The 230686-nt window shown below is 33.0% G+C and carries 221 protein-coding genes, 1 tRNA gene, 1 other RNA gene and 10 pseudogenes (1 of these 233 only partly in view); 60 read left to right on the top strand and 173 right to left on the bottom strand.

The genetic code is table 11. From position 1 onward, the window contains the following. Nucleotides 1–230, bottom strand: partial view of a DUF2975 domain-containing protein gene (locus M1D64_RS10075; RefSeq protein ID WP_100217403.1) — the start only. The gene continues 412 nt to the left of window position 1, outside the view; the window shows 230 of its 642 coding nt (coding positions 1–230); the start codon lies at nucleotides 228–230; its stop codon lies beyond the left edge, outside the window. Nucleotides 231–421: 191 nt separating this feature from the next. On the opposite strand from M1D64_RS10075, the gene M1D64_RS10080 reads away from it, so the two are divergent. Beyond that, nucleotides 422–649, top strand: a complete 228-nt coding sequence (locus M1D64_RS10080) for a CsbD family protein (protein ID WP_115340666.1) — start codon at nucleotides 422–424, stop codon at nucleotides 647–649. Nucleotides 650–880: 231 nt separating this feature from the next. After that, nucleotides 881–1051 (top strand): hypothetical protein, encoded by a 171-nt coding sequence (locus M1D64_RS10085; RefSeq protein ID WP_002483874.1) that lies wholly within the window; start codon nucleotides 881–883, stop codon nucleotides 1049–1051. 344 nt (nucleotides 1052–1395) lie between these two features. Here the strand turns inward: M1D64_RS10085 and M1D64_RS10090 are convergent, their stop codons facing one another. The 7 genes and pseudogenes from M1D64_RS10090 to M1D64_RS10120 all read right to left on the bottom strand — a co-directional run bounded on the left by M1D64_RS10090 (nucleotide 1396) and on the right by M1D64_RS10120 (nucleotide 5814). Beyond that, nucleotides 1396–1860, bottom strand: coding sequence for an alpha/beta fold hydrolase (locus M1D64_RS10090; protein ID WP_198065266.1), 465 nt, complete (start codon nucleotides 1858–1860; stop codon nucleotides 1396–1398). Between the two features lie 32 nt (nucleotides 1861–1892). Next, the gene (locus M1D64_RS10095; protein ID WP_198065267.1) at nucleotides 1893–2213 is read right to left on the bottom strand and encodes an alpha/beta fold hydrolase; all 321 of its coding nucleotides are present in this window, start codon (nucleotides 2211–2213) and stop codon (nucleotides 1893–1895) included. Nucleotides 2214–2374: 161 nt separating this feature from the next. Beyond that, the gene (locus M1D64_RS10100) at nucleotides 2375–3073 is read right to left on the bottom strand and encodes a DUF4396 domain-containing protein (protein ID WP_228481163.1); all 699 of its coding nucleotides are present in this window, start codon (nucleotides 3071–3073) and stop codon (nucleotides 2375–2377) included. A 202-nt stretch (nucleotides 3074–3275) separates the two neighbouring features. Then, on the bottom strand, nucleotides 3276–3599 hold the full coding sequence (locus M1D64_RS10105) for a DMT family transporter (RefSeq protein WP_069821837.1): 324 nt from the start codon (nucleotides 3597–3599) through the stop codon (nucleotides 3276–3278). A 290-nt stretch (nucleotides 3600–3889) separates the two neighbouring features. After that, nucleotides 3890–4285 (bottom strand): annotated as a pseudogene (locus tag M1D64_RS10110) (CHAP domain-containing protein); the annotation flags it as partial. A gap of 433 nt (nucleotides 4286–4718) precedes the next feature. Then, nucleotides 4719–5091: pseudogene (locus tag M1D64_RS10115) on the bottom strand (VOC family protein). A 255-nt stretch (nucleotides 5092–5346) separates the two neighbouring features. Further along, a pseudogene (locus M1D64_RS10120) lies at nucleotides 5347–5814 on the bottom strand (PepSY domain-containing protein). Nucleotides 5815–6212: 398 nt separating this feature from the next. On the opposite strand from M1D64_RS10120, the pseudogene M1D64_RS10125 reads away from it, so the two are divergent. Together M1D64_RS10125 and M1D64_RS10130 are read left to right on the top strand one after the other, a co-directional pair. Continuing rightward, nucleotides 6213–6533, top strand: a pseudogene (locus tag M1D64_RS10125) (hypothetical protein). Nucleotides 6534–6891: 358 nt separating this feature from the next. After that, nucleotides 6892–7246: pseudogene (locus tag M1D64_RS10130) on the top strand (DoxX family protein). 457 nt (nucleotides 7247–7703) lie between these two features. Here the strand turns inward: M1D64_RS10130 and M1D64_RS10135 are convergent. Next, a pseudogene (locus M1D64_RS10135) lies at nucleotides 7704–7940 on the bottom strand (histidine phosphatase family protein); the annotation flags it as partial. 113 nt (nucleotides 7941–8053) lie between these two features. Here M1D64_RS10135 and M1D64_RS10140 point away from each other — a divergent pair. Further along, nucleotides 8054–8797: a hypothetical protein gene (locus M1D64_RS10140; RefSeq protein WP_142758819.1), complete on the top strand. Its 744-nt coding sequence runs from the start codon at nucleotides 8054–8056 to the stop codon at nucleotides 8795–8797. Nucleotides 8798–8870: 73 nt separating this feature from the next. Here M1D64_RS10140 and hxlB read toward each other — a convergent pair. The 5 genes and pseudogenes from hxlB to M1D64_RS10165 all read right to left on the bottom strand — a co-directional run bounded on the left by hxlB (nucleotide 8871) and on the right by M1D64_RS10165 (nucleotide 10972). Next, nucleotides 8871–9415, bottom strand: a pseudogene (hxlB, locus tag M1D64_RS10145) (6-phospho-3-hexuloisomerase). Nucleotides 9416–9417: 2 nt separating this feature from the next. Continuing rightward, a pseudogene (locus tag M1D64_RS10150) lies at nucleotides 9418–9722 on the bottom strand (beta/alpha barrel domain-containing protein); the annotation flags it as partial. Nucleotides 9723–9827: 105 nt separating this feature from the next. After that, nucleotides 9828–10477, bottom strand: a pseudogene (locus M1D64_RS10155) (alcohol dehydrogenase catalytic domain-containing protein); the annotation flags it as partial. 168 nt (nucleotides 10478–10645) lie between these two features. After that, nucleotides 10646–10771, bottom strand: a pseudogene (locus tag M1D64_RS10160) (YolD-like family protein); the annotation flags it as partial. 9 nt (nucleotides 10772–10780) lie between these two features. Beyond that, nucleotides 10781–10972: a hypothetical protein gene (locus tag M1D64_RS10165; RefSeq protein WP_002455580.1), complete on the bottom strand. Its 192-nt coding sequence runs from the start codon at nucleotides 10970–10972 to the stop codon at nucleotides 10781–10783. Between the two features lie 119 nt (nucleotides 10973–11091). On the opposite strand from M1D64_RS10165, the gene M1D64_RS10170 reads away from it, so the two are divergent. Beyond that, nucleotides 11092–11271: a hypothetical protein gene (locus M1D64_RS10170; protein ID WP_041079670.1), complete on the top strand. Its 180-nt coding sequence runs from the start codon at nucleotides 11092–11094 to the stop codon at nucleotides 11269–11271. 117 nt (nucleotides 11272–11388) lie between these two features. Here M1D64_RS10170 and M1D64_RS10175 read toward each other — a convergent pair whose 3' ends face one another. Then, nucleotides 11389–11913 carry a hypothetical protein gene (locus M1D64_RS10175; RefSeq protein WP_041079671.1) on the bottom strand — a complete coding sequence of 175 codons (525 nt, stop codon included), beginning with the start codon at nucleotides 11911–11913 and terminating at the stop codon, nucleotides 11389–11391. 494 nt (nucleotides 11914–12407) lie between these two features. On the opposite strand from M1D64_RS10175, the gene M1D64_RS10180 reads away from it, so the two are divergent. Then, a complete protein-coding gene (locus tag M1D64_RS10180; RefSeq protein WP_041079672.1) occupies nucleotides 12408–12809 on the top strand; it encodes a hypothetical protein in 402 nt (133 codons plus the stop codon). Here the strand turns inward: M1D64_RS10180 and M1D64_RS10185 are convergent. From M1D64_RS10185 to M1D64_RS10245, 13 genes are all read right to left on the bottom strand, one after another. After that, the gene (locus M1D64_RS10185) at nucleotides 12785–13069 is read right to left on the bottom strand and encodes a hypothetical protein (RefSeq protein ID WP_313649114.1); all 285 of its coding nucleotides are present in this window, start codon (nucleotides 13067–13069) and stop codon (nucleotides 12785–12787) included. The genes M1D64_RS10180 and M1D64_RS10185 overlap by 25 nt on opposite strands. Nucleotides 13070–13533: 464 nt before the next feature. Further along, nucleotides 13534–13894, bottom strand: a transfer-messenger RNA (tmRNA) gene (ssrA, locus tag M1D64_RS10190). Between the two features lie 106 nt (nucleotides 13895–14000). Next, nucleotides 14001–14465, bottom strand: coding sequence for an SsrA-binding protein SmpB (gene smpB, locus M1D64_RS10195; protein ID WP_011303579.1), 465 nt, complete (start codon nucleotides 14463–14465; stop codon nucleotides 14001–14003). 22 nt (nucleotides 14466–14487) lie between these two features. After that, on the bottom strand, nucleotides 14488–16878 hold the full coding sequence (gene rnr / locus M1D64_RS10200) for a ribonuclease R (protein ID WP_069821758.1): 2391 nt from the start codon (nucleotides 16876–16878) through the stop codon (nucleotides 14488–14490). A gap of 38 nt (nucleotides 16879–16916) precedes the next feature. After that, nucleotides 16917–17657 carry an alpha/beta hydrolase gene (locus tag M1D64_RS10205; protein WP_069838236.1) on the bottom strand — a complete coding sequence of 247 codons (741 nt, stop codon included), beginning with the start codon at nucleotides 17655–17657 and terminating at the stop codon, nucleotides 16917–16919. Nucleotides 17658–17790: 133 nt separating this feature from the next. Then, on the bottom strand, nucleotides 17791–18024 hold the full coding sequence (secG, locus tag M1D64_RS10210) for a preprotein translocase subunit SecG (RefSeq protein ID WP_011303582.1): 234 nt from the start codon (nucleotides 18022–18024) through the stop codon (nucleotides 17791–17793). Between the two features lie 68 nt (nucleotides 18025–18092). Next, entirely contained in the window at nucleotides 18093–18554 is a 462-nt protein-coding gene (locus M1D64_RS10215) for a hypothetical protein (RefSeq protein WP_041079693.1), read from the bottom strand. 491 nt (nucleotides 18555–19045) lie between these two features. Beyond that, the gene (gene eno / locus M1D64_RS10220) at nucleotides 19046–20350 is read right to left on the bottom strand and encodes a surface-displayed alpha-enolase (RefSeq protein ID WP_011303585.1); all 1305 of its coding nucleotides are present in this window, start codon (nucleotides 20348–20350) and stop codon (nucleotides 19046–19048) included. A 191-nt stretch (nucleotides 20351–20541) separates the two neighbouring features. Next, on the bottom strand, nucleotides 20542–22059 hold the full coding sequence (gene gpmI, locus M1D64_RS10225; RefSeq protein WP_041079694.1) for a 2,3-bisphosphoglycerate-independent phosphoglycerate mutase: 1518 nt from the start codon (nucleotides 22057–22059) through the stop codon (nucleotides 20542–20544). 1 nt (nucleotide 22060) lies between these two features. Further along, nucleotides 22061–22822, bottom strand: coding sequence for a triose-phosphate isomerase (gene tpiA / locus M1D64_RS10230; protein WP_041079695.1), 762 nt, complete (start codon nucleotides 22820–22822; stop codon nucleotides 22061–22063). A gap of 79 nt (nucleotides 22823–22901) precedes the next feature. Beyond that, nucleotides 22902–24092: a phosphoglycerate kinase gene (locus M1D64_RS10235; RefSeq protein WP_011303588.1), complete on the bottom strand. Its 1191-nt coding sequence runs from the start codon at nucleotides 24090–24092 to the stop codon at nucleotides 22902–22904. A 131-nt stretch (nucleotides 24093–24223) separates the two neighbouring features. Next, the gene (gap, locus tag M1D64_RS10240) at nucleotides 24224–25231 is read right to left on the bottom strand and encodes a type I glyceraldehyde-3-phosphate dehydrogenase (protein ID WP_011303589.1); all 1008 of its coding nucleotides are present in this window, start codon (nucleotides 25229–25231) and stop codon (nucleotides 24224–24226) included. A gap of 40 nt (nucleotides 25232–25271) precedes the next feature. Then, on the bottom strand, nucleotides 25272–26300 hold the full coding sequence (locus tag M1D64_RS10245; RefSeq protein ID WP_041079696.1) for a sugar-binding transcriptional regulator: 1029 nt from the start codon (nucleotides 26298–26300) through the stop codon (nucleotides 25272–25274). Between the two features lie 390 nt (nucleotides 26301–26690). Between M1D64_RS10245 and M1D64_RS10250 the strand changes: the two genes are divergently transcribed. Then, the gene (locus M1D64_RS10250; RefSeq protein ID WP_041079697.1) at nucleotides 26691–26918 is read left to right on the top strand and encodes a hypothetical protein; all 228 of its coding nucleotides are present in this window, start codon (nucleotides 26691–26693) and stop codon (nucleotides 26916–26918) included. Between the two features lie 114 nt (nucleotides 26919–27032). Here M1D64_RS10250 and M1D64_RS10255 read toward each other — a convergent pair whose 3' ends face one another. Continuing rightward, a complete protein-coding gene (locus M1D64_RS10255) occupies nucleotides 27033–27680 on the bottom strand; it encodes a DUF4887 domain-containing protein (RefSeq protein ID WP_041079698.1) in 648 nt (215 codons plus the stop codon). An 853-nt stretch (nucleotides 27681–28533) separates the two neighbouring features. On the opposite strand from M1D64_RS10255, the gene M1D64_RS10260 reads away from it, so the two are divergent. Further along, nucleotides 28534–29430: a TIGR01777 family oxidoreductase gene (locus M1D64_RS10260; protein ID WP_041079700.1), complete on the top strand. Its 897-nt coding sequence runs from the start codon at nucleotides 28534–28536 to the stop codon at nucleotides 29428–29430. 23 nt (nucleotides 29431–29453) lie between these two features. Next, nucleotides 29454–29609: a hypothetical protein gene (locus tag M1D64_RS10265; RefSeq protein ID WP_244943988.1), complete on the top strand. Its 156-nt coding sequence runs from the start codon at nucleotides 29454–29456 to the stop codon at nucleotides 29607–29609. Between the two features lie 114 nt (nucleotides 29610–29723). On the opposite strand, the gene clpP is transcribed toward M1D64_RS10265, so the two are convergent. After that, entirely contained in the window at nucleotides 29724–30308 is a 585-nt protein-coding gene (gene clpP, locus M1D64_RS10270) for an ATP-dependent Clp endopeptidase proteolytic subunit ClpP (RefSeq protein ID WP_002483889.1), read from the bottom strand. A gap of 153 nt (nucleotides 30309–30461) precedes the next feature. On the opposite strand from clpP, the gene M1D64_RS10275 reads away from it, so the two are divergent. Together M1D64_RS10275 and M1D64_RS10280 are read left to right on the top strand one after the other, a co-directional pair. Beyond that, nucleotides 30462–30533, top strand: a tRNA-Arg gene (locus tag M1D64_RS10275). 480 nt (nucleotides 30534–31013) lie between these two features. Then, nucleotides 31014–31511 carry an Ltp family lipoprotein gene (locus tag M1D64_RS10280; RefSeq protein WP_480977478.1) on the top strand — a complete coding sequence of 166 codons (498 nt, stop codon included), beginning with the start codon at nucleotides 31014–31016 and terminating at the stop codon, nucleotides 31509–31511. Between the two features lie 115 nt (nucleotides 31512–31626). Here M1D64_RS10280 and M1D64_RS10285 read toward each other — a convergent pair whose 3' ends face one another. From M1D64_RS10285 to fakB1, 20 genes are all read right to left on the bottom strand, one after another. After that, the gene (locus M1D64_RS10285; RefSeq protein WP_002483891.1) at nucleotides 31627–32472 is read right to left on the bottom strand and encodes a YitT family protein; all 846 of its coding nucleotides are present in this window, start codon (nucleotides 32470–32472) and stop codon (nucleotides 31627–31629) included. Nucleotides 32473–32710: 238 nt separating this feature from the next. Then, nucleotides 32711–33655, bottom strand: a complete 945-nt coding sequence (gene whiA, locus M1D64_RS10290; protein WP_002483892.1) for a DNA-binding protein WhiA — start codon at nucleotides 33653–33655, stop codon at nucleotides 32711–32713. Between the two features lie 38 nt (nucleotides 33656–33693). Next, a complete protein-coding gene (locus M1D64_RS10295) occupies nucleotides 33694–34692 on the bottom strand; it encodes a gluconeogenesis factor YvcK family protein (protein ID WP_002483893.1) in 999 nt (332 codons plus the stop codon). Continuing rightward, the gene (rapZ, locus tag M1D64_RS10300) at nucleotides 34679–35605 is read right to left on the bottom strand and encodes an RNase adapter RapZ (protein ID WP_002483894.1); all 927 of its coding nucleotides are present in this window, start codon (nucleotides 35603–35605) and stop codon (nucleotides 34679–34681) included. The genes M1D64_RS10295 and rapZ overlap by 14 nt, the downstream gene beginning before the upstream one ends. Nucleotides 35606–35950: 345 nt before the next feature. Next, the gene (gene trxB, locus M1D64_RS10305; protein ID WP_002483895.1) at nucleotides 35951–36895 is read right to left on the bottom strand and encodes a thioredoxin-disulfide reductase; all 945 of its coding nucleotides are present in this window, start codon (nucleotides 36893–36895) and stop codon (nucleotides 35951–35953) included. Nucleotides 36896–36960: 65 nt separating this feature from the next. Further along, entirely contained in the window at nucleotides 36961–38397 is a 1437-nt protein-coding gene (locus tag M1D64_RS10310; RefSeq protein ID WP_002483896.1) for a tetratricopeptide repeat protein, read from the bottom strand. A 25-nt stretch (nucleotides 38398–38422) separates the two neighbouring features. Then, nucleotides 38423–38899: an acyltransferase gene (locus M1D64_RS10315; RefSeq protein ID WP_002483897.1), complete on the bottom strand. Its 477-nt coding sequence runs from the start codon at nucleotides 38897–38899 to the stop codon at nucleotides 38423–38425. A gap of 9 nt (nucleotides 38900–38908) precedes the next feature. Beyond that, nucleotides 38909–39745: a prolipoprotein diacylglyceryl transferase gene (lgt, locus tag M1D64_RS10320; protein ID WP_480977479.1), complete on the bottom strand. Its 837-nt coding sequence runs from the start codon at nucleotides 39743–39745 to the stop codon at nucleotides 38909–38911. Further along, nucleotides 39742–40683, bottom strand: coding sequence for an HPr(Ser) kinase/phosphatase (gene hprK, locus M1D64_RS10325; protein WP_002483899.1), 942 nt, complete (start codon nucleotides 40681–40683; stop codon nucleotides 39742–39744). The genes lgt and hprK overlap by 4 nt, the downstream gene beginning before the upstream one ends. A gap of 301 nt (nucleotides 40684–40984) precedes the next feature. After that, nucleotides 40985–43822 carry an excinuclease ABC subunit UvrA gene (uvrA, locus tag M1D64_RS10330; protein WP_069821757.1) on the bottom strand — a complete coding sequence of 946 codons (2838 nt, stop codon included), beginning with the start codon at nucleotides 43820–43822 and terminating at the stop codon, nucleotides 40985–40987. Between the two features lie 5 nt (nucleotides 43823–43827). Next, on the bottom strand, nucleotides 43828–45810 hold the full coding sequence (uvrB, locus tag M1D64_RS10335) for an excinuclease ABC subunit UvrB (protein WP_002483901.1): 1983 nt from the start codon (nucleotides 45808–45810) through the stop codon (nucleotides 43828–43830). Nucleotides 45811–46143: 333 nt separating this feature from the next. Then, a complete protein-coding gene (locus M1D64_RS10340; RefSeq protein ID WP_037538954.1) occupies nucleotides 46144–46374 on the bottom strand; it encodes a CsbA family protein in 231 nt (76 codons plus the stop codon). A 5-nt stretch (nucleotides 46375–46379) separates the two neighbouring features. Further along, nucleotides 46380–47021: a YfbR-like 5'-deoxynucleotidase gene (locus M1D64_RS10345; RefSeq protein ID WP_002483903.1), complete on the bottom strand. Its 642-nt coding sequence runs from the start codon at nucleotides 47019–47021 to the stop codon at nucleotides 46380–46382. 392 nt (nucleotides 47022–47413) lie between these two features. Continuing rightward, nucleotides 47414–48367, bottom strand: coding sequence for a COG3942 and LysM peptidoglycan-binding domain-containing protein (locus M1D64_RS10350; RefSeq protein WP_002483904.1), 954 nt, complete (start codon nucleotides 48365–48367; stop codon nucleotides 47414–47416). Nucleotides 48368–48741: 374 nt separating this feature from the next. After that, a protein-coding gene (prfB, locus tag M1D64_RS10355) for a peptide chain release factor 2 (protein ID WP_100217404.1) occupies nucleotides 48742–49864 on the bottom strand; the annotation gives its coding sequence in 2 pieces (ribosomal slippage) (nucleotides 48742–49791 and nucleotides 49793–49864; 1122 coding nt in all). 212 nt (nucleotides 49865–50076) lie between these two features. Beyond that, a complete protein-coding gene (gene secA / locus M1D64_RS10360) occupies nucleotides 50077–52608 on the bottom strand; it encodes a preprotein translocase subunit SecA (protein WP_002483906.1) in 2532 nt (843 codons plus the stop codon). A 301-nt stretch (nucleotides 52609–52909) separates the two neighbouring features. Next, nucleotides 52910–53482, bottom strand: coding sequence for a ribosome hibernation-promoting factor, HPF/YfiA family (gene hpf / locus M1D64_RS10365; RefSeq protein ID WP_037538957.1), 573 nt, complete (start codon nucleotides 53480–53482; stop codon nucleotides 52910–52912). A 66-nt stretch (nucleotides 53483–53548) separates the two neighbouring features. Then, entirely contained in the window at nucleotides 53549–54220 is a 672-nt protein-coding gene (locus tag M1D64_RS10370; protein ID WP_002483908.1) for a ComF family protein, read from the bottom strand. Continuing rightward, entirely contained in the window at nucleotides 54213–55481 is a 1269-nt protein-coding gene (locus tag M1D64_RS10375) for a DEAD/DEAH box helicase family protein (RefSeq protein WP_480977480.1), read from the bottom strand. The genes M1D64_RS10370 and M1D64_RS10375 overlap by 8 nt, the downstream gene beginning before the upstream one ends. A 90-nt stretch (nucleotides 55482–55571) precedes the next feature. Continuing rightward, the gene (fakB1, locus tag M1D64_RS10380) at nucleotides 55572–56435 is read right to left on the bottom strand and encodes a fatty acid kinase binding subunit FakB1 (RefSeq protein ID WP_002483910.1); all 864 of its coding nucleotides are present in this window, start codon (nucleotides 56433–56435) and stop codon (nucleotides 55572–55574) included. A gap of 168 nt (nucleotides 56436–56603) precedes the next feature. On the opposite strand from fakB1, the gene M1D64_RS10385 reads away from it, so the two are divergent. Next, on the top strand, nucleotides 56604–57245 hold the full coding sequence (locus tag M1D64_RS10385; RefSeq protein WP_480977481.1) for a YigZ family protein: 642 nt from the start codon (nucleotides 56604–56606) through the stop codon (nucleotides 57243–57245). A gap of 121 nt (nucleotides 57246–57366) precedes the next feature. Here M1D64_RS10385 and M1D64_RS10390 read toward each other — a convergent pair whose 3' ends face one another. Continuing rightward, complete coding sequence (locus M1D64_RS10390) at nucleotides 57367–58425, bottom strand: glycosyltransferase family 4 protein (protein WP_002483912.1); 1059 nt, start codon at nucleotides 58423–58425, stop codon at nucleotides 57367–57369. 395 nt (nucleotides 58426–58820) lie between these two features. Between M1D64_RS10390 and gdpS the strand changes: the two genes are divergently transcribed. The 4 genes from gdpS to pepT all read left to right on the top strand — a co-directional run bounded on the left by gdpS (nucleotide 58821) and on the right by pepT (nucleotide 62754). After that, nucleotides 58821–59891, top strand: coding sequence for a GGDEF domain-containing protein GdpS (gene gdpS / locus M1D64_RS10395; protein ID WP_480977482.1), 1071 nt, complete (start codon nucleotides 58821–58823; stop codon nucleotides 59889–59891). Between the two features lie 338 nt (nucleotides 59892–60229). After that, nucleotides 60230–60991, top strand: coding sequence for a threonine/serine exporter family protein (locus M1D64_RS10400; RefSeq protein WP_041079707.1), 762 nt, complete (start codon nucleotides 60230–60232; stop codon nucleotides 60989–60991). A gap of 16 nt (nucleotides 60992–61007) precedes the next feature. Continuing rightward, complete coding sequence (locus M1D64_RS10405) at nucleotides 61008–61508, top strand: threonine/serine exporter family protein (protein WP_100217405.1); 501 nt, start codon at nucleotides 61008–61010, stop codon at nucleotides 61506–61508. 13 nt (nucleotides 61509–61521) lie between these two features. Next, the gene (gene pepT / locus M1D64_RS10410; RefSeq protein ID WP_011303639.1) at nucleotides 61522–62754 is read left to right on the top strand and encodes a peptidase T; all 1233 of its coding nucleotides are present in this window, start codon (nucleotides 61522–61524) and stop codon (nucleotides 62752–62754) included. Between the two features lie 244 nt (nucleotides 62755–62998). Here pepT and M1D64_RS10415 read toward each other — a convergent pair whose 3' ends face one another. From M1D64_RS10415 to M1D64_RS10425, 3 genes are all read right to left on the bottom strand, one after another. Beyond that, complete coding sequence (locus M1D64_RS10415) at nucleotides 62999–64120, bottom strand: glycerate kinase (RefSeq protein ID WP_002483917.1); 1122 nt, start codon at nucleotides 64118–64120, stop codon at nucleotides 62999–63001. A 375-nt stretch (nucleotides 64121–64495) separates the two neighbouring features. Next, nucleotides 64496–64816 carry a bacillithiol system redox-active protein YtxJ gene (gene ytxJ, locus M1D64_RS10420; protein ID WP_011303640.1) on the bottom strand — a complete coding sequence of 107 codons (321 nt, stop codon included), beginning with the start codon at nucleotides 64814–64816 and terminating at the stop codon, nucleotides 64496–64498. Nucleotides 64817–64970: 154 nt separating this feature from the next. Further along, nucleotides 64971–65864 carry an EMYY motif lipoprotein gene (locus M1D64_RS10425; RefSeq protein WP_115338640.1) on the bottom strand — a complete coding sequence of 298 codons (894 nt, stop codon included), beginning with the start codon at nucleotides 65862–65864 and terminating at the stop codon, nucleotides 64971–64973. A gap of 127 nt (nucleotides 65865–65991) precedes the next feature. On the opposite strand from M1D64_RS10425, the gene M1D64_RS10430 reads away from it, so the two are divergent. The 3 genes from M1D64_RS10430 to M1D64_RS10440 all read left to right on the top strand — a co-directional run bounded on the left by M1D64_RS10430 (nucleotide 65992) and on the right by M1D64_RS10440 (nucleotide 67923). Next, complete coding sequence (locus M1D64_RS10430) at nucleotides 65992–66510, top strand: GrpB family protein (protein ID WP_326005463.1); 519 nt, start codon at nucleotides 65992–65994, stop codon at nucleotides 66508–66510. A 160-nt stretch (nucleotides 66511–66670) separates the two neighbouring features. After that, nucleotides 66671–67597, top strand: coding sequence for a UDP-N-acetylmuramate dehydrogenase (murB, locus tag M1D64_RS10435; protein ID WP_002483921.1), 927 nt, complete (start codon nucleotides 66671–66673; stop codon nucleotides 67595–67597). 11 nt (nucleotides 67598–67608) lie between these two features. Next, entirely contained in the window at nucleotides 67609–67923 is a 315-nt protein-coding gene (locus tag M1D64_RS10440) for a CHY zinc finger protein (RefSeq protein WP_011303643.1), read from the top strand. Nucleotides 67924–68036: 113 nt separating this feature from the next. Here M1D64_RS10440 and M1D64_RS10445 read toward each other — a convergent pair whose 3' ends face one another. From M1D64_RS10445 to nrdI, 8 genes are all read right to left on the bottom strand, one after another. Next, entirely contained in the window at nucleotides 68037–68363 is a 327-nt protein-coding gene (locus tag M1D64_RS10445) for a PH domain-containing protein (protein WP_002483922.1), read from the bottom strand. A 206-nt stretch (nucleotides 68364–68569) separates the two neighbouring features. Further along, nucleotides 68570–69616 (bottom strand): ferrated catecholamine ABC transporter substrate-binding lipoprotein SstD, encoded by a 1047-nt coding sequence (locus M1D64_RS10450; protein WP_115338641.1) that lies wholly within the window; start codon nucleotides 69614–69616, stop codon nucleotides 68570–68572. 103 nt (nucleotides 69617–69719) lie between these two features. Continuing rightward, on the bottom strand, nucleotides 69720–70520 hold the full coding sequence (locus M1D64_RS10455) for an iron ABC transporter ATP-binding protein (RefSeq protein ID WP_069821753.1): 801 nt from the start codon (nucleotides 70518–70520) through the stop codon (nucleotides 69720–69722). Further along, complete coding sequence (locus tag M1D64_RS10460; protein ID WP_002483925.1) at nucleotides 70517–71476, bottom strand: iron chelate uptake ABC transporter family permease subunit; 960 nt, start codon at nucleotides 71474–71476, stop codon at nucleotides 70517–70519. Before M1D64_RS10460 ends, M1D64_RS10455 begins: the two co-directional genes overlap by 4 nt. Beyond that, nucleotides 71466–72434: an ABC transporter permease gene (locus M1D64_RS10465; RefSeq protein WP_037538964.1), complete on the bottom strand. Its 969-nt coding sequence runs from the start codon at nucleotides 72432–72434 to the stop codon at nucleotides 71466–71468. The genes M1D64_RS10460 and M1D64_RS10465 overlap by 11 nt, the downstream gene beginning before the upstream one ends. Nucleotides 72435–72847: 413 nt before the next feature. Continuing rightward, nucleotides 72848–73816: a class 1b ribonucleoside-diphosphate reductase subunit beta gene (gene nrdF, locus M1D64_RS10470; RefSeq protein WP_002483928.1), complete on the bottom strand. Its 969-nt coding sequence runs from the start codon at nucleotides 73814–73816 to the stop codon at nucleotides 72848–72850. Between the two features lie 121 nt (nucleotides 73817–73937). Beyond that, nucleotides 73938–76043, bottom strand: a complete 2106-nt coding sequence (gene nrdE, locus M1D64_RS10475) for a class 1b ribonucleoside-diphosphate reductase subunit alpha (RefSeq protein WP_037538966.1) — start codon at nucleotides 76041–76043, stop codon at nucleotides 73938–73940. Continuing rightward, nucleotides 76006–76404 carry a class Ib ribonucleoside-diphosphate reductase assembly flavoprotein NrdI gene (nrdI, locus tag M1D64_RS10480; protein ID WP_002483930.1) on the bottom strand — a complete coding sequence of 133 codons (399 nt, stop codon included), beginning with the start codon at nucleotides 76402–76404 and terminating at the stop codon, nucleotides 76006–76008. The genes nrdE and nrdI overlap by 38 nt, the downstream gene beginning before the upstream one ends. 726 nt (nucleotides 76405–77130) lie before the next feature. On the opposite strand from nrdI, the gene M1D64_RS10485 reads away from it, so the two are divergent. From M1D64_RS10485 to M1D64_RS10505, 5 genes are all read left to right on the top strand, one after another. Beyond that, a complete protein-coding gene (locus tag M1D64_RS10485; RefSeq protein WP_011303649.1) occupies nucleotides 77131–78018 on the top strand; it encodes a DMT family transporter in 888 nt (295 codons plus the stop codon). A 13-nt stretch (nucleotides 78019–78031) separates the two neighbouring features. Continuing rightward, nucleotides 78032–78532 carry a preQ(1) synthase gene (queF, locus tag M1D64_RS10490; RefSeq protein WP_002483932.1) on the top strand — a complete coding sequence of 167 codons (501 nt, stop codon included), beginning with the start codon at nucleotides 78032–78034 and terminating at the stop codon, nucleotides 78530–78532. 182 nt (nucleotides 78533–78714) lie between these two features. Next, nucleotides 78715–80229, top strand: coding sequence for a peptide MFS transporter (locus tag M1D64_RS10495; protein ID WP_037538968.1), 1515 nt, complete (start codon nucleotides 78715–78717; stop codon nucleotides 80227–80229). A 369-nt stretch (nucleotides 80230–80598) separates the two neighbouring features. Continuing rightward, complete coding sequence (locus M1D64_RS10500) at nucleotides 80599–82104, top strand: peptide MFS transporter (protein ID WP_002483934.1); 1506 nt, start codon at nucleotides 80599–80601, stop codon at nucleotides 82102–82104. Between the two features lie 457 nt (nucleotides 82105–82561). Continuing rightward, nucleotides 82562–83521, top strand: a complete 960-nt coding sequence (locus M1D64_RS10505) for a diacylglycerol/lipid kinase family protein (protein ID WP_069821750.1) — start codon at nucleotides 82562–82564, stop codon at nucleotides 83519–83521. A 169-nt stretch (nucleotides 83522–83690) separates the two neighbouring features. On the opposite strand, the gene M1D64_RS10510 is transcribed toward M1D64_RS10505, so the two are convergent. The 6 genes from M1D64_RS10510 to M1D64_RS10535 form a co-directional block, all read right to left on the bottom strand. Next, the gene (locus M1D64_RS10510) at nucleotides 83691–84239 is read right to left on the bottom strand and encodes a 5' nucleotidase, NT5C type (RefSeq protein ID WP_002483937.1); all 549 of its coding nucleotides are present in this window, start codon (nucleotides 84237–84239) and stop codon (nucleotides 83691–83693) included. Nucleotides 84240–84416: 177 nt separating this feature from the next. After that, complete coding sequence (hisC, locus tag M1D64_RS10515) at nucleotides 84417–85472, bottom strand: histidinol-phosphate transaminase (protein ID WP_326005465.1); 1056 nt, start codon at nucleotides 85470–85472, stop codon at nucleotides 84417–84419. 158 nt (nucleotides 85473–85630) lie between these two features. Then, the gene (locus M1D64_RS10520) at nucleotides 85631–87148 is read right to left on the bottom strand and encodes an ABC transporter permease/substrate-binding protein (RefSeq protein WP_041079717.1); all 1518 of its coding nucleotides are present in this window, start codon (nucleotides 87146–87148) and stop codon (nucleotides 85631–85633) included. Then, nucleotides 87145–88107: an ABC transporter ATP-binding protein gene (locus M1D64_RS10525; protein ID WP_002483940.1), complete on the bottom strand. Its 963-nt coding sequence runs from the start codon at nucleotides 88105–88107 to the stop codon at nucleotides 87145–87147. Before M1D64_RS10525 ends, M1D64_RS10520 begins: the two co-directional genes overlap by 4 nt. Nucleotides 88108–88415: 308 nt before the next feature. Next, the gene (gene recQ, locus M1D64_RS10530) at nucleotides 88416–90194 is read right to left on the bottom strand and encodes a DNA helicase RecQ (RefSeq protein ID WP_011303656.1); all 1779 of its coding nucleotides are present in this window, start codon (nucleotides 90192–90194) and stop codon (nucleotides 88416–88418) included. 13 nt (nucleotides 90195–90207) lie between these two features. Then, nucleotides 90208–92091 (bottom strand): ABC-F family ATP-binding cassette domain-containing protein, encoded by a 1884-nt coding sequence (locus M1D64_RS10535; RefSeq protein ID WP_115338645.1) that lies wholly within the window; start codon nucleotides 92089–92091, stop codon nucleotides 90208–90210. 112 nt (nucleotides 92092–92203) lie between these two features. On the opposite strand from M1D64_RS10535, the gene M1D64_RS10540 reads away from it, so the two are divergent. After that, entirely contained in the window at nucleotides 92204–93022 is an 819-nt protein-coding gene (locus M1D64_RS10540) for a ZIP family metal transporter (RefSeq protein WP_037538970.1), read from the top strand. A 218-nt stretch (nucleotides 93023–93240) separates the two neighbouring features. Here the strand turns inward: M1D64_RS10540 and ltaS are convergent, their stop codons facing one another. From ltaS to M1D64_RS10570, 6 genes are all read right to left on the bottom strand, one after another. Then, nucleotides 93241–95181, bottom strand: a complete 1941-nt coding sequence (ltaS, locus tag M1D64_RS10545) for a polyglycerol-phosphate lipoteichoic acid synthase LtaS (RefSeq protein WP_480977483.1) — start codon at nucleotides 95179–95181, stop codon at nucleotides 93241–93243. A gap of 667 nt (nucleotides 95182–95848) precedes the next feature. Then, nucleotides 95849–96853 (bottom strand): 5-oxoprolinase subunit C family protein, encoded by a 1005-nt coding sequence (locus M1D64_RS10550; protein WP_002483945.1) that lies wholly within the window; start codon nucleotides 96851–96853, stop codon nucleotides 95849–95851. Continuing rightward, the gene (gene pxpB / locus M1D64_RS10555) at nucleotides 96841–97548 is read right to left on the bottom strand and encodes a 5-oxoprolinase subunit PxpB (RefSeq protein WP_002483946.1); all 708 of its coding nucleotides are present in this window, start codon (nucleotides 97546–97548) and stop codon (nucleotides 96841–96843) included. The genes M1D64_RS10550 and pxpB overlap by 13 nt, the downstream gene beginning before the upstream one ends. A gap of 339 nt (nucleotides 97549–97887) precedes the next feature. Then, nucleotides 97888–98496 carry an aminotransferase class IV gene (locus tag M1D64_RS10560; protein WP_041079720.1) on the bottom strand — a complete coding sequence of 203 codons (609 nt, stop codon included), beginning with the start codon at nucleotides 98494–98496 and terminating at the stop codon, nucleotides 97888–97890. Further along, complete coding sequence (gene pabB / locus M1D64_RS10565) at nucleotides 98496–99638, bottom strand: aminodeoxychorismate synthase component I (RefSeq protein WP_069825721.1); 1143 nt, start codon at nucleotides 99636–99638, stop codon at nucleotides 98496–98498. Before pabB ends, M1D64_RS10560 begins: the two co-directional genes overlap by 1 nt. Further along, nucleotides 99622–100215, bottom strand: coding sequence for an anthranilate synthase component II (locus M1D64_RS10570; RefSeq protein WP_011303664.1), 594 nt, complete (start codon nucleotides 100213–100215; stop codon nucleotides 99622–99624). Before M1D64_RS10570 ends, pabB begins: the two co-directional genes overlap by 17 nt. Before the next feature lie 255 nt (nucleotides 100216–100470). Here M1D64_RS10570 and queC point away from each other — a divergent pair, with 255 nt between their 5' ends. The 5 genes from queC to M1D64_RS10595 all read left to right on the top strand — a co-directional run bounded on the left by queC (nucleotide 100471) and on the right by M1D64_RS10595 (nucleotide 103432). Continuing rightward, on the top strand, nucleotides 100471–101142 hold the full coding sequence (gene queC, locus M1D64_RS10575) for a 7-cyano-7-deazaguanine synthase QueC (protein ID WP_069821746.1): 672 nt from the start codon (nucleotides 100471–100473) through the stop codon (nucleotides 101140–101142). Between the two features lies 1 nt (nucleotide 101143). Beyond that, on the top strand, nucleotides 101144–101569 hold the full coding sequence (queD, locus tag M1D64_RS10580) for a 6-carboxytetrahydropterin synthase QueD (RefSeq protein ID WP_069819972.1): 426 nt from the start codon (nucleotides 101144–101146) through the stop codon (nucleotides 101567–101569). Beyond that, a complete protein-coding gene (gene queE, locus M1D64_RS10585) occupies nucleotides 101562–102278 on the top strand; it encodes a 7-carboxy-7-deazaguanine synthase QueE (protein ID WP_002483952.1) in 717 nt (238 codons plus the stop codon). Before queD ends, queE begins: the two co-directional genes overlap by 8 nt. Before the next feature lie 240 nt (nucleotides 102279–102518). Then, entirely contained in the window at nucleotides 102519–103112 is a 594-nt protein-coding gene (locus M1D64_RS10590) for a hypothetical protein (RefSeq protein WP_075340016.1), read from the top strand. A 68-nt stretch (nucleotides 103113–103180) separates the two neighbouring features. Then, entirely contained in the window at nucleotides 103181–103432 is a 252-nt protein-coding gene (locus tag M1D64_RS10595) for a GlsB/YeaQ/YmgE family stress response membrane protein (RefSeq protein WP_002483954.1), read from the top strand. Nucleotides 103433–103649: 217 nt separating this feature from the next. Here the strand turns inward: M1D64_RS10595 and M1D64_RS10600 are convergent, their stop codons facing one another. The 11 genes from M1D64_RS10600 to norA form a co-directional block, all read right to left on the bottom strand. Further along, on the bottom strand, nucleotides 103650–104711 hold the full coding sequence (locus tag M1D64_RS10600) for a glycosyltransferase family 2 protein (protein ID WP_075340015.1): 1062 nt from the start codon (nucleotides 104709–104711) through the stop codon (nucleotides 103650–103652). 493 nt (nucleotides 104712–105204) lie between these two features. Next, nucleotides 105205–106044, bottom strand: a complete 840-nt coding sequence (locus tag M1D64_RS10605; RefSeq protein ID WP_002483956.1) for an aldo/keto reductase — start codon at nucleotides 106042–106044, stop codon at nucleotides 105205–105207. Nucleotides 106045–106214: 170 nt separating this feature from the next. Further along, on the bottom strand, nucleotides 106215–107564 hold the full coding sequence (locus M1D64_RS10610; RefSeq protein WP_011303668.1) for a hemolysin family protein: 1350 nt from the start codon (nucleotides 107562–107564) through the stop codon (nucleotides 106215–106217). A 292-nt stretch (nucleotides 107565–107856) separates the two neighbouring features. Then, on the bottom strand, nucleotides 107857–109023 hold the full coding sequence (gene nagA, locus M1D64_RS10615) for an N-acetylglucosamine-6-phosphate deacetylase (RefSeq protein WP_075340014.1): 1167 nt from the start codon (nucleotides 109021–109023) through the stop codon (nucleotides 107857–107859). Between the two features lie 198 nt (nucleotides 109024–109221). Further along, nucleotides 109222–111165, bottom strand: coding sequence for a PTS fructose transporter subunit IIABC (locus M1D64_RS10620; RefSeq protein WP_041079726.1), 1944 nt, complete (start codon nucleotides 111163–111165; stop codon nucleotides 109222–109224). A 1-nt stretch (nucleotide 111166) separates the two neighbouring features. Beyond that, a complete protein-coding gene (gene pfkB, locus M1D64_RS10625) occupies nucleotides 111167–112090 on the bottom strand; it encodes a 1-phosphofructokinase (protein ID WP_041079727.1) in 924 nt (307 codons plus the stop codon). Next, complete coding sequence (locus M1D64_RS10630; RefSeq protein WP_002483961.1) at nucleotides 112087–112845, bottom strand: DeoR/GlpR family DNA-binding transcription regulator; 759 nt, start codon at nucleotides 112843–112845, stop codon at nucleotides 112087–112089. Before M1D64_RS10630 ends, pfkB begins: the two co-directional genes overlap by 4 nt. 349 nt (nucleotides 112846–113194) lie before the next feature. After that, a complete protein-coding gene (gene ybaK / locus M1D64_RS10635; protein ID WP_002483962.1) occupies nucleotides 113195–113674 on the bottom strand; it encodes a Cys-tRNA(Pro) deacylase in 480 nt (159 codons plus the stop codon). 81 nt (nucleotides 113675–113755) lie between these two features. Then, the gene (galU, locus tag M1D64_RS10640; RefSeq protein ID WP_011303674.1) at nucleotides 113756–114625 is read right to left on the bottom strand and encodes a UTP--glucose-1-phosphate uridylyltransferase GalU; all 870 of its coding nucleotides are present in this window, start codon (nucleotides 114623–114625) and stop codon (nucleotides 113756–113758) included. A gap of 369 nt (nucleotides 114626–114994) precedes the next feature. Then, nucleotides 114995–115723, bottom strand: a complete 729-nt coding sequence (locus M1D64_RS10645) for a hypothetical protein (protein WP_369079901.1) — start codon at nucleotides 115721–115723, stop codon at nucleotides 114995–114997. Nucleotides 115724–116056: 333 nt separating this feature from the next. Then, entirely contained in the window at nucleotides 116057–117217 is a 1161-nt protein-coding gene (gene norA, locus M1D64_RS10650) for a multidrug efflux MFS transporter NorA (protein ID WP_011303676.1), read from the bottom strand. Between the two features lie 197 nt (nucleotides 117218–117414). Between norA and M1D64_RS10655 the strand changes: the two genes are divergently transcribed. The 3 genes from M1D64_RS10655 to M1D64_RS10665 all read left to right on the top strand — a co-directional run bounded on the left by M1D64_RS10655 (nucleotide 117415) and on the right by M1D64_RS10665 (nucleotide 119369). After that, on the top strand, nucleotides 117415–117834 hold the full coding sequence (locus tag M1D64_RS10655; protein ID WP_011303677.1) for a PPC domain-containing DNA-binding protein: 420 nt from the start codon (nucleotides 117415–117417) through the stop codon (nucleotides 117832–117834). A 645-nt stretch (nucleotides 117835–118479) separates the two neighbouring features. Then, nucleotides 118480–119097, top strand: a complete 618-nt coding sequence (locus tag M1D64_RS10660; protein ID WP_002483967.1) for a DUF1361 domain-containing protein — start codon at nucleotides 118480–118482, stop codon at nucleotides 119095–119097. Next, nucleotides 119094–119369 carry a hypothetical protein gene (locus tag M1D64_RS10665; RefSeq protein WP_011303679.1) on the top strand — a complete coding sequence of 92 codons (276 nt, stop codon included), beginning with the start codon at nucleotides 119094–119096 and terminating at the stop codon, nucleotides 119367–119369. The genes M1D64_RS10660 and M1D64_RS10665 overlap by 4 nt, the downstream gene beginning before the upstream one ends. Nucleotides 119370–119689: 320 nt before the next feature. Here the strand turns inward: M1D64_RS10665 and mdh are convergent, their stop codons facing one another. From mdh to M1D64_RS10690, 5 genes are all read right to left on the bottom strand, one after another. Next, a complete protein-coding gene (gene mdh, locus M1D64_RS10670) occupies nucleotides 119690–120628 on the bottom strand; it encodes a malate dehydrogenase (RefSeq protein ID WP_002483968.1) in 939 nt (312 codons plus the stop codon). Between the two features lie 99 nt (nucleotides 120629–120727). Beyond that, nucleotides 120728–121339 carry a DedA family protein gene (locus M1D64_RS10675; RefSeq protein ID WP_002483969.1) on the bottom strand — a complete coding sequence of 204 codons (612 nt, stop codon included), beginning with the start codon at nucleotides 121337–121339 and terminating at the stop codon, nucleotides 120728–120730. Nucleotides 121340–121391: 52 nt separating this feature from the next. Beyond that, complete coding sequence (locus M1D64_RS10680; protein WP_075340012.1) at nucleotides 121392–121694, bottom strand: hypothetical protein; 303 nt, start codon at nucleotides 121692–121694, stop codon at nucleotides 121392–121394. Nucleotides 121695–121719: 25 nt separating this feature from the next. After that, complete coding sequence (locus M1D64_RS10685; protein ID WP_037538985.1) at nucleotides 121720–122628, bottom strand: aldo/keto reductase; 909 nt, start codon at nucleotides 122626–122628, stop codon at nucleotides 121720–121722. Nucleotides 122629–122661: 33 nt separating this feature from the next. Next, the gene (locus M1D64_RS10690) at nucleotides 122662–123588 is read right to left on the bottom strand and encodes a CobW family GTP-binding protein (protein ID WP_037538987.1); all 927 of its coding nucleotides are present in this window, start codon (nucleotides 123586–123588) and stop codon (nucleotides 122662–122664) included. 187 nt (nucleotides 123589–123775) lie between these two features. Here M1D64_RS10690 and mgrA point away from each other — a divergent pair, with 187 nt between their 5' ends. After that, the gene (mgrA, locus tag M1D64_RS10695) at nucleotides 123776–124219 is read left to right on the top strand and encodes a global transcriptional regulator MgrA (RefSeq protein ID WP_011303683.1); all 444 of its coding nucleotides are present in this window, start codon (nucleotides 123776–123778) and stop codon (nucleotides 124217–124219) included. A 208-nt stretch (nucleotides 124220–124427) separates the two neighbouring features. Here the strand turns inward: mgrA and cydC are convergent, their stop codons facing one another. Both cydC and M1D64_RS10705 read right to left on the bottom strand, forming a co-directional pair. Continuing rightward, nucleotides 124428–126107 (bottom strand): thiol reductant ABC exporter subunit CydC, encoded by a 1680-nt coding sequence (gene cydC, locus M1D64_RS10700; protein WP_002483973.1) that lies wholly within the window; start codon nucleotides 126105–126107, stop codon nucleotides 124428–124430. Beyond that, the gene (locus M1D64_RS10705) at nucleotides 126104–127735 is read right to left on the bottom strand and encodes an ABC transporter ATP-binding protein/permease (RefSeq protein WP_069821742.1); all 1632 of its coding nucleotides are present in this window, start codon (nucleotides 127733–127735) and stop codon (nucleotides 126104–126106) included. The genes cydC and M1D64_RS10705 overlap by 4 nt, the downstream gene beginning before the upstream one ends. A gap of 279 nt (nucleotides 127736–128014) precedes the next feature. Here M1D64_RS10705 and M1D64_RS10710 point away from each other — a divergent pair, with 279 nt between their 5' ends. From M1D64_RS10710 to M1D64_RS10725, 4 genes are all read left to right on the top strand, one after another. Next, nucleotides 128015–128890 (top strand): undecaprenyl-diphosphate phosphatase, encoded by an 876-nt coding sequence (locus tag M1D64_RS10710; RefSeq protein ID WP_002483975.1) that lies wholly within the window; start codon nucleotides 128015–128017, stop codon nucleotides 128888–128890. 334 nt (nucleotides 128891–129224) lie between these two features. Then, the gene (locus tag M1D64_RS10715) at nucleotides 129225–129926 is read left to right on the top strand and encodes a hypothetical protein (RefSeq protein WP_037538991.1); all 702 of its coding nucleotides are present in this window, start codon (nucleotides 129225–129227) and stop codon (nucleotides 129924–129926) included. Between the two features lie 4 nt (nucleotides 129927–129930). Further along, nucleotides 129931–130395: a YaiI/YqxD family protein gene (locus M1D64_RS10720; protein ID WP_002483977.1), complete on the top strand. Its 465-nt coding sequence runs from the start codon at nucleotides 129931–129933 to the stop codon at nucleotides 130393–130395. 2 nt (nucleotides 130396–130397) lie between these two features. Continuing rightward, nucleotides 130398–130964, top strand: coding sequence for an LOG family protein (locus M1D64_RS10725; protein WP_002483978.1), 567 nt, complete (start codon nucleotides 130398–130400; stop codon nucleotides 130962–130964). Nucleotides 130965–131196: 232 nt separating this feature from the next. Here the strand turns inward: M1D64_RS10725 and M1D64_RS10730 are convergent, their stop codons facing one another. Next, the gene (locus M1D64_RS10730) at nucleotides 131197–131814 is read right to left on the bottom strand and encodes a LysE/ArgO family amino acid transporter (protein ID WP_002483979.1); all 618 of its coding nucleotides are present in this window, start codon (nucleotides 131812–131814) and stop codon (nucleotides 131197–131199) included. Between the two features lie 142 nt (nucleotides 131815–131956). Here M1D64_RS10730 and M1D64_RS10735 point away from each other — a divergent pair, with 142 nt between their 5' ends. Continuing rightward, entirely contained in the window at nucleotides 131957–133387 is a 1431-nt protein-coding gene (locus M1D64_RS10735; RefSeq protein WP_232010409.1) for an aminotransferase-like domain-containing protein, read from the top strand. Between the two features lie 160 nt (nucleotides 133388–133547). Here the strand turns inward: M1D64_RS10735 and M1D64_RS10740 are convergent, their stop codons facing one another. From M1D64_RS10740 to M1D64_RS10755, 4 genes are all read right to left on the bottom strand, one after another. Further along, nucleotides 133548–134099: a GNAT family N-acetyltransferase gene (locus tag M1D64_RS10740; RefSeq protein WP_002483981.1), complete on the bottom strand. Its 552-nt coding sequence runs from the start codon at nucleotides 134097–134099 to the stop codon at nucleotides 133548–133550. Nucleotides 134100–134198: 99 nt separating this feature from the next. After that, a complete protein-coding gene (locus M1D64_RS10745; RefSeq protein ID WP_002483982.1) occupies nucleotides 134199–134495 on the bottom strand; it encodes a hypothetical protein in 297 nt (98 codons plus the stop codon). Between the two features lie 272 nt (nucleotides 134496–134767). Beyond that, a complete protein-coding gene (locus M1D64_RS10750; RefSeq protein ID WP_002483983.1) occupies nucleotides 134768–134980 on the bottom strand; it encodes an SA0632 family lipoprotein in 213 nt (70 codons plus the stop codon). A 38-nt stretch (nucleotides 134981–135018) separates the two neighbouring features. Beyond that, a complete protein-coding gene (locus M1D64_RS10755) occupies nucleotides 135019–135486 on the bottom strand; it encodes a GNAT family N-acetyltransferase (protein WP_041079731.1) in 468 nt (155 codons plus the stop codon). Between the two features lie 98 nt (nucleotides 135487–135584). On the opposite strand from M1D64_RS10755, the gene M1D64_RS10760 reads away from it, so the two are divergent. Beyond that, nucleotides 135585–136268, top strand: coding sequence for a DUF1129 family protein (locus M1D64_RS10760; RefSeq protein WP_041079732.1), 684 nt, complete (start codon nucleotides 135585–135587; stop codon nucleotides 136266–136268). A gap of 93 nt (nucleotides 136269–136361) precedes the next feature. On the opposite strand, the gene M1D64_RS10765 is transcribed toward M1D64_RS10760, so the two are convergent. The 5 genes from M1D64_RS10765 to M1D64_RS10785 form a co-directional block, all read right to left on the bottom strand. Next, nucleotides 136362–137522 (bottom strand): MFS transporter, encoded by a 1161-nt coding sequence (locus M1D64_RS10765; RefSeq protein ID WP_011303695.1) that lies wholly within the window; start codon nucleotides 137520–137522, stop codon nucleotides 136362–136364. Nucleotides 137523–137756: 234 nt separating this feature from the next. Next, a complete protein-coding gene (locus M1D64_RS10770; RefSeq protein WP_011303696.1) occupies nucleotides 137757–138245 on the bottom strand; it encodes a DUF456 domain-containing protein in 489 nt (162 codons plus the stop codon). Between the two features lie 6 nt (nucleotides 138246–138251). Further along, complete coding sequence (locus M1D64_RS10775) at nucleotides 138252–139460, bottom strand: sugar efflux transporter (protein WP_011303697.1); 1209 nt, start codon at nucleotides 139458–139460, stop codon at nucleotides 138252–138254. Nucleotides 139461–139563: 103 nt separating this feature from the next. Next, a complete protein-coding gene (locus tag M1D64_RS10780; RefSeq protein ID WP_002483989.1) occupies nucleotides 139564–140421 on the bottom strand; it encodes a LysR family transcriptional regulator in 858 nt (285 codons plus the stop codon). Nucleotides 140422–140779: 358 nt separating this feature from the next. Further along, entirely contained in the window at nucleotides 140780–141523 is a 744-nt protein-coding gene (locus tag M1D64_RS10785; protein ID WP_037538993.1) for a ribonuclease FAU-1 family protein, read from the bottom strand. Nucleotides 141524–141736: 213 nt separating this feature from the next. Between M1D64_RS10785 and M1D64_RS10790 the strand changes: the two genes are divergently transcribed. Further along, nucleotides 141737–142849, top strand: a complete 1113-nt coding sequence (locus M1D64_RS10790) for a 5-methyltetrahydropteroyltriglutamate--homocysteine S-methyltransferase (RefSeq protein ID WP_011303699.1) — start codon at nucleotides 141737–141739, stop codon at nucleotides 142847–142849. Nucleotides 142850–143051: 202 nt separating this feature from the next. On the opposite strand, the gene M1D64_RS10795 is transcribed toward M1D64_RS10790, so the two are convergent. The 7 genes from M1D64_RS10795 to M1D64_RS10825 all read right to left on the bottom strand — a co-directional run bounded on the left by M1D64_RS10795 (nucleotide 143052) and on the right by M1D64_RS10825 (nucleotide 148337). Next, nucleotides 143052–143561 carry a cupin domain-containing protein gene (locus M1D64_RS10795; protein WP_002483992.1) on the bottom strand — a complete coding sequence of 170 codons (510 nt, stop codon included), beginning with the start codon at nucleotides 143559–143561 and terminating at the stop codon, nucleotides 143052–143054. Between the two features lies 1 nt (nucleotide 143562). Further along, nucleotides 143563–144279 carry a YebC/PmpR family DNA-binding transcriptional regulator gene (locus tag M1D64_RS10800; RefSeq protein WP_002483993.1) on the bottom strand — a complete coding sequence of 239 codons (717 nt, stop codon included), beginning with the start codon at nucleotides 144277–144279 and terminating at the stop codon, nucleotides 143563–143565. 394 nt (nucleotides 144280–144673) lie between these two features. Continuing rightward, complete coding sequence (locus M1D64_RS10805; protein ID WP_002483994.1) at nucleotides 144674–145030, bottom strand: transcriptional regulator, SarA/Rot family; 357 nt, start codon at nucleotides 145028–145030, stop codon at nucleotides 144674–144676. A gap of 171 nt (nucleotides 145031–145201) precedes the next feature. Continuing rightward, a complete protein-coding gene (locus M1D64_RS10810; RefSeq protein WP_480977484.1) occupies nucleotides 145202–146002 on the bottom strand; it encodes a hypothetical protein in 801 nt (266 codons plus the stop codon). Nucleotides 146003–146008: 6 nt separating this feature from the next. After that, a complete protein-coding gene (locus M1D64_RS10815; RefSeq protein ID WP_002483996.1) occupies nucleotides 146009–146461 on the bottom strand; it encodes a hypothetical protein in 453 nt (150 codons plus the stop codon). 142 nt (nucleotides 146462–146603) lie between these two features. Next, nucleotides 146604–147299: a helix-turn-helix transcriptional regulator gene (locus M1D64_RS10820; protein WP_232334898.1), complete on the bottom strand. Its 696-nt coding sequence runs from the start codon at nucleotides 147297–147299 to the stop codon at nucleotides 146604–146606. A 378-nt stretch (nucleotides 147300–147677) separates the two neighbouring features. Next, nucleotides 147678–148337, bottom strand: coding sequence for a Bax inhibitor-1/YccA family protein (locus M1D64_RS10825; RefSeq protein WP_011303704.1), 660 nt, complete (start codon nucleotides 148335–148337; stop codon nucleotides 147678–147680). A gap of 463 nt (nucleotides 148338–148800) precedes the next feature. Here M1D64_RS10825 and M1D64_RS10830 point away from each other — a divergent pair, with 463 nt between their 5' ends. Continuing rightward, nucleotides 148801–149607: a LysM peptidoglycan-binding domain-containing protein gene (locus M1D64_RS10830; protein ID WP_041079738.1), complete on the top strand. Its 807-nt coding sequence runs from the start codon at nucleotides 148801–148803 to the stop codon at nucleotides 149605–149607. 368 nt (nucleotides 149608–149975) lie between these two features. On the opposite strand, the gene M1D64_RS10835 is transcribed toward M1D64_RS10830, so the two are convergent. The 5 genes from M1D64_RS10835 to M1D64_RS10855 form a co-directional block, all read right to left on the bottom strand. Next, the gene (locus tag M1D64_RS10835; RefSeq protein WP_041079739.1) at nucleotides 149976–150983 is read right to left on the bottom strand and encodes an inorganic phosphate transporter; all 1008 of its coding nucleotides are present in this window, start codon (nucleotides 150981–150983) and stop codon (nucleotides 149976–149978) included. A 13-nt stretch (nucleotides 150984–150996) separates the two neighbouring features. Next, nucleotides 150997–151614: a DUF47 domain-containing protein gene (locus tag M1D64_RS10840; protein WP_037538996.1), complete on the bottom strand. Its 618-nt coding sequence runs from the start codon at nucleotides 151612–151614 to the stop codon at nucleotides 150997–150999. A gap of 645 nt (nucleotides 151615–152259) precedes the next feature. Next, entirely contained in the window at nucleotides 152260–153288 is a 1029-nt protein-coding gene (locus M1D64_RS10845; protein ID WP_037538998.1) for a sensor histidine kinase, read from the bottom strand. After that, entirely contained in the window at nucleotides 153281–153955 is a 675-nt protein-coding gene (locus M1D64_RS10850; RefSeq protein WP_002484003.1) for a response regulator transcription factor, read from the bottom strand. Before M1D64_RS10850 ends, M1D64_RS10845 begins: the two co-directional genes overlap by 8 nt. A gap of 12 nt (nucleotides 153956–153967) precedes the next feature. Then, nucleotides 153968–154885, bottom strand: coding sequence for an NAD-dependent epimerase/dehydratase family protein (locus M1D64_RS10855; RefSeq protein ID WP_041079740.1), 918 nt, complete (start codon nucleotides 154883–154885; stop codon nucleotides 153968–153970). Nucleotides 154886–155006: 121 nt separating this feature from the next. On the opposite strand from M1D64_RS10855, the gene M1D64_RS10860 reads away from it, so the two are divergent. After that, nucleotides 155007–155513: a GNAT family N-acetyltransferase gene (locus M1D64_RS10860; protein ID WP_041079741.1), complete on the top strand. Its 507-nt coding sequence runs from the start codon at nucleotides 155007–155009 to the stop codon at nucleotides 155511–155513. A gap of 476 nt (nucleotides 155514–155989) precedes the next feature. Here M1D64_RS10860 and M1D64_RS10865 read toward each other — a convergent pair whose 3' ends face one another. The 12 genes from M1D64_RS10865 to M1D64_RS10920 form a co-directional block, all read right to left on the bottom strand. Further along, nucleotides 155990–157021 (bottom strand): alpha/beta hydrolase, encoded by a 1032-nt coding sequence (locus M1D64_RS10865; protein ID WP_037539014.1) that lies wholly within the window; start codon nucleotides 157019–157021, stop codon nucleotides 155990–155992. A 182-nt stretch (nucleotides 157022–157203) separates the two neighbouring features. Next, nucleotides 157204–158271 carry a YkvI family membrane protein gene (locus M1D64_RS10870; protein ID WP_002484007.1) on the bottom strand — a complete coding sequence of 356 codons (1068 nt, stop codon included), beginning with the start codon at nucleotides 158269–158271 and terminating at the stop codon, nucleotides 157204–157206. Nucleotides 158272–158694: 423 nt separating this feature from the next. Next, nucleotides 158695–159195, bottom strand: coding sequence for a hypothetical protein (locus M1D64_RS10875; protein ID WP_002484008.1), 501 nt, complete (start codon nucleotides 159193–159195; stop codon nucleotides 158695–158697). 158 nt (nucleotides 159196–159353) lie between these two features. Next, the gene (gene dhaM, locus M1D64_RS10880; protein ID WP_011303715.1) at nucleotides 159354–159716 is read right to left on the bottom strand and encodes a dihydroxyacetone kinase phosphoryl donor subunit DhaM; all 363 of its coding nucleotides are present in this window, start codon (nucleotides 159714–159716) and stop codon (nucleotides 159354–159356) included. Continuing rightward, complete coding sequence (dhaL, locus tag M1D64_RS10885) at nucleotides 159716–160294, bottom strand: dihydroxyacetone kinase subunit DhaL (protein ID WP_002484010.1); 579 nt, start codon at nucleotides 160292–160294, stop codon at nucleotides 159716–159718. The genes dhaM and dhaL overlap by 1 nt, the downstream gene beginning before the upstream one ends. A 34-nt stretch (nucleotides 160295–160328) precedes the next feature. Next, nucleotides 160329–161294 carry a dihydroxyacetone kinase subunit DhaK gene (gene dhaK / locus M1D64_RS10890; RefSeq protein ID WP_041079743.1) on the bottom strand — a complete coding sequence of 322 codons (966 nt, stop codon included), beginning with the start codon at nucleotides 161292–161294 and terminating at the stop codon, nucleotides 160329–160331. Between the two features lie 180 nt (nucleotides 161295–161474). Further along, nucleotides 161475–162491 (bottom strand): FecCD family ABC transporter permease, encoded by a 1017-nt coding sequence (locus tag M1D64_RS10895; protein ID WP_037539032.1) that lies wholly within the window; start codon nucleotides 162489–162491, stop codon nucleotides 161475–161477. After that, nucleotides 162488–163489 (bottom strand): FecCD family ABC transporter permease, encoded by a 1002-nt coding sequence (locus M1D64_RS10900; RefSeq protein ID WP_011303718.1) that lies wholly within the window; start codon nucleotides 163487–163489, stop codon nucleotides 162488–162490. The genes M1D64_RS10895 and M1D64_RS10900 overlap by 4 nt, the downstream gene beginning before the upstream one ends. A gap of 9 nt (nucleotides 163490–163498) precedes the next feature. Further along, the gene (locus tag M1D64_RS10905; protein ID WP_069821739.1) at nucleotides 163499–164302 is read right to left on the bottom strand and encodes an ABC transporter ATP-binding protein; all 804 of its coding nucleotides are present in this window, start codon (nucleotides 164300–164302) and stop codon (nucleotides 163499–163501) included. 315 nt (nucleotides 164303–164617) lie between these two features. Then, nucleotides 164618–165454 (bottom strand): YitT family protein, encoded by an 837-nt coding sequence (locus M1D64_RS10910; RefSeq protein ID WP_002484015.1) that lies wholly within the window; start codon nucleotides 165452–165454, stop codon nucleotides 164618–164620. Nucleotides 165455–166101: 647 nt separating this feature from the next. After that, a complete protein-coding gene (locus M1D64_RS10915; RefSeq protein ID WP_011303719.1) occupies nucleotides 166102–167331 on the bottom strand; it encodes a NupC/NupG family nucleoside CNT transporter in 1230 nt (409 codons plus the stop codon). Between the two features lie 385 nt (nucleotides 167332–167716). Continuing rightward, nucleotides 167717–169435, bottom strand: coding sequence for an ABC transporter ATP-binding protein (locus M1D64_RS10920; RefSeq protein ID WP_069821738.1), 1719 nt, complete (start codon nucleotides 169433–169435; stop codon nucleotides 167717–167719). Nucleotides 169436–169659: 224 nt separating this feature from the next. On the opposite strand from M1D64_RS10920, the gene pbp4 reads away from it, so the two are divergent. Next, a complete protein-coding gene (gene pbp4 / locus M1D64_RS10925) occupies nucleotides 169660–170955 on the top strand; it encodes a penicillin-binding protein PBP4 (RefSeq protein ID WP_002484018.1) in 1296 nt (431 codons plus the stop codon). A 164-nt stretch (nucleotides 170956–171119) separates the two neighbouring features. Here the strand turns inward: pbp4 and tagD are convergent, their stop codons facing one another. The 4 genes from tagD to M1D64_RS10945 form a co-directional block, all read right to left on the bottom strand. Beyond that, entirely contained in the window at nucleotides 171120–171518 is a 399-nt protein-coding gene (tagD, locus tag M1D64_RS10930; RefSeq protein ID WP_002484019.1) for a glycerol-3-phosphate cytidylyltransferase, read from the bottom strand. Between the two features lie 90 nt (nucleotides 171519–171608). Next, nucleotides 171609–172667, bottom strand: a complete 1059-nt coding sequence (locus tag M1D64_RS10935; protein WP_041079747.1) for a glycosyltransferase family 2 protein — start codon at nucleotides 172665–172667, stop codon at nucleotides 171609–171611. Then, nucleotides 172664–173755, bottom strand: coding sequence for a teichoic acid glycerol-phosphate primase TarB (gene tarB, locus M1D64_RS10940; RefSeq protein ID WP_037539035.1), 1092 nt, complete (start codon nucleotides 173753–173755; stop codon nucleotides 172664–172666). Before tarB ends, M1D64_RS10935 begins: the two co-directional genes overlap by 4 nt. A gap of 391 nt (nucleotides 173756–174146) precedes the next feature. Beyond that, complete coding sequence (locus M1D64_RS10945) at nucleotides 174147–174947, bottom strand: ABC transporter permease (RefSeq protein WP_002484022.1); 801 nt, start codon at nucleotides 174945–174947, stop codon at nucleotides 174147–174149. Between the two features lie 400 nt (nucleotides 174948–175347). Between M1D64_RS10945 and tagH the strand changes: the two genes are divergently transcribed. Beyond that, a complete protein-coding gene (gene tagH / locus M1D64_RS10950) occupies nucleotides 175348–176142 on the top strand; it encodes a teichoic acids export ABC transporter ATP-binding subunit TagH (protein WP_011303725.1) in 795 nt (264 codons plus the stop codon). 172 nt (nucleotides 176143–176314) lie between these two features. Here the strand turns inward: tagH and tarA are convergent, their stop codons facing one another. Then, complete coding sequence (gene tarA, locus M1D64_RS10955) at nucleotides 176315–177061, bottom strand: N-acetylglucosaminyldiphosphoundecaprenol N-acetyl-beta-D-mannosaminyltransferase TarA (RefSeq protein WP_002484024.1); 747 nt, start codon at nucleotides 177059–177061, stop codon at nucleotides 176315–176317. Nucleotides 177062–177363: 302 nt separating this feature from the next. On the opposite strand from tarA, the gene M1D64_RS10960 reads away from it, so the two are divergent. Next, a complete protein-coding gene (locus M1D64_RS10960) occupies nucleotides 177364–178113 on the top strand; it encodes a M50 family metallopeptidase (protein ID WP_041079748.1) in 750 nt (249 codons plus the stop codon). A 99-nt stretch (nucleotides 178114–178212) separates the two neighbouring features. Here M1D64_RS10960 and M1D64_RS10965 read toward each other — a convergent pair whose 3' ends face one another. After that, nucleotides 178213–178857: a metal-dependent transcriptional regulator gene (locus tag M1D64_RS10965; RefSeq protein WP_041079749.1), complete on the bottom strand. Its 645-nt coding sequence runs from the start codon at nucleotides 178855–178857 to the stop codon at nucleotides 178213–178215. A 120-nt stretch (nucleotides 178858–178977) separates the two neighbouring features. On the opposite strand from M1D64_RS10965, the gene M1D64_RS10970 reads away from it, so the two are divergent. Genes M1D64_RS10970 through mntC form a run of 3 tightly spaced genes read left to right on the top strand, consistent with a single transcriptional unit; the run spans nucleotide 178978 to nucleotide 181485 of the window. Beyond that, nucleotides 178978–179700: a metal ABC transporter ATP-binding protein gene (locus M1D64_RS10970; protein WP_041079750.1), complete on the top strand. Its 723-nt coding sequence runs from the start codon at nucleotides 178978–178980 to the stop codon at nucleotides 179698–179700. Nucleotides 179701–179722: 22 nt separating this feature from the next. Then, the gene (locus tag M1D64_RS10975) at nucleotides 179723–180559 is read left to right on the top strand and encodes a metal ABC transporter permease (protein WP_100217406.1); all 837 of its coding nucleotides are present in this window, start codon (nucleotides 179723–179725) and stop codon (nucleotides 180557–180559) included. Beyond that, complete coding sequence (gene mntC / locus M1D64_RS10980; RefSeq protein WP_041079752.1) at nucleotides 180556–181485, top strand: manganese ABC transporter substrate-binding lipoprotein MntC; 930 nt, start codon at nucleotides 180556–180558, stop codon at nucleotides 181483–181485. Before M1D64_RS10975 ends, mntC begins: the two co-directional genes overlap by 4 nt. 498 nt (nucleotides 181486–181983) lie before the next feature. Here the strand turns inward: mntC and M1D64_RS10985 are convergent, their stop codons facing one another. The 9 genes from M1D64_RS10985 to M1D64_RS11025 all read right to left on the bottom strand — a co-directional run bounded on the left by M1D64_RS10985 (nucleotide 181984) and on the right by M1D64_RS11025 (nucleotide 190887). Next, a complete protein-coding gene (locus M1D64_RS10985; RefSeq protein ID WP_041079753.1) occupies nucleotides 181984–184035 on the bottom strand; it encodes a cation:proton antiporter in 2052 nt (683 codons plus the stop codon). A 423-nt stretch (nucleotides 184036–184458) separates the two neighbouring features. Further along, a complete protein-coding gene (locus M1D64_RS10990; RefSeq protein WP_011303733.1) occupies nucleotides 184459–184905 on the bottom strand; it encodes a Na+/H+ antiporter subunit G in 447 nt (148 codons plus the stop codon). Continuing rightward, on the bottom strand, nucleotides 184880–185182 hold the full coding sequence (gene mnhF2 / locus M1D64_RS10995) for a Na+/H+ antiporter Mnh2 subunit F (protein WP_002484032.1): 303 nt from the start codon (nucleotides 185180–185182) through the stop codon (nucleotides 184880–184882). The genes M1D64_RS10990 and mnhF2 overlap by 26 nt, the downstream gene beginning before the upstream one ends. Further along, nucleotides 185179–185661 (bottom strand): Na+/H+ antiporter Mnh2 subunit E, encoded by a 483-nt coding sequence (mnhE2, locus tag M1D64_RS11000; protein WP_002484033.1) that lies wholly within the window; start codon nucleotides 185659–185661, stop codon nucleotides 185179–185181. The genes mnhF2 and mnhE2 overlap by 4 nt, the downstream gene beginning before the upstream one ends. After that, complete coding sequence (gene mnhD2 / locus M1D64_RS11005) at nucleotides 185661–187163, bottom strand: Na+/H+ antiporter Mnh2 subunit D (RefSeq protein WP_081324756.1); 1503 nt, start codon at nucleotides 187161–187163, stop codon at nucleotides 185661–185663. The genes mnhE2 and mnhD2 overlap by 1 nt, the downstream gene beginning before the upstream one ends. After that, nucleotides 187156–187506: a Na+/H+ antiporter Mnh2 subunit C gene (gene mnhC2 / locus M1D64_RS11010; RefSeq protein WP_069821734.1), complete on the bottom strand. Its 351-nt coding sequence runs from the start codon at nucleotides 187504–187506 to the stop codon at nucleotides 187156–187158. Before mnhC2 ends, mnhD2 begins: the two co-directional genes overlap by 8 nt. Then, the gene (gene mnhB2, locus M1D64_RS11015) at nucleotides 187503–187928 is read right to left on the bottom strand and encodes a Na+/H+ antiporter Mnh2 subunit B (protein ID WP_011303737.1); all 426 of its coding nucleotides are present in this window, start codon (nucleotides 187926–187928) and stop codon (nucleotides 187503–187505) included. Before mnhB2 ends, mnhC2 begins: the two co-directional genes overlap by 4 nt. After that, nucleotides 187915–190311, bottom strand: a complete 2397-nt coding sequence (locus M1D64_RS11020) for a DUF4040 family protein (RefSeq protein WP_069821733.1) — start codon at nucleotides 190309–190311, stop codon at nucleotides 187915–187917. Before M1D64_RS11020 ends, mnhB2 begins: the two co-directional genes overlap by 14 nt. Nucleotides 190312–190335: 24 nt before the next feature. Beyond that, entirely contained in the window at nucleotides 190336–190887 is a 552-nt protein-coding gene (locus tag M1D64_RS11025) for a tyrosine-type recombinase/integrase (protein WP_069821732.1), read from the bottom strand. A 147-nt stretch (nucleotides 190888–191034) separates the two neighbouring features. On the opposite strand from M1D64_RS11025, the gene sroA reads away from it, so the two are divergent. Continuing rightward, nucleotides 191035–191241, top strand: a complete 207-nt coding sequence (sroA, locus tag M1D64_RS11030) for a sigS mRNA-stabilizing protein SroA (protein ID WP_002484039.1) — start codon at nucleotides 191035–191037, stop codon at nucleotides 191239–191241. Between the two features lie 18 nt (nucleotides 191242–191259). Beyond that, complete coding sequence (locus M1D64_RS11035; protein WP_011303739.1) at nucleotides 191260–191478, top strand: DUF2922 domain-containing protein; 219 nt, start codon at nucleotides 191260–191262, stop codon at nucleotides 191476–191478. A 497-nt stretch (nucleotides 191479–191975) separates the two neighbouring features. Here M1D64_RS11035 and M1D64_RS11040 read toward each other — a convergent pair whose 3' ends face one another. Then, on the bottom strand, nucleotides 191976–192209 hold the full coding sequence (locus tag M1D64_RS11040; RefSeq protein WP_011303740.1) for a hypothetical protein: 234 nt from the start codon (nucleotides 192207–192209) through the stop codon (nucleotides 191976–191978). A 225-nt stretch (nucleotides 192210–192434) separates the two neighbouring features. Here M1D64_RS11040 and M1D64_RS11045 point away from each other — a divergent pair, with 225 nt between their 5' ends. The 3 genes from M1D64_RS11045 to sarA all read left to right on the top strand — a co-directional run bounded on the left by M1D64_RS11045 (nucleotide 192435) and on the right by sarA (nucleotide 195149). Continuing rightward, a complete protein-coding gene (locus M1D64_RS11045; protein ID WP_037539040.1) occupies nucleotides 192435–193364 on the top strand; it encodes a DMT family transporter in 930 nt (309 codons plus the stop codon). Between the two features lie 222 nt (nucleotides 193365–193586). Continuing rightward, on the top strand, nucleotides 193587–194414 hold the full coding sequence (locus M1D64_RS11050) for an efflux RND transporter periplasmic adaptor subunit (RefSeq protein WP_241686101.1): 828 nt from the start codon (nucleotides 193587–193589) through the stop codon (nucleotides 194412–194414). Between the two features lie 360 nt (nucleotides 194415–194774). Next, complete coding sequence (gene sarA / locus M1D64_RS11055; protein ID WP_002484043.1) at nucleotides 194775–195149, top strand: global transcriptional regulator SarA; 375 nt, start codon at nucleotides 194775–194777, stop codon at nucleotides 195147–195149. A gap of 265 nt (nucleotides 195150–195414) precedes the next feature. Here sarA and M1D64_RS11060 read toward each other — a convergent pair whose 3' ends face one another. The 20 genes from M1D64_RS11060 to M1D64_RS11155 all read right to left on the bottom strand — a co-directional run bounded on the left by M1D64_RS11060 (nucleotide 195415) and on the right by M1D64_RS11155 (nucleotide 214495). Further along, complete coding sequence (locus M1D64_RS11060) at nucleotides 195415–196218, bottom strand: alpha/beta fold hydrolase (RefSeq protein ID WP_129303467.1); 804 nt, start codon at nucleotides 196216–196218, stop codon at nucleotides 195415–195417. A 207-nt stretch (nucleotides 196219–196425) separates the two neighbouring features. Then, nucleotides 196426–197136 (bottom strand): hypothetical protein, encoded by a 711-nt coding sequence (locus tag M1D64_RS11065; protein WP_002484045.1) that lies wholly within the window; start codon nucleotides 197134–197136, stop codon nucleotides 196426–196428. Nucleotides 197137–197580: 444 nt separating this feature from the next. After that, nucleotides 197581–198090 (bottom strand): SA0570 family protein, encoded by a 510-nt coding sequence (locus M1D64_RS11070; RefSeq protein WP_041079760.1) that lies wholly within the window; start codon nucleotides 198088–198090, stop codon nucleotides 197581–197583. Nucleotides 198091–198260: 170 nt separating this feature from the next. Continuing rightward, nucleotides 198261–199061, bottom strand: coding sequence for an alpha/beta fold hydrolase (locus tag M1D64_RS11075; protein ID WP_002484047.1), 801 nt, complete (start codon nucleotides 199059–199061; stop codon nucleotides 198261–198263). Further along, entirely contained in the window at nucleotides 199062–199763 is a 702-nt protein-coding gene (locus M1D64_RS11080) for an HAD family hydrolase (protein ID WP_002484048.1), read from the bottom strand. Between the two features lie 95 nt (nucleotides 199764–199858). Then, entirely contained in the window at nucleotides 199859–200809 is a 951-nt protein-coding gene (locus M1D64_RS11085; protein WP_069838229.1) for a FecCD family ABC transporter permease, read from the bottom strand. Nucleotides 200810–200984: 175 nt separating this feature from the next. Next, on the bottom strand, nucleotides 200985–201869 hold the full coding sequence (locus M1D64_RS11090) for an ABC transporter substrate-binding protein (RefSeq protein WP_069821730.1): 885 nt from the start codon (nucleotides 201867–201869) through the stop codon (nucleotides 200985–200987). Between the two features lie 183 nt (nucleotides 201870–202052). Then, on the bottom strand, nucleotides 202053–202697 hold the full coding sequence (locus tag M1D64_RS11095; protein ID WP_002484051.1) for an endonuclease III domain-containing protein: 645 nt from the start codon (nucleotides 202695–202697) through the stop codon (nucleotides 202053–202055). A gap of 127 nt (nucleotides 202698–202824) precedes the next feature. Then, on the bottom strand, nucleotides 202825–204492 hold the full coding sequence (gene argS / locus M1D64_RS11100; RefSeq protein WP_002484052.1) for an arginine--tRNA ligase: 1668 nt from the start codon (nucleotides 204490–204492) through the stop codon (nucleotides 202825–202827). Beyond that, entirely contained in the window at nucleotides 204493–204906 is a 414-nt protein-coding gene (locus M1D64_RS11105; protein WP_011303752.1) for a YwiB family protein, read from the bottom strand. Nucleotides 204907–205346: 440 nt separating this feature from the next. Next, on the bottom strand, nucleotides 205347–205859 hold the full coding sequence (locus M1D64_RS11110; protein ID WP_480977485.1) for a YwhD family protein: 513 nt from the start codon (nucleotides 205857–205859) through the stop codon (nucleotides 205347–205349). Nucleotides 205860–205915: 56 nt separating this feature from the next. After that, complete coding sequence (locus M1D64_RS11115; RefSeq protein ID WP_002484055.1) at nucleotides 205916–207217, bottom strand: HD domain-containing protein; 1302 nt, start codon at nucleotides 207215–207217, stop codon at nucleotides 205916–205918. Nucleotides 207218–207253: 36 nt separating this feature from the next. Next, nucleotides 207254–207733 carry a GNAT family N-acetyltransferase gene (locus tag M1D64_RS11120; RefSeq protein WP_002484056.1) on the bottom strand — a complete coding sequence of 160 codons (480 nt, stop codon included), beginning with the start codon at nucleotides 207731–207733 and terminating at the stop codon, nucleotides 207254–207256. Nucleotides 207734–207866: 133 nt separating this feature from the next. After that, entirely contained in the window at nucleotides 207867–208409 is a 543-nt protein-coding gene (locus M1D64_RS11125) for a flavodoxin family protein (protein ID WP_069821728.1), read from the bottom strand. Between the two features lie 260 nt (nucleotides 208410–208669). Beyond that, nucleotides 208670–209605: an aldo/keto reductase gene (locus M1D64_RS11130; protein ID WP_041079767.1), complete on the bottom strand. Its 936-nt coding sequence runs from the start codon at nucleotides 209603–209605 to the stop codon at nucleotides 208670–208672. A 400-nt stretch (nucleotides 209606–210005) separates the two neighbouring features. Beyond that, nucleotides 210006–210344: a YuzB family protein gene (locus tag M1D64_RS11135; protein WP_002484059.1), complete on the bottom strand. Its 339-nt coding sequence runs from the start codon at nucleotides 210342–210344 to the stop codon at nucleotides 210006–210008. A 279-nt stretch (nucleotides 210345–210623) separates the two neighbouring features. Beyond that, on the bottom strand, nucleotides 210624–211592 hold the full coding sequence (locus tag M1D64_RS11140) for a sugar phosphate isomerase/epimerase family protein (RefSeq protein WP_069838226.1): 969 nt from the start codon (nucleotides 211590–211592) through the stop codon (nucleotides 210624–210626). Between the two features lie 19 nt (nucleotides 211593–211611). Continuing rightward, nucleotides 211612–212658 (bottom strand): Gfo/Idh/MocA family protein, encoded by a 1047-nt coding sequence (locus tag M1D64_RS11145; RefSeq protein ID WP_002484061.1) that lies wholly within the window; start codon nucleotides 212656–212658, stop codon nucleotides 211612–211614. 18 nt (nucleotides 212659–212676) lie between these two features. Then, nucleotides 212677–213393, bottom strand: coding sequence for a ThuA domain-containing protein (locus M1D64_RS11150; protein WP_002484062.1), 717 nt, complete (start codon nucleotides 213391–213393; stop codon nucleotides 212677–212679). 10 nt (nucleotides 213394–213403) lie between these two features. Next, the gene (locus M1D64_RS11155) at nucleotides 213404–214495 is read right to left on the bottom strand and encodes a Gfo/Idh/MocA family protein (protein ID WP_115338661.1); all 1092 of its coding nucleotides are present in this window, start codon (nucleotides 214493–214495) and stop codon (nucleotides 213404–213406) included. 223 nt (nucleotides 214496–214718) lie between these two features. Here M1D64_RS11155 and M1D64_RS11160 point away from each other — a divergent pair, with 223 nt between their 5' ends. After that, a complete protein-coding gene (locus M1D64_RS11160; protein ID WP_115340703.1) occupies nucleotides 214719–215480 on the top strand; it encodes a MurR/RpiR family transcriptional regulator in 762 nt (253 codons plus the stop codon). A gap of 160 nt (nucleotides 215481–215640) precedes the next feature. Here the strand turns inward: M1D64_RS11160 and M1D64_RS11165 are convergent, their stop codons facing one another. The 6 genes from M1D64_RS11165 to pta all read right to left on the bottom strand — a co-directional run bounded on the left by M1D64_RS11165 (nucleotide 215641) and on the right by pta (nucleotide 222940). After that, nucleotides 215641–217257 (bottom strand): alpha-glucoside-specific PTS transporter subunit IIBC, encoded by a 1617-nt coding sequence (locus M1D64_RS11165; RefSeq protein WP_115338663.1) that lies wholly within the window; start codon nucleotides 217255–217257, stop codon nucleotides 215641–215643. A gap of 260 nt (nucleotides 217258–217517) precedes the next feature. Further along, nucleotides 217518–218594, bottom strand: coding sequence for a phosphomevalonate kinase (locus tag M1D64_RS11170; RefSeq protein WP_041079769.1), 1077 nt, complete (start codon nucleotides 218592–218594; stop codon nucleotides 217518–217520). A gap of 12 nt (nucleotides 218595–218606) precedes the next feature. Further along, nucleotides 218607–219590, bottom strand: coding sequence for a diphosphomevalonate decarboxylase (mvaD, locus tag M1D64_RS11175; RefSeq protein WP_037539081.1), 984 nt, complete (start codon nucleotides 219588–219590; stop codon nucleotides 218607–218609). Between the two features lie 5 nt (nucleotides 219591–219595). Beyond that, a complete protein-coding gene (mvk, locus tag M1D64_RS11180; RefSeq protein WP_041079770.1) occupies nucleotides 219596–220519 on the bottom strand; it encodes a mevalonate kinase in 924 nt (307 codons plus the stop codon). Nucleotides 220520–221117: 598 nt separating this feature from the next. Continuing rightward, nucleotides 221118–221954, bottom strand: coding sequence for a lipoate--protein ligase family protein (locus M1D64_RS11185; RefSeq protein WP_037539047.1), 837 nt, complete (start codon nucleotides 221952–221954; stop codon nucleotides 221118–221120). Next, nucleotides 221954–222940: a phosphate acetyltransferase gene (gene pta, locus M1D64_RS11190; RefSeq protein ID WP_011303762.1), complete on the bottom strand. Its 987-nt coding sequence runs from the start codon at nucleotides 222938–222940 to the stop codon at nucleotides 221954–221956. The genes M1D64_RS11185 and pta overlap by 1 nt, the downstream gene beginning before the upstream one ends. A gap of 175 nt (nucleotides 222941–223115) precedes the next feature. Here pta and hemQ point away from each other — a divergent pair, with 175 nt between their 5' ends. The 3 genes from hemQ to M1D64_RS11205 all read left to right on the top strand — a co-directional run bounded on the left by hemQ (nucleotide 223116) and on the right by M1D64_RS11205 (nucleotide 225633). Next, nucleotides 223116–223865, top strand: a complete 750-nt coding sequence (gene hemQ, locus M1D64_RS11195; protein WP_002484071.1) for a hydrogen peroxide-dependent heme synthase — start codon at nucleotides 223116–223118, stop codon at nucleotides 223863–223865. A gap of 533 nt (nucleotides 223866–224398) precedes the next feature. Next, the gene (locus M1D64_RS11200; RefSeq protein ID WP_374057449.1) at nucleotides 224399–225169 is read left to right on the top strand and encodes a threonine/serine exporter family protein; all 771 of its coding nucleotides are present in this window, start codon (nucleotides 224399–224401) and stop codon (nucleotides 225167–225169) included. A gap of 11 nt (nucleotides 225170–225180) precedes the next feature. Then, nucleotides 225181–225633 carry a threonine/serine exporter family protein gene (locus M1D64_RS11205; RefSeq protein WP_011303765.1) on the top strand — a complete coding sequence of 151 codons (453 nt, stop codon included), beginning with the start codon at nucleotides 225181–225183 and terminating at the stop codon, nucleotides 225631–225633. A 294-nt stretch (nucleotides 225634–225927) separates the two neighbouring features. On the opposite strand, the gene M1D64_RS11210 is transcribed toward M1D64_RS11205, so the two are convergent. The 4 genes from M1D64_RS11210 to M1D64_RS11225 all read right to left on the bottom strand — a co-directional run bounded on the left by M1D64_RS11210 (nucleotide 225928) and on the right by M1D64_RS11225 (nucleotide 228900). Next, nucleotides 225928–227415, bottom strand: a complete 1488-nt coding sequence (locus M1D64_RS11210) for an APC family permease (protein ID WP_002484074.1) — start codon at nucleotides 227413–227415, stop codon at nucleotides 225928–225930. Nucleotides 227416–227476: 61 nt separating this feature from the next. After that, nucleotides 227477–227839 (bottom strand): DUF423 domain-containing protein, encoded by a 363-nt coding sequence (locus tag M1D64_RS11215; protein ID WP_002484075.1) that lies wholly within the window; start codon nucleotides 227837–227839, stop codon nucleotides 227477–227479. Nucleotides 227840–227875: 36 nt separating this feature from the next. After that, nucleotides 227876–228241: a DUF5327 family protein gene (locus tag M1D64_RS11220; protein ID WP_002484076.1), complete on the bottom strand. Its 366-nt coding sequence runs from the start codon at nucleotides 228239–228241 to the stop codon at nucleotides 227876–227878. Between the two features lie 2 nt (nucleotides 228242–228243). Next, nucleotides 228244–228900 carry a uracil-DNA glycosylase gene (locus M1D64_RS11225; RefSeq protein WP_002484077.1) on the bottom strand — a complete coding sequence of 219 codons (657 nt, stop codon included), beginning with the start codon at nucleotides 228898–228900 and terminating at the stop codon, nucleotides 228244–228246. A 323-nt stretch (nucleotides 228901–229223) separates the two neighbouring features. Between M1D64_RS11225 and thiD the strand changes: the two genes are divergently transcribed. Next, nucleotides 229224–230054, top strand: coding sequence for a bifunctional hydroxymethylpyrimidine kinase/phosphomethylpyrimidine kinase (gene thiD, locus M1D64_RS11230; RefSeq protein WP_002484078.1), 831 nt, complete (start codon nucleotides 229224–229226; stop codon nucleotides 230052–230054). Between the two features lie 72 nt (nucleotides 230055–230126). Here the strand turns inward: thiD and isaB are convergent, their stop codons facing one another. Then, entirely contained in the window at nucleotides 230127–230636 is a 510-nt protein-coding gene (isaB, locus tag M1D64_RS11235) for an immunodominant staphylococcal antigen IsaB family protein (RefSeq protein WP_002484079.1), read from the bottom strand. Nucleotides 230637–230686: the final 50 nt, after the last annotated feature.

Consider the following 230686-nt stretch of genomic DNA (forward strand, 5'->3'; position numbering starts at 1 on the left):
TTTAAATCATGCTTAGAAACTACATTGCTTGAAACATTAAAAGCATCATATAAACTATCTTGATTTTCATTTATTATATCATTTATAAATGACGTTGGAATAATAATTATAACTATTATACTAATTAACAAAGGTAATATACTTAATGATGTTACAACTAATGCAATAGTCACAATAATTATCAAAAGCTTTAGCAACAAGTTGAAAGATTTACTATTAAACGTATTCATGCTTAAAACCCCTTTATTTAAGATTAAACTCATTATAACAACTATTTATCAATTATCAATACTTTTTTATCGAAAAGCGATAAATAAATGTACAACATGCCATCAAAATAGATTTTAATTGCGTTAAATTTTATTATTTTGTATATTATAAGTATAAGAATTTTTAAAAATATATTTTTGAGGTGAATAACTTGGCAGATGAAAGTAAATTTGAACAAGTTAAAGGTAACGTAAAAGAGACAGCAGGCAATGTTATGGATAACAAAGATTTGGAACAAGAAGGTAAAGAAGATAAAGCTTCTGGCAAAGCAAAAGAAGTAACTGAAAATACAAAAGATAAAGTTAATGATTTTATAGACAAATTAAAAAATAATATTGTGTCTACAGCTATTTGTAGCTATCCTATATCGGCAAAGTAATCATCTTTGTCGATATTTTTGAATCAATATACTACAAAGGACACGCTAAAATAGATAAAACTAAATATTGCCCACTTTTTAGTTGCAAATAAGTTTATATATAGTACAATTGAACAAATCTTATCATTTCTATATGTCATATAGTTAATGATGACTAACACAAATATTGTATCATTGTAGTTTCATAGCACTAGCTTCAATTTTACAAAATGCAATTTTAAGGGGATTTCTATGAAAATTATTAACTATGAAATTGGCGCTATCGACATAAGATATACAGTTGAAACAATTAAAGGTCATATATTTACACATTCATTTCCGAAAGACACGCCATCTAACAATGTAGAACGTTATTTAAAGCTACTATCTACCAATGTTGATGAACGAAAAGCAGAGATCTAGATAGCGGAAAGCTCTATTCGGATTAAAATATATATTTATACTAGGGATAGTTGTGTTATAAAACCATACTAATGACCATAAGCAAAAGGGACACAAAACCAAATCAAATTTCAATAAGTTCAAAATATAAAAAGAGAGTTCGTCCATTATAATTGGAGGAACTCTCTCTTTTTTAAACTGTTGTAGATTGAATATCTTTATTTATCTATTGTCGCCTTAATAATATAGTGGTTCAAAATGTTATCAATATATCCTTTTTCGCTTGTCATTCAATATTAAAGTAAATACTTAGGTGATTTTGAATAAGTATATAAACAAAATCATATTAAATGCTATTTTCAAAATTAATTAGCATTATCTAAAAAGAAGTCTGAAATTAAATTTAAAAATTGCTTTGGCGATTCTAAGTTAGCTAAATGTGCTGTATTAGGCATTGTAATCTTTTTTACATATGGTATTTCTTTAATCATTACCTCCGAAATATCATGAAAATCTTCAACATCATACTCACCATTAATAATTAATACAGGAATTCGTATATTTTTTAACTGTAAAATATGATCTTCGTTTTTTATTTCCTCACAGGAATTTTTTGCTTCAGGTTTAATTAAAAATTTCAACTGCATATCAACCACTAATTGTTTTACATCTGCGTTGATAAGTTCTGCATCCCTATTTCTTGGTATCCAAGTTTTATAGTTTAACTTTGCTGTTTCTTCAATTTTTCCTTCTTGTAATAATCGTTCTTTATCTTCCTCATATTTTTGGAGAAAAGATGAACCTTTCCATCCACCTAAAGCTGGTGACAATAATGCTAAGCTCAGACACTTTTCCGGATTTTCTAAATAAAATCAATAGCTAATTTTCCACTAAATGAAGCAGCTAAAATATGAGTTGTTTTGATGTCCAAATGTGTCAGTAGTTCATTAATAATATTACTATGAGCATAATTCCCTTCAGTAAAATCACTAAAGCCAAAGCCAGGAAGATCAAATCTAACTACTCGATATTTTTCTGATAGTAAATGGAATTCTTTATCCCACATGCGCGAATCTGCAATTCCAGCATGCAGTAATAATATATTTTCACCATGACCTTTCGATTCAAAATAAATATTAGCTCCCGCAGCTTTAAAAAACCCTTTACATTCATGTGTACTCATAGTATACGAACCCCCTGTTGATATCGATAAATAATGAGTCATACTTAAAACATGAATAAGATAAAATATTTTCTACCTTTCATATTTAACAGCTTCATTTCTTTGCGTTAACTTCTCATTTCTTTTTTGCAACTACACTTAAATTTTTAATAAGATAAAATTTACATTGCATGTTTTATACCCTTTTTAACTAAATACCAATTGATTGGATAACTTGTCATAAATCCGATTAACATCGCAATTTGCATTAAGAACCAATATTCAACATGATTAGGCTGCATGTAAGTTGGACTAACAAAGAGATGCATAATAATCATAAAACCAAACATACCGATTTCAAAAGCAATTAACGATAGCGTATCGGCTTTGATTGCGTCTACTAAATCTCTACCTGGATGGTCATGTTTAATTTCCATGTGGAAGTATTGGAACATTAAACCGAAGATATAGGCTAATATAAATTCGATAATAAACTCTGTCACCATTTGATTATTAAAAAACAATAACCCCGTAAAGAAAACAACAGGCGCACCAATTAAGTCCCCAAATGAGCAACCAGCACTACAGTGTGTTGTAGAAACAACGACACTTTTCCAAAATGGCTTATTACTATGATGTTCATGATGATGCATCGTGTCATGGTGATGATCATGCTGGTTTGACATGTGATCAACTTCTTTTTCTTTGCCTAAACGATAATAAGCGATTAATCCTAAAATCGGAAAGTACAAGCCGGTTAATGGCCACACAATATTCATAATCATCATTTGACGTTGTGGATTTTTAAATATATCTAATAGTATAATTAAAAATTGTAATATTCCTACTATAATAAATATTAAAGATATCGTCACAAACATATTAAGACCTCCTAAGATTTTATATTCAAAGGTTAAAATTTCGAACTCATATTCACGGTCAGGAATAATACTATTCATACTACCCTAAAGCTTTTATTAAATTCATTATCCTATATTTTATGTATTTCAAATAAAAAACAGCGATCCTCGTTATGATTACTGTTTTAATAAAAATTAATGTCTATGTTTTATGTAATAAAACTTACTTTGTAGTGCCAACAGTATTAAGTAGCACAATACCTAACGTAATAAAAATCATTGAAATTAAACCTATCATATTGAGTGTTTCTTTAAAAATAACTACTGATAAAATCGTACTCAATACCAAGCCTAAACCTGCCCAAGTCGCATAGCTAATACTCAAAGGCAAATACTTCATAGCTAAACTAAAGAAGTAAAAACATATAATAAAAGAAATGATTGCGGTAATACTTGGAAACAGCTTACTAAACCCAACTGATGATTTAAGTGAAACTGTACCCGTAATTTCAGTGATAATTGCGATTAATAAGTATAAGTAAGGCATAAGACTCCTTTCAAAAAGACCAATTTGTCATCATATTTTCTTTAGTCATTATTGTATTATATCGAAAATACCTTATTAATTAAAATCGCCAACTCATAAGTAAGTTATTATATCGTTAGCACATTTAAAAATAGTGAAATTTAACGACACAATGCGATCTTTATTTTAAATTTCCTTCGACCTCAATTTAAACTTATAGTTGAGATGATTATTGCCAATGCAGACGCTTTTAAATATCTTTTTTCACACAAAAAAAACACATCTATCATTAGATGTGTCATTTCAATAATTTATTGACTATATTCAGGTCTAATAAATATCATTTCTGGTTCATAATCATGAGTGACTTTATGGGCTACTTCCGTTTTATCCATGCCGCCGCCTTCCCAATTTTGATCTAAGGATTGAAATTGAGTGTAATTACCGTCGTAATTCCCATTAGTCACAATTGCAGTGTGCCCTGCACCATTACCATATGCGTCATTAAATACAACGATATCACCCGCAGTTGCTTTAAAATCTTCAGTGTTTTCATAAACTTGCGCTTCACCGATAAAATTATTTTCTTCAGGAATATCTTTAGCATAATCACCTTTTAGGCCATGACCGTATAAATAGTCCCACTGCTCATTGACTAAATCAAAACACTGCCAACCATAAGCATCATCATAATCCCAGCCTTGACCATTAAGAGATTCAACATGTTGTATTGCTTCATCCTGTGTATACTGCGTTGCTGCTGAAACACTATTGACATGACTATTAAAAATGACGCCTAACGTCATTAACAATATAAATATAAAACTTTTAACTATATAACGAAACATATAAATTCCTTTCATCAACTTTATAAGACATTCATTTTATTTTTCACTAAAATGAATATGATAAACCATCAAATTAAAACTTATCTTAAATTCAAATCACAAACAATCACTTAATATATGTAAAAGTAGTTTACCAAGCACATAAAAACAGACCGAAACGTCAATATACGTCTCAGTCTACAACATTTTATGCCCTTTAGATTATTGAAAATAACAATGGTTATTTACTAAATAACCCCTTTTTAAAAACATCTTAATTTGATACAGTTCGACTTCTACTTATTTTCCGCAATTAATCACTAACCGCAAAATAATTTCCCTGCCCATCTTGGAAGTTAAAGACACGTACGCATGACATTTCAATAATTTCATGACCAGTTAAGCCTTTTTCCTTTAATTTCTCGTACAACGCATCGAAATCTTTCTCCTTGAACATTAATGATGGTGTACCAAGGTTCACTTCTGGACTATATTGATTCATAAATTCTTTTTCAATAATTGAAAGAGACGTTTCGACAGATGTATTAGGTGCAACTTCAATAGCTTTAAATCCCCTCTGCCAACTCTTCTTCTGAAATTACTACAAATCCCATTGTATCTACCCAAAATTCTACCGCTTTTGTTTGATCATCGACATATAGCATTACTTGGGTTAATTTTTCCATTTATGTAATTCTCCTTTAATTTTCTATTAACCTTATACCCATAATGTTGTGACATAGAAACATTAGTTTTTTAGCGTAGACCCTTTCATAAAATTGAACTTATAAATATTAACATGTTTAATTTTCTATATTTTAGCAGACACATTTATGTAACCTAAACAACAAATATTCAAATCAATAAGATACAACTTAGATTAAGTACATAAAAACACCCACCTGTTTATACAGGTGGGCTTAGTAACTTATTAATCCTGCTCATTTTTTCAATACTTTTCCACTTTTAGCATCAATCGTTATTTTATGTTTAGTATTTCCTTTTTCTAAATCCATATCACAAACTAATTTACCATCATCCTCAGATAATGACCATTCTCTGATATCTCCATCAAATTCTTTTTGACCGTTTTTGATTGCCTTTTTATTCTTATCCGAAATAATAACCTCTGATTCTGTACCTGTCTTTTGTTATTCTATTTTATAAACCCATTCACCATTACTTTTTTCATATGAAATACCTTTTAAATTTTGTTCACTATATACCTCTTGTGCTTTTGTCACAACTTCTTTAGGACTCGTTTTAATTTTATCCAAAGCAATGACTTGTTTGTTATCACCTTTACCGTTTGAGCTTTCAGATTCTTTACTGTTATCAGAAGATCCATTACCACAAGCGGTTAATAAGAATGCAGATTCCGTTACATTTGCTATCGTTTTAAACTTCATAAAATATTACTTCCTTGTTTAATTAAAATTAATATTTTCCTCAAAGACTATAAACAAAACAATTTTCATTATATTTTATATGTAACTTTAGTATCCAACGTACTTATATCATTGCTATATAACTTTGCATAGTTAAAATATTAAAAATAAAAGTATATTACATGTATATGAATACAGTTTTAATTACTAGACAACTTAAACATTTACTCAATTCATTATATCTATACATAGCTTTTGTTATCAATTTTTCATTTTATGTATACTACAATTAGTTTAGGTTTTGACAAATTTGATAGATAAAGTATTGTTGTAAGTACAGATCAGAGCTAATTGATCCAAGTGTGGTGAATAAAGAAACAAGTGATGCTTCTGAATTAACAGAAAAGGAAGTGAAAATGATGTATCTAGTTTTAGCTATATTTACTTTTATTAGTGCTAGCGTGAGTTTAGGCTACGCATTGCAATCTTCAATCTCATCTAGGAATATAAATGCTTATTATGCGTTTACAAGAAGCTTTCCGATATAGTTACTGTCTATTTTGACATTAATTATCTATAACCATACATTCTTATTAACAATATCCATATTAATGATAACTATTCAATTTTTAGATAGTATCATTGGCTTGATTAATAATGATAAACTTAAATTCTATGGTCCATTGTTAACCTCAATAATAAATTTGTTATTATTAATTTTATTTATAATCATCAATTAAACTTCAAGGACATTTAACGATGTCCTTTTTATTTTTAGACATAACTTTTTGTTTCTTTTAGAACTGTAATACTTGCATTCTTTACCTACTTTTATATTTTTTATATGATCTATTTCTTGTTTATAAATAGTTTATCCACTATTTTAATATGACTGGTTGCATTAAAAATTTTATATCTTATTTGGTTCTATAAAATAAGTTATTTTCTTCTATATTGGAAACACTATCTTTTATATTTTTATCGTATTTTCACTTTAAACCAAACAAAAATGATAGCGCTAGATATTTGATACATGTTATATATAACAAACTAAAGGGAAATGAATTACCTAAATATTTATTGAAAGGTGGTGAAATAATGAAGTTTGGAATCTTACTCATAAGATTAATGTTAGGGATTGTTTTTATGGTACACGGCGGCCAAAAAGTCTTAGGTGGCTTCAGAACCTATGGCTATGATGGAAGGTCTTGGTTTCCCTGCGTTCTTTGGCATTGTCTTAGGACTGTTTGAACTTATTGGAGGTATCTTATTATTCTTTGGTATTCTAACTAATTATATTGCTAGTGGTTTTATAATTATTATGCTAGGTGCTTTATTTACCGTTCATTTAAAAGAAGGTTATATGGCATCTGAATTTGTATTAACTTTATTAGTTATGAGTATCAGTATGATAGTTTCATATAATTGGAAAAAATTCGTTCAGTTCTATTAATTATAATTAGTATATGTAACTGATTTTACTTTAAAAGCCCGCCTATTCATCTAGGTGGGCTTTTGCGTACTCGTATTTTTTCAAATGTAATGTTTATTTAAAATAAATTCACCTATTTAATTCGCAACCAAAAGTTTGGTTCAAAATGAAAAAAAAATTTATTGTTCTACAAAAAATAACCACCCATGGTTGGGTGGCTATGTCTGAGAATAGTCTGAATATACACCCTAGGGCGTATATTAGACCTACTCTATCCGACTACACCCTAGGGTGTACCAGACAATAGTACAATATAACTTAGTTGATGTAAACCTAAAAACGATTTTGTGAGATAGAGATTACATTAGCAATTAAACAAATATCAATATGTTTCCAAATTATTTATAAATGAATCGAAATTTCTAATTTTTCAACTCAAACTCAATAGCAATAAAATGCAAATGAAATTCATATCTTATTATAATTTTATCTTTTCAACTGATTTATTACTCACGTTGTAAATCAATACATCTGGCATATTAAGACTTTTAAATGCTTTATAACCAAATTGATGCTTTGTTAATTCATTAAGCAGGACCGAGATAGATGTACCATGTCCAGAAATGATAATATTTCCATTAGTTTCAACAATAATCTTATTATATGCTGCGAGAACTCTAAAACGAACATCATTTAAAGATTCTCCATCAGATAATTTAAAATCAAAGTCATTCTATTGCATCAGTAATGATTATTATTAGTTTAATTATAGCTCAAGTACTTTTACCTGTTTTTACTGCAAACATAAAAGAAAATAAAGTTATAGGATTGAATTTTATAGAAACTCGAATTCTTATATTAGAACGTACTATTGATTATCTAAGAAATCAATCGACACCAAGAACATCATATAAATATGGTAGTGTTATAAAAAGTTATCATGATCGTATAAAGTTCATGAAATATTCGAAACAAAACACAGAAAATCCAGAAGAATTAAATCGTCTTCGTCATATTGCTTTTGAAACAGAAATGGATACACTTAATCAATTGATTAAGGATAACAAATTATCACAAAATGAATTTGATGATTACTGTACTTATACAGATCATAGACAAAGGTATCATCATGCTCCATTATTTAAAAGAATGTTGATGCGGTTTAAATTAGCGACAGTGCGTAAGCAGTTTACAGACCAGTCAAAAAATAAACGAAATTTAAATAAAGGAGAAATCTCGGAAAAAACAGCAAATATAATGAGAATAATTTATTATAATATCGCTAAACGTTTGTCTAATGAGATGACAAATGATAATGAATTGGAAGTCATGCAAGTTTGTGATAGTTATTTAATGCGAAATGATAGTTTAACATTAGCAAATTCCAATTTAATTAATTATAAAGATCATAACCATGTAATTGTATATCGCATTAAATTAACTGCATTGAACGAACAAAGAAATGTTCTTAATCAACTTATTGAGTCAGGAGAAGTAAGTGAAAATATAGCTCTTCAAGTTAGTAAATCTATAAATTATGATGAAATGATGGTTTTAGATAAATTAATATAAACTTTAGAGTTACATAGCGTGTGATATACTATAACAAAAAGTTCAATATATTATTTCACTATCCAAAAAAATTTTATTCTAAGTTGGCATGATTTTGTTGTATCGTAGTTTCATCAATGTCATCTTCAGACATTAATCATAAAACCACACTATCTAAAAACATTAGAGAAGATTATTCAAACAAGCTTCCAAGTGGCTGCATTGAACCTTCTACGTCATGTTTTGTTCCTGCAGGTAGAATTACCGATAAGTCGGATAGTTGACCAATTTTTGAATCTGATTTCGTAGTAATAAGCGCTACTTGCGCGCCGATTGAATTTGCTTTTTCTGCAAGTAAACGCAGATGCTCAGTTGAACCTGATCTCGAAAGAATAATAAATCATTACTGCTAATAGATGGTGTTGTAGTTTCTCCTACAACGTAGGACAGTTTACCTAATGGGTTTAATCGCATAGCAAAACTATTAGCAATAAATCCAGAACGGCCTTTATCAGCAACAAAAACACGAGGCGCTTGTGTTACTGATTCTTCAAAAGATTGGTAATCATTGTCTTCAAGGTGTGAAAATGTGCTTTCTAACTCCTTAACAGTAAGATCAAAATTATTAAATTCTGTCATAATTATCTACCTTCAATAGCATCTCTACATTGTTTTCTGGTGCTTTTGGATCATCAGTATTAGCAATACCTCCGATCACAATAACTAAATCTGGATTTTAAGAAACTATACTTTCGATAGTATCGAGTTTGATACCACCAGCCACCGCTACCTTAGAATTTTTAATTACAGATTTAACATTGCGTAAGTTCTCTAATGGTGATTGTCCTTGTGCTTGTAAATTATAATCGGTGTGTACTGCAATATAATCAGCACCCATTTCGTCTAATTCTTTTGCACGTTTTTCTATATCTTGAACAGCAATCACAAACAAGATGTTAACCAGCAAGAAAGTTGCGAACAGTTATTACAATTACCCAAACCAAAAGTAAAAGAAATTAAGAATCTTCCTGTAGCAATGACGATTAGACAAAAGAGATTCAATGGCAATTACACGTTCAGCTCCTTGTAATTTGGCAAATTTTTGTGCCATTAGTCCGATTGGACCGCAACCAAGTACAATTACAGTATCGCCAAATTTAACATCTGCGTGTTCGACACTCCAATAAGCAGTTGGAACTACATCAGATAAAAATAATACTTGTTCGTCTTTCAAATCACTATCTGGAACCTTGAAGGATGAAAAGTCAGCAAATGGAACTCTTAAATACTTTGCTTGGCTGCCCAGTGGTTTCCATGCATAGCATTGCCAAAACCGAAGAGTCCACCATTATTCATTTTCCAACTTGCCGGTGATGGATTAGAATTATCACACTGAGACTCCATTTCATTATTACAATAGAAACAATCGCCACAACCTATGTTAAAAGGTATAACTACTCTATCTCCCTTTTTTAAGGTTTTAACCTCTTTTCCTACTTCTTCTACAATTCCCATTGGCTCATGTCCAATAACAAAATCAGGATCCATAAATAAATCACCTTGATGGTAAAGATGTAAATCAGAACCACATATACCTGAAGCTGTTATTTTTATAATTGCATCCGTTGATTCTTCTATTATTGGATCATGTACTTCACGCACTTCCATATTTTTATGACCTTGATAAGTAACTGCTTTCATTTAAATCACCTTAGTATTACAATGTAAACTCAAAAGAGTAAATTGATTTATTATTCTTTTGAGAGAAAATATAAGTTTATGTATTAAATATAAATATACATAATGTACATATAAATTATGTGAATTTATTGGATATAATAGCTTTTTTAAAAAGATAGTATATATAACAAAGGGTTGCCACTTAACAATTCCACGTCCTTTGGGTATACATGGATTAAGGTATTCTCTAGGTATTTCTCGATAGTCACTTGTGTATTTATATTCATCTGGTCCATTTGGATTTATTACTTTCATATAATCACCTCAAAAAAATGGAATCGTTTTACTAGCTTTTATAATATCTTTTGTGAAGAAAAATTGTTTACCTTCTCCTGTGTATGCAGGATTTAAAATCATATTCGCTTTGGCATTGTACAACCACTCTGGATTAATACCAGAATTTAATATTTCTTGAAATTCTTGAAAGTTTTTATTCCAATCTAAATTTGGAATCATATAATCACCTCATAAATATTTTAGAACATTTGTTCGTATAAATCAACTTAATATCTATTTTTCTTATAACCAATTATAATTAATCGTTAGATAAAATCAGACAATCTAGGAGAATACATATGGATTATAAAAAAGAAATTGAAAAAATGGGTTGGAATACAAAAGAAGTAACTAATCGAGTCGAAAGTTTAATAGAAGAAAAAGTAATAGATATAAAAGAAGAAGTAACCGAGGATCTATCAGTCGTTGTTGAAAAAGAAAATAATAATCCAATACTCAACGAGTTTTTAAATAAATAAAAAAAACAGCCTATCTAATCAGATAGGCTAATTTATTACAGTTTGTTAAGCGTTCCACGTCGCTTGATAGTTAAATACCCCAATTTTCTTATTGGAAACAAATCATAGCTATAAAAGTTATATAAATTGTAGTTCATATATCTCTTTATATTCATAAGTATTAAAACTATCAATATGACCTTTTAATAATATTTCTTGTTTCTTTCTACTCACATTGTGATAATATGTAAGCCTAATATTCATATCTGATTCGTAACCGTTATTTTGAATAGTATCATCCAATTCATCAAATACAGTTTTATTAATAGGTAACATATAGCTTTCTTTGCTAGGTAACATATTTATATATTTCTTTTGAATTACGTTATCTTTACCTAACATAACTTCAACAGTTATGTTTTTAGCAGCTCCTCCACCAAGGTTATATAACTTTAAATAATCTTCGTGTTCTTCAGAATTTGAAGTCGTATTTCTTAAATTCAAATTTTTATTTTCATCTTTTTCTAAAAGGATTTGATTAAACCCTAGAGCTGGTATAAAACTAATTTTCATTTGATAAAGTTGAACTGATACCGATACAAAATAAAATAACGCCATAATAAAAGTTCCTAGTGATCCAATTGCTGAAATAATATTTATCATATTAAATCTCCTTTTTTAATTTTTAGGAGACAGTAGTAGGGGTTTAATCATAACATTTAATTTGATATTTTTGTAGATTTTTTAACATTTCGTACTACCTACGTATAAAATCATCAAATAACCACCCAGTGACATGTGTGGGTGGTGGATATAAAAAGATATTTGAGAAAAGGCTAGCGATTCATATGTAAATACATTATACCATAAAAAAATAGGGCGAGCACATAAGTGCCTGTGCTCTAATGATTTTATATTAATTTTTACTTCCCCTCTATAATACTCCATAAAATAATAGATCTAGGAATTGCTGCAAAAATTCTTTTTTTTGATTGGATTTTAAACAAACATATATTTGTGCATTTTAATATCCCAATCGTTTTTTTAATAAATAAACATTACATTTAAGAATAAAAAATACAACATTTAGGAATTATAACATTTTATTTTTAGAGTATTATGATAAATTATTTATAAAAATATTTGGAGGGATTTACTTGGATGAAATTTTAGAAGATATTAAAAAAAGTGCTTGGAACTTTATTACACTGATTATTTCAGTCTTTTTATTTTTTACTTTGAAATCTACTGTTGATTCATTTGTTTCTCAATATGGTGCAAAAGTAAAAGTTAAAAATTTATTTGTTGACGGTTATCTTAGTGGAACTTTAAGCATCTTAGGTCTTATTTTTATTACTTTAGTATTACTATGTGCCACTATTTTTTTCTCATATTTGATATTAAAGGGCGATTTTTCACTTACGGCGATTTTTCAAATATTAATTTCTATTGGTTTTATCATTGCAACATTATCTTTAAGCTCTGTACCATTTATTGGTACTTTGATTATGCTAATAATAATCACTATATTCATTTACTTCATAATTAATGAAAGATAGTAACTTAAAAAGGGCTTTAAAATAGCCCTTTTTTCATTCCAACTTATCCAACAACACATTAAACATCTGCCTAACTCGTTGTGCCTCACATCAAATATACTTCCTATCTTTTCATAACTAACGCCTTTACAAAGTAGTAGGAACAAACAAAACTCTTTATCCGTCCCTACTCTTTCTACTATAGTTTCTAATTCATTGAAAAATATCGCATCTTCAAAATTGTTATTATCTAACACGTTATTTACTGGTTGATCACTCACATTAAAGAAGTCATCTATACCAACATCTTCATCTATCGTTATTCTCTATTGTCTTGTGGTAGTTTAATATAAACTCTTTTACAGTTGCTTTATCATACTTCATACATATTCTACTGCCTTTGCAACACGTTTTAATATAACCTCTCTAGCATGTCTTAATGTTAACTCACTCACACCTATTACATCAGCAATCACTTCATCTGTATACTTCTTATCATCCCACCACGTGAGCTTTATAATCTGTTGTATTTTAACTTCACTCTCTTTTTGACGCTGTTTAGTGCGTTCTACACACTAATGATGATGCACTTTATATAAATCTACCTGTAACTTATCAATCGTCTTAATTGCCCTCTTACGTCCAAATTATACATATATATCATAAATTTTCACTGATCTTAAAATAGTTGTTATTTGTGTACCCAAAAATAAAAAGCCCTCAACCACAAGGATTGAGAGCTATATAGTGGAGACGGCGGGATTCGAACCCGCGTCCAGAGGTTCTGATACTAGCACTTCTACGTGCGTAGTCTATCAATGAGTTTCGCATAATGGGAGGTGATAGACATCCGTCATTATGCTAGTTTGATTCATCTCTTCTAGGCAGACTTCAAACGGCAGTGCCTAGCGTATCCTACTAAAGGTTGAATCGCGTTAACAGCACATAGGAGATGCTGTTAGGCGATGCAGAGTGCTATTACGCAGCTACTGCGAAATTATTGTTTTCTTTGCCAGTTATTATAACTGTGTGTGTTAGTGACGGAGACAGCCCTCCGACACGCTTAACTAGCTCATGGAACCCCTGTCGAATCCAAAAACGCCCCCTGAATAATATTAAATGTACTTTCTGGTAGGCTGTATCTGTTACAGCGCTTTTTCAGAAAGCACATATTATATTACCAAAGATTCATATCTTTGGCAATATATCCGCTTAATAACGGGCTTTCATCTCTCTAGCTACATCACGTTGTACTGCTTTTTCTTTTAATGCTTGACGTTTATCGTATTTTTTCTTACCACGTGCAACGCCAAGTAAGACCTTACAGTGCCCATGTTTGAGATAGAGTTTCAAAGGTACGATAGAGTAGCCAACTTCACGTGTACGCTCACCTAACTTCGCTATTTCACGTTTGTGTAGTAAGAGCTTACGTGAACGTCGTGGATCATGGTTGAATCTGTTACCTTCTTCATACGGCGCAATGTGCATATTGTTTAGAAACATCTCGCCACGATTCACTTGCGCATAACTATCTTTAAGGTTTGCACTACCACGACGAATTGACTTGATTTCTGTTCCTTGTAACACAATGCCCGCTTCAATCGTATCTTCTATATTATAATCATGTCTGGCTTTACGATTTTCTGCTAGTGTTCCTGGTGATTTTTTCTTTGGCATTGAGTTTCACCTCTTCGTTGAGTTATTTTTTCTTCTTACGTGCTTTATTTTTTACATTTTTATCTTTATAAAATGGTTTATGTTTTGTGTTGCCTTTACTTTGGTCGCTTTGACGTTTGTTTTTACCTTTACGTTGTTTCTGTTTAGTACGTCCACGTCCGCCTTTACCATTTTTATCATCTTTAGATTTATCTGATGAATTGCCACGTGGTTTGGCTTGGATTGTCTTACCACGTGATGGTCTTTGACCGCGATCTCTATTTGGTATTGGCATACCGACGATTTGGAAATCAATCATACGTTCAGCAACATCTACGTTAATGACTTTAATTTGAACAGGATCACCGATGCGGAATACTTTCGCTTGGCGTTCACCTATCATTGCCATTTGACGTTCATCAAAATGGTAATAATCATCCGTCATGTTAGATACATGCACCATACCTTCAATTGTGTTTGGTAATTCAATAAACATACCGAAATTCGCAACTGAACTAATAATCCCTTCGAATTCTTCGCCAATATGTTGCACCATGTATTCTGCTTTTTTCAATTCATCTGTATCACGTTCTGCTTCGATTGCTCTACGTTCTCTTTGAGACGTATGTTCAGCAATTTCAGGTAACAATGCTTCCCATTTATTTCTTTCTTTTCTGTCCATGGATTGTTCAATAATATATTTGCGAATTAATCTATGAACAATTAAATCGGGATATCTACGTATAGGTGACGTGAAATGTGTATAGTATTCAGCTGATAAGCCAAAGTGTCCTAAGTTCACATCATCATAACGTGCTTGTTGCATTGAACGTAACATCATCGTTGAAATCACCATTTGTTCTGGTTGACCTTCAACTTCTTGTTGAATTTTTTGTAAAGTAGACGGGTGAATATCTTCACCTGTACCTTTAATCATTAATCCAAAATTAGTCACGAAATCAAAGAATTGACGTAAGCGCTCTGATTTAGGTTGTTCATGGACACGATAGATAAATGGTACTTCTAAACGATCAAAATGTTCCGCGATAGTTTCATTAGCCGCTAACATAAATGATTCAATTAAGCGTTCGCCTTCACCACGTTGTCTCATTTCTACATCCGTTGGGATACCTTCTTCATTAACAAGTACTTTAGCCTCATTAATATCAAAATCGATTTCACCACGACGTCTTCTCATATGGATTAAGCGCTGAGATAAATCTTGCGCTAAATCTAACATCGGTGTGATTTCACTATATTGATTACGTGTTTCCGTATTTTGATCAGTAATAATTTCATTTACTTCATCGTATGTCATACGATAATTAGAATGAATCACACTATCAAAGATTTCATGGCCAACAACATCGCCACGTTCATCTATTTCCATTTGGCAACTTAATGTAAGTCGGTCCACTTGCGGGTTTAATGAACATATACCATTACTTAGACGGTGTGGAATCATCGGTATCACTCGGTCTACTAAGTAGACACTTGTTGCACGACTGTATGCTTCTTTATCAAGCGCTGAATCTTCAGTTACATAGTAACTTACATCAGCTATACTGACTGTTAATTGTGTATGACCATTGCTTAACTTTTTAACACTAATCGCGTCATCTAAGTCTTTAGCATCTGCACCATCAATGGTAATCGTTAGTTCATCGCGCAAATCGCGACGACCTTCAATTTGTGATGGCTCGATATGATCTGGTACTGCTTCAGCTTCTGCGAGCACATTGTCAGGGAATTCAATTTCGATACCATGTTGATAGATGATAGATAGAATATCTACACCTGGGTCATTCTTATGGCCTAAAATTGCCGATACGATACCTTCAGGATTATCTGTACCATCTGCGTATTTCGTAATTTGTACGAGTACTTTATGTCCATCTACTGCACCTAAATTTTGACCTTTAGGAATAAAGATGTCTTGCATAATACGTTTATCATCTGGTAATACAAAGCCGAAGTGACGTGCTTCACTATAAGTACCAACGACTTGTGTGACTGAATGTGTTTCAATCGTCTTAACTTCGCCTTCTAATTTCCCTTTGTGTTCACCTTTAGATTGATGTACTTCCACAAGGACAGTATCACCATCCATGGCTCTATTGATTTTCGTTGGTGGGATGAAAATGTCATCCATATCCTCTTCTTCAGGACGTAAGAAAGCAAAACCTTTTTTATTTTGACTTAACTTACCTTTGATTAATTTGGATTGTTTGGCATTGTTAGATGCTTTACGTTGATATCTATCTGTTTTTGTACGTTGAATCAAACCTGTTTGTTCTAATTCAACAAGCACCTTGATTAAATCTCTAAATGAGTCGGCACTATTTAAACCTAATGCATCTTGAAAATCAGACACAGACATGGGTTCATAATCTGGTTGTTTAATTATTTCTTCAATGGATTGCTTTAAATTCATTATGCCCCTCCTTTCTATTTTTAAATACTTCTAAATTTTTAATTCGACCAATCTAATGATTCTAAGAAATTGTATACGTCTTCGAATACTAATTCTTTTTCTTTACCAATTGTAATGACATGTCCTGAATTCGCATACCATTTGATATCTTTTTCATCAGATTCGCTCTCATTGTATATAACATTTGCAGAATCTGTATTAATCATTTGATCTTGTTCTGCTTGGACAACTAATAATGGATCCATTACTTCATCTATGTGATCTCTGACATCCTGTATTTGTCCTTGTAACTCTTTTAAAGTGTCTGTAGGTTTAAAGTTTGTCATTTCTTTTTCAATGGTAGCTTCATCTTTACCTTCATACTTTTTAAAATTACGCGCATATTCTAGAACACCGTTAAACATAGACCCTTCCGTCTTAATGTACATAGGTGAACACATTGTTATAATACCCTTTACATCTCTGTTTAAGCTTAATTTCAACGCATAACATCCACCAAGTGACAATCCTGCAACAACGATTTCATCATAACCTTTGTCTACTAAGAAATCATAGCCATCTAGTGCATCTTTAAACCATACAAATGGACTTGAACTTAATATTTCTTCAGGTGGTGCTGCATGTCCTTCATATTGTGGTGCATACGATGTGTAGCCTTTCTTCTGCAAGTAACGCCCTAATTGTCTCACATCTGAGGAATTCCCTGTAAAGCCATGTAACAGTAACACAGCTCTATTACCTTCTTCAAAGAAGAATGGTTCTGGAAGTTTAATCTGCATTGTGTTTCAATCCTTTCGCTTATGCTTTAGTACGTGTCGTTTATTTAAATTCATCTTTTATTTATCTCAATTATTTTTAAAAGCTATATTAACTATTATAAATAAAAAAGCCCGACTTTAACATTGTCGGACCTTATAAACCAAAATAACTTATGCCTAACATTAACAAGAAGAAAATGACAGACAATACAATTGTTAATCTATGCAAGAATAAATCAATACCGCGTTGCTTTTGTTTACCAAATAACTGCTCGGCGCCACCACTAATTGCGCCTGAAAGTCCATTACTTTTACCTTCTTGGAGTAATACAACAGTTACTAATGCAATACAATCTAAAATCAAAAGTACCATTATTAATGTATGCATGAAAATTGTCCTCCATTCATTATATACGAAACGCATTATATCATACGTTTGTCGTCTTTAGCAAACTTCTATCTATTGAACGTGCTTTTACGTTTAATCGAAACAATTAACATATAAACAGCTAACACAAATGATAAAACGAGTACCAGTGTTAAAGGAATGATATTCACGCTAGATTTGATATCTAATATCGCGCCATAAACTGCACTAATGTTAATTAAATTATACAATATTTGTGATACGAATACCGCAAACATAAACCACCATAAATAGGTATGTCTGTTCCAGATTGCGAAGACACCTGCTAAATTCGCAAAAATATACATTATTCCTGTAAATTGGAAACTATTTTTAATTGTACCCACAGCATTTTCAGATGTTGTCTGTCCGCTATTTGATAATAGTTGTTTAATAACACTATCATCTAAAACTACGAATAAATGTATAACATAAAGAATCGCAATGATGACTGAACTATATGCAATCAGATGAGCCGTTTTAATTTCTTTAGACTTAGGTTTTACTTCCATAATTCGTTAAGACTCCTTCTTTATTTTACATCTTTAATTATATCAGTTTAATTGTAAAAGATGAACAATTTAAGTTAATCATCATTATAAAGTAACACGCCGAGTTCATTCGCTTCGTATGATTTATGTATTTGTCTCAATAAATTTATACTTTTTAAAATGAGCAAGTCGGACTGTGGGCAGTGGCTCTATGGATTGCCTATTAGAACAGCAATATGATACTTCAAATATAAAAGTCTAAGTACCACAGAATAAACGATAAGAACCATTACTTTTTAATTTATTTATTAACTTATTAGGCAGTAATTTGGATCGACTCGAGCATGAAAACACTAGCCGAAGACTACGGGCCGTATCTGTATCCAAGAAAAGCGAGTACAAAAAAGAGCACAAAAAAACTGCCAACAAAATCGGAGACTTTGTTGGCAGTTTAACACAGATCCTCAATAATCTGCGTTTAGCGCGTGAACTCTTAAATTTTTTATGCTGTATTATTTAGATAAGTTATAGAAAGATTTAAGTCCGTCGAACTTGCCAGTTTCGTATAATTCATCTTCAATGCGTAATAATTGGTTATATTTCGCAATACGGTCAGTTCTTGATAATGAACCTGTTTTAATTTGACCTGCATTTGTAGCAACTGCAATGTCAGAAATTGTAGTATCTTCTGTTTCACCAGAACGGTGAGATACAACTGCTGTGTAGCCAGCTTTTTGAGCCATTTCGATAGCGTCAAATGTTTCAGTTAATGTACCGATTTGGTTAACTTTGATTAAGATTGAGTTACCGATACCTTTTTCAATACCTTCAGATAATTTAACTGTGTTTGTAACGAACAAATCGTCACCAACTAATTGTACTTTATCACCGATACGATCAGTTAATACTTTCCAACCATCCCAGTCATTTTCGTCCATACCGTCTTCGATAGTGATAATTGGGTATTTGTTAACTAATTCTTCAAGGTAATCAACTTGTTCTTCAGCTGAACGTTTCGCACCATTTTCACCTTCGAATTTAGCGTAGTTGTATACACCATCTTCAAAGAATTCAGAAGAAGCACAGTCGAAGCCTAAGAATACATCTTTACCTGGCTCTAAACCAACGGCTTTAATAGCTTCTAAGATTGTTTCAACAGCATCTTCAGTACCTTCGAATTTAGGAGCGAAACCACCTTCGTCACCTACTGCTGTTTCTAAACCACGATTTTTAAGGATTGATTTTAAGTTGTGGAAGATTTCTGCTCCCCAACGTAATGATTCTTTGAATGATTCAGCGCCTACTGGCAACACCATAAATTCTTGGAATGCGATAGGAGCATCAGAGTGAGAACCGCCGTTAACGATGTTCATCATTGGTACTGGTAATTGTTTACCATTAAATCCACCTAAGTATTTGTAAAGTGGTTGTCCTAATAAATCAGCTGCTGCACGAGCTACTGCAATAGAAACACCAAGAATAGCGTTAGCACCTAATTTACCTTTGTTTTCAGTACCGTCTAATTGGATCATCATTTTATCGATTGAAACTTGTTCTAATACTGAAAATTCACCTTCAATAAGCTCTGGTGCAATAATTTCGTTAACGTTGTCAACTGCTTTCGTTACACCTTTACCTAAGTAACGTGATTTATCTCCGTCACGTAATTCTACTGCTTCATGTTCACCAGTAGAAGCACCTGATGGTACTAATGCACGTCCGAATGCACCACTTTCTGTTAATACTTCTACTTCAACTGTTGGGTTACCACGAGAGTCAAGGACTTCGCGAGCGTAAACATCTGTAATAATTGGCATGTTTATAATCTCCTTTATAAATAAGTAGTTTAGAAATATTAAATTTCATCTTCATTATAGCTTTAAATACTATAAATACAAAGTAATTTAATTCTCTTGTGTTGTTTATAAGCAACTAACCATTTTAATGAAAATATCTCAATTTCGAAATCGTTAGCTTCTCAATCTTGCTCAAAGCGATCAAACTTTGATTAGTGATTAATGAGTGATTCACCAGTCATATCTTCTGGTTGATCTACATTTAATAAATCTAATAATGTTGGTGCTAAATCACCAAGACGACCCGTTTCACGTAAAGTAACGCCATCTTTTGTCACAATGACTGGAACTGGGTTTGTCGTATGCGTAGTCATTGGTTGATCATCATCTGTAAGGACCATGTCTGAATTACCGTGATCGGCAGTAATGATTGCATGACCGCCCATTTCAGTAATTTTATCAACAACTTCGCCTAGACATTCGTCCACGGCTTCAATTGCTTTAATTGTTGGTTCTAACATACCACTGTGTCCAACCATGTCTGGGTTAGCAAAGTTTAAAAGAATTAAATCTAAGTCACCTTTATTTAATTCTTCAATTAAAGCATCTTTAACTTCATATGCGCTCATTTCAGGTTTAAGGTCATAGGTTGCGACTTTAGGTGAATCGATTAAACGACGACGTTCACCTTCAAATTCTTCATTACGACCACCACTCATGAAATAAGTCACGTGAGGGAATTTTTCTGTTTCAGCAATACGTAATTGTTTAAGTCCGTTATCTTGTGCAACTTCACCGATTGTATTCGTTAAATCAACTTTTTCAAAAACAATATCTGCATTCACGTTATCATTATATTTAGTAAACGTTGCATAAAATAAGTCGTTGATTTGTTCTACTTTAAAGCCTTCGAATGCTTTATCAGTAAATATTTCAGAAAGTTGTCCAGCTCTGTCAGGACGGAAGTTATAAAAGATGACTGCATCGCCATCATTGACACCTTCGTTTTGGTCTTGGACGATAAATGGTTCAACAAATTCATCTGTTAAATCTTTATCGTAATTCGCTTTGACACCTGCTTTAGCAGATTCGAATGTTGTTCCACCAAAATTGCGGATAGCATTGTATGCTTTTTCTTCTCTGTCCCAACGTTTGTCACGATCCATTGCGTAATAACGACCTGATACAGATGCGAATTGACCAATACCTAGTTCTTTAAACTTCGCTTCAGTTTCTTCAATATATTTTAATGCTGATTTTTGATCAACGTCACGTCCATCTAAAAAGGCATGAACATATACTTTTTCTAAACCTTGTTTTTTAGCTAAATCTAATAACGCGAAAAGGTGTTTGTAATGGCTGTGTACGCCACCATCTGATAATAAACCAAAAACATGTAGCACTGAATCATTTTTCTTAACATGATTGATTGCATTGTTTAATACATCATTTTCAAAGAAATCGCCGTCTTCAATAGATTTATTGATACGCGTTAAACTTTGATAAACGACACGTCCAGCGCCAATGTTCATATGCCCAACTTCTGAATTACCCATTTGACCTTCTGGAAGTCCAACATCTAAACCACTAGCTTCGATTTGAGTAGTTGGATACTTACTGTAATAACGATCAAAGTTAGGTTTATTAGCTAGTTTCACAGCATTACCGTGTTCGCTCTCTCTGTTTGCAAAACCATCTAAAATAATTAATGCAGTTGGTTGTTTAGCCATATTATTTTGCACCTTCTAACAATTGTACAAAATCATCCACTTTAAGTGATGCGCCGCCTACAAGTGCACCATCAATGTCTGATTCTGCCATGTATTCTTTAATGTTGTTAGGTTTCACACTACCACCATATTGAATACGTGTTGCGTCAGCTACAGTTTGACTTGATAATTCTGCAACTGTTTGTCTTACAAATGCACACATTTCATTTGCATCTTTAGCAGTTGATGATTTACCAGTACCGATTGCCCAGATTGGTTCGTAAGCAATCACAAGTTGTTGTAATTGTGCTTCAGATAAACCCTCTACAGCTTTTTTAACTTGGTTGCCAACAACTTCATTAGCTTTACCACTTTCACGCTCTTCATCTGTTTCACCTACACAAACGATTGGTGTCATACCGTGATTGAAAATAGCGTGTGCTTTTTTGTTAATTTCTTCATCTGTTTCATGGAAGATTTCACGACGTTCAGAATGTCCGATAACGACATATTTAACGCCTAGGTCTGCTAATGCAACTGGAGATGTTTCACCAGTGAATGCGCCGTTATCTTCAAAGTAAGCATTTTGAGCACCGATTTGTAAGCCTTGTGCTTTACCATCATTTACTAAAGTAACTAATGCATCTAATTGAATTGTTGGTGCACAAATTACTGATTCTACTTCTTTTGTATCAGGTAATGTTGGTAATTCATTGATAAAATCTTTTGCTTCTTTAACTGTTTTATTCATCTTCCAGTTACCTGCGATAATTGGTTTTCTCATTATATTACACTCCTATTAGTAATTTATGATTAAATGTGTTGCCACTGATAATCATGGATAGCTGTTTTTAGTCGTGCGCTTATTTGTTTGCGATTGCTACTACACCTGGTAGTTCTTTACCTTCAAGGTATTCTAATGATGCACCGCCACCAGTAGAAATGTGACTGAAGTCATCACCATAACCTAATGAAATAGCTGCAGCTGCTGAATCTCCACCACCAATAATTGTATTAGCGTCTTTTAATTCAGCGATTGCTTCACAAACGCCGATTGTACCTTTAGCAAAATTACTTAATTCAAATACGCCCATTGGTCCATTCCATACTACCGTATGCGCACCTTGTAATTGTTCTTTAAATAATTCAACTGATTTTGGTCCAATATCCATAGCTTCTTGGTCTGCTGGGATATCATCAACAGAAACCTCAGTGATTTCAGCGTCATTTGAGAATTCTTTTGCAACTTTACAATCAACTGGTAAGACGATTTGATCGCCTGCACGGTCTAATAATTCTTTTGCAAAATCAACTTTATCTTTTTCTAATAAAGATAAACCAATTTCTTTACCTTGTGCTTTAAAGAACGTATATGACATGCCGCCACCGATCAGTACTTTGTCAGCAATCTTCAATAAGTTTGTGATAACGCCAATTTTGTCAGAAACTTTGGCACCACCTAGAATTGCAACTACAGGTTTATCAGGGTTTTCAACTACGCCACCGATATATTTAATTTCTTTTTCCATTAAGAATCCTGCAACTGTTTCTAAATTAGATGCAATACCCACATTTGAAGCGTGCTCACGATGCGCAGTACCAAATGCATCATTTACAAATACATCGCCAAGTGAAGCCCAGTATTTTCCTAATTCAGGATCATTTTTAGATTCTTTTTTGCCGTCTACATCTTCAAAACGTGTATTTTCAACTAGTAAAACATCGCCTTCATTAAGATCTTTGACAGATTGTTCTAGTGTTTCTCCACGTGTTTCAGGTACAAAAGTAACTTCTTCACCTAATTTTTCTGTTAATGCATTAGCAACAGGTTTTAAAGTTAATGCTGCTTTATCACTTTCTTCTTTCACTTTACCTAGATGTGAAAATAATACAACTTTTCCACCTTGTTCAATGATGTATTTAATTGTTGGTAAAGCTTGAACGATACGGTTGTCGTCAGTGATTTCTCCATCTTTCATCGGCACGTTAAAATCTGCGCGAACAAGTACAGTTTTACCTTTTAATTCTAAGTCAGTTACAATTTTTTTAGCCATGTAAGCTTCCTCCTCTAAATGGAACAACAAATTAAAATAAGCGGAGAAGCGTTGTGCTCCCCGCTTACTCCTAAGCTTATTGTTTAAATTTAACAGCACATTAAAGTTGTTAAATTCATTTTTACATCAAATTATTTAGCTTGAGTTGCTAAGTGTTCTAATGTACGTACTAATTGTGAAGTGTAAGACATTTCGTTATCGTACCAAGCTGCTACTTTAACTAATTGACGGTCGCCAACAGTCATTACACGAGTTTGTGTTGCATCAAATAATGAACCATAAGTCATACCGATTACGTCTGAAGATACGATTTCGTCTTCTGTGTAACCGAATGATTCGTTTGAAGCATTTTTCATTGCAGCATTTACATCTTCAATGCTTACATTTTTTTCTAAAACAACTGTTAATTCAGTTAATGAACCAGTTGCAACAGGAACACGTTGCGCTCCTCCATCTAATTTACCATCAATTTCAGGAATTACTAAGCCAATTGCTTTAGCAGCACCAGTTGAGTTAGGGATGATGTTTTCAGCAGCTGCACGCGCACGACGTTTGTCGCCTTTTCTGTGTGGTGCATCTTGTGTGCTTTGGTCACCAGTGTATGCGTGTATAGTAGTCATGAAACCTTCTACTAAACCGAAGTCATCATTTAACACTTTAGCAACAGGAGCTAATGAGTTAGTAGTACATGAAGCACCTGAAACAACAGTTTCTGAACCGTCTAATTCTTGGTGGTTTGTATTATAAACGATTGTTTTTAAATCGCCTGTAGCTGGTGCAGAGATTAATACTTTTTTAGCACCTGCATTGATGTGTGCTTCTGCTTTTTCTTTATCAGCGAAGAAACCAGTACATTCTAATACAACATCGATGTCTAAGTCTTTCCAAGGTAATTTACTTGGTTCAGGCTCAGAGAATGATTTTACTTCTTGTCCGTTTACGCGGAAACCGTCTTTTTCTACTTCAACTTCTCCTGTGAAGCGTCCTTGCATAGTATCATATTTTAATAAATGAGCTAACATTTCGTCATCTGTTAAATCGTTTACTGCTACTACGTCGATTCCGTCAACGTTTTGAATTCTTCTGAATGCTAAACGACCAATTCTACCAAAACCATTAATTGCTACTTTTACTGCCATTAAAATGGCCTCCTTTAAAAATGATATTTAAAAAGTGTAATCACTTTTTATTACTGTTATTTACGATTGCACTTGCTGCACCTTCGTCTGTAATTAATACAGTGTTTTTTGGAGCAATAGAAAGGTAAGCTTTAATTGCTTCTCCTTTAGATTTACCCCCAGCTACAGCAAATATAAACTTTTTCGATTCAAGGTCTTCTAATTGTAGTCCAATTGTTTTCACTTTATGGACGATATCGCCTTGATCATCGAAATAATATCCAAATGCTTCTCCCGAGGCATTGTGATGTTGAAGTTTTTCTATAACTTCGTTTGGTGATTGACGTCTTCGCGCCATCTTCAGCGCATCACCAATGCCGTGGATTGTAATATTGGATTCTCTAATTTTTTCTAGGGTGTGAATAACTGAAGGCTCTAACATAAGTGTATTGTATGTCGTTTCACTCACATTATCTGGGACATATAATGTCGTATAATCACCATTCGTTTGTTGTGCCATACTCGCTGCAATGGTATTTGCTTGATATACAACATTTTCACCCAGTCCGCCTCTTGCTGGAACAAAGAAAACATCATGTGGCTGTTTATGCATTGCCTCACTCACGTAGGCCATCGTAGACCCACCAGTGACTGCTACAATGGCATGATCATAAAGAACATCTTCAACCAACTGTCCTGCCTGTCGTGATAGTTCGATTTTTACTGCTTTATCAGTTTCAGAATCACCTGGTATCACATAGACGTCTTTAATGTCATATTGTTCCTTAATCAACTGTGAAAGATGATGGTCATCAGAAAAAACATTAAAATAACTATTTAGCTGACGAACAGTTGCTTCACCTTCTTCAGTGATTTCCATGCCTGTTGGCTTAACCTTGATTAGTTCTTGTTGCTTCAATGTGTCTGTTTCTGTACGTAATACACGTTCAGTTAAATCCATATATTCACTTAAGCTACGTCTACCTACGGGTTGGTGCTTAGCAATAGTAGTGAGAATTGAAAAACGTCGATACATTTTTTCAACAAGTTCTGGCACAAGTTTTTGTTGAACTTTTATCAAATCATTCACTACTATCCTCCTCCGTTTCATTATAAAGGGTCAAGATAAAGGGTCAAGTTCCAACCATAGGTTGACTTTTTACGTCCCTAGCGGGACAAAAAAATATAACCTCTTATATTTGCAATAATACTACTATCGATTTGAAATTGCAAGAGAAATACACTTCTCTTAATTTTTACTTATTACCTTTATATATTCTATTCGTTCCTCTAAAATGTCTTGCATTGTTGTATTACCCGATTAATCATTTACTAATCATAAATCATTATATTTTCCGATTCTTAAAAATTAGTAACCACCCACTTATGATAGCGGCTTAAATACACTTGTAGAATCATTGCTTCTATTATCTTTAATCTATAAAATAAAAGTATAGATTATCAATTGGGAGGAAAATACATGTCACAGAACGATCATCCAGAAGTCATTGATCCAAACGATCGACGTTATAAAGATGAAGATTATTTCAAAAATCCTAAACAACCAGATCATTCGCATTCAAATCAAACATTTCACTATTCTAAAAACATAGGATGTGGCTGTGGACCTTTTGGTTGTCTTAGCGGTTGTATCACACTCATACTATTATCCTCACTCATTACTTTCTTATTAAATTTCTTATTTTAGTCTGTGTGCTTAAATACTATAAAACAAACCGTATAACACGTGTTTTTAACGCTATAAAAATAGGACCTTGAAATCATATGATTAACATCGATTTCGCAGTCCTATTAATTATATTTAGTCATCTTCTGAAGATGACTCGCTTGAGCGTTCATTGGTACTTGAACCATTATTGTTGCTTTGTGCTGATCTTTCTTGTGTATTATTTTGAGAACTTCTTTGTTGAGTTGATGGTTCTGGTTTTTTCTCTTCAGTCGATGGTTCAGATGTTTTTTCTTCCGTTGAAGGTTCAGAAGTTTTCTCCTCGGTTGTTTTTTCTTCTGTTGAAGGCTCACGTGTTTTTTCTTCAGTAGAACGTTCTTCAGTTGTTTTTTCTTCTGTGGTAGCTTCTTTCGTTTTTTCAGGTGATTTTTCTTCTGTTGTACGAGGCTCAGTCGTTGCTGGCTGTTGTGTTTGCTGCGTCTGTTGCGTTTGCTGTGTTTGTTGTTGCGTTTGAACTGTTTGCTGCGTTTGTTGTGTTTGTTGAGACTCTTGTGTAGATTTCTCTTTATCTTTTTTGTCTTTTTCTTCTTTTGTCTTCTGTTTTTCTTTCTTATCTTTTTCTTCTTGTTTCTGATCTGCTAAACGTTCATTCGCTTTGTTTGAATGATCTACAAATGCAAAAATAGCAAAAATTAATCCACCTACTAATAATAATACGATTAATCCACTTACAATTTTCGCAAAACCACTCATTTTCTTGTTGTTCGGATTATGGTTTGGCATATGCTCCCCTCACTTCAATTTATATCATAACATTTGTTTTCATTTATGCGCATGCTTTCAATAACAAATGTATATTTTACACTATTTCATTTATTAATTAAACTCATTAACTATTTTTTAACCTAGATGTTATCTTAACGACATATGTATAGTAAAATACATATATAACTTAAAATTTAATACTATAGTTTAATATTGATCTATAGTAATCTTCGTTTTCAATACTTTTGTAAATTTTTATTATTAATATGAATAAGCTATAACATTAATATAACAGGATGTGTTCTAAAATTGAAAAAGCATGATCCATTTGATGAATTAGTGGAGCAAAAATCATCTCAAAAAAGAGGTCTGCGTCAAATTATGATCGATAACGATCATTACGAATCAAAAGACCGAGATAAAAAGCGGTTCCCCTTCTTTATGATGATTATTATTTTGTTATTCATAGCCACTGGAATAATTTCTATACTTACTTTATAGGGCATAACGACCTTCATATCCTTATAAAATGTTTTGACTTAAATGTAAAAAGATAGTTACACAAAGCAAATTGCGTTAACATATAAATATAGGCCTATACGCAATGCGTACAGGCCACTACTAAAGGGAGTCAAAATTTTACCTTCGTTAGTATATTATGGGGTATACTCGAAATAATTAAGAGATGATTAATTAATATCGAAGGTATCTCAATTATAAAATGAATGCTCTTTATTTTAAATAGTTCTTAATACGAGTAAATGACATATTATTGAACAAACAATGAAAAAATTATGACCTTCAAATGTGATTCGATTGATTCTCTCTAATCATTCCAACATTAGGCATTACTAAATTATGAGGTGATAAAATGAAACATTATTTAATTACAGGTGGTACAGGTATGATAGGATCGCAATTAGTTAAAGCTATCATACAAAGTGATGCGCATATAACGATTTTAACTAGACAGGATATGACTTCATCACACCCTAAGATTTCCTACGTCAATTGGTCTCAATCAAATTGGGAAAATGAAATACCTGATATCGATATCGTCATTAACCTTGCAGGTGCTAGTTTAAATAAACGATGGACTAAATCCTATAAACAAACCATTATGCTAAGTCGTATACAAGCTACACAAGCTTTATTCGAATTATTTCAAAATCGTAAACATAAACCAGAAGTATTATTCAATGCGAGTGCTGTTGGTTACTATAAACCAGACTTATATCGTACGTATACTGAATTATATAAAACACTTCCTTTTGATTTTTTATCGGAAGTCGTATATCAATGGGAAAGAATGGCTCGCCAATTTGAAACGCTTGGTACGCGTGTCGTTATTGGTCGGTTTGGAATGGTCTTGTCTAATGATGGCGGCGCACTACCAATGATGAAATTGCCTTATGACTTTTATCTTGGTGGAAAATTAGGTTCAGGAAGACAATGGTATTCTTGGATTCATATAGATGATTTAGTGAGAGCCTTGCTCCATACTATCAATACGGAAAGTGCACGAGGTGTATTTAACTTTACTGCACCGATTGTAGAACATCAAAACATGTTTGGGTATACACTTGCACGCGTTTCTCATCGCCCTCATCATACATGGGTCCCATCGTTAGCCATTAGATTAGCTTTAGGTCAAATGTCGACTGTTGTGCTCGATACACAAAAAGTAATACCTAATAAATTACAAGCAACTCATTTCAAATTTAAATACCCTGATTTAAAAATCGCACTCGAAGATTTAGTACATTAAGTGAATAGGAAGCGAAATGAATCATGAAGACAGATCGATTAACACATGCCTTATTATTTATCGCTGGATTGTTATTATTAATTAATGGTATCTGTGCTTTTGAACAAAATTTAACTATGCTATTTATATCATCAATATTGGTAATTAAGTGGTATCTGTGTAACATTTGTAGCCATTAAATTAATTTGGCACAACTATCGTAGACTTAAAGTTAATAACAATTCATAATGTGAGATAAATAGAAAAGCCAAGCTACTAATTATGTAGCTTGGCTTTTTTAATGAAATTAAATCTTATGATTCTGGTACCATAACTTGGTCAACAAGACCATAGTCTTTAGCTTCTTCAGCTGATAAGAAATTATCACGATCTGTATCTTGCTCAATTTTTTCAATTGATTGACCAGTACGTTCAGCTAAAATTTGGTTTAATTTAGCACGTGTTTTAAGAATATGATTAGCAGCAATTTCAATTTCAGTCGCTTGTCCTTGCGCGCCACCTAATGGTTGGTGGATCATTACTTCAGCGTTTGGTAATGCAAAACGTTTACCTTTTGCACCTGCTGCAAGTAAGAATGACCCCATTGATGCAGCCATACCGATACAAATTGTTTGTACATCTGGTTTGATGTGTTGGATTGTATCGTAAATAGCGAAACCAGCAGTTACACTACCACCTGGTGAATTGATATAAAGATAGATATCTTTTTCTGCATCTTGTGCTTGTAAGAATAATAATTGAGAAACAATAGAGTTTGCTACATTATCATCGATTTGAGAACCTAACATTATAATACGGTCTTTTAATAAACGTGAGTAAATGTCATATGCACGTTCCCCACGGTTTGTTGTTTCAATTACTGTAGGTATTAAATTCATTAATATTGCCTCCTTATTTCTAACTGATAAACTTATTTTAACCTAAAAGTCAAACATGGTCAAAAAATAACGCTCAAAAATTTTATGAAAGTTGAATTATTCTTATTGACCGTTTTCGTTAAGATTTGTACACTTATATTAATGCGTCTTTACCCCCTCGTAGTGTAATGGATAACACGTAAGATTCCGGTTCTTAAGATAGGGGTTCGATTCCCTTCGAGGGGACTAATAAGTAATAAAAGTATACTTTTCAAATTAAAAAGGGAAGATAACCAATATAAAGCGCACACGAGTTCAATCTCATGTATTTTATATTCCTACTTAAGTCATCCCCTACTTGTACAATCAATCAGACCGAGACATCAAAAAATGATTCTCGATCTGATTTTTTCATTTTTTAAAATTCTATTAATAAAAAATGGATTACACTGAGAAATGTAATTTTCCACACTGATTATGATATTAAGTACCAAATTATCTTAATTATTAAAAATACATCCTTATCTAAATGAGATACTTAAAAATCAATTCTTAATATATACACAAAATTCACGCTTTTTATATTGAACAATATATAAACGTAAAGATAATTAGTAATAAAAAAATTCATTTTAAATTTACAATCATTTGATACACTTGTAAAGATTAGATTATTTTACAAAGGGGAAATGAGACATTGGCAGACAAGCAAATTAGTGATGCGCAGTGGATAGAATACCAAGCGCATCAAAATCAACAAAAATCGAAAAAATTAGTAAAGGTTGGTTTTGGGGTTGTGGATCTGGTTGCGGTTGTTTAATTTTGTTAGTAATTATCATTATAGGCATCTCAGCATGTACTGCAAACCTAGGCAACGTAGACACTAATGATAATTCATCAAACAATTCAAACAACAGTAGTGCTTCTAGAGAAGAAAAATCTGCATTAAATAAAGCGAAAACCTATTCGAACGTTATGCACATGTCAAAAGATGGCATCTATAATCAATTAACGTCTGAAGCTGATGGTTTTAAAGAATCAGATGCACAATACGCAGTAGATAATTTAAAAGCGAATTATAAAAAGAATGCTCTCGAAAAAACTAAAGATTATGCTGATACACAGGATATGTCAAACAATGCAATATACAATAAATTAACATCAGATATTGAACGATTCACGGACGAACAAGCGCAATACGCTATTGATCAATTAGATAAATAGTGAACTTCTAAAGCCCTAATTCAACTTTAATTATTGTTGATGGGACTTAATTAAACTTAACATTAAAGAAACGATATTTCGGTATTGAAACCGAAATATCGTTTTTTTTTGCCTCTTAATTCATATTTATAAAGGTACTGCCTAAAACATCACGTACATCGTGAATCACTAGGAATGCATTTTCATCCACTTCATTTACCAGTTTCTTGACTCTTGTAACTTGTGATTGCGGTACAACGACGTACAACATATGTGTTTCTGACTTTCCATAACCACCTTTACCAGTTAATATGGTTGACCCTCTACCGGTAAACGCATTGATTTTATCACTAATTAAATCACTTTTGCTAGAAATCACTGTAACTGCTTTTTTCGGATTGAAACCTTCGATAATGAAGGACGTGGCACGTTCCGTAACAAATAACATAATAATCGTAAACAGCACATTTTCTAATGGTAGTACCATTAAGAATGAAAGAACAACGAGCGCATCTAGTATAAAAATTCCTTGTGACGTTTTGATCTCGGAATATTTATTTACAATTTTCGCAATGACTGATGTACCACCCAGTGTACTACCAGTAGAAATTACTAGCCCTGCACCGATACCAATCACAGCGCCCCCAAATAAAGAATTAATAACAAAATTATCTACACCTAGATTAATATTTTCAGTTAAATGTAAAAATAGAGACAACGCAGTGTTGGAAATAACGGTGTAGACCGCTACCGTTTTACTTAAAAATTTCCACCCTACAAATACGACAACGGTATTGATAATAAATGAGGTCCACGCTGGCGATAAACCGAATGCATACATAAGAGATAATGATATCCCTACTGTGCCGCCATCACCTAGGTTTGATCCAAGTAAAAAACAGTTTACGCCAATCGCATTTATGAATGTACCAATTAAACAGAATATAATGTTTTTATAATGCTTGTTTATCAAATTTTTCATAAATACCCTCCCTTTTCACTATTTTATTATTATGGTTTATAAATAATATGTTCAATATTCATCAAGTAATGCCTAAATATTAAAAAAGACACCTCCATGAGGCGTCATTAATTGAAATTCATACTTTTCATTATATTAGCATATTTATTTTATGTGTGACTAGAAGAAATTCAATTTACACTTAATTCTTTTTCAAATTAAGAGATAACCATGCAAAACTGATGATACACCTTATGTGCTATAGTTCGATAGGCTCACCGCTTCTTAATTTATCAGCCATCTCATTTAACTTTCTTAATCTATGATTCACACCAGATTTAGATATTTTTCCCGTGGACATCATTTCACCTAATTCTTTTAATGAAACTTCTTGATGCTCAATTCTTAATTTTGCGATCTCACGCAATCTATCTGGAAGGTTGTCTAAACCAATTTCTTTATCAATTAAATGTATACTTTCTACATGTTTCATGGCTGCGCTTACAGTTTTATTTAAATTGGCTGTCTCACAATTAACCAATCGATTCACAGAATTTCTCATATCTCGAACAATACGAACATCTTCAAATTTCAAAAGTGCTTGATAACCACCTATCAAACTTAAAAAATCGGATATTTTTTCTGCTTCTTTTAAGTAAGCAATGCTGCCTTTCTTACGTTCTAGATGTTTTGCATTTAATTCATATGCATTCATTAATTGTGTGATACCTTCAGAATGGTCTTCATATAACGAAAAAACCTCTAAATGATAAGATGACGTTTCTGGATTATTGACAGAACCACCAGCTAGAAAGGCACCTCTCAAATAACTGCGACGCATTTCATCATCATGAATCATAGTTTCATCGATTTCATGGGTAAAGACACCATTTTTTAAAATACCTAAATCATCTAATATTTCTCTGGCTCTTGCCTTAATACGACAAATATAGATATTATTCTTTTTCAATTTCATTTTCTTGCGTACGAGTAGTTCCACTTCCACATTAAACACTTTTTTTATTAACGAATAAATCCGTCTTGCTGTTGTTGCATTTTCGGTTTGAACGTTAATAACAAACTGTTGATTGGATAGACTGAGTGCACCATTCATTCGAATAAGCGCACTGAGCTCTGCTTTTGCATTTTTTTCATCTACTTCAATTCTAGTAAGTTCATTTTTCATATCTGATGCAAAGCTCATGATTCAATCAGTCCCTTCTTATAAGTTTATTGTCTGGCTTATTCGTTATGATCTTTATCTCGATTAAACTCAATTGTCGCCGTTTCTCTCATAGCGATTTCATAGATCATTTTTGAAAGTACTTCAGTGTTATGGCGCACGTAATCTTCTGAAGACACTTCTACTAAATCAGGATGTGTAAAGACTTTAATATTCTGTGCTTCCATATCTGTCGTGTTGCATTTTACAGGTTCTGCATTTTCTTCTCTATAGCGTTCTAATACATTACCGTGAAAATTTTGCGTGCTACAAATAACATAGTTAATACATTTCGCACCCATGTGATCATGGATAGCATTGACATGATCGACAGCAGAATAATTATTCGTTTCACCTGGCTGTGTCATTACATTTGAAACATACAATTTAGGGGCATCTACTTTAAGTAATGCATCTGCGATACCTTTTACGCATAAATTTGAAATGACACTTGTATATAAAGAACCTGGCCCCATAACAATTAAATCTGCCTCTTCAATCGCTTCAACTGCTTCTTCCATCGGTTTTACATCTTCAGGTTCTAAAAATACACGTTCGATTTTTTTATTTTTTTTAGGAATCTTAGACTCGCCATATACGATTTCTCCGTCTTCCATGACTGCACTTAAACGCACACTTGTATTAGTGGACGGAATAACACGACCTCTAATATTTAAAATCTTACTTAATTCTTTAACTGCATGTCCAAAATCATCCGTAATATTCGTTAACGCGGCAATCAGTAAATTGCCAAGCGAATGACCTTCAACTTGGTTTTCTTTAAAACGATATTGGAAAAGTTGTTCTAAAGTTGACTCAGTTTCACTTAATGCAGAAATTACATTTCTTATATCTCCAGGTGCAGGTATATCCATTTCATTTCTTATTTTTCCTGTGCTCCCACCATCATCGGCAACTGTGACAATTGTCGTAATATCTATTGGGTAATCTTTAAGGCCTCGAGCTAAAACGGATAAGCCTGTACCGCCACCTATTAGTACAAGTTTAATTCTTCTCATCTTTATGTTTCACGCCACTTTCAACATGTGCATCCCTGTGATGCACATACACATTGTAATTAAAACTTTCGTTAAGTTCTGCTCCGATACGTTTGGCTAATGCGACTGAACGGTGTTGACCACCAGTACAACCGATTGCGATAACCAGTTGTGATTTACCTTCTTTTTTATATCCTGGTACCATAAATTTCAATAAATCTATTAATTTTTCATAAAATATATTTGTTTCTTTCCATTTCATAACATATTTATAAACCGCTTCATCTTCTCCTGTGAGTGGTCTTAACTCATCAACATAGTGTGGATTCGGTAAAAATCTCACATCGAATACTAAGTCTGCATCCATTTGAATACCATGCTTAAATCCAAAACTCGTTACATTAATGTTAAATGTTTGTACATTGCTCTTATTGAAATAGTCACCAATGCGTTTACGCAATTCTTTTGGTTTCATTTGCGTCGTATCAATCGTATAGTTCGCTAGACTTTTAATTTCTGTTAATAACTCACGTTCTTCATTTATCGATTCTATCAATGAACGTTGTCCATTTCCATTTAACGGATGCGCACGTCTTGTTTCTTTATATCTAGAAATTAAACGCTCATTAGATGCTTCCAAGAACATCATATCCACAATCACATCAGAGTTACTTTTAATTAAATCCATTTCGTGGATTAATGATTTAAACAATTCTTTCCCTCTTAAATCGATTGCAATTGCAACTTTTTGTAATGATGGATTACCTTGCCCCATCAATTCTACAAATTTAGGTAAAAGTATCGGCGGTAAGTTGTCTACACAGAAATAACCGATATCTTCTAGACTTTGAATGACTACAGATTTCCCAGCACCTGATAAACCTGTAACGACTAATAATTCACTTTTTACTATTTCTTTTTCATCCGGTTGCATCTTTTCACACCATTCGTTGATTTATTTAATCATAAAATGTTACTTCGTTGTTAACAGTTCATATTTTAAAGTGATGTGATTCATTTCACTTCAAATAAGTCTAACAATCTTATGCTATCATATTTCATTTTACATGAAAAAGGTCTTAGGTAGTAGCATTATCACTTTAATATTGAAGTTAGCTGTGGCTGCAATTTAACTCCTATAACCATAAGACTTCAATTATAAACATAGATAAATATATATCCTTATGTAAAAAGCTAGAGCACAATGCTTTCAGTTATGTCTGAGCATCATGTTCTAGCTTTAACTAAATTCTATTATACAACACAATCACACGATTGATTATGCTTCTATTGTATCTTTGATGTGTTCAATATATGCGATAGCACTTTGTGCTGCAATACTACCATCACCTGTTGCAGTAACGATTTGACGTAAACCTTTTTCACGTACATCGCCTGCTGCGTAAATACCAGGAATGCTTGTACTCATATCTTCATTCGTTAAGACATAACCGACTTCATTTGTAATACCTAAATCTTGGAAAGGTACTGTCAGTGGTTTCATACCAATATAAATAAATACACCATCCGCATCTAATGTTTGTTCAGAACCATCTTTTGTTGATTCTAATGTGACTGATCCTACTTTACCATCTTTGTCGTTAATTGTTTTTAGTGTGTGGCTCCAGATAAAATCAATTTTTTCATTTTTAAATGCGCGATCTTGTAATATTTTTTGCGCACGTAATTCATCTCTACGGTGTACAATGGTTACGCTATCCGCAAATTTTGTAAGGAATGTGCCTTCCTCAACGGCTGAATCACCTCCACCAATAACAAATAATTTTTTACCTTTAAAGAATGCACCATCACAAACTGCACAATAACTTACACCACGGCCACCAAGTTCTTGTTCACCTGGCACACCAATTTTTTTATATTCTGCACCTGTTGAGATAATAACTGCATGTGCAGTGATTACTTTATTTCCTAGGTTCACTTCTTTATATGCGCCTTTATCTTCGATTGATTTAATGTCACCATATTGATATTGTGCACCAAATTTTTTCGCATGTTCAAACATTTTTGTAGATAAGTCCGGACCTGTTACCATTTCAAATCCTGGAAAGTTTTCAACTTCTTCCGTATTTGCCATTTGTCCACCAGGCATGCCACGTTCTATCATTACAGTACTTAAGTTTGCGCGAGATGCATAAACTGCTGCAGTCATACCTGCTGGGCCTGCACCAATAATTGCAATATCAAAATCCACTTGTTCAGCCATTTTAATTGCCTCCTGTTTATTAATTCAATATGCGAAGTATATATGATTACTTGCATTTTATAAACTTATATGCTCACTAAATAATCTATCGTCTTATTTAAACGGTAAGATGAAATTTTAAACCACTCTAAAACTTGTTGCTTTGTAACTTTGATTTCAGAATGACGAAAATACATATATACAAATGCAGCAACATAATCACTAACATTTGCTAGGTCAACTTTTTCCGAAATAATCGCTTCTGCTTGATCAATCCATACTATAAATAAATCTTCATTATTTTTCAATGCCTCAATATCATAAAGCATTAACATGCCTTTGTGAATAAAATCTAATTTATTTAATTTTAAATCTTGAATTAAATAAGTCAAATAGAGTTTCTCATAATCATTCATAGATTCTAGTACACCCCAAATTTCTTGGGTTAAGAGTACTTCACGACCCTTTAATTGGTTTAATAAAAAGATGCCATATAATCTATGGTGGCTATTATCATTCAACAATAACGGCAATACTTGTTGGTCAAAATACGCTTTGCTCTCTTCAATAACCCAAGGTGCATGGCCAACATCAACTTTAGAAATTTCTTGTAATTTTGTCCAAAAGAATTTACTTTCTTCAAGATTGCCTAAATGATAATGATTATAGCTGAGTGCATTATACATTTGAATCGAAAGGAACTTTCCTCTTCTATAGAGTGGTTGTAGAATCTTTTGCGAAGCTTCATATTGTTTTAAATAACAGAGCACGATACCTAATTTAAATGACTCATCTTCATTCATCGGCATTACTTTGTTTAATATTTTTAAGTAGCGATGATATTTTTCACTATCATTCGTGTTATATAGCAACAATGTATAATGACATAAAGCATGCACATCTGTGTTGTCCTCGCTTAATAAACGTTCAAACATTTCTTTAGCAGTTTCGTATTCGTTTAAATATAAATAACACATTGCTAATAAATTACGTACGACGCGGTGTTCTTGAATGTCAGTACTTTGATTTAAAATAAAATTTCGAGCCTCTGGTAAGCGGCCTTGTGAAAATAAATATTGGAAAATAAGTTGAATCGCAAATAATTTACTTTCTGTCTCTATTTTTTCAGGTGTATGATATGAGACTTCAAACATTTCTTCAAGTTCTTCTTTATAATCCTCATCACCAGATATTGTTACATAGTTAATACCAAATAAAAATGCTTTATTGGCTTCATTCATCGTTATATTTAACTGGCTTAATTGAAAATAACTTTCTTCAACTTCTTCACCTTGTGCAATACTTTCATAAAAAAGATGTTCAGCCTTGCTACCTATACCTAAACTAACTAAACACTCCGAATATTTTACTTTTGTTTCAAAATCCTGAGGTGACATTTCAAGCACTTTAGCGAAGTAAGATGCCGCTTTTTTATATTCTTGTTGATGAAATTTTTGATCACCTAATTTTTTATAAAATTGACTATCTAATTTCATTGGTATTACATTGTCTTTATGCGCCATCCTTCGTCACCTCCTAAATGTTTCTTTATTTTATTATTAGTATGGGATTCCCATACGCTAATGCATGATCTGGAATATCTTTGGATACAATAGAACCCGCACCAATCTTAACATGATTACCAATGGTAACGCCTGGTAGGATGGTCACATTGGCACCAATCAAGGTATGATCCCCAATTTTCACAGGGCCTGTAGTAAATGCATCTACTAAAAATTCATGTGTTAAAATCGTTGAATTATAGCCAATCACACAATTTTTACCAATCGTGATGTATTCAGGATACAATAAATCAGGAACTACTTTGAAAGCGAATGCTGTATGAGCCCCGATATCCATTTTCAATAATTTACGATATGCCCAATGTTTTAATTTCACATTAGGCAAATAACGGCAAACTTCAATAATTAACGTTTGTTTAAACATTTTCATTCCTTTGACAAAACGATACATATGCCATAAAGGATTTTTACCTTGAACTTGTTGTTTCTTTAAATTACGCATAAATGACTATCACTTCACTTCTTTACTTGGCCATGATAATGGACCAACAGCTTTATAACGTGGCGCATCATATTTAACACGTCTAACAATCATTATGACGACACCTATTATGATTAAAATAATGGACATTAATTGGGCAATTCGGATATCACCTGCAAGCATTAAACTATCCGTACGAATGCCTTCTACAAAGAACCTGCCAATGGAATACCAAATTAAATAGAGACAGAAGGTATCACCAATACGTAAGTGTTTTCTTAATAGAATTAAGATAACAAATCCTAACACATCCCAAATAGACTCATAAAGGAATGTTGGTTGATAGTATTTTCCATCAATATACATATTATTAATTATAAAGTCAGGAATATGTAAGTTTTCAAGGAAAGATTTAGAAACTGTGCCCCCATGCGCTTCATGGTTCATAAAGTTTCCCCATCTTCCAATACCTTGTCCTAAAATCATACTTGGCGCAATCACATCACCAATTTGAAATGGATTAATATTTTTTTGTTTACAAATAATAATACCCGTTACGAATCCACCAATAAGACCACCATGTATGGCAATACCACCCTGCCAAATCATTGGGATTTCAATTGGATGTTGTACATAATACGGCCACTGAAAAATAACGAAATATATTCTAGCAACAATAAAACCAAATATGGCACTCCAAAATATAATATCGACGAGTGTATCTTGATGGAATCCAATACGTTTCACGCTTGCTTGTGCAATAAAGTAACCTAGCAGTATGCCCATAGCAATAATAATGCCATACCAACGTACTGAAATCGGTCCTAATTCAAACGCAATCGGATCGATATAGCTTAACGTCATCATTGATTATTCCCCTCACTATGATTACCATTACGCAAAATTTCCGCATTTAAACGGTCATTAAATTCTTCTGCTGTATTGATACCCATGATATTCAGTCTATAGTTCATCGCAGCTACTTCAATAATCACCGCCACGTTACGACCTGGTCTTACTGGAATGGTTTTTTTCGTTATTTCTGTGTCTAAAATACGTAATGTTTCTTCGTTTAGCCCTACACGGTCGTATAGTTTTTCTTTATGCCAATTTTCTAAGTGAATATTTAAACGCAGGCGCTTCTCAGTCAGAATTGAACCGGCACCAAATAAAGTCATAACATTTATAATGCCTAGTCCTCTAATTTCTAACAAATGTTCAATTAATTTAGGTGCACGACCTATTAATTCATCTTTACTAATTTCTCTGATTTCAACATTATCATCAGCTACAAGTCTGTGACCGCGTTTGATTAATTCCAGCGCTGTTTCACTTTTACCTATACCAGAATCGCCTGTGATTAACACACCAACACCGTAAACATCAACAAGCACACCATGCAATGAAGTCGTTCTAGCGAGTTCATGCTCTAAAAAGGTAGTCAAACGACTCATCAATTGAGTTGTGGCAATTGTGGACGTGATCAATGGCGTTTCGTGTTCTTTCGCAGCTTCTATAAGTTCTTCCGGAGGTTCTAAATCTCTTGTCACTATAATCGCTGGTGTTTCTGGACGACATAATTTTCTCATACGTCCTTTCCGTTCTTCATCAGGCAATAAATTATAGAAAGATAACTCAGTAGTTCCTAATAATTGAATACGGTCAGAGGCATAATGAGAGAAATAACCTGCCATTTCTAAACCCGGTCTTGATATATCAGTATTTTTAATTTGTTTATTTAAACCCGCTTCACCTGTGATTACTTCAAGCTTAAAGCGTTCTACTAAACTCTGTGTAGTTAACATGCGTTCACCTCTATCATTCTTTCTTCTGCATTTGTACTATGTTCATATCATATCAAAAAGAACTAATAATCTATATTAAAAAGTGCAGACGAAGTATATTTTAATATATGCCTTATATAAATTATATACGATATTTCTTATTAAAAGCTGATTCATTTTAAAATTAACGATAAACTTAACATTTTATGTTTGCGACATGTTATCAAAGGTTAACAATCACAAAAAAGCTCTTGCTTCACACATGTTACATGGTGTCGCAAGAGCTTTGTTATGTTGTTGGAAAATAGAGACGATATAATTGCTATTGTTTTACCGTGTCTCTTTCTAAGACTGGTTTTAAATATTTACCAGTATAACTTGCTTCTACTTCTGCAATCTTTTCAGGTGTACCCGTTGCAACAACAGTACCTCCACCGTCGCCACCTTCTGGACCTAAATCAATAATATGGTCTGCCATTTTAATGACATCTAAATTATGTTCAATAATAACCACAGTGTCACCATTCTCAACTAACTTGTTTAAAACTTTCAGTAATCTACTGATGTCATCCACATGTAAACCTGTTGTAGGTTCGTCGAGTATATAAATGGAGCGTCCTGTTGAACGTTTGTGTAATTCTGATGCAAGTTTCACACGCTGTGCTTCACCACCAGATAACGTTGTCGCAGGTTGACCTAATGTAACATAACCTAAACCAACATCTACTAACGTTTTTAACTTACGATGAATTTTCGGAACATTTTCGAAAAATGCCGTCGCTTCTTCAGCAGTCATCGCTAGGATTTCTGCAATATTTTTCCCTTTATAAGTTACTTCAAGCGTTTCACGATTATATCTCGTGCCACCACAAACTTCACACGGTACGTAGACATCTGGTAAAAAGTGCATTTCAATTTTAATGATACCATCGCCTTTACAAGCTTCACAGCGACCACCTTTAACATTAAAACTAAAACGACCTTTGGTATAACCTCTGACTTTAGATTCATTTGTTTGTGCAAATATATCTCTAATATTATCAAAAACCCCAGTATACGTAGCTGGATTTGATCTTGGCGTACGTCCAATAGGCGATTGATCAATATCTATAATTCGGTCTAATTGATCTATACCATTAATTTCATCATATTCACCTGGTTTCACTTTAGATTTATTGATTTGTTTCGCTAAAGATTTATAAAGCACTTCATTAACTAAAGTACTCTTACCAGAACCTGAAACACCCGTTACAACAGTCATCGTTGATAATGGGAAATCTACATCAATGCCTTTTAAATTATTACTACGCGCACCTTTAACAATAATTTTGCGATCAGTAATGTCTCTTCTTGCTTCTGGCACTTCAATGCGTTTTTTGCCGCTTAAATATTGTCCGGTTAAAGAGTGTTTGTTGCTCATAACTTGTTTAGGTGTACCACTTGCAACAATCTCACCACCATGCTCACCAGCGCCAGGACCAACATCCACTAAATAGTCTGCTGCACGCATGGTATCATCATCGTGTTCAACAACGATTAACGTATTACCTAAATCACGCATTTCTTTTAAAGTGCTAATTAATCTATCGTTATCTCTTTGATGTAAACCTATGGATGGTTCATCTAATACATATAAGACGCCAGAAAGTCTAGAACCAATTTGTGTTGCTAGACGGATACGTTGCGCTTCGCCACCAGATAAAGAACCAGATGCACGATTTAAAGTTAAGTATTCTAGTCCTACATTATATAAAAATTCTAATCTAGAATTAATTTCTTTCAATATTTGATTGGCAATTTTTTGGTCTTGTTCTGAAAGCGCAATATGATTATAGGCATCTAATGCGTCTTTAATTGAACGCTCAACGACGTCACCAATATTTTTCCCATCTACATAAACTGATAAAGCTTCGCGACTTAAACGTTTACCATGACACGTTTCACAAGGTAACTCAGTCATGTACTTACTCATCATTTCTCTTACTAATTCAGAAGGAGAATCATGGTATCGTCTACTGATATTATTTATAACACCTTCAAACGCCATCGTACGTTTACGAGATTGGCCGTTACGTTGCGTAAATGTGAAGTCTATTTCTTTACCTCTAGATCCGTATAAAATAATATCTTTTTGTCTGTCAGTTAATTTTTTAAATGGTTTGTCCATGTTAATTTTAAACACTTCGCACACGCGTTTTAATATCGTAGGATAAAAATCCGAACTCGATGATTCCCAAGCAACGATTGCACCTTCATTTAAGGTTTTACTCGTATCTGGTACGACTAACTCTAAATCAACCGTTAATTTCTGACCTAATCCATCACATGTAGGGCAAGCACCAAACGGACTATTAAAACTAAACATACGTGGCTCTAACTCACCAATTGAAAAACCACAAATCGGACAAGCATGATTTTCTGAGAACTTCAATTCTTCACCGTCAATGATATCGACAATGAGCGTTCCTTCTGACAATTGTAACGCCGTCTCAATGGAGTCAGCTAAACGCGTTTCGATACCCTCTTTGACAACAAGACGGTCAACTACTACCTCAATTGTATGATTTTTATTTTTATCTAAGGCTGGTACTTCATTGACATCTAATATTTCTCCATCAACACGTACACGTACATAACCTTTTTTTGTTATATCGTCTATCAGTTTTTCTTGAGCGCCCTTTCTATGAGAAACCACAGGTGCTAAGATTTGAATTTTAGAACGTGCTTCTAATTTCATCACTTGGTCAACCATTTGTTGAACTGTTTGTGATTCTATTTCAATACCATGGTTAGGGCAAAAAGGTTTACCGATACGCGCATATAGTAAACGAATATAATCATAAATTTCTGTGACTGTCGCAACAGTAGATCTTGGGTTTTTACTAGTTGTTTTTTGATCAATTGAAATCGCTGGTGATAAACCTTCAATCGTATCGACATCCGGTTTATCCATTTGACCTAAAAATTGTCGTGCATAGGCACTGAGAGATTCAACATATCTGCGTTGACCTTCTGCATATATTGTATCGAAAGCAAGTGATGACTTTCCTGAACCGGAAAGCCCTGTCATAACTATTAATTTATCTTTTGGTATTTCAATATCTACATTTTTTAAATTGTGGGCACGTGCCCCTTTAACTACAATGGATGGTTGCTTCATTTGTGTCACCCTTCTGCTTTTAATTCAAATAGCATATCTCTAAGCTCTGTGGCTTTTTCGAAATCTAAATCTTTTGCGGCTTGCTTCATTTCTTTTTCTATATTTGCAATTGTTTTTTCGCGTTCTTTCTTCGTCATTTTCTTCGGTACTTCTGTTTGTTGTTGCTCATTTGTTTCATCGTTTTCAACAGTAGCACTAATCACGTCATGTATTTTTTTATTAATTGTAGTAGGCGTAATGTTATATTTTTCATTATATGCTTCTTGTATCGTACGACGACGTTCCGTCTCATCTAACGCATAGCGCATGGAGTCAGTAATTTTATCTCCATACATGATAACTTCCCCGCGACTATTACGTGCGGCACGTCCAATTGTCTGAACAAGTGATCTTTGAGAACGTAAAAATCCTTCTTTGTCAGCATCTAAAATAACAACAAGAGACACTTCTGGTATATCAATACCCTCTCTTAACAAGTTAATTCCAACAATGACATCATACGTACCCATTCTTAAATCTCTAATGATTTCTATACGTTCGAGTGTTTTAATTTCAGAATGCAGATAATTTACTTTGATGCCTGCTTCTTTTAAATATGTCGTTAAATCTTCACTCATTTTCTTAGTCAACGTTGTAACAAGTACACGCTCATTTCGATCGATTCGATCCTGTATCTCACCAAGTAAATCATCAATTTGATTTTCTGTAGGGCGCACTTCAATCTTAGGATCTAACAGACCGGTTGGACGTATGATTTGTTGAACCATCTCATCTGTATGCTCAAGTTCAAATGGTCCTGGTGTGGCTGAAACATAAACCAACTGTTTCGTTTTTTCTTCGAATTCCTCGAATTTTAAAGGTCTATTATCTAGTGCACTCGGCAAACGGAATCCGTGGTCAACTAATACTTGTTTACGAGCACGGTCACCATTATACATACCTCTAATCTGCGGCAAAGTTACGTGCGACTCATCAATCATGACTAACCAGTCATCTCCGAAATAATCAAGTAATGTATAAGGTGTTGACCCCATAGGACGTAATGTTAAGTGAACGGAATAATTTTCTATACCCGAACAGAATCCCATTTCTCTCATCATTTCTAAATCATAATTGGTACGTTGCTCTAAACGTTGCGCTTCTAACAATTTATTTTCTGCATTTAATTCAGCTAAACGTTCTTCTAATTCGTTCTCAATTCTTTGAATTGCTGATTTCATTTTTTCTTCACGTGTTACGAAGTGAGATGCTGGGAAGATTGCAAAATGATCGCGTTCTCTTAATACTTCTCCAGTTAAGTAATTTACTTCACGAATACGATCAATCTCATCACCAAAGAATTCTACACGGATACACATTTCTTCTCTAGATGCAGGGAAAATCTCAACGACATCTCCTCTAACTCTAAACGTACCGCGTCTAAAATCTATATCATTTCTTGTATATTGGACGTCCACTAATTTTTTAAGTAATTCACTTCTATCCATCTCCATGCCAGCACGTATACTAACGACTAAATCACGGTATTCTTCTGGATTACCCAAACCGTAGATACAACTGACACTGGCAATCACAATCACGTCATCTCTCTCAAACAACGCACTGGTAGCTGAATGTCGTAACTGGTCAATCTCATCATTGATTGAAGCGTCTTTTTCTATAAAAGTGTCAGTTGAAGGCACATAGGCTTCTGGTTGATAATAGTCATAGTAACTTACAAAGTATTCCACTCTATTTTCAGGAAAAAATTCTTTGAACTCACTATATAATTGGCCTGCTAAGGTCTTATTATGTGCGATAATCAGTGTTGGTTTACCAACCTGTTTGATTACATTACTCATCGTAAATGTCTTACCAGTACCAGTTGCGCCTAATAGCGTTTGGTGTCTTTTCCCTTCATTAACACCATTTACAATTTTTTGAATTGCTTCTGGCTGATCCCCTTGAGGTTCAAATTCAGAATGCAGTTTGAACGGATAATGTTCCATGGCGACACATGCCTCCTAATTAAGTCTATATCTCTTATTTCGAACCTATTACAATTTGTTTATCTTAAAACGTTCATATATTGATTCTTTACATATCATTTATTCAGATGAATGGTTCTATACTCGTTATATATATTAACAGATTTATGAATACAAAAACAAACATTTGTTCGTAGTTTTAATACTTCTTTTTATAAAGAAAAAACAAACATAGTATGTCACCATGTTTGCATCCATTTGATTTTATATCATAAAAACTTCTTTATTTTTGAAGTTATATTATTATAAATCTCTTATTTAATTATAGCAATTAGGTTGCTCAATGCTTATTATTCAATCATCATCTTTTTTATGCAACTCTAATTGGTCGATGATAAGATACCCCGCTAATAATGAAACGACATCTATGAAAATGATCCATTCATTATGAAAGAACCCCTTTTCAACTGATGCACCTATTAAAATTAAAGTCAATATTGTACCTACCCATTTGCTTCTTGTTAGCACACTGAACAATATAACAAAAACACATGGGAAAAAGGATGCCAATATATACCAAATCATGGAGTTCACCCATTCCTATTATTTAAAATTGCCATTGTTGTTTCACGCAATTCAGATCTTGGTATGAATTTCTCTGTTAGCATCTCTGGGATGATATTCTCGATAAAATCTTGAACTGAGCTAAGATGATCAAATTGCATGATTGTCTCTAGTGACATTTCATAAATTTCAAAAAATAACTGTTCTGGATTACGTTTTTGTATTTCTCCGAAAGTTTCATATAATAAGTCAATTTTATCAGCAACCGACAACAATTGTCCTTCTAAGGAATCATCTTTACCTTCTTGTAATCGCTCACGATAAATAGCTTGATATGGCTCTGGAATTTCCTCATTTATAAAATGGTCTACCATTTCTTCTTCTACTTGAGAAAATAATTTTTTCAATTCTCCACTTGCATATTTCACCGGTGTCTTAATATCGCCAGTAAATATTTCGGCAAAATCATGATTTAATGCTTTCTCATATAAACTTTTCCAATCGACTTCATTACCATGATATTCCTCTACAGTACCTAAATATTGAGCGATTTTTGTCACTTTGAATGAATGAGCAGCGACGTTATGCTCAAAATATTTAAATTTACCCGGCAATCTAATTAATTTTTCCAAATCAGATAAACGTTTAAAATATTGATGTACACCCATGACATCGCCTCCTAGTTTATTAAAAATTGATTATTCTTGATTTTATAATATCATTCAACGCGTTAAATGTCTTATCAATATCATTGAAAAATAATAATCATTTAATTTAACTCATATAATAAAAATAGGTTATATTTCAACGGTATAGTTATCAATGATTTAGGTATAGTCTGGGTGTAGTACAAAAATATTGGATTTGTTTCTATGACGTTGGTGATTGATGACGCATCAAAAACGATGCTGATTGAAAGACTGCTACAATCGTTTATTTAAGCTACTCTGCTTGTTATCTATACATTAAAAGTTCGAGATATTGCCTCATATCCCGAACTCTTATTTAGATAGCGTCACTTCAAATCAAATCATTTTCTACATAGAAGGATAGATTTGTTTTAGTGAATATAATTATATTGGCCTGTGTTATGGATTGTTCTATATGATTTTTGACCTACACCTTGCCAATTCATTTCAGATACGACAATTGAACCATCTGCATTTTTACTTTCAACAACACCTACATGACCATAGTTACCTGCAGTACTTTGGAATATAGCACCTACTTCAGGCGTATTGTTCACTTGATAGCCACTTTGCTGTGCTGCTGAAGCCCAATTATTCGCATTTCCCCATAAGTTTCCAACTGATTTCCCTAATTGTTGTCGACGATCAAAAGCATAATATGTACATTGGCCCCAATCATAATAGTTACTTCCGTTAGATGCGTGTGACACTGGGCTATACTGATAATTTGAAGTTACCTGTTCATTTGCAGTTGTATTCGAAACTTGCTGTCTATCCGAAGCGGAATAATCATTGTTCTGCCATGTTTGCGTTGCATTTGGCGTGATATTCCCTGACGTACGCACATTACGCATAGTATTATTTTCTGCTGTATTGTGTTCGTCATGATTTATTTGTGCTGTTGGTTGAACTGCTTCATGACTATTAAATATTTGCTGTAATTGGTTATTAAGATGCGCTGAACCTTTTTCTGATACCGCAACTAATTGACCTGGATAAATGACTTCACCTAAATTTGGATTCAATTGATACAATTGACTCATTGTCATTTGATGTCTTTCAGCAATTGCTTTAATCGTATCTCCATCCTTAACTTCTACAATGTCAGAATCCGGTAATACGATGGTTTCCCCAACTTGAACATAGTCTCTATTCTGTAAGTGATTTAAATTTTGTATTTCTGTCGTAGTAGTTGCAAATGTTTGTGCTATATCTGTCAAATTAGCATCTTCTTTTACTGTGTGTATTTGGTCTGCTGATGCAACATGGTTCAAACCAAAAAACAAGGCTGCCGAGGTGATAGAAAATGTTAAACCTTTCTTCATTAAGTTTTCATCCTTTACTGTCTTAATTTTAATCAAACATACTATAGCATAATAAAAACAAAGATTTTCTATTGTTATGGTTTTGTAACATAACAGTCAACTTTATATTTCAAACACCTATATTACAAGTCGATAAAAACGCCACAAACCTTGCCATTAAAGTATTTAACATGTTTGATATGATAGATTTGAAAACTTACTCGTAATATTAAAAATTGCATTTTACATATTTAATTAAATATTTATCTGTCCTTTATCAAACAAAAAGAGCCAGATCACAATCTGAACTTTTAATAAGATTGCGCGCTGACTCTACATATTTAAATATATCTTTCTTATATTATGTTTCATTAAAATAGCTGTTTAATGGCTACTTAACCTTCATTTTCATGTTGATCCATTTGACTGCGTAAGAATGCTTCAATAAATGGACCAATGTCGCCATCCATAACAGCATCTACTTTACCCGTTTCTTCGTTTGTACGGTGATCTTTAACCATAGCATAAGGATGGAATACGTAAGATCTAATTTGACTACCCCAGCCGATTTCTTTTTGCTCACCACGAATTTCTGCCATTTCTTGTTCTTGCTCTTCAATTTTTAATTGATATAGTTTAGATTTCAATGTCTTCATTGCTGCTTCTCTGTTTTTGATTTGTGAACGTTCATTTTGGTTATTTACTACGATCCCTGTTGGGTGGTGTGTAATTCTAATCGCTGATTCAGTTTTGTTAATGTGTTGCCCACCAGCACCAGAAGCTCTAAATGTATCGACTGTGATATCATCTGGATTAATATCAATTTCAATCTCAGTATTATTGAATTGAGGTATAACATCACATGATGCAAATGATGTATGTCTTCGACCAGATGAATCGAAAGGTGAAATACGCACAAGACGATGCACGCCTTTTTCAGCTTTTAAATAACCATATGCGTTATGTCCCTTAACGATAAGCGTCACACTTTTAACACCTGCTTCATCACCAGGTAAATAGTCCGCAATTTCGACGTTGAATCCTTTCTGCTCACAATAACGTTGATACATTCTCAAGAGCATATTCGTCCAATCCTGTGACTCTGTGCCGCCTGCACCTGGATGTAATTCCATAATGGCATTATTCGCGTCATAAGGCCCATCAAGTAATAATTGTAACTCGAACTGATCTAATTCATTTTTAAAATCTTGAACGCTTTGCTCTAAATCTTGCTTCATCGTTTCATCATCTTCTTCGAGTAACAAAGCTCTCGTAGTATCCATATCTTCAAGTTCAGACTCTAATGTTCTATATGCATTCACTACTGATTTTAAAGCATTATTCTTATCAATAACGTCCTGAGCCTTTTCTTGGTTATCCCAAAATGTTGGATCGGTCATCATTTCTTCATATTCTTGTATGTTCGTCTCTTTTGCTTCTAAGTCAAAGAGACCCCCTAAGTTGTTCTAGTTTTTCATTATACGTATCTATATTACGTTTTATCTCTGACAATTCCATCATGCATCTCTCCTATGATTATTTGAATGAAATAATAAACTATAACGTATTTCATTTATTTGAAGTTAATAACTCTATTCTACAGAAGTTTGCGGTTTAATTACAACTTTATCTAATTCAAATAAATACCTAACCAAACTTAATTACAAAATAAAACCGAAAGTTAATGACTGCTCATCAAAACTTCCGGTTTTATAACCTGTCACTATGAACTATGCACCGTGACAGTTTTTATATTTTTTCCCGCTTCCACAAGGGCAAGGGTCATTTCTACCAATATGTTCATCTTTCACATAAGGTTCTGCTTTAGCTTTTTCTTTACCATCTTCGGCTGAAACGTGCTCTGCTTTACCAAAGTCTGTTGTTTTATCTCTTTCAAGATCATCTTCTACTGAAACAACCGATTTCAAGATATACTTACTAACATCTTCTTCGATATTTTGCATCATCGTATCGAAAAGTTGATGACCTTCATTTTGATAATCGCGTAAAGGATTTTGTTGACCATAAGAACGCAGATGAATACCTTGTCTTAATTGATCCATCGTATCAATATGATCTGTCCAATGCGTATCTATAGAACGAAGTAAAATCATTCGTTCAAATTCATCAAATTGTGTTCCAATTTTTTCTTTTTGGTCTTTTAATGCAATTTCAACTTTATTCCAAACGAATTCGAAGATATCCTCGTTGTCTTTACCTTTAATATCTTCAACTTTTATATCGCCTTCATTTAAGAATACATCGTCTACATAGTTAATGAATGGTTTATAATCTGGATCGTCCGCTTCTTCATTTACATAGTAGTTCACGCTTCTTTCAAGTGTTGAGCGTAGCATGTCATTAACTAAACCACCACTTTCATCACTATCGATGATACTATTACGTTCACCATAAATAATTTCACGTTGTTTACGTAAAACATCATCATATTCAAGTACACGTTTACGTGCGTCGAAGTTATTACCCTCAACACGTTTTTGCGCAGATTCAACCGCACGTGAAACCATTTTAGATTCAATTGGCGTGGAATCATCCATACCTAAACGGTTCATCATGTTTTGCAAACGTTCTGAACCAAAGCGCACCATCAGTTCATCTTGAAGTGATAAGTAGAAACGACTGTCCCCTTTATCACCTTGACGTCCTGAACGACCACGTAATTGATCATCAATACGACGTGACTCATGACGTTCTGTGCCGATAACAGCTAAACCACCAAGTTCTTGAACACCATCACCTAGTTTGATATCCGTACCACGACCAGCCATGTTGGTAGCTATAGTTACTGCGCCTCGTTGACCAGCACCTGCAACAATATCGGCTTCACGTTCATGGTTTTTAGCATTTAAAACATCATGACGCACGCCATTTTTCTTCAATAAATTTGAAATGTATTCACTGGTTTCAACTGCAACTGTACCAAGTAATACCGGTTGGCCAGCTTTATGTTTTTCAATAACGTCTTGAACAACTGCATCAAATTTACCCTTTTGACTAATATAAATTAAGTCTGGTTTATCAACACGTTGCACTGGTTTGTTTGTAGGAATTTGTGTAACCGTCATATTATAAATGTTTCTAAACTCTTCTTCTTCGGTCTTCGCTGTACCTGTCATACCAGATAACTTATTATACATTCTGAAATAGTTTTGGAATGTGATTGAGGCCATTGTTTTAGATTCATTTTGAATTTTCACACCCTCTTTAGCTTCAATCGCTTGGTGCAAGCCTTCAGAGAAACGACGTCCAGGCATTGTACGACCCGTAAATTGGTCTACAATAAGGACTTCACCGTTATTAACCATGTAGTCAACATCTCTTTGTAATGTCACGTGCGCACGTAGTGCCGTATTGATATGACTGATAACATCTACATTATTTACATCATATAAATTATCAATTTTAAACATGCGCTCTGCTTTATCGATACCTTGTTCAGTTAATTGTACCGCTTTTGTTTTTTCGTCATAATTATAATCATCTTCACTCTTAAGCATTTTTGCAAACACATTTGCTTGTGTATAAAGTGATGTCGATTTCTCTGCTTCACCAGAAATAATTAAAGGTGTACGTGCTTCATCAATTAAGATGGAGTCAACCTCATCGATAATCGCAAAGTTTAATGGTCTCATTACACGTTCTTCTGCATAATTTACCATGTTGTCACGCAAGTAATCGAAACCTAATTCATTATTTGTACAATACGTAATATCACACGCATATGCTTCACGTTTTTCAGTAGTTGTTTTACTATTTAAATTTAAACCTACAGAAAGTCCTAAAAATTCATACAGTTCAGCCATTTCTTGACTCTGAACACTTGATAAATATTCATTGACTGTTATGACATGTACACCGCGACCAGTTAACGCATTTAAATATACGGGCATTGTCGCTGTCAACGTTTTACCTTCACCTGTTCTCATTTCGGAAATATCGCCGCCATGAATCGCGATTCCACCCATAACTTGCACTTTGTAAGGAATCATATTAAACACACGTTTTGACCCTTCTCGTACTAGTGCAAATGCTTCCGGTAAAATATCATCCAATATTTTGTTTTGTTTTTTTATATCTTCTTCGCTCTGTAATTTTTCTTGGAATGCGCTTGTTTTGGCTTTAATTTCTTCATCAGTTAATATCGACATATCCTCTTCAAGTGCGAGGACCTTGTCGGCTAATTTACCAAGGCGTTTTATTTCTTTTTTATTGCCATCTGCAATTTTTGATAAAAAACCCATTCTGTTCGCTCCTTTAGCTTTTTAACTCTTCGCTTACAACAACTTATGATATCATTTATAAGCTTAAATTTACACTTATTGACTTGTCTAAAGTGTCTTACATTGAAATTATATTTCTTGTCCACTTACATTTCTATTTATTTTAAAATAATTGATTATAATCTTGTTCAATAAAAATATACACAAATAGCTATATCACTTTCAAATTATTACATAGTAACATAGCAAAAATTAAGCGTCCACGATTTAACATCATCGTGAACGCTATAGTATAAATGCTACTTAACTTACATCAAACGTCTTATTCAGTTGTTTCAATCAAACCATATTTTCCATCTTTTCTTTTATATACAATACTAGTACCGTCTGTTTCACGATCCGTAAAGATGAAGAAATCATGTCCTAATAAATCCATTTGAAGCACTGCTTCTTCAGAATCCATTGGTTTCAAACTGAAATTTTTTGCACGAATAATTTCGATTTCATTATCCGCTTCATTTTCATCATTTTGAATTTCAACTGCTTCTTTTTCTTCTGGTAGTGAAGCAAACGCTTCTTGCTCACCACGATTTCTATTTCTACGATTTACACGTGTTTTGTATTTTCTAACTTGTCTTTCAAGTTTGTTATTAATTAAATCAATACCTGCATACAAATCATCGTTACGTTCTTCAGCTCTTAATGTAACATTTTTCAATGGAATTGTTACTTCGATCTTAGTAGCTGAGTTTTGATACGTTTTCACTTTAACGTGTGCTGTTGCATTTGGCACATCATTAAAATAACGCTCTAATTTACCAATTTTCTCCTCAATATAGTTGCGAATCGCATCAGTAATAGTGAGGTTCTCTCCGTGAATTTCAAATCTGATCATAATCATCGACTCCTTTAAAACCTCTATATTGGTAATATTGCTTACTAATATAATACCACGTTTAGTCTACCGTGCAAACGTAAACACATCGAATTTTCTGATTTTTCTAACATATACTTTTTCAATCGCATGATGAACCGTTAAGCCAGTAGTATAAATGTCATCCACAAGTAAAATACTTTTATCTTCTAAATTGATATCTTTTGATACTTCAAATGGATTATCAAGTCGCGCTCTATGTAGCTTGCCTAATAATGATTGTTTAGGCCTCACCTTAGTTTGAAGTATAGATTCATATGGTACTTGCTGTTTATCTAACACACAAGTAACTGGATTAAAGGTGCGATTGATATCTCTTTCTACAGGAGATGGAATTGGAATAATTAAATCGTAAGACTGTTTCGGTAGTGTGAGTTGTTCTGCCAAAATTTCACAAATTGCTACATCTTTTAACAATTTGTATTGATGTATCAGTTGTTTCACTACGCCTTTATATTGATAATTACAATATAATTGATTCATTAACGGAAATTTAACTGCTAAGAACGCACAATCTAGACATTTATGCTCCCCTTGATCAAGTTTTTTTAGACATTTTGTACAACGCCCTTCCAATACGATTTTGTTTTCTTCCCATAGTTCTATACAATTTACACACATCTTTACAGGCTTTTTATAAAAATTAAGCGCATCGAACATTTCTGTTAACTTGGCATCACATTGTATACATCTAGCCATCAATCCACTTCTTTTTTAGTGCTAACTGATTCATATCTATAATTGCTTTTCGAGCTTTTAACATAGGCAAAGTAATACCTTCATGTAAAAATAATACGAGCCCTGTTGGTTCCTCTATCTTTCTTCCAACTCTACCAGCGATTTGTATTAACGCACTCTTATTAAAAATTTGGCTATTACAGACGATGACATCTAATTTGGCCATTGTAAATCCTCTTTCTAATATTGTTGTAGTAAAAATGACTTGGTAATCCCCATTTCTTAAAGCTTTGACTTTTTCAAATCTTAAGGCATCTTCGCTATATACATAAGTTAATGACGTTATTTCCTTTTTATAGCGATGATATGCTGTTTTCATTAAATTGATATTATCGAAAAACACGAGTGTATAACGCTCTGTTAAGATTTGTTTTTTTAGTATCTTCAGCAATGCATATTGTATTTTATGTTGCTTTAATTTGAAATATTTAAAACGCGGTACAGGTAATGGCTGTCTATGATATCTCGCAGGTAGTGTGATGACATCAGATGGATTCATCTTCTTTAATAAATGTCTAGGCGGTGTAGCCGTCATAAATATATGACAGTGTGTCGCTTTTGATGCATGAGTAATCGCTTCTTGTAATGAATGATCCATTACTAAAGGAAATGCATCTACTTCGTCAACAATAATTAAATCAAAATGATGCTTGAATCGATATAATTGATGTACGGTTGAAATGATAAAGTGCCCATCAAAGCGCTGTGTTTGACCTTGGTAAAGTACATCAATCTGATCTGAAGAAAATGCCTTTTTAATCCTCATACTAATTTCTATCACAACATCTACCCTAGGGGATACAATCGCGACATTATCCCCTCTACTACGCGCATAATGAATACCTTCAAATATCATTTCTGTTTTTCCAGCACCAGTGACTGCATATAAAATTTTAGTTTCATAATCTTTAATTGCCTTTAGAATTGCTATCGATGCAAAAGTTTGTTGTTCAGACAGTTTGAAATCTAACTGATATATGCCCTGAGACGCAACATTTTTAGATTTTGTCATAAAGATTGGCTTTATATTATCCATTCTTCCTAAATTGATACAATTTCTACAATAAATTATTTCTTTTTTTAATATAGTTGAATAATAATTATAAAAATGACGCGGTTCTTTCGTATGACATTGCATACACTGCCATTGATTATGTTTTTTTATAATGCCAGTTGAAGTCTTATCAATGATTTCATCGGTCAGTAACGTTTTATCTAACATAAGTCGACCATAATATTTTATTTGCCTTACCTCCAAAAAAAGACATGTAACACCCAATAGGCGTGACATGTCTCTAATTTATTCATTAATTTAATCTGTGCGAATGGTACTTCCAATATACCCTAAACCAATACCACCAGATCCTAAATGTGCAGCAATGACTGGTCCAAAGCTAGAACGATAAATATTGTACTGAGGATAGTTAGTTTCTAATTCTTGTTGAATCCAATCTGAATCTTCAGGAATATCACCCTCAATTACAAATAACGTAACTTCATCTAGATTTTTGACTTCATTTATCACTTTTTCAACCATTTTACGCAAAGCACGTTTTTTAGTTCTTACTTTTTCATCTGGAACAATTTTGCCATCTTCGAACTTTAACACTGGCTTCATCTTCAACATCGTTCCAATCCAAGCTTGCGCACCTGTAATTCGACCACTTTTTTGTAAATTTTTCAAATCATCTACCATGAGTACTGCACCTGTTACTTCACGGATTGCATGTAATGCTTCAATGATAGCTTTAGGTTCATAGCCTTGTTCAATCATTTCTATCGCTTTAAGGACATATCCACCTTCAACCATCGCAGCTAATTTAGAATCAAACGTATGGACATTAATGTCTGAGACCATTTCACCTGCTTGTGTCGCAGTTTGATAGCACCCACTGATTCCAGAAGAAAGAAATACACAAATGACATCTGTATAGCCTTCTTCGCGAAGTTGCTCGAAATTCTCCAGAAAATCTCCGATTGCAGGTTGGCTCGTTGTTGGAATTGTAGCTGAGGTCTTCATACGTTCATAAAATTCGTCTGTTGAAATGGATGCATTCTCAACGTAATTCTCACCACTATCAAATGTGACACTAAGTGGTGCAACTTTGATATTATATTTGTCTATTAATGTTTGAGATAGATAACTCGTTGAATCTGTCAAGACAGCAATCTTCATCCTAATCCTCCTCAATTATACTCACAACTATGATACCTTATTTTCAACCAAAAGAAAATTTATTTTTACATTTATGCTTGTATTCAATACAGTGTATAATACAAAGGTAGCGATGATGATAAACATTATTACAATGGATAAAATCTATAGACATTTGGAGGGTTACACATGGAAGACACAATTATAACGATAAAAGCAGAACATATAATTGAAAATGTAATCAATAAATCTCGTTTTATTGCACATATTAAACCAGTAGAATCAGAAGAAGATGCGAAAGCCTTTATTAATCAAGTGTCTACAAAACACCGTGAAGCAACACATAATTGTTTTGCATATACAATTGGCGATCAAATGAATATACAAAAAGCCAATGACAATGGTGAACCAAGCGGTACTGCTGGCGTACCAATGTTAGGTATTTTAAAAAAATTAGAAATACATAATGCTTGCGTGGTTGTTACACGTTATTTTGGTGGCATTAAACTAGGTGGCGGCGGCCTTATTCGCGCTTATAGTGGTGCCGTTAGAGACGTTATTTACGATATTGGTCGTGTAGAACTTAAACCCGCTATACCTACAACTGTAACCATTAATTATGATTTAACAGGGAAATTCGAATATGAACTTGAAAGCACGTCCTATTTATTACGTGATCAAAGTTATACAGACAAAGTAAGTTATCAAATAGATGTTGTCGCGTCTGACTATGATGAATTTATTGCATTTTTAAATAGAACAACGTCTGGTAATTATGATTTAGAAGAAGGCGAAGTCATAAGGTTACCGTTTGATATACCAACAGATTAAATATAAATGATAGATATATGTCTTATTTTACAAGTACTTAAACAAACCGAATCGTACAAAAAAACCGACAAGTCAGTAACCTCTGACTTGTCGGTTTTATAGTTTCACAATTTCATTGCTATCACTGTTCATCTTTATTATGCTCTTTATTTTCTATTAATTTCAATAGAGGTCTGTAATCATCATCAATTAATCCTGTAAATTCTACAATCAATTCAATTGTAATGAATATGAGTATGAGCATCATGAATACACCCCAAGGTTGGGATAAGTATAATATAATACTAGAGAGACTAAACAGTATCGCAATTGAATATATCAATAACACGGTTTGTCGATGCGAATAGCCTAATTCTAAAAATTTATGATGCAAATGAGATTTATCGGCCTGCATAATATGTTGACCTTTCTTCACTCGACGTATCATAGCGAATAGTGTATCGATGAATGGTACTGCTAAAATAACGATTGGGAAGAATAAGGATACAAATGTAATGTTTTTAAACCCGAGTAATGATAGAAAGCCTACAATAAATCCAACTAATAGTGCGCCACTGTCACCTAAAAAGATTTTTGCTGGATGGAAATTGAAGAATAAAAATCCTAAAAGTGCACCTATCAATACACTACATATCATTATAATAAATATATTGGCTTGTAATATTGCTATAAAGCCAATTGTCATCAGTGCAATCATTGAAACGCCTGACGCTAGACCATCTAATCCATCGATTAAATTTATCGCATTCGTAATGGCAACAATCCAAATGACCGTTATTGGAATACCAAATATACCAAAATGTATCGTTGGACCAATAGGTAATGAAATAAAGTCAATTGTAACACCATAGTAAACAACGACTAACGCCGCAATTACTTGGCCAAGTAATTTCATAATTGGTTTTAAGTCATAGATATCATCTATCAAACCAACCAAATAGATTAATACAGATCCAATAACAAGCGGTTTGACCTCAGTTTCTATAGGATGTCCAAGCCAAATTCCAACTAAAAACGATAAGAGTATCACAGTTCCACCAAGTACTGAAATAGGTTTAGTATGTACCTTTCTAAAATTCGGTTGATCTACAATCCCTAATTTATGAGATACTTTTATGACTATTGGTGTAAGTATTAAACTGACTATCATTGAAAAAATGATTAGTAATAATGTATACATCAGTTCACCTTCATTAATATGGTTCTTAATTATTTTAAATTTCAAAGTCTATGTTGAAAATATTTGTTTCATTAAATTGTGAATTCACTTCAAAAATGACTATTTTAATACTTCCTAATAAAAATATAGTCTCATTACACAATTGATATTTTTACATAACTTTATAATACCTTATACGCTTTTACTTATACAACTAGAAGTGCGATAATAAATGCGTTATATTTAGGGATATTATTTATTAAATCAATTTTAGTGAATTTTTAATTTTTCACTAAAAAATAATTTTAACATGAATATTAAGTGAATGTTAGAATTTTCTATTCACCCCATGATGACAAATTGTAAGTTTTCACTTACAATAACTAAGTGTTTATTTAAAGGAGTGTAAAGTAAAAATGTTTGAAGCTATTATCTATAATATTTCTGTTACCGTAGCTGGAATTTATTTATTCCATCGTCTACAATACTCAGAAAATAGAATTATGGTATTTTCAAAAGAATATGTCACTGTTTTAATGACGATAGTAGCGCTTTTACTATCTGCGTACCCTGTCCCAATATTCAATGAGTATACACTCTATTTATCCTTTGTACCTATCCTATTTTTAGGTAGATATACGAATATGTTTTACACTGTTCTATCCGCCTTTATTGTCGGCTTAGTCAATGTTCTGATTGGGGATTATACAATAATTACTGCTATGATATTTATCGTAATAGCAGGCATCATTGGTGCGATAGGTCCATTCTTAAAACAAAGTGATATCATTTCATTGCAAATACTAAATGTCATTGCATTAGTTATTTTTGCAATTTTATCATTAATCAGCCCATATTACGAGATTACAGAAGTCTTATTTTTAATTCCAATTTCATTTGTCTTAACAATAACTTCGTCTATTACCTTTGTTGATATTTGGTATTTCTTCTCATTAGTCAATCGATATGAGAACGAAGATAAAGTAGATTACTTAACTGGATTAGGTAATGTTAAAGAATTCGATAGACATTTAAATGAAACAGCTCGTTTATCTGAAGAAAATAACCAAAGTTTAGGTTTATTACTGATTGATATCGACGGTTTCAAAGATGTGAACGATATGTATTCACATAAATCGGGCGACGCTGTACTCAGACAAGTGGCTCAATTACTTAAAAACTATGTGCCACAACAGTTTAGTATTTATCGTAATGGCGGTGAAGAATTTTCTATTGTTTTGTATGATTATACTTTAGACCAATGTGTCAAATTAAGTGAGAGTATTCGTGGCGGTGTAGAACAATCTACATTCCATTTACCAAACAAAGAAGTCATTAAATTATCCGTATCTATTGGCGTTGGATACTTGACAACAGATGATTACAAATCACAACGAAAAGTGTTTAAAATTGCTGACGATATGTTGCATATGGCTAAAAACGAAGGCCGTAACCAAGTCATGTTTAACCCAATTGTTAAATTATAGGGAGTGGGACTTTACATTTTCAATGCAGCCACCTACTACCTAAATGAAAAAGAGTTTGAGACATCTATTTTTGTCCCAAACTCTTTTTTTCGTAAAAATAAATGTAACGTTTCTTTCACCTACCATGCCCTTCACACAGCGCGATTCATCCATATGTTTTACTTTTTCTAAATAAAGTTTCAATTAAAGCATTGAATAATTATAGTAATTAAAATGAGTTTGTTACAATATATAATGTTATATAAAACATTAATTACCGTAAGATACGCTATTGAAAGTTTTTATTCGACAATGTAAACTTTCAATTGTTCTATTAACAATTCAGGAGGTGCGAAGCTATGTCAGATTCAATTACCATCATTGATGAAGATAAAGTCATTGATGTCGTATTAATCGCAGGCAGAATTTTACTAGAAAGCGGTGCTGAAACGTATCGTGTTGAAGATACAATGACAAGAATCGCTGCAAGTTATGGTTTAGATGATACATATAGCTTTGTAACATCAACTGCAATCATTTTTTCGTTAAATAATCGTACAAATACACGACTCATTAGAATTCGTGAACGTACTACAGATTTAGAAAAAATTGCATTAACAAATAGTTTGTCTCGTAAAATATCTAGTAACAAGCTTGATATTGATCAAGCAAAATCTGAACTTATCCATTTACACCATGCTTCCTTGCAGTATTCATCAATTACCAATTTTGTTGCAGCAGCAATTGCCTGTGGCTTTTTCCTATTTATGTTTGGTGGCGTCATTAATGATTTTATATTTGCAATCATCACTGGTGCTGGTGCCTTTTTAACTTTCAGCTATGTACAACGCTATATTCAAATTAAATTCTTTTCTGAATTTATCAGTGCAGCTGTTGTTATAGCTATCGCTGCTTTCTTCACTAAAATAGGTTGGGCACACAACCAAGATATCATAACCATTGCCGGTGTTATGCCCTTAGTACCCGGTATATTGATTACAAATGCAATTCGTGATCTAATGGCTGGTGAATTAATTGCAGGCATGTCACGTGGCGTTGAAGCTGCACTAACCTCATTTGCAATTGGTGCCGGTGTTGCTATCGTCTTATTAATCTTTTAGAAAAGGAGTGCTGATAATGTTCATTGTTTATTACTTTTTACAGTTTGTGATTAGCTTTTTCGCATCAATGTTATTTTCTATTCTTTTTAATGCACCTAGACGCCTCCTTTTAGCCTGTGGTTTTGTTGGTGCCATGGGATGGATTATTTATAAATTATCCTTTGATGCTGATTTAGGTAAAGTGTTAGCGTCATTTTTAGGTAGTTTTATTTTAGCAATTATGAGTCATGTCATGAGTAGACGTTATAAACGTCCTGTTATTATCTTTATCGTTCCAGGAATTATACCTCTTGTACCTGGTGGTTTAGCTTACGAAGCCACACGTTTTCTTGTAAGTAATCAGTATACGCATGCGGTGAATACCTTCCTTGAGGTCACGTTAATCTCTGGAGCTATTGCATTCGGTATCTTATGTGCTGAAATCATTTATTATATCTATACACGTGTTAAACAGCATTATGGTAAAATGAAAGGCAAAACATATAAAAAATCTTATAATATAAATAATAGAGCTTAAGGGGTGTTTTTAAATGAAACAAGACATAATTGATCGACTTACAAGATATGTAACAATCGACACACAATCCAATCCAGAATCTACAACGACGCCTTCAACTGAGAAACAATGGGATTTATTAAATTTATTAAATGACGAATTGACTGATTTGGGATTAGAAACTGATATTGACGAACAAGGTTACTTATTTGCTACTTTAGACAGTAATGTAGACATCGATTTACCTACTGTCGGATTTTTGGCACATATTGATACTTCACCTGACTTCAACGCGTCTCATGTAAATCCTCAAATTATTGACAACTATGATGGGACACCGATTCAATTAGGTAAGACGAACCGTACATTAAGCCAAGATGTATTCCCTGCTATGAAAAACGTTGAAGGTCATACATTAATGATTACAGATGGTACTTCTTTGTTAGGTGCTGACGATAAAGCCGGTGTAGTTGAAATTATGGAAGCTTTAAAATACTTAACTTCACATCCTGAAATTAAACACGGTAAAATTCGCGTAGCCTTTACGCCCGATGAAGAAATTGGAAGAGGTCCACATGAATTTGATGTAGAACGTTTTAATGCTGATTTCGCATACACGATGGATGGTAGTGAGTACGGAGAATTACAGTATGAAAGCTTTAATGCTGCAGAAGCGATCGTGACATGCCATGGCGTGAACGTTCATCCTGGATCAGCGAAAGATGCTATGATAAACGCTGTATTATTAGGTCAGCAATTTAATGCTTTATTACCACAAAATGAAGTTCCAGAAAGAACGGAAGGTTATGAAGGATTTTATCATTTAATGAAAATAAATGGCGATGTTGAAAAAACAACCTTACAATATATTATTCGTGATCATGATAGAAACGAATTTGAATTACGTAAAAAACGTCTCGTCGAAATAAAAAATGATATTAACTCACATTTCGAAGATGAACCTATTGAAGTAGAAATTAATGACCAATATTACAATATGGGTGAAAAAATCGAACCTAACCCACACGTGATTGATATACCTAAACGTGTTTTCGAAAAATTAGGCATTCCAGCAAATACCGCACCAATACGCGGTGGTACTGATGGTTCTCAACTTTCATATATGGGACTACCTACACCAAACATTTTCACAGGTTGTGACAATTTCCATGGACCATTCGAATACGCGTCTATTGATGTCATGGAAAAAGCAGTACAAGTTGTAGTCGGTATAGCTGAAGAAGTTGTAAATACTTACGATAAGTAATACTAAAAGTAGTTGTTTTTACTTTTAAACATGTAGCGCCTATGACACAAATACAAAAAATAGAGCTAATCCGATATGGATTAGCTCTATTTTTATTACTTTGAACATGGCCACATATCTAAAATATACATCCTGTCAGTATACGCCCCATTATGCAACTAATCTAAGTATTAGTTCCTGATTAAATTGCTATAAATGGTAGTTTATACGACTTAAAATAAGATATGCTTGTTTCACTTTACGTTTAATTTGTACTGAATTGTGTTTTCAGTAATTTAATTGCCTGAACTGTATAATGTCTAATTTGAATCCCCATTTTAAAATCAGTAAAACTTTCAGGCATTTCAATAAATGTATTAAACATTGATGTAACACCCATTGATTCAAATAAATCAAATTTATCTGGTGTTGCACAAATTGCAATCGATGGTTTGTCATATTTCGTAGCTAACTCTGCAAGGCGAACAGTTGTAGTTTCTAATATTTGGTCTTCTTCATTGACACCTTCTCCAAAAATAATTAAATCCGCCTGTTTAATCAATGAATCTAAATGTGTTATTTGGTCAACTAATGCATGACTTGTCATAATTTCTGCATCAAAAAGCGCTTTTAGCACTGCAGCAATACCGCCTCCTGCACCACCTCTTTGAATCGGTCCAAGCGCGAGTTTGAGTTCGCTTTTAAATATTTCACTTAAATACCAAATTAAATTATCAATTTCTGCTGCATTTTCTCTACTTAAACCATAAGTTTCATAGGTTTGCATAATCTCACTATGTTTACCATATAATTTACTATCAAAATCTGACATTACTTGAAAACGAACATCTTTTAATTTTGAGTTTAATGCAGAAGTATCTATTTTTCGAATGTACTTCAACATACGACTACCTTCACGCATATCAACTTCTTGAGCTTCATCATCATAAAATTTAGCACCTAAGGCCTGTAACATGCCTGCACCACCATCAAAACTTGCGATACCGCCTAATGATATAACAATATGGTCTGCATCATTTTCAAGTGCATCAGCAATGATTTCACCCATACCAAAACTCGTGCGCTCATTTATCGGTTTTTGACCACTTAAAAATAAATTACCTTCAATCACAGTCATACCACTATCTGTAATACCGTAAATGGCTTCTACTTCATTCATATCAGCATCATGTGTAGGCACTCTATATTTGGTTCCTGATTGCCATAAAAAGACAGAATCCATTAATTCATGGCGTCCGTTAAACAATGGCACTTGAACGATATCTGCTTTCTCAATTTGGCTTGCTACCGCTTCTTCCACATAGCGGTTTGCTTGATAACTCGAAATAATTCCATTAAATTCATCCATCGCCACTAAAACTTTCATATTGTCACCTCAAGTATTTTATCAATTCATTTTTGTATTTTTGTATAATGAAACATAAACTATTATAAAGTCATTTTCAACCAGATTGAACCACAAAAATTTGTGGTCTTGGTTAATGAAGTAGGCAACAGATAAATATGTTGGCCATCGTCTGCGAAGTCTATTTATAGCATGTGTTCGCTATCCCAACCTCACTACCTGTATCTATAAGTAGCCACATATAGTCATTCCCAATAAAGTAGTAGTCTATATTTCATATTCAACTATTTATTATACATGTCAGATGAACATTTTTCACATTATAAGAAACGCTTGCTAATCACTTTCATTTAGAGAAGCGGTTAACAAGCGTTTTTTTGCATATTCTGTTATGTTTTACTCTTCAGCGTTAGCTAAAGTCGTAACGTTAATATCACTGTGACTCGCATTCCAAATCGCCTGTCCCTTAACAAAATAAAATGCTTGTGGCGATTCATGTTTTACATTTGTTTTTTCTTCTATATAATTCGATAAGTCTCTTTCTTGTTGCACAATTAAATAATAACCATCCATATCACGTTCATATAAGAATTTATTAAATTGATCCATTGCATTTGCTGAAATTGGGCACGTTTCACTGTGCTTCAATACAAATACATAATTATTTTCTTTTATAATTTGCTCAAACTGGTCAATCGAACTCAGCTTTATAGCCATTCTATTCACCTCTAAAAATATTTAACACACCCAAATTGTTTCAAAAAGTGTGAAATCTCCACGATATACTCATATCATTGTTTCCAATTATACACAATACTCTTTTTGTTGTTAACCGTTTATTTAAATTTTTATAACAATACAAATTTCTTTGTTAATTATAGTCTTCTTTTATATTGTTATATTGTTTATCAAATACGGCATCATATTTTTCTAAATCTTCACTTTCTTTAGGTAAAGTTTTATGATCTATTTTTGATAACTCATCACTAATATCAATCGTTTCTACACGTGTTTCATAATAATTTTGCAAGCTGTAATACATTTCAATCGCATTTTTACGCGCACTATTTACATAGTTATTCGTAATTTCAGCTTTGTTTAAATCTTTAATTTGTTTATTAATTAAAGGCATGATGTCTTTTTCAATCGATTGCTTAACTTTAGCTGAATCTGTTGAATCCAACTCTTTTTCTGCTGTATGTCTCAGTTCTTTGTTGTTTTCTTCTAATTTATGTTTGAAATTATTAACATCTGTGCGTGCGCCTGCATCATTTGCGTCTTGCATGTGCGCTTCAACTTGAGATCTACTTTTCTCAAATAACTTCGTATATTCTAAAATATCTTCATTTGCTTTAATTGCTTGATTGCATAAATCAACAAATACTTTCAAATCGTTAATAGCTGCTTTCTTATCTTTGACTGACTTTAAGTAGGTAGATTTTAAGTTTTTCGTTTCTTCAGATTCTGCCGGTAATTTTTTAGCTGCTGTCTCATATTCCTCTAACTTAGGGATTAATTTGCGATTAATGTTATTTTGCAAGTCATTAAATGCTTTTTTATCCTTATCAGTCGTATCTGTTTTACTTAAATCATCTAATTGCTTCAATGAAATGTCATCCATGACATGATTAAGTTCTTTTTCCTTATTTTTCACATCATTCAGTGAGCTATCAAAATCTTTGAATTCGTTAGCACCTTCATTACCGCATGCACCAAGGGTTATCACAAAGCCAAACAACAAAACAATGCAAAGTAATTTTTTCATTTCTGCACTCCTTATCATTCAGTATTATACAGAAACTTATTTAACTTGAAAATAATATGTGATATATTATTTCAGAATTTACAGTTTAACAGTTATATCACAATAAAGAAAGGAGTGAACAACCTATATGAATTCAAACATCCAAGCATTTATTTCTGAGGACAAAGATAATTATTTTGCAGAGCAATATCAAAATTTGAAAAAAATGCTTTTTAACCTGCTCGACACACCTGTTAAAACTACACTTCATATCGGTGGAACATCACATTTCAATTACGTTACTGAACCCATTTTAGATATATTAGTAGGCGTAGATAATTTACATGATATCACCGCTTTGGATGAAAAACGTTTGAATTATGAAGGTTTTTATCGTTTACACCATTCATATAAGAAAAAAGTAATTATGGCACAATTTAATAATTTAATAGATTTAAAACAAATAGCACGTTTACATATTATTCAAAAAGATTCTAACCTATACAAAGCGTATATTCAAACGCATCATCAATTGTCTAATGATCAACACACCGCTACACGATTTGGTTCTAAGAAATTGATGTTAGCTAATGAAGTTCAATCTATACGTGCATATGAAAACAGGAAACAACAATTATTTGATTCATTCTCTCACACAGTAAATTAACTTAAATATGGATTATGAAATATAGCCTCACATCAATATTAAACACACGATGATCATTGTATTAATAATTTAACAAAATTAATTACCATAGTATTTAGCAAAGACTCCAAATCATTGGTATAATGAATAAATGAATTCAACAGGAAAGGATGTTCTATAGTTGCATAAGGATGACATCTTAAAAGAATTAAAAGCAATTGTCCCAGAAGAAATTATTAAAATTGATGAACCTCTAAAAAAATATACATACACTCAAACAGGGGGTAAAGCCGATTATTATCTTTCCCCAACCCACAACGAACATGTGCAAGCCATTGTGCATTATGCTTACACACATGATATACCTGTGACGTATTTAGGTAATGGGTCTAATATTATTATTCGTGAAGGTGGTATTCGCGGTATTGTGATTAGTTTACTTTCACTTGATTACATTGATGTGTCCGACGATGCTATCATTTCAGGTAGTGGCGCTGCAATCATCGATGTTTCACGTGCTGCAAGAGACCATGGCTTAACTGGTCTTGAATTCGCATGCGGCATACCCGGTTCCATCGGTGGCGCTGTATTTATGAATGCTGGTGCTTATGGCGGTGAAGTAAAAGACTGTATTGATTATGCACTTTGCGTTAATAACAAAGGTGAATTAATCACGTTAACCAATAAAGAACTTGAGTTGGACTATCGTAATAGTATTGTTCAGAAAGAACATCTCGTTGTATTAGAAGCTGCCTTTACCTTAGCACCTGGCGATCAACAAGAAATACAAGCTTCTATGGATGATTTAACAGAAAGAAGAGAATCAAAACAACCACTAGAGTATCCTTCATGTGGTAGTGTATTCCAACGTCCGCCTGGTCATTTCGCTGGTAAGTTGATTCAAGATGCTCATTTGCAAGGTCATCGCATTGGTGGCGTTGAAGTTTCAACAAAACATGCTGGCTTTATGGTTAACGTAGATAAAGGAACGGCAACAGATTATGAAGATTTAATTCATTACGTTCAAAAAATAGTACAAGAAAAATTTGATGTTGAGCTGCACCCTGAAGTTAGAATTATTGGAGAACACCCACTCAATGAACAATAGGAGAAATCACTATGGTAAAAGTATATGGATCCACTGTAGATAATGAGTCACGCTGTACACATTATCAAACACCTTTAGATATTATTGCCATTAAGTTTAAATGTTGTAATAAATACTATCCTTGTTATAAATGCCACAATGAACATGAATCACATAAGATTCAGCGATGGCAAGCAAATGAATTTCACGAAAAAGCTATTTTATGTGGTGTCTGTAATCATGAAATGACAATTAATGACTACATGATGATAGAAGCTTGTCCAAAATGCGATGCCCATTTTAATAATCGCTGTAAGTATCATTATCATTTATACTTTGAAATTTAATAAAGAAACGATATAAAACTTAATTTTGTCATATTAAAAAGCGTAGATGCCATGGTGTGCATCTACGCTTTTTGTTATTTCTTTATTTGTTTGTATCTCATATTCCCAGTGAACTATTGGTCAATTTTATCACTAACATATTGTACAAATGTAGCAACGTCACCTTTTTGAATATTTTTCATAGGCATAGGCCCAATGTTAAAAGTGAAATTAATTTTTTCTCCATCATATTCAATTTTTTCAACTTCATTATATGCAATACTTCTATAATAAAATTCACCGTTCATATCAACATTTAAAATGATTCTCTCATTTGTAGCTATAAAAGCACCCTCAAATTCAGTCGAACCTTGTACTGAATACTCTATTGTGCCTAGAACAGTTGGTCCTTTTTTCTCAGTTGGAAATAAATCATTTGGATTTACATTATCTAATATCATGTACTTTGTCCCCCTACTATTTCTTTAAAACGCTCTATCTAGCATTTATATATTTACTCGAAAGTATGATGATAAAAATATTATAACATTAGTATGATAGTGATGAATAATTTAACGTTTTAACTTATTTTCTTTTCAACAAAAAAGCGCCTAGAATAAATTCCAGACGCTTTTTTCAATCAATATCCCCACATTTTAATGCTTTTTTATTTTTCCATCGCTTTTTCAACTTCATCGATTTGTTTTATCGCTGTTGTTGTTGATCCACTAGCAAAATACCAAAGTTTTGGATCTAATTCATACACTTTATTGTCTTTGATTGCTTTAACATCTTTAATAACGTCATTACCTAATGCTTTTTTAGCTGTAGCGTTATCACTTACTGCTTGACCACGGTCCATTGCGAAAATAATACTTGGATCTTTCTCAGCAATATATTCATTTGTAACGTTTTGACCATGTTGGCTATCTTTAATGTTATCATCTGCAGGAGTGAAGCCCATTGTATCGAAAATCATCGAACCGAAACGTTCACCAGAACCAAATGTTGATAATTCACCTTCATTAACTAATAAGAATAATGCTTTATCATTTTTTAGATCTTTTGTTTTTTCTTTCATACTAGCAATTTTATCATCTAATTCTTTATTTAATGATTTAGCTTTATCTTCTTTATCATAAATTTTCCCTAGATTTTCTGTATTTTTCTTCAATGAATTCAATTCATCTTTATCGTCTGCACCAACATAAACAACTTTTGCATCAGGTGCTGCTTTTTTAAATTCATCTAGGTTTTTTTGATTTGCTGTACGTCCAGATATGTATATTACGTCTGGTTTAGCTTCTGCAATTTTATCGAAATTAACTTCTTTAAGACTACCAGTATTTAAATACTTATCATCTTTGAAATCACTTAAGAAATCAGGTAATGACTTGTTACCTTCACCTTTAGGAAGCGCTTTAACTTTATCTTGAAGACCAAGTTCTTTCATTGTATCTAATGCACCATAATCTAAAACAACTGCCTTTTCAGGATTTTTAGGCACTTCAACTGTTTCTTTAACAGTCTTGGCATCACTACCATCACGCTTTTCACCATTTGCTTTATAATTATTTTCAATTTTTACAGTTTCATTTGAATCTTTACTCTTCGAATCAGTGTCTGAAGATTTTTTATCTTCTGATCCGCCATTACTACATGCTACTAATAAAAACATTAACCCAACTACTAATAATAATCCTAACTTTTTCATGTGCTTAACTCCTCCTGAATTTTTAATATGTACTACCTTCTATGTCCCTAAAAGTTTAACAACGTTACGGTTGCATCACTCCCTTCAAAGTCCACGCATCATCTTACATCGACTGTGCAAATGATAATTCCGGCACTTCGGTCACTTCATCGTAATAAATACAAATACGTTGTCCACGAATCTCTTCAATTTTGACATCCATATCATATAATTCTTTTAAAATATCTGTTTGGATGACTTCATTTTTCGTACTTGCCTTAACAAGTTGGCCATCTTTCAAAGCAATAATATCGTCTGAATAGCAAGAGGCAAAATTAATATCATGAATAACGACTACAATCGTCTTATCCAACTCTTTGGCTAATCTTCTCAAAGTTTGCATAATTTGAACTGAATGTTTCATATCCATATTATTTAACGGTTCATCAAGTAAAATATAATCCGTATCTTGAGCAATAGTCATTGCTACATAAGCACGTTGACGCTGTCCACCAGAAAGTGTTTTTAAATAACGACCTCTAATTTCAGTAAGATGTAATAACTCGAGTGCATACTCAACTTGATCTCTATCTTCTTGCTTCAAACGCCCCTTGGAATGAGGAAAACGTCCAAATTTAACCAACTCTTCAACCGTTATATTCAATTCTGTATGATTAGATTGTTTTAAAATTGATAGTTTTTTAGCCAAGTCATTACTTTTATAATCTGTAATCGCTTTGCCCTCTATATCGATGGTACCTTCTTCAAAGTCAATTAATCGTGTAATAGCAGACAATAGCGTACTTTTACCTGCACCGTTAGGCCCTATCATCGATGTAAGTCGTCCCTTGCGTATCTCTACATCAATATCTTGCAAAATCACTTTATCTTGTATCGTTTTATTAAGCCCTTGTACTCGTATCAATTCGCATGTCTCCTTTTAATTAATAAATAAATGAAGTAACTGCCACCTACTAAATCAATGATGATACTAACTTGCGTTGTTGCTTGAAAGAAATTCTCTACAATTGCTTGCGCTAAAAACAAACTTATCCAACTTATACAAATGGTTGCCGGTAAAATATATTTGTGTTGATACGTTTTCATTAATTCATGAGCCAAGTTTACTGTCAGTAACCCTAAAAATGTAATTGGTCCTACTAATGCCGTTGAAATAGACACCAAAATTGCAACTAGAATTAATAAAATACGTGTTAATGTCTGATAAGAAATCCCTAAATTGATAGCTTGATCTCGACCTAGTAGCAACACGTCTAAATAAGGTATTGCGTATACAGTAATCATAATTAAAATGATAAGTATCACACCACATAAAGTGACCAATTTCGTATTTGACGCATCAAAATTAGCAAACATTGCGCTTTGTACAGCTAAAAAATCTTCTGGATTGATAATTAATTCTAAAAAGCCTGTGATACTTCTAAAGAATGTGCCTAAAATAATACCAACAAGTAATATTAAATAGACTGAAACATTTCCGATTCTAAAAATGCCTTGAAATAATAATAATGAAAAACCAATCATGACTATGAGTGATATAAGGAAGCTAATGTATAGATTTGTAACAAATACGGATTGTACTCCGAATACAAAAACAATCAATACTTTTACAAACATATATACAGCGTCCAACCCCATAATAGATGGTGTTAAAAGTCTGTTCGTGGTAATCGCTTGGAAAATAACGACAGACGCAGCAATGGCACCACCTACTAAAATCATGAGGATCAATTTACGCAAACGACTTGTAAATTGATATTGGAATATTTCGAAATCAATACCTATAATGAGATACAATCCCGCGATAACCACAGTAATTGCTATTAACGTAAATAATTTAGACTTAGCACTAATTTGCATAATTATGTCGTCCTTTCATTAACAAGATTATGAAAATAACAGTGCCAAAGACCCCAATCGTTAAACCGATATTAATTTCATATGGATATACAATGATTCTGCCAAAAATATCAGAAAACATTACAAATATAGCACCTAGCATCGCTGTATGCGGCAATGCATTTTTCAGATGGTCTCCCCTAAAAATTGAGACAATATTAGGAACAATAAGCCCTAAGAATGGTAACGTGCCTACAGTTACAACAACCAGTGCTGTAATCGTAGCCGTGATAAACAATCCTATATTAATTATTTTTTCATAATTGACTCCTAAGTTATTACTAAAATCTTTCCCCATACCAGCAATAGTAAAATGATTGGCGAATATATATGTAAGTATTAATAAAGGAATGCTTAAGTATAAAATCTCATATCTACCGCTTGTAATAATGGCGAAGTTACCATTTAACCAATTTCCTATACTTTGTACTGTATTGGTTCTCAACGCGATAAATGTTGCAAAACTTGATACGATACCACCTAACATGATGCCTAATAGTGGTATGAAAATGACGTCTGTAAAACGAATATATTGTACTAATTTAACGAAAAGGAAAGTACCTGCAATACTTAAAACTACTGCAAAAATTAACTTTATAATGATATTCTCCTGTGGAAAGAAAATCATTGATAATAAAATACCTAGTTTCGCCCATTCCATCGTTCCAGCAGTAGTAGGACTGACAAATTTATTCTGCATCATTTGTTGCATAATTAAACCAGCTAGCGCTAACGTACTACCCGATATGATGATACTAACCGTTCTCGGAATTCTACTTGAAACAATAATATTCATCTGTGATTCTGTAAGATGGAAAATGTCTGTAATTGATACCTTGCTTACGCCTATAAATAAAGAAAGGATTGTAAGTACCAGTAATATAATAGCTAAGACAATACCATTTAATAAAAATTTCATAAATGACCTACCTCTAACCCTTCCACTATAAAATGCGATGCTCAAACTATATTGGTTATGATAATCATTATCAATACCTATAATAAAATTTTACCATTTTTAATGGTAAATTCAATAGCCTTGAGCAATTTAAACAAAAGTATTTAAATACAATCTATATATGTATAGCGTTATATTTAATATCAAACCTTGAAAAACACACTTTTTTATTTTAATTGTTCATTTTTATGTAATTTTATTCTAATGGACTTTATATAATGTATATCTCTATTTAAATATCATGCCTGTTTATTTTATCCATAAGTAAAAAAACCGAGACATAATGTCTCGGCTTTTCACTTATTATATACGGTTGACTAATGCTTGCTTAAAATTGTACTTTCATCATGACATTTTTATAATTAATAGTGCTTCTACTCGTCAAAAACGAAGTCTTCATCTTTTAATGCTTCTACATTTAACGCTAATGTATAACCATCACCTTTAACTGAAAAGAAGTCATGGTTTTTAGTCGTTGTATCTAAAGCATTTTCAATAATTGGATTGAATTCACGTTCTTCAAAGTACGGATCAAATCCTAAATTAGATAATGCTTTGTTACCATTGTATCTCACATAGTTTAATACATCTTCAGCTAAACCAATATCATCATAAAGTGAATGCGTATAAGCTACCTCATTTTTATATAAATCATCTAATAATTTATACATTTCTTGATCTGCTTGCAGCTTTTCACTTTCTGAAAGTTCATTACGTAAAGATTGAGCATCCATACCAGTAAATACACCATGAATAGATTCATCTAATAAGATTTTACGAATGATTTCTCCAGAAGTCGTCATTTTACCTTGCCCAGCAAGATAAAGCGGATAATAGAAACCTGAATAGAATAAAAATGTTTCTAAGAACACACTTGATACTCGTGCGATATATTGATCATAAATTGAAGCTTCTTTACCCCATAATTTATGATAATTATTGATAATTTTATCTGATTTGTATTTTAAATGTGGTTCTTCAATAACCCATTTATCTAATAAATAGTTTGTTTCACTGGAAGGTAGTAACGTTGTAAAGATATGTGAATAACTTTTAGCATGGATTTGTTCCATCATTGCCATAAATGAATAAACGGCTTTTTTTCTTAAATCCGTAGTATGTAACATAATCAATGGCATGCCATCGTCAGCTTGATGTGTATCTAATCCTGTTAAACCAGCTAATGCTTTTTTAAAAGCCTCTTTTTCAGGATCTGTTAATGTTTTCCAGCTTGCAATATCTTTAGATACTTTAAATTCAGTTTCTACCCACATCTGTGAAATATTTTGTCGCCAAAACATATTCGTCATGTCTTCTTGCGTATTCCAATTGACTGCTTTCATTTAGTTATCGTCCCCTATCCAGTAAATATTTAATTAAGCAGTGATATGCAGCCTAATCTAACCATTGGATAAGGCTGCCTCATAACACCGCTGTTCACTTTGCACGTTTACATTTCATTTATTAAATTGAACAACTTGTACACTCTTCTACACTTAATAATTTATTACGTGTATAGTATAAAGATTTTAGACCTTTATGATGCGCATATACATATAATCTTGATAATTCACGCGTAGAAATTTCAGAATTAACATAAAGAATTGTAGAGATACCCTGGTCAATATGCGTTTGAATCGTTGAGATTAAATCAATTAATTTCATTTGATCCGTATTAAATGCTGACTTGTAATACCACATTGTTTCTGGTGATAGGAATGGCATTGGATAGAATGTTTCCGCATTACCATACGTACGACGTTCGATTTGATCAACGATTGGCATTACAGAACTCGTAGCATTTTGGACATATGAAATACTTTGTGTCGGTGCAATCGCTAAGCGATATGCATGGAAAAGACCGTTTGTTTCCACTTGCTCTTGCAGTGCTTTCCAATCTTCTGGTGTCGGAATTTCTAAACCATCAAATAATTTGCGTACTTTTTCATATTTAGGTTCAAATGTTTGTGAAGTGTAAAATTCAAAATACTTACCATTAGCATAGTCTGATTGTTCAAAATCTTTGTATACTTCTTGTCTTTCTTTAGCGATTTCCATAGAGCGTTCTATAGAATAATAATTCAACATCATAAAGAAAATATTGGCAAAGTCTTTAGCTTCTTCTGATTCATAACCAATTTTATTTTTAGCTAGATAACCGTGTAAATTCATTACACCTAAACCTACAGAATGTAACTCTCTATTGGCTTTCCTAACGCCTGGCGCATTTTGAATATCTGCTTCATCACTCACTACTGTCAATGCATCCATACCTGTATGAACTGAATCTTTAAACTTGCCTGATTCCATAACATTAACGATGTTTAAAGAACCTAGGTTACATGAAATGTCACGTTTAATTTCATCTTCTGTACCGTAATCGTTAATGATAGACGTTTCTTGTAATTGGAAAATTTCAGTACATAAATTACTCATTTTAATTTGGCCAATGTCTGAGTTAGCATGTACCTTATTTGCATTATCTTTGAACATTAAATAAGGATAACCAGATTGCAATTGTGTTTGTGCAATCGTATTTAACATTTCACGTGCATCTTTTTTCTTTTTATCAATATTAGGATTTGCAACAAGTTCATCATAGTATTCATCTAAATTAATGTCATCTAACGTTACACCGTATTCTTTATAAATGGTATGCGGTGCAAACATATGGAAATCTTTTCCTTCTTTTGCTAAATCAAAGAATTTAGATGGCACAATTAAACCAGTTGAAATCGTTGATAAACGTAAATCTTCATCGGCGTTCACTTTTTTCGTATCTAAAAACTCTTCCACATCATAATGGAAAATATTTAAATAAACAGCACCTGCACCAGGTCTTTGACCTAATTGATCTGCATAACTAAAGCCACCTTCAAGAGATTTTGCAACAGGTAGCACGCCTTTCGCTACACCTTTAATTCCTTTGATTGCTTCTCCACGCGCACGTAGTTTAGAAAGATTAATGGCTACACCGCCGCCAATTTTACTTAATTGCTTTGCAGTCGAATCAATAAAATTAATAGAGTTTAAACTATCATCCGCTTCTAGCAAGAAACAAGATACTAATTCTCCACGACGTGCACGGCCAGCATTTAAGAATGTTGGTGTCGCTGGTTGATATCGTTGTTCCACCATTGCTGAAATAAATTGTTTGGCAGTCGCTTTATGGCCATTAGCTAAATAAAGTGCAACAATCGCTACGTGTTGCTTATAATCTTCTAGATATTGACTTTTATCGTTTGTTTTAAGTGCGTAATCTTTAAAGAATTTACTTGCTGACATGTAACTTGCAAATTTAAACGGAATACTTTTAGCATAATCTGTAATTTCTTGTAAATCAGCTTCTGAATATTTTGCAAACAAATCAAAATAAAAGTCATTATCAACGAGATAGCGCAAACGCTCAATTTCAGTGTCGAAATAAATTGTTTTATCCTGAATTTCTTCTAAATAAACTTCAAGCGCCTCTTGATCTTTTTCTAAATTAAAAAAGCCATTATCTTTACGTTTCGTTACTTCGTTATTTAACTCAATATGATTGTATTTCTTCTCGTCCATAATCTTCATTGAACTGTCCCACCTTATCTTTAAATTCGCTAATATCATTTTGTGTACCTTGAACTTCAAATTTCATTAGTAAAGGAACTTGATATTTTTCCGAGATAGATCGTCCAGCTTTCGCAAAGTTTTGTCCCCAATTGCGGTTTCCACTAGCTGCAACGCCTCTTAGTAAATCATGATTTATATCTAAAAATGACTGAACTGGTTGTGGTACTTCTCCAAAACCTATCGTTCCAGTGACCAAGATGAATGGTTCTTCAATCTTCTCAGTACAATTATTTTGAGTAATTTCCATAGTGTTAGTAATTTCTGCTTTTTTAATAAATCTACGTACATTACCAGAGAATGAAAAATAAACAACCTTCATTGGATCACCTTCTTTCTAATACTAGTATGTTATTAAGTTCACTTTGACGTTATTAAATAGTACTTTCATCGTATTTATATTTTAAATGTATTATAAGTAACCGTAGCGCACTTATTGGGTAACCACAATATATAGTGATTTCTTTTAACTATATGTGATTATGTAAAAACTCAATAATTAAGCATTAATGCTTGATTTGTCATGATTAAACGTCCAAAATAGTGTGATTTTACTTAAAATTTGATTTATTATAAATAAATTGACTACGTCCCAAAACACAATATATTGTGTTTTGTCCTGGTCACAAATACTATATTATGTGTTTCATTATACATAACTCAGAAAGTTATTTAAAGGGCTTTGTTTTTGACAAAAGTTTGAATTCGAAACAGAAATGGCACCAATTCAACGTTAACTCGTACTTTTCTATTTATAAAAAATTTTTTTCGGAATTTAAAGCTATTTTAGTTGCTTTTTTCTAAAACCTTGTAACTATTGATATAGCGTCACTCAGCTTATCATCTAATGCTAAATTGCTCACAATTGAAATTATCTAAGCAATAAAATACTTTGAAATATGTCTTGAATTTCATTGAACCAATACAGAACGTTTGTTCGTATTTTTATGTTACCTCATTTCCCTTTTACTTTCAAGTATATATACATAATCTATATAATTATGCTAATATGAATACGTTAAAAATTAAAATAATCGAGGCGATACATATGAATCCTAAAGTTAAAGGGATCATTGCTATCCTAGTTTCAGCAATTGGCTTTAGCTTTATGTCTGTTTTCTTCAGATTAGCTGGTGATTTGCCGGTGTTTCAAAAGTCACTCGCTCGAAATTTAGTAGCTATGTTTATCCCTTTATATTTCATTTATAAATATAAGCAACCCCTATTTGGTAAACTTAGCAGTCAGCCACTTTTAATTTCACGTTCGACTTTAGGTCTAATCGGTGTTTTATTAAATATCTATGCGATAGACCATATGATATTAAGTGACGCTGATACGCTAATGAAACTCAATCCTTTTTGGACTATTTTGCTGAGTTTGATATTTCTAAATGAAAAAGTTCGTAACTATCAAATTATAGCGATGGTCATTGCAATATTCGGTATGTTATTCGTGGTTAAACCAGAATTCTCATCCTCTATGATTCCTGCTATTGGCGGTTTATTCTCTGGTATTTTTGCTGCAAGTGCATATACGTGTGTACGTGCATTGAGCACTCGCGAAGCACCCTATACAATTGTATTTTATTTTTCATTCTTTTCTATTGTAGTATTGATTCCATTTACGATCTTCACATTCGAACCCATGAGTATGATGCAGGTTATTTATTTAATTGGAGCTGGGCTCGCAGCAGCTGCTGGTCAAATTGGTATTACACTAGCCTATAGTTACGCTCCAGCTAAAGACATTTCGATATTCACTTATGCATCGATTATATTTACTGCATTCTTCGGTTTTATATTATTCGGAGAATCACCAGATTTCTATGCAATCTTGGGTTATGTCATTATCATAGCTTCAAGCTACTACATGTTTGAAAAAGCAAGACGCCAACCGCTATCAATTCAAAAAGAAGAACAAAAACCAAAAACATAAGGAGTGCTTTACCATGACAGAAGGACGTAATAAAGAAGAATTAGAAGATATTACATTACTCGGTAATCAAAATAACAAATACGATTTTGATTATAGACCTGACGTTTTAGAGTCGTTTGATAATAAGCATCAGGGACGCGATTATTTTGTTAAATTCAATTGCCCTGAGTTCACATCACTCTGCCCTATTACTGGTCAACCAGATTTCGCTACAATTTATATTTCTTATATTCCAAATATCAAAATGGTTGAATCAAAATCTTTAAAACTTTATTTATTTAGTTTTAGAAATCACGGTGATTTCCACGAAGACTGCATGAACATCATAATGAATGATTTAATCGAACTCATGGACCCTCATTATATTGAAGTTTGGGGCAAGTTCACACCACGTGGTGGCATCTCAATTGATCCATATACCAATTATGGCCGTCCAGATTCTAAATATGAAAAAATGGCAGAACATCGTTTAATGAATCATGATCTTTACCCTGAAAAAATCGATAATCGTTAATTTTTCTTCATTATAATAACTACCCACAAGATCTTAAAGTATCTTGCCGGTAGTTTATTTTTATATTATTTCATTTTTTATTAAATTGATTTCAAACTTAATTTTGCACTATTGAGATATACACTTGTCATTTTTATTAAAAAAGTATAAAATAAATCCAACCATTTAGGGGGAGGGAAATTATGAAAAAAATTAATTATACACACGAAGAAATTATGGAAAGTACTCCAAGAACCGGTTTCTTCGGCCATCCAAAAGGACTAAGTACATTATTCTTCACTGAATTTTGGGAGAGGTTCAGTTACTATGGTATGAAAGCGATACTCATATACTATCTTTACTATAGTGTTGCTGAGGGTGGTTTCGGTCTAAGTCAAGCCGTTGCAATGCAAATTGTTGCTATCTACGGTACATTAATCTACATGTCAGGTGTCATCGGTGGTTGGATTGCCGACAGGATTACCGGCACCCAGAATGCCGTCTTTTATGGTGGCTTCTTGATTATGATAGGTCATATCTTACTTTCACTACCAAATAACTTAACATTAGTCATGGTAGCACTCGCAGTCATTATTACTGGTACGGGGTTATTAAAACCTAATATCTCAACGACCGTTGGTGAATTATATGATCGTAACGATGTCCGTCGTGATGCTGCATTCACATTATTTTACATGGGTATTAACTTAGGTAGTTTGACTGCACCGTTATTAACGGGTTACTTACAAACTAGAATTAGTTTCCATGCTGGCTTCTTAGCTGCTGCAATTGGCATGTTCTGTGGTTTAGTCGTTTACGCAATTAAACGTAAGAAAAACTTAGGATTAGCTGGTCGTAATGTTCCTAATCCACTAACTAAGCCTGAACTTAAAAAATTCGGTTTGATATCTGGTGGTATCATTCTATTATTCTTAATTTACTTACTTATCCTGCAATTAAATAATGCTTTAACTTTAGAAAATTTCAGTTTCTTAATTACTATTTTAGGTATCGTATTACCGATTTACATCTTTATTAATATGATTGCGAGTAAAGATGTAACGAAAGATGAACGTTCACGTGTTTACAGTTACATACCTTTATATATCACATCTGTTGCCTTTTGGATGATTCAAGAACAAGGCTCAACGATTTTAGCAACATTCGCAGATAAAAAGACACAATTAGAAATGTCAGTGCTTACAAATGGTTTAATTGACTTTTCGATACCATCAGCTTGGGCACAGTCACTCAACCCAATCTTTATCGTGGTACTTGCACCAATATTTGCAACACTTTGGATGAAATTAGGTAAACACAATCCACCTACCGTTTATAAATTTGCTATCGGTGTAATCGTTGCTGGTTTGTCTTACTTAGTTATGATTATTCCTTTAGCTACAGGCGTTGAATTAATAAATCCATTATGGCTTGTACTCAGTTTCTTATTAATTACAATTGGTGAACTTTGTATATCACCTGTTGGTTTGTCTACAACGACTAAATTAGCACCTGTGACATTTACAGCACGTATGATGAGTTTGTGGATGTTAAGTAATGCTACTGCACAAGGACTTAACGCACAACTTGTTGTTGTCTATACAAAAATAAATCAAAGTGACTATTTTATGTATTCAGGTTTATTTGCAGTCGTTATCGGTATACTTCTATTAATCATTTCACCTAAAGTAAAACGTGCCATGAAAGGCGTTTACTAATCGTTCATATTACTATTTAATATCAACTTATGATTTTAAATGAATTAATATTGCTCATCCAAGCTTATAAAGCTGGATGAGCAGTTTTTTTATTTCCTAATAGTTTTTTATTATAAGGACATTGAGTACAAACATACCCCTCTTTACATTCATTACTGATGCAAAGCAAGCTATATATTATTCATTTTATAATTACATCTAATTATCATCATTTAAATGAGGAAATTAAATGGTATAAAATTGATTGCATAAAATAACAGAATATTCTCAATATTCTTATTTTGAGAATATTATTGCAATTTAATTTAATAAAGCGTAAAATCTTTTTTATATATTTTTATTGGGAGTAAGAAAGGACGGGAATGTTTTATGCAAGACAAATACATAGCGCAAGACTCAGCAGTAGAATCAATTCCTCAAAAAGGATTTTTTGGACATCCTAAAGGACTAGGGGTGCTATTCTTTGTAGAATTTTGGGAAAGATTTAGCTACTATGGTATGCGCGCTTTACTTATCTTTTATATGTATTTCGCTATAAAAGATGGCGGACTAGGTATGGATAAAGGTACCGCACAGTCAGTTATGGCTGTTTACGGTGCACTAATATATATGACATCGGTACTTGGTGGTTGGGTTTCGGATAGAATTACGGGTACACGTGCTGCTACTTTCTATGGTGGTGTACTCATTATTATCGGGCATATTTTCTTAAGTTTACCATTAGATATTGTCGGATTATTTATCTCAATGTTCTTCATTATCGTTGGATCTGGTTTAATGAAACCAAGTATTTCTAATATCGTTGGTCGATTATACCCAGAAAATGATACACGTATTGATGCAGGCTTTGTTATTTTCTATATGTCTGTCAATCTAGGTGGACTTATTTCACCATTGATTCTAAATCAATTCGTAAATACTGGTAATTTCCATGCTGGTTTCTTAATTGCAGCCGTAGGTATGGCGCTTGGTTTAGCTTGGTACATGATATTTAACAAGAAAAATATCGGTAATGTAGGTACAAAACCAACGAATCCATTAAACCAAAGCGAAAAGAAAAAATATGCATTGATATTTATCGTGGCTATTTTAATTATTGCTGCAGTGCTTGTTATTACAGGATTAACTGGTACATTATCATTTAATATCGTTAGTACAACTGTATTGATACTTGGTGTCGCATTACCAATTATCTACTTCACCATTATGATACGCAGTAAAGACGTTACCGATGATGAGCGCTCACGTGTCATTTCATTTATACCATTGTTCCTTTTAGGTGTCGTATTCTGGTCTATTCAAGAACAAGGTGCTAACGTGCTTAACCTATTTGCGTTTGAAAGTAGTGATATGAAATTAAACCTCTTTGGTTGGAAAACAGACTTCGGTCCAGCACTATTCCAATCCATTAACCCATTATTCATCGTGCTATTAGCACCTGTTATCTCACTGATATGGGCGAAAATGGCACGACGCCAACCAAGCTTAGCAACTAAATTTGTACTCGGTGCGTCACTAGCTGGTGCTTCTTACATTATGATTGGTTTAATTGGTCACACATCTGGTAATAATTTAAGTGTTAACTGGGTTATTCTTTCCTACATTATTTGTGTTATTGGTGAATTATGTTTATCTCCTACAGGTAACAGTGCAGCAGTTAAATTAGCACCAAAAGCATTTAACACACAAATGATGAGTTTATGGTTATTAACGAATGCATGTGCGCAAGCAATTAACGGTACCTTAGTTAAATTGATTGAACCTCTTGGCCATAAAAATTACTTCCTACTTTTAGGTGGTATTGCAATCGTAGTCAGCCTTGTTATTCTTGCTTTCATACCAAAAATTGTAAAAGGCATGCGCGGTATTAAATAGTTTCTACAATTTCAAAAAACTATTTATTCTGATGATTTTCATTTTAAAAACATCTGGGTCATACGTACCCATGCTCAAAAAGAGGACTTCCATAAATGGATGAGTCCTCTTTTTTTAAAGTTTTACGATTTTGAATGTCCTTAATGGTCTATGGTTTATGGCTCGAGCTTGAAATCTCTCACGCATACAATGATCCTAGGTATCAACCATTGATACAACATAGATTAAAGTAAGAAAGCCCCTTTTCACCTCTATGTGACACTTATATAGAGATATTTTTTATTGAATGGCTGATTTGCGACCCCATATATGGAAATTTTTATCACCATACTCAAATACAATTCGCAGATAAACTTGATTAATACATGAATCCCTACATACATATATACGACATTAAACATATTTTTAACTAAAAACGGGTATACTGATATAGATACAAATCTAAAATCAAAGAAATATGGTGAGCACCTTGACTAAAAAACAATTTAAACATGGCGTATTATTTTACCATGAACATACCGGGATTAAAGACATCTATAGAGGTCTAGGAGATGTCGCAACATCCTTAACTACATTTTGTAAACATTTATCAATACAACTCAGTGAAAATGAAGGAGATATTATTACCTTCTGCCAAAAAATTAAAGATAAACGTTACAGTGATGATGTTGATATTATCTTTATTTTAGGCGGCGATGGTACGGTCAATGAGTTAGTTAATGGCATTATGAAGAGTGAATTAGATCTTCCTATTGGTATCATTCCAGGAGGCACATTTAATGATTTTGTAAAAACTTTAAATCTTAATCCACGTCATAAAATGGCCAGCCAACAACTGATGAATGCGGAATTAAGACCTTACGATGTCATGAAGATCAATGATGAATATGCACTCAACTTTGTTGGACTTGGATTAATTGTTCAAAATGCTGAAAATGTACAAAATGGTAATAAAGATATCTTTGGTAAGTTAAGTTATGTAGGTTCTACAGTTAAAACGTTACTTAATCCAGAGCATTTTGATTATAAAATTTCAGTTGATGATCAAACCGTAGACGGTAATACTTCAATGCTCGTCGTAGCCAATGGACCTTTTATAGGTGGAAGTCGTATTCCATTAACCGATTTATCACCTAATGATGGTTATTTAAATACGTTCATCTTCAAAGAACAAAGTTCAAGTGTTTTAAATGATGTATTTAAACAACGTGATAGCATGAATTGGAACAAAATGACAGAAGGCATTAAACATTTACCGGCAAAAAAAATAACGATTGAAACAGATCCACAAATGAAGGTGGATATTGATGGAGAAATTAATCTAAAAACACCTTTAGAAATTGAAGTTATCCCAAATGCTATTCAAATCTTGACATTGCCTGAAGCACAAGCAACGAACCAACCAGAAAGTGAATAAATGATATAGTGATATGAGATGACTTCACTTACATTCATCTCTAACTTATAAATAATGGATCAATTTCATAGCAATAAATAAAACGGTAATTTCTATTGAATTAAAATAGAAATTACCGTTTTTTATTTTTCTAAATGATTTATGTCTCTACCCAATTTTATGACAATATTTAGATATGATATGCACTATCACCTAGGAAATATTGTTCTACCTCTTTCCAGTTATTAACACGTGTAAATCTATCATCATTAATATTATGTGTAGCCGTATATATAATTGGTGTACCCTTGAAAATACTTAGTTGTCTTGGGTTATCATCAATTAAATAATCTGCATGTACAATATCTTTTCTACCACAAAATACAAAATGCTGTGGATCTAAGAATGGGAAGTACTCTCTTAACCACGCGTATTTATCATGAAATGACGTTGGAACGTCCATTGCTGCAGTTGCGATAAACACATCATAGTGTTCTGTTAATTTTTTAACAACATCTTGCGCATCTGACATCACTTTTAATTTCTTAAAAAAGCCAGGCTCCCTTAAAATTTCAGTTAACAAACCATCATGCTCTGGCATGGCATGTCTCAACTTAATGCCATCTAACATATCAATCGTAATCCCTAAGTCTGTACGTTGATTGACATCTTCAATCAATGCACCTACAGTATCTGCAAGCACTTCGTCCATATCAATCGCAATCTTCTTTTTTGTCATGTCTCACTCTACTCCCTTTTCAATTCATAATCTAAAATAAATAGCACACGATACATCGTCATACAGGCTAAATCTAATAGTTAATATTTATTTAAGTATAGCAAAAACGTTCAACGAAACCAAAATTGCAATAAAATTACAAATTTAGTAACGTAGAACGTTTCGTTCATACACCTTTTATAAAGTAAACTGCGCTAATACTTCACGCATTTTTGCATTTTGTTCTGGGAAACCGATCGTAATTCTTACGCCATTCGGAAATTCTCTTGTTATGCATCCCACATTGAGTAATGCTTCATATAATTCATGTGGTTTGTCCGTCTTAACAAAGACAAAATTAGTTTGGCTTGGGTAAAAGTGATCACTTTGTGATAATTCAAAGAATTTTTCTCTTTCCTCTGCATTACGTTCACGGATAGAAGCTAAGTATTCTTGATCTTCCAACGCAGCTAATGCAGCATATTCAGATAAACGTCCTACGTTAAATGGTGGACGTATGATATTATACTTTTCAATGGCTTCTTTTGCTGCAATTACATAACCAATACGCATGCCTGCTAAGCCATATGCTTTTGAAAATGTACGCAATAAAAATGCGTTTTCAAATTCTTGTTGTAAAGCTAAAGTATCTGGAAAATCTTTAGCTGTAGCGAATTCTACGTATGCTTCATCTACAATCACTGGAATATGACTTGGTACACGTTCCAAGAAATTGCGAAGCGCATCATGTGTAAAATATCTACCAGTCGGATTATTTGGATTACATAACCATACCAGTTTAGTATCATTATCTATTTCTGATAAGATGCCATCCAAATCAAATTCACCGTTTTGTAATGGAACTTGCACCACATTTGCAGATTCTACAATTGCGTTATGATAATATTGGCCAAACGTCATCTCGCTCGTCACAATTTTATCACCAGGCGTCAATACTGCTCTCGAAATCATTAAAATGACTTCATCTAAACCTGCACCAAATAAAATGCGTGCTGGGTCTATATTTAAATGTTTGCTAATTGCCTCTTTGATTAATGGAGAACCTGTTTCTGGATAATATTGCAATTCATCTAAATGTGCTTGAATTGCTTCTTTAACTTTTGGTGACGGACCATATAAATTCTCATTCGATGCTAATTTAAGTAATTCGCCTTTAATACCATAATTTTCTTTTAATGCTCTAGGTGATAACCCAGGTTCATATGCTGATAATTGGTCTATTTGTTTCTTCATTGTTGTATCGGTCCTCCTTGAATTTACAGAAATTTCAAAACTTAATAACCATTATAAACCCAATGTTCAACGAAAATCAATGCATCCTTATCATCAAATTAAGTTTAAAATATGAGGCCAGTACATCATTAGATGTCTCAGCCTCATATTTTTGTATACTAATGTTTTATTAAATTGTGTTTTTCTAAATAATCTTTTGCCACTTGATATGGATCTTTATTCTTAACGGTTACATCATAATTCATCTGTTGCATATCTTCATCTGAAATTTTACCTTCTAATTTATTCAGTGGTTTTTTAATTTCTGGATGTTCTTTTAAGTATGATTCCTTAAACATAGGTGCCCCTTGATAAGGTGGGAAGACATGTTTATCATCTTCTAATACAACCATATCATATTCTTTAAGTTCAGCATCTGTTGAATAAGCATCAATCAAATTAATGTCTCCATTTTCAATTGCTTGATAACGTAATTTAGGCTCCATTGTTTTCACGTCACCTAAATCAAGGTCATATGCTTTTTTAACGGCAGGATAACCATCGCCACGATCATTAAATTCTAAAGTAAAGCCAGGTTTAATCTGATCACTTACTTTATTTAAATCACCAATCGTCTTAATATGATGTGCTTCTGCAAAGTCTCTTTTAACTGCTAAAGCATACGTATTGTTGTATTTCATTGGTTTCAGCATTGTCATATCAAATTTATCTTCCAGACTAGATTTTGCTTGTTGATAGACTTGCGCTTCTTTTTTAGATTTTAAATCCTCTTTTGTTAGTTCACCTAGTACCGTACCTGTAAACTCTAAATAGCCATCAATGTCATCCGATTTTAATGCATTAAATAAGAATGATGTTTTTCCCATACCGTCTTTAACTTCTACAGTATCCTCGGTATCTTGTTCAATTAAAATCTTATACATATTCGTAATCACAGATGGCTCAGAACCTAATTTACCTGCTAGAGTCACTTTGTCACCCTTTTGACCTAGCATAGGCGCAATAATCACTAATAATAAAATAATTACAATGACGCCAAGCGAAATAAGTAATTTTTTATATGACATGTTTTGCATATATCTTAAAACTAAATCAAATAGTATAGCTAATAATGCTGCTGGAATGGCACCAATTAGTATTAATGAAGTATCATTTCGGTCGATACCTAACAAGATAAGATCACCTAAACCACCAGCACCTATTAATGCTGCAAGTGTAGCAGTCCCAATAATTAAAACCATCGCTGTTCTAATACCAGCCATAATAACAGGCATAGCAATAGGTAATTCGACTTTCGAAAGACGTCGTCCAGGTTTCATACCTATCCCTTTTGCCGCTTCCACTAGTGATGGATCCACTTCGTTTATACCTGTATATGTATTTCTTAAAATAGGTAATAATGCATATACAACTAACGCAATCACCGCTGGTACTTTACCAATACCGAACAACGGGATCATAAGACCTAATAAAGCAAGAGAAGGTATTGTTTGTAACACTGCAGCAATATTCATAATAACTTCAGACAATTTACGTGTCTTTGTTAAGGCAATACCTAATGGTACACCTATTAAAGCCGCAATCAACAGAGCAATAAATGAAATTTGAATATGTTCAAATATCGTGGTTAATAATTCTCCCCTACGTTGAATGAGTGTATCTATGAAGGTATTCATTCATGATGACCTCCTTTACGTTCCGATAATATTTCAAAAATGTCCTGACGACTTAACACGTGTTGCGTAGCATTTGTAATATCTTGAACGATAATTGTTTCATGACTTGCTAACGCTGAATAGATATCTTTCACGTATTTGTCACTATCGATAACAGGATAACCTGCTTTCACATCTTGCTCATGGATAGGAAGTCCATCAATGATTTCTGATAATTTTAAATCATTAACCGTACGTTGTAATTGATTTCCCATAAATTGTTTCACAAAGTCATTTTTAGGATGATTGATGAATCCTTCTGGCGTATCAATTTGTTCTACATGACCTTTATTTAACAAACAAATTCTATCTCCCAATTTCATTGCTTCTTGAATATCATGTGTCACAAAAATAATCGTTTTCTTGATTTGTTGTTGAAGTTCTAATAAATCATCTTGTAATTTCTCTCGACTAATGGGATCTAACGCACTAAATGGCTCATCCATTAAGATAACTGGTGGATCGGCTGCTAATGCTCGAACAACGCCTACACGTTGTTGTTGACCACCAGATAGCTCATCAGGTTTTCTATTTTTATATGTTTCTGGTTCTAAACCAACCATATCCATGAGTTCTTCAACACGCTGATTCGTTGTTTGTTCATTCCATTTTTTCATCTGTGGTACTTGCGCAATGTTTTCTTTAATTGTCATATGTGGAAATAAAGCAATTTGTTGCAACACATACCCAATATCCCATCTCATTTCATAAACAGGATAGTCACTTATCGGCTTATCATTAAAATAGATGTAACCTTCTGAAAGTGAGATTAATCTATTAATCATCTTTAAAGTTGTCGTCTTACCGCAACCAGATGGCCCAATCAATACAAAAAATTCCCCTTTTTGTATATTGAAACTGATATCATCTACGGCTGTTTTATCCCCATAACGTTTTACTACATTTTTAAATTCTATCACTTTATCACCTTCACTTTAATATACTCAAATTACAATTATTATAGTTTATTCCCTATTTATATATAATTTATGTATTATTCATCAAAAACTCAAAACAACATTAAACATACATCTTATAAAACTTTTTATAAAAATAGCGAAGTTAATTTTTAACAAAAACTAAATCTATGGCATACATGGTTGCATAGAAATATTAATTATTGTCAAATTAACTTCGCAGTTATGTTGTTCATGATAAGTACACATTTTCATTTATATTATTATTAAGTATATAGATATATTTTTGAAAATTAAAATGTTTTGCTCATTTAACTTTTAGCTTTGTATGTTTGGATTTTTTCTAAAAACATCGGACAGTAATGCTTTAATTTATAACTTCCTACACCATCAATCAAAATCATCTCTTGTTTAGATTCTGGTTTTCTTTTTGCAAATTCTTCTAATGTGAAATCTGAGAATATGCTGACTGGTGGAATACTTAACGACTCACTTAATTGCTTGCGTACGTTAATTAATTCATCAAACAATGCACGGTCTACACCTTCGACCGTATTGATATTTACTTTCTCTTTTGACTTACGTTTAAATGGTGTTGTATATACATCTACTTGGTTATTCAATAATTCTTTGACTGAATTATCACAAGTTAAAATTTCATCGTGTTCATTTAAAAATCCTTTAAATCTAAGTTCATCAATAAGGTGACTGAGATCAGATGTTGTATAATTTTTCATAATGCCATGTGTTGATAGCTGATGATAATCACAATAGCGAATATAATCTGACTCTTCGCCTCTCAACACTTGAATAATCACACTATAACTTTCTTGTTGTTTCATACGTGCAATACAACTGACAATCATCTTAGCTTCATCCGTCATATTGTACGTTTTATTTTCAACGACACAATTACTACATTGGCCACATTCTTCTAATTTTTCATTTGGCTCAAAATAATGAACAAGCGTCGCTTCCAGACATTTCTTAGTTTTAGTATAAAGTATCATTTTATTAAGCTTTTCACCCATTTTATCTTTGTAATCATCGTCTGCTTTTGATGATGAAATAAAATATTGGTGCAAGCCAATATCACGTTCACTAAATAGCAATATACAATCACTATTTAAACCATCACGTCCTGCACGTCCTGCTTCTTGATAATAAGATTCTAAATCACCTGGCATATTGTAATGGATCACAAAACGAACATTAGATTTGTCAATTCCCATACCAAATGCGTTGGTAGCTACTACAACACGGACACGGTCATAAACAAAATCGTTCTGTGCTGCCTCACGTTCTTTATTAGAAAGCCCAGCGTGGTATATGGTACTATCTACGCCGTTGTTTTCTAAAGCGTCATGTAATTCTTCTACTTGTTTACGCGTTGAACAATAAATAATACCCGCTGCATTTTTATGTTCTTTGACGTACTCCATCACAAATTTCTGACGTTGATAAGTCGGATTTACTTTAAAAACTAAATTACGTCGTTTTGTACTTGTTTTAACCTCATCATGCTTACCAATATTCAAACGTTCCATGATGTCTTTTTGAACTTCTATCGTGGCTGTCGCTGTAAGTGCTACAATCGTAAAATCTTGTGGTAATGCAAACACTTTATGAATAACATCTTGATAACTCGGTCTAAAATCATGACCCCATTTTGAAATACAATGTGCTTCGTCAAATGCAACTAAATGAATAGATAGTTGTTGTAATAATCTTATAAAATAAACATTATCAAAACGTTCCGGTGCAACATATAAAAATTGAATCTCACCTTTTCGAAGTTGGGTCTCAATTTCTTTTTGTTGCTTTTGCGTCAAACTACTATTTAAGTAAGCTGCATGTATACCCATGGCCTTTAATTGATCAACTTGGTCTTTCATCAAAGAAATTAATGGGCTGATGACAATCGTTGTTCCACCCAACATTAATCCTGGTACTTGATAACAAATTGATTTTCCCCCACCAGTTGGTAACACACCTAGCACATTTTGATGGTTCATGACTCTAGTTATGATTTCTTTTTGACCAGGACGATAAGTGTCATAGCCAAAATAATGTGATAATGTTGACTCCATGTTATAAAATCCCTCATTGTTCTTTTAGTTCTTCAAGTTCGCTCCATCTTGAGATATCTGTTTCATACTGTTCATTTAATTGCTTTTGTTCTTCATTCAACGCTTTTATCTTAGCGTAATCTGAACTTGCTGCAACCATTTCTTCATCAATCTCTTCTAATCTCTGTTCAGTTGTATCAATACGTTCAATGATAGTTTCATATTCTTTTTGCTCTTTATATGATAAACCTTTTTTCTTTTTCTTCTCATTATTTGTTTTATCTTTTGATTGTTGTTTAGCCTGTTGTTCTATCTTTTGATCTTGCTCTTTTTTATATGCTTCGTAATCCTCAAACGTACCGATGATGCGTTCCATTTTTCCGTCATGAATATACCAATATTCCTGAGCGACTTTATTTAAAAAGTATCGATCATGGCTGACAGTGATGACGGCACCACCAAATGTCTCAACATAATCTTCAAGAATTGTAAGTGTCTCTGTATCTAAATCATTTGTTGGTTCATCTAGTAGTAGCACATTCGGTTGATGGACTAATAATTTTAAAAGATATAACCTTTTTTGCTCGCCACCTGATAATTTATAGATTTTTTTACCATGTGTTGCACTTGGAAATAGAAATCTTTCAAGCAATTGCGTTATAGATACGGAAGTGCCATCTTTTTCTTTAGCAACTTCACTTTCTTCTCTTAAATAGTCAATCATCCTGATGTCGCGCTCGAGACGCTCTTCTGTTTGTTTAAAATATGCGACCTTAACGGTTTGACCAATTTTAAGATTACCTTCATAACTTTGATCTTCACCGCTCAATATATTCAGTAATGTTGTCTTACCTGCGCCATTTGGCCCCACAATACCTATTTGTTGGCCACTTTGAATGATTTGTGTGATGTCTTCAAATAGCGTTTTATCATTTATCCGTTTGGTTAAATGCTCTAATTCAAACACTTGTTTTCCAAGTCTTGAATATGCCAAATTCAACGATGCTTTATCTTGATGTTGTTGTCCTTTCACATCTTGTTCCAAATCATTAAATCTGTTCTTTCTAGCTTGTTGTTTAGTAGAACGGGCTTTAACACCAGCACGCATCCATGCGAGTTCTTTTTTATATAAGGATTGTTGCTTAGCCTGTTGTTTTTGTTCTATGACTTCATTTTCAGCACGTTTAGCAATATAAGCTTCATAATTACCTGTATATGTCGTGAGTTTACCGCGATCAAGTTCTATGATGCGTGACGATACTTCATTTAAAAAGTAACGATCATGCGTTACAAACAATACTGTATGCGGATATTGTTTTACATAATTGATTAACCAATTGATAGATTCAAAATCTAAATGGTTGGTAGGTTCATCTAAGAGTAGTAAATCAGGTTGTTCTATTAATGTTTTAGCTAAGCCAACCCTTTTTTGTTGACCACCAGAAAGTGCACTCACTTCTTTCGTCGTGTCATTAATACCTAATTTTGACAGAATCGTTTTAATTTCTGCACTATAATCCCACGCCTGATAATTATCCATCTCTTCTTGTGCATGCATCATTTTTTTGAAATCATCATCGCTTTGTGTTGCAGTATATTGATTTAAAGCTGATTCATATGCACGAATCACTTGTAGTGTTTTCGTTTCTGAAGTTAATACAGCTTCAAATACAGTCATATTACGATCAAATTCTTGCTTTTGCGAAGAATATCTAATGCGATAGGCGTTAGGATGCGAGACTTCAGCATTAAAGTCTTCATCTAATCCAGCTATCACTTGGAGTAGTGTACTTTTTCCTGTACCGTTTATACCTACAAGTCCTATTTTTTCACCTTCAGAAATAGACAATTGCAAATCATCAAAAATGATTTTATCGGCATATGATTTATGTAAATGTTCAATTTTGTATGCTTCCATTGTCCAACATCCTTTTAAATATCGAAAATTATAATTATTTCTGTTAAACTTAATTTCAGTTCTATATATTATACACCTTTTTGAACTCAAATGATACAAAGGAGCGAAGCTTATGTCGGAAAATTTCCAAAACTTACCTCCTTATATCCAAGCATTAATAGCAGGTATTATCACTTGGCTACTAACTGCATTAGGAGCAGCAGCGGTCTTTATTTTTAAAAGAGTAAACGACAAAATATTAAATTCTATGCAAGGGTTTGCTGCAGGTATAATGATTGCAGCAAGTTTTTGGTCTCTTTTACAACCAGCTATTGACTATGGCGAAGGTTCATCAGTAGCATGGTTACCCGCTGCTATCGGTTTTCTATTGGGCGGTCTTTTCATTCGTGGATTAGATTTAGTCATCCCACATATACACCCTAACACCCAAGACACAAACCAATACCACGAAGGTGTAAATACTAAAAAACTCAATAAAAACACGTTACTTGTTTTAGCTATTACACTCCATAACATTCCTGAAGGCCTATCAATCGGTGTCGCATTTGGCGGTATTGTATCTGGTAATGGACAAGCGACATTTTTAGGTGCACTTGGACTCGCAATTGGTATTGGTATCCAGAATATTCCTGAAGGCGCTGCCCTATCTATGCCGATACGAGCTGCAGGAGCCTCAAGATGGAAAGCTTTTAATTATGGACAAGCATCCGCAATCGTTGAACCTATATTTGCAACGATTGGTGCAGCAGCCGTATTAATTATTACACCCATGCTACCATATGCGTTAGCATTTGCTGCAGGTGCAATGATATTCGTTGTGGTTGAAGAACTAATCCCTGATTCCCAAGCCAGTAATAACACTGATCTTGCAACGTTAAGTTTAATGGTTGGTTTCACAATCATGATGATACTTGATGTAGCTCTAGGATAAGAGATAAGGCATACGATCATACCCTATTCAAACTTTATAGGATTTCCAGTAAAAAACGTCAATTTCTATTTTTTATACATAGAAATTGACGTTTTTTCTTTTATAAAATTTTTAGCACATTGTGACGCATTCCCCATACGCAATCAATGCGCGTACTTATCGATTAGGTTATAAAAATAAGCGCCCGAGACTTTGGTGTCTCGAGCGCTTTAATAAAATTATTTTTTCTCTTGTCCTTTTGGACCTGTTTTATATTCATACTCTGATGGTTTAATCTTATCGAAATCTGGGTTGTCATAGAATCTCAATAAGTCTCCGTTAAGCACGTCATCACTCATCTGTAAATCTTTTTCAGATTGTTGTTTACGTTTTTCGAAGTCTTTAGGTTTTTCAGTCATAGGTTCATTATTCTTATTATCATAAATTCTGCCATTAACATATTTATAGTCTTTGGTTACAAAGTCACCATTTCTAAATGGTACTGTGTCATTGTGATCTTTAGATAATAAATCTGTACCCATCATGAGATAATTTTTCGTGTCGATACCCATTAAGTGTAAGATCGTAGGCATTACGTCTGCTTGACCTGCATAAGTCTTATCAACGGTACCTTCTTTACCAGGAATCTTCAACCAGAAACCAGTTCGGTTTAAATCGTTGAATTTAGCTGGCGTAATATCTTCGCCTAATAATTTTTCCATCGCTTTGTTATGATTTTCAGAGATACCATAGTGGTCACCGTAAATCATAATAACTGAGTCGTCATATAGACCTTTTTTCTTCAATTCATTTACAAATTCTTCTAATGATTTATCTAAATATCTTGCTGTTTGTATATAACCATCTACCGTGGAGTCACCAGTGTTTGGTTTTTCAATTGATGCGTCTTCAGGAGACACTGTAAATGGATAATGGTTTGTTAACGTAATTAAATGATTGTAGAACGGTTGTTTTTCTTTAGCTAAATAGTCAGCAGATTCTTTAAAGAACTCTTTATCTTTAAGACCTAAGTTTTCAATATTATCTTCAGACATATCATAATATGTCGCATCATAGAATTTATCTATACCAAAGTGTTTGTATACTTGATCACGGTTCCAGAATGTTTTGTAGTCACCATGCATAACACTAGATGTATAACCTTGTTGTTGATCTAATATAGCAGGTAACGATTGGTAAGTATTATCACCTTTTAGAGAATACGCTGACCCTTGAGGTAAGCCGAATAAACTGTTATCCATTGTAAACTCTGAATCCGATGTTTTACCTTGACCAGTTTGATGATAGAAGTTTGGATAGTATCTATAGCCTTCATTACCTGTTGAAAGTTTGTTTAAGAAAGGCGTTACTTCTTCACCGTTCACTTTTTTATTAATTAGGAACGTTTGGAAACTTTCTAAGTGAATTTTAATAATATTTTTCTTCTTAGCTGCACCAAAATATTCTTTATTAGGCTCAGTTTGCTTTTGTTTTGTATAATTCAATACTTTTGTTAAATCATCTTCGTTTGCCAATGCTTTTTGTTGATTATTTTGTATTGTTTTAACACCATCATAAACAGTGAAGTTATATGGTCCTAAGTACTTAACTAAATATTTATGGTCAAATGTACGCGTTAATAATTCTGGACGATCTGATTCAGCAAACGCTAAGTTCAAGAAGAATAATGCGATTGAAGCAGCCATCACGACTGGAACAAATTTCTTACTGAACACGCGCTTATCAAGCCATTTTTGTTTAAAGATTAAAACGAATAAGTAAATGATTGTATCAATAAAGTATACAAAATCATACCATTTGAATGATGCCGTCACTGCACCACCCATAGATTCAACATTCCCAGCTTGATTCAATGTACTAAATGTTAAGAAATCAGAAAAGAATCTGAAGTATACAACATTTGCATATAGTAAGAACGTTAATATAAAGCCACCAATAAAGATGAACCAAAATGCTTTCTTACCTTTGAAAAATAAGAAAATACTTAGTACTAATGCGATTAAACTGTATGGATTCATTAATAAGATTAAGTTTTGAACTAATCCTTTAACACCTAAAGAAAAATCAACATAGTATGAAAAATACGTTTTTAAAGTGACAGTTAATACTGTTAAAATAAAAAACGCAAAAAGAGTCAATTTCTTTTTGTGCAATTTCATGTTTTTATCCCCCGATATAGATTAATAATGGCTAGAATACAATCCAAACCTCGTATAGAATGGCTAAGTTACTTTTTCAATAAACTTGTTAGCGATGTTGATATCTCTAACTCAGTCTGCGTCCTTATTTGCTTTGTTGATGATACTTCTGGCTAATATTTATTAAAATCTTCAAATCAGATTATAATTTATTAATAGTAAAGTCAGTGTATTACTTCATTTTTTAAATTTAATTTTTTAAATATCCATTAAGTTGGCATATTTAAACTATATTGATTTAATTAACGTCGTGTTTTACGAGTCATTTACAAACTTCAATCATTTGTAATGCATTCGTAACAAAACGCACACAGTTCAATTAATAAATATAAAGCAAATCCAGTTGAATATCAAGTAAAAACACACTTTTTTATGTATTTAAGGACTAAATAAATACTTTGTTAACGGCTTATTAAAACGATGTTAACTGGTTATTAATTATTAATATGCCATTTAATTATACACTGCATATTATGTATATTAATCAGGCTTGAGTCGTATGTCATCATAATTTAATCTTCACTCCAGTGATAGATACTGATATAAATAAAAAAACTGCAATCCAACAAGATACACTTGTGGATTACAGCTCACTAAAGTTTAATTGTTCAATTTCAGTTCAACACTGTTATTTGAGCATTTCTAATTGCATACGATACTCAATACCATGAAATAGTTGATTCAACCAATTTGTGTATTTAATTAAATTTTTCTCCGCGCTTTCTACATCGATAAATTGGAACTTCAATTTAGTACCTTGATGCTTTTGTCCTAATTTAGTTAAATGATAGCTTGCAATTGTACCAATTTGGGGGTAACTACCCAATGTATAATGATCGTTCAGTAAAATAATGGGTGTGCCATCTCTTTTAACTTGTATCGTGCCAATTTGTACTGATTGATGCGCAGGCATATCTTCATAGAAAGCTTTTACTGGTTTACCTTCTACATACATGCCGACCCTGTTCGCTTTACTCGTCACTTTATATTCACCAGATGTAAATCGACTTAATGCTTTTTGTTCAAAGTCTTCTGTGCCTTTATTTTTAATAACATGGAACACATCAGACATATAATTAAAGGACAATGCGTAGCCATCAATTCCCCAGTCAGTTTGATGTGTTTCTTCTAAATTCTCAAAAAGTTTATGATGACGCTCGGTATAATCACGTTTCATATTGATTTCGTCACCTTTTTTTAAACTTCGTCCATGGAAACCACCGATATTCGATTTAAAATCTGTTGATGTTGAACCTAACCATTCATCTAACTCGAAACCGCCACCTATTGCCAAATACACCCGAGATGTATGCTTCGTTTCAGTAAATGCTAGGACGTCACCTTTTTCCATTAAATATAATTTGTTTGGCAAGACTTTCATATGTGCTGTCTCAGCTTTAAAGCTGCCACCACTCATAGCAATTAATGTAGGCTCCGTAAAACGAAAGCTTGCCATTCTATTTGTCATTTCCAATGTAGCTTCATGTTTATCATTGGCTACTAATCTATTTGCTATTTCATGGGAAAGCGGATCTAAGGCACCACCTGGAATCACACCGTCATGTTCATAGCCTTTTCGTCCAAAATCTTGAAAACTAGAAAATAACCCTTCGCCTTCTATTATGATTGACATGGTTCAAAGCCTCCTAAATCCAGCGATTCCTCTGTCGTTGCTTGAAATACAACATTATCACCAAGCTTAAGTTTGGTGAAATCTTTTAATTCTGGATTAAATAATTTTACAGGTGTATAACCAATCACTAACCAGTCACCATAAGTATCTGTCGTCGTAATCCCCGTCTTTTTGCCTTCGATAATAACTGATCCTGCAGGTATGAAGGTTTTATTACCTCCAGTATGATTGACGAATAAACGTTTAGACATGCCAGTCAAATAAGGGAACCCTGGTGTATAGCCCATCATAGAAACAAAATATGTTGGTTGCGTATGTAATTTTACAAATTTTTCAAAGTCCAATTTATAATGTGCTAATAAAGCGTCTAAATCCGGACCATATTCTCCTCCATAAATAACTGGTATTTCTATTGAAGGTGCGGGCGCGTCTTCATGTTTAATCTCTAATTGTATAGTTTGCATCAATGCTTTCATATATAAGAATGGAGACTGTATATGGTGGTGCTTGATCATGTCACGTGCATCATAACAAATCATCATATCTGATTCCGTCGGCACAATTTCAGTAATAAATGGATATTGTTTATCTGCTAAATACTTTTTCAAAGCTAATAACTCTTCAGTTAAATCTTTAGAGACCTCTTTTTCTATAGAAACCACAATAGCTTGGTCCCCTTGACTATATATTTTCATAGGCTCACCTCGTAATTTGTTACTATCGATAAAACACATCTAATGCTTGTGCCAGATAATGTACGATTGCTTTCATCAAAAAAAAGACAATAATAAACTGAATGATACATGATGTCGTAATGACCAACTTAGTTAAGTAAATGCTTTGTCGTTGTGTTAATAAATGTACTACCCATTTGGTAATGACAGAAATTATAATAATTACTAGTATCCAAGCTAGTATCATCATTTTGCTTCACTCACATTCTACTGTTATTTTGCCCTTATTTTATTTACTCAATTCATGATTAAACCACTTTATGATTTTATTTACTACACCATGTTTATACTTTTTATATTCTATAGATAAATTTCTACGTCGGCAACCTCTCTCAAACTATTTATCAGAAAAAGGGATACCTTGCCTTGCGCAACTTTTTCCTTTAATTCGTTTAAATAAAAGTTTTTTTCTAGCAATGCGCCATTGTCGATCATCTCTTGTCGCTTACAACCGAGTAAAAAATCTGCTTCATAAACAGGTGTAAAAAGTTGATTATTTTCTTTAATAGCTACATTCCCAATATCAAATTCTAATATTTTACCCTTTTCATCATAAAGTAGTATAAGGTCTGTCTCATGCATGTGCGCTAAGTGGTCTCTTTGCGTTGTTTTGTTGATTACTACTGATCTAGGTATATGATTTTGTAATTGTTGAAATTTTGCTGTAAATGCCTTTTTATCTGATAAATCTGCAACGACATGTTGCATTGTGCCATCTGGATTTAGAATAAGTTTCGTTCTAAAATGTCCTACTGGATGTTTTTCAATGATGGTATTGATCTCATTTTTCCATAAATCACCATCAAACCTGAATCCTAATCGTGCTGCTGACCGTTCCATTCGTGCTTTATGATAAGACAATCTTGGTAATTTACCTGCTTCCATACGCAAAGTTTCAAATAGCTGCATTATAATCTCTCCAGTATTTTTGTTTTATCTTTAAATTCTTGCACTTCATTTTCAGGTATAGAATCAATAGTAATCCCTGAACCCACTCCATAAATTGCTTCATCATTTAAGTATTGTATTGTGCGAATTGGCACATTGAAAATAGATTTACCCTCCGGCAATAATAAGCCGATTGTGCCACAATAAGCATGTCTCGGTGTCTGTTCTAAATCTTTAATATATTGCATCGTATTCAATTTAGGTGCACCGGTAATTGAACCACAAGGGAATAAAGCAGTTAATACATCTATTAAATCTGTCTTGCTACTAAGTTCACTTGTTACCATTGAAGTCATTTGAAAAACGGTGCTATACGTTTCGATATGAAAAGGTTTATAGACCTTTACGGTTCCAGTCTTTGCAATTCGACTCATATCATTACGTAATAAATCTACAATCATCACGTTCTCCGCTCTATCTTTTGCCGATTCTGCCAGTGTCATTTGGTTAAGTTGGTCTTCTGCTTTCGTTTTACCTCGTGCGATGGTCCCTTTCATTGGTTTACTTAATAGTACATCTGCTTTGTTTTTAAAAGGGCCTCGTTGGAAAAATAATTCGGGTGACATAGAGGCAATTTGTATTTCTTCTGTATCTATAAGTGCAGCATAAAAACCATGATTTTGTTGTAATAACGTATAATATAAATCTGCAATGGGTTGTCGTATTTGATCTGTTAAACGTGTTGTGTAGTTTACTTGATATGTATTGCCTTCAATAATCGCCGATTGAATCATTTTAATATGTTCTACCAGTTGAGACGATGGGCGTTTAAATTTAAAATTACATTTCTGTTGCGGTGGTTGTTTGTCATTTTGTTTTTCAGCATTCGTAGCTTGATCAAACGCATAAGCTGCTGCATATATATACGCATCTTCAATTTTCACTGTAGACATTTGAGGATTAAAATACGGTGCCGCTTCATAGGCTATATAAAGCGCAACATAATAACCTGCTTTTTGCTTAGATTCTGCAAAAGAAATCACTTCCCCAACCGTTTCAATGTTCAGAGCTACTTTTTTATCTGTACACTGTGTGAGTAAATATTGATGCATTTCATAATTTTCTTCATCTAATGTATAACGATAATTAAAGTGTATTTGCATGATACGCCTCCACTATATTTATAAATGTTTGTATTTGTGTTAACCCATGTTCACTTAGGATTGATTCAGGATGATATTGAACGCCATATATAGGTAATACTTTATGTTCTAACCCCATAATAATATTGTCTTCATTGATTGCAGTAATTTCTAATGTATTCGGAAAAGTTTGTGCATGAGCTTTTAAAGAATGATAGCGCATAACTTTAAAAGTTTCCGGTAATTGATGAAATAGACCTTTGCCACTATGTCGAATTTGAGTAGTATGCCCATGAATCGGTTTATCACTTTTGATAATATCGCCACCAAAATAAGTCACAATTTGTTGGAAGCCAAGGCAAACACCTAGTATGGGCATTGCTTCAGAGAATGTTTTAATAACCTCATTTAATAATGGATAATCTCTGGGCGCACCTGGCCCCGGAGAAATAATAATTGCTTTAGGTGCTAGCTCATATATTTTATTTACTGTTAAATACGTAACGTCTATCACTTCGATTAAGCCACGATAACTTTGTTTTACATAGTCTACAATGTTATAAGTAAACGAATCTTTATTATCAATAATTAATATCATGTTGTCGCCTCTTTTTAAAAATGTTCAATAGTCTGTTATACTTATTATCACAAATATTAGCTTGATTTTACAGTTTAAATATATTATTCTGAATCACGTTATAAATGAATATAAAGAGGTTCCTAGCTGATACCCTCTATAAAAAACTAGACACATGTACAACGTCTGTCTTTTTTATAGAGATAGGCGTTTTTTTATGCGCTTATCTATACCCTGTACCAGTTAGTTCGACTATTTTTAAGGAGTGCAAGACAAATGTCAGAACAAACATTAGACAATAACAAAGCCATCGTCGTATTTAGTGGTGGTCAAGATAGTACGACGTGCTTATTTTGGGCAAAAAAACATTTTGAGTCGGTAGAACTTGTCACATTCGCATATGGCCAAAGACATGACACCGAAATTGAAGTCGCAAAGCAAATTGCAGATGAACAAGGTGTGAAGCATCATCTACTTGATATGTCATTACTTTCACAACTTACACCCAATGCATTAACGCAACACGACTTAGACATCGAGGTTGGTGATGATGGTATTCCAAATACCTTTGTACCTGCAAGAAATTTATTATTCCTTTCATTTGCTGGTGCATTAGCTTACCAAACCAATGCCAAACATATTATTACCGGCGTTTGCGAAACTGACTTTTCAGGATATCCAGACTGTAGAGATAGCTTTGTTAAATCAATGAATGTCACATTATCACTTTCTATGGATAAAGACTTCGTCATTCATACACCATTAATGTGGTTAGATAAAAAAGCCACATGGGCTTTAAGTGATGATTTAGGCGTTTTAGATTATATCCGTTACAATACGTTAACTTGTTATAACGGCGTCATTGGAGATGGCTGTGGAGAATGTCCAGCTTGTCAATTAAGAGCAAATGGTTTAAATGCTTATCTAGCGGAAGAAGGAGTGGACTAATATGTTCCAACAAAATTATCCAAGCGTACAACATCCCTATAGCTTCGAACTAAATAAAGACTTTAATTTTTCTGCTGCACATTACATACCAAGTGATGATGCAGGAAAATGCATGCGTACACATGGTCACACATACTTTGTAAATTTAACAATTGCTGGTGACACTTTAGATCACAATGGTTTCTTAGTGAATTTTAGTGAATTGAAACAATTGGTTCATGGCCAATTTGATCATTATTTACTTAATGATTTACCTCAATTTGAAGGCAAAAGCCCTTCTACCGAAATCGTTGCCCAAACTATTTATGAAATGGTTCAAACTTCGTTGAATCAACGTGACAACCAACCTAAATGTTTACAGGTCTATGTCAGAGAAACGCCTACCAGTTACGTTGTTTATCGACCAAAGGAGACAAAACATGAGTAAAATACCCGTTTTAGAAATATTTGGCCCAACTATTCAAGGTGAAGGACGCGTGATAGGTAGAAAGACCATGTTTGTGCGTACAGCAGGGTGTGATTATCGTTGTAGTTGGTGCGATTCAAGTTTCACTTGGGACGGTAGTGCTAAAGAAGATATTAGAATGATGTCAGCTGAAGAAATATATGACCAACTTTATCATATTGCTGGCGATTCATTTAATCATGTCACTATTTCAGGTGGAAATCCTGCTTTAATTAAAGGCATTCAACAATTAGTAGATTTATTTGATGACAAAGGGATTCAAAGTGCTTTAGAAACACAAGGTAGCAAATTCCAACCATGGATGACTCAAATTGATGACTTAACTATTAGCCCCAAACCACCAAGTTCAAAAATGAAACCTAATCTCCCTATTCTAGATGAAGTCATCGAGCAATGTGTGCCGGAATCATTGAACTTGAAAGTTGTAATCTTTGATGACGAAGACTACCAATTCGCTAAGATGATTCATCATCGTTATCCTACTGTGCCTTTCTATTTACAGGTCGGAAATCCCTACTTAGATGGCGAGCATGTAGAAGCTCACACTGAAAAATTATTATCATTATATGAAACATTGGTAGACCGCGTGATGGTGAGTAGTGATATGAATAATGTATATGTATTACCTCAATTACACACACTGCTTTGGAGTAACAAAAAAGGTGTTTAAATTGAGTATTGAATGCGATCCGTTGTATAATGCTCTTTGTCTATATAACGAATCGCTTTTTTTGTGATGCAAATATTATATAGTGGATTATCACTGTAGACATCATTTCATTCATTTATATCAAATTATTCTTATTCAAACTATATTGGATAATTTTTAATTAAAGACATGAAATTAAATGATTAACTTTAACTTAATTGATATAATGTTTCAATGAAGTATCTAGGTTAGGAGAGCATCATGCTGATTAATATCATTATAAATATCGCTGCGATATGCATCATACTTGGTATTGATTTATATCGTCAGAATTTTAAACAACTAAAGTTTAGCTCTATACTAATAGCAATCTGTCTCAACAGTATTATTAATATATTTCTAGTTGGAGAATATGATTACATCGTATTTTATACATGTGGTCAACTAATAATTTGGACATTATTACAATTATATCTAGACCGAAAAGTAGCTGCTTTCAAGGTAACAGACCAAAAATTTATCGCAGTTGTACTCACAATCATTTTGAGTACTTCACTCATTCTTACATATAGTACGAGTCATGATTCTTATTACATGTCTATCCCTTATTTAGCGCCAGCTATTTTCCTTATTGGAGCAATTTTACTATTTTATAGTACCTTTCAGCCAAAAGAAAAAGAACAACTTAAACCTATGAATCGGATTAAGCGCCCTATCTTTGTCGGGCAATTATTGATTATACTTTCCTTTACGATAATGACCTTATTAACACCCTATTGGTATGCTTTCATCATAATTCATTTACTATTTATCGGGTTTTTATTATGGCAGAATATATTTTTTTCTAATAAATGATTAAGATATTATATTTTGTGGTATATGATAACAGTTAATTAAGTTTTTATTAAAGGAGGTAAATCATTATGGGCTTTATTCTTATGTTAATTGTCGGTGGTTTAATCGGCTGGATTGCTGGTGGTATCGTCGGTAAAGATATTCCAGGTGGTATTTTAGGTAATATTATTGCTGGTATCGTTGGTTCAGCATTAGGTTCTTGGCTACTTGGAGATTGGGGTTGGCACTTAGGTGGCATCGCTGTGTTCCCAGCACTTATCGGTACAATTATCTTAGTAGCAGTTGTATCATTTATTTTTGGTAAATTACGTAAAAAATAATCGCAATTTTTAAAAGCCAATTTCGAATAATCGAAATTGGCTTTTTTTCTATGTCTTTGTTGACCATTTATCATAATATTATTAGTCCTAATTGCACTTTATATAAATAAAAAAGCGATACAAGCTAGCCACTTATCAAGTGTCCACCTTGTATCGCGTGTGTTGCAAAATCATTATGCACACTAACTTTCAATACGCTTAACAATTAACAGGTAACTCATCTGTTTTTAATTAATTCTTTTTCTGATTTACTTTTTTCAGACATTTCATGTTGTCGATCGTTGCGTTCGATTTCATGGTTAATGTCTTGATTTATATTTTGTTTATTATTATCACACGCATAGTTAAAGTTCGTTGCTTGGACGATGTATTTTGGACGTTGTTTCACTTCATAATAAATACGTCCAATATATTCGCCTACAATACCAATGGATGTCAACTGTATCCCACCGAGTAATAAGATAGCGGCAATCGTAGAGAAATAACCTGGCGTTTCCACACCACGAATCATAATACCGACTGAAATGTATCCTATATAAAGTAAACTAATAAAGAACACGATAAGCCCAAGATATATCATGGCCCGTAATGGTTTATTATTAAAAGAAATTAAGCCATCTATACCGTAATTTAATAATTTACTAAATGACCATTTTGATTCGCCATCTTCACGCTCTACATTTTCATACGTAAACACTTTGGTATTATAACCAATCCACTCATATAATCCTTTTGAAAAACGATTATATTCATCTAATTGTGTGAGTGATATAACAGCACGTTGACTCAGTAATCTAAAGTCTCCAATACCGTCTTCTAGTTTAATATCTTCAACAAATTGATTAATTAATTTATAATAAATTTTAGTCATTACTTTTCTGGATTGTTTTTCACCAATTCTATCACGCTTAGCTATCACTTGATCGTAACCGTCCATATAACCTTCAATCATCTGAGGGATGAGTTCCGGCGGATGTTGTAAATCGGCATCTATCATAATCACACCATCACAGTCTTTACTATGTTGGTAGCCAGCTATCATTGCAGATTCTTTACCAAAGTTTCGGCTAAATGAAATAAATTTCACGTGATGATCTTTTGTAGCCATATCTTGTATATAATTAATTGTTTTGTCTTTACTACCATCATCTACAAATAATATATCGTAGTCATAGTGATGGTACTGACTATCTTTCGATAAAATCTCAGTCAATTTTTCATACGTTTTTAAAATCACTTCACCTTCATTATAACAAGGTACTATAACTCTGATTTGCATACCTAAACACCTTCATTTCAATTACTTCAATTTTACTTTATCAATTCCCACCTACATCATGCTATCTAAATCAATTAAATTTACACAATCTTTATATAGCCTTAATGTTCAATGGTAAAACTTAATGTATATGCTTAGTTTCTGCCTTTGCTTAAATTAACACGTTCATGTCAATTTAATGTTCATAAACTCAGTAAAAACGATTTTTACTCAACCAATCATATTGACTGAAATTTAAAATGATTAAAGATATAAATTGTTACATTAAGTCTATCAACTATTGGAACTATTTGAAAACAATAACCATTGCAACAATAAATAAAGGGAGTGGGACAGAAATCAAATTTTTTAATAGAGATTTCGTAGTCCCACCCCGGCAAGGATGACTAGGATTGAAAAAAGCTTGATATAAGCGTATTTTCAATTCAGTCATCTACTGCCTAAACGAAAAAGAGTCTGAGACAACTATTTATGTCCCAGACTCATCTTTCGTTTATTTTAATGTACCGATGCGTACTTCATCTGGATCTTTACCTTGTCTTTCATCACGATTCATTGCATCAATTTCTGCGATATCTGTGAGCTCAAGATTAAAATCGAAGATATCATAATTTTCTTTAATACGTTCAGGTGTCTTTGATTTTGGAATAATAAGTCGGTTATGTGCAAGATGCCAACGTAACACAATTTGAGCCGGTGTCTTCTCATAGCGTTCTGCTAGTTTTAAAATGACTTCATGTTCAAGTAAACCTCGATTTCTCATCAACGGCATCCACGCTGTAACAGCAATATCTTTACTATCACAGTATGCTTGCAGTTCTTGTTGATTAAAGTAAGGATGTACTTCAATTTGATTCACAGCTGGCACGATATCTGTTTCACTCATTAATTTCTCTAAATGGTGTTGTTTAAAGTTACATACACCAATCGCACGTATTCTACCCGCTTCATATAATGCCTCCATAGCTTTATAACTTTCTATAAATAAGTCATCTGCTTCACATGGCCAATGTATTAAAAATAAATCTAGGTAATCAGTACCTAAATTTTCAATAGATTTAGTAAAAAATTCAATTGTACGGTCATAACCCTGATAATCATTCCATAATTTTGATGTAATAAATAAATCTTCACGCGGAATGTCAGCTTTTTTTAATGCATTGCCTAAGGCTATTTCATTTTTATAAAAATAGGCAGTATCAAATGCACGATAACCAGCATCTAGTGCTGTTGCTACTGAAACATTCATTTCGTCATCAGTAATTTTATAGACACCTAATCCAACTTTCGGCATAGGATAACCGTTGTTTAAATAATATACGTCTTCTAACATAATTCAAACCCCTTTTCATTTATGCTTCTAAATCCTGCACATATTACCAATACTGTTACTAAAATACACTATATCATCTTTTCATATATGTAAAAATCAAAAAACCCCAACAAAGCATTGATGCTTTGTCAGGATTTCGTATAACTATTCCATCTGAAACTGGAATTAGATTAATCGTTTTCTTCTTCTTCTTCAAGTTCTTCTAAAGTTGGTCTTGTTTTATTATGTTCTAATTCTAAAATAACTGTGATAATTTGATGATTATCAATTTCTGAAATAACCCATCTATCGTATTCAGTATCCACATAATCATTTTGCTGTAAATTGGTATTATGTGCTTGTAACCAACCGCCAATGGTATCTATATCTTCTGAATCCTCAAATTCAATGCCAAGTTGATCGTTTAAATCATCTAATAACACACGACCATTAATTTGGTATCTATTTTCCGTTACTTTAACAATATCATTGACTTCATCATCGTCAAACTCATCACGGATTTCACCAACAATTTCTTCTAATATATCTTCCATTGTCAAGATACCAGCAGTACCGCCATATTCATCAATTATCAAACTAATATGAACATGTTCACGCTGCATACGTACCAGTGCATCACTAATACGTGTTGTTTCTGAAATCATAGGTAAATCATGAATGTAGTTACTTACTTTAATTTGTTTACCAGAAGCATATTCTGTTAAAAATTCTTTAACATTAATAAAGCCTTTCACATGGTCTTTATCTCCATCTGCTGTGATTGGATAACGTGTGAATTGATGTTCTTTAATCGTTTCTAACAATTCGTCTACATTAAATGGCTCATTCATTGTAATCATTTGTGTACGGGGAACCATGATATCTTTAGACTGTCTTTCATCGAATGAAAAGATATTTTGCATATAAGCTAATTCTGTTTGATTGATTTCTCCACCGTTATAGCTATTATTAATTATGATTTTTATTTCTTCTTCTGACATTGCATCGTTATTCGCATCTGGGTCAACGCCGAACATACGAATAATCATCCTTGCTGAACCATTCATTAACCAAATTAATGGTTTCATAACGACACCAAAATAATAAAGTGGTCTTGAATATAACAATGCTAATTTTTCAGTATGTTGAATCGCTAATGTCTTCGGTGCCAACTCACCCAATACTACGTGCAAGTATGTCACGATAATAAAGGATACGATAAATGAAATTGTAGTAGTTAAAGCATCTGGTAAATGAATCAGTTCAAATAATGGATGCAATAATTTGTCGAAAGTTGGTTCACCTAACCAACCTAAACCTAATGACGTTACTGTTATACCGAGTTGACATGCCGATAAGTAATAGTCTAGATTTTTTATCATTTTTTTAACTACGCGTGCGCTACCATTACCTTCCGCAGCAAGTTGATCGATTCTTGTACTACGCACTTTTACTAAAGCAAATTCCGATCCTACGAATACCGTTGTTAATGCTATTAAAAGAAAAAATATTACTAAATTCATTATGGTCACTGTTTCCAATTAGTTCCCTATTTCTAGGGATTCACCTCCATATTTCGTGTCACAAAAGGTGACCGAACATAAGTATTTTTTTTATTATGCATGACTATGTTGAATACTAAATCCTCCCCATTGCGACACCTCCCTAAAAATACGCATTTCTTTTATTTTATCATAATGGATACAGTTCTTGTTATTTACATGCTTAAAAATCAATATTCTAACATAACATTTAAACCTAAATGACAACTTAAGTCAACTTTTGTAATTAATCCATTCTTAAAATCAATTTTCAAAAAGATTTATTATTACATTAAAGTACTGATTTAAACTTGTGAATCTTACCAGATTTAATCGTTGCTAGCACGTCGATATCGTCATTGACTATGACAATATCTGCATCTTTCCCAACTTCCAAACTGCCTGTTTGTGTATCAATATTTAAAGCTATCGCTTGGTTTAGACTCGTTACACGCCATAAATGATCTAATGTATCACCTGTAAAGTTGATTAAGTTTTTCAAGCCGGTATTCATTTTCAATATACTTCCCGCTAATGCGCCAGAAGCTAAACGCGCCTCGGACCCTTTAACAATTACATTTTGCCCACCTAAATCATATTCTCCATCAAGCATGCCTTTAGCTCTCATAGCATCTGTGATTAAAAAGAAGCGCGCATTCCCTTTTTGTTTATAGGCAATTTTAACGGCTGCAGGATGTGAGTGAATACCATCAACAATCAATTCCGTACTTAATTGATTATTCAACCAAGCAGCACCAAAGACCCCTGGCTCTCGGTGTTCAAATGATGTTCCAGCATTATAAAGATGTGTAACATGTTTGGCACCATGTGCAACAGCATCATTTACCTCATCAAAAGTAGCGACTGTATGTCCAATTGAAAATTGAATCTCTTTATGTAATGCCTCTAGTGTTTCATGCGCACCTTCAACTTCTGGTGCAAAGGTAATTACTTTTATTTGATTATTAGCTGTGGTTTGAAATTGTTCAACTTTTGCGACAGTAGGTCTTTGAACATAAGCTGGATTTTGTGCGCCTACTTTATGTTCAGATATAAACGGTCCTTCTAAATGTACACCGACAATAGTTGCTGCATTGTATTGATCTTGCGCTTTTTGGTAATTCACTATATTTTCTAATGCTTTCGTGATGTTTTCATCAGATTGCGTCATTGTCGTCGCTAGATAACTCGTAGTTCCTTCTGACAATAGTGATTCAGATAAATGTTTCAACCCATCATAAGAAGCATCCATAGCATCTTCCCCATATCCACCATGCATATGAATATCTATAAATCCAGGTATAATATGTTGTCCTTGCGCATCAATTGTTGTTAAATCTCCGTGATAGTCTCCCGATTTAATTTCAGTTATTTTCTCATTGTTAATAACGAGGTAGCCTCGCTCTATTGTCTCTGTCTCAGTATAAATCCGTCCATTTTCAATAACATATTCGCTCATTTTTTCAACCTTCTTTAAGTTTATTTACTCTATGCATCTTTATTGCAGTCTTTATTCACATTTTACCAAATCAAGTGTCAATATTATATTCAAAAGTTTTTAATCCTAAAATTCATAAAACAAAAAAAGCCAGAAATCGCACTCATGACATGAGACGTTTCTGACTTTTTTAATCTAAGCTATTACGATAAATCTACTTTACTCATTCATAGCTTCTGAAGATTGTATTTCATCTTGCGTTAATTTTGGTTTTAATAAACCATAAATGATTGCTGCCACGATAGCGCCAACAATTATTGCGATAAGTGATTGCAACACATGACTAAAGTCCGTACCTAAGATGACGATAATCCCACCATGTGGTGCTTGAATTGAAGAGCCTAGTCCTAATGCAATGGCACCGGCTACACCTGAGCCAACCATCATTGATGGGATAACTCTAAGTGGGTCAGCGGCTGCAAACGGAATGGCACCCTCTGTAATAAAGGACAAGCCCATAACATAGTTTGGTACAATAGAACCTTTTTGTTCTTTGGTGAATTTTTTACGGAAGATTAACATCGCTGTTGCAATAGCAAGTGGTGGCACCATACCACCAATCATTGCTGCCGTGATAGGTGCTGCATTTCCTTCTGTTAATGCAGCTACTGAGAACACATAGGCCGCTTTATTAAACGGTCCTCCCATATCAATTGCCATCATTGCACCGACGACTAATCCGAGTAACATAATATTCGTGCCAGATAAACTTTGTAAACCATTCAATAATGTATTATTCAACCAAGAAGCAGGCGGATTAATCACATAAATCATAAGCAAACCAGTAATAGACACAGACAATACTGGGAATATTAACGTTGGCTTCAATCCTTCTAATGATTGTGGCATACCACTTGTTAATTTCTTAATACCTAATGTTAAGTAACCTGCTAAGAAACCTGCAATGATACCACCGATAAATCCAGAATCTCCTGTACTAGCAAGCAAACCACCTACAAGTCCTGCTGCAAAACCTGGTTTATCCGCAATACTACGTGCAATGTAACCAGCAAGAATAGGAATAATAAACATGAATGCGCTCTTGTTACCTATATTCCACAATTGCTCAGCAAAGGCATTGTATTCAGAACTCTTTGGATCAAATGAATTTGCGCCAAATAAGAAAGCAATCGCCATTAAGATACCACCAGCAATAACAAGTGGTAACATATTAGAAACACCATTCATCAAGTGTTTATATATTGTCTTACCTACACCTTGTTTTTCATTACTTGCAGCGCCTTTATTTACCGTATTACCACCTTTAGCTACAAATGGTTTACGCGAAGTATCTTGCGCTAAATGAATTAATTCTTCTGGACGTTTAATCCCATCTGCTACAGGTACTTCCACGACATTTTTACCATCAAAACGATCTGTTTCTACATGTACATCCGCTGCTACGATGACACCTGTTGCGTTTTGGATATCCTCGTCAGTCAGGTGATTCTTAATACCACCTGAGCCATTTGTTTCTACTTTTATTTTAACGTTCATTTTTTCAGCTTGTTTTTTCAAAGCATCACGTGCCATATACGTATGTGCGATACCGGTTGGACACGCTGTTACAGCTAAAATGTATGGCTCGTTTGAATCCGTAGTTGAAGCAGGCGTGCCTTGTGCTTCTGCGGCTTCTTCTTCCGTTGCTTCATCATCAGCTTTATCGATAATGTTAAGGACTTCTTCTGGTGACTCCGCATGTAATAATGATGCTCTGACATTTTCATCCATCAGAATTCCAGATAATTTAGCTAAAGCATCTAAATGTGTTTGAGCACCGCCTTCAGGTGCTGCAATCATAAAGAATAAATGTGCTGGTTGCATATCTAAACTTTGATAATCCACACCTGTTTTAGACTTACCAAATGCGATTGCAGGTGTATTAACTGCAGCTACTTTAGCATGTGGAATCGCTATACCTTCACCAATACCTGTTGTACTTTGGGATTCACGATTATGAATCGCTTCTTTAAAACTTGTTAAATCATTCAATTTACCTGCCTGATTCAGCTGATTGACTAATTCATCGATAACACCATTTTTGTCTGAAGCTGATAAATCCATAGCAATTGTATCTTTTGTTAATAACTCAGTAATTCTCATATTACTCCCTCCCACCTAATGTCGTAATAACGACTTGCTTTTTAATATCTTCAATCGCAGTTGCTGTAGCCAAATCCTCGTTAAATGCTGTAGCGGTTCCAGCAGACACTGCTTGTTTAAATGCTTCTTTAATTGGCAATCCAGCCTCAAGACCGGCAACCATACCAGCAACCGTACTATCTCCTGATCCTACTGTATTAACTACGTGACCGTTAGGCACAATGGCTTTAAAGCTCTGTTGTGCATCGACATAAACTGCGCCTTCACCGCCTAACGAGATAATGACCGATTGCGCACCCCTTGTTAATATTTCAGTCGCATACTTGATTACATCTTGATCAGTCTCAATCGTAGTATTAAACATCACTTCTAACTCGTCTTTATTCGGTTTAATAAATAAAGGATGATACCCCAATACCGATTCAACTAAATCTTTTTCTGCATCAACCACTAGTTTGGCTCCCGTTGCATTAGTGATTTGAGCAATTTGTTCATATGCATCATTCGGTACACTTTTCGGAATGCTCCCAGCAACTATAACCGTATCCTCTTTTGTGGTTTTTTTAATTTGTGTTAACAATGTTTCGAACTGTTCATCTGTTATTTGCGGTCCAGGTGCATTAATTTCTGTTTCTTTCCCAGTTTTTAATTTAACATTAATTCTTGTATCTTCATTAACTTGTACAAAGTTCGTAACTATATCTGATTTAGCTAATGTTTCTGCGATAAATTGACCAGGAAAACCACCCGCAAATCCAAGTGCCGTTGATGATACATCAAGTGTTTTAAGCACTCTTGATACATTAATGCCTTTACCGCCTGCAAATTTATATGTTTCCGTGGCGCGATTTAATCCATTAAGTTCAAAATCATTTGCGAACATAATGTAGTCAATAGAAGGATTAAAAGTTACCGTATAAATCATAATGTGCCTCCAATAAAATTATATTGACCAGCAAACAGATGAAATTGTTTAAGTGATTGTGCCTTTTTGGAAGTAATGATTGAAATCCCTTCTTCTAAAGGTACATGTGCAAAATAAACTTTTTCGTATTTATCGTGGTCTATCAATACATAAACTTGTGTGCCTAATTGCATGGCATGATGCTTTATAATTGCTTCTTGTTCATCTGGTGTCGTCAAACCATATTTCAAATCAATACCATTCATTCCTAAAAACACTTTATCAAATCGATAACGACGCAATGTTTCTAAAGCGCTCGCACCAACGGTTGCAAATGTGGTAGATTTGACTTCCCCACCTATAATCAGTGTTCTGATGCCATGTTTTAATAGTTCTTCAACATGTGTTAGGCCGTTTGTAACAACAATAATGTCACTCGCTTTGATATAAGGAATCATTTCCAATGTTGTTGAACCGGCATCTAAAAACACACAATCTCGATTTTCAATTTGACTTGCTGCCAGCCTACCAATTTCTTGTTTCTCCCTTAAATTGGTACTTCTTTTATCCGCCAAGTTAGGTTCTAATGCAGATGATTGATTTAGCGTTGCACCTCCATGTACTCTTTTGAGTTTCCCGAATTTCTGCAATTTTGATAAATCACGCCGAATTGTTGAAGCACTATAACCTGTGCGTTCAATTAATTCTTGTAACGTTAAAAAATCTTGTTTTGACAATTCAGTCAAAATTAGTTCATGGCGTTTTTCCGTTATCATCGCTTCACCTCATCTCAATGTCATTATAATGTTTACGCTTTCTTTTTTCAATCATTTTTCGTCAAAAACAATCAAAAACAGTCATATACAACCTTAAAAGTTCTATTAATTGTCATTTTTAGTTATTTGTAAATAAAGCGCTACGTTAAATTTTATCATCACAAACTTAATCTTTTATCGTTTGTATAATATGAACAAACACGTTATTTATTCATCTAAAATCTAATACTCGTTTGTAGTTCATCATGTGGTTGCAAATTGAGTTATCTTAAATACTTATATACAAAAAAATGACAGACAGCAATCTATATAATCAGATTCCTGTCTGCCGCTTTGTTATTACATGCTTTTATTTATGTATGACTTCGACAATCTTTGCCTTCGTCACATTAATTAAGTCTCTAACATCTATTTTAATCTGTGTGCCCCGTTCACCACCACTTACATAAAGGGTATCGATGTCCATTGCTTGTTGATCTATTATCGTTGGAAATGCGCGTTTCATACCAATAGGTGAGCAACCACCCCTGATATATCCAGTAATTTTTTTCAAATCATCAAGTGGCATTAAATGCAGTTTCTTCTCTCCCACCGCGTGCGCTGCCGCTTTCATATCTAAAGATTCGCGAACTGGAATAACAAACACAAAATGAGCGTGATTTGTATTCTCAAGTACAAGAGTTTTATATACAAGACCGGGATCCACGCCTACCTTTTCAGCTACACTTTCACCATCCATATGTATTTCTGAAACTTCATAAGTATTAACTTCATACGGTATTTTACTTCGGTCAAGCATTCTCATTGCATTGGTTTTCTTTTGCTTCATTATCAATCACTCCATATGACTTTTAAAAAGACGTCATTACATTAAACTTTTTAGCTAATACTTTTTTAAATTCATCGTCATTTAATTTAGCTTCAGTTTTTTTATAAACTCAACTAACTCATCATGCATTGATTCATCTTTTAAAGCGTACTCTATCGTCGTTTTTACAAAACCTAATTTTTCACCAACATCATAACGGTCACCCTCAAAATCATATGCATAGACTTGATCTGCTCTGTTCAAGCGTTCTATGGCATCAGTGAGTTGAATTTCTCCGCCTGCACCCTCGCCTTGCGTAGCTAAGTAATCAAAAATATCAGGCGTTAGAACATAACGCCCCATAATAGCTAAATTAGAAGGCGCAGTGCCTTGTTTTGGTTTTTCTACAAATTCATTCACTTCATATTTTCTACCAAACTTTTGTAGTGGATCAATAATACCATAACGATGTGTTTGTGCTTCATCCACCTCTTGAACACCGATGACAGATTTCCCCGTTTCTTCATAAGCTTCAATCAGTTGCTTAATAGCTGGATTATCTGATTCAACGATGTCATCACCTAATAAGACAGCAAATGGTTCATCACCAATAAATTGTCTTGCCGAATATATTGCATGACCTAGTCCTTTTTGTTCTTTTTGTCGAACATAAAAAATGTTTGCAAGTTCTGTAGAATATTTAACTTTTTCTAATAAATCTGTTTTACCTTTTTCCTGAAGAATCATTTCTAATTCCTTTTGATTATCAAAATGATCTTCAATAGCACGTTTGTGTTTACCTGTCACTATAATAATATCTTCGATGCCTGCTCGTGCCGCTTCTTCTACTATGTATTGAATCGTAGGTTTATCTAAAATAGGCAACATCTCTTTGGGCATCGCTTTCGTAGCTGGTAAAAAACGTGTACCCAATCCAGCAGCTGGTATGATTGCTTTCTTTATTTTTCTCAAAACGCTCATCCTTTTCCTATTAATATTTATGACTACTACAGAAAATAAACTATTCAATTTATTTTTTATTCATTACTATCATCATAACATTGATATGAGTGTCTTTATACTGATTTCCCTAATATAGAAGGAAGTGAGACAGAAAACAAATTTTTTAATTGAGAATTCGTAGTCCTACTTATGTAAACAAGACAAGGGTGACTAGGGTAATGGTTTACTTGAGCTAAAGCACATGCATAAGAACTACTAATTTTCATAAATTAAATAAGTAGTTCTTTAAAGAAGTAGGACTTTACATTTTCAATTCAGTCATCTACTGCCTAAATGAAAAAAGCCTGAGACATCTATATTTGTCCCAGACTTCTATATCTAATTTAATGAAGGTTGCTGTATAACATCCCCGGATTTACTAACAACAACTTTATAATCTCTTTGTGTTTTATATTCATGAAAAGTATAGTACATGCCGTCCTTAGATTCTTTAACCTTTTTCAAAACGACATTTTCTCCTAGCTTATCTACAGCATGCTTTTGTGCAATCACTTCAGATTCTTGAGGAGAGATACTCGAATGTAACGGTGATTGATTGTCATTCACTACATACGATTTATCAAATATACTCGCTTGATTGTCTTCACTTACAGTTACTCTGTAATACGTATTTGGTTTTGCTTCATTTTTAAATGTAAAAATATAATAATATACACCTTGGCAAGTGCTATCGATACCATAATCGTTATATGGATTAGATTTATGATTGTCATGATTCACAAGCGTCTGTGCTTTATTTAGTGCTTTAGAAAATTGCGGTAAGTTCGCTTGTCCCGTTTCGTTCTCTTTTAAATCGTGCGTCGTTAATTTGGCAATAGGTTGGTAGTTTGTTGCATTATATGGCGCTTCATTTTTTTCTTCTTTCATCGCTGCCTTAATTGAATTCTTATCTTTTTGTTTTGCTTTGTCCTTAGCTACAGCATTTTGTTCTCCAACTGAAATACTAGAAATCGTTTCATGTACTTTTGCAAGCGCTTGTTGGTTTGTAGCTATAAAAAGAAGAAAACCTAAACAGCAAGCAAGAAGGAACGCCATAATCGTTAACATTAAATTTTTCAAGTTCATCCCCTTACTTACATTTATTACATTTCTTATCATGTTAGCACAGATTATTCTATAAACACTTAAATAGAACACAATTTAAAAAAAATGTAATCTTTGTTACATGAATATTACGTAAGTCTAGCTTATTTAATACAAGTGTCATATTCGTTTTCAGTTTTTAGTATTAGCCTTATGACATAAACACTTAAATGATTTATTTCTGAAAACAGTCATTCACTATCCCCTTTTTACATAAATAAACCCTTCACAGTTTCCACTTTTTAACGTCAACTCTGAAGGGTACATCTGCATATTCAACTTGTTCTTGTTTAAAATTTAAATATTACTGAAGCGTGATCTAATCATTTTTTCTATAAATATAACGAACATACCTAATACCATTACTAATACTGACATATATAAGGGAAATTCGAAATTGATATCATATAATGTGCCTGCTACAAGAGGCCCGATAAAGTTGCCCATACTGGTAAATGTAGAATTCAGCCCACCTGCGAAACCTTGTCGATTTCCAGCAATATTAGAAAAATAGTTTGTAATCGCTGGTCGGATCATATCGAATCCGATAAACACGATGAAACTAATAATCATAATTGACCAATAGCTATGAACAAATGTCAGTGCCAATAAAATGATAGCAGAATAAAGTAATGCATAAGTGATAAATGTTAACTCTTTGAAATGTTTCATGAATTTATCAAAGAAAAACACTTGGAATATTGCGCCGGCTATCCCACCACCAGTAATCGCGAATGAAATATCTAATGGTGAATAGTGTGCTTTATCTGCTGTGTATAATGGGAATAGCGTTTCAAAAGCAGATAGGCCAAACGCGAGTACAAGCGTCAAGATAATCGGTGTCAGAAATACTTTCCAATTAATTTTTGATAGCAATTCTGGTTGATATTGAGTGAAACCATCTTGCGTACTGTTCTTTGGATTTTTGATTAATGCAATCGATAAGATTAATGCCACACATCCACTAAAACCAGCCACATAAAACGGTAATCTATGTGAAAATTCTGCTAGAAATCCACCCATCCCTGGTCCTAAAATGAATCCCGAATTAATAATTGCTGACATATAGCCGAAATTTTTCGCTTTATCTCTACCTACAGAAATATCAGCAATCATTCCTGTTACCCCCGGCATAACCATACCAGCACTAAATCCACCTAGTATTCTAGAAACGATTAAAAGTGAGAACGTATGACTTGCAGCGAATAAGAATTCTGAAATAGCAAAAAGACCCAAACCTATACAAATAATCAGTTTTTTACCTAATTTATCTGCCAGCGTACCACCAAATGGTGAAATGATCATTTGTGCTAAAGCAAAGACAGCAACGAGTATACCTAAGTCACTACCTTTTAAGCCTAAGTCTTTCAAATAAACCGGTAATACCGGAACAACTAAACCAATACCTAAAAAGACAAGAAAAATATTAAAATATAATATAATAAATTGCTTATTCACGTTTCTCACTCCATTCTTTTTTAATATATAAATTGCTGGCTATTTATAACATTGATAAAACCTTAATATTACAACATTCTATAACAGTTCTATAGCAAATGACAATAAAAAATATTTACTATAAACACTATTATACAAACTCTTAATAAGAACTTGTATAATAGTGTTGTAATCCATTTTCAGAACGGAGGTTTCTTATGATTTATCAAGTAGACGGCAAAACGATTGTTTTAGTATTGGAACAGGGTGAAGATATTGTAGAAGCTGTAACAGATATTGCTAGAGAACAAAATGGTAAGTTTGGCACAGTCAGTGGTATTGGCGCTTGTTCAAGCGCAGAGCTCAACTTTTATAATCTAGAAACACAAACATATGAGAAGAAATTAATTGATGAACCATTAGAATTAATCGGTTTAATGGGCAACATTTCTCATATTGATGAACAGCCCTTTGCACATTTACACGCAACATTTGGAACCAATCAATATGAAACACTTAGTGGTCATTTAACAAAAGCCGTTGTATCTGCAACTGCTGAAATTATCATTACAATGACTAACCTAGACATCAATCGTAAACACAATGAAACCATTGGTTTGAATCTGTTAGATTTATAAATAAAATGTGTTTACCTTTATTTTTAAATCATTCACTAACTATGCAACCCAATAAGAATGTAAGTGCTATACGCAACTATTCATTATGCTTAATTTGAGTCTGAGACATAAATAGCTGTCTCAGACTCTTTTATCCATTAAGGAGTAGTTGTCTGAACTACACGTATTTTTATAAACTGTATTTCCATTTATTTTACATAAATTCACTTAAAAGTGTAAATTCAGAAAATACGCAATATGCTCCTCTATTGACTTAGATCTTGTTAATATTAAAATTTACTTTACTTTTATAATATATAATATGATGATTTGGGATATGATTTAAACATGATTTAGCATTTAACCGTTACTGCTTTAATCCAACCGTGTCATAAGTTGCTATGTTATGGTGTTTAATTAATTTATATGAATTCATTCTCCAACTATTTAATTATACATTTTATCTTTATGAATCCAACTTGTACTTTTCGTTGAATTTTATTTTCAAAAAATGTATCATGTAGTCTTGTATTTCAACAAATTGAACTAACACCTCTCTTAAGTTATGCGATTTAAGGTAGAGATATATTTATTATTGTATATAATAAGCATTTAAACTAATACATTCATCAGCAACGACATACTAAAAAGAAAGTAGGTGTATTGATGTCGGCTCGATATATTGCTAGAACTGTGTTCTTTATTCTAATCATTATTTCAATATTTTTTAATCATTATTTTCCGTTTATGACATTAAATTTATTTCTAGCATATGTGCCATTTGAACTATGCTTACTCTTGAATTTATTTAAACCTATTTATAAATACGAATGGCCGCTCTTTATTATATTTGCACTTATTTTTGTATTTATGGTTCCTAATACATTATATATGGTTACAGACTTAATCCATTTAAATCAATTTAGATTTAATTTTTATCAGGGTTTATTAATCACTGAATGGGCCTATTTCGCATTTTTAGTTGCAGCCGTATTACTCGCACTGTATCTATTAATTTTAATGTTTTTAGAAATTGAGCAATTTACACACCGTATGTGGTTAAATCGACTCATCATCGTAGCAATGATGTTCCTTAATGGACTCGGTATTTACATCGGTCGCTTCTTGCGTTTACATTCCGTTTATCTTATTAATGAACCACTCCGTATTTTTAATGAAGTTGCGGCAAGCCTGAAATTTGATACTTTGTGCTTCATTTTATTACTTGTAGCATTGCAAATTATCATATATGCATTTGCGAAAGGAGTGCGTAGTGCAAAATGACTTTCAATATTATTATTTTAATTATTATACTCATTTTATTGCAGCTAATCATTGGTCATCTATTACATGATGTAGGATTCTCATATACGCACAGCATTATCTTGATGTGCCTTCCCTTAGGAATCGGTTTGTTTTACCTACAATTATTTTATTACGAGCGTCGCTTCCCTAAGTGGAATATACCCATCCATGTTAAGATCAGACTAAAATACATGTATATACTCACTTTCTTCGAATATGTTGCGCTATACATTTGTATCTTTAGAATGTAATCATTTATCGTTTACATAGTAAACAGTTAATGAATTGTATCATCAGTTCTAATATTACATGTGCTAAGGATTAAGTATACGTGTCTGAGATATAAATAGATATTTCGCCTACTTTTAGGTGCTAGTTAAAAATACTGATATAAAAAAGCTCCCGTCTAAGTTTTCATTTTTCAATGTCAACTTTAACGGGAGTTATTTATATGACTTAGATAATAAATCTTATTCTCAATAAAAGACTCAATTGATGCTGTAAAATACTACATTTACTACTACTTAACTGCTGTCTAAATACTTCTATTTTAAAGTATCTCATCTATTTATCATTGATTTTTCAAAGCTTGTTTCACTTCTTCTACAGAGTCTGCAGAGATGCGCAATTGTGCCTGTTCATTGTCTGAAAGTGCTAATTCAACAATATTTTCGATACCTTTTTCACTTAAAACAGTTGGTACACCTAAACAGATATCAGAGAATCCATATTCTCCTTCTAACAATGCGATACTTGGTAATAAACGATGTTGATCCTTTAGAATTGCTTCAATCATTTCAAAAACTGCAGACGCAGGGGCATAATATGCAGAACCATTGCCAAGCAAAGCAACAATTTCAGCGCCACCTTTTCTTGTACGTTCTACAATTTGCTCTATTTGCGTTTGATTCAACAATTGATGTAAAGGGACACCATTGACATTGGTTGAATTTACTAAAGGTACCATTGTATCACCGTGGCCGCCTAATACAAGCCCTCTAATATCTTTTATTGACACATTTAAAGCTTCTGCAATAAAGGATTGATATCGTGCAGTATCTAATACACCAGACTGTCCAATCACGCGTTCTTTCGGAAAACCTGACGCTTTTAACACAGAATAGGTCATCGCATCTACTGGATTAGTAAGTACGATAATTTTGCAATCCGGTGAATACTTTACAATTTCCTTCGTAACATCGAACATCACTTTTTCATTAATTTGTACTAAGTCATCTCTACTCATACCTGGTTTACGAGGACTTCCTGCAGTTATCACAACAATATCTGAATCGGCTGTATCAGCGTAATTCACGGAACCCGTCACTTTCGCATCAAAACCATATACCGGACTGCTTTCGAATATATCTAGCGCCTTACCCTTCACTTGTCCTTCGTTATCTGGTCGATCAATGAGCACTACATCAGCTAACTCATGCTGCGCAACAATAAATGCTAATGTAGCGCCTGTGTTACCAGCACCTATTATGGAAATTTTCTTTTTGGTCATAAAAACATCCCCTTAATCAAGCAATTTATATCTCAATTAAATTATAACACGCATTCATTTTAAACAATGATTGCAATTCATAAACTTAAGTTATCATCTTTACTTATGTTTGCGTTGGCGCTTAAACCATTTCCATATAATGAAAATGGCGAGGATAATCAGTACAATATATATAATGCGAGAATAAATATCCATATAGTACACAATTGCATGCCAATTACCGCCGACTGCTTGACCTAAATAAATTAAAACAATATTCCATATTAATGTTCCTATCGTTGTAAATAGCATAAATAATGGTAGATTCATTCTTGTTAAACCAGCAGGTATAGAGATTAAACTTCTCAACAAAGGCACGAAACGACAGAAGAAAATAGTCCAATAACCATATTTATCAAACCACTGTATTGTTCTATCAATATCCTTCGTTTTTACACGAAGAAACTTTCCATATCGATTAACAAAACGATATAAATTACGTTCACCAATCCAAGCTCCTATTCCGTATAAGACGATTGCACCGACAACTGAACCAATTGTAGACGTAATGGTCACACCAATAAAACTTAAATCAGATTTAGTAGTCATAAAACCACCAAAAGTTAAAATAATTTCAGACGGTATAGGCGGAAAGACATTTTCTAGAAAAATTAAAAAAGCAATACCCCAATAACCATATTGTTCCATAAAGTGTGTAATCCACTGTTCCATGCATTACCTCCTCGTTATAATCACGCTTGCTCTATAAGTCATTTACTCGTGACTAGTTAAAAAAATGGTTAGTCAAACCATATAAATAAAATGTAAGTCCAAATAATACTAAGGAAAGTATAGTTAATATTAATGATAAAATCATTATCCGTTTAAAATGATGAATAAAAACAACGAATAAAATCGCAGCATTATAAAGGAAAAACAAACCAAATAAAGTTGCCATCACAGTAATGTCAGGAAAAACGATGTTCAATATAGCAATAATCAAAGCAAATCCTAAAAATGGAAAAGTAATAAAGCGTTTTTGAAACTTGAGTTCTTTTCTATGGTGTTGTTCGTTCTGAGTATTCATTATTTACACTCCTTTTAAAATTAAATTAAGGGATATCGTGGCCTAATGAAGCCGTATAAATATCAAACCATTCTTGGTCTGTTAATGTTACCTCAAGTCCAGCGATTGCGTCATCAATCCGTTCTATCTTATGCGTACCCAACACTGGCATGATTGCGGCAGGATGTTTATCTAACCAAGCCATGATGATGCCATTCGTTGTCACATTATATTTCTGTGCTAATGGTGAAACAATTGCCATAATTCTTGCAGCCTTTTCATCAGCTAGATCAAAGAGCTTGCCACCAGCCATAGGGCTCCATGACATAATTTTAACATCATCTTTATACATATGATTAATGACACCATTGTCAATTGCATCTAATGTGTACGGTGACACTTCTAATTGATTTATTGTAATGTGTAATTTGTCACACACAAGGCATTTACTTAACAAATCATATTGCGATTTATTAAAATTCGAGACACCAAACGATCTCACTTTCCCCTCGCTTACTAAAGCCTTTAAAGCTTCTGTTACTTCATGGGGATCCATCAACGGTGATGGTCGATGGATAAGCAAACTATCTAAATAATCAACATTTAATTGTTGTAATGAACGGTCTACCGCTTTTTGAATATGTGTTTTACTATGATCATATCTGTGTCCCTGAATGTCTTGTTCAGGGCTTGATGGTAGTACGATACCACATTTCGTCACAATCTCAATTTCATCTCGTAATTGAGGTGATAATTTTAAAGCCTCACCAAAAATACCTTCGCATGTATAATTACCGTAAATATCGGCATGGTCCATCGTTGTGACCCCGCGCTCTACTAACTCATTTAAATAACGATTCAATTGTTGTGGTGTCCACTGCCAATCTTGTGCTCTCCAAAACCCTTGTATCACTTTTGAAAACGAGACATACTGATTTATTTTTACTTTATCCATTTAAAAACCAACACCTTTTATTTTATTAGATAATTAAGTGAACTGTAACATGTCTAATTTGTTGTGTATTTGATTTTCATCAATCTGTTCACCAATCATCACAATCGTTAATGGCATTTCATCATCAATAATTTGATAATCTGGGAGACCAAATGCATATTGAAATTCATAAGTTTCATGAGGCATATCACGAAATTTAACATATCCCTTTAATCTTAGAACATTATCTGGGAGCCGTAAAATAAATTGATAAAATAATTGACGATCAATCGGCCCAGAAAAATGGTATTGTACACTATTTATACCATGATGATGCATATGGCTTTCTTTAGTTGGCAATGATGTATTTGTAATCGTATCAAAAGCATCCATGTGCATATCTGCATAAGTTGTATAAAATTTGGGCGCTTCTGAATTAATTTTATCAATAGCTTTAAGATCATCATACGCATCACTTTTTAATAAATCCATTTTATTGACTACAATTGCATGACTTACTTCTAATTGTTCTTCCATCAATTGTGTTGTACTATGGGTATATTGGGTTCTGGTCAAAAATCTTGGTGCGTCTAATAATCCTATTACCATAGGTGTTTGGACATTAGCGACAATTTCAGGATCTTGGCATGCCGCAATAATTTCTATCGGATGTGCAATACCCGTCGCCTCAATTATAATATGGTGCATTGCACTTTTGTTAAGAAAATGTTTTAATTGTTTTATTAAATCTTGTTGCAAGTCACAACAGACGCAACCATTTAATACCGATGCGACTTCAACATCGTCGCTTAATGCAGCGCTATCTACATCTAAATTGCCGTATTCATTTACGATGATACTTGGGTTTTCATTTTTTCTTAATAAATATTTCACATAATTGCTAAGGAAAGTTGTTTTCCCACTACCTAAAAAACCTGTTACAATTGTAATAGGCGTGTTAGGTTGTTTAATATTTTTCATAAAATCACTCATTTCTTAAACACAAATGTTTGTGTAAAATATTAGATATCTTCTAAACTTTATACACACTTTATTTTAGCATGGCACAGTGCAAAAGTATGATGGAAGAAGTGTCAAACACAACGCAAGACGGATTCAGGTCCGATACAGAGAGAACAAAACGGATAGAATGTCTGGAGGAGAACTTATGTCTGAACCACTTAATTTAAAGGAACAACTTTGCTTTAGTTTGTATAATGCTCAAAGACAAGTAAATCGCTACTACTCAAATAATGTCTTTAAGAAATACAAACTGACTTACCCACAATTTTTAGTATTAACAATTTTATGGGCTGATTCACCTGTCAATGTAAAGAAAGTCGTAACAGAATTAGCATTAGATACAGGTACTGTATCTCCATTACTCAAGAGAATGGAACAAGTTGATTTAATCAAACGTGAACGTTCTGAAGTAGATCAACGTGAAGTGTTTATTCATTTAACTGACAAGAGTGAAGCAATTCGTCCAGAATTAGACACGGCTTGTCAAGATGTTGCTGTTGCATCATCATTAAGCCCAGATGAATCTCAAGAGTTAAATCGATTACTTTCAAAAGTAATCAATGCCTTCACTGAAGAAAAATCCAAATAATTTTTCACAACAAAAGTTTAGGTACTAGCTATTAAAAATTATTCCTTTAATATACTTGATTTATAAAGCGAGCTCAAACACTTATGTGTTTGAGCTCGTTTTTTCATAATAAATCATAACTCATATTCAACAGCTCTATCTACCGCGGTTTAAATGAATAACTAAAGATTTATTATTTATTTTAGATGTCTTGGTTTCCACGTTTATTTTAATCAGCATTAATGGCTACCATTTGGTGTAAATAACCATTCGTTTTATTCAATAGCGCCTGATAACTGCCATCTTCTAAAATAACGCCATCTTGCATAACTATAATTCTATCAAAATGTGGCAATAGTCTTAAATCATGTGTTGCCACTATCAAGGTTTGCACAGTTTGATGAATTGCTTCCATCACTTTATCGGTATGATATATATCCAATGCCGTTGTCGGCTCATCTAATATCCAAATAGGCGCATGTTTTAAAAACAACCTTGCTATTGCCAATCTTTGAACCTCTCCACCAGATAATGTTTGACCTGAAAGTGTAATCATTCTATCCAAATCAATATGCGCTAATCCCAAGTCATCAAGTACTTCTCTCATTTCATTATCACGCTTTTCAGCAAATAAATTCTCACGAACTGTTCCATCAAAAAGTTGTTGTGATTGTAATAAGGCATTTATATGACCATATTTTTCCTTATCCTTAATTTTCACTATATCTTGTTGGTTAAATAATATGCTCCCTTTTTCACTTTGATACAAACCTAGCATGAGTTGAAGTAATGAGCTTTTCCCTGAACCAGAAGGACCAACGATTGCAACATGTTCACCTTTGTTAATAGTACATTGAATATTGGATAACACATTACTTGATTGATTCCAATATTTAAAATCTACTGCTTGAATATCGAATAACAAATTAGCTTCATTCAAATCTCTTTGCATTTGTTCAGTACCTTGTATCATCGGATGCGCAATCACTTCATTTATATTTTCAATTGCTTCATCTGTATCACCTTTATAGTAAGCCACATTACTCATCGGAATGGCTTGTTCAAACAACGTTAACATCATGAGCACGATACTCGTTAAATAAACGACGTCTAATTGGTGATTTTGCACTTGGACAACACCCAAATATAAGGTAAAAAACAGTGCAACCATTGAGACAATATTTAAACTATACTCATACAGCGATAAAAATCGTTGCTCTTTCGCTTGTGCGTCTTCATATTGATCTAATTGATCTAACAATGCTGTTTTATAATATGTTGTTCTATCAAAACGAACGAGTTCTTCGTAACCTTCTTTATAATCGTAAAAGTGATTTAAAAAGCCACTTTGTACTTGATTGACTTGTTTTTTTAGTTGTCGCGCTTTTTTAGCACTCAACCAAGGTATAACTAATAAAGTTGCAATCATACTCACACAGATAATAATTGCATGTACATATGAAAAATAAATCATTGTTAAAACAGTTATCGTTGCTGTAATGCCAATAACTACTGGAGGATAATACACTCTCAGATAAATATTTTGTAGTGCTTCCACCCTACCAATCATACGCGCAATCAAATCGCTAGAATTAAATTTACGATATACATCGGGTATGACGGGTAATAATTTCTTGAAAAACTGAACTCTCACATTTCTCAACATCGTAAATGTCGCTCTGTGAGATAAAAGTCTTTCGATATAACGTGCAATCGCTCTTAGAAATCCAAACATTTTAACAGATACAATCAGGATCATTAAAGCGAATAAAGGCGCACCTAATGCACTTTGTGTAATCATGTACCCGCTTAAGAAGAACATACCCAACGCTACCAAACTACCAACGACACCAACTAGTATTGATAAAATCAAATCTTTGTCTATTTTAAATTGAATATGTGGTTTCATGTTGCATCACCACCTTGAGATGAATTTTTCATTGTCGTTTGCTCAACAGATGTTGCATAACCATTTTCTATTAATATGCGTTTATCTGCTTTGTTAATCGTATGTGATCTATGGGCAATCGTAATAATGGTCGCACTTTCAAATTCATGTGCAATCACATCTTGAATGGTTTGTTCTGTTTTCACATCTAAGCCGGTAGCGGGCTCATCAAAGATGATGAGCTCTGGTTGTGTCATTAATACTCTTGAGAGTTCTATACGTCTCATTTGCCCTCCTGAGAGCATTTCTCCACCTTCACCTATCCATGTATCTAAACCATCCGCTAAGCTCAGTACTTTTTCTTTCAGTCCTACATCATCTAATACCTTTAATATTCTAGCATCATCAACGTCTTGGAACATCGTAATGTTATCACGTATAGAAGCATTAAAAATATAAGGTGATTGGCTCAAAAAGCCAATACTTAAAGATGGATCCTTAAACGTTACTGAACCGGATTGGGGTTTGTAATTTTGTGTTATCAATTGTGCTAACGTTGATTTACCCGCACCACTTTTACCAACTAGTGCAATTTTCTCGCCTTGATAAATACTTAGATTAATATTTTTCAAAGCATAGGTGTCAGCTGCATCATATTTGAAATCAACCTGCGATAATTGAACAATGGGTGTTTGATACGTATCAATCTGTTTTTGAATCTTATGTTCTGCGGTTCCTTTATCTAAGACATCAAATACGACATCACTTGAACCTTCACTTTGTTTACCGGTATGAAACGATTGTCCAAGATCTTTAATTGAATTATAAAATTCTGGCGCTAAGATAATTGCAATTGCTGCTGTTTTAAAATCAATGTTATGAAATAAAATCAATCCTAAACCTGCTTCTAATGCAACCAAGCCAATACCTAACATACTAATAAATTCAAGCATGAGGCCTGATAAAAATGCACTCTTTAAGATGCGCATTGTCAAATCTCTAAATGTTGTACTTTCTTCATATAATGCCGCTTCAGTCTTATCTGTTCTATTAAAAAGCTTTAATGTAATAAGACCTTTAATTTTATTTAGAAATTGCTGACTAAATTGATTTAAATATGTCATTTTATCTTTAGATTCATCACGTGTTTTCAAGCCAAATATAATATAGAAAATAGGAATAAATGGTGCTGTAACAATCATAATTAATGCAGTATTTAAATGTATAAAACACATTGCCACAATGATCATCAGTGGAATCATCATCGATTTAAATACCTGTGGAAAATAACTGTTAAAGAAAGGAACAATGCCATCTATACTTTCTGTCAATGTGTTTATTTGCGCACCAATTGGTTCTTTTGAGCGTTGTAATATGAGCTGACGTCGCAAATCTCGTTTGACTTTTGAAGCCATACGATTACCTATCATTTGGTTCACTGTATTAAGTGTCGCACGTGCAATTAAAATCACCAATGTTATAAATAATAAAGCCAATACATCTTGATTGGTTTTTAATAACATGATATTTAAAATTTCAGCAATAGAAATATTTTGAACTACTACGGTTATTGCTAATAATGTACTAATAATAAACATCCATATAGGATATACTTTAAATTTTAAAGCTAAATTTGTTAATCTTTTCACAAAATATCACCTGCCACATATTATAAACACATTATATGAAATTTAAATGATTTCGCTCATTATCAAGTAACATTTTTTATGTTAATTTCATATTTCTGACATAAATTTAAAATTGATTTTTTATTACTCTGACAAAGCTACTAAAATATATATATTTTATATTATCTCATTCTTTGGTCTCATATTACGGTTTTAAGTAGCGTATTATATTTTTATTGTGCTATTATTGTTAGATGAAAATGCATAAAATTTAATAAGTACTATGAAAGTAGGTAAATTATGTTAATACTTGAATTAATTAAAGGTATTATTCTAGGTATCGTTGAAGGATTAACGGAATTTGCACCCGTTTCTTCTACTGGCCATATGATACTTGTCGATGACATGTGGCTAAAATCTAGTGAATTTTTAGGTTCACAATCCGCTTTTACATTTAAAATTGTAATCCAACTCGGTTCTGTGTTCGCAGGTGCTTGGGTATTCCGTGAACGTTATTTCGAAATGTTACATATTGGCAAATACAGACATGAACCCATTGACGGTATTGGCCAAAAACCAAAACGTTTAAACTTATTGCATATTATCGTTGGTATGATACCTGCTGGTGTCTTAGGATTACTCTTCGATGATGTCATCCAAGAATATCTTTTCAGTGTGCCTACTGTAATGATAGGACTATTTATCGGTGCTATATATATGATTATTGCTGATATTTACAGCAAAAAAGTTACCAATCCACGAAACGTGGACCAAATCAATTATTTCCAAGCATTTGTCATTGGTTTATCGCAAGCCATAGCTATGTGGCCAGGTTTTAGTAGATCAGGATCTACGATTTCCACTGGTGTCTTAATGAAAATGAATCATAAATCAGCATCTGACTTTACATTTATCATGGCAGTGCCAGTAATGCTTGCTGCAAGTGGTTTATCTTTAGTTAAAAATATGGAATATATCCACATGAGTGATATTGGCTTTTATGTTTTAGGTTTCTTAGCCGCATTTATTGTTGGTCTAATTGCCATTAAAACTTTCTTATACTTAATTAGTAAAATCAAACTGATTCCATTCGCTATTTATAGAATTGTCTTAGTAATCATTATCGCTATTCTTTATTTTGGCTTTGGTATTGGTCAAGGTATCACTGGTGAATAATTTAATAAAAAACAGGTAACTCCCCCATCAACGGGGTTTATCACAAACTGTCGACAAAGTCTCCGATTTTGTTGGCAGTTTTTTTGTGTATGGTTTTCGCAGACAGTATCTTAGCGTGTAGGTTTCGGCTAGTGTTGCTTTCCCAGGTATCGATCTAAATCACTGCCAATAATATATAGAAAATAATATAATATATAAATTGGGCAGTCGTAGTGTTTGTTATGTTGAATAAAACAACAGATAATAAATCCTATGTATACGCTATATTTACCGTTTATTTTCATGTAATATAGGGTATGGTGAAGATAGTATAAATTAAATGGAGGCAACGAGTATGGACAAAAAGCAATTAATTAAAACAATTATCACAGTAGCGCCTGTGTTTCTAGTACCGCTAATCGTCGAACGTAAACGCATCAAAGATCATCCAGATGTTAAAAAAGCTAGCGATGCGACAGTTAGCGCTTCTAAAACAGTTGCAGATAAATCTGTACATTTGAAAGATAATGTAGTTGAAAAATCTTCTAATGCGAAAGCATATGTTGTAGATAAAAAACACAACATGGATCAAAAGCGCGAACTTAAACGCATTGCAAAAGAAAATGATCCTGCTTATATCGAGAAAAAAGGCGAAAAATTAGAAAAAGAAAATCGCAAAGAAGCAGATAAAATGAACAAAATTCTGCAAAAAAATATCGATAAACGTCATAAAGAAGAAGAGAAAGCACGTCAAGAAAATGAAAAACAACGTATCAAAGATATGAAAAAATCTAACAAGCACATGGAAAAAGTTGGATTAACACCAGGTAAACTTGATGACGAAACTGAGAAAAAAGGCGAAAAGCTTGAAAAAGATAATCGTAAAGATGTAAATAAATTAAACAAATTGTTACAAAAAAACATCGACAAACGTCATAAAGAAGAAGAGAAAGTGCAAGAAAAAAATAAAAAAGCACGTTTATCTGAATTCAAAAAATATAAAGACTATGTGGCAAAAAGCGTTGTAAAACAAAACAACGAAGATAAAGGCAAATAAGCAAATGACACAAGTCATTATAGATGGAGATGCTTGTCCTGTAACCAATTCAATTATTGAATTGACGAAAGGGACAGGCATTTTTGTTACCGTCGTCCGTAGCTTTAGCCACTTCTCTACCGTCATTCAACCTGAACATGTCAATATTATTTATGTTGATGATGGGCCTGATGCTGTCGATTATAGAATAGTAAAACTGGTTCACTCTGATGATCTTGTTGTAACACAAGATTATGGACTCGCTAGTTTATTATTAAACAAAGCTAAAATTGTTATGCATCACAAAGGATTTATATATAATCAAGAAAATATCAATACGCTACTCGAACAACGACATGCAAGTGCACAGTTTAGAAAAAGTGGTGGTCGAACAAAAGGGCCGGCTGCTTTTACAGAAGAAGATGTATCAAAATTCGAGTCTATATTTTCAAATTTAATTCATAAATATTTTTTAGAAACGGAGGATTAATCATGAAAAAAATTGCTATCTATTGTGGTGCCAGTAAAGGCAATGATGTTACATATATGAACGAAGCTTATCAATTAGGTAAGTACATGGCAGAACAAGGCTATGAACTCATTTTCGGTGCAGGTTCTGTAGGGATTATGGGCGCAATTCAAGATGGTGTATTGGATCATGGCGGCACTGCAATTGGTGTCATGCCTAAAATGTTAGATGAAAAAGAAATTACGAGTACTAAATTAACGAAGCTTATTTTAGTGGATTCCATGCATGAGAGAAAAAATAAAATGGCAGAGCTTGCCGATGCATTCGTGATGGCACCTGGTGGCGCTGGCTCACTAGAGGAATTTTTCGAAATGTATAGTTGGGCGCAAATTGGTATACACCAGAAACCGATAGCCATTTTTAACATCAATGCCTTTTTTGAACCTTTACAAACATTAATAAATCATATGATTAAAGAAGGCTTTATCGATCCAAAATATAAAGCACTTGCACCTTTATGCGCTACGCCAGAATCACTTTTTGAAACATTAAACAATTACCAACCTCTTGGCATTAGAACTTATGACTAAATCATGTTAATAAAATTAAGCAGCTATTATACACAAGCACTAGCTTATATAATCCGCGAAAAAAGGATGACTAATCGTAGGAAAGCGTCTGAGACATTTATTTTTGTCCCAGACGCTTTTTAATAATGAAGCATTATTTCGCCTTATCCCTCAATTTGACAATATCTATTTATATCCCAAACATTTAATATAATCTAACTTGAAATCTATCATTGAATAGTTAGCCTTTGACTTATAACAAAATTGCTAAGAGTTGTTTTAAAATCATTATAGCTACGGTTAAAATAATGACTGATGACAATTTGTTCAATAGCATGATATATTTCCCTGTTTTATCTATGTTTCCAATCATTTTTCCAACTACTACCAAGAAAATAAACCATAGCCAAGAAACAATAACAGTAGCTATAGTAAAGACCATTTTTTCAGTACCTTCATAAACTGCACCACTTGTCCCTATTACGCCTATGGTATCCATGATTGCATGGGGATTAAGTAATGATACAGACAGTGCAAAACCAATTTGCTTTTTAGCGGACATCGGTCGATATGATTGTAGTGTAACTGGACGTGTACGCCATAATGACCATGCCATATATAATAAAAATACCAGTCCAATACAATAAATTGTAATTTGTAGCACAGGCATCGATAACAATATCACAGAAATACCTATGACGGCTAACACGATTAAAAATGTATCACATAACCCTGCTGTTATAATAACTGGTAATGATTTGGTAATACTTTTATGGTTTGCACCTTGATTAAATACAAATACGTTTTGCGCCCCTAAAGGCAATATGAGCCCTAGCGCTAATAGTAATCCGTGAACGGCTGATTGCAACATACAAAACTACGCTCCTTTAATTATTACGACTATTTTAACTATGCTATACTATATGCACAGAAATTGGACCCACCAGATGCAAATTAAAATACCAACCAGATAATATAGGAGCTATTTTATGTTCAAACCAAAATACAAGTAAATTATAGATGATATCATTTCACAAATAGATTCTGGAGATTTAGAACAAGGCATGCAATTACCTTCTCAACGAGATATGGCCTCGTTATATCAAGTGAACCGTTCCACCGTTATACAAGCACTCGATATTCTAAAAAGTCAGGGAATCATAGAAGGTAGAGAAAAACAACGCTTATATGTATCTGGAAATACTTGGCATACTTATATTAAAAACAATATTAATTGGCAAAACTATATTAGCCATAGTACGACTAAAAATAACCAATACTTTGTTCAACAAATTAACAAACTAGAATTTCACACTAACATGATACGATTGGGTACTGGTGAACTTGCTCCCGATCTTATACCTAATGAACAGTTCAAAGAAATTTTGAGCAAGTGTCATACTCCTGTGTTAAATACTAATTATGAACCACCCCAAGGCAACCTTAAGCTTAGAGAAGCAGTGGCACAATATATGCAAAAATTAGGTGTCGCATGTACTGTTGACCACATTTGTATTACATCAGGTGCATTACAAGGGTTAAAACTCATTGCAGATGGCTTACTCATTCTACAATCCAAGATTATTGTTGAATCACCTTCATACATTAATTCAATACGCACGTGGCATAATATGAGGGCCGATATTCAGCAAATAAGCATTTCTGATATTAAAAGTAATATTAATAATATTTTTAAAGTACAATCACAATATACAAACAGTATCTTTTATTGTATACCGACTTTACACAATCCAACACAACATAGTTATTCAACAGAAGAAAAACAAAAAATCATCATGCAATGTGAACAACATGGTATACCAATCGTAGAAGACGATGTGTATGGTGACTTATATTTCAATCATGAACGACCTAAACCATTAAAATCGTTTGATACAAACGACAATATTTTATATATGAATAGCTTATCTAAAACAGTAAGTCCTGGTTTACGTGTCGGGTGGATTGTTGCCAAGCCTTCTGTCGCAGCACATTTAGCTGATTTAAAAATGCAAAATGACTATGGCGCAAGTTCTATATCACAATATATCGCAATACAATGGTTAACACATCCTCAATATCATGACCAACACCTCAAAATGTTAAAGAACCAACTTTTAATTAAGAGAAATTTATTTTTAGAATCTCTGAAGAGATATTTTAGTGATTTCGGTTCATGGTCAACGCCCGAAGGATCATTTTATATTTGGTTCCAATTTAAGTTCTCCATCGATATGAAAAGACTTTTCGATGAAGCGATTGCAGAAAACATACTGATTAACCCTGGTGAAGTATATGATAAAGATGCGCGTGATTGTATCCGTTTCTCATATGCTTATATCGATGCCGAAGATATCGATGCAACTTTAAAGCATTTAAGCAAAATTATCCAAACACGTTTTACGCCACCGTCTTCCCACATTGGCAAAGGTAATCACGGTTGATAAGTATAAAAAGTGTTTCTGAACTGTGGTACATGCATAAATCTTTCTAACTTTAAAAAATTGATAAAGGCTGAAACAATTAAATTTGCCTCAGCCTCTATTTAACTTAATCTATATACATTTGTATAGATGATCATATACATTATCAAAACAACACTTCTCAGACATTTATTGTTAAATCTTTATAATATCGAACATGTTTTTTCAGTGGATGATACTTACTAAGTTCTGGGTATTCAAAATGATCAAAACGTTTCATACCAATTTTCTCCATAACTTTGCGTGAAGCTTCGTTATTTTCTGAAGTGAAAGCATATACTTCTTCAATGCCTTGTTCTTTAGCATATTTCAATACCGCAGCTGCGCCCTCAGTTGCAAAGCCATTGCCCCATACTTCTGGAATTAAGCGCCACCCAATTTCATAAAATGGCAATTCTTCAAATGTGTATTTACTTTCTTTAGGAACATAATTCAAGCCAATAAACCCTAGCCAGCCATTTGTTTCTTTAAGTTCTACAGCGAATAATCCTATGCCATTTGATTGGATCGCTTCATCCATTTTTTTCATATCGTGTTCTGAACGTTTATAGCTTAATAAACTAGGAAAATATCTCCGAACTTGCCGATTGGCATTCATTTGTTGAAATGGTAATAAGTCTGTTTCTCGCCAATCACGTAATCTCAACCGTTCAGTTTCAATATAAACTGTCATTCATTACACCTCTATACTTAAAGTAAATTTATATAGAAAAGTAACGCGTTATGAGCGCACTCATATCGCGTTACTTTTTAGTATTTCAAAGAATATCCATTACGTTCTTGAAATATAGCTAATTAATTCAACGTTTACCGCAATTTCTTTTAAACGATTGCGTTCGCTTTTCGGTGCAGTAAATGTTGCATCGATAAAATCATTCTGATGATCTAGTTTATACGTCGCTACAAATGTATCCGTATCTGATTCGAAATTTGGCAAATGTGCAATAACACGTTTAATTTCACCCGTTGAATCTTTAATTTGTCTGCCAGTAATGCTTTCAATTTCTCTACCTAATTCTGGCAAAGTAATTGAACGGCCTTCTAATAAATTGAAATCTTGTTCATGCATAACGGTAACCTCTCTTCTATTCAAGGAAATTGTTAATTCACTTTATCTTTATATTCACATAAACGATAAAACATATTTATCAATTAACTTGTATTCCAACTTTTTATTTTAAATATTTTTATATGTGACGATTAAAACTTGTAATATCTTATAACGATACCCATTATAACAATTACTAAAACCAGTTTACAATGATTTCCTAGGAAATACTATTTAAGGATGTTTAAATAAGATGATATATAAATTATGATGCGTGATACCCTACGACTACTTTATGTCTTGGCATTAATATCTTTTTCTAAGTCGTCCGATTTATCTTTAAGTTTGTCTTGCTCTTTTTCTAATTTTTCTTTTTGCTTTTTCAAGTCTTTATTTTGCTTTTCAAGTTTATCGATATCTTTTTCTAAAGACGCTTTCTCATCATCTTTACCACATGCTGTTAGAGTAATGGTTGATGCTATTATGAGTGCCAGCCATTTTTTCATGTAATATCTCCTTTTTCATAATAATATATATTTTATCATTATTTATGCTTATCTTCATCATTTACCAATAAGTTTTTGACCATAACGACCTTATCCATATCATACCCCATATTAAAATTCATTTTTTGCATTTTTTGGTTCGAATAAGCTACAGTACTTTCTATTGTATGCGCCCCTTTATCTCGTGCCCATGCTTCAATCTCTTTTTTTAACTTAGTTGCAACACCCTGATTACGGTGAGTAGATTCAACATATAACATTTCAATTAATGCTGTTTTCAGTGTTTTATCATATCGTGCCCAAATAAAACCAATCAACTGTTCACCTTGTGTTTGAATCAATATTGTATCGTCACTGTATCTTAAACCATGTTCAATCATTTCAATACGCAAAGCAACAGAAAGTTTAGTCCTTTTATATGTAGTATTTTGCCGTTCCAGTTCTGCTTCATGCACTTCAGCAATTCGGTTAATATATTGTGTCTGTTTAATTGTTAATCGATTCATATATACTCCTTATAAAAGCTTGTTGATTTATATTATGATATTAGTCATAATAATTCTTATCTTATAAATATATTCTAAAAAAAGGTAGCGAAATTCAAATGAAATCCACTGATAAATTAATGCGTGAAAATAATGTGAAATCACTTAGATTAAATAATACAGATAGAGAAACGTTTGAAAATTATATGACTTATGTACGAGCTGATTTAAGCGTAAATCCACATGCATCTGAAAAAATGTTAAATCGCATTTTACATCAGTTATTACAGGCCGAAAAGGAAGGCACCCTCGCAATGGATTTCTTTAACCATGATCCTAAAGCGCATGCTAAAAACGAAATCAAAAAGTTACCTAATGAAACTATAACTAATATATTCAAATATATATTTCAACATATCTTATTATTTATAGGTATTTTTTGTTTTTTAAAAGGTTTTATTGGATTTTTCATTGGCGCAAAACGTTTATATATTTATACCTTCCCTCTTATGTTAATTGTCGGTTTCATTATCATTTTCTTATTTATTTGGGTAATATTTAAAACTGTGCAAATGCAATGTTTTACTAAATCACATTGGACATCGATTGGCACTTATATCAGCATTATCCTTTTATTATTTGCAACTTTCTATGTATTTTTTGTTCCACAATCTCTTTTAGCGATAGGCCCTTATCTCTTAATTAGTAATTGGACCTTTATCATTATTTCTTTTATCGTTATTCCAGTTTCACTCTATATCGATCATCACTTTATCAATAAAGATGCCAACACTTCTTTATAAACAGTGCATAGTGATAAAAAAGTAGGACAACGAAATCTTATTTAAAATATGATTTCATCGCCCTACTTTTATCTATTATTTAATATGTCTATATTAAATATTTAGTCCTTCTTTTTTCTCAACACGAATACTCACTAATAAGAAAATGAGTCCAATAACCGTTAATATAGGTGCTATTAAACTTAATGATGCTATAGGTAAATTCGTAACCACGACGCCTCCTATGAAGGCACCTAAAGCATTACCTAAATTAAATGCAGATTGATTCAACGTACTTGCAAGTGTTGGTGCATCTTGAGAGATTAAAGTACTCTTAAATTGTAATGACGGGCTCATACTAAAGCCAATCAAACCAAAGAAGAAGATGCCTGCTACCATTAAAATACTATTCATTTGAACAAAGTATAATAAGATGAAATATAGAATAAAGACGATAAAAATGATTTTTAAAGCTTTATTTAAATTCCAATCTGCCAGCTTACCACCAACGACATTACCAAGAGTAACCCCTATACCAAATATAATTAACAGATAAGAGATTAAGTTTTCTTGTACATTGGAGACATCTATGAGCACAGTAGAAATATAAGTAAAGTATGCAAACACACTACTAAAACCAAACAATGTCACTGCAAGCGTTAGCCACAAGCGCTTTTCTTTTAAAATTTGTAATTCATTTAAGACAGATGACTTAATCGTTTCACGTTGCATAGGAACAAAAATGATGATGCCAATCAGTGCAAGTGCCCCAATAATCGAAATAATAATAAACGTCATAGGCCAACCAAAGTTTTGACCAATTAATGTACCAAAAGGTACACCTAATATATTACTCATACTTAACCCCATAAACATAAGTGCCATTGCGCTCGCACGCTTTTCAGGTCTTACCATACTTGCCGCAAGTATAGAACCAATACCAAAGAACGAACCATGTGCTAAAGAGGTAATAATTCGACTTGTCATCATAAACCCATAATTAGGACTAAACGATGCTGTAAGATTCCCTATAATAAATATTCCCATCAATACAATCAACAAATATTTTCTATTCCATTTTATTGTCAACATAACTATGATAGGTCCACCGATTGCTACACCCAATGCATAACCAGTGATCAATTGTCCTGCTTGACTCACCGTCACGTCAAAATCTCGTGCAATATTAGGCAATAACCCCATAATAACAAACTCTGTCATGCCAATTGCAAACGCACCAATTGCAAGCATCCATATCGCTATAGGATATTTCATTTTCGACTTACCTCCCATTACGTATTTTTTAAACATGATTGTGATTATACTAAAATGCGATTGCTTAAAACAAGGGTATTGCTTAATTTTTACTGTTTTTTATATAAATCCGCTTACATTATATGTGTAGTTAAAATTAATCGCACATATAAAAAATGTTGATCATTCAAATCTAAAATAACATCTTACAAAAGTTATTTTAAAAATGAACCATCAACACGAAGGTATACTGATTTAGTTTATAAGTAAGGCATCTACAAAGAACCAAATCACCATAATAATCATAATGATTGCCTGTGCTACTGAGCTTGCTAAAAAGGCAACGACCGAACCAAAGCTCGCTTTTAGCGCTTTAGTTAAGTTAGGCTCTTGAATCATTTCTACAACAAGCACTGCAACAAATGGAACTATAATAATGCCAAAAGGTGGAAAGACAAAACAACCGACGATGACACCGACAAGTGCAACCAGTTCACTTAACTTTGAACCACCAAATTTATTTACAAAGTATTTATTCATAATAAAATCAGCAACAAGAATAAATACCGTGAATAATATCATAGAAACATAAAATACCCATGATAAGTTGCCATTATGAAAACCAAATTGATAAATTAAAAAACCGACCCATAACACTAATACTGAAGGAATAATGGGTTTAATTAATCCAATAAATGCTAAAACAAATGCTGCTATAATACATAGCCATAAAATTACTGTCATGATTATCTACTCCATACTTTCTTCTGTAAATTTTTGATCTTTAGTAAAGAAAATCAGTATCATGCCAACAAATATTGAAGCTGCTGAGACATAAAATACATTGCCTAAACCAACCCATTGACTCATGATACCACCTAATAAATTCCCACATAATTGACCAATAACCATCGCATTAGCAAATAATGTCGACGCATAACCCGGAAAATCTGGTAATATATCTTGGAAATAGCTAATACCTAGCCCAAGTAAAATTGCTAAAAATATGGCTAAGAATACTTGGCCAACAAACATCATTACAAGGCTTTCGAATACCCCAATGCTAAAGTAAAATAATCCACCAAATAAGCCGCCTAATATTAATAGTGTGCGCGTTGTTAATTTAGCAGATAAAATACCGAGTAATACCATAAATGGTACTTCTAATCCTGCACATAAACTTGCCAAACCGCCGACAAACCCTTCAGGTTCATTTAAATAGTTTGTAACGAACAATGGCATATTCAACGTATACATCCATTGCCCAATATGCAATAAGATAAACGCTAAAAATGGAACTAATAATACTTTATCTTTTAACATATTTGGTGCAGCTGCTTCTACATGGTTCACATCGGAAACAGTGTGTTCCGTTTTAATATCTTTAAAAAAGAAAACTTGCAGTAGTAAAGTGAAGATTATAATTGTAATGGTGCCCCCAAACAGCCCAGAATAACCATTTGCGCTTAATAGCAAAGCACCTATTAAAGGACCGAATAAAAATCCAAATGAAAACATTGATCTCAAAACAGCATTTGCAAATTTGGCTTTATTTTTAGACGCGGAGGCATTAATTGATTCTCTTGCCGAGGCATACATTTGTGGCATTGCAGGTGCAAAACACCCTTGAAAAATCGCATACATCGCTATAAAAATCCAAATTTCATGAATATAAAAATAAATAGAAAAACTTACGGCCCCCATAAACAGGGCAGCAACAATAATCAATTTCCTATTTATATTTCGCGTATCTGAAAATCGTGCCACAATTGTATTTACAATAAATTGACTTATTGCTGCTAAAGCTAATAATAACCCGTATTGAGAGGACGTCATTCCTAAATCATTTGTAGCAAATAACACTAAATAAGGTACGGTAATCGCAATTCCCATTCCCAATAGCATCATATTAATTACAAATAATTTGTAATTCTTGATATGTAATAAGGCACTAAACATATAGCCAACCTCTATTCAATAAATAATATGTTCAACAGTGTGAAAGTAAGTATTCCAATATGGAAATATTTCTAACTATAAGAAAGTTGAGATGGTTTGTCGTTTATGATTCAACATATTCCATCATTAAATTGATAAATGATTCTACTTGAGGTAATTGCTTCATACTCGCATCGTAGCTTAAAAATGTTGAACGAATCAATGGTTTTTCATCAATATTTACACGTTGGAATTCAAATTGCTCTCGATCGAGATGTTTCATCATAATTTCAGGTAAAATCGTAACGCCTACACCATTCAATAACATTTCTTTACATGTAGCAACTTGGTCAACAGTAATCATCGCATGATAATCTTGACCTATTTGACTACCATACCATTCTTTTATCTGATTAATATAAATTGGATCAGCTTGAAATTCAATAAATGGCATCTTATCTACTTCATCATTGCGATTTTTGGGATGAATAAAGAAATGTTCATCATTGAAAAGATGCGTATTACTTAAATTCATCATTTTATTACCACGAATAATCATGACATGGTAATCTCTATGATTTGCTTTTATCTGTTCACTTGAACCTACTTGAACTTGAATTTCTACGTTTGGAAATTGTCGTGTATATAAGTTTAAAACTTCTGGCAATAATGTTTGTCCAATTAAAGATGAACAACCAATCGATATCGTACCATTTACTTCGCCAATATGCGCTTGCATTTTGTCTAAGAATAGACGTTCTCTATTAAGCATTTCTCTAGCATGCTCAATAATCATTGCGCCTTCAGTAGTCGTAATCAATTGTTTCTTTGTTCGAATAAATACATTTACGCCAAAAGCATTCTCAATGGCCTTTAGACGTTGCGTGACTGCAGGTTGAGAAATATATAATATTTCTGCTGCTTTCCTAAGTGTTTTAGTTTCATCAAGCGTAGTTAACAAGCGATAATCGTCTATCTTCATAATTATCCCCCTATTTTTTATGCACGTTTCTGTAGCCGCTTCCATTTCATTACACATGTTTTCCATTATGCCCATAATGTAACCTGTAAACAAACTGACTCATACTTCAATACGCACGTTTTATCTCAATATTTCATTTCATACTAACCACAATCACCTTTTCAGTTCGTCCTCGCTACTTTCACTATAGTTCAGCAATTAAAATAAATAAAAGACATTCAAGTTATGTTTCAAATGTCTTTTATTCTATGTGTATGGTTCACTATAACACGTTTTTTTAATGACTCCTATACTATTTTTCAAAGGATTACATACTGCATAATGAGCGATTAAGTTTGTTATGCATATTAATCAGTTTCTAATTTTCTTTGGATATAGATGAAGACTTCTGACTCCATTGTTCAAATGTACCTTTTTTATGCTGAGATTTTGTTTCAGATCTTTCATTTTTCGCTTGTTTGATGTGTTTTTCTTGTTTGTGCGAGGGCTTATGCTTGTGTGTTTTAGCTTTATGATCTTTCGGTTTATGCTGTGCTTGCGTTTTTGTAACACCTTGCTTATGTTGCTTTGCCTTTTGTTTAATTTTATAAAAGCAATACATAATCTTATCTTGCATCGATTGAAAATCTGCATCAATTTTAATCATTAATTGATGTGCAATTACATAAGCTTCGTGATACTGCTTTCTCGTAATTTGCCCTGACTCTAAAGCGCGTTCTAAATCGTCTTGGTCTACAAGTTCATATTCGCCATTGGGTAATACAAGTACATCCAGACATAAATCAATTGTGCGTGCATTACCTTTTTGTGTAACATTTTTTATATTTATATCAAAATAATATTCCAACGGATTGCCCTTGTCATCTATCATCACTGTAATACTATAGCGCTTTTTCTCAGGTAAGATTTGTAACCATTGATAGTTATCATCAGCAACAATAATATTTTGACCTACAACTGAAACCTCTAATGGTTCTCGTACTTTATTCATTGTGACCAAACCAATGATTCCTTTGAACTTATTATTGTTCACCTTGACCTCAGTATATTCTCTATCAATGATGCGACGCCAGTGACGCTTATCGATATATTTTACTTTCACTGTCACCAACTCCTTAACATTATTATATAAAACTGTCTTCTTTATGTCATCTCATGAATTATATTGTCAGCATTCAATTTGCACTGCAGAAAATTTGGTTATTATTATTGTACTATATTTCATAGCGTAAAAGCGAAATTGACAATCTTTATGAATTCTGTTAAATTTTATCTATATTTTTCTGAAAATTCTATAAATAAAGGAGATAGAACCATGGCAGTTATTCAAAGACCATTTAGAGCCGATCATGTCGGTAGTTTATTGCGTCCTGAACGCTTAAAACAAGCACGCCAGGATTACCAAAACAACATTATCGATGCACAGGCATTGAAACAAGTTGAAGATGAGGAAATTGAGCACATCATTGAAAAACAACTTGAAATTGGATTACATAGTATCACTGATGGAGAGTTTCGCAGAAGTTGGTGGCATTTCGATTTCCTAGAAAATTTAAATGGCGTAGAAGGTTATACCTCAGACCGTGGTTTAGAATTCGAAGGTGTAGAGACACGAAATCACAATGTTAAAATCATTAGCAAAGTACAATTCAATCCAGATCATCCTCACTTTGAGCATTTCAAATTTTTACATGACAAAGTAGATGGACGTGCTACATCTAAAGTCTCTATACCAAGCCCTAATCAATTATTTCATCCTAATATTTTAAATGAAGAGATTTATCCAGATATCGAAGACTTTGCGCATGACGTCGCAAAAGCCTATCATGATAGCCTACTTAAATTTTACGAATTAGGCGCACGTTACATTCAATTAGACGATGTTTATTGGGCAAACCTAACTTCAGGTACACAAAAGACGCGTGGTCGTGATCGAACTGAAGAAGAAAAAGAAGCTGCACGTCAACTTGCCTATCAAGTTGTCAATGAAGCTGTTAAAGATTTACCAGAAGATTTACTCATTACCACACACATTTGCCGTGGTAACTATCAATCTACTTGGGCAATTTCAGGTGGCTATGAACCTGTAGCACCTTATTTATTCCAAGAACAACTTGGTGGGTTTTTCTTAGAATATGATGATGAACGTTCTGGTGACTTTGAACCTTTACGTTTCTTCCCTAAAGACAAATCTGCAGCAGTGTTAGGATTATTTACATCAAAAAATGGTGACTTAGAAGATAAAGCAACGATTCTTAAGCGTATTGAAGAAGCACAAAAATACATTACTTTAGATCAAATATGCTTAAGCCCTCAATGTGGCTTTGCTTCTACAGAAGAAGGAAATAAATTGACTGAAGACGCGCAATGGAAAAAATTAGCTTACGTTGTCGAAATTGCAAATGAAGTCTTTGGCACTGCGAAGTAATTTTAAATATCTTGTCTTACGCAAATATGATAAATGAAGAGATTGCATATTAAAACAACCCATTTTATGGCGATGTGATCTTAGATATATCATAAATTAAGCTACGTTTCTTTAAATAAATGAGACATTACATTTTCAATTCAATCATCTACTGCTTAATTCAAAAAAGAGTCTGGGGCATCTATTTATGTCCCAGACTCTTTCACTTATTTATTATTTTTTCTATTTCATCTGCCTTTAAAGCATAGCGTTCATTTATCTCTGTTAATTCTGGATAATGTTTATTTAGCCACTCTTTACTAAGCAATTCAAAATGTTCAAATTCAAAGCCTGGTTGACACATACAGCCAACCAAAGCATATGCATTTTCATCTTCTACGCTAGATGCAAAAATCGTACCTTTAGGAACGACGTATTGTAATACGTCACCCGCTTCAATATGCTTACCTAATGTCACCTTTTCATATTGACCATTCGGAGAAATCATGTGAATTGTGAGTGAATCACCCTCATGATGATACCAAATTTCATCAGCATCGATACGATGAAAATGTGAAATATTATGATAAGTTAACAAAAAATAAATACTTGTGTAAGCTGCTCTATCCATGTCTTTATCAAGGTTACCTTTGATAACTTCTTTATAATAGCCACCTTCTGGATGCGGTTGCAATGCTAATTGTGAAATCCAACGTTGTACTGTTTGTTCCATACTACTTCAAATCCACATTATGGAATACATTTTGTACATCGTCTAAATCTTCTAACGCTTCTACTAATGTTTCAAATGTTTCTTGGTCTTCTGCTGATAACTCAATATCTGTTTGTGGTAACATTTCAAATTCAGCTACTTTAAATGTATCAACGCCTGTTTCACGTAATGCATCTTGCACCTGAGCGAATTGATCCGGTTCAGCATAGACAATCGTTAATCCATTCTCATCTATAACATCTCTCACATCTATATCTTGTTCCATTAATGCTTCCAATATATCATCCGCTGATTTATCTTCTATACCAAAGACTGCCGTGTATTCAAACATATACGCAACCGAACCAGAGACACCCATGTTGCCACCGTTTTTACCAAAAGCTGCACGAACATCAGAAGCTGTTCTATTCACATTATCAGTCAAAGCATCTACGATAATCATTGAACCACTTGGACCGAATCCCTCGTATCGTAGTTCGTCGTAGTTCTCTTCACCAGAACCTTTTGCTTTTTCAATCGCTTTTTCAATAATATGGTTAGGCACTGAATATGTCTTCGCGCGTTCTAAAGTTAGACGCAATGCTTGGTTTGACTCAGGATCTGGTTCTCCAGATTTAGCAGCCACATAAATTTCTTTACCAAATTTAGCATAAATTCTACTTGTATTTTTATCCTTTTGGGCCTTTTTTTCCTTAATATTATTCCATTTACGTCCCATATTTCCATCTCACTTTCTCAATAACTACATTGATTAACATGTTATATTATACAATAATTTCCACAGAGAATATAGATGTAAGCCCATAACATCCATTTTGTTTATTCACCTTATATACTAAAAAACAGGCGTGGGTATACCTGGGCTAACGCTCACGCATATGTCTCACAAGCATTTTTACGTGTCATATCTATGTTTTAGCTTATGCATAAAGACGACGCTATTCTATAAAAATATAAACATCTTTTCTTTAAACAAGTGAGAACATTGCATTTTGAATATAGCCATCTACTCCCTAATTGAAAACGAGCCCAAGACATCTATTTATGTCTCAGGCTCGTCGTTATATTTATATTCTATTTTCACATAAAAATTTCGTGTTAATAATGAATGATTATTTTACATATGCTTCAATATCATCAAGAAGAGTCTCATATTTTTCTGCGTTGTCGTCATTCATAAATAAGTAGACTTTACGTTCATCTTCTGTTGAACGTATTTTACTTACTCTGTCTTGATCGATTAAGCGACGGATAGATGCAAGCACCTTCGTTCTACTCAACTCTAATTCCGTTGTTGCAATTTTTAAAAATGGTTGCATTAGCATATTTTTGTTCCTACAGTTATGTCGTATAAGCTCTAAGATAGCTACATCATTCATTGTTAACTTATAGGTTTCTTCAACGTAATGCATCACACGTTTATACTTTTTATAAACATTTAAAAATTGCGCTTTTTTCTCTTCATTCATTGTTGTTACACCTCCAAATGCTAGTAAGCAATACAATATAATTATCCATAAAATGTAATTGCTTGTCCTTATCATTTGTAATTATAGGTTTGTCAAAATTGCAAACAATAATAAATTAAGTTTCATAACGCTTTTTCAATATTGCATTTTATAAATTTTATTATGTGTTGATCATTTATATATATCAATAATGTGCACTGTATTATAATCTAAATTTAATGTCAAAGTTTCTTCTTCAAAATGATGCTCAAACACACTGAATTCAGGTTTATTATATTCATCTATTTTCTTAATACATTCATTTGACCATTGATAATGGTTACGTAAGTGCTCAGGAATCGCGTAATTAATATTACCGTACACGTTGCTTATAGTTTCATAAAAAATAACATAAGCACGTCGCAACATCATATCCTTAAAGTTGATATGAATTTGGATGTTTTGTTCTTCGTGATCTAAAGCATTTTCACTCTCAACTACACGCCAGTCACCCACAAAAATTGTGATTTTGTGTGGGTGATGTGCTACCGTATAATAATCATATTCTTTCACGCTAGATTTACTCTTTCCCATTAATCTTTCATATATATTACCTAGAATAGAACGGAATCCATTTCTATCATATAAATACAATGCATGTTTCTTATCCTCTTGTTTAACTAAATCTATACCGACACCAAAGAAGTTTCCACGCGCTTTCTTAAACATACTCATCAATAATGGCGGACTTTCTATTAACTCCATATGATCATCATTTAATAAAAAATTATTATGAACATTTAAAAGATAATATTTTCTTTCTTCTAACTGCATTTCACTCATTATTTTTTTAATATTACTGAATTTAAACACTTCTTTGGTAAGTAACTCTTCATAATCTTCATTAAGATAAGGTGATGATAATTTATGATTATCAATAAAATAGTAATCAAATCCAATGCGCTTCAATTGAGGCTCCATATTTTTAAACACTTCTGGCTAATTGAATAAATGTGTAATATCAACACCAAATTTCACATTTTTTCTATAAAGTTGTATTTTAATGATATTGCGATATATTTCTTTAAGGGGCATCGTTGAAAGATCAAAGACGTAGCTGACCGAGTGCATGCTATCTTCTAACAACTCAGGGTGTGATTGTACATATGATTTGTATTGACTATAGATCTCATCTATATAAATATTCACTTCTTCATCTGTTTGAATTTGAAATGCTATATTAACATTCGTATTCAACACAAATTTTATAAAACCGCAATCCACATCTGTTGTAAAAGCATCTCGTAATGATTCAACATCTATCATGCAATAAACTAATACTTTTTGTGTGCCTTCAAAGATGTAGCGCATACTTTGGTTATCAAATAAATTACGAAATTCTTCTAAAGAATGAATTTGAATGACAATTGCATCGTTGTTCGATTCTGCCATTTCATTGATATCTAAACAAATATAATTATTTTGGACATTTAGTTTCTGTAATTTTTTAGCAATGATTTGTTGTGTTTCCTCAAAGTTTTGCTCATCATCTTTGGTTTACTACATTAAAGACTTTATCTGATTTTGTAAGTTGTCAATTTTCTTTAGGTGAATATCCAAAATAATGTTTAAATTTTTTACTATAACTCGCAAAACTACTAAAACCATATGCATCTGAAATTTCAGAAATCGTAAGTTTCCCTTCTAATAATGGGCCGATTGATACTGGTAATTTTAATGTATCTACATAAGTTTTGAATCGCATGCCTAGTGTATTATAAAATTGGCTTGATATATTTGATTGCGATATAAACACTTTATTAGCAATTGCTTTCAATGTTAGCCTTTTATGTAAATGTGTATTTACATAATCTAACATTTCACCTGTAATACCATAAAATGAATAATCTGTTTGTTGTTTTAAATAATTAACATCAATCTTAGCTTCTGTCGCAATAATATCAACGATTTTATACATATAAGTTTCATATAGTTCATTTGTCAGTGTTTGATCTAAATGATGCTTAGCTAAATTTAATAAAGCCTCAAATAATCTGCTCGAAGATCGTATCAACTTAGATGTATATTGATACTCAAAAAATGAATACCCTCGCTCATGAAACCAATCACTAGAAATATATAATAATAACGACATTTCGTTTCTTTTGATTCTAAATATTTCTGTATTATTCACGATAAGTAAATCTTCTTCAACTTCTACATTTGTTATAAAATGCTGTACTTCAACGGCATCCTTTAAAGGAAATAATAATAATATACCGTCTGTCACGCGCTTAGTAGGATACTTGTCCTTAGAAATAATATTTAAGCATTACGCTTTCATAATTTAACCTCTTTCGAATATTGTCATACGCTATGCATTAAACGCTCACTTCACTATTAATTCTAGCTTAATCACGTCATACCCCAAAATTTCAATTAACATGTTTTTAGTCTTTAGGTAATTTTGAATAAAATAATTAATTTTGTCAACATTTTTTGTATTAATCGAACTAAATTTTAAAATACAGCTATAGTATTATTAAACTTTTAAATAGTTCACAAAATTTAAAATTACACTAGATTTTAAAAAAAACCCTTATAAATTACTGTAGAAAGTAATTTTAAGGGTGTAATAACATTTTTGGATTATATATACTTTATTTAACTATTTTCTCATTCTGTTGGCAAGTCTTAATACATATTTTATAATATGAAGTAAGTTAATAAACAAGTTGAAACCCATTTCTCTCGGTGAGAACTGACCCCGTTTCATGCGGTTAAAGTCATATAACGTATAGAGTAAAAATAGCAATAATCCTACAACTGTAATAATTGTATGGAAAATTGGATTCTGGATAAACATACCTATTAAACTTGCAACAATTAATGCAATGAGTGTTACAAAAAGGTATTTACCCATGCTCGCTGCATTTCCAATAACGAAAAATCCAATCAATCCAAATACAATAAAGGCAGATATGGCTAATATAATATTCTTATAAAAAACCTCTGGCCCTAAATTCTGTAAATACGCCGTAAACGTTGCATAGGATAGCAACCCAAGTATAATGGCATAGATATGAGAAATCACAAGCCCATACTTACGCGCTCTATTAAAAATTAAAGTTATTAATACTAAACCGAGCAGTACAAAAGAAAGTGGTTGTCTCCATGACATTGGTAGGTATTGTCCAAAATAACAACCTATTCCAAAAATAATCCAATAATATACAAAAAAGAGCCATACTTTTCCGTATGCATGTGATTTTGATTGTTCTTTAGTCTTTTTTTGCTGGTTATTAACATGTTGTGCTGTTTCAGCCAACCCAATCACTCCTTAATTCCAAAAGCTACTATAAAATAAATAAAACATATGCGTTTAATCATAACATTAAACGTCTATATTAATAGCATGTACTTTTTAAATTTTCCACAAAATTAATGCGTAATACTTTAATGTTCACGTTTTTTCAAATAAACAAACATTGAATATACAATATTTTTAAAATTTATTATTTATAGACTTTTTTTATATCCGCTTATGTTACATTTGAAATAAATATCATCTTACTTGAAATAACAGAAAGACTTGTAAATGGCGCAGTAAAAGTATTTATTTCATATAAACATGGCATTACGAAATTTTAATAATATTACATCTTGATAACAACGTACACAAAGCAAATGATTTTTGTTAGTATGGAACGTGAATTCAGATTAAAAACACTAACGAATATATTTAATACATATTTACGGTTAGATATATAGGAATTGAAGGAGGAGTTCTTTTGAAAAAGTTAGCATTTGCAGTTACAGCAGCTTCAGGCGCGGCAGCCGTTATCGCCAATCATGAAGCCGATGCGTCAACACAACATACAGTAAAATCTGGTGAGTCACTTTGGTCAATTTCACAACAATACGGTGTTTCAGTAGACGAAATCAAACAAAGCAATAACATCAATAATAATATGGTATTCCCGGGACAAGTTATTGAAATTGGTGGAAGTAGCTCACAAGAAAGTGGATCTACATCAAATAACACTTCAAATGGTTCATCACATACAGTTCAATCTGGTGAATCACTAAACATTATTGCGAATCAATATGGCGTGTCAGTTGATGAAATCATTGCAGCTAATAATTTAAATGGATATTTAATACATCCTAATCAAACACTAACAATTCCAGATACTACAGGAACAGGTGGTTCAGGTGGAACTGCTACAGAAACACCAAGTTCAAATACAGGTGGTTCTACAGCAAGTGATGCTAACCTATATGACTGGGGACAATGTACTTGGCATGTATTTAACCGTAGAGCAGAAACTGGTCAACCAATCAGTACTTACTGGTGGAACGCTGATCACTGGGCTGATAATGCAGCAGCAGATGGTTATACAGTTAATAATGCACCTACAGCAGGTTCAATCATGCAAAACTTCGAAGGACCTGTAGGTCACGTAGCTTATGTTGAACGCGTTAATCCAGATGGTAGTATTTTAATTTCAGAAATGAACTATAATACACCACCAGGTACAGTTGATTACCGTACAATCCCAGCTTCACAAGCTTCAAGCTATAACTACATTCACTAAGTATATATTCAAGCGAGTCTGGGACATAAATAGATGTCACAGGCTCTTTTTCATTTAGACAGTAGATGTCTGAATTAAAAATTCGCTTATATCAAGCTTTTTTCAATCCTAGTCATCCTTGCCGAGGTAGGACTACGAAATCTCTATTAGAAAATTTGATTTCTGTCACACTCCCGTTTTTTCTCCTCTTATTTATTATTAATATTCCCACCTATGTGCCCTATCGCTGTATAAATAAAAAGAACGAGCAGATAAACACAATTGTTAAACAATTGGTTTTCGCTCGTTCTTTTAGTAAATCAATTGATATCTATCTAATGTATGTAAATACCAATCAACAAGTGCCTATAGTGTAAGAAAATTACTATCTATAAGAAAATATTTATAATGTAGTAAATAATTGCTGCAACAAGTGCAGAAATTGGTAATGTAATTACCCATGTGATAATCATACGTTGTGCTGTATTCCATTTCACACCTTTAATACGGTTAGATGAACCAACACCTAGAATAGATGAAGATACAACATGTGTTGTGGATAATGGGAAATGTAAAGATGATGCAACAAATATTGTTAATGCAGATGATAAATCTGCAGCTGCACCATTAGCTGGACGTATTTTCATAATATTACCACCAACTGTTTTGATAATTTTCCAACCACCAACAGCTGTACCTAGTCCCATTGCAGTAGCACAGGCAACTTTAACCCATAATTGCGGTTCAACGCTTGTACCTGTTTGAATATTAGCAACTATTAAAGCCAATGTAATAATCCCCATTGATTTTTGCGCATCATTTGTACCATGAGAAAATGATTGCAGTGATGCTGTGAAAATTTGGAAAAATCTAAAATTACGATTAGACTTTGTAAGATTTGCATTTTTAAATACAACTTTTACAATTGAATACATGATAAAACCAACACAAAATGCAATAATCGGTGATACGAGTAAAACAACGATGATTTTCGTGAATCCTTCATAATGTAATACTGCAAATGAACCTTGCGAAGCAATTGCTGCCCCGGCGATAGAACCAATTAATGCGTGTGATGACGAACTTGGTATACCGTAATACCATGTGATTAAATTCCATAAAATAGCTGCGATGATGGCTGCTAATACGACAACAAGACCATTTTCTAATTTAAATGGGTCTACAATATCTTTCGTAATTGTCCCTGCAACCCCAGTGAAAGTTAAAGCACCAATAAAATTCATCACTGATGCTAAAAGTATCGCAGTTCTAGGCGTTAAGGCACGAGTAGAAACAGCAGTAGCAACAGCATTGGCTGTATCATGGAAACCATTGATAAAGTCAAATATAAGTGAAAAAATAACGATAGCTACTGTGATGATCAAAATATATTCCATAAGTTAGGACTCCTTAGCTATTTTTCATGATTATTGTTTCAAAGTTATTTGCTACAGCTTGACATTTATCTGCAATCTCTTCCATGCTTTCATATATTTCTTTTATTTTAATAAGTGTGATTGGATCTGTTTCACTATTAAATATGTGTTTAATTGATTGACGTAAAATACCGTCACAATTTGTTTCAAATTCTTTTATGTTAATAGAATGGATACGCATATGCGATAATTTTTTCTCTACAAGCAAACCAACAGCTAATTTCATTTCTGCGATTGCTTTTTGGATATTATCTACAAATTCAGCCATGTATTCATCTGTATATTCAATAGAATACATTTCGAACATGCCTGATGTTTCTTCAATTGCATCTAAAACATCATCAATAGCGTTACATAAAGAGAGGATATCCTCACGTTCAATTGGTGTAATAAAAGTTTGGTTTAAGTCTGAAATCACTTGATGCATTAATTCATCGCCGTGTGATTCATACGTTTTAATATTGTCTGAGTATGCTTTAAGGTCTAAATGCGTATTAAACTCCATTTTCCCAAATTCAATTGCTGCTCTGTCTAAGTTGAAAACCATTTCTTCAAGTTTCACCATGAACTTATCTTTTTTCTTGTTAAACATTCAAAAAATCCTCCATTTACAGCGATTGTCCTCAATCACCTTCAATAAATTTAAAAAAATTTAAAATCCTTTAAGACAAATTAAGATTGGCAAGATTTACAATTTGCTCATTTTTTGCCAGTATAACAGCATTTGTTAATTATATGTAAATGAGCATTTGCTTATATTAGTTTAAAAAATCTCACAAATGTTGATTTATCCTTATTTGAAAATAGCACAAAATTTACAATACTACAATTGCATTTACAAATTCTTAACATTTCATTTTCATTAATTTAATAAAATGATTTTCATACATTATGAATACAGAATACATCTCTATCAAAAATGATGATTTGTACTTATGCTTTATAATATCGCATTGTATCTAATGAGATTTTTAAATAAAACTCACATTAGCTATAATTGCACATTTACTTTTCGGATTCAACAATTACTTTTATAAATACGCAAATGATTTCATAGTTTCTGTTAACACTTCATCTGTACACAATGATGCTTTCAATAAAAAATTGTCGACAAATATAGTCATTTGCCGACAATGCCTCTAGATTATATATAAGCAACGCAATCTGATATTGCTACAGTATAAGATGAAATTCTTTTTTTTAAAATTTGATGTCAATCTAATCTCATAAGTAATGCTTATATATTTTGTGATAATTTTGCTACAATTTCATTTTGATTCGGGAAAATAAATTTAACTACTGTTCCTTTATCTAATTCTGAATGAATACGCACGCATATGCTCAGTTTTTCTTTAACGTGATTAACCAAATATAAACCTAAACCTGATGATGCCGTATTATTTCTATTTGAAGTAGACGTAAATCCTTTATCAAAAATTCTAGGTAAATCCTTTTCACTGATACCTTTGCCTTCATCTTTAATTTCGAGTACAACGTGTCCACTTTCTTTTAATGCACGTATATGTATCATACTTTCTTCACTATATTTAACAGCGTTAGATAACACTTGTCTAATCATCATGCGACACCACTTTGTATCTGTATATACATTCAATGTATCCTCAAAATCTAAGTCATAACCAATGCCTTTAGACTGGCTGATGTATCTTGTAATCTGTATTTCTTCTATTACAAGCCGTTTCAATGGCACATGTTCGAAATACATATCTTTATTCTGAGATTCAAGTCGCGTTAAAAATAACTGCCTATCTAACATATCATTGATACGCGACCATTCATAAAGTAAGGCGTGCTTCCTAGATAAATCTTGTTCTTTTTCTATTAACAGTTTCATTGCTGTTACAGGTGTCTTAATATCATGTACAAAATCAGTCAACGCCGCTTCCGTAGATTGAATTTGTTGCTTTTGATGTGTAACTAATGCTTTTTGATTCGTGATTTGTCCATATAAGTAATTCACCATTTCTTGTTGAAACGGTGTGTCTGCTAATGATTTATGTTTCAAAGCTTCTGGTTCTATATTTTCGTCAAGATGCTTATAAAATTTCACTTCTTTTAAATAAGTAAATATTAAGAACAACACCGATAGGCCTATATTTAAAATAATAATATATAAAATGCTATATACACTAATATCATAATCTAAATAAGCAATACCTAAGAAAATGAAATGCAGAAATAATAGCCATAGTATCCAATATATGCGCGAGCGTAAAAAGATAAAAAACCATTTTAAATTAGCCATGCGCCATATATCCTTTGCCAATTTTCGTTTCAATGGCATCATTCATATCTATATCTACTAATTTCTTTCTTAATCTATTCACATTAACGGTTAATGTATTGTCACTAACAAAAGCTTCATCATCCCACAACGCAGTGATGAGTGTATCTCTCGTAACAATTTGATCTTGTTTTTTCACAAGCATTTCTAATATAATCATTTCCGTTTTAGATAAATATATTTGATGATCCTCTTTACTTATACTACCTTTTGATAAGTCTAATATCGCATCTTGCCATGATAGCACACGCTTTTCATCTAAGCTAAATTGATAGACACGTCTGTATATGGCTTGGAGTTTCGCTATTAATACATTGGTATTAAATGGTTTTTGAACATAATCATCCGCGCCAAGTTCCATACTCATCACTTGATCCATTGGATTGTCCCTAGATGATAAAAATAAAATGGGTGTATTAGAGACTTCCCTAATTTTTCTTGTCCAATAAAATCCATCATATTTGGGTAATTTAACATCCATAATGACGATTGCGGGATTAACAGATTCAAATTTAGTCATCACATCATTAAAATCATCTATACCATTTACATTGAAATCCCATTGTTCCAACTCTTCACTTAATTCTTTAAATAATGTCATATCATCTTCTACTAATAGTATATCCATAAAGTCACCTTTTTATTTTGTATATTTTATATCTTCACCTGACTGGATTCGTCCATTAAAATGCTTAATTCGACAATCGATTTCAAAGCCACGCAGCATTAAACCTTGAAACGGCGATTGAAATAAGTAATACACAGGCCAAACTAATTTAGGTATATAGTCATATAGATGCACTAAGACAGTTTGTGTCCCTTTCAGCATACGGAACTCCAGCTTACCTTGCTTTATTACATTGGGTTTAACAATAGAACCACTTACTAAATGTAGCACAATCATATCATATTCGACTTGCATTTTATGAAGTACTAACACAGGTTTCTGCTTATCTTTTATGTAGATTACATAATTATCCTTGTCTTTGTACGCATGCAGCATCGTTCCTTTTGTTTCATTTAACCAATTAAAATAATATTCAACCATTTGGTCTAATGTCCAATTCATCGGTAATTGAATACTCAACGCACTGCGTACATCATCATATTTAGAGACTTGTAATTCAACTGACACATGTGGGCGTGAAACGATCGCTTCCGTTTGTTCTACTGGTACACCGTATGCTGACAAACGTTGAATGGTTTCATGATCAAATCGACTACCGCTAATATAAATAATTTTACCTATACCGTTCTCAGCAGCCGCTCTTCCAAAATTGTCAGAAGCAATTAAGTTTAAATCTCTTGCTGTTGCTTGTGTTAATTTAGCTGAATGTTTGGTTGGATCCAAATAATAAATGGCAATATCCATGTCTTCCATCGCATTTAATACATCATCATAATTATAAATATCTTTTTTCAACCATATCACTTCTTGGAAATCTTTCTCTTTAGGATATTTGGATAATGTATATAGATTGCCTTCATCTTTTATAGAATGAATCAAGTTTTTCCCTATATAACCTGTGACACCAGCGAGTAAAATATTGGGCTTCATAAGCATACTTCCTTTTTATTAGTTTGACTCTATTTAAATAATACCTAGTAATATCATGCTAATGATGTTAAGTTATACTATAACTGAGTATTAGCAAAATAGATATAAGGAGTGTTCATACATGGTTCATCAAATACGTGAAATTGGTATCAATGATATAGATTCATTTGTAAAGTTATTAACGACAATTTATGATGAATCTGATTACTTAATATATAATCCTGGGGAATATGCACCGTCTAACAATGACGCCATTGCAAACTTGGAACATTACATCACATCACCTTCTAACGCCATTTACGTAGCAGAGAATAACGATGAACTCGTTGGCTTTGCTATTGTTACGACAGGTAATTTTGAACGCACACGCCACGAAGCTATATTTTCTATGGGCGTTATCAGACATTATCGAGAGAAAGGGCTCGGTCAATCATTAATCAACTCTGTTGAAGCATGGTGTTTAAATCATCATATCCGTCGTATTGAAGCTTCGGTCGTTCCTGAAAATGAAACAGCAGTAGATTTATTTAAAACTGCAGGATACCAAATTGATGGTGAATTACGTGACAAATTGTATATAGATGGTAAATACTTTAACAAATATGTCATGTCGAAGTTACTACTTTAATTTACCTCTCAACTATTTATCTAAACGTCGCTTATATCTATGTTTTTTGTAAATGAAAAACATGTCAAACAGTAAACTAACTTCACTATTTATTGTCTCAATTTCACATTGTAGCAGCAGTAATGCGCGTAGATGTCAGTTTTTTATCATTTTCTGTTAGATTAACCTGGAAGAATGGAACTTGGTCATCTTTTTCAGTTAAGTAGAATGTATTATCTAATTACTAATTGTCTTATCTGTTGTACTTTAACTCATGTTATATAGTAATTTATAACGTTTTGATATATGTGACAAAGTGCATACACAAGAAATGAGCTACTCGAATCGTATGATAAATCGTAAATATTGTAAGTTATTAAAATAAAAAGCTAATCCGATAAACGGATTAGCTTTTTTGAGCATAGTCATTGGCAAGCTCTTTAGATTTACACTTAAATCTTCAACATACATACCAATGTATATGATGCATTAATTTATTAATATGGATTTAATTCGATACCATTAGGATTCGATGTTTCTTCATCCACTTCAGTTTCTACACCTGAAGAATTTGTATTTCTACTTAAGAAACTTTGCACTTTTTTCATATTTTGTTTCGATTCTGGTAACTCTAAATGGAATTGATATTGATGTCTTAAATTGTGCGTTCCATCATAAAATAGTTTATCTGTAGGTATACCTTTAGATTTTAATTTTTTATAAAACTCAATGTTTTGGCTATAAAACGGATCTGCATCACCTACTGATAAAAATGTAGGTGGATAGTCTTTTGTAACTTGATTAATCGTGGACATTTCACTAATATATTTAAACTGTGTCTCCCAGTCTCTCTTACCAGTATAACTTTCCATAAACAGTTGTATCCTTGGAAATTCAGTGGCTTTAACGGTTTTCATATCGTAAAAGCCTCCAAAGAAGATTGCCGCTTTTATTTTATCTGGTTCAAATTGCTGTTCAAATCCCATATCATCTCTTAGAGATTTATTCGTTTGCATTGCAGTATATTGACTTGATAGCTGAGCACCTGCTGAATCACCACCAAAAATCACTTGATCAAAATCCATAGGTAACTCATGTTTATTTTTTTTAATAAATTGTACCGCTTGGTCAATTTGATGAAGTTGCGTTGGATATTTATAGTCAGGTGCAAGTGCATAGTTAATATTTACTACGATATATCCCTGTTCAGCAATTTTTGATAGTAACGGATTCTTATATTGTTTATCCCCTGCTATAAAACCACCACCATGCATCCAAAATACGACCGGCAATTTATTATCTTTATCTAAATCAGTAGGCGTTAAAATATCTAATCTACTGTTTGGTACGCCTGTACTATAAGTTATATTGGTAAATGCATTGACGTTTCTATTATTAATTTGTACTTTTTCTTTTATTTCTCTAGAATGCTGTCGATCATACTGCTGTTTTAACAACAACGCAGTAACTAACGCTACCACAATAAATACAATCACAGTAATTATCGTCCACTTGTAATTTTTCTTCATGCATGACCTTTCCTTTCGGAAGCATTGTACCATAATTCATACAGTAGTGTGAATTGGCTAACAAATATAGATGAATGAAAAAGTCTGAGACATCAATAAGTAAGATGCCTCAGACTTTTACTCAATGGGAAGTAGAAATAAAGTCCCTTCCCTAATGATAATTATTTAATATATCTTTTTATTTAAGCAATAAATTTCTTGTTCTGACGTTTTCTACTATAATATTTCACAAGTACGCCTATTACAACAACTAAACCTACAACACCCATAATTGGATATAAGAAGTTGATAAGCCCAGCGAAACCTACAAAGCTTAATGCGAATGCAACAATTACCATAACCACGATAAATATGTGATATTTTTTACTATATGGTTCTGTAAATCTTGCCGCAAATGAGTACATTAAACCAAGAATTGTATTATACATTACCGCTAACATAATGATAGATAACACTAAACCAATCCAAGGATGGATATCATTAGCTAACGTTAACATTGGAATAGATGCATCTTCGATTTTTGTAAATTCTGATTGTAATGCAAAGTTGATAAGTGCTAATAATATCATATAAACGATACCACCAAATAATGCACCTGCGCCTGAAACTCTACGTCTCGAAGCATCGCCACCAATTGCAACAATCGTACTAAACCCAACTGCAAATGCTAAACCACCATAGTTGATACCATATAAGATACCTTTTACGAGACTTGCATCTGGAACTGAGTCATTGACTTCACCAAACGAAATACTTCCATTAAATAAGTAATACGCAGCAATAATAACAACTAAAATTATTAAGAATGGTGTGACTACGCCTAAAGCACGTACAATTTTGTTAAAGTCCATTAATAAAGTGATATAAATTACAATAACCATTATCAATGCACCCAACCATGTTGGTACGCCAAAACTTTCTTCAAACGTTGATCCTGCGCCAGCAATCATTGTGACTGAAATACCAAATAAGAAAAATATTAATAAGTAATCGACAATTTTACTGAACTTATTTCCAAATAAGTAATCTAAAGTAGACTCATGATTTTGTGCATCAAAAGCAGTTCCGATTTTCGCAACTTGTCTACCTATAAATCCTAAAATCAGACCCGAAAGTATAACACCGATGTATGACCATAAGCCATATGGTGAGAAGAATTGCATTACTTCCTGTCCTGTTGAAAAGCCGGCACCTACAACGATACCAACATAAGCGAATCCAATTTTTACCGCTTCTTTATTCAACCCCATGTAAATTTAACCTCCTCATAGTTAACACATTGAGTTATTATAACTTACTGAATATATTTTGCAACAGCACACCATAAAATTTTACACTATACATTATTTTTAACACAAATATACATTCAACTTAATATTATTAAAAATTCAATCAGTGTATTAAATATACTATTTACATAAAATAACAACCGTTAAAACCGCTTGATTCGAGCATTTTTTGCAACTTTATACATGACTACTTTCCAAGAATACATTTAATATCCCTTTAAAATTTTTCGTGAGGATATAATATCTAGATATGAGATTACAAACACAAAGAACCAAGTGAAACACATTACAGATAAATGTAGTTTACTTGGTTCTATTTAAAATAGATTGGATTATTTGTCAAAATCTAATATTTTTAATGCTTCACCTAAATTAACTAACGCATTAATGGGCATTTTTAAAACGATTTAACTCGTTAAATTCAACAACCACATTATCCATACGTTTAGCAGTTTCTTTAAGCACATTACGCGCAACACTATTCGTAGGATCTAATTTAAGTATTTGGCGTGATACGTCGAATGCTTTTTTATCAGAAATGACTGGTTCCGGAACTGCATGTAATAATAACATTTGTAACAAGCTTTTTACTTCTTTGCCCTCAGTGATTTTTATGGATGCTTCTGCATGATAAAATGCAGAATCCAAAGCCCCATGGAGTTCACTTAATGGATAGACTAATAAGAGGAACGCTAAATCGTGCATTTCTGCCGTTTCTTCTTCTTTCATCATATCTAAAATACATGTATAAAACATAATATTTTCCACTTCATGAGCACTTGAAATATAAGCTTCTTCAAATTCCATAAAATCTGACTGGGACATTAAACGTTTGACTGACTCAAATTCGCCGTTTAAGACATGCTTTTGTATTAAATCTTTCATGGCAATGTCCTCCTAGGTATCCAGATTTCTATAACAGTTAGCTTTTATTCTACCATAATCTATCTCTATATTCATTTAAAAAAGAAGTTTTTTGTCAAATTAGTTGCTACCTTCATATTTAACTTACTTTTTATAGTTTTTAACAATAGCTATGCGCTTTAGCCAAATGTTTTATTTAACGCTTCTATGGTCTCATCAATAGATCCACCAACTGATAATTTAACTGCTGCAGTAAAACTCCCTTCAACAATAGGTGCATCAACTTTCTCTACTCGATGTTGCCCTTCATACATCTCAATTGCTAAATCTAAGTTCATTTCTGCAGACCCGATATCATAAAAACATAACGTATCATCATCTACTTGATTAATTAACGCTTGTATATGGTCATATGACGTACCGATATCATCGCCTACACCACCTTGATCAATTACTGTCACACCCGGTGCCATTTGTTTTAATAAATCTTTTGTACCAGCCGCAATTGCTTTACTATGACTAATGATTACGATTTGAGTCATTATGATTCATCTCCAATCAATGCATTTAAAATGTAAACACTACTCTGTGCGCCTGGGTCAACGTGTCCTTTCGAATCTTCCTTGAAATAGGAAGCACGTCCTTTTGTAGCTTCAATATCTTTTGTCATATCAGCATATGATTGCAATACATCAAGCGTCAAGTTTTCACCTTGTTGTATGGCTTGATTAGCACGTTCGATAACGTCAAACATGGTTTTTTCATTTAATTCTACTTTGCCTCTTTGCGCAATCGCTTCTGAAAATGAATTTAATAGTGCTTTTAAATTGTCTTGATCAATTTCTTCATTGACCACTTGAGACATTTTTACAAAGCTGAAGCCATACAAAGGGCCTGAAGCACCGCCGATATGAGACATTAAAGTCATTCCAGTAGACTTTAATAAACTTTGCATAGAGCTGTCATCAATATTATCAGGTAAAGCTTTAAAGCCTCTTACCATGTTAACACCATGATCCCCATCACCAATAGCTCTATCTAAATCCGTAAGTAGTGTTTCTTTTTCTTCAAATACTTCTACTAATTCTAATAACCGTGCTTTGAGTTCAGAGATATTCATGCTTCCACTCCTTCAGTTTATGTTTTAAGATATTTTAATTAAAATAATGACTTGAGGTTGGCGTATTGATCGCAGTTAGGATTGCTTCTGAATTCGGTACAAGCGTTAACGAAAATCCTTGCATATCTAAAGCTGTCATATAATCGCCTACTAACCATTGAGCAACTGTTTTATCGTTTTTATCCATATATTCAGCAACATATTTTGCCACTATATTAAGCTCTGAAAGCGGCGTGGCACCCATGCCATTGACCATTACGATCAAATCATCTGATTGTACTTCTTTGAACAATTCATTTAATAAACGTTCTACAATGTTATCTACGGTTTCTATTTTTTCTCTTGATAGACCTTTCTCACCATGTATACCGATGCCTATTTCCATTTCATCCTCTGCTATGTCAAAACCAAATTGACCTGTTGTTGGTACCATGGGCGCTGTAATGGCCATACCAATCGTATTGATATTTGGTAAAAAGTTCTCTATCTTTTCTTTGATATCCGATAATACCACGCCATTCTCTGCTAAGTGACCCGCATATTTATGAACGAGTACTGTACCCGCAACACCTCTACGTTTTTCTTCGTCGCTTACTGCAATATCATCTTTCACAACCACTGTTTCTACGTGAATGTCTTCCATTTCAGCCATTTCTTGTGCCATTTCAAAATTCATAACGTCACCAGCATAGTTTTTCACTACTAATAATACGCCATCACCATTGTCTACAGCTTTAATCGCGCTTAATATTTTATCAGGTGTTGGTGATGTAAAGACTTCGCCACAAACTGCAGCATCCAACATGCCTTGTGCTACGTAACCCGCATGTGCTGGTTCATGGCCACTACCACCTCCAGAAACAATCGCTACACCTTTTCCTTTTTTATGTTTTCTAACAACAACGGTATCTGAAATAATCTCAATTTCTTTATTTGTGATTGAAAGTCCATCTAACATATCATTTAAAAAATGTGTTTTTTCTTTAATCAATTTTTTCATAACGACGACCTCCTCATTTATCTATTTATTCTTAGTATACCCCACTCACAAATGTAAACGCTAACATATAAGCGTTGATTCTTCTAATTTTTCCAACATTATGGTTACCTTCTAAAATTGAGCATATAAAACGAATACTTGTATCAACTTCAACAAGTATTCGTCTCAATATTTCATCTATTAAACTGATTTTGTTTTGTACATTAAGTATAAGAAATAAGGTGCTCCGATAATTGCAACAACAATTCCTGCTGGAATACCAGATGGCTGTAAGATAACTTGTCCTAAAGTATCTGCCAATACAAGTAAGAAAGCACCAATTAATATAGAAATTGGTAAGAACAACTGGTGTCTTGGTCCGACAATTGATTTAGCAATATGAGGCCCTAATAATCCTATAAAACCTATTGCACCTACAACCGATACTGCGGCAGATGAAAGTAAGACTGCGACAAGTAGAAGGATAATACGTTCTCTACCGATTTTCACACCGACACCTTGTGCAATATGCTGATGTGTATTCAATAAGTTTAAGACATTCGCTTTAAATAGTAAAAATGGTATAAGTACAATAATCCATGGTAAGAAGGCAATAACAAATGCCCACTCATCTCCCCAAATATTACCAGCAAGCCATGAAGCAATAAACTCTGATTGATCTTCATCGAATGTAGACATTAATGTTAATGAACCACCGCTTAGTGCTGAGGCCATACCAACACCAACTAGCACCATACTTGCAGGCGTAATACCTTCACCTTTGTTATAACTGAATGAAAATATAATGAGCGCAGTCAGTACGCCACCGATCATACTTATAATAGGGAGGACGTAAACAAAATTGGCTGCATCAACCTGACCTACAACTATAAATAACGCAATAACAAAGCCACTACCTGCGTTGATTCCAAGAATACCCGGTTCCGCTAATGGGTTCTTAGTCACACTTTGTATAATAGCCCCACTCATAGCTAATGCTGCGCCTGCTAAAATTGTAATAATCATTCGTGGTAATCTAAACTCCATGAGTATTAAGGTATCTGTATAGGCTCCTTGACCAATTAGCGTCTTGAAAAACGTGCCAACTGACATCTTATACTCACCTGAAGTCATACTCCAAGCACATGCCAACAATACTAAGATAGTTAGAATCACCATTGTGATCCATTGTTTATGTTTTAATCTTGGATCTATCATGAGAAGCGTCCCCCTCTTTTAACTAAGTATAAGAAGTAAGGTACACCAATAAAGGAAATAATTGCACCAACTGGAGCTTCTCCTAGCATACGTGCAACTGTATCCGCAACAAGTAGTAACAAGCCACCAACAACTGCCGTAAGTGGAATAACACGAGCATAATCTGTTCCTACTAAATATCTCACTATATGCGGTACCATTAAACCGACAAATGCTATTTGACCAACCATCGCTACGGCTATACCTGCCATAATCATAGATAAAATCAACGTAATTGCGCGCGTGAATGCTACATTTTGACCAAGGCCTTTAGCAAGGGTTTCGCCTAAATTTAATATTGTTAATTGCTTACTCATTGAAATGATAATGACAAGTGCAATTAAAATAAATGGCGCTGCCCACATTAATTGATTCCAAGTCGTACCTGAAACACCACCGGCACTCCAAAACGTTAAACTTTGATTTAATCTAAATAACAATGCGACACCTTGACTTAATGCAGTCAATAGCGCACTGACGGCTGCACCTGCTAATATAATACGCATAGGATTAAACCCATCACTTCTTGACCTACCAATCATGAGCACAATAAAGCCACCCATTAATGCACCTATGAATCCAGCAAACATCATAACGATAAATGGTGCTGTCGGATAGAATGCAAAAGTGAGCGCAAGCATGAATGAAGCACCCGAATTCAGACCAATTAAACTCGGGTCAGCCAAACCATTTTTAGTAACACCTTGAATGACTGCACCTGAAGTACCCAATGCAACACCAACTAAGATTGCACCTATATCTCGTGGTATGCGTATTTCACTTATGATATTATGTTGTTGATTTTTAGGGTCATAGTTAAATATTGCTTCAAAAATAGTCGATAAATGAATTTTAGCATCACCAAATAAGATTGAAGTAATCAAGGCAACAATCAATAGTAGCACTGCTATAATAAATGTCGTTGTAAAATTCAACTTCCCTTTTCTCTTTGTAGTCATAATTTATCCCTAAACCTCAGAATAACTTCTTCTGCATAAATCGTATGTTACTAGCATAGGTTTTCCAGTTCTTGGGTCTGTACTAATCTCTACATCGATATTAAACACTTTTTCTAAAATATCTTTCGTTAACACTTCTTCAGTCTCACCAGTCGCAATAATATCGCCATTTTTCATAGTAATTAAATGATCTGAAAAACGGACAGCCTGGTTTATATCATGTAAAACCATGATAATTGTACAACCTTGTTCTTTATTTAATTGCGTAATCAATTCCAAGATTTCTAATTGGTGAGAAATATCTAGATATGTTGTTGGTTCGTCTAAGAAAATAATATCTGTACGTTGAGCTAAAGCCATAGCTATCCATACACGCTGACGTTGTCCACCACTCAAGTCATTGATAGAACGCAATTTAAAATCATACGTACCAGTTACGCGCATTGCCCAATCAATTTCCTTTTTGTCTTCTGCAGACAGACGACCAAAGCCTTTTTGATGCGGAAAGCGACCATATGATACAAGCTCACCGACTGTCAATCCATCAGCAACTTCTGGTGATTGAGGTAAAATCGCTATTTTCTTTGCAATTTCTTTCGTAGAATGTGAATGTATGTTTTCACCATCTAACTTAATTTCTCCATTTTTAACCGGTAATAACCGTGATAACGCTTTAAGTAATGTTGATTTCCCACAACCGTTTGGTCCTATAATAGAAGTAATTTTTCCATCTGGTATGTGTACATCTAAATTATTGACGATGACATTATCTCCATAACCTATAGTGACCTGTTCTCCTTTTAAGCGATTCATAATTTCCCTTCTTCCTATAGCAGTAAGCATCATAGCCTGTTTATTCCCTTATAAATTTTATCTATTGACTTATAAATTTTCCATATTTTTTAAATGATAATCATTATCATAGATGTCATTATATCATTTTTTAAACCTATTGACTATCAAATGTTTTTATAGTATTTCTTTACTTTATAATCTGTTTATATCTATATACTTTTTATTTTCAGTTGCTTATATGTTCGTTTTCAGGGGAGCTTTTTAAGCAAAATAAATAGCCTTTAGTTATGAATTACTTCATAAATTAAAGGCTAAAAGTGAATTAATTTATTTTTAATGTTCGTCGATTAAAAAACCGTTACCATATACATCTCGTACATCATGTATTACTAAAAAGGCATCGCTGTCTATTTTTCTAATTAAGCGTTTCGCACGTGTGACCTGTGTCTTCGTTATTACAACATACAAGATATCTTTTTCTTGTTTAGAAAAATAGCCACGTCCATTTAAAATGGTAAGTCCACGTCCTACTTGCTCATCTATTACTTTAGCAATTTCATCTGGTTTGCTTGAAATAATGGTCATTGCTTTTTTCGTATTCAAACCTTCTATGACATAATCCATCACTTTGGTACCAATGTATAGCGAAATCACTGTTACAAGTGCACTAGAAATTGGAATAACCGATAATGAAATCGCTACGACAATCAAGTCAAAGAATAGCAATGCATACGGTGTACTGACATCTAAATATTTATTGGCAATGCGCGCTAAAATCGTTGTCCCCGCTGTTGTGCCACCGGCAAGTACAATAATCCCGATACCGAGCCCGACACATGTACCGCCAAACACTGCATTCACTAAAATATTACCGGTTTCAATCTTCCAGCTTTCGGTAAACTCTAAGAATATAGAGATAAGTATGGTTGCAACTATCGTTAAGTACATACTTCTCTTGCTTAAAAATTTATAGCCTATCGCAATTAACAATGCGTTAAAAACAAAGTTTGTGATACCTGGAGAAATGTGAAAGGCATAGTACAGAACAATCGCTATACCAGTTACGCCTCCTTCACCTAAATCAGCAGATATGATAAATGTATTTACGCCAGCTGAAAATATAAATGATCCAAAAACGACTAATATTAAATCACGTACTGTTTTATTCACCCACACGACCCCCTTCGATTTGCTTCAATCAATTGAATGTTAGCAAATAATCGTCAATACCACAACATCTATATTGTCGCAAAAGCCCAATTCATCGGTCTAAATCGCTATGATACTGCCGATACTTTATATCACAACTTTTTAAAGTTTAAAAATTCTGAAATTTCTGTTTACTTATACATCTCTGTTTGCTATAATAAAATCTATCTTCTTATTGATAGCCAATAAGAAGCCATCTCCTTTGTGTTGTTTATAGTAACAAACAAAACAATTTTTGCTCGAGTATATTTTTAGTACCTAGTCCTTACTAATTATGTACAATTAATTCATTTCCCGTAAAAACCAAGTAATGATGAATGTGTCTCCTCACTTCAATTACTTGGTTTTTTATTGTGTTTTTTGGTACCAAGTCCTATCAATACAGAACTAATGTGATAGGACTTCTTCAACAAAGCGATGCCACTCTTTTAAACAATAAAAAAAGAGTGTACAGAAACCTAATTTAGAAAAAATTAAGTTCCCTATACACTCCAACATGGTTTTGAGATAAAAAACATATAAGCACTTTAAAACCTATATATATATACCTCGCATGCTTCACATCTATCTTATTTTATTATGCATTTTAAAATCATACCTCATTCAACTTACCAAGCAAATAATCCAACGAAACCTGCAGTCATTAATGATACTAAAATACCAGCAAGTAATAGCATTGGGACATATTGTGAAACAAAATCGGATGTTTTCTTATCTACGATCCCTTTCAAAGTACCTACAATCATACCGATTGTTGAGAAGTTAGCAAATGAGATTAAAAATGTTGTGATTACTGCACGTCTATGTGGTGAATAGGAATCAACGACGTCTTTAATTTGCCCCATCACAACGAACTCATTTGTAACAATTTTTTTAGCCATTTGTTGTGCTACAATCCATGCTTCGCCCCATGGTAAACCTAATAGTAATGCGAATGGATACATGAACGCACCGAGTATTTGATCTAGACCGAAACTACCTTTAATACCTGCCCAACTTCCCACGATGCCAGTTATTAAGTTAATTAATCGATCAATTAAATCTGATAAAGCTACAAAACTAATAACAAACGCCACAATTATTAGAATCAGTTTACCAGCATTAAGTACAGAATCGCCTAAGAATGAGAAGAACGGTTGGCGTTCCACTTCATCATTTTGAATACTGTAAATAATATCTTCTTTTTCTTCAAGAGTGACTGGATTTAATATCGATGAAACAATAATTGCATTAATAATATTTAATGGAATGGCAGTTAGTACCAAATCACCTGGAACCATAGAGACATATGCACCAACAATGGCGCCAGATATCGAACTCATTGCCATCATTGCAACAGTTAACACACGTGTTTCTTTCATACGCTTCAATTGTTCATTTGAAACAGCTAAAGCTTCTGTATTACCTAAAAACATCATTTCGATACTAAAGAATGACTCGAACTTAGGTTGTCTTGTAACTTTCGCTAATACCCAACCTATACCACCAATGACTTTTGGTAATATATTAAAGTACATTAAAATATCGAATAATGGTACAACTAATAAAATTGGGAATAAAGCACTTACTGCCATGTCCATTGCACCTGGTTTCACCCAACTTGCAAATGCAAAGCCTGTCCCAGCATGTGCAGAATCAATCACCCAAGAAATACCATTCGCTAACGATTGTACTGCTGTTTTCCCCCAAGGAAAGTACATTAAAAACCATGCTAAGAATAAATTTATTAGTACTAAAATAGCAATAGATTTCCATTGAATATGCTTTTTGTTTCTAGAAAATAAGACTGCAATCCCTAAAAATACAAACAATCCTATTATGTTTATCACTAAGAACATCAATACACCCACCATTTCTAATTTAAATCATTGTTATCAATGTATGTTTGAAAGTACACCTGTTGCTATGTATTTTGAAAATATAAATAAACAAATTGTCTCCATCCTTAATAACGCATGCATTAATTATTAAGTTTCAACTTTCCATTTATCCTTTTTTCTTCTAATTTTTAGTTTGTTCAATCATCATAATAAATGAGTTATACTTTCATAAGACATTACTTTGAATCTACTTAATAATTATATCACGCATGTACTTTATATAAAATAACTATTTTATAGTTCGTTTTAATCGAAAAAAACAGTCATTCACTTCCTAAAATATTCGTGTTTAATTATGAAAACGGCTTCATTTGATAAACAAATGAAGCCGTTTCTGTTCTTTTTATTTTGTTAAGTTCTGTGTGTTTACAAATTGTTGATATTTTTCATGATTAGTAATTAGTTCTTGATGTGTACCTCTACCTGTTACTTTTCCAGCATCAATAAAGATAATTTGCTCCGCTTTTTTAATAGTAGAAAGTCTATGTGCGATAACAACCGTCGTACGATTTTCCATTAATTCCTCTAATGCGTCTTGTATTTTCCGTTCGCTCTCACTATCTAAATTAGCAGTAGCTTCATCAAGTAATAAGATATCTGGATTTTTAACAAAACAACGGGCAACATCGATACGTTGACGTTGGCCACCTGATAGTTTCAATCCACGTTCACCGACGACCGTATCGTAACCATCTTCAAACTGTTCAATAAATTCATGACAATTTGCTAACTTCGCGTAATGAATCAATTCTTCATCAGTGACTTCCCGATTAATACCATATAAAATATTATCCTTAATAGTACCGTTCATCATTGAATTGGATTGCATGACATAGCCTATTTTTTCACGCCATTGCCCTAATGCAATATCGTAAATTGAATTACCACCATATGTAATATCGCCATCTTCAATATCGTACATACGCTCTATAATATTAAAGATTGTACTCTTACCTGATCCTGAGGGACCTACAAATGCTGTGACTTTACTTGGAGGTATTTCAAAATTAACATCCGAAAGTATGGGTTTCGTACCATACTTAAAATCAACGTTTTCAAATATTAAGCTGCCATCATTAATTTCTGATGCTTGAGTGACATTTAAAAGTTCCGTTGGTTCTTCCATAATTTCATAGATACGACTACTGGCACCAACTGCCTTTTTATAGTCTGTAACTAAAGTTGATAAATTAATTAATGGGGATGACAGTTGGATTACATAAAATATCATGGCAATTAACGTACCGGCTGTTATTGCCCCTGTCGAAATTCTGATTGCACCAAAACCTAATATAATGGCAATCGTGAGTAGCATAATCACACCTGATATCGGTTGGATGATGGCAGTAATTTTAGCCTGTTTCAATCCTAAAAAGTATATTTCTTTTAAATTTTTATGTGCATTATCCAATTCTAAATCTTCAGTATGAGAAACCTTTACTAAACGCATTTCTGTTAAAACACGTCCTAACAAACCACTGAAATTCGCGATTTCTGACTGAGTTTTTTTAGAAATGTTTTGCATTACTTTACCGAGTGGTATCATAATCAATACAAAAATAGGTATCGTAATAAATGTTAATAACGTCATCTGCCAATCCATGACAAATAACATAATCATAGATCCAATGATCGTTAGCACAGAAGGTAAGAGATTGGGTAATTTCTGAGAAATAAATTCATTAATTACTTTCGTATCATCTGTTAAACGACTCATTAATTGCCCACTTTCGTTTTGATCAAAGAATGGCATTTTCAAATGAATGATATGGCGCCATAACACAGAACGAATGGCATAAATAATTTTTTCTCCAATTTTGCTTAGTAAATATAAACCAATCCCACTCAATAATGCATTTACTATAAAAATAGAAATGAATCCAGCGACAAACATCCAATTCATATTTTCAAATGAAAATTTGTCCACAAGCTTACCTGTGAAAAATGGTACGAGTAGTCCTGTAATACTACCTAATGAAGAAATCAATACGGCAATAATAATCAGCCCTACCGGCCATGATAATTTTTTGAATAAGTAGAATAATGGATTCTCTTGCTTCATGTTTTTGACCTCTTCTTAAAATTTTTATTTCTTTTATACGATAATTGAGCAGAAATTTAAAAATTTCATTAAATGAATTACAATTCAACTGATTCTATTTTACACAACCCTTTTCCATTCCACAAATACCCTAAACTAATAGGGTTATATTTTATTATAAGTTTGCAATATGCTAAAATATTTCTATTGCACCAAAACTGAATATATTAAGAGGGAATGTCATTATGAGAAAGTTTATACTAACTATTATAACTGTACTCTTCATTGGTACAATTATAACACCTTTTGCACAAGCTGAAAGCATTACGCCAACTCAGGCTGCTAATCAATATGGCTATAATGTCACAGATTCATATCAACCAGAAGGCGCCATTAATGTTTCGCAAACAGGGCAACTATTATATCAATACAATATCAATAAAACATGGTATCCCGCTTCGATGACTAAATTAATGACCATGTATTTAACACTCGAAGCAGTAAATAAAGGTGATTTGTCTTTAAATGATAAGGTTAAAATCACAGATGAACACTATAGAATGTCTACACTTCCTGAACTAAGTAATACAAAACTTTATCCAGGTGAAACATATACGATCAAAGAGTTATTACAAATTACGGTGTCTAACTCTAGTAATGCTGCTGCGCTTATTTTAGCTAAAGAAGTTTCTGGGAATCTTTCAGACTTTACAGACAAGATGAATTCAAAAGCAAAATCATTAGGCATGAAAGATACGCATTTTGTAAACCCTACTGGTGCTGAAAATAAACAATTAAAAGATTTCGCACCTAAAAAATACAAAAACGAAGACAATAATACGTCAACTGCTAAAGACTTTGGCATTTTATCACAACATGCTGTACAAGATACACCAAAAATTTTAGATTTTACTAAACAACTTGCGCCAACCCAACACGGTGTAACTTATTATACATTTAACCATTCACTTGAAGGTGCCGATATGAGCCTAGAAGGTACTGACGGATTAAAAACAGGTTCAAGTGATATCGCCGATTACAACCATACCATTACAACCAAACGTGATGGTTTCCGAATTAATCAAGTTATCATGGGCGCCGGCGACTATAAAAACCTTGGCGGCGAAAAACAACGTAATATGATAGGTAATGGATTGATGAACATGTCCTTTGATCAATATAAATATACAAAAATATTATCAAAAGGCGAACAAAAAATTAACGGTAAAACGTATTTTGTTGAAAAAGATCTTTACGATGTATTACCAAAAGACTTCGATAAAAACGACTACAAAGTCGTTATTGAAGATGACAAAGCACATATCGACTATGACCGTGAATTTATTTCAGATAAATATGGTCCACCATCAGTTAATGTTAATAAACCACTTGTACATCAAGCAACAACAATTGTAAAATCATCTTGGGATGAACATCCAATCTTAACATTATTAGGTACCATTTTAATCATTGTAGCCATAGCCATTGTTATTTATCTTATTATCGACTTATTCAGAAAAAAATCACGTAATAAAAAATAATATTACCCGATGGGAGTGGGACTACGAAATCTCAATAAAAAATTTGATTTCTGTACCACTTCCATTTTTTACACATAAAAAGGTTGTTGAAGTCAGTTCACCTCAACAACCTTTTTATGTGTTATTTAATTTTTTCAAAACAAGTTCCATTTATATAGCACATTTTACTTTTCACTATCACCATATAATTCTTTTTTAATTTTAGTTGTAGATATACCCTCTGTACGATTAAGATATATCACTTCACATTTGTCTTTTAAGAAATCAAATTCGCCTTCCCAATCATGGCCCATTACAAAAGTATCCACTTCATAGCGATCAACGTCAATTTCTTTTTGGCCCCAACCACTTTCTGGGATAACAAGGTCAACATAACGTATGGATTCTAACATCATTTTACGTTGTTCAAAGTTATAATAAGATTTTTTATTTTTAATGCGATTAAACTCATCTGTTGATAAAGCAACTATTAAATAGTCACCCATTTCTCTTGCTCTTCTTAACAATTCAATATGACCATAATGTAATAAATCATATGTGCCATAAGTAATTACTCGTTTCATAAACTATACTCCTTAACAAAAAATTTACTTAAATTTTACATTTTAAAAATTATAGCATATTCCATACAAGTTTACGAATATCGACTGTTTTTATCGGTTTAAAATTTGTTTCAATTTCATTCTTCCTCTGAATCGAGCGCGTTTGGGTAAAATTTCCGCTTTAAAGCGATAATAATTCGGTCTACCAATACCAACCTTTAACAATGTATCTCTCCATTGTTGATACAGCGCTTTATTCCACTTTTTACTGCCTTGCTCAATCACTTTTACAATTCTAAACATCGCTGCACCATCGTAATCTGTTTTCTGCATTTCCATCATGTATGCAATAACTAAATCTAATAATTGTTGTGTTATTATGTCATGCTTTTCAATATATGATTGCAATAAATAACTGACAATCAACTCATCCATGCGGTAGCTATAATAAATTCTTGATTCTCTAAGTAATAACGTATCCATAACACGCGCTCTTACTTTAACTGCATCTTGCATATACGAAGCAAATTGCTCTGCACGTTGATCTGTTACGGACCCTTCTTGCTCGTTATAACCATACACAATATCAGGTAATAGTTGAATATCATGTGCTTTTTTATATGCATTAATAATAAAAGTATGTTCTTCACAGAACACCACATCTTCATCGAAGCGTAAGTCTGCAAATTTGGCGTTAAACATTTTAGCGCCCGGACCGATAGATTGCATCATATCTGGACATTGTGCGAGATTGACTTTATCAAGTTTTTGAATAGCTTGATGTGAATAAATCGTTTGCCAATCGCCATCTTTTTCACGACCAATTTGACCAATTACAATATCCACATTGTCATCTTGCTGATAATAATCTGCCATAAAATCAATTCTGCTTGGCAAAAATTCATCATCTGCATCTAAAAACATAAATACATCACCTGTCATATTAGCAAGCCCAACATTTCTACTAGCTGCCGCACCTTGATTCTCTTGATTAATAATAATGACATGCTTGTATTCATTTTGAAGTTTTTCGAGTTCTATTTTACTATCATCTGTTGAGCCATCATTGATACATATAATTTCATAATTTTGTTTCGTATCAACGGATGCAATTGCTCTACGAATTGTATTCACTGCATTAAATACAGGAATGATAATTGAAATTTTCATATTTTCACCATTTTCTCTATTTCATTAATAACTTTAGTCAAACTATCTTTGGCATTATACTCGTGCCAATCATTAAATAAAGGGGGTAATTGTACATCATGATCTTTTAGCTTTTCTATTAATTCTGTTTCTGTATAGGCTTTATATGCTTCAGGAATAGCTTTATAAAATGTATTTAATCCTCGCTCTTCCTCATACTGTGCTTCATCATAGACATAAAATAATGATGGCTTATCTAAAATACTAGCTTCAATCGCTAATGAGCTATAATCACTTATGATCACATCAGCTAAAATCATCATTGATTGTAAATTAATCGCTGTTTGGTCTTCTGTTGCGATAGAAGGATGTAAGTTGCTAAGTAGCGTATACTCTGGTAACGCTGCTTCAAATTGGCTTTTATCAATTTGACGATTGGCTTGCTTATGTTCACGATAAGTGGGGACGTAAATTGCTACCTTCCCCTCTATACCATATTGTTTTTTCAATTCATTCTGCCTTTTTACTACATCGAGTCTCGTATAAGGAACCAACCTTGGTAGTCCAGTTCTTAAAAATTGGTCGTCTGACGCCTCAAAAGATGCTTTGAAACATTCAATCATTGGTTCACCGCCTACCAGATACTTATCTGTCGCATTATAGACTTTTCTATATTGATTCACCATTTTAGCATTGGATAAATCCACTTGATGATCCGTTAATCCAAATTGTTTCAATGCACCTGCTGCATGCCATGTTTGAATAATGGTTTGGTTCGGTTTTTTCTTTAATCCTCCAAGCATTAAATAATACGTATCAATAACGATGACTTTTGCAGAACTAAGTGCTTTGATATGTTTAAATACACGCTTATTACCCGCCGGTAAAAAGTTTATTGTTTCAAATTGTTGTAAATATTTACGATTTTCTTCATTTCCAATCACAGTGATTGCGTACCCTTTTCGGTATAATGCTTCAACGATTGGACACACGTCTTCAGCAAATGTCATCATGATAACAATATGCTTACTTTGTACTTTCTTCTTTATATATATTAAATTCAAAAAGCGAATTATACCCATATATAAATTTTTAATAAGTTGTCTCACTACGTTCACCGCCAATTATTTTTTCAATGCGCTTGTTTATATTATATCTATCATAAATAGAAAATTATAGAAAAATCCTTTTTATCCATTTGAAATACTCAATTTTATTGAACCAATGCAAATCCGTACATCTTTCGCATTTCATACTTAATACAAATGTTGAAAGGCCTTTATAATAACCGCCAAAATTTTAATAGGATTACATGCACTTAAATTCATGCATTTATACGGCTCATTTCACGCAAATCACAGTAGTTCTAAAGCGTAGTAAGCAATTATGTTGAGTGTAAAAAAGTCTGAGACATATCATTATGTCCCAGACTTTGATTTCAATATATCACGCGCTAAATTCATTGATTCAGCATTCTCTATACTTTAAATATCTACTTATTTACATGAAATCTGCAAAATGATCTCGATAACGCATATGAAGTATTGAACCGAGTATAAACAGAAGTATAATAATAAACATGTTATACAACGTTAATTCCCAATGTGTAATAAAGTACCACTCTTTGTGTAACACAGCAGAACGATATGCCTCTGCTAAATAATAAATCGGATTTAATTTCATTACATCTTTTACAATACCTTCTGGCGGTACAATTAAAATAGATGAAGCAAAGAATACCATTCTCATTAAAGCTTGAATTGCCTGTTGCGTATCTTTAACGAGTACACCTAATGTAGAGGTGAACAAAGCAATCGCTGTTGTAAGGATTAGTGCAAATGGTACGTATAAAAACAGTTGTAATGTATAAATTGTTGGATAATAGCCAGCTAACATACATATGAATATAACAACAACGAGTAATGCTAGATGACCGTAGAATCTACTCATTACAATATAGGAAGGGATGATGGATAACGGAAAATTCATCTTCGCTACATGATTATACTTCGTTGCTATTGACTTTGTTCCTTCTAAAATACCTTGGTTAACAAAGAACCACATACTTATACCTACGAGTAACCAATAAATAAATGGCACACCGTCTATAGGATTATTACTTCTAATACCCAGACCAAAGACAAACCAATAAACCATAATTTGCATCGCTGGATTAATTAATTCCCAAGCCATACCTAAATAATTATTCGTATTCGTAATTTTCACTTGGAACTGCGCAAGCCTTTGTATAAGATAGAAATTTTTAAAATGCTCTCTAAATACTATCCACACTGCATTCATTTAAATAAACCACACTTTCAATCGATTTGCTTATCATCATTTATTCATGACGCTATTTATTGTATTCAATTCCAATATACGCTTTATGTCGTTACATAACAACTTTCATTCTATTCGCATATGACTCATTTTGAAAAGTGTTATTAAGTTAGCATGTTATATATTAAAATAATGAAAAATAGTTATTATAAATTCAGATAAAAGCGTTTCGTATCTATATTATTTTTTAACTTTATCATTAATAGTTGATTTTATAATGTATATTCAGTAAAATTTAACAACTGTATAAGTAATAATTATGTTAAATTGTACTCACTTACTTTACAATAGGTTAATAAATTTAACAACTAATATAATGTATAATATAATGGTATTAACTGTAAACAAGGAAGGTAAAAATATGAACGTATCGGTTAACATTGAACATGTAACTAAAGAATATCGTATTTATCGTAATAATAAAGAACGTTTAAAGGATGTCATTGTTCCTTTTCATAAAAATAAAACGTTCTATGCATTAAATGATTTATCATTAACGGCTTATGAAGGTGATGTCATCGGTTTAGTAGGTATAAATGGCTCGGGTAAATCTACTTTGAGTAATATGATTGGTGGCTCTCTGTCTCCTACTGAAGGCGATATCAAACGTGATGGTGATGTAAGTGTCATTGCGATTAATGCAGGATTAAATGGTCAATTAACAGGTATTGAAAACATTGAATTCAAAATGCTTTGTATGGGCTTTACGCGTAAGCAAATTAAAAAGCTCACACCTGAAATCATTGAATTTAGTGAACTAGGTGAATTTATATATCAACCTGTAAAAAAATATTCAAGTGGTATGCGTGCTAAGCTCGGTTTCTCTATCAACATTACAACTAACCCTGACATTCTCGTCATCGATGAAGCATTATCTGTAGGTGACCAAACCTTTGCGCAAAAATGTTTAGATAAGATATTTGAATATAAAGAACAAGGTAAAACGATATTCTTTGTTAGTCATAATATGAAACAAGTACGTGAATTCTGTACTAAAATTGCTTGGATTGAAGCAGGCAAACTTAAACAATTCGGTGAATTAGACGACGTTCTCCCTGAATATGAAAAATTCTTAAACGACTTTAAAAAGCGTTCTAAAGGAGAACAAAAGAAATTCAGAAATGACTTAGATAGTTCAAGATTTGTTGTAAAATAAATGACTTAAATTTAAATAGGAGTCCGAGACATCAATAAACCCATGTCTCGGACTCCTAATTTATATGTACTTAAGTAAAATTCAGCTCAAGTAATATTTTTGCTTATGACACTAACTTAAAACTACAACCTGTTTTATGAATAACAGATTACAATCACTGTGCTATCTAATGTTATTTCTTTAATCTCAATTTAAATACTTTATACAAAAAATTGGGAATCGCTTTGATTCTACCGATACGTTTCCAATCAATAAGTAAGCGATATACCCATTCTAAATTCATTTTTCTAAATAATACAGGCGCTCTTTTTTTCGTCCCACTAAACACTTCAATTGAGCCACCTACACCCATGAGTACCGTTTTATTAAAACGGTGTGCATGTCGCTCTATCCATTGCTCTTGTCTCGGATAACCCATACCCACAAAGATATAATCGGGATTAAATGATGTGACTTGTTTTAATACCATTTCATCTGTTAAATCAAAGAAACCATGATGAAAATCAAAGTTTATATCTGGATATTTCTCAGTAAGTTTCTGTTCTGCCTTCATCACAACATCATTTTTAGCACCTAATAAAAAAACTTTTTGGTTATTAGCATTTGCAATTTTTAAACATTCTTCCATTAATTCAATTCCAGGTACTCGCGTCTTCAATGGTGTTTTCAGTATACTTGCCGCTTTGACTATACCAGTTCCATCTGGAATAACATAATCTGCACTATTAATTAATTTACGATATGCTTCGTTTTCTGTAGCATAGTCCACAATTTCAGGATTTGCAGTAACGATAAATAAATTTTCCCCTTCATCTGCCAGAAAAAATCGCTTAATATTGTTGCGCATTTCCAATAATGTCACATTATCAAAATAGACAGATAACACATCTATTTTATCTATATGGTTGTTTTCCATCATGATTTAGAATCTCCTCACTCAAATACATCTTATCAATTTATTATTGTCATAGTAACATATTCAATAAGTACACGTGACTATAAATTAAACGATTTTGTAACCTATACTGATCTAAATTTATTATCATAAGCATAAATTCAACTCTAAACGTTATATGCGCATGCTTTTAATATTCAACTTTAACCACAATCTACGTCAAAAGTCCAAATGCTTTCTATATTAAATTACTTTATAATTAAGTTTATGCTATAACAATCTCAATTAAAAAAGAGATTGTAGGAATTCTAAACTGAGGTTACATTATGACAAAAATACAAGCATTTTTAAGTTCTACGATACAACTCAACTTAATTTGGGTTCTGATTATTGCATTAATTTATATCATCATTCATACTTACAGATATAAATCTGTAAACCAGATACTCGATATTTATTTAAATTATATCCCAGTACTAACGCATGAATTTGGCCATATCTTATTCAATAAAATAAGTGGTGGTAAAGCAAAAGATTTAGTTATTGTTGCTAAACCTTCAGAACGTATAGAAACTTCTCAACAAGGATTCGCGATAACTCAATCTAAATCAACGTTAGGTCAAGCTATCACAACATTTGGCGGTTACATCATGCCCCCATTAATGTTGCTTTTAGGATTTTTAGCGCTAGAAAATCAATATCCTAGTTTATTTATTACAGCTTACTTAATCATTTTCATTTACTTTCTAGCGTTAACATCTAGAAAGTTAGTCCCTATTTTAATTGTCTTATTGCTCATCGCTTTACTATATTTTTTATTCCAAAGTGATAATCAACAAATGATGCTTTATATCGTATCCATTAGCTATCATTTTATTTTAGGTGTGTTACTCGGCGAAGTTTTTCAATCATCTTGGACGATTTTCAAGCTAACATTTTCACGTCAAAGTGTCTCATGGGATGGCACGACACTCAAAGAACTCACGCATTTGCCAACGACCTTATTTAGTTTAATATGGATTGCCATTAATTTATTTACAATTTATCATCTACTGCAATCTTATTTTTCATTCTGACAATAAAAGCGTTTCTATCATACAAAAAGCAACCGCTCAATTTTTTGGCGGTTGCTTTTTTATGTTTTTCAACTATGTTATGCACGGTTACCAGAAAGTTTAAATTTCAGCGTATATATGCGCGGCATTGTCATAACTTAATACTGTAATTTGCTCATCTTTCTTTACAATAATAACTTTATTTGTATCATCTTTACTCAAGATTTCAATACGTTCATCAATCAATATATCTTTACTTGATAAGTAGATTAATAAGTCCGTTCTATCACGTACACGTTTTATTGTCACTGTATCACCAGTATCAAACGCTAATAAATTGGTTGTATATAATTCTTTATATTGATTATTTCTCGGGATAATACCGCCATGTGGACATGTGATTGGATAATCTAATAACTTATCTAAACGCTCCACAAATAAGTGAGATACTTTGTGTTCCAGTACTTCTGCTTCTTGATGTACCTCTTCCCAATTATATTGCAAAATTTTTATTAAAAATAATTCTAATAATCTATGGCGTTTAATGATATCTAATGTATATGTTAAACCTTCCTCTGAAAGCTTTACACCTTTATATGGTTTTGTTTCAACATACCCTGACTTCTCCAAACGATTAACCATCTCACTTACAGATGGTGGCTTAATAGTTAAATATTGGGATAGCGTCTTATTCGAAACAAAAGAATGGTCACCATCATGCGTTAAAATTGCTTTTAAATAGTCTTCTTTTTCTTCAGTTAGCATTATCTCACCTCTCAAATCATTCACCTTATTGTATCACGAATCAACTTGACACGCTAAAAGTTCATGGTATATTATAAATTAAATTAGGTTAGCCTAAAAATGTTATTAAGGAGGTTTAAAATGTTAAAGGTAGAAAACTTAAATCTTACACTTGGGAATAAACATGTACTTCAAGATATTAATTTATCCATACCTATTCAGGGTGAAATCATAGGTATTATGGGTCCTAATGGTGCCGGAAAATCCTCATTGATTAAATCACTGATTGGCGAATTCAGACCAACAGGTTCTGCTCAGTTAAATGATCATTCCATACAAAATAATTTGAAGCATGTCACTTATATCCCTCAAAAAGCGCACATAGATTTAGATTTTCCTATAAATGTGGAGCATGTAGTCTTATCAGGGGCTTACAAAGATATCGGTTGGTTTAGGTGGGTGACACCAACTACGAAACAGCGTTTAAATCAATTAATGCAAACTTTGGAATTAGAAGACTTGCGCCACCGTCAAATTTCAGAATTAAGTGGCGGTCAATTACAACGTGTACTTCTAGCACGTGCTTTAATGTCTGAAAGTACCTTGTACTTATTAGATGAACCTTTTGTAGGGATTGATTTCCATAGTGAACAAATCATTATGCATCAATTACGCAAGTTAAAAAAGGAAGGCAAATTATTACTCATTGTCCATCATGATCTATCTAAAACCGAAGAATACTTTGATCGTGTCATTCTATTAAATAGAAATATTCGCTATTTTGGGGATAGCATTACCGCTATGCAACCTGAAAATCTAAACAAAACGTTTTTAAATGCCACAGTACAAAACGAAACGGCTTAATTTTATAGAAAGGACTTAACTTATTATGGAATTTTTACAACATTTGTTAGACTATAAATTTTTGAGCAACGCCCTAATCATTTCAATTGTTGTTGGGATTGTATGTGGTACTGTTGGCTGTCTTATTGTTTTAAGGGGACTTTCACTTATGGGTGATGCAATGAGTCATGCCGTATTACCTGGTGTTGCATTATCATTTTTATTTGGTATACCAATGTTTATTGGTGCATTAATTACAGGTATGATTGCAAGTATTTTCATTGGCTTCATTACTAAAAATAGTAAAACCAAACCAGATGCTGCCATTGGGATTAGTTTTACAGCATTTTTAGCCACAGGTGTTATTTTAATCAGTTTGATTAACAGTACCACTGATTTATATCATATATTATTCGGTAATTTACTTGCTGTTACACAATCTACATTTTGGTCAACTATTATTGTAGGTATCATTGTAATGGTGTTAATCATCATTTTTTATAGACCATTAATGGTATCTACATTTGATCCAGTTTTCAGTAGAATGAGCGGATTAAATACAACTGTATTTCATTATTTTGTAATGTTGTTATTATCTCTCGTAACTGTCGCAAGTATTCAAACCGTTGGCATTATCTTAGTAGTAGCACTATTGATTACACCTGCTTCTGCAGCATTTTTAATTGCCAAAAAATTACATACTATGATGATTATTTCAAGTATTATAAGTACGATTAGTGCAATTGTTGGTTTGTATATTAGTTATGTTTATAACATTCCAAGTGGTGCCACAATTGTATTCTGTGCATTTATAATTTATGTTGTGATATTCATTTTAAACAAATTCAATATTTTCAATAAGAAAGGACAACAAATATGAAAAGGTTAATATCGATTGCACTTATCCTACTATTATTTTTAGCAGCATGTAGTAATGGAAAAAGTGATTCAAACTCAAATTCAAATGAAAAACTAAAAGTCGTTACGACTAACTCTATTTTATACGATATGGTGAAAAATGCCGGTGGTGATAATGTCGAAATTCACAGTATTGTCCCTGTTGGTCAAGATCCTCATGAATATGAAGTAAAACCAAAAGACATCAAAGCATTAACAGATGCAGATATTGTTTTTTATAATGGCTTAAATTTAGAAACTGGTAATGGTTGGTTCGACAAAGCGTTATCTCAAGCTAATAAATCAACTAAAGATGACAGTGTGGTTAAAGTATCTGAAAAAGTAAAACCTTTTTATTTAAATGGTGCTGAAGGCGATGAATCTAAACAAGATCCTCATGCATGGCTAAGTTTAGAAAATGGGATTAAATATGTTGAAACGATACGTGATACCTTATTAAAACATGATGAAAAACACAAAGAAGATATCGAATCTCATAGTAAAGACTATATCGCTAAATTAGAATCATTAAATAAAGAGAGTCACGAAAAATTCAATGATATTCCAAAAGATCGCAGAGCAATGATTACAAGTGAAGGTGCTTTTAAATATTTCTCTAAACAATACGACATTAAGCCAGGTTATATTTGGGAAATTAATACTGAAAAACAAGGTACTCCTGAACAAATGAAACAAGCAATTGAATTCGTAAAAGATAATCAACTTAAACACTTACTTGTCGAGACAAGTGTCGATAAGAAGAGTATGCAAAGTTTAAGTGAAGAAACGAAGAAAGATATATACGGTGAAGTATTTACCGATTCAATCGGACAAGAAGGTTCTAAAGGTGATTCATATTACAATATGATGAAATCGAATATAGAAACTGTACATGGCAGCATGGAATAGATGGTGCGGGCTATTGACCTAGTCATAGGTGAATAGTCCCATGTCGTACGACTTCCCTCCTAATTAAGCGTACGGCATGGTGGTATTCAAGCCTTAAATCATCTCCCTTACACTCCATCAATGGTGGCTCCTCCCCCCCTTTGATGGAGTTTTTTTTAGCGAAAATTTTTTGAAAAAATTAGTTTCGCTTATACATGAGCTTTAGCTCAAGTATTCCTCCTCATTTCATGACTTAGTGGCACTTATGCATGAGCTTTAGCTCAGGTATTCCTCCACTTTGAAAAAATTAGTTTCGCTTATGCATGCGCTTTAGCTCAAGTATTCCTCTTTTACATATCATATTCGACTGACTCTTACGGGAAAATACTAGCCAAAAACTACAGGTTAAGACAGTGCCTGCGAAAAGCGTTTACAAAAAAACTGCCAACAAAGTTGGAGACTTTGTTAGCAGTTTATAACCATCTTCCAAAATGGAATCTAGTGTTATTTATTACCTTATCAATCCGTTAAACTATCTACAATAATCATTTCATCATAATTAATTGCTTCACGAATTTTTAAAGCTGTTACTTCACTTACTTCTTCATCTTCTACAAGTTGATTTAAAATACGACGTTGCTCTTTTAATGCGCTTAATTTAATTTTCGTGATAGAGTTCTCATTTTTAGGATTAAAGAAATTGGAAGGTGTTAAATTATCGATACGAATAAGATAACTATCACAAATCATACCAACTTCTAATTTATTGTTTTCCGTTGTTTCTTTGCCTAATCGACTCACTACACGATAATGTACTGTACGCATAATGTTGGAAATCTCACGTAAGTTATCTACAACAGATAATGGAGAGGCCGCATTCGTTTTCACTTTCGTACGTATTCTTCTCTTTAAAATCATTGCTCTTACTTCAACTTTGATACGTTGTAATAACGAAGCTTGTTTATATACTTGTGTTCGTTCTGTATAACGCATGTAGTTATCCAACACGTTTGTAGTAATATCGCCATTTTCAACAAGACCATTTAATGTTTGATTTTCTACATCAAATGCTAATTTTTGAAGTCTCTGAAGCTCTTTAGTATTTTCATCTTCATTTTCAACCGTTCTTAAAAATGCTAGCTTATCATGATAATCTTTTATTACATTACCATATTGGAAACTAGACGTAACTGAGGATTGCTGATTTAATGAATCGATAACTTTTTCTAAAATATAAACACGTGCCTGCTTAAAGTTCATACCAACGATTTTAGGTTTTTTAGCATTCGGTGTAACGACTGGTAAAATCATCTGTGCCACAATTAAACTGATAATAACCATACCTGAGGCAATAAATAATAGGTCATCTCTAAAAATAAATGAATGATGATCTGCTAACATATATGGCAATGTCAGTGCGATTGCTAAGGAAATCGTACCATGCACCCCACACAACGTCATTATAAACGCATACATACCTCTTTTTGGCGGGGTTTCTGCAGTTTTCTGATCATCCTCATTATGTGAAATCATTTTTTGGAACGGGCTCACTGGTAAATAAAAATAAGGATATAAAACAAAAACCCATAAAAATCTGAACAGATAAATTGCTAATGCAATAAGACATGTCACAGTAATTAAGAATATTAAGTTATGCGGTTCGTTCTCAATAATTCTCCCTACAACTTCAGGAATTAAAAATCCTAAGATAGAAAACACAAATCCATTTAATGCATATCCTAATATATTCCATGTGTGATTATAACTCATCTGCAACCTAGTACGTGCTTGAGCAATTCGATCACGTTCAAAACCATGTACTAAACCTGCAACAACTGCTGCAATAATACCAGAAGCATGGAACATTTCGGCAACGATATATGTGATAAATGGTGTTACAAGTTGGATAAATGTAAACATATTAATATTTTCAATGCCACGTCTTGACAACGTCACACGGAAACGAACAAGTGCGACCCCAATTAATAACCCAACAATAAATCCACCAATTGAAGAAATTAAAAATTGTTCAACTGCATTCACCATTGAAAATCCGCCTGTAATCAATGCTGCTACGGCAATTTTAAAAGATATGATACCTGCTGCATCATTTAATAAAGACTCACCCTCTAAAATTGTCATAGAACCTTTGGGAAGTACTTTGCCATTCGTGATTGCTTGGACTGCAACGGCATCCGTTGGACACAAGATTGCAGCGAGCGCAAAAGCAGCTGCCATAGGTAACTCAGGCCAAATCCAATGCACAAATAAACCTACTACAATCACAGTTGTCACTACCAACCCTAATGCCATCATTAGCACAGGTTTAATATATCGCCTTAAATGAACACGAGAGACTTTAACACCCTCTACGAAAAGTAACGGAGCAATTAAAGCCACCATAAATAATTCTGAATCAAAATTAAATTGTACTGGAATAGGTGTGACATACAATAGCATACCTAATATAATTTGAATGAAAGCTAAAGGTATTTTTGGAAGAAAAGTGTGTAAGAATGAACTTAATATGACTAGTGCTAAAAATATAAGTATAGTTTCAAATATTTGCAAGGTTTCACCTCTTTTCAACGTCATTATTCTTTCATAATTGTTGAGGTTGAAACAAAAAATAACATCGTCTTTACATGAATATATTGCGTCCCAAACTCTTAATCACAAATTATCAAATTAATTTCATTCCCCAATTTGATAATGAACTTAAAAATAAACACAATTACAAATATATTTTATTTTATCATTTTATGCCCCATCACTTAAACGTATTGCACTTGAAAATAAAATATTTCATACATATTTTTTATTTATTCACTCTTACATCATTCTATTGCTATAAAACTTTTTATTTAAGCAATTAAATTCATTGTGCAGCAATCATATTTTATCATCATGTACTTAACAATAAAAAAAGAAGTAGCATGGAAACCCAGCCGAAACGGGTCTCATCATCCTACTTCCTGCGATTATATTCGTTCATTAATAATCATGCTCTTTTTCATAAGTTTTACGTCTTCGTTCTTCACGTTCATGCGCACGTTGTTTCAGTTGCTCAAACGTATTGTTTTCAGAGGAACTCAGTAAAATATTCGTTTGTCTTGGTGCATCACTTTTTCTATACATATAAGCGCCAGTTCGATAAGCGGCACGTGAAATCAAATGTCCACCAACTGGAGATGTTAAATTAATAAACACCAGCGCTAATATTAGTCTTACACTTAAATAGCCTTGTGAAGAAATAAAGAATATGATAACACCCACTAATGTTAATAATACAGATAGCGTAGAACTTTTAGTCGCTGCATGACTTCGTAAAAAAACATCCTGGAATTTGATTAATCCAATAGAACTTATTAAAGCAATGATACTCCCTAAGAAAATCATAATTGCTGCGATTAGATTAACGATTTCGCTTGTTATTTGCATTGAAGACGTGTCCCCCTTCTATAAATCTAGAAATTGACACCGTACTTACGAATGAAATGATAGCGATAAGTAAGATTGAATCCAAGAACGAAAAAGTTCCAAATACAATACTTAACAAACCAACCATAGACATCAATATAGCACTAGCAGCATCGAATGTGACAACTCTATCCGCAGTGGTCGGTCCTTTAATTAATCTAAATAAAGTTAATAATAAAGCAATACCAAATAAAATCAGTGCGCTTGTTATGAAAAAATCTGTTAGTGTGCCGATCATTCTGCCACCTCCAATATGAGTCCTTCATATTGTCTAATACTTTTCAGCAATTTTTGCTTCTCTTTGTCGGAAACGTCAATTGCATGTATAAAGAACTTTTTCTTTTCTTTAGATATTCTAATTACAGTTGATCCTGGCGTGATGATAATCAATATAGTTAAGAATGTGACTTCCCAATCATTATCTAATGTTGTTTCATAAGTCACTAATCCTGGATTTAAATCTTTGGTCTTAAATAAAATATAATTGATTATTGTCATACTTGATGTTATTAATTGGTAAAGATACACAACTAAAATTTTAATACCAACCCAAACTTTTTTTAAATAAAATTGTTGGCCGAAAAAGCGGTGTAAAATATAGATAACTAATATACCAATGAGATAACCTGCAAAGAAGGTGGATAATTTAAAAGAGTCTTCATCTTGAAATAATACCCATAAAAATGCGATGACAATATTAAGTAAGACTTGTCTCATTATTTATCCCCCTTTATTAAATGAGGATTTACCATTTTTTCATATAATCCATCATCCATATTTAAATGTGTCGCATTATCTGTCACTTTAAATAGTAATGGTGCGGCTAAGCCCATTACGATGATCATAGCAACCAGTACGCCGATTAAATTTTTACGATAAGTAGGTATTTTATTAAATACAATTGCCTCTCCTTTGCTTTCATTACCAAGGTACATCACAAAGAAAATTCTAAATAAACTAAACATAGCAATTAAACTCGTTATAATCATTAATGCTAAACCAATGTAATTTCCATTTTCAATCGCACCTTTAAAAATAAATACTTTACCTGGAAAACCACTAAATGGTGGCACGCCGCCGATTGCTAATATCATGACTACAAAAGCTACACCAAAGAAGGGTTCTTGTTTGGCAAGCCCATATAAACTTTTATATTGTCTAAGGCCAGTAATGTATACCAAACTACCAATAATAAAGAAAAGCAATGTTTTCACTACAATATCATTTGCTAAATAAAAGATTGCGCCGTTTACGCCAGCGATTGTATTCGTACCTAATCCTAAAATTATGAAACCAATCGATAGAATAACTTGATAGGCAGCAATTTTCTTAATATCCCTATAAGCAAGTACACCAAATGCACCAATCAACATCGTAATACAAGATAAAAAGACTAATAATGGATGTGTAATACCACTATGTTCATCAAATATTAATGTGAAGAAACGAATTAATGCATATGCACCGACTTTAGTCATCAAAGCAGCAAACAATGCAGCCAATTCAGTATTTAATACGGCATATGCCTTAGGTAACCACATAAATAGCACAAGTGCTGCTTTGGCACTGAATGCAATCAAGAAGACCATAGAGACAATGACAATTGAACTCTTATCATCATCCATTTCATTTAATCTTTGTGCAACAAGCGTAAAGTTTAGTGTACCAGTCAGTTTGTATAACAAACCAACACCGAGCAAGAGTAACCATGAACCTAATATATTCAATACTACATAGATAATGGCTGCACGTAACTGCTCAACTGATTGTCCCAAAGTGATAAGTACAAATGACGCTAGTAACATCACTTCGAACATAACATAGATGTTAAATAAATCTGCCGTTAAGAACGAACCGATGACACCCACTGTTAAAAACAAAATAAAACTTGGTAGATAATAACGAATGGCACGTTTTTCAGTTCTACCAAATCCATATGCCATAATCAGTGTGACAACAAAACTTGATGTTGTAACCAATAAGAGACTTAGTGAGTCACCGACAAACTGTATACCAAAAGGTGCTTGCCAACCACCAAAATCTAAAGCAATCGGCTTATGGTACATAACATAAATTAGTAGAAGCAATGAAACAACTGTCGTTACTGCCATTGTACCGATAGAAAATATTCTAGATAATCTACTGTGTGTACGTATAAACACAAGGCCTAAAGCACATACAGCTGGCAGAAGTAATGGTAAAATCAATAAATTACTCATTAGCATCGTCGTCATCACCTCTCAATACATCAATTTCATCTTCTTTTGTCACACGATAGGTTCTGTAAACTAATACAAGAAGGAAAGCCGTCATAGCAAAACCAATAACAATCGCCGTTAAAACAATGGCTTGTAATAAAGGATCGACAAAATTTTGACTTCCTTCACCTATTAAAGGTTCCACTTTATTTTTACTATAATTACCCATACTCATAATAATTAAATTACCTGCGTGTGTATAAATCGAAATGCCTATAACAATACGGATTAAATTGACTGATAATATCATATACGTTCCTACAAATATTAAGAAGCCAATGACCATTAATAATATCAGATTCATGAACGACCACCACTGATAGACAACATAACCGTCACAACAACACCCACAACGGCTAATACGATTCCCGCTTCAAATACGGTAACTGTCGTTAAGTGCACTTCCCCTAATAACGGTAATTGTACATAAGCATCTGTTTGGTAAAGGAACGGTTTACCAAAGAACATAGGTACAACAGCAGTGAGAAATGATAGTAATGAACCACAAATCATTAGAATTCTAAAATCAAGCGGTAACGCTACTAATACTTGTTTAACATCAAAAGCCAAGAACATAAGTAAAAACGCTGAACTAAACACGAGACCGCCGATAAATCCGCCACCTGGATTATTATGACCTGCCAAAAACAAGTAGAATCCAAATGTTAACAAAATAAACACAACGATCTTCGTTACGGTTTTTAATACAACATCATTCTCTTTCATCTTGACCCCTCCGTTCTTTAAAGTTAAGTAGCGTATAAATACCTAATCCGGCAATAATGAGTACCATACCTTCAAACAATGTATCTATGGCACGGAAATCTCCAAGAATTGCATTCACGATATTTTTACCACCTGTTAATTTATATGCATCATGATAGAATGTTGAAATTGTTGGCATCGAATCGCCTTGTTGTGCAATAAATACAAGTGTAACAACAATGACTGCCATTAATAATGAAACAATAATTTTGACTGCTTCACGTTTTTTATGAACTTTCGCACGTGGTACGTTAGGCAGTCTGGAGAAACTAACAATAAATAGAATTGTTGTTATTGTTTCTACTACTAATTGCGTTAACGCTAAATCTGGTGCTTTCATTAAGATAAAGAATATCGTTACACAATAACCAATAATCCCATTAAGGACAACCATAGTTAAACGTTGTCTAATAAAGGTGAGTGCAATACCCAGGACGAATACAACAATTAACGTAATGACCTCTATCGGACCGAAATCACTTACATGAATTTGATGTACTTCTGGGAAACCAGCTTGAATCATACCGTAGATGACAACCATGCTAAAAATGAGCAAGGTAATCGTAATATAATGATTCAAACGGTTATTCATTAATGAGCGAATACCATAACCAGAATAATGTTCAAATTGTTTATATGAACCTAAATATAAATCAGTAATCGTTTTTACTTTCACTTGATTTGCATACTTTTTCCAATTAATTCTAAGTGCCATGATAAATCCGACTACTATCACAATTAAGCTTAAGATTAACGGTAAGTTAAAGCCATGCCATTGTGATACATGCGGTGCAACTTGATCTACTTTTTCTCCAATTGTGATACTTCGTAATGCCGGTAAAATGATATTATGTCCAAATACATTAGGAATAAAGAATATGACCGGTAACAAAATCATCATAATTGCAGAAGGTAGCGTGAATAAAAATGGTTCATGCGGTGATTTTTTTGGTAAGTCTGCTTGTTGATAATCTCCCCAGAATACTTCTTTGATCATATAAACACCATAAACCAATGTGAATATACTTGCGATCACACCGATTACAGTAATGATAACTGTAAGCGTGAGATTAAATTGAGGTAATTCAACTGCACTTACTAATCCATCAAAGAACATCTCTTTACTTAAAAAGCCATTTAAAAACGGTATACCTGCCATAGATAAAGCAGATAGTAACATCACAATGTGTGTGATTGGAAATACTTTTTTCAAACCAGATAAACGGCGAATATCCCTTGTACCCGTTTCATGGTCGATAATACCTACGCCCATAAATAAGGCACCTTTATATAATGCGTGATTCATCAGATGGAATAGTGCTGCAAATAAAATCATGCCATAAATTTTTGACAACTCACCTGTTGGATGTTGTGCAAAGCCACCTCCAAGGCCTACCATAGAAACAATCATTCCTAATTGACTAATGGTTGAGTAAGCTAATATTGCTTTCATATCAAATTGTCTTGTGGCATTCACTGCACCAAAAATCATCGTAATTAAACCAACAAATGTGACACTATAAATGTAAAAATCACTTAATCCTAATACAGGTGTAAATCTAAATAGTAAAAAGATACCTGCTTTTACCATAGTAGCTGAATGTAGATACGCACTCACAGGTGTCGGTGCTGCCATGGCTTTTGGTAACCATATATGGAAAGGAAATTGGGCAGATTTAGTAAATGCGCCAAGTAGTAGCAGGATGATAATTGGTATAAATAAATGACTTTGTGCAATTTTATCACTCTGTTCAATAATAGAAGTGATTGAATTCGTACCAGTTACAATGTAGATCATGATGAAACCTGCCAATAATGCCAGTCCACCAAATACTGTAATCATAAACGATTGTATTGCACCGAACTGACTATCACCCTTACTGTACCAATAAACAATAAGTAAAAATGAGGAAACACTTGTTAATTCCCAGAATACATACATTAAAATTGTATTGTTAGCTGTTACAATGCCTAACATACTGAACATAAATAATAATAAATACACAAAAAAACGTGGTAAATTATCATGTTCTTTAGATAAGTATTGTGTTGAATAATAAACAACGGCTAATCCAATAAGAGAAATTAATAAACTAAAAAATAAACTTAAACCATCAAGTCGAAAGTCTATATTGATATCTAATAATGTGAGCCAAGGTATTTTAACTGATACAAAGTTTCCTTGCATCACAGATGGTAGTTGATACAAAAAGTAAACCGAAGCAACTATGGGTGCTAAAAGTGCTATATGTCCAGCATATTTCTGGAATTTTATATTTGTCAGTGTAAATAATAGAATGACCATTATTAATATTAAAGTGCTTAGTAGATATACTAAACTCATCGTATCCCCCCTTTAGTTATTATTTTATAAATTTAAAGCTATTGTTGTTTTACTTGCTTTAGTTGAAATACCAATAAATTTCATCGTTTCATACGTGGTTTGATGACCTAGATACTTTTGAATAATAGAAATTGAAATACCTGATTGATACGCATGATACGCAAATGTTTTCCTGAGCGTAGTTAAACCTATATGTAACATGCCTAGTTCTACTGCTGCAGCATGTATAATTCTATACGCCTGCTGACGTGACAAACCTTTCAATGTTCTATTGGATTGAAATAATAATTGACTATCCTCTAAATGTTCTTCTTCTATATATTGTGCCAATTCATTTCTTAATTTATCTGGCAATCTAATATGAATATTCGATGCATGTTCTTCAAGCCAATAATATTTAATTTTATTTTTTTCACCTTTTACATCACTCACACAAAGGTTTAATAATTCGGACAGTTTCACACCTGTATGTATCGCAAATTTAAAAAATAAATAATCACGTTTTGATTTACAACTAAGTACTTTATACATTGCCTTTATCTCATTAATATCCCTAATTGGATCTACTTGGTTCATATATTCACCTCTCAACCATAAATGTTTCTTATTTAATGATATATGATATTTATGTCACATGAAAGGGATTAGCTTAAATTTCTCAAATTATTTTTGGCCAATTCACTATTTAATTTCGATATATATAGTGAAAGGAGGTTGAAACAGATGAGTACAATTAGTCAACTTGCAGTAACAATGTCACGCACACTGTACGATAAAGATGGAAAAGCCAGTCAGGTCAAACGTCACTTTACTAATTTAAATACTGAAGCGACACCAGAACAACTCAAAAGCTTTAAATCTATTATCGAACAAATCACTGGAGAACGTTTTGACAAGCTAGAAGTCATTAAGACCGAAGCTATTAACTAAATGAGGAGGCACTAAACAATGTCACAAACCCTAGAGCTTATATTCAATGATGCAGTAAATAAAGCAATCAAATTACCATTACCCAAAATTGAACACTTCGTAAACGAATCAGCAGTTAAAGAAGGTATGACTAAAATCATAGATTTAGATATTTTACGACCTAAATCTGGTATTCCAACGTCTATTCATTCAGCACAGATTATAGACAAATCTACTAAACTCATATTTGAAAACTAAACTATTTAACTTAATGGTAGAAACTTTTATAACGGACTTCCTAGTCACACTATTAAATCAAAATATAGAAGATTTAAAAAGTTAGCTAAAGTAGATACCTATGCCCTACAATCAGACTATGTCATTTACTTGAACGAAAGTAAGTTATAAATCTAATTACGTTGGTCGCCTACAATTGCTATAAAGTAACTGGTCATAGGTCATAAACATCTTAGATTAATAAAAAAACGGTAATTTCTATTTAATTCAAATAGAGATTGCCGTTTTCTTCATTATTATGGAAATTGATAATTTACTAAACTATTATTAGTTAATAGCCCAATAAAGCTTGTATTTGAATATACTTATACGTATTGTAATGAATTGGTTACGTTATGCTACGCTTAGAACAAAATTCATAACCTTCTACAAAATGGCCGATATCTAATAATAGATTTTAAATATAAAGGAGAACTGATCCATGAACGGACTAGTTCTCCTTTATTTTTGAAGGTGGCTTAATCTCTATGTGGTCGTAATCTAACAGTATCGCCAAAAAATATCTTTTTCTTACCTAATTTTTTACATATCGCATACTGATCATATACTTCGACGACTTGGGCTAAATTTTTATAAGAATGCCTTGAATTCAACACTTCTAAAAATTGATGTTTTTTTATATTATCATTTCTACCTACACCCAAGAAAAAAGTTTCTTGATCTAAAAGTCGAATTATGGAAAGCCGTTTCACTATCTATAGTCACTCACTTCTTTTATTACTTCTGTTATTTAAAATTGATTAATTTTGCTAATTTTTAAAATTCTAAATTTATTAACATACGTATTTTATTACATTTTGTGTATTGTGTACATTATTTTCTGTAATATACAAATATTTCTTGATTGAATTTAAATGTATGCATATTTTTCTCTTTCCTATATAATGTATATATATCTTGAAAGAAAGCGTGATTTAATGATCCTCTTATATATACTCGGGATTGTCGCAGGTATGGTGGTTCCTTTTCAAACTTCAATCAACTCTAGATTAAGTCTTTATACGAAATCTTCATTCTATGCGTCTACAATCTCATTTGCAACCGGAACTATTTTTTTAATTTTAATTAATCTTATTACCAATCCTCATGTATTTACAGCACAGTTTTACAATAATCAATCTTTCAGTTACATATGGTTTGTCGGTGGTATGCTTGGTGTTATTTTCCTTACTGGTAATCTATTGCTATTACCTCGTTTAGGCGCGTCATTAACCGTTGTTATGACTGTAGCTGGTCAAATAATTATGGGCGTCATGATTGATACCTTTGGCTGGTTTGGTGCAAATCAAGAACCTTTTACTATCTTTAAAGTACTAGGTATCATTGTTTTAATTTTCGGCATCATACTTATGAACTACGTAAAAAGAACACCCATTGAAACAAATAAGTCATCAACCGTTTATATCTGGTTAGTGATTGGATTTATCTTTGGTTTTTGTCCTCCAATCCAAACAGCTATCAATAGTGCTTTAGGTCAACAAATACACTCATCTGTTATGGCCTCATTGATTTCATTCGCGGTTGGTACCATTGTCCTATTCATACTTACATTGATATTTAATAGAAGTCTTAAACTCAAGACAGTCGATGCAAAACAAGGTAAACTCAAACCAATCTATTTTATCGGTGGTATGCTGGGGGTTGTATTCGTAACTACAAATATCATATTAATGCCACATCTTGGTGCTGCACTAACGACGATTATCGTTATGTTAGGTCAAATGCTAATGGGTGTAATCATTGATCATTTTGGTTTATTAGGTACGCGCATTAATAAAATCACTACGCGAAAAATCATTGGCATCATTGCGATAATGATTGGTATTATTTTATTGAGATTATTCTAAAAATGTATCGTAGCGTTATTTACTTTAAACTTTTGGTAAATGACGCTATTTTTTTATAGAAAAGCAATGCTACACCGCAGTATAATAGGGTTATCAAAACATCAAGAGGTGACTTCTTTGCGGAAATTTTTAATTTTTATCACACTACTCGCTTTATTTTGTAGTATCACCCTACTAAGCTGGCTCTATTTAACAAAGTCTCATACTGAGCATCCCCATACAGTGGAAACACTCAAAATTCAATATAAAGAACCACAACACTTCACAGGTATACAATCGCCTTCTCAACTAACAAATATTTTTTTCGATTCAAATAAAGGTATCATCCACAATTGGTTTGTTAAGAATGAAGAACACGTCAAGAAGAACCAGCCCCTATTTGAATATTACAATGTTGACATCGAGCACCAAATCACTTCTAAACAAAAATACTTAGCCCGCTTGAATAACATTGACCCACTTAAGTATCCTACAATCTCACTTGAAAGAAATCGTACACAACATGAAATTGAAACCCTGCAAACACAACTACGCACAACGATTTACGCATCGATGGATGGTCAAATTGCCATTAATCAACATGTGCCTTCTCAAAATAATGGTCTTATTCTGCAAATTTTTAATCCCAGTGCTATAATCAAAGCTAAAGTTCCAGAATCAATAGTAAATACATTGGAATTAAAGGATAAAGTACACATATGCATTGATCCAGGTCATAGTTTCACAGGTACTGTAAATTTCATTAGTAAATTACCTTTAAATACTGAAGCTAATACAAAATCATCTCAGTATCATGTTGAAATCAGTTCAACACCGGATATTAAATTCGGTCGTCATTTACGCGTAGAAAAACCTAATTACACTATTGAAATTCCAAAAACTGCAATATATAAAAAGCAATTCGTTTTTTTACAAAGAAATAAAAAATTTATTAAACGGGTTATTAAAACAGAAAAATTGGGTAATAACAAAGATATGAAAGTTATACAAGGTTTAAATGTAGGCGATACAATTGCTAAAAATGCAAATCATGTTCTGTCGAAAAATTAAACGTACACAGTATAAATATTAAACACCTTTAAATAGAAATTAGTTTTTTAGTAATTTTATCAAATCATGGAAAATTGAAAATGAGAAATATTAATTATATTTCCCTCATTGGTATTTAAAGAATTGAATTAATATCTTAAATCATTCATGTACCACTAAAACAGTTTTTTGTTTACTTTCTATTTTTATTTAGTTATAATAAACTAAATAATAGCAGTTTTAATATATTTCACTCAAATATAATAGGTCTGCAAATTATGATAAACTCTTTGTATTTAACTTTGAATTAAGATAAATATTTATACAAAAACACTTTTAATATGTATATTTGATTGGGCAATAAAATAGGGAGGAATAAGGATGGCTATCACCAAAATCAATGATTGCTTTGAATTATTAGCGATGGTTACTTACGCTGATAAATTAAAAGGAATTATCAAAAAAGAATTTTCAATAAGTTTCGAGGAGTTTGCTGTATTAACTTATATTAGCGAACACGAAAGTGAAGAATATTATTTAAAAGATATTATTAATCATTTGAACTATAAACAACCTCAAGTTGTTAAAGCTGTTAAAAACTTATCTCAAGAAGATTATTTCGATAAAAAACGTAATGAACATGATGAAAGAACTGTATTAATTTTAGTTAACACTAAACAACGTAAAAAAATTAATGAGTTACTATCACGTGTGAATGATCGCATTAAAGAAGCTAACGACGAAAAAGAAGTTTAAGCTTAATATAAAAGAGGCCGAGACATGCAATGCATGTCTCGGCCTCTTTGACTATGATAAGACAGGTAATTATATATTAAAATACCCCTATTTATGTATTTTAGCTGCGCCTCCATCCTAATCCTCTTTAATTACATAACTGAGATAGAAACCAAGTTTTTTAAAATTTGATTTCTGTCTCAGCTCAATTTTATCTAAAATTCAAACCGCTTCATTTGAGAAGTACGTTGATATATTCATTTCTTTAAAAATATACTAAATCTAATTATTCTTTTTGAAATTCATTAGCCTCTATAAAATCATTGTAAACATCTAAAAAATGTTCTGGTTCTTCAATATGTGGCGCATGACCTGACTCATTAAATGTCTGAATTAGCAGTCTTGTAAATGAATAATGATATTTTTCAATAGTCTCTGTTGTCATTAAAGGATCATATACACCATTAACAATTAATGTAGGCACATCCGTTTGTTTAATAACAACATCTTTATTAAATACAGGAAAATTCATTAATGCTCGTGTGGCTACAGCACTATCTTCTGCTGATTGTCTACTATAAATCAATTGATTTTGAAACCATTTCTTAGCTTTTTCTTGTTCTTTATACATATAAGGCAATAATAATATCAGTGCTTCAGATTTATCAAAACCTTCAATTTCATCTTGGTGTTCAATCATTAATTTATTTAAAGCATGCACGCTATCAATAAGATTACAAGCAATTAAGGTTAATGTTGCGACCATTGATTCATATTTATCAGTAAAATGCTTTGCAATTAATCCTCCCATGTCATGACCAATAAGATGGGCAGATGATATATTCAATTTTGTCATCAAAGCTTTTAAATCTTCTACATGATCTTCTAAATTAAACGAATTCTTTTTTGTTGATTTACCGTGTCCTCTTACATCATAAACAATCACTTCAAATTTATGTTTTAATTCATCTTTTAGGCTATATAATGAAGCCATGTTGCCATCTAGGCCATGAATTAGTATCACAGGAAAACCTTGACCCTCTCGGATGTATGCAATCTCGTTGTTATAATTTGTTGCGACTTTTTCCATTTTGGGCCACCTCCCTTTACAAAATTCATATACCCGTAATTGAATCGCCTTATGCTATCTTTTTAATTTTAAATTATGTCCCCATATTCAATTAACATTAAATACATGCTTATAAATAAAAAAACACGTTCCAATGCCACACCATACCTTAGGTGTTTAGCACTGAAAGGTGTTCGCTTCATTTAAGTGTTTAAATCATAAATACTATTAATTTCTAGAAGAGATGCGGATTGTATAATAAATAATGACAATTAACAATAATATCCAAATAATGATTGAGCCAATTTGTGCAATACTCGCGTTTCCAATCATCGCATCAATTGTTTTTTGACATAATAGTAATCCAATTCCTGTAAACTCTAATCTTTTAAAATAAATACCTGAAATACTGAATAATATACCTATAAAAAATACGACTTGATGTGCATAGATTGTAACCGCTACAATACCTAAATTAATATCAAATGTATGTAATATCACAAGGACAAACGCAGCCATTGCCACTACTAAGCCAATAACCATTTCAAACTTATTACTGTATAAATAATTCTTCCAATCAATTCGCAAGTATATGAAGATTGAAATTGGTAAAATAATTAAAAAGTAAAAAATAGATGTGCCCGTAGCTGCTTGAAATGGTACATATTGCTTATCATATAAGTAAGAAAGTAAAATAAAATTAACAATAAAAAAAATAATAGGATTGAGTTGTAGTGTGAATAAATTGCGTTGAATCGTTAGTATTATTTCTGCTGGTGATTTTCGTCTATATTCAATATAGTCTTCATCTTTGGCTTCAGATTTTTGGAAATCCTTTTTTAATTTCTCTTTAATATCTTCTATTAAGTTTGGAGAAAGACCTTTATGAGTAAAATAGTCATTAATATTTTCTACTAAAACCTTATCGTTAACTCTCATATTTGACTCCTTTTATAAAATTCACTTTAATCTATCAACACTATTGTAGTTGAGATATCAAAGCTGTTTCTTTAATAATCTCATACTACACTTGATTTTAACAATAAAATAACAAGTACAGGATAGATAATTTCATTTTCAATAAGGGTTTCGAAACCCCACTTGATTTACCATACACAAGCCATTGCTTATTCGTATGATTTAATGTCCAATATAAATTAGAGTCTGAGACACTATATAAGTCCCAGACTCTAATTTATATTATACGTTAGCGACTATCTCTAACTCAGGTGACGTTAATACATCGTTTTCTATAGAACTACTCTTTCGTGAAAAAGTAGTTCTTATACAAATGTCGCAATGCTTGTAATCAATAGCGCATTGTAGCAATATTTGCGCATGCGTTTCGGCTTATATAAGCTATTTACATTGTTTCACTGATATTTATGATTCAGTCAAATCAATACGGTACAATTTAATGTTTTTATCACTTGGTGATGAAGAACTAAATTGATATGATAAATCATTGTCTTGAACATAACCGAAATTACCAGTTACATTATTATAATGCTCACGTGTAACAGCATTACTACCAACAACATTTTTAACCGCTTTGTAAGTTGGACCGTCTGTATCATTATAACTCATAGAAACACGCGTAATTTTACCGTTGTTCTTTTTACCGTCAGCTGTTACAACAAGTACACCATTATCTTTTTTAAATTCATAATAATGTTCTTTGCCATCCGGTCTGTGTGAGTATACGGATACATCATTAGATTTCAATAAGTTTTGAACAGGTTCGCCGATTTTCGCACCTTCTAACGTTGTATCTCCTTGTTGCAGTGATTTAACATTCTGGATAGAGTTACCTGACGCGGCATCAACACTACCTGTGCTCATTCCGGAAAGTGCTAACCCCGATACGATTACTGCTGCAAATAATTTTTTCATAAGCACGCTCTCCTTCTGTTTATAAGTTTCTTTGTGCTCACCCATATTGTACTATAAATGTTACTAAAATAACAGTATTGTTACAATAAGATTACAAAAACAGTGCGACTTGTAATAAAAAATTGCTGCATAACAGCACTTACAAACTTTCATTCATATCGAATTGAAGGTTAATATGTTAATTCTTTTTCATTGTCTTTGATAAATTTTAACACCAAATCTACAAATTTATCTTTTTCTTCAACAAATGGATATAATCCAGACGCAGTAAATGTTTCAAATTGTACTTCACCAATATAATCTCCCACTTCTTTCGCTTCAACAATGGTTGTTCTTTCACCATGTTGACCAGCAATAATCAAAGTAGGTAAATCAATTTCACTTAAATAACTCATGATATTATTGTCATTAAATGAATCTTTGACTGCTTCTAATTCCGCTTCTGTAGCGATACCATTTGTATTATCTACATGTTTTAAGAATTTCTTAGCTTTACGTTTTGAGTAATATAAATGCTTATCTAAAAATTTCTGTTGTTCTTCTTTATCCCAATTTCTAATTTGATTGGCATACCTGCGATATAAACGTTCTTCTGGAGACATATCGTTTAACAGCGTTGGATTTACTAATGTAATTGAGTCAGTCATTTCTGGATACATTGCTGCAAATGCGCTAGCAACAGATCCTCCTAATTCATGACCAATCAATGATGCTTGTGTGACATATAAATAGTCTAATAGCTCTTTAATATCTTCAGCATATTCCTTGAAATCAATATGTTGTGGTTTGTCAGAGTATCCGTGACCTCTTAAATCAACAAGTATAACTTGGTTATCATCAGTAAAATTTTCCTCTATCATATCAAATACTGTTAAATTATCGAATGCAGTGTGAATCATCACTATTGCATTGCCTTCACCACTCGTTCTGTAATTGAGTGCAGTACCGTCGCTTGTTGTAAATAAATTCATTTATTCTCTTCCTTTCTTTGCAATTGGTAATATAGATAATAATTCTTCTGTCGTGTTAATCGTAAAATCAACTTCTTCTGGCAATGGTTCAACATCCACTTCATCATCTTCTTTAAACCACACACTTACCATTCCCATTGCTCTCGCTGGCGCAACATCATTTAATGGGTCATCACCTACATATATTGTTTCTTCAGGTTGAGTACCTAATTGATCAAGCATGTCTTCAAAAATTTTCGGGTGTGGTTTTCGATAACCCACTGTTTCTGAAGTAGATAAGTAGTTTATAGCATCTTCTACACCTAAGGCGTGCATTCGGTATTGTTTAATTTTAGATCTGCCATTGGCGATAACACCTGTTAGATAACCACTTTCTGTTAATTTCTCTAAAGTATACAATGTGTCATAGTATGGAAACACATAGCGATAAAAATGCATTTCAAAATCATTAAACAAGTCTCTCCATGTTAATCGATCGACATGAAAATCTTTAATGATGGCTTTATAAAGTTCTGGTTTATCATGGTCTTCATCATCATCTAACTCTATAAATTTTCTCTTGAAATCTGCTAATTGAATACGTACTAAATAATCATGGAACCGCTCATATTGTTCTTCTATAAATTTCTCGCGTGATTTTTTTCTATCCAAAAGGGTGCCTTCTAAATCAAATACAATCGCTTTTATTTGTGTTAAATCCATTATCATAACCTCTTTAATTAATATGTCACTCTATTAAAATGATATTATTCCCTGTATTTACTGCAATCTGATTTATTTATTTTACCTTAAAATGACTATTCTTGCATTCGCGGTTGTGTCGCCATAATGTAAAACAATACGGGAATCCCCAACAATGCGAGTATAATACTGGCTGGTACTTGGAAAGGGTCTAATACGACACTACCTAACCAATCTGAAAGTACCATAATTGTACCACCAATCACAATATTCAATAACATTTGTTGTCTTAAATTATAATGTGCGCGACTTCTTCGTACGAGTTGTGGAATAACCATCCCAATAAATCCAATAACACCTACATATGCAACAATGACGGCAGTTATGATGGAGGCGATTAACAAGACACTATACGTTACACTACGCACATTAAGCCCCAATGACTGAGCTCGTAAATCACCAAGCTGTAATATTTTAATTTTTGACACCAAGCTCAATAAAATTATCATACCTATGGATAATACAATACCGATATAAATCACTTCGTTATATTCTGCAGATGAGAAGCCACCAAACATATAATTAACGATATTGTTCATTTTTTCTTGATTAAAAATAATGAGCACATATAAAAATGCATTAAATAATGCACCAATCATTATGCCAGCCAAGATTAGTGTTCTAACCGGATACCCTCTAGACATTACACTAGTTAGTACAATAACCAGTAATAAAGTCATTATGCTAAATAACACTGAAAATATAGGTAACCAAATAAATGAAACACCTATAACGACAGCTAGCCCAGATCCAAATGTAGCACCACTTGCCAATCCTAATGTAAAACTATCTGCAAGCGGGTTGTTCAACAATGTTTGAAACATATGTCCAGCAAGTGTTAAACCAACACCGGCTAACAAGGCTTGTAAAGTACGTGGAATTCTTACTTGATATAATATTGTTTGTGATAGCGTATCACTTATATCACCCAAACCCCAAAATAAGCTCAACAATAAACTAATGATAATGAACACGATCCATAAACACATCGTTTTAGTATACTTCATGTTTTTGCCACACTTTCAAATAAATCTTCACTCTCCTACAATACCATCTGAACACATCGAACACTATCCCATTTATTATAAATTAGTAAACAGAAAAAACACCCTGAAAAGTATGCACAAACAAACTTCAGGGTGTTACTTAAATAATCTTTTTAATTAGAACTCACTACACTGACTATTTTTCATTATAAATTGCATCTCTTAAAGCTTTGAGACCATCATCAATACGAGGTCCTGGTCGAGAAATTTGATCACCATTCACCGCTTCAATTCTACCTTTTTGCACAGCATTTAGTGATTCAAATCCGCCTCTCTTGTCGATAATTTGTTGATAATCTTTTTCTGAAATACCCATCGTTGAAATCATCACATCTGGATTTTTCTTAATAATTGATTCTTTGCTAACTTTTTGCCAACCATCTAGATTTGAAAAGCTATTTTTAGCTTTCAGTTGCTTCAACATATCATCAAAAAATGTATTTTTTCCTGCCGTATAAATCTCAGGTTCTGAAGATACTTCCATAAAAACCTTTTGAGATTTTGCGTCTTTTGGCACTGAATTCACAACTTTTTTAATATTATTTTTAGTCTCTTTCACTAACGCATTGGCTTCTTTTTCTTTACCTGTCACTTTACCGACCTGCTTAAAAGTTTCATACATCTCATCAATAGATTGTGCATCTTTAACATAGACCACTTTAACACCACTGTCTTTCAATCCATTCAGTACTTTACCATCTGTTGATTTCTGAGATTCATGTGCAAGTATTAAATCAGGTTTAGCCTTTAATAACGCCTCTTTATTTAATTTCATAGCATCAAACTGTTTTTTATCTTTTACCTCTTTCGGATAGTCATCTACAGTTGATACACCGACCACTTTATCTCCTAGACCCAATTCATACAATATTTCCGTATTACTAGGAATAAGAGAAATAATTCTGTCATATGATTTTTCTGACTGCTCGTTTTTAGTGGATTTGTCAGAATTGGTACTACATGCAGCCAATATAACAGCTAAAATAATAAAAAGATAAATGACTTTAAATTGCTTTTTCATGATATAATCTCCTAGTTTATGATTTGCTTTAATCATATCAAATTTTCATGCGTTTTTTACTATTATTTTTAAAAATAACTATTTAATTTAATTTTTTAAGCTACACATATATATAAACTTTCTATTATTTGATTGATGATAACCCTTAATTAATACTGATTAGAGTCTAATTTCTATATCATTTTAGTCATTGTATTCAAAGTATTCATCTAAAAATGTATATTGATGTGAGGCATTGCCGTTAAAATAATTTTTTCCAAAATTATCCAATAAAGCATGAAATTCATTTGCATCTTGGTTCGTAAAGGTTTCAGGTAATGATACGTTGCGTTTCAATTTGTCATATTGTTCTGTATGTTCATATCCGAGTAAACGATAAATTCTTCTTGTATAACTGTCAGGTATATATTCGATACCTTCAAATACATAAACGATGAGTACATCGGCTGTTTCACTTCCAACACCTTTTATATGCAACAGCTGGTCTCTAAGATTAGAATGATATTTATCAGCAATGGCTTTATAGTCAAAATCGTATTGATGCAACCAACTTAGTAATGCCAGTATGGTTTTCGCTTTATTTTTATAAAATCCACTCGACTTAATTAATATTTGTAGATCTTCTAATTCTAAATTCAAGATATGATGTGGATCCAATAGAGTAGCTTGTTTTAATGAATCAATGGCATAGGCTGCATTTCGCCAATTCGTATTTTGAACTAAAATCGCTCCCAAAATGATTTCTATTTTCGAATCTGCAGGCCACCAACCTTGTGGCCCCATATGTTTATATAAAATGCGATATAAACTCTCTGTATCCAATGTCATTTTACACACCTCATTTGCACGCTTATTTTCACTAACAAAAAGAGCTAGTAAGATTTATCATGGATGAAACATCCTATCTTCATCCATGATAAATCTGATACTAGCTCCCAATCATTACACTTTCCGATTACATTGTTTCTGGTGCATTTACGCCCACTAAACTTAGCGCATTACGTAACGTTATTCTTACTGCATCTATAAGTGCAATCAATGCTTTTGTTTTTTCAACATCATCTGTTAATACTTTTTCAGCATTATAAAATTTATGGAAGTGTGATGCTAAATCTTGAATATAATTTGTAATTCTATGTGGTGCTCTATTGGCAGCCGCACTTTGAATTGTTGTTTCAAATTCAGCAACTTTCTTCAATAAATCAATCGCTTTATCATTTGTAATCAAGGTATAATCCGCATCTTTAGATGGTGTAATACCTCTTTCAGCAGCTTGTTTCAATATAGAACAAATACGCGCATGTGCATATTGTGCATAGTAAACTGGATTATCTTGTGATTCTTGTTTCGCAAGTTCCATATCGAAATCAAAGTGTGTGTCAGGGCTACGCATTGTGAGGAAATAACGTGCTGCGTCTACGCCAACTTCATCCATAATTTCTCGTAACGTGATTGCATTTCCAGTACGTTTGCTCATCTTAACTTCTTGTCCATCTTGCATTAAACGCACCATTTGCATGATTTGTATTTCAAGACGGTCACTTTCAACACCAAACGTTTCTAATGAAGCCTTAAGACGATTGATATACCCATGATGATCCGCGCCAAATAAATTAATTAACGTATCGTTACCACGTTTGATTTTATCAAAATGATATGCAATGTCTGGTAAGAAATACGTATAATTGCCATCATTTTTAATTAACACTCTGTCTTTGTCATCTTTAAAGTCCGTCGTACGCAACCACGTTGCACCATCTTGTTCATATGTGTAGCCAAGCTCAGACATTTTGTTTAATACTTCTGTAATTTCACCTTTTTCGTATAAAGACGTTTCACTAAACCAATTATCAAAATGCGTATTAAAATCAGATAAATCTGTTCTTAATTTTTCCATTTCATAATCTACGCCTAATTTTCTAAATGTCTTAATACGTTCATCTTCTGACAAATCTTTAAGTTCAGGTTGTTTTTCGGCTAAATCTTTACCAATATTAATGATGTCTTTACCATGATAGCCACCCTCAGGCATTTCAAATGAATCATCTCCAAGCGCTTCAAAATAACGTGCTTCTATTGAACGCGCTAAATTCGTAATTTGATTACCCGCATCATTCACATAATATTCTCTAGTTACATGATAACCAGCCGCAGTTAAAATATTAGCAAGTGTATCACCTACAGCAGCGTTACGTGCGTGGCCAATATGTAGATCTCCAGTTGGGTTAGCTGACACATATTCTAATAATATATTTTTGCCATTTTGTTCGGCAGTGCTACCAAATTTTTCATCTTTATCTATAGCCTCTGAGATAATTTCAGTTAAATAAGCATTATCTAAGTAGAAATTAATAAATCCAGGTCCTGCAATCTGAACTTTTTCAACATTAGCAGCTGTCGTATCTAAATGATCGACAATCGCTTGCGCAATTTCACGAGGATTACGCTTTGCTATTTTCGTCAATACCATCGCGATGTTTGTAGAATAATCACCATTTGCATCATCTTTAGGTATTTCTATTTTAATATCTGGTATATCACTTGCCTCAGCTAACGCTGCTTTTTGAATACTGTGGTTAATTTCTTCAATCAACGTTTGTTTCACTTGATCAATTATATTCATTTAAGACTGCTCCTTATAAGTAATTTCATATTGGTAAGATCCCATTTTTTCATCATCTTGTATTAAATCATAATGCACTTTTAATTTACCACCATGTTCCGTTACAAAATGCAGAATAGAATGTGTTCGCACAGTTAAAGGTATACGTCCTCCAGTAATTTCATACAAAGTAATCGTATCTTCACCTTCTACAAAATGGAGGTTCATTTTGATTTCACCCTTACGAATGATTTTCACACCTGTTTCTTCAATTTTAACAGTTACATTGACAGCAACACCATCAATTTCTTCTTGATAACGTATAAATTCTGCATTACGTTTTTGCCAATGCCCTTGCGTATTTGCTGTAAATTTCTCTTTATTATCAAATTGTTTAACAACTTGTTTCGTTTGGATATTAACATTGTTTTCCAATGTACGTTTCACCCTAATCTTTTAAAATAATACAAACCATTATAGCATACTTGATAGTCGCTATACAGTTGGTAAATCGTTTTTAAGGATGTTATGCTACATAGCTAAAATCCAATTATCTGTAATAACGCATGACATTAAAAAAGAGGTTCCGACTTTGATAGTCTAAACCTCTTTAAAGCTGTTTTTCAGAACTACTTTCACATTTTATGTGAATGAGTAGTTCTTATGCATTCGTTTTAGCGCACGTAATCCTTAACCATTCTAGTAGTTCTTATGCATGAGCATTTGCACATGTAATCCACTCAAAATTTTAGTAGTTCTTATACATGCCCTTTAATTAGGGAAAATATGGTATCAAGCATCTGTGTCTTAATAGGATACGTAGGGCTATGAAAGATTATTTAAAATTCACTTTCTGTCCTACATCCCTATACTTATTATTTACTTGCTAATGCTTCATGTAATGCTTTATCTGAATTATTCCACATAGCTAAATCATGTGTCTGTAGAAAATCTTTCAAAACTGCTTTATTGTCCTCACCAATATGATCTATATCGATTTGATGTTTCATTGATTTATCCATCATATTAACATGTTCAGGCATGCTTTTGTACCCTCTGCGAATGCTCTTATTCACTAATAAATAACATCCTGTCACGCCAGCATAGTAAGGTCCATTTTCGCCTCTTTCAGTCGTAACCCAACATAACCAATATGCCTTGGCTTCGTCACCTTCTACAACTTCTTTCTCTTTAATCCATTTAACACCTTTTTCTACACTTGAACGTGCGTGCATACCACCAATATCAATAAAGGCTTCTTTCTTTTGAACATCAATAAAGACAGGTGCCACATTATCCAAACTGATAGAACCTATATTTGTACCTTTGTGCCCATCAAGTGGGTCATTCTTAATAATGTTAAATTTAAATCCTTTATTTCCAGCCACTCACGTGCACCTCCCAAATTATCTAAGGCATTTATTTCATTTTACCTGTTATCATATTATGAATTCAATTCATCTAATATACTATTAATTGCATTTTTTACATGATCATCTTCAATATCCGCAATGAGTTCTTTTGGATAATATAATTTATAATCTTCTCGATTAATTCCTGTAATACTATGGATAACCAATGATTGACTACTAATTTCACGAATTTTTCCATTACGTTTTAGTAAATGAATCGGCTGTCTATTTGATCCAGGTCTATCATAATCATATGGTAAATCTGAGAAGGACTCACTGACAAAATAATAATTCGGATCTATATCTGCTTGAATAAACAAATCAGTTAATTCTGAGATTGTTATAATCGAACCATCAAAAGGCATATATTTTAATAAATCTCGATTGATAAAACGTCGTGATAAATCACTCAAGATGGGATCTTCTTCTTTCACCCATGCCTTTAAGTAATATAAGACAACCGCTTCATCTAAATCTACATATTGTTCAATTGTCATGGATTCTTCGAAAAATGGTACGAAATCTGTTGGATACATTTTAAAAGTATAGCCTTCATTGTACAAGTATTTCGCACGTTTCAAACAATTATTTAATAACACTTCTCCGCCTCTACTGACTGGGTGAAAATAAATTTGCCAATACATTTGATAGCGACTCATGATAAAGTTCTCTACTGCGTGCATACCACTTTCTTTAATCAACACTTCATCTTTAGATGGACGCATCAATCTCAAGATACGTTCCATATCAAATTCTCCGTATGATACACCGGTAAAATAAGCATCTCTTTGTAAATAATCCATTCTATCAGCATCAATTTGTGAAGATATCATGGAGATGACTAATTTGTTATCGTGTGTTTTATTAATAACATCTGCAACTTGTTGTGGAAAATCATCCGAAACACGACTTAATACTTCGTTAACTTCCGTCGGACCCGTAATAATTGCCTGTGTAAATGCTTCATGATCCGTGTTAAATATCTTTTCGAAACTATGAGAAAAAGGCCCATGTCCTAAATCATGTAATAATGCTGCACATAAGGCTAACGGGCGATCTTCGTTATTCCATGCTTCTCTTCCATTAAATGAATCATCAATTAACCTACGTACAATTTCATATACACCCAACGAGTGGCCAAATCTACTATGTTCTGCCGTATGGAATGAAAGATATAATGTGCCTAATTGCTTTATACGTCTTAGTCTTTGAAATTCTTTCGTCTTAATCAAATCCCAAATCACTTGATCTCTGACATGGATATACCTATGAATTGGATCTTTAAACACTTTTTCTTCTGGTAATTTTTGTGTAGCATATGTTGTAAATGTCAATGTAGTCCTCCTATCCATATCCTATACTTATGCAGACTAATTTATTGTCTTACGCATTAACGCTAAATCCATGGCTTCACCATACATAACATGCGTATATGAACGTAATTTTTCAAAGCCTTTTTGCTCATAAAACGAAACAGCTTCATCATTCTTATTATCGACTTCTAAGAAGACTTCTTTATATTCATCGTTGAAATAACTTAAACCTTCAGTTAATAATTCAGAACCATAGCCATGATGTTGCCACAATGGACTTACATAATGTGCTGATAAAAATAATTCAGAACCATAAATAAAATTCGCAAAACCAATAATATTTTCATCTTCTTCTACGACTAAAAACAATTGATCTTCCAATCGTTTTAATAAATGTTGTTCATTATATGAAGCAGCCAATAACTCATTTACAGTTTTAGCCGCATAAATATTCATGTACGTATTATACCAAGCTTTTGTTGCTACATCTCTGATGCCTACAACATCTTGCGGTGTTGCTTTTCTAATTTTATGCATGTTGTTCTCCCCCTATTTAGATAGGTCATAATAGCTACATTATATCATAATTTTAGTATTCAAAATACTTTAGCTATTTATATAAAAATAGCTTGGGCAATATTATAATTCACCCAAACTATCTATGTTATATTTAGTTCTTCCCAAGTGTTTGTTGCCATTCTTTTGCACGTGACAGTGCATAAACATCTTTTTCAATATCTCCCGGTCTTTCAGCTGTACCAATAATATAGCCCCCTAGACTCGCACCTAGAAACTCTAAACTATATTTAACTTGTGTGATGCATGGTTTGGCTTTGACTTTAGGACAATCGCCACCAACGATAATAAGTCTAAAATCTTTCTTAGACATCTTATCTTTAAAGTCTTTATAATTTGAATCCAATAAAGTTTCAGACCAATGATCAAAAAATGCCTTCATTGATGCCGATAAACTATACCAATAAACTGGCGAAGCAATTATAACTGTGTCACTTGCTAATACTTTATCTATAATCGTCTTATAGTCATCCGCATATGAATCTATGCTTTTGTCTACGTGTCTATAGTCTCTAACCGGATTTAATTGATATTGCGTTAAGTCTATCCATTCGTAGTCGTATCCAGCTATGGCCATCTTAGTTAAACGTGCAGTATTCCCTTCTGGTCGACTGCCTCCAAATAAAACTGTGATCATAATAATCTCCTTCTACTACTCATTTTATATTCCCTTCAAAAATTATAAATATACATTTCCATAAAATCATTAAACTTAATTAATAATTCTACACTAAAAAGTACAATTACTAAACAGTTTACTTAAAATAGAATAATAAATTAAATTATTTGCTCAAAAATTGAACTTATAACCCCTACTATAAATGTATATTTTTAAAAAGATCTTTATAAATATAAAAAGTAGATAAACATAATACATGTTCACCTACTTTTATTTTTTTATTTTATAGGAAATAATTTTTCGATTTTTTCAATCTCTTCTTCAGTTAATTCAACATCTAAAGTTGTTAAATTATCAACGACCTGATTTGGACGCTTAGCACCTGGAATAACAATATCTAATGACGATTTTGTTAAATAAAATGCCAACACAATGTGTGCAACATCCACTCTGTGGTTATCAGCAATATCACGTAGTTGATCAATTTTCTCTAAATTTTCTTTGAATTTTTCACCTTGGAATTCTGGATTTTTAGCACGAATATCATCAAATGTCGAATTTTCATTATATTTACCTGCTAATAAACCAGAAACGAGTGGGAAATATGGAATAAACGTGATGTCGTGTTCTGAAGTATATTCAAAAATATGCTCATTTTCACGATTTAATAAATTATATTCCATTTGTACAACATCTACCAAGCCATCTTTATTCGCTTCTTTTAATTGTTCTAAATTGAAATTGGACACCCCAATCGCTTTGATCTTACCTTCATCTTTGAGCTCTTTTAATGCTGCGACAGCTTCATTCTTAGGCGTGTCCTCATCCGGGAAATGTATATAATATAAATCAATATAGTCCAACTGCAGACGTTTTAAACTTTGCTCAACCTGATCTTTTAAAAATTGAGGATCATTTGAATATTTTACATTACCATCATCATCAAAATAGTGTGCGCCTTTAGTAGCAATTGCAAAATCATCTCTACCAAATTCTTTGACCGCTTCACCAACGAGTTCTTCTGAACGCTCTGGTCCATAAATATAAGCTGTATCTATCAACGTTATACCATTTCTCACTGCGGTACGTACAGTTTCTTTACCTTGTTCTTCATCTAAATCATTATAGAAATTATGTCCGCCTACTGCATTTGCACCTAATGCGATAGGTGTTACTTCAACATTTGACTTACCAATCTTTGTTTTCTTAGTCAATCTAGCCCAACTCCTTCTATAATTCTCTTATATTTTACACATAGCGATGTATGTGCTATCCACAGCAATTGATTTAACCATATATCACTGTTATTTTTACAAGTAGTTATACTCTACCCTCTTTCTTTATATTTAAAATAAAAACGTAAGTAATAGATATTATCTAATATGATATCTATTTAAAATTTAGCATGATTACGCTATAAAACTAAACATATTTGCTTGATTACGACATCAAATTTTCATACCTATTATGTTTTTTAAAAGCGTATATTGTAAAAATGGGATTACGGCATCAAATATAATTTGTTGATTTCGTAATCCCATCCACGTCCGGCTTTTGAACTATATAGTATTCATTTTATTTTCGTACTTTATTTTATTAAAGCCTTCCCAGCTATTATTTATGTTTTCTTTGCGCTAACTTTTCTTTTAATTTTCTATCTTGTTCTTCTTTACGACGTTTACGTTCTTCATTACGTTTTCTTAATCGTTCTTCTTCTTCAGGGTCTCTCGGTTTCTGTAATTGTTTTTCCACTTTTTCCATAAGTTCATCTTCTGTGAGTGCAGCGAGTGGACGATTATTAACAAAAGCAAACGTTTTTCGGCGACCCGGTCCACAATACGACTGACAGCCAATTTCTATTTCAGCTTCAGGATCTAATTTCGTTAACTTTTTTTCTAATGACTTACAGTTTACCCCTTGGCAATCATCACAAATTAAAAATTTATTTTGCAACTACACCCATTCCTTTCTTATGGTTTACAGTTTATCAAAACAGCTTAAATATCATTTCACAATGTAAACATTCATTTATATGTATCATCATAAGGTTTATGATGCCTTACTTAATATGTATTTTAGATTTTACAACTCTAATTATTTTACTCTATTTTATTAAAATTTCAAGTTTATATTCTTTTAATATCAACATTCAAAGGGACAAGTTAGTATCATCACAATGTAAATGACGATACTAACTTGTCCCTTTATACTTAATATAACTATTGATAGAATTTACGTCCACCATAAATCTGGTGCATGATTTTCAATATTAACCGATTTCAAATTATTCACTGCTTTATTAAATCCTTCTTCAATTGACATAATTGGATCCTCATGTTCAATGCTCACCACATAATCATAACCATTTATTCTTAATGCACTAATCATGTCTCCCCATTCTTGAATATTATGACCATATCCTACTGTTCGAAATGTCCAGGCTCTCGTTTGTATATTGCCATATGGCTGCATATCCGTTAAACCGTACATATTCACATTCTCTTGATCAATATATGTGTCCTTTGCATGAAAATGATGAATTGCATTTTCTTTTCCCAATATTTTTATTGCAGCTATTGGATCAATACCTTGCCACCACAGATGACTTGGATCTAAATTCGCACCAATAGCATCATTGGTTGCCGCTCTTAATTTTAATAGTGTATGCGGTGTATGAACTAAAAAACCAGCATGAAGTTCTATACCAATTTTTATATCGAGTGACTTTGCATAGTCAGCAACATTTTTCCAGAAAGAGACAAGTTTTTCATCCCATTGCCATTCTAGAATATTAGTGTACACTGTTGGCCATGGTGTAACAGGCCAATTAGGATACTTTGCTGAGTCATCCGAACCAGCCACTCCCGAAAACGTATTTACCACTGGTACGTTTAACAGCGACGCTAATTTTATCGTTTTGTATAAAGTATCATGCGCTTCTTGAGCTTCTCTTTGATCTGGCGAAATAGGGTTATTGTGACAACTCAATGCACTAATTTCTAATCCACGCTGCTGAATCGCTTCAATAAATGATTTTCTTTGAAATTCATCATTTAGTAGGTCATCTAATGCACAAAACTGGTCTCCTGGATTGCCTCCTGTCCCTATTTCAAGCATTTTCACACCTGATTTTGCTACGTAATCTAACATTTCTTCAAATTCTTTGTCTTGAAATAACACGGAAAACACACCAATTTTCATAAAAAAACCTCCATAAAAGTTATACCTTTGCCAGTCGAACACTTTGTCCAATTTTGCTACTTTGATAAATCGCGTCTATCAGTATATTGATTTGCATCGCTTGCATTGGTTGAACAACAAGAGACTCATAACCAAGGCAACTATCCACAAAATTCTTTGCTTGTCGTTGTGCAGCTATTTCTTCATCATGTTCTGCTTGTGCTTGTTCAATAAAATAAGTGCCTAGTCTGGGTTGATAAATTTCAAAAGGATATAGATTTAAGCCACCATCTACACCAGAAATGCTTAAATGTCTCATATCTTCTTTAATATTGGCTGACCAAGAACATTCAAATAAAAGCGTTGAGCCATCATTAAAAGTAATATAACTTGTCACGTGATCGTCTACATCAAATGATTCATTATCAAATGCGCCCCAATCATTTATTTGATTGGGTATTTTACTAAGTCGATTGTATGTTTTTCCAATCACTTCTACTGGTGCGATATCGTTTAATAGCCAAAGTGATAAATCAAGCATATGACATCCATAATCAATTAAACTACCTCCACCTTGTAGTGCTTTGTTTGTAAAAACACCCCATCCGGGTACTTTACGTCTACGCATTGCTTGTACACGTGTTACTAATGGATCGCCTAAAACACCCTTATCAACAGCATTTTTGGCATTGATTGCAGCATCTGTAAAGCGATAATGATAGCCTATAGCAAGTGTTTTATTGACTTTTTCTGCAGTATTTATCATTTTTTCACATTCTGATGGATTCATAGCCATTGGCTTTTCACAAAATACATGTACACCAGCTTCTAAAGCAGCAATGCTAATTTCTGCATGATATTTATTAGGTGTACATACAGCGACAGCGTCTACATGTTCAAATATAGCGTGATACGTTTCATACACATTTTGAATTTGATGACTTTGAGCAACGCTTTTAGCTAATTCAAAATTAATATCTTGAACTGCTACAACATCAGCCAAATGATTTAATTGTTGAAAAGCTGGTATATGCCTATTACGTGCAATACCACCACATCCAATAATACCTATCTTTAATTTTTCCATAACAAGATGCCCCCAGAATTATTTTTCTGATATTTTCTCTAACGGTATCGCATTACCATACTCATGTTTAGGTGTCCCACTACTGTAAGCCCATACTATGCCATTTTTTATAACTTGTTGGACATTCGTATTGTAATATGTTGGGTAGCTTTCGTGTCCCGGCCTGAAATAAAATATTTTGCCATTACCTCTTTTAAACGTTACACCACTTCTAAATACTTCTCCGCCCTCAAACCAACTTATAAATACTGTTTCATCTGGCGTTGGAATATCAAAATGTTCTCCATACATTTCTTCTTTTTCTAGTTCAAAATGTGATTCTATGCCTCTTGTGATGGGATGTGTTGGATCAACAACCCACAAACGTTCTTTTTCATCTGCCTCCCTCCATTTTAAATCACACGACGTACCCATTAAGGATTTGAAAATTTTTGAAAAATGTCCAGAATGTAAGACTACAAGCCCCATGCCGTCTAATACACGCTGCTTCACCTTCTCTACTATTAAATCCTCTACTTCATCATGTGCCTTATGCCCCCACCAAACAAGTACATCTGTCTGCGATAATACTTCGTCAGTCAAACCATGTTGTGGTTCATCTAATGTTGCTGTAGTTACGTTATGCTCAACATTCAAAAACGATGCGAGCGCATGATGTATACCTTCGGGATAAACTGCTTTTACTGTTTCATTTTCTTTCTCATGTCGATATTCATTCCAAATTGTAATATTCATAAAATGTCTCCTATTCATTTGATTTATCGTTTAAATATACAGCTTTACCTGTTTTCGCTGATTCATATATAGCTTCTAAAATTTGAGTGACAACGAAAGCCTCATGTGGTTTAACTATGGGTTCTGTATCGTGAATGATATTATTTATCCAAGCACGTGCTTCTTCCTCTGCTTCGTCTATTGTTTCACCTTCATAAAAATCTACCCCTGTATTTTCTAATTCAATTTCAGATGTATACAACGTTTCTAAATCTTCACCATGAATACGTAGACCATTTTTCATATCTGCTCCACCATCTGTACCTGATAAAGAACATTTAGCTTCATCAACTTCTAAGGAATTAAGCGCCCAACTCGTTTCTAATATAATCGTGGCACCATTTTTCATTTTGATAAATCCAAATGCAGAGTCCTCCACAGTAAATTTACTTGGATCCCATGGTCCCCATGCATTTGCTGCATTCGCATGATTCCCTAATTTATGGAATGTTGAGCCCATCACCGATTCAGGTTCATAATTATCCATCATCCATAACGTTAAATCTAATGCATGTGTCCCGATATCAATTAGGGGGCCACCACCTTGCTTTTCTTCATCTAGAAAAACACCCCACGTTGGAACTGCGCGTCTGCGAATAGCATGAGCTTTACTGAAGTAAATTCCTCCTAAATCTCCACGTTGTGTTACTTTATGCAAATACTGACTGTCTGCTCGAAATCTATTTTGATAACCTATTGTCAATTTTTTATTATTACGGACTGACGCATCAATCATTGCCTGCGCTTCAATAGAAGTTTTTGCCATAGGTTTTTCACACATTACGTGTTTACCTTCATCTAATGCTGCAACTGTAATTTCTTGATGTGTATTATTCGGAGTACAAACATGTATCACTTCTATATTGCTGTCTTTTAATAATGCTTTATAATCTTCATATGCCTTTGCATTATTGCTACCATAGTTTTCTGCAGCCTTATATGCTTTAGCAATGTCAATATCGCAAAAAGCAACCATCTCTACTTCAGTGATTTTTTCTAAACTTGGTAAATGCTTTCCATTAGCTATACCGCCACAACCAATAACACCAACTTTTATTGTCATCGTCTCATCTCCTATATAACATTAATCAATTTCTTTGAAGTAAACGCTTACAAATAGCAAGAAAAAAATATACTTTTAATAATTTAAATCTAAATTAAGTTAATAGTAAATTAAATAAGTAAAAACACCAATAAATTTGACATATTTAGAATTTATATATTAACATTAGAATATATTTTCAAAATTCGGAAATTTTTCCAATGAATAGGTGGCATCTTTTTATATGGTTCTAGATCATCTTATTAATAAACACTTTGAACAACTAACAGAAAATGATTTACATATTATCAATGTTATTAGACAAAATATTGATCAAATTTCAAATATGAAAATTCATGATTTAAGTAAACTGACCCATACTTCCATCTCCACTATCCATAGACTTGTTAAAAAAATGGGATTTGAAGGTTATAGTAATTTTAAATTTTATATAAAAATGGATTCAAATAATGAATCACCTCAACTTGCAAGCGCCAATCCAATTATTGAAGATGTGAGAAGAACCGTAGAACATCTTGAAATGTTTGACTATCACACGCTTAATCAATTAATCGAAACTGCTCCATTTATCTATATATTTGGTACTGGTATGGCACAGCAAAATGTTGCACGTGAAGCGCAACGACATATGTTATCTATTTCAAAAAGAGCAATCGTTATAAATGATGAAACCGAATTGCGTTTAGCCATAGATCAAATGTCTGCTGATGATTTACTGTTTATCATCTCATTATCAGGAGAAACCAAGAATTTAATTGATCCCATACAACTCATTAAATCTCGTGAATTGCATTACGTATCTATTACGACTTTGCATGATAACTATATCGCTAAAAATGCTGCGTTTAATGTATATGTTAATAGTGCACCTATTCAATTTTTTAATACTACAACATACTATAGTTTTACACCTTACTATGTTGTATTTGATTTTATAGCTAGAACGTACCATAACTATAAAATCAATAATAACTCATTCCTGTAATAATTCATCTAAGTCTAGAAAACATTATAGATGCATATGTGTTTTTCTAAATAATATAGGCTACTTTCACTCAAGGTGCCATGCTTCATTTCAATAAAGTGTAAGAAAAGAAATTGATCAAGTTGATATTTCTTTTCTCACTTCCACTAACATGTACACTTTAGTGTTTAGCAGTTTTATTAAGTAGTTGCTCTACTTCCTCTCTTATTTGAGGAACTGAAAGTCCAACAATGACCTGAACGTTTTTACCACTCTTCACTAATCCATGTGCGCCTCCATTTGATTTAAAGTAATCATCTGCCGCTACTTGTTCAGGGTTTGCCACTGTTACACGTAATCGCGTTGCACAATTGGTAACATCCACTATATTTTCTGTGCCACCTAAACCTTCAATATATACTTCAGCTTTTCTTTGATATTCGTTAGAACTATTAGAGACGTTGCTTTGATTTTTATTTTCACGATAATCTTTTTTCGTATATAATTTAGTATCTTGATTGTCGTCTTTTTCTCTACCTGGCATCGGTATATCAAACTTCAATATGATAAATCTAAATAAATAATAGTAAATAAAGATAAAAATGATACCAATGATAAATTGCGCTACATATGTCCCCCAATGTGAACCAAATAATGGAATCCAATTTGTTGCTGCAATTTCAATAAAACCGCCTCCTAAGTTACCAACTAATCCAAATGCATGCATAGTCGTAACCATTGTTGCCCCCAGTATGGCATGTATTAAAAATAAGAAAGGTGCAATAAAAATAAAGGTAAATTCTAATGGTTCTGTAATACCAGCAAATACTGCCGTCAATGTAGCTGCTAATAATAACGCACCGACTTCTTTCTTTTTATGAGGTTTGGCAGTGGAATATATTGCAAGTGCTATACCTATTGATCCAAATATTTTAGTATTCCCTTGTAATAAAAATCCGCCGCCAGGGAAGATGTCTTTCAATGATTTCTTGGTCTCTGAATATTCAGTAAGGTGCGAAATCCAATATGATTTAATGCCACCATTCACAACTGCAGGTCCATATTCAAATGGCGTATAAATAAAATGATGTAATCCTGTTGGAATTAGTATTCTTTCTAAGAAATGAAAGAGCCAAACCCCAACATAGCTAGATGAAGCAAGAAATACTTGTAACGATGCGATCCATCCTTGAACTATTGGCCATCCCCAACTTGTTAGAAAAGCCAAAGGAATCATGCTAAAGAACGCAAGCATTACCACAAATGGAGAACCTTGAAATATACCTAAAGATTCAGGTAACTTCTTATCGTAATACTGATTATGTAACCATATGGCGATACCAGAAATAATTAATGCACCAATGATATTAGTATCTAATGTTTTAATACCAACTAACTCAGTTATCCCAGTTACATCGTCAGGACTACCTTTAAAATCCACACCAAAAGCTGGCCCCCAAGTTGTTAATATGCTATTGATAAAATAATTAAACATCATATAAGTAACCACTGAAGACATGACCGCATGCCCCGCCGATTTCTTCGCTAATGAAATAGGTAACCCAATGACAAAAATAAGTTCAATATTTTCAAATACAGTCCATCCACCATTTTCAACTAGCGACCATACTTGAAACCATAAACCTTCTGGATCCGCAAGATGTCCCATTATGGCTTCATTTTTGAAAAGTGTAGCTATACCTATAATGATTCCAAAGAATGGAAACAATAATACTGGAACAATCATTGCCCCGCCAAATCTACGTATAGCATTACCAAAATTCCGTCCAATGTTCATAATAATCACCCTTTTTCCACGCAGTTAATGTAAGCGTTCTCTTAAGGTGATGATATGCTTTAGTTTATATAACATCAATATAACTAGGGGATTTTGACACTATGTACCTTTGAATGATTTTATTTTCATTAAAAGGTAATTTTTCCTGAATATCGTTTTCTAAAACTAAACTTTTAAATAACAATAACAAAGAGAAAAATTGGAATAATAAAAACAGTACCTAATCTGTAGATTAGTATACTGCTCAAGTTGTCATGACTTTATTGACCATGATAAATATTAAATTCTAATGGTTTCACTTCATTCTCTAACCATTCTTGATATATCAATTTCTTATTAATATCACTATTTATAATCGTAATACCACAGTCACCGCCACCTGCACCAGAGGTTTTAGCAGCACCGCCATATTTTTCTGCTACAGAACACAACACTTTGAGATGTGCCGTTTCTATATCTATCGTAGCTTCTTTATCCATAGATTGAATAATTTCGCGATTGGTACGAATCATTTGTTGTACACCTTTAATATGGTTTGTTTTAAAAGCATGGATCAACTTTTCAACACATAGGTGGGAACGTTCTAAAAACTTACCATAAAACGTTGGATCTGACTTCAAGCGTTTCACTTCACTCACTAAATGATGAGACGATGCAGGAGATCCTGTCCAACCAATCAATACTTCCATATTTTCCGGTGGTTGCAACGGTTCAATATGCAGACCTGGCCAGTTTTTATTCAATACTTCATTAACAGATGTATCTTCAATTTGTTGAGAGACCCACTCATGATCAAATGTACTGTACGCTAACCAACCAGTGTAAATACTAACAGCGATGTCACCACATGAACTTAAACTCTGCAATTTCATATTCGCGATTACCGCTAGTTTATAAATATAAAGATTTGATAAATGCGTTTCATAAAACTCATTCAATACTTTAACTACAGAAACAAGCACGGCTGCACTTGAACCTAACCCGTATTTATGGCCATTTGCGTCATCTAAATTACTATCAATCGTTAAATTGAAATGTTTTAAACTGATATGGTTACTGCGCACATACTGTTCAAATACTTCAATTGCTGTAATGACATATTTAAGTTGTTTAGCTGCATGTACATCGGATACGACGATTTGATCTTCTCTTCTTTGAAAAGTCACTGGATCATGATGTAGTGTTTTAGAATGTATGGTACCTTGAGGGGCATTTGAGTCTTCAATTGAAGCAGTTACAAATCGATCAACCGCAATTAATACGGATTTATATCCTGGTTCAGTAACTGCATATTCACCTGCAATATAGAGTTTACCTGGTGCTTTTACCTGAATCATTTTATCTCTTCCTTACTCAATAATTTCAACGCCTGTACTTATAATGTCACTTGCAATAATTTGATCTTTATCAAAAGATTTATGTAGCGCATCAATAACTGCTTGTTGATTTTTCTTTTCTACTAAAATTTTCACATTAGGTCCTGCATCCATTGTAAAATAACATGGATATCCAGCTTTTCTACACTGATCAACAATATCCATCGCAAGATAGCTATCCTCAACCATATAAGTAAATGGAGGTTGTGCACCTAAATTGGTTGCATGCATACGTAAACCATTAGCTTCAATGACTTCACCCATTTGCATAAAGTCTTTTCGCTCAATGGCATGCTTAACTGACGCTATGTCTTCATCTACATGATTTAACCAATATTGATAAAAGCGAGATGTATCACGTGTATGTGACATACCGGCACGACTCGATACTTTTTTTGTTTTATTATTAATAACTACAAAAATCATTGCCAACTCTTGTTCCCAATGATCTGCTTCAATGGGAAAACTGTACGATGATTCATCATCATGCCCTTTTTCCCATTCTACAAAGCCACCGTAGATACTTCTTGATGCTGACCCAGAGCCTCTACGTGCTAACCTAGATAATGCTTTACCCGTTAATCCAAGGTTTAAAGCCTTGTCACAAGCAGCTGCTAATGCGGCATACGCACTTGCTGATGATGCTAAACCAGCAGCAGTTGGAACATGATTGTCGCTCTCTATATATGCAAACATTGTTGTGCCTGATGTCGCTCTAACAATATCCATATAACGACTAATTTTAGCTGATTCACTTGCAGTAACTGTTTCACCATTTAGTATAAGTGTATCTTTCGTATAGCTTTCATCAAACGTAACTTTCGTTTCAGTATAAAAGCGTTCTAACGCAACAGATAAACTATTATTCATTGGAATAATATATGTTTCGTCAGCCTTTCCCCAATACTTAATCAGTGCAATATTTGTATGTGCACGTGCCTTACCACTATTCACCAACTTCATTACCCTCCTAAATATTCAATCCATGTATGATGCGCACCTAATTGCGTTGCACTTTCTGCAATACGCTTAGCTGTCTCTTCATTAGTTGCAAGTACAATCATACTTCCACCACGGCCACCGCCAGTTAGTTTACCTGCAATCGCACCTTGCGCTTTACTGGCATCTAATATTTCTTCTATTTTGTCATGACTGACTGTAAGTGTTCTTAAATTTTTTTGACACAGATTAAACACCTTAGCTAATTGTTCAAAATTATGATGTTCAATTGATTCACTTGCTTCATGTACAAGTTTACCAATATGTTCAACATATTGCAGATATGTACTATCACCTTCACATAATTGGTGTACATCCTCAACAGCTTGTTTAGTAGAACCACGAACACCAGTATCGATAACTACCATATAACCATTTAAATCTAAAGGTTTCAATGTTGTAACCTTACCTTGTTTGAACCATACGGGTTTATTTGAGACGATTGTTTGTGTATCTATACCACTCGGCTTACCGTGAGCAATGCGTTCAGCCCAATTTGCTTCTTCTATTAACATTTCATCCGATAGTGGCTCATCCAAATAATCAAAACTTGCGCGCACAAAAGCGACTGCCATCGCAGCACTAGAACCTAATCCTCTAGAAGGTGGCAAGTTCGTATCGATTGAAACTTTAATAGGCGTCGCTATATTATATTTTTCAATAAAACGTGTAATGACTGCTTTCAAATGCTCTGGTGCCTTTTGTAATTCTCCATCGTATACATCACTTTTTATATATGAAGCGTTTGTTGTCTCTAGAGATTCTATTTTCGCTTTAACTTTTCCAGTTGTAAATGGAATTGCAATAGCTGGTTCGCCAAATGTAACAGCATGTTCGCCTATTAATATTACCTTTCCATTCGCTTCCCCGTATCCTTGTTGTGCCATATTTTCAATCACCTTTAGTATTTTCTTTAATTTTATATTTTCTGTGTACTACACCTTTTTTGTGTATACCCGCATCCTAATTCTGCTTATGCAATGAACTATATTCCCTGGGAAATAAACTGTTTTCACAGCGTTCAATAACGATGCCTCTCTTAATTATTTAAAGCATCTTTAATATTCATTCTAAAATAATCGTTCTTTTTCTATTTTTGCACATACCATTACACATTATCTCATAAATTTCATATATTACCATACGACTCTAGTCATAGATGCATTATTTTAGCAAAGGACTTGAAATTAATGATTCAAATGCACTGTAAATCGTTGTTACAAAAAGTTAACACCAGCTACTAATTATTTTCAATACTTCCCTATTATAAAACGCACTAGCCATATATTCAAAAAACTCACGTTAAATTCAAGGAATTTTATTAGTACTGCATTTTTAACCATACTTTCACTATATTACTTATTTCATTTCTATAATTCAACAGATATAAAAATCCATTACCACAAATTATGCTGAAATCCGCAAAACAAAAAGAACAGGTGAATTACTTCGATTTGAAGTATCTCACCTGTTCTTTAATTAACGTCAATCCATAGAGCGGTTTATTTTCGCATTACGTTCAATCATTTTTTCAAAATAACCTTCATAACTTAACCATTCTTCATCGGTAATAGGGTCCATATTCAAACGGCCACCTAAATCTTTAATTGCGTATAATAATTGAAACATGACATCTTGCACAGTAATCGTTCTGCCTAATAATGTTTCAAGTGAGGCCATGCATTGCGGTTCAATGTCAGGGTATGTGAATTTTGTTTCTTCACCTTGTAACGCACGCGCATAAAATGATTTCATCATATCAGCACGTTCACTACCATCACCTTCCACACAGAGATAAACTTGCACTGCTATTCCACCACGGACGCGTCTTTGAGAAATACCAGCAAATTTCTTACCATTAATACTCAAATCAAATTTACCGGGACAATAGGATCTTTCGATTTCATGTGTGTCGATATCTACATCTTCATCTTCAAACATTTTTGCAATTAATAAATACATTACAGTAAAAGCTTCATCAATGGTAATATCATGTTTACCTTTAAAGAGCAGCGATATATTAAGTACGCCTTGATCTAATACAACACCAAGACCTCCAGAATTTCTAACGATTGCATTGTAACCGCGCTCTTCTGTGAGGTAGCGAATCCCCTCTTGTAAATGAGGCAATCTTGAATCATGGATCCCCAGTATAACAGTATGCTGATGTACCCACGTTCGAACTACACTACACGATAAATCTTTTCCAACACTTTCTGAAAAAGTATCATCAAATGCAAAAGACTGCATTGGTTCTAATCCTGAGGAATGATCAATATAACGCCAATCTATACCATTAAAATATTTACTTGCTAAATCCATTATTGTAATGATTGTGCTGCAGTAATGATTGATAAATTATACACGTCTTCTTTAGAACAGCCACGTGATAAATCATTCACTGGAGAATTAAGACCTTGTAATACTGGACCTACTGCATCAAATCCGCCTAAACGTTGTGCAATTTTATAACCAATATTACCTGCTTCTAAGCTTGGGAATACGAATACATTTGCATCGCCTTGAATTTTTGCATCAGGTGCTTTTTTCTTAGCAACTTCAGGTACAATTGCTGCGTCAAATTGGAATTCACCATCTACAACAACATCTTCTAAATGATCTGCTTCAATTTTCTCTTGAGCTAAGTTAACAGCTGTTGCAACTTTTTCGACATCATCTGATTTTGCAGAACCTTTAGTTGAGAAGCTTAACATTGCAACGCGTGGTGACATGCCAAAGCTTTTAGCAGATTTTGCACTTTCCACAGCTATTTCTGCTAAATCTTGTGCTTCAAGTGTTGGATTGATTGCACAATCTCCAAAGATATATTGTTTATCGTCTTTAATCATGAAGAAAATACCAGAAGTTTTAGAGACACCTGGTTTTGTTTTGATGATTTGTAACGCTGGACGTACCGTATCACCAGTTGAATGTGCCGCACCACTTACTAAACCTTCTGCTTTACCAGTATAAACAAGCATTGTCCCAAAGTAGTTAACATCTTTCAACATCTCTTGCGCTTGTTCTTCAGTCGCTTTACCTTTACGGCGTTCAACAAATGCAGTAACAAGTTCTTGTTTCAATTCGCTTGTTTCTGGGTCAATGATTTCTAAATCTGAAATTTCTAAACCTTTATCACTAGCTAAGGCTTTGATGTTCGATTCATTTCCTAATAATATAGGAGAAACATAATCAGTACCTTGTAATTGTGTTGCCGCTTCTAATACGCGCTCGTCTTCACCTTCTGGTAAAACGATTTTCACGTTTTTTCCCGTAAGTTTTTCTTGTAATACATCTAATAAAGTCATTAGGGGCCTCCTCAAATTTCTTTTCTTAATTATTTTACGTTTCTCATTATACGTTATTGTTTCTTAGAATTCCATGTCACCAATTTGTAATCATTTACTTATGTTTTAAGTGTTCCTTTATGGTAGAATTTTGTAGTGAAGACATAGAATTTTTCATGAAAAAGGAGCGATTTAAATGCCACAAGCACCAGAAACGTTAGATGGATGGTATAGTTTACATTTATTATACGCTATTGATTGGTCAAGTTTACGCTTAGTTCCAACAGAAGAGCGTCAAACAATCGTAGATGAATTACAAACATTTTTAAATAAACATGAAGAAGCGCGTACAAATCACGTAGGTGATCATGCTTTTTATAATATTACAGGTCAAAAAGCAGATATTCTTTTATGGGCATTGCGTCCAGAAATGAAAGATTTAAATGCTTTTGAAAACGAATTTAATAAATTGAAGATTGCAGATTTCTTAATTCCAACCTATTCTTATGTATCAATCATCGAATTAGGTAATTATCTTGCAGGAAAATCTGACGAAGATCCTTATGAAAATCCACACATCAAACCAAGATTATTCCCAGAATTACCACAATCTGAATATATTTGTTTCTATCCTATGGATAAACGTCGTAATGAAACTTATAACTGGTATATGTTACCGTTAGAAAAACGCCAAGAATTAATGTATGCTCACGGTAAAATAGGTAGACAATATGCTGGTAAAATCAAACAATTCATCACTGGTTCAGTGGGCTTTGATGATTTTGAGTGGGGTGTCACTTTATTTGCAGATGATCCATTACAATTCAAAAAAATTGTTTATGAAATGAGATTCGATGAAACAACTGCACGTTATGGCGACTTCGGAAGCTTTTATGTAGGTCATATTGTGACTAAAGATAACTTACAAGATTTATTTGCTTTATAAAATCATTCAATGGATTTATCATATTTCTCAAACTAAAGAAGGTAGCGGCAATTGATGTCGCTACCTTCTTTATATATTTTTTCATACATCTTCTCAATTTCCGATGTACACGTGTTATCAATTCACTTTAATCATAGAATTCTCAAATTTTATTAAGTGTGAATCAGCGCAATAAACAAAGGCACGCTCATCACATAAATAAGTGTGCCTTTGTTGAATGTAGTGTGTTTGGGAGAACTTTTAATCACTACTTAATTTAATATTAACTGTTGTATATTGTCGCTACTCAATACATGTCTGTAACAGTTAACTAATACTATTCTAACCTATTTGAAATATTTGAAACATAAATGTATTGAATTAATTGCACAAAATACAGTTTTCCTTCATTTAAGCACTTGTTCCAATTCAAATAACAAATAACGATCATAAAGTGTTACAATAAAAAATATTACTTTAGCAACTTATACTCAACCTGTAGGCAGTGATTGTCAGGGTTGCTCAAATAAATATTAATTGGTGATTAAATGACAATATATAATCAAGCTATAGAAAGTTATGATGAAAAGATGGCAAAAGATGTCATCATGTTAGCAGGAAGAATATTATTAGAATCTGGTGCAGAAGGCTCTCGAGTAGAAGATACGATGACACGCATCGCTATCACTTTGGGACACAAAGAAAGTAATAGCTTTGTTACAAATACCGTTATCAACTTCATGCTTCATGATGAGTCATATCCACGTATGTATAGAATTAGAACGCGCGATACGAATTTACACCGCATTTCCAGAACAAATGGCATTTCTAGACGTTTGGCGCTCGGTAACATTTCTTTAGAAGATGCATTTCAAGAACTTCAAAAAATATATCAAGAACAAAGTATAAAAAACCACTACCTTTTTTATAAATTCATTGCTGCTGCCGTCATATCTGTCAGTTTTTTATATTTACAAGGCGGCCATTTAACTGATGTATTAACAGCGTTATTAGCTGGTTCCTTCGGTTATATTGTAGTCGAAATATTACAACAAAAATTGCATGCCCAATTTATCCCAGAATTTATGGGCGCATTAGTTATTGGATTAGTCACCATTATCGGTCATAATCTCATACCCGGTGGTTCAATTTCTACCATTATAATTGCAGCAGTCATGCCTATTGTACCTGGTGTATTAATTACAAACGCAATTCAAGATTTGTTTGGCGGTCATATGTTAATGTTTACCACCAAATCATTAGAATCGCTCGTTACTGCATTCGGTATTGGAGCTGGCGTTAGTACAGTACTTATTATATTTTAGGAGTTATGTCTATGTTTTGGATATTAAATTTTATATTTAGTTATACCGCTTCCCTATTCTTCGGCGTTATATTTGATGTCCCAAAACGCTTATATAACACGGTAGGTATCGTAGGTGCATGCGGTTGGATGGTCTATACCATATTTTTCGATGGTTTAAATACACATACAATTTATTCAAGTTTCTTTGGTAGTCTTGCATTAGGCTGCTTAAGTCATATTATGGCACGCTCTAAAAAAGAACCTGTCATCATTTTTATGATTCCCGGTATTATTCCACTCGTACCTGGTGGTTTAGCATTTGATGCTACGAAAAATTTAGTACTTTTAGAATTTAGTAAAGCCATTAATACAATGCTTGAAGTAACGCTTATTGCTGGTGCTATCGCCTTAGGTCTACTTTTTGCAGATCAAATTTCTAAACTAATTATTTCAGGTACAAAAATACGTAAAAAAAGAATCTAATATTTATATAAATAGCCACACATGCGTTGAAAAGAGTGCATGTGTGGCTTATTTTATTAAAAATTTATTATAAATTCATTTAGTCATAAATTATTAGCTATCAAAACCTATATGTTTCATTTATGACACAGATTCTTCTGCAAACTGTGATTTATTATCTTTTTGATGGATAAACCAATTTATAGATTTAACCCAATAAAAAACAAGCAGCACACCGTAAAGGAATACTACTTGTTTTAATTCACTATTTATTAAGTTTTCTATGCTTTATTCATAAAATAATCACAAGAAAAACTATTTATTCGTGTTTTCAGCCTTGTTCTCATTAATTAAATCTACAACTTCACTTTCCGAACGGTTTAAGATAAGCAAGCTCAATTTATTATTATCCATGCGTTTTAATTTTGGATAACGCACAATAAAGAAGATTAAACCAATCACTAACCAGCCGCCTAATGCGATGTATGAAGGTGCTGAAAGTGACGCCGGAGAACCTGGAACTAATAATAACAACAAGAAGATAAATGATACAATTGATCCTAAAATCGCAAATGTTTTATAAATAGGTCCATACGTGTTACTTGATTTATTATAACTAAATAATTTAGCTGCTGATAAACAAGTAATGAAATAAGCTATTGATACACCTGTAGAAGACATATCAACAATCCAAGTTAGTGCTGTACGACCTAACCAAGGTGCAATTAATGTAATGGTTACTAAGAAAATAATTGCTATATAAGGCGTCTTATATTTTTTATGCAACTTGCTGAATACAGAAGGCATAATACCTGAACGTCCCATTGAAAATAGGAGACGGCTTGAACTCATTAAGAATCCATTTAAGCCAGTAAATATACCCATAATAATCGCAATTGCTAATACAGCTAAACCAATATAACCAAAGGCTTCTTGCGTAACAGCACCCGTTAACCATAAATTACCGTTTAGGCTTGTTGATGTTGTACCTAACCAACCTGTATATAAAATCATTAAAACATAAGTAAATGCAGCTGCTAATAAACTATATACAATTAATTTAAACGTCTTATTTGGTGCAAAATCAAATTCTTCTGCCGTTTGTGGAATATTATCAAATCCAACATATGCCCACGGTGCGACAGCAACAATCATAATGATGGAAGTAAACCAACCTTCTTTTTCATTGGTTAATGGTTGTAAATTATCTAAAGAGAAATTACCTCCAAAGAACGAACCAAAGAACAATAGTAATATAGTAATAACCATCGCTACACAGAAGTAGTATTGTAGTGATCCTGACACACTAGCACCTTTAATCGCTATAAACATAAATACAATAAGCAATAACGATGCAATGAGAATTTCAGTGATATACACGTCCCAACCTGCAATGGTATATAATTTTCCTGTTTCTAAAATATCTGGCAGTAAAAATTTAATTAACAAACTAAACGCAGTAGCATTTAATGCCACTACACATATGTAACCAAATGTTAAAAACCAAGATGAGAAGAAACTTACATATCTTCCGAATCCTAAAAAGCTAAAAGCAAACGCGCCACCCGAAACTGGGAATCGTTCAACTAATGCACCGTAACTCACTGCAATAAGTATCATTAACAATGCACCTATGACAATACCAATCGCTGCTGCAATTGGTCCCGATTGTCCTATCCAGTCACCCGGTAGAATAAATGCACCCCAACCGATACAAGACCCGTAAGCAATCGCCCACACAAATTTTTCAGATAGATTTTTCTTTAAATCTCCTCTATCTACTTGCTGATTATTTTGACTCATAAAAAATTCACCTCATGGAGTGTATTATACCCACAAGATGAATTCTATAACAATTATAAATTTATATTTTAAACGTACCTATCACTAACATTAACCAACCTACAATAAACAGTACGCCACCAATAGGTGTAATTGCACCTAGTATGCGAATTTGTGTTAACGCTAAGATATATAAAGAACCACTGAAAAATACAATTCCAAAGAAAAGTAACCAACCCGCCCAATTTACATTGATCGAAGTTGTACCACTAATAATACCTATGGCTAGTAATCCAAGCCCATGATACATTTGATAAGTTGTTGCTTTTTCCCATACTGATAAATATTTTGCAGACAGCTTATTTTCTAATCCATGTGCACCAAACGCACCGGTACCTACAGCCATCATTGCATTTAATGCGCCTAAAATAATAAACACTTTCATCATGATCTATTCATATCCTTTACTATTTAAAATTATTTAAAAATCAAAAATGGAATCACCATTGCCTATTTCATCATCTGTTACTAATTTATTCGCAGTAAGTGATGAATTTGTGCTTGTATTAGATGAAGAAACACCTGATACTTTTCCACCCATTGCGCGAATCTCATCCTCAGATACACCCTGCTTAGATGAGACATTCTGTGACTTAGACGCTTTAAAAGAAGAAGACACATTAAAACTGTTGTCACTATATACTTTCTTATTAGATGAACTGTCACTCACTAATGACGTTAACGTATGAATCGCATAAATATGCTTTTCAAATTCTGCGTTACTATTTGCTTCATCTGCTTGTACTAATTCTTGTTCAATTAATTGAATAATTTTATCTTTTTCCATTTTTAAACCTCACTCTCGCACCAATTCACGGGTTGTTTACCATTGGCTTGTAGATATGTATTTGCTTGCGAATAAGGCTTAGAACCAAAGAATCCTCTATACGCTGACAATGGACTTGGATGTGGTGATTGAATAATATGGTGTTTCGATGTATCGATTAATTTAATTTTTTGTTGTGCGGGTTTTCCCCATAATATAAACACAACGTGTGTTAAATGTTCTGATACAGCTTGTATTACTTCATCGGTAAACGTTTCCCACCCAACATTTTTATGTGAATGTGCTTCACCTTGTCGTACTGTCAACACAGTATTTAATAACAATACACCTTCGCGTGCCCAATCTTGCAAATGCGGCGATTTTCTAATACATCCCACATCATCTTGCAGTTCTTTATACATATTTCTTAAAGAGGGCGGAAATTTCGCATCTGGTTGCACAGAAAATGCTAAACCATGTGCCTGGTTCGGTCCATGATAAGGATCTTGCCCTAATATAACCACCTTCACTTGTTCAAATGGCGTTAGATCAAAGGCTTGATAAATATTTTTTCTATCTGGATAAACAATTTCTGTAGTATACTCTTTTTCTAAAAAATCATGCATTGCAGCAAAATCATGTCGCGTAGTTATTTCATGAAAAACATCCGACCATTCCATATACCTCTCACCTCATTGATATAATAACATAAAGCACTACTTTTTTGCTTCGCAAAAATTATTAGTGGAACTTCTTGCTTTAAGCAAGTTTAGTACCACTTACGTATGAACTTTAGTTCATATGTTCTTAGACCGTTTGCGCTTTAGCTCAGGTAATCTTTTATTCGTTACTTTCTCGACATCGAGATTATTAGTCCAATTACTTCTATAATAATATCTTTTTTCAATAGTGATAAATTTAACTTCACTACAAACTTCCTTTATTTAGAATACTCGACAAACGTGGTATGATATATGCAAAAGATATTTAGGAGTGAAATTCCATGGCATTGAAAAAAACATTAACAATTGCCGGTTCAGATACAAGTGCTGGTGCTGGCATGCAAGCCGACTTAAAAACTTTCCAAGAGCTAGGCACATACGGTATTGTAGCCCTAACTTCAATCGTCACGATGGATAAAAAATCATGGTCACATGATGTAACACCGATTCCATTTGATGTATTCGAAAAACAATTAGAAACGGCGATTTCCATTGGTCCAGATGCTGTTAAAACAGGTATGCTAGGTACACAAGAAATCATTAAACGTGCTGGCGACGCCTATGTTGAATCTGGCGCAGATTATTTTGTCGTAGACCCAGTCATGGTATGTAAAGGGGAAAATGAAGTACTTAACCCAGGAAATACGGACGCTATGATTGAATACTTACTACCAAAAGCGACAGTGGTCACACCAAATTTATTTGAAGCTGGTCAACTCGCTAATTTAGGAACATTAAAATCAATTGAAGATATGAAAAAAGCTGCTGAAGTAATTCATGAGCAAGGTGCTAAGCACGTTATCATTAAAGGTGGCAAAGCATTAGATCAAGATAAATCTTATGACTTATACTATGATGGTCAAAAATTCTATCAATTAACAACAGACATGTTCCAACAAAGTTATAACCACGGTGCTGGTTGTACATTTGCTGCCGCTACTACAGCTTATTTAGCAAATGGCAAATCACCGAGAGAAGCCGTTATCGCAGCTAAAGCATTTGTTGCCTCTGCAATTAAGAACGGTTGGAAAATGAATGACTTTGTCGGTCCAGTAGACCACGGTGCCTATAATCGTGTTGAACACATAGACGTAGAAGTGACAGAAGTTTAAATAATTTAAAAAGCCCATCGTTAACTTGTAATGTTAACGATGGGCTTTTATATTCCAAATTCTATTTATGGGTTATGAGAGCGTTGCACTTTTCACGTAACCATTACTTACATAAAATACAATATGACCTTTGCCTACATCATATCCGTATAAGCCATCGCCACTTGCTTTTTTCTCACCATTCATGGGTTCTTGATATTCATAATTTTGACCATATTGCACACGTATATCTTTAAAACTTACTGCTTTATTTTGTATATCAAAAGTTACACTATTCGCTTTATTTCCATTAATTTGTTGGAATGTTTGATCATATATTGTTTTAGTCGCTGTATCAGAAGTATATTGACTATTCACTTTAATACCATTAAATTCAACATTACCTGCTTTTAAACCATTATAAAATGATTGATCTAGTACAAAATCCCCACCTTTTGAAGTATAACCACTATACTCATACCAAGGTTGCGTCGTTGCTGCTTGTGCTTCGGTTTGTGATACACCTTCATTAGAAACGCTTATGCCTAATGCAGTCCCAAATACAATGCTACCAGCTACAAAAGTCTTTGCTATCTTATTCATTTGGTATCACTCCATTTAAAGATTTTTTGAATCAAATTACGATTCGATTA

It is taken from the genome of Staphylococcus sp. Z5-21 (assembly GCF_056529615.1).

Coding starts and splice junctions, on each gene's coding strand:
- M1D64_RS11185 (WP_037539047.1), bottom strand. CDS start 221,954: ATGGATTTAGCAAGTAAATATTTTAATGGTATAGATTGGCGTTATATT.
- M1D64_RS10815 (WP_002483996.1), bottom strand. CDS start 146,461: ATGGCAGAATCGAACAACGATGCAATTGTCATTCAAATTCATTCTTTA.
- M1D64_RS10965 (WP_041079749.1), bottom strand. CDS start 178,857: ATGCTAACTGAAGAAAAAGAAGACTATTTAAAAGCAATTTTAACGCAT.
- mnhB2 (WP_011303737.1), bottom strand. CDS start 187,928: ATGAAAGAGAATGATGTTGTATTAAAAACCGTAACGAAGATCGTTGTG.
- M1D64_RS10295 (WP_002483893.1), bottom strand. CDS start 34,692: ATGAGAAGAATTAAACTTGTACTAATAGGTGGCGGTACAGGCTTATCC.
- M1D64_RS10235 (WP_011303588.1), bottom strand. CDS start 24,092: ATGGCTAAAAAAATTGTAACTGACTTAGAATTAAAAGGTAAAACTGTA.
- uvrB (WP_002483901.1), bottom strand. CDS start 45,810: ATGGAACATTATCCGTTCAAACTGCATTCTGAATTTGAACCTCAAGGG.
- hemQ (WP_002484071.1), top strand. CDS start 223,116: ATGCCACAAGCACCAGAAACGTTAGATGGATGGTATAGTTTACATTTA.
- M1D64_RS10690 (WP_037538987.1), bottom strand. CDS start 123,588: ATGAAAAATATTAAACAACCTAACACGCCTATTACAATTGTAACAGGT.
- M1D64_RS10630 (WP_002483961.1), bottom strand. CDS start 112,845: ATGATAACGGAAAAACGCCATGAACTAATTTTGACTGAATTGTCAAAA.
- M1D64_RS10175 (WP_041079671.1), bottom strand. CDS start 11,913: ATGATAAATATTATTTCAGCAATTGGATCACTAGGAACTTTTATTATG.
- isaB (WP_002484079.1), bottom strand. CDS start 230,636: ATGAATAAGATAGCAAAGACTTTTGTAGCTGGTAGCATTGTATTTGGG.
- M1D64_RS10505 (WP_069821750.1), top strand. CDS start 82,562: ATGGTGAGCACCTTGACTAAAAAACAATTTAAACATGGCGTATTATTT.
- M1D64_RS10895 (WP_037539032.1), bottom strand. CDS start 162,491: ATGATAGATCCAAGATTAAAACATAAACAATGGATCACAATGGTGATT.
- pbp4 (WP_002484018.1), top strand. CDS start 169,660: ATGAGAAAGTTTATACTAACTATTATAACTGTACTCTTCATTGGTACA.
- M1D64_RS10970 (WP_041079750.1), top strand. CDS start 178,978: ATGTTAAAGGTAGAAAACTTAAATCTTACACTTGGGAATAAACATGTA.
- M1D64_RS11035 (WP_011303739.1), top strand. CDS start 191,260: ATGTCACAAACCCTAGAGCTTATATTCAATGATGCAGTAAATAAAGCA.
- M1D64_RS11095 (WP_002484051.1), bottom strand. CDS start 202,697: ATGACATTGGATACAGAGAGTTTATATCGCATTTTATATAAACATATG.
- eno (WP_011303585.1), bottom strand. CDS start 20,350: ATGCCAATTATTACAGATGTTTACGCTCGCGAAGTCCTTGACTCTCGT.
- nagA (WP_075340014.1), bottom strand. CDS start 109,023: ATGAGCGAATATGTTATTGAAAATGGACGGATTTATACTGAGACAGAG.
- smpB (WP_011303579.1), bottom strand. CDS start 14,465: ATGCCAAAGAAAAAATCACCAGGAACACTAGCAGAAAATCGTAAAGCC.
- M1D64_RS11085 (WP_069838229.1), bottom strand. CDS start 200,809: ATGAAGTATACTAAAACGATGTGTTTATGGATCGTGTTCATTATCATT.
- mntC (WP_041079752.1), top strand. CDS start 180,556: ATGAAAAGGTTAATATCGATTGCACTTATCCTACTATTATTTTTAGCA.
- secG (WP_011303582.1), bottom strand. CDS start 18,024: ATGCATACATTAATAATGGTACTTTTGATTTTAGATTGTATTGCATTA.
- M1D64_RS10340 (WP_037538954.1), bottom strand. CDS start 46,374: ATGATTTGGTATATATTGGCATCCTTTTTCCCATGTGTTTTTGTTATA.
- M1D64_RS10760 (WP_041079732.1), top strand. CDS start 135,585: ATGAAATCCACTGATAAATTAATGCGTGAAAATAATGTGAAATCACTT.
- M1D64_RS10665 (WP_011303679.1), top strand. CDS start 119,094: ATGACTTTCAATATTATTATTTTAATTATTATACTCATTTTATTGCAG.
- M1D64_RS10765 (WP_011303695.1), bottom strand. CDS start 137,522: ATGAAATATCCTATAGCGATATGGATGCTTGCAATTGGTGCGTTTGCA.
- mdh (WP_002483968.1), bottom strand. CDS start 120,628: ATGACCAAAAAGAAAATTTCCATAATAGGTGCTGGTAACACAGGCGCT.
- M1D64_RS10840 (WP_037538996.1), bottom strand. CDS start 151,614: ATGTTTAACAAGAAAAAAGATAAGTTCATGGTGAAACTTGAAGAAATG.
- M1D64_RS11150 (WP_002484062.1), bottom strand. CDS start 213,393: ATGAATATTACAATTTGGAATGAATATCGACATGAGAAAGAAAATGAA.
- M1D64_RS10920 (WP_069821738.1), bottom strand. CDS start 169,435: ATGAAGCAAGAGAATCCATTATTCTACTTATTCAAAAAATTATCATGG.
- pabB (WP_069825721.1), bottom strand. CDS start 99,638: ATGCAAATACACTTTAATTATCGTTATACATTAGATGAAGAAAATTAT.
- M1D64_RS10560 (WP_041079720.1), bottom strand. CDS start 98,496: ATGCAGCTATTTGAAACTTTGCGTATGGAAGCAGGTAAATTACCAAGA.
- M1D64_RS10600 (WP_075340015.1), bottom strand. CDS start 104,711: ATGCAAATCAGAGTTATAGTACCTTGTTATAATGAAGGTGAAGTGATT.
- M1D64_RS10540 (WP_037538970.1), top strand. CDS start 92,204: ATGTCGGAAAATTTCCAAAACTTACCTCCTTATATCCAAGCATTAATA.
- secA (WP_002483906.1), bottom strand. CDS start 52,608: ATGGGTTTTTTATCAAAAATTGCAGATGGCAATAAAAAAGAAATAAAA.
- M1D64_RS10215 (WP_041079693.1), bottom strand. CDS start 18,554: ATGGAAGTAAAACCTAAGTCTAAAGAAATTAAAACGGCTCATCTGATT.
- M1D64_RS11125 (WP_069821728.1), bottom strand. CDS start 208,409: ATGATCACAGTTTTATTTGGAGGCAGTCGACCAGAAGGGAATACTGCA.
- nrdE (WP_037538966.1), bottom strand. CDS start 76,043: ATGAAGATTATGGACGAGAAGAAATACAATCATATTGAGTTAAATAAC.
- M1D64_RS10285 (WP_002483891.1), bottom strand. CDS start 32,472: ATGAAAAATTTGATAAACAAGCATTATAAAAACATTATATTCTGTTTA.
- M1D64_RS11025 (WP_069821732.1), bottom strand. CDS start 190,887: ATGAACCAAGTAGATCCAATTAGGGATATTAATGAGATAAAGGCAATG.
- M1D64_RS10645 (WP_369079901.1), bottom strand. CDS start 115,723: ATGTTAACGATTATGGCGTTCCTTCTTGCTTGCTGTTTAGGTTTTCTT.
- M1D64_RS11160 (WP_115340703.1), top strand. CDS start 214,719: ATGGTTCTAGATCATCTTATTAATAAACACTTTGAACAACTAACAGAA.
- M1D64_RS11070 (WP_041079760.1), bottom strand. CDS start 198,090: ATGAAAAAATTATTTGCAGCAGTAATCGTATCGGGGTTAGCACTTTCC.
- M1D64_RS10255 (WP_041079698.1), bottom strand. CDS start 27,680: ATGCCAAACCATAATCCGAACAACAAGAAAATGAGTGGTTTTGCGAAA.
- M1D64_RS10770 (WP_011303696.1), bottom strand. CDS start 138,245: ATGACAGTAATTTTATGGCTATGTATTATAGCAGCATTTGTTTTAGCA.
- M1D64_RS10905 (WP_069821739.1), bottom strand. CDS start 164,302: ATGAATCGCTTAAAAGGAGAACAGGTCACTATAGGTTATGGAGATAAT.
- M1D64_RS10745 (WP_002483982.1), bottom strand. CDS start 134,495: ATGCATGAACAAGATTTCAATTTATTAGAAGGCCGTTCAATTACTTTG.
- M1D64_RS11020 (WP_069821733.1), bottom strand. CDS start 190,311: ATGAGTTTAGTATATCTACTAAGCACTTTAATATTAATAATGGTCATT.
- M1D64_RS10900 (WP_011303718.1), bottom strand. CDS start 163,489: ATGACTACAAAGAGAAAAGGGAAGTTGAATTTTACAACGACATTTATT.
- sroA (WP_002484039.1), top strand. CDS start 191,035: ATGAGTACAATTAGTCAACTTGCAGTAACAATGTCACGCACACTGTAC.
- M1D64_RS11155 (WP_115338661.1), bottom strand. CDS start 214,495: ATGACAATAAAAGTTGGTGTTATTGGTTGTGGCGGTATAGCTAATGGA.
- ytxJ (WP_011303640.1), bottom strand. CDS start 64,816: ATGGCTATAAAGCTGAGTTCGATTGACCAGTTTGAGCAAATTATAAAA.
- argS (WP_002484052.1), bottom strand. CDS start 204,492: ATGAATATAATTGATCAAGTGAAACAAACGTTGATTGAAGAAATTAAC.
- queE (WP_002483952.1), top strand. CDS start 101,562: ATGAGTAAAATACCCGTTTTAGAAATATTTGGCCCAACTATTCAAGGT.
- M1D64_RS10795 (WP_002483992.1), bottom strand. CDS start 143,561: ATGGAACAAACAGTACAACGTTGGATTTCACAATTAGCATTGCAACCG.
- mvk (WP_041079770.1), bottom strand. CDS start 220,519: ATGGCACAACAAGGATACGGGGAAGCGAATGGAAAGGTAATATTAATA.
- lgt (WP_480977479.1), bottom strand. CDS start 39,745: ATGATGACGTTAAGCTATATCGATCCGATTGCGTTTGAATTAGGACCG.
- queC (WP_069821746.1), top strand. CDS start 100,471: ATGTCAGAACAAACATTAGACAATAACAAAGCCATCGTCGTATTTAGT.
- pxpB (WP_002483946.1), bottom strand. CDS start 97,548: ATGAAAATATATAGTCAAGGGGACCAAGCTATTGTGGTTTCTATAGAA.
- tagD (WP_002484019.1), bottom strand. CDS start 171,518: ATGAAACGAGTAATTACTTATGGCACATATGATTTATTACATTATGGT.
- M1D64_RS10590 (WP_075340016.1), top strand. CDS start 102,519: ATGCTGATTAATATCATTATAAATATCGCTGCGATATGCATCATACTT.
- M1D64_RS10935 (WP_041079747.1), bottom strand. CDS start 172,667: ATGAAAATTTCAATTATCATTCCTGTATTTAATGCAGTGAATACAATT.
- M1D64_RS10165 (WP_002455580.1), bottom strand. CDS start 10,972: ATGATTCCAAATTTAGATTGGAATAAAAACTTTCAAGAATTTCAAGAA.
- M1D64_RS10485 (WP_011303649.1), top strand. CDS start 77,131: ATGAATCCTAAAGTTAAAGGGATCATTGCTATCCTAGTTTCAGCAATT.
- dhaK (WP_041079743.1), bottom strand. CDS start 161,294: ATGAAAAAATTGATTAAAGAAAAAACACATTTTTTAAATGATATGTTA.
- M1D64_RS10095 (WP_198065267.1), bottom strand. CDS start 2,213: ATGAGTACACATGAATGTAAAGGGTTTTTTAAAGCTGCGGGAGCTAAT.
- M1D64_RS11220 (WP_002484076.1), bottom strand. CDS start 228,241: ATGGAAAAAGATAAAATTATTCAATTAATTGAACAAGAATTAGTACAA.
- trxB (WP_002483895.1), bottom strand. CDS start 36,895: ATGGCTGAACAAGTGGATTTTGATATTGCAATTATTGGTGCAGGCCCA.
- mnhD2 (WP_081324756.1), bottom strand. CDS start 187,163: ATGAGTAATTTATTGATTTTACCATTACTTCTGCCAGCTGTATGTGCT.
- pfkB (WP_041079727.1), bottom strand. CDS start 112,090: ATGATTTATACGGTAACTTTTAATCCTTCTATTGACTACATTATGTTC.
- mnhE2 (WP_002484033.1), bottom strand. CDS start 185,661: ATGAGACAAGTCTTACTTAATATTGTCATCGCATTTTTATGGGTATTA.
- M1D64_RS10430 (WP_326005463.1), top strand. CDS start 65,992: ATGAATTCAAACATCCAAGCATTTATTTCTGAGGACAAAGATAATTAT.
- cydC (WP_002483973.1), bottom strand. CDS start 126,107: ATGAAACCACATATTCAATTTAAAATAGACAAAGATTTGATTTTATCA.
- tagH (WP_011303725.1), top strand. CDS start 175,348: ATGAACGTATCGGTTAACATTGAACATGTAACTAAAGAATATCGTATT.
- M1D64_RS10400 (WP_041079707.1), top strand. CDS start 60,230: ATGTCAGATTCAATTACCATCATTGATGAAGATAAAGTCATTGATGTC.
- M1D64_RS10405 (WP_100217405.1), top strand. CDS start 61,008: ATGTTCATTGTTTATTACTTTTTACAGTTTGTGATTAGCTTTTTCGCA.
- mnhC2 (WP_069821734.1), bottom strand. CDS start 187,506: ATGAATCTGATATTATTAATGGTCATTGGCTTCTTAATATTTGTAGGA.
- M1D64_RS10800 (WP_002483993.1), bottom strand. CDS start 144,279: ATGGGACGTAAATGGAATAATATTAAGGAAAAAAAGGCCCAAAAGGAT.
- M1D64_RS10960 (WP_041079748.1), top strand. CDS start 177,364: ATGACAAAAATACAAGCATTTTTAAGTTCTACGATACAACTCAACTTA.
- M1D64_RS10710 (WP_002483975.1), top strand. CDS start 128,015: ATGTTAATACTTGAATTAATTAAAGGTATTATTCTAGGTATCGTTGAA.
- M1D64_RS10805 (WP_002483994.1), bottom strand. CDS start 145,030: ATGAATGAAGAGAAAAAAGCGCAATTTTTAAATGTTTATAAAAAGTAT.
- M1D64_RS10720 (WP_002483977.1), top strand. CDS start 129,931: ATGACACAAGTCATTATAGATGGAGATGCTTGTCCTGTAACCAATTCA.
- M1D64_RS11170 (WP_041079769.1), bottom strand. CDS start 218,594: ATGATTCAGGTAAAAGCACCAGGTAAACTCTATATTGCAGGTGAATAT.
- M1D64_RS11215 (WP_002484075.1), bottom strand. CDS start 227,839: ATGAAAGTGTTTATTATTTTAGGCGCATTAAATGCAATGATGGCTGTA.
- M1D64_RS10085 (WP_002483874.1), top strand. CDS start 881: ATGAAAATTATTAACTATGAAATTGGCGCTATCGACATAAGATATACA.
- M1D64_RS10715 (WP_037538991.1), top strand. CDS start 129,225: ATGGACAAAAAGCAATTAATTAAAACAATTATCACAGTAGCGCCTGTG.
- queF (WP_002483932.1), top strand. CDS start 78,032: ATGACAGAAGGACGTAATAAAGAAGAATTAGAAGATATTACATTACTC.
- hpf (WP_037538957.1), bottom strand. CDS start 53,482: ATGATCAGATTTGAAATTCACGGAGAGAACCTCACTATTACTGATGCG.
- M1D64_RS11205 (WP_011303765.1), top strand. CDS start 225,181: ATGTTTTGGATATTAAATTTTATATTTAGTTATACCGCTTCCCTATTC.
- M1D64_RS11045 (WP_037539040.1), top strand. CDS start 192,435: ATGATCCTCTTATATATACTCGGGATTGTCGCAGGTATGGTGGTTCCT.
- M1D64_RS10345 (WP_002483903.1), bottom strand. CDS start 47,021: ATGGGTGTACATCAATATTTTAAACGTTTATCTGATTTGGAAAAATTA.
- M1D64_RS10460 (WP_002483925.1), bottom strand. CDS start 71,476: ATGCAAATTAGTGCTAAGTCTAAATTATTTACGTTAATAGCAATTACT.
- M1D64_RS10775 (WP_011303697.1), bottom strand. CDS start 139,460: ATGTTTAGTGCCTTATTACATATCAAGAATTACAAATTATTTGTAATT.
- M1D64_RS10205 (WP_069838236.1), bottom strand. CDS start 17,657: ATGCAGATTAAACTTCCAGAACCATTCTTCTTTGAAGAAGGTAATAGA.
- M1D64_RS10520 (WP_041079717.1), bottom strand. CDS start 87,148: ATGAATACCTTCATAGATACACTCATTCAACGTAGGGGAGAATTATTA.
- pepT (WP_011303639.1), top strand. CDS start 61,522: ATGAAACAAGACATAATTGATCGACTTACAAGATATGTAACAATCGAC.
- dhaL (WP_002484010.1), bottom strand. CDS start 160,294: ATGAATATCTCTGAACTCAAAGCACGGTTATTAGAATTAGTAGAAGTA.
- M1D64_RS10385 (WP_480977481.1), top strand. CDS start 56,604: ATGGAAGACACAATTATAACGATAAAAGCAGAACATATAATTGAAAAT.
- M1D64_RS10415 (WP_002483917.1), bottom strand. CDS start 64,120: ATGAAAGTTTTAGTGGCGATGGATGAATTTAATGGAATTATTTCGAGT.
- M1D64_RS10170 (WP_041079670.1), top strand. CDS start 11,092: ATGGATTATAAAAAAGAAATTGAAAAAATGGGTTGGAATACAAAAGAA.
- gpmI (WP_041079694.1), bottom strand. CDS start 22,059: ATGGCTAAACAACCAACTGCATTAATTATTTTAGATGGTTTTGCAAAC.
- mnhF2 (WP_002484032.1), bottom strand. CDS start 185,182: ATGATCGGCACACTAACAGATTTTTTCATAACAAGCGCACTGATTTTA.
- tarA (WP_002484024.1), bottom strand. CDS start 177,061: ATGATGGAAAACAACCATATAGATAAAATAGATGTGTTATCTGTCTAT.
- M1D64_RS11210 (WP_002484074.1), bottom strand. CDS start 227,415: ATGAGTCAAAATAATCAGCAAGTAGATAGAGGAGATTTAAAGAAAAAT.
- M1D64_RS10445 (WP_002483922.1), bottom strand. CDS start 68,363: ATGATATTAGATAATGTAAATCCAAATGATTTATTTCCAACTGAGAAA.
- rapZ (WP_002483894.1), bottom strand. CDS start 35,605: ATGCAACCGGATGAAAAAGAAATAGTAAAAAGTGAATTATTAGTCGTT.
- M1D64_RS10550 (WP_002483945.1), bottom strand. CDS start 96,853: ATGTCAATCATAATAGAAGGCGAAGGGTTATTTTCTAGTTTTCAAGAT.
- queD (WP_069819972.1), top strand. CDS start 101,144: ATGTTCCAACAAAATTATCCAAGCGTACAACATCCCTATAGCTTCGAA.
- M1D64_RS11065 (WP_002484045.1), bottom strand. CDS start 197,136: ATGAGAGTTAACGATAAGGTTTTAGTAGAAAATATTAATGACTATTTT.
- sarA (WP_002484043.1), top strand. CDS start 194,775: ATGGCTATCACCAAAATCAATGATTGCTTTGAATTATTAGCGATGGTT.
- M1D64_RS11140 (WP_069838226.1), bottom strand. CDS start 211,592: ATGAAAATTGGTGTGTTTTCCGTGTTATTTCAAGACAAAGAATTTGAA.
- M1D64_RS10865 (WP_037539014.1), bottom strand. CDS start 157,021: ATGAAGAAAAATTACAAGTGGACGATAATTACTGTGATTGTATTTATT.
- M1D64_RS10730 (WP_002483979.1), bottom strand. CDS start 131,814: ATGTTGCAATCAGCCGTTCACGGATTACTATTAGCGCTAGGGCTCATA.
- recQ (WP_011303656.1), bottom strand. CDS start 90,194: ATGGAGTCAACATTATCACATTATTTTGGCTATGACACTTATCGTCCT.
- M1D64_RS10620 (WP_041079726.1), bottom strand. CDS start 111,165: ATGAGAATTACTGAGTTATTAACAAAAGATACAATTGCTATGGATTTA.
- M1D64_RS10390 (WP_002483912.1), bottom strand. CDS start 58,425: ATGTATACATTATTACTAATCATTTTTTCAATGATAGTCAGTTTAATA.
- tpiA (WP_041079695.1), bottom strand. CDS start 22,822: ATGAGAAAACCAATTATCGCAGGTAACTGGAAGATGAATAAAACAGTT.
- M1D64_RS11165 (WP_115338663.1), bottom strand. CDS start 217,257: ATGAACATTGGACGGAATTTTGGTAATGCTATACGTAGATTTGGCGGG.
- M1D64_RS10660 (WP_002483967.1), top strand. CDS start 118,480: ATGTCGGCTCGATATATTGCTAGAACTGTGTTCTTTATTCTAATCATT.
- M1D64_RS10675 (WP_002483969.1), bottom strand. CDS start 121,339: ATGGAACAGTGGATTACACACTTTATGGAACAATATGGTTATTGGGGT.
- M1D64_RS10370 (WP_002483908.1), bottom strand. CDS start 54,220: ATGGCTAGATGTATACAATGTGATGCCAAGTTAACAGAAATGTTCGAT.
- M1D64_RS10440 (WP_011303643.1), top strand. CDS start 67,609: ATGGTAAAAGTATATGGATCCACTGTAGATAATGAGTCACGCTGTACA.
- M1D64_RS10750 (WP_002483983.1), bottom strand. CDS start 134,980: ATGAAAAAATGGCTGGCACTCATAATAGCATCAACCATTACTCTAACA.
- M1D64_RS10740 (WP_002483981.1), bottom strand. CDS start 134,099: ATGACAGTTTATATTGAAACTGAACGGTTGAGATTACGTGATTGGCGA.
- hisC (WP_326005465.1), bottom strand. CDS start 85,472: ATGAAGAAACAAATAGACCAATTATCAGCATATGAACCTGGGTTATCA.
- M1D64_RS10510 (WP_002483937.1), bottom strand. CDS start 84,239: ATGACAAAAAAGAAGATTGCGATTGATATGGACGAAGTGCTTGCAGAT.
- M1D64_RS10250 (WP_041079697.1), top strand. CDS start 26,691: ATGTCACAGAACGATCATCCAGAAGTCATTGATCCAAACGATCGACGT.
- M1D64_RS11080 (WP_002484048.1), bottom strand. CDS start 199,763: ATGGATTTAACACAAATAAAAGCGATTGTATTTGATTTAGAAGGCACC.
- M1D64_RS10100 (WP_228481163.1), bottom strand. CDS start 3,073: ATGTTTGTGACGATATCTTTAATATTTATTATAGTAGGAATATTACAA.
- M1D64_RS10685 (WP_037538985.1), bottom strand. CDS start 122,628: ATGGATAAAGTAAAAATAAATCAGTATGTCTCGTTTTCAAAAGTGATA.
- M1D64_RS10655 (WP_011303677.1), top strand. CDS start 117,415: ATGATTTATCAAGTAGACGGCAAAACGATTGTTTTAGTATTGGAACAG.
- thiD (WP_002484078.1), top strand. CDS start 229,224: ATGGCATTGAAAAAAACATTAACAATTGCCGGTTCAGATACAAGTGCT.
- M1D64_RS10535 (WP_115338645.1), bottom strand. CDS start 92,091: ATGGAAGCATACAAAATTGAACATTTACATAAATCATATGCCGATAAA.
- M1D64_RS10850 (WP_002484003.1), bottom strand. CDS start 153,955: ATGGATATACTATTAGTAGAAGATGATATGACATTATTTAAAGAATTA.
- M1D64_RS10845 (WP_037538998.1), bottom strand. CDS start 153,288: ATGGCTAATTTAAAATGGTTTTTTATCTTTTTACGCTCGCGCATATAT.
- M1D64_RS10605 (WP_002483956.1), bottom strand. CDS start 106,044: ATGTTAGAAGACGTATATTATTTAAACAACGGTTATCCTATGCCGAAA.
- ybaK (WP_002483962.1), bottom strand. CDS start 113,674: ATGAAGCAAAAGAAAACCAATGCAATGAGAATGCTTGACCGAAGTAAA.
- whiA (WP_002483892.1), bottom strand. CDS start 33,655: ATGAGCTTTGCATCAGATATGAAAAATGAACTTACTAGAATTGAAGTA.
- M1D64_RS10945 (WP_002484022.1), bottom strand. CDS start 174,947: ATGAATGCAGTGTGGATAGTATTTAGAGAGCATTTTAAAAATTTCTAT.
- dhaM (WP_011303715.1), bottom strand. CDS start 159,716: ATGACTCAAATCGTAATCATTAGTCATAGTAAAGCAATTGCGGCTGGT.
- M1D64_RS10780 (WP_002483989.1), bottom strand. CDS start 140,421: ATGAAGATAGACGATTATCGCTTGTTAACTACGCTTGATGAAACTAAA.
- M1D64_RS10855 (WP_041079740.1), bottom strand. CDS start 154,885: ATGAAGCCCAATATTTTACTCGCTGGTGTCACAGGTTATATAGGGAAA.
- M1D64_RS11120 (WP_002484056.1), bottom strand. CDS start 207,733: ATGCATAAAATTAGAAAAGCAACACCGCAAGATGTTGTAGGCATCAGA.
- gap (WP_011303589.1), bottom strand. CDS start 25,231: ATGGCAGTAAAAGTAGCAATTAATGGTTTTGGTAGAATTGGTCGTTTA.
- M1D64_RS10835 (WP_041079739.1), bottom strand. CDS start 150,983: ATGGAATATATTTTGATCATCACAGTAGCTATCGTTATTTTTTCACTT.
- hprK (WP_002483899.1), bottom strand. CDS start 40,683: ATGTTAACTACACAGAGTTTAGTAGAACGCTTTAAGCTTGAAGTAATC.
- clpP (WP_002483889.1), bottom strand. CDS start 30,308: ATGAATTTAATACCTACAGTAATTGAAACAACAAACCGTGGGGAACGT.
- M1D64_RS10315 (WP_002483897.1), bottom strand. CDS start 38,899: ATGCGTAATTTAAAGAAACAACAAGTTCAAGGTAAAAATCCTTTATGG.
- gdpS (WP_480977482.1), top strand. CDS start 58,821: ATGTTTGAAGCTATTATCTATAATATTTCTGTTACCGTAGCTGGAATT.
- nrdI (WP_002483930.1), bottom strand. CDS start 76,404: ATGAAGGTTGTTTATTTTTCATTCTCTGGTAATGTACGTAGATTTATT.
- M1D64_RS10260 (WP_041079700.1), top strand. CDS start 28,534: ATGAAACATTATTTAATTACAGGTGGTACAGGTATGATAGGATCGCAA.
- M1D64_RS10375 (WP_480977480.1), bottom strand. CDS start 55,481: ATGTTAGATAAAACGTTACTGACCGATGAAATCATTGATAAGACTTCA.
- M1D64_RS10860 (WP_041079741.1), top strand. CDS start 155,007: ATGGTTCATCAAATACGTGAAATTGGTATCAATGATATAGATTCATTT.
- M1D64_RS11060 (WP_129303467.1), bottom strand. CDS start 196,218: ATGGAAAAAGTCGCAACAAATTATAACAACGAGATTGCATACATCCGA.
- pta (WP_011303762.1), bottom strand. CDS start 222,940: ATGACTTTATTAGATGTATTACAAGAAAAACTTACGGGAAAAAACGTG.
- uvrA (WP_069821757.1), bottom strand. CDS start 43,822: ATGAAGCAACCATCCATTGTAGTTAAAGGGGCACGTGCCCACAATTTA.
- M1D64_RS11090 (WP_069821730.1), bottom strand. CDS start 201,869: ATGAAAAAGCAATTTAAAGTCATTTATCTTTTTATTATTTTAGCTGTT.
- M1D64_RS10265 (WP_244943988.1), top strand. CDS start 29,454: ATGAAGACAGATCGATTAACACATGCCTTATTATTTATCGCTGGATTG.
- M1D64_RS10310 (WP_002483896.1), bottom strand. CDS start 38,397: ATGGCGCATAAAGACAATGTAATACCAATGAAATTAGATAGTCAATTT.
- mgrA (WP_011303683.1), top strand. CDS start 123,776: ATGTCTGAACCACTTAATTTAAAGGAACAACTTTGCTTTAGTTTGTAT.
- M1D64_RS10755 (WP_041079731.1), bottom strand. CDS start 135,486: ATGAATCGATTAACAATTAAACAGACACAATATATTAACCGAATTGCT.
- nrdF (WP_002483928.1), bottom strand. CDS start 73,816: ATGAAAGCAGTCAATTGGAATACGCAAGAAGACATGACGAATATGTTT.
- M1D64_RS10870 (WP_002484007.1), bottom strand. CDS start 158,271: ATGGGGTTGAATAAAGAAGCGGTAAAAATTGGATTCGCTTATGTTGGT.
- ltaS (WP_480977483.1), bottom strand. CDS start 95,181: ATGAAATTGCACAAAAAGAAATTGACTCTTTTTGCGTTTTTTATTTTA.
- M1D64_RS10990 (WP_011303733.1), bottom strand. CDS start 184,905: ATGCAAATAACAAGCGAAATCGTTAATCTAATCGCAGCAATTATGATT.
- M1D64_RS10350 (WP_002483904.1), bottom strand. CDS start 48,367: ATGAAGAAAGGTTTAACATTTTCTATCACCTCGGCAGCCTTGTTTTTT.
- M1D64_RS10595 (WP_002483954.1), top strand. CDS start 103,181: ATGGGCTTTATTCTTATGTTAATTGTCGGTGGTTTAATCGGCTGGATT.
- rnr (WP_069821758.1), bottom strand. CDS start 16,878: ATGAATTTAAAGCAATCCATTGAAGAAATAATTAAACAACCAGATTAT.
- M1D64_RS10450 (WP_115338641.1), bottom strand. CDS start 69,616: ATGAAAAAGTTAGGATTATTATTAGTAGTTGGGTTAATGTTTTTATTA.
- M1D64_RS10425 (WP_115338640.1), bottom strand. CDS start 65,864: ATGAAAAAATTACTTTGCATTGTTTTGTTGTTTGGCTTTGTGATAACC.
- M1D64_RS10875 (WP_002484008.1), bottom strand. CDS start 159,195: ATGAAAGATTTAATACAAAAGCATGTCTTAAACGGCGAATTTGAGTCA.
- M1D64_RS11145 (WP_002484061.1), bottom strand. CDS start 212,658: ATGGAAAAATTAAAGATAGGTATTATTGGATGTGGTGGTATTGCACGT.
- M1D64_RS10570 (WP_011303664.1), bottom strand. CDS start 100,215: ATGATATTAATTATTGATAATAAAGATTCGTTTACTTATAACATTGTA.
- fakB1 (WP_002483910.1), bottom strand. CDS start 56,435: ATGAAGATTGCTGTCTTGACAGATTCAACGAGTTATCTATCTCAAACA.
- M1D64_RS10915 (WP_011303719.1), bottom strand. CDS start 167,331: ATGTTCTTAGTGATAAACATAATAGGATTGTTTGTATTTTTAGGGATT.
- M1D64_RS10725 (WP_002483978.1), top strand. CDS start 130,398: ATGAAAAAAATTGCTATCTATTGTGGTGCCAGTAAAGGCAATGATGTT.
- M1D64_RS11075 (WP_002484047.1), bottom strand. CDS start 199,061: ATGAATTTATTTACAACAAGCGACGGTACTGCACTCAATTACAGAACG.
- M1D64_RS10500 (WP_002483934.1), top strand. CDS start 80,599: ATGCAAGACAAATACATAGCGCAAGACTCAGCAGTAGAATCAATTCCT.
- M1D64_RS11225 (WP_002484077.1), bottom strand. CDS start 228,900: ATGGAATGGTCGGATGTTTTTCATGAAATAACTACGCGACATGATTTT.
- M1D64_RS10495 (WP_037538968.1), top strand. CDS start 78,715: ATGAAAAAAATTAATTATACACACGAAGAAATTATGGAAAGTACTCCA.
- M1D64_RS10680 (WP_075340012.1), bottom strand. CDS start 121,694: ATGAATACTCAGAACGAACAACACCATAGAAAAGAACTCAAGTTTCAA.
- M1D64_RS10790 (WP_011303699.1), top strand. CDS start 141,737: ATGGCAGTTATTCAAAGACCATTTAGAGCCGATCATGTCGGTAGTTTA.
- M1D64_RS10465 (WP_037538964.1), bottom strand. CDS start 72,434: ATGAAATTTTTATTAAATGGTATTGTCTTAGCTATTATATTACTGGTA.
- M1D64_RS10105 (WP_069821837.1), bottom strand. CDS start 3,599: ATGCCTTACTTATACTTATTAATCGCAATTATCACTGAAATTACGGGT.